This is a genomic window from Mesorhizobium sp. KACC 23794, assembly GCF_052180275.1.
Taxonomy (GTDB): Bacteria; Pseudomonadota; Alphaproteobacteria; order Rhizobiales; family Rhizobiaceae; genus Kumtagia.
This window is the reverse complement of the sequence record NZ_CP197465.1, coordinates 4185965-4411038: the sequence shown is the minus strand read 5'-3', so window position 1 is coordinate 4411038 and position 225074 is coordinate 4185965. Positions and strand designations below refer to the sequence as shown.

The 225074-nt window shown below is 64.0% G+C and carries 208 protein-coding genes, 3 tRNA genes and 2 pseudogenes (2 of these 213 running past the window's edge); 133 read left to right on the top strand and 80 right to left on the bottom strand.

Features of this window, described 5'->3' with window-relative positions; all coding sequences use genetic code 11:
- The 5 genes from ACSBOB_RS21655 to ACSBOB_RS21635 all read left to right on the top strand — a co-directional run.
- Positions 1 to 421: the 3' portion of a DUF3828 domain-containing protein gene (locus ACSBOB_RS21655; protein WP_442578142.1), read on the top strand. It extends 44 nt beyond the left edge of the window; the window shows 421 of its 465 coding nt (coding positions 45-465); its start codon lies off the left edge, out of view; it ends in the stop codon at positions 419 to 421.
- A 31-nt stretch (positions 422 to 452) separates the two neighbouring features.
- Positions 453 to 887, top strand: coding sequence for a DUF3828 domain-containing protein (locus ACSBOB_RS21650; RefSeq protein WP_442578141.1), 435 nt, complete (start codon positions 453 to 455; stop codon positions 885 to 887).
- 116 nt (positions 888 to 1003) lie between these two features.
- Positions 1004 to 1681 carry a superoxide dismutase gene (locus ACSBOB_RS21645; protein WP_442578140.1) on the top strand — a complete coding sequence of 226 codons (678 nt, stop codon included), beginning with the start codon at positions 1004 to 1006 and terminating at the stop codon, positions 1679 to 1681.
- Positions 1682 to 1770: 89 nt separating this feature from the next.
- Complete coding sequence (locus ACSBOB_RS21640; RefSeq protein WP_442578139.1) at positions 1771 to 2262, top strand: hypothetical protein; 492 nt, start codon at positions 1771 to 1773, stop codon at positions 2260 to 2262.
- Positions 2263 to 2375: 113 nt separating this feature from the next.
- Complete coding sequence (locus tag ACSBOB_RS21635) at positions 2376 to 4415, top strand: oxidoreductase (RefSeq protein WP_442578138.1); 2040 nt, start codon at positions 2376 to 2378, stop codon at positions 4413 to 4415.
- A gap of 42 nt (positions 4416 to 4457) precedes the next feature.
- On the opposite strand, the gene ACSBOB_RS21630 is transcribed toward ACSBOB_RS21635, so the two are convergent.
- On the bottom strand, positions 4458 to 5114 hold the full coding sequence (locus ACSBOB_RS21630) for a DUF2270 domain-containing protein (RefSeq protein ID WP_442578137.1): 657 nt from the start codon (positions 5112 to 5114) through the stop codon (positions 4458 to 4460).
- Positions 5115 to 5376: 262 nt separating this feature from the next.
- Here ACSBOB_RS21630 and ACSBOB_RS21625 point away from each other — a divergent pair, with 262 nt between their 5' ends.
- A complete protein-coding gene (locus ACSBOB_RS21625; RefSeq protein ID WP_442578136.1) occupies positions 5377 to 6579 on the top strand; it encodes an acyl-CoA dehydrogenase in 1203 nt (400 codons plus the stop codon).
- Positions 6580 to 6684: 105 nt separating this feature from the next.
- On the opposite strand, the gene ACSBOB_RS21620 is transcribed toward ACSBOB_RS21625, so the two are convergent.
- Positions 6685 to 7047, bottom strand: a complete 363-nt coding sequence (locus tag ACSBOB_RS21620) for an SPW repeat protein (protein WP_442578135.1) — start codon at positions 7045 to 7047, stop codon at positions 6685 to 6687.
- 295 nt (positions 7048 to 7342) lie between these two features.
- Here ACSBOB_RS21620 and ACSBOB_RS21615 point away from each other — a divergent pair, with 295 nt between their 5' ends.
- Genes ACSBOB_RS21615 through tdh form a run of 4 tightly spaced genes read left to right on the top strand, consistent with a single transcriptional unit; the run spans position 7343 to position 10206 of the window.
- Entirely contained in the window at positions 7343 to 8530 is a 1188-nt protein-coding gene (locus tag ACSBOB_RS21615) for a glycine C-acetyltransferase (protein ID WP_442578134.1), read from the top strand.
- A 43-nt stretch (positions 8531 to 8573) separates the two neighbouring features.
- Positions 8574 to 8837: a ribbon-helix-helix domain-containing protein gene (locus ACSBOB_RS21610; RefSeq protein WP_442578133.1), complete on the top strand. Its 264-nt coding sequence runs from the start codon at positions 8574 to 8576 to the stop codon at positions 8835 to 8837.
- The gene (locus ACSBOB_RS21605) at positions 8834 to 9151 is read left to right on the top strand and encodes a type II toxin-antitoxin system RelE/ParE family toxin (RefSeq protein WP_442578132.1); all 318 of its coding nucleotides are present in this window, start codon (positions 8834 to 8836) and stop codon (positions 9149 to 9151) included. The genes ACSBOB_RS21610 and ACSBOB_RS21605 overlap by 4 nt, the downstream gene beginning before the upstream one ends.
- Positions 9152 to 9171: 20 nt before the next feature.
- Positions 9172 to 10206 carry an L-threonine 3-dehydrogenase gene (gene tdh / locus ACSBOB_RS21600; RefSeq protein ID WP_442578131.1) on the top strand — a complete coding sequence of 345 codons (1035 nt, stop codon included), beginning with the start codon at positions 9172 to 9174 and terminating at the stop codon, positions 10204 to 10206.
- Between the two features lie 36 nt (positions 10207 to 10242).
- Here the strand turns inward: tdh and ACSBOB_RS21595 are convergent, their stop codons facing one another.
- Together ACSBOB_RS21595 and ACSBOB_RS21590 are read right to left on the bottom strand one after the other, a co-directional pair.
- On the bottom strand, positions 10243 to 10566 hold the full coding sequence (locus ACSBOB_RS21595) for a hypothetical protein (protein ID WP_442578130.1): 324 nt from the start codon (positions 10564 to 10566) through the stop codon (positions 10243 to 10245).
- Positions 10563 to 11441, bottom strand: a complete 879-nt coding sequence (locus tag ACSBOB_RS21590; protein ID WP_442578129.1) for a hypothetical protein — start codon at positions 11439 to 11441, stop codon at positions 10563 to 10565. Before ACSBOB_RS21590 ends, ACSBOB_RS21595 begins: the two co-directional genes overlap by 4 nt.
- 383 nt (positions 11442 to 11824) lie before the next feature.
- On the opposite strand from ACSBOB_RS21590, the gene ACSBOB_RS21585 reads away from it, so the two are divergent.
- The 7 genes from ACSBOB_RS21585 to ACSBOB_RS21555 all read left to right on the top strand — a co-directional run bounded on the left by ACSBOB_RS21585 (position 11825) and on the right by ACSBOB_RS21555 (position 15646).
- Positions 11825 to 12328, top strand: coding sequence for an HPP family protein (locus tag ACSBOB_RS21585; protein ID WP_442578128.1), 504 nt, complete (start codon positions 11825 to 11827; stop codon positions 12326 to 12328).
- Between the two features lie 152 nt (positions 12329 to 12480).
- Positions 12481 to 12834 carry a DUF1428 domain-containing protein gene (locus ACSBOB_RS21580; RefSeq protein ID WP_442578127.1) on the top strand — a complete coding sequence of 118 codons (354 nt, stop codon included), beginning with the start codon at positions 12481 to 12483 and terminating at the stop codon, positions 12832 to 12834.
- A complete protein-coding gene (locus ACSBOB_RS21575) occupies positions 12831 to 13169 on the top strand; it encodes a hypothetical protein (protein WP_442578126.1) in 339 nt (112 codons plus the stop codon). Before ACSBOB_RS21580 ends, ACSBOB_RS21575 begins: the two co-directional genes overlap by 4 nt.
- A 13-nt stretch (positions 13170 to 13182) precedes the next feature.
- Positions 13183 to 14196 carry a fumarylacetoacetate hydrolase family protein gene (locus tag ACSBOB_RS21570; protein WP_442578125.1) on the top strand — a complete coding sequence of 338 codons (1014 nt, stop codon included), beginning with the start codon at positions 13183 to 13185 and terminating at the stop codon, positions 14194 to 14196.
- Positions 14197 to 14270: 74 nt separating this feature from the next.
- A complete protein-coding gene (locus tag ACSBOB_RS21565) occupies positions 14271 to 14798 on the top strand; it encodes a hypothetical protein (protein WP_442578124.1) in 528 nt (175 codons plus the stop codon).
- 12 nt (positions 14799 to 14810) lie between these two features.
- Positions 14811 to 15101: a hypothetical protein gene (locus ACSBOB_RS21560; RefSeq protein ID WP_442578123.1), complete on the top strand. Its 291-nt coding sequence runs from the start codon at positions 14811 to 14813 to the stop codon at positions 15099 to 15101.
- A 2-nt stretch (positions 15102 to 15103) separates the two neighbouring features.
- Positions 15104 to 15646 carry a DinB family protein gene (locus ACSBOB_RS21555; RefSeq protein WP_442578122.1) on the top strand — a complete coding sequence of 181 codons (543 nt, stop codon included), beginning with the start codon at positions 15104 to 15106 and terminating at the stop codon, positions 15644 to 15646.
- Between the two features lie 41 nt (positions 15647 to 15687).
- On the opposite strand, the gene ACSBOB_RS21550 is transcribed toward ACSBOB_RS21555, so the two are convergent.
- Both ACSBOB_RS21550 and hppD read right to left on the bottom strand, forming a co-directional pair.
- A complete protein-coding gene (locus tag ACSBOB_RS21550; RefSeq protein WP_442578121.1) occupies positions 15688 to 17382 on the bottom strand; it encodes a phospholipase D-like domain-containing protein in 1695 nt (564 codons plus the stop codon).
- A 154-nt stretch (positions 17383 to 17536) separates the two neighbouring features.
- Positions 17537 to 18643: a 4-hydroxyphenylpyruvate dioxygenase gene (gene hppD, locus ACSBOB_RS21545; protein WP_442578120.1), complete on the bottom strand. Its 1107-nt coding sequence runs from the start codon at positions 18641 to 18643 to the stop codon at positions 17537 to 17539.
- A gap of 127 nt (positions 18644 to 18770) precedes the next feature.
- Here hppD and ACSBOB_RS21540 point away from each other — a divergent pair, with 127 nt between their 5' ends.
- Together ACSBOB_RS21540 and ACSBOB_RS21535 are read left to right on the top strand one after the other, a co-directional pair.
- The gene (locus ACSBOB_RS21540; protein WP_442578119.1) at positions 18771 to 19238 is read left to right on the top strand and encodes an Lrp/AsnC family transcriptional regulator; all 468 of its coding nucleotides are present in this window, start codon (positions 18771 to 18773) and stop codon (positions 19236 to 19238) included.
- A 236-nt stretch (positions 19239 to 19474) separates the two neighbouring features.
- The gene (locus ACSBOB_RS21535) at positions 19475 to 20668 is read left to right on the top strand and encodes a M14 family metallopeptidase (protein WP_442578118.1); all 1194 of its coding nucleotides are present in this window, start codon (positions 19475 to 19477) and stop codon (positions 20666 to 20668) included.
- Positions 20669 to 20774: 106 nt separating this feature from the next.
- Here ACSBOB_RS21535 and ACSBOB_RS21530 read toward each other — a convergent pair whose 3' ends face one another.
- Positions 20775 to 21113 (bottom strand): TIGR01244 family sulfur transferase, encoded by a 339-nt coding sequence (locus ACSBOB_RS21530; RefSeq protein WP_442578117.1) that lies wholly within the window; start codon positions 21111 to 21113, stop codon positions 20775 to 20777.
- 197 nt (positions 21114 to 21310) lie between these two features.
- On the opposite strand from ACSBOB_RS21530, the gene ACSBOB_RS21525 reads away from it, so the two are divergent.
- Positions 21311 to 22438, top strand: a complete 1128-nt coding sequence (locus tag ACSBOB_RS21525) for an NAD(P)/FAD-dependent oxidoreductase (RefSeq protein WP_442578116.1) — start codon at positions 21311 to 21313, stop codon at positions 22436 to 22438.
- 27 nt (positions 22439 to 22465) lie between these two features.
- A complete protein-coding gene (locus tag ACSBOB_RS21520) occupies positions 22466 to 22810 on the top strand; it encodes a RidA family protein (protein WP_442578115.1) in 345 nt (114 codons plus the stop codon).
- Between the two features lie 92 nt (positions 22811 to 22902).
- On the opposite strand, the gene hutC is transcribed toward ACSBOB_RS21520, so the two are convergent.
- On the bottom strand, positions 22903 to 23652 hold the full coding sequence (hutC, locus tag ACSBOB_RS21515) for a histidine utilization repressor (RefSeq protein ID WP_442578114.1): 750 nt from the start codon (positions 23650 to 23652) through the stop codon (positions 22903 to 22905).
- A 14-nt stretch (positions 23653 to 23666) separates the two neighbouring features.
- Entirely contained in the window at positions 23667 to 25022 is a 1356-nt protein-coding gene (locus ACSBOB_RS21510; RefSeq protein ID WP_442583792.1) for a formimidoylglutamate deiminase, read from the bottom strand.
- A 333-nt stretch (positions 25023 to 25355) separates the two neighbouring features.
- On the opposite strand from ACSBOB_RS21510, the gene hutI reads away from it, so the two are divergent.
- From hutI to ACSBOB_RS21470, 8 genes are all read left to right on the top strand, one after another.
- Positions 25356 to 26588 carry an imidazolonepropionase gene (hutI, locus tag ACSBOB_RS21505; protein WP_442578113.1) on the top strand — a complete coding sequence of 411 codons (1233 nt, stop codon included), beginning with the start codon at positions 25356 to 25358 and terminating at the stop codon, positions 26586 to 26588.
- Entirely contained in the window at positions 26585 to 28114 is a 1530-nt protein-coding gene (gene hutH, locus ACSBOB_RS21500; RefSeq protein WP_442578112.1) for a histidine ammonia-lyase, read from the top strand. The genes hutI and hutH overlap by 4 nt, the downstream gene beginning before the upstream one ends.
- 247 nt (positions 28115 to 28361) lie before the next feature.
- Positions 28362 to 29162: an N-formylglutamate deformylase gene (gene hutG / locus ACSBOB_RS21495; protein WP_442578111.1), complete on the top strand. Its 801-nt coding sequence runs from the start codon at positions 28362 to 28364 to the stop codon at positions 29160 to 29162.
- A gap of 40 nt (positions 29163 to 29202) precedes the next feature.
- Positions 29203 to 30873: a urocanate hydratase gene (gene hutU / locus ACSBOB_RS21490; RefSeq protein ID WP_442578110.1), complete on the top strand. Its 1671-nt coding sequence runs from the start codon at positions 29203 to 29205 to the stop codon at positions 30871 to 30873.
- Positions 30870 to 31457 (top strand): HutD/Ves family protein, encoded by a 588-nt coding sequence (locus tag ACSBOB_RS21485; protein ID WP_442578109.1) that lies wholly within the window; start codon positions 30870 to 30872, stop codon positions 31455 to 31457. Before hutU ends, ACSBOB_RS21485 begins: the two co-directional genes overlap by 4 nt.
- A gap of 265 nt (positions 31458 to 31722) precedes the next feature.
- Entirely contained in the window at positions 31723 to 40311 is an 8589-nt protein-coding gene (locus ACSBOB_RS21480) for a GH36-type glycosyl hydrolase domain-containing protein (protein WP_442578108.1), read from the top strand.
- Positions 40312 to 40531: 220 nt separating this feature from the next.
- Positions 40532 to 42310, top strand: a complete 1779-nt coding sequence (locus ACSBOB_RS21475) for a glucan ABC transporter ATP-binding protein/ permease (protein ID WP_442578107.1) — start codon at positions 40532 to 40534, stop codon at positions 42308 to 42310.
- Positions 42311 to 42400: 90 nt separating this feature from the next.
- Positions 42401 to 43192 carry a heme ABC transporter permease gene (locus ACSBOB_RS21470; protein ID WP_442578106.1) on the top strand — a complete coding sequence of 264 codons (792 nt, stop codon included), beginning with the start codon at positions 42401 to 42403 and terminating at the stop codon, positions 43190 to 43192.
- Between the two features lie 10 nt (positions 43193 to 43202).
- Here the strand turns inward: ACSBOB_RS21470 and ACSBOB_RS21465 are convergent, their stop codons facing one another.
- From ACSBOB_RS21465 to ACSBOB_RS21455, 3 genes are all read right to left on the bottom strand, one after another.
- Positions 43203 to 43439, bottom strand: coding sequence for an Lrp/AsnC family transcriptional regulator (locus ACSBOB_RS21465; protein WP_442578105.1), 237 nt, complete (start codon positions 43437 to 43439; stop codon positions 43203 to 43205).
- Between the two features lie 29 nt (positions 43440 to 43468).
- Entirely contained in the window at positions 43469 to 44290 is an 822-nt protein-coding gene (locus tag ACSBOB_RS21460; protein ID WP_442578104.1) for an alpha/beta hydrolase, read from the bottom strand.
- Between the two features lie 139 nt (positions 44291 to 44429).
- On the bottom strand, positions 44430 to 45452 hold the full coding sequence (locus ACSBOB_RS21455) for an aldo/keto reductase (RefSeq protein ID WP_442578103.1): 1023 nt from the start codon (positions 45450 to 45452) through the stop codon (positions 44430 to 44432).
- A 181-nt stretch (positions 45453 to 45633) separates the two neighbouring features.
- Here ACSBOB_RS21455 and ACSBOB_RS21450 point away from each other — a divergent pair, with 181 nt between their 5' ends.
- From ACSBOB_RS21450 to ACSBOB_RS21430, 5 genes are read left to right on the top strand one after another with little or no spacing between them, the layout of a single operon-like run.
- Positions 45634 to 46395, top strand: coding sequence for a BtpA/SgcQ family protein (locus ACSBOB_RS21450; RefSeq protein ID WP_442583791.1), 762 nt, complete (start codon positions 45634 to 45636; stop codon positions 46393 to 46395).
- A complete protein-coding gene (locus ACSBOB_RS21445; RefSeq protein ID WP_442578102.1) occupies positions 46395 to 47528 on the top strand; it encodes a M42 family metallopeptidase in 1134 nt (377 codons plus the stop codon). The genes ACSBOB_RS21450 and ACSBOB_RS21445 overlap by 1 nt, the downstream gene beginning before the upstream one ends.
- On the top strand, positions 47525 to 49018 hold the full coding sequence (locus ACSBOB_RS21440) for an FGGY-family carbohydrate kinase (protein ID WP_442578101.1): 1494 nt from the start codon (positions 47525 to 47527) through the stop codon (positions 49016 to 49018). Before ACSBOB_RS21445 ends, ACSBOB_RS21440 begins: the two co-directional genes overlap by 4 nt.
- The gene (locus tag ACSBOB_RS21435; protein WP_442578100.1) at positions 49015 to 49569 is read left to right on the top strand and encodes an SIS domain-containing protein; all 555 of its coding nucleotides are present in this window, start codon (positions 49015 to 49017) and stop codon (positions 49567 to 49569) included. The genes ACSBOB_RS21440 and ACSBOB_RS21435 overlap by 4 nt, the downstream gene beginning before the upstream one ends.
- Positions 49570 to 49572: 3 nt before the next feature.
- Positions 49573 to 50316: a creatininase family protein gene (locus tag ACSBOB_RS21430; RefSeq protein ID WP_442578099.1), complete on the top strand. Its 744-nt coding sequence runs from the start codon at positions 49573 to 49575 to the stop codon at positions 50314 to 50316.
- Positions 50317 to 50347: 31 nt separating this feature from the next.
- On the opposite strand, the gene ACSBOB_RS21425 is transcribed toward ACSBOB_RS21430, so the two are convergent.
- From ACSBOB_RS21425 to ACSBOB_RS21405, 5 genes are all read right to left on the bottom strand, one after another.
- Positions 50348 to 51709: a protoporphyrinogen/coproporphyrinogen oxidase gene (locus ACSBOB_RS21425; RefSeq protein WP_442578098.1), complete on the bottom strand. Its 1362-nt coding sequence runs from the start codon at positions 51707 to 51709 to the stop codon at positions 50348 to 50350.
- Between the two features lie 241 nt (positions 51710 to 51950).
- Positions 51951 to 52493, bottom strand: a complete 543-nt coding sequence (locus tag ACSBOB_RS21420) for a hypothetical protein (protein WP_442578097.1) — start codon at positions 52491 to 52493, stop codon at positions 51951 to 51953.
- Positions 52494 to 52508: 15 nt separating this feature from the next.
- Positions 52509 to 53426, bottom strand: a complete 918-nt coding sequence (locus ACSBOB_RS21415) for a carbohydrate ABC transporter permease (protein WP_442578096.1) — start codon at positions 53424 to 53426, stop codon at positions 52509 to 52511.
- A gap of 7 nt (positions 53427 to 53433) precedes the next feature.
- Positions 53434 to 54453, bottom strand: coding sequence for a carbohydrate ABC transporter permease (locus ACSBOB_RS21410; protein WP_442583790.1), 1020 nt, complete (start codon positions 54451 to 54453; stop codon positions 53434 to 53436).
- 201 nt (positions 54454 to 54654) lie between these two features.
- A complete protein-coding gene (locus ACSBOB_RS21405; RefSeq protein ID WP_442578095.1) occupies positions 54655 to 56301 on the bottom strand; it encodes an ABC transporter substrate-binding protein in 1647 nt (548 codons plus the stop codon).
- Positions 56302 to 56608: 307 nt separating this feature from the next.
- Between ACSBOB_RS21405 and ACSBOB_RS21400 the strand changes: the two genes are divergently transcribed.
- From ACSBOB_RS21400 to rbsK, 5 genes are all read left to right on the top strand, one after another.
- Positions 56609 to 56881 (top strand): CopG family ribbon-helix-helix protein, encoded by a 273-nt coding sequence (locus ACSBOB_RS21400; protein ID WP_442578094.1) that lies wholly within the window; start codon positions 56609 to 56611, stop codon positions 56879 to 56881.
- Positions 56869 to 57162, top strand: coding sequence for a type II toxin-antitoxin system RelE/ParE family toxin (locus tag ACSBOB_RS21395; protein WP_442578093.1), 294 nt, complete (start codon positions 56869 to 56871; stop codon positions 57160 to 57162). Before ACSBOB_RS21400 ends, ACSBOB_RS21395 begins: the two co-directional genes overlap by 13 nt.
- A 136-nt stretch (positions 57163 to 57298) precedes the next feature.
- Positions 57299 to 58348 (top strand): ABC transporter ATP-binding protein, encoded by a 1050-nt coding sequence (locus ACSBOB_RS21390; protein ID WP_442578092.1) that lies wholly within the window; start codon positions 57299 to 57301, stop codon positions 58346 to 58348.
- 58 nt (positions 58349 to 58406) lie between these two features.
- Positions 58407 to 58859, top strand: a complete 453-nt coding sequence (locus ACSBOB_RS21385; protein ID WP_442578091.1) for an RbsD/FucU family protein — start codon at positions 58407 to 58409, stop codon at positions 58857 to 58859.
- Positions 58860 to 58863: 4 nt separating this feature from the next.
- Complete coding sequence (rbsK, locus tag ACSBOB_RS21380) at positions 58864 to 59790, top strand: ribokinase (protein WP_442578090.1); 927 nt, start codon at positions 58864 to 58866, stop codon at positions 59788 to 59790.
- Positions 59791 to 59798: 8 nt separating this feature from the next.
- On the opposite strand, the gene ACSBOB_RS21375 is transcribed toward rbsK, so the two are convergent.
- Positions 59799 to 60617, bottom strand: a complete 819-nt coding sequence (locus ACSBOB_RS21375) for an SDR family NAD(P)-dependent oxidoreductase (RefSeq protein ID WP_442578089.1) — start codon at positions 60615 to 60617, stop codon at positions 59799 to 59801.
- Positions 60618 to 60793: 176 nt separating this feature from the next.
- Here ACSBOB_RS21375 and ACSBOB_RS21370 point away from each other — a divergent pair, with 176 nt between their 5' ends.
- Entirely contained in the window at positions 60794 to 62425 is a 1632-nt protein-coding gene (locus tag ACSBOB_RS21370) for an LTA synthase family protein (protein ID WP_442583789.1), read from the top strand.
- The gene (locus ACSBOB_RS21365; protein WP_442578088.1) at positions 62422 to 63720 is read left to right on the top strand and encodes a capsule biosynthesis protein; all 1299 of its coding nucleotides are present in this window, start codon (positions 62422 to 62424) and stop codon (positions 63718 to 63720) included. The genes ACSBOB_RS21370 and ACSBOB_RS21365 overlap by 4 nt, the downstream gene beginning before the upstream one ends.
- A 43-nt stretch (positions 63721 to 63763) precedes the next feature.
- Here the strand turns inward: ACSBOB_RS21365 and ACSBOB_RS21360 are convergent, their stop codons facing one another.
- Together ACSBOB_RS21360 and ACSBOB_RS21355 are read right to left on the bottom strand one after the other, a co-directional pair.
- Positions 63764 to 65158 carry an aminotransferase class I/II-fold pyridoxal phosphate-dependent enzyme gene (locus ACSBOB_RS21360; RefSeq protein ID WP_442578087.1) on the bottom strand — a complete coding sequence of 465 codons (1395 nt, stop codon included), beginning with the start codon at positions 65156 to 65158 and terminating at the stop codon, positions 63764 to 63766.
- Positions 65155 to 72651 (bottom strand): SDR family NAD(P)-dependent oxidoreductase, encoded by a 7497-nt coding sequence (locus tag ACSBOB_RS21355; RefSeq protein ID WP_442578086.1) that lies wholly within the window; start codon positions 72649 to 72651, stop codon positions 65155 to 65157. Before ACSBOB_RS21355 ends, ACSBOB_RS21360 begins: the two co-directional genes overlap by 4 nt.
- Before the next feature lie 904 nt (positions 72652 to 73555).
- Between ACSBOB_RS21355 and ACSBOB_RS21350 the strand changes: the two genes are divergently transcribed.
- From ACSBOB_RS21350 to ACSBOB_RS21330, 5 genes are all read left to right on the top strand, one after another.
- Positions 73556 to 74992 (top strand): phosphomannomutase, encoded by a 1437-nt coding sequence (locus ACSBOB_RS21350; RefSeq protein ID WP_442578085.1) that lies wholly within the window; start codon positions 73556 to 73558, stop codon positions 74990 to 74992.
- Between the two features lie 2 nt (positions 74993 to 74994).
- Complete coding sequence (locus ACSBOB_RS21345) at positions 74995 to 76410, top strand: mannose-1-phosphate guanylyltransferase/mannose-6-phosphate isomerase (RefSeq protein WP_442578084.1); 1416 nt, start codon at positions 74995 to 74997, stop codon at positions 76408 to 76410.
- A 55-nt stretch (positions 76411 to 76465) separates the two neighbouring features.
- Positions 76466 to 77041 carry a DUF1349 domain-containing protein gene (locus ACSBOB_RS21340; RefSeq protein WP_442578083.1) on the top strand — a complete coding sequence of 192 codons (576 nt, stop codon included), beginning with the start codon at positions 76466 to 76468 and terminating at the stop codon, positions 77039 to 77041.
- A gap of 337 nt (positions 77042 to 77378) precedes the next feature.
- Positions 77379 to 78215: a DUF6030 family protein gene (locus ACSBOB_RS21335; protein WP_442578082.1), complete on the top strand. Its 837-nt coding sequence runs from the start codon at positions 77379 to 77381 to the stop codon at positions 78213 to 78215.
- A 125-nt stretch (positions 78216 to 78340) separates the two neighbouring features.
- A complete protein-coding gene (locus tag ACSBOB_RS21330) occupies positions 78341 to 79564 on the top strand; it encodes an MFS transporter (protein ID WP_442578081.1) in 1224 nt (407 codons plus the stop codon).
- Positions 79565 to 79580: 16 nt separating this feature from the next.
- On the opposite strand, the gene ACSBOB_RS21325 is transcribed toward ACSBOB_RS21330, so the two are convergent.
- The gene (locus ACSBOB_RS21325) at positions 79581 to 80351 is read right to left on the bottom strand and encodes a phosphodiesterase (RefSeq protein ID WP_442578080.1); all 771 of its coding nucleotides are present in this window, start codon (positions 80349 to 80351) and stop codon (positions 79581 to 79583) included.
- A gap of 54 nt (positions 80352 to 80405) precedes the next feature.
- On the bottom strand, positions 80406 to 81233 hold the full coding sequence (locus ACSBOB_RS21320; RefSeq protein WP_442578079.1) for a substrate-binding domain-containing protein: 828 nt from the start codon (positions 81231 to 81233) through the stop codon (positions 80406 to 80408).
- Between the two features lie 143 nt (positions 81234 to 81376).
- On the opposite strand from ACSBOB_RS21320, the gene ACSBOB_RS21315 reads away from it, so the two are divergent.
- Both ACSBOB_RS21315 and ACSBOB_RS21310 read left to right on the top strand, forming a co-directional pair.
- Positions 81377 to 82351 (top strand): ABC transporter substrate-binding protein, encoded by a 975-nt coding sequence (locus ACSBOB_RS21315; RefSeq protein WP_442578078.1) that lies wholly within the window; start codon positions 81377 to 81379, stop codon positions 82349 to 82351.
- An 85-nt stretch (positions 82352 to 82436) separates the two neighbouring features.
- A complete protein-coding gene (locus ACSBOB_RS21310; RefSeq protein WP_442583788.1) occupies positions 82437 to 84113 on the top strand; it encodes an ABC transporter permease in 1677 nt (558 codons plus the stop codon).
- A gap of 9 nt (positions 84114 to 84122) precedes the next feature.
- Here the strand turns inward: ACSBOB_RS21310 and ACSBOB_RS21305 are convergent, their stop codons facing one another.
- The gene (locus ACSBOB_RS21305; protein WP_442578077.1) at positions 84123 to 85160 is read right to left on the bottom strand and encodes an ABC transporter ATP-binding protein; all 1038 of its coding nucleotides are present in this window, start codon (positions 85158 to 85160) and stop codon (positions 84123 to 84125) included.
- Positions 85161 to 85331: 171 nt separating this feature from the next.
- Between ACSBOB_RS21305 and ACSBOB_RS21300 the strand changes: the two genes are divergently transcribed.
- Positions 85332 to 85405 (top strand) — tRNA-Gln (locus ACSBOB_RS21300).
- Positions 85406 to 85790: 385 nt separating this feature from the next.
- On the opposite strand, the gene ACSBOB_RS21295 is transcribed toward ACSBOB_RS21300, so the two are convergent.
- From ACSBOB_RS21295 to ACSBOB_RS21280, 4 genes are all read right to left on the bottom strand, one after another.
- A complete protein-coding gene (locus ACSBOB_RS21295) occupies positions 85791 to 85958 on the bottom strand; it encodes a hypothetical protein (RefSeq protein WP_442578076.1) in 168 nt (55 codons plus the stop codon).
- A 153-nt stretch (positions 85959 to 86111) separates the two neighbouring features.
- Positions 86112 to 86501, bottom strand: a complete 390-nt coding sequence (locus tag ACSBOB_RS21290; protein WP_442578075.1) for a hypothetical protein — start codon at positions 86499 to 86501, stop codon at positions 86112 to 86114.
- 75 nt (positions 86502 to 86576) lie between these two features.
- Positions 86577 to 88205: a chaperonin GroEL gene (gene groL / locus ACSBOB_RS21285; RefSeq protein ID WP_442578074.1), complete on the bottom strand. Its 1629-nt coding sequence runs from the start codon at positions 88203 to 88205 to the stop codon at positions 86577 to 86579.
- A gap of 49 nt (positions 88206 to 88254) precedes the next feature.
- Positions 88255 to 88572, bottom strand: a complete 318-nt coding sequence (locus ACSBOB_RS21280; protein ID WP_442578073.1) for a co-chaperone GroES — start codon at positions 88570 to 88572, stop codon at positions 88255 to 88257.
- A gap of 509 nt (positions 88573 to 89081) precedes the next feature.
- On the opposite strand from ACSBOB_RS21280, the gene ACSBOB_RS21275 reads away from it, so the two are divergent.
- The 6 genes from ACSBOB_RS21275 (at position 89082) to ACSBOB_RS21250 (ending at position 91671) form a co-directional block, all read left to right on the top strand.
- Positions 89082 to 89345: a hypothetical protein gene (locus tag ACSBOB_RS21275; protein WP_442578072.1), complete on the top strand. Its 264-nt coding sequence runs from the start codon at positions 89082 to 89084 to the stop codon at positions 89343 to 89345.
- On the top strand, positions 89342 to 89704 hold the full coding sequence (locus tag ACSBOB_RS21270) for a hypothetical protein (RefSeq protein WP_442578071.1): 363 nt from the start codon (positions 89342 to 89344) through the stop codon (positions 89702 to 89704). Before ACSBOB_RS21275 ends, ACSBOB_RS21270 begins: the two co-directional genes overlap by 4 nt.
- A gap of 99 nt (positions 89705 to 89803) precedes the next feature.
- Positions 89804 to 90046, top strand: coding sequence for a hypothetical protein (locus ACSBOB_RS21265; protein ID WP_442578070.1), 243 nt, complete (start codon positions 89804 to 89806; stop codon positions 90044 to 90046).
- On the top strand, positions 90043 to 90372 hold the full coding sequence (locus ACSBOB_RS21260; protein WP_442578069.1) for a hypothetical protein: 330 nt from the start codon (positions 90043 to 90045) through the stop codon (positions 90370 to 90372). Before ACSBOB_RS21265 ends, ACSBOB_RS21260 begins: the two co-directional genes overlap by 4 nt.
- Positions 90369 to 90647: a DUF1488 domain-containing protein gene (locus tag ACSBOB_RS21255; protein WP_442578068.1), complete on the top strand. Its 279-nt coding sequence runs from the start codon at positions 90369 to 90371 to the stop codon at positions 90645 to 90647. The genes ACSBOB_RS21260 and ACSBOB_RS21255 overlap by 4 nt, the downstream gene beginning before the upstream one ends.
- 658 nt (positions 90648 to 91305) lie before the next feature.
- Entirely contained in the window at positions 91306 to 91671 is a 366-nt protein-coding gene (locus ACSBOB_RS21250; RefSeq protein WP_442578067.1) for a hypothetical protein, read from the top strand.
- Positions 91672 to 91750: 79 nt separating this feature from the next.
- Here the strand turns inward: ACSBOB_RS21250 and ACSBOB_RS21245 are convergent, their stop codons facing one another.
- The 3 genes from ACSBOB_RS21245 to ACSBOB_RS21235 all read right to left on the bottom strand — a co-directional run bounded on the left by ACSBOB_RS21245 (position 91751) and on the right by ACSBOB_RS21235 (position 93484).
- Complete coding sequence (locus tag ACSBOB_RS21245; protein ID WP_442578066.1) at positions 91751 to 92218, bottom strand: hypothetical protein; 468 nt, start codon at positions 92216 to 92218, stop codon at positions 91751 to 91753.
- Positions 92151 to 92471: a hypothetical protein gene (locus ACSBOB_RS21240; protein ID WP_442578065.1), complete on the bottom strand. Its 321-nt coding sequence runs from the start codon at positions 92469 to 92471 to the stop codon at positions 92151 to 92153. Before ACSBOB_RS21240 ends, ACSBOB_RS21245 begins: the two co-directional genes overlap by 68 nt.
- Positions 92472 to 92557: 86 nt before the next feature.
- The gene (locus ACSBOB_RS21235; RefSeq protein WP_442578064.1) at positions 92558 to 93484 is read right to left on the bottom strand and encodes a lysylphosphatidylglycerol synthase domain-containing protein; all 927 of its coding nucleotides are present in this window, start codon (positions 93482 to 93484) and stop codon (positions 92558 to 92560) included.
- A gap of 240 nt (positions 93485 to 93724) precedes the next feature.
- Between ACSBOB_RS21235 and ACSBOB_RS21230 the strand changes: the two genes are divergently transcribed.
- Entirely contained in the window at positions 93725 to 95080 is a 1356-nt protein-coding gene (locus tag ACSBOB_RS21230; RefSeq protein WP_442583787.1) for a Ppx/GppA phosphatase family protein, read from the top strand.
- Positions 95077 to 95784, top strand: coding sequence for an RlmE family RNA methyltransferase (locus ACSBOB_RS21225; RefSeq protein ID WP_442578063.1), 708 nt, complete (start codon positions 95077 to 95079; stop codon positions 95782 to 95784). Before ACSBOB_RS21230 ends, ACSBOB_RS21225 begins: the two co-directional genes overlap by 4 nt.
- Here ACSBOB_RS21225 and ACSBOB_RS21220 read toward each other — a convergent pair whose 3' ends face one another.
- Both ACSBOB_RS21220 and ACSBOB_RS21215 read right to left on the bottom strand, forming a co-directional pair.
- Positions 95785 to 97191, bottom strand: a complete 1407-nt coding sequence (locus tag ACSBOB_RS21220) for an MFS transporter (RefSeq protein ID WP_442578062.1) — start codon at positions 97189 to 97191, stop codon at positions 95785 to 95787.
- Between the two features lie 964 nt (positions 97192 to 98155).
- Positions 98156 to 99025 carry a hypothetical protein gene (locus ACSBOB_RS21215; RefSeq protein ID WP_442578061.1) on the bottom strand — a complete coding sequence of 290 codons (870 nt, stop codon included), beginning with the start codon at positions 99023 to 99025 and terminating at the stop codon, positions 98156 to 98158.
- 337 nt (positions 99026 to 99362) lie between these two features.
- Here ACSBOB_RS21215 and guaB point away from each other — a divergent pair, with 337 nt between their 5' ends.
- Complete coding sequence (gene guaB, locus ACSBOB_RS21210) at positions 99363 to 100865, top strand: IMP dehydrogenase (RefSeq protein ID WP_442578060.1); 1503 nt, start codon at positions 99363 to 99365, stop codon at positions 100863 to 100865.
- Between the two features lie 22 nt (positions 100866 to 100887).
- Here guaB and ACSBOB_RS21205 read toward each other — a convergent pair.
- From ACSBOB_RS21205 to ACSBOB_RS21195, 3 genes and pseudogenes are all read right to left on the bottom strand, one after another.
- Positions 100888 to 101323 (bottom strand): annotated as a pseudogene (locus tag ACSBOB_RS21205) (Uma2 family endonuclease).
- 360 nt (positions 101324 to 101683) lie between these two features.
- Complete coding sequence (gene rnd, locus ACSBOB_RS21200) at positions 101684 to 102841, bottom strand: ribonuclease D (protein WP_442578059.1); 1158 nt, start codon at positions 102839 to 102841, stop codon at positions 101684 to 101686.
- A 22-nt stretch (positions 102842 to 102863) separates the two neighbouring features.
- Positions 102864 to 104168, bottom strand: a complete 1305-nt coding sequence (locus tag ACSBOB_RS21195) for an MFS transporter (protein WP_442578058.1) — start codon at positions 104166 to 104168, stop codon at positions 102864 to 102866.
- Positions 104169 to 104308: 140 nt separating this feature from the next.
- Here ACSBOB_RS21195 and ACSBOB_RS21190 point away from each other — a divergent pair, with 140 nt between their 5' ends.
- The 4 genes from ACSBOB_RS21190 (at position 104309) to ACSBOB_RS21175 (ending at position 107437) form a co-directional block, all read left to right on the top strand.
- On the top strand, positions 104309 to 104569 hold the full coding sequence (locus ACSBOB_RS21190; RefSeq protein ID WP_442578057.1) for a ribbon-helix-helix domain-containing protein: 261 nt from the start codon (positions 104309 to 104311) through the stop codon (positions 104567 to 104569).
- Complete coding sequence (locus ACSBOB_RS21185) at positions 104562 to 104762, top strand: type II toxin-antitoxin system RelE/ParE family toxin (protein ID WP_442578056.1); 201 nt, start codon at positions 104562 to 104564, stop codon at positions 104760 to 104762. The genes ACSBOB_RS21190 and ACSBOB_RS21185 overlap by 8 nt, the downstream gene beginning before the upstream one ends.
- A gap of 197 nt (positions 104763 to 104959) precedes the next feature.
- Positions 104960 to 106750, top strand: coding sequence for an aspartate--tRNA ligase (aspS, locus tag ACSBOB_RS21180; RefSeq protein ID WP_442578055.1), 1791 nt, complete (start codon positions 104960 to 104962; stop codon positions 106748 to 106750).
- A 3-nt stretch (positions 106751 to 106753) separates the two neighbouring features.
- Entirely contained in the window at positions 106754 to 107437 is a 684-nt protein-coding gene (locus tag ACSBOB_RS21175) for a pyroglutamyl-peptidase I family protein (protein WP_442578054.1), read from the top strand.
- On the opposite strand, the gene ACSBOB_RS21170 is transcribed toward ACSBOB_RS21175, so the two are convergent.
- Positions 107379 to 107831: a hypothetical protein gene (locus ACSBOB_RS21170; protein ID WP_442578053.1), complete on the bottom strand. Its 453-nt coding sequence runs from the start codon at positions 107829 to 107831 to the stop codon at positions 107379 to 107381. The genes ACSBOB_RS21175 and ACSBOB_RS21170 overlap by 59 nt on opposite strands.
- Positions 107832 to 108006: 175 nt before the next feature.
- The gene (locus ACSBOB_RS21165; protein WP_442578052.1) at positions 108007 to 109203 is read right to left on the bottom strand and encodes a hypothetical protein; all 1197 of its coding nucleotides are present in this window, start codon (positions 109201 to 109203) and stop codon (positions 108007 to 108009) included.
- Between the two features lie 191 nt (positions 109204 to 109394).
- Here ACSBOB_RS21165 and parC point away from each other — a divergent pair, with 191 nt between their 5' ends.
- The 5 genes from parC to ACSBOB_RS21140 all read left to right on the top strand — a co-directional run bounded on the left by parC (position 109395) and on the right by ACSBOB_RS21140 (position 118608).
- Complete coding sequence (gene parC, locus ACSBOB_RS21160; RefSeq protein ID WP_442578051.1) at positions 109395 to 111650, top strand: DNA topoisomerase IV subunit A; 2256 nt, start codon at positions 109395 to 109397, stop codon at positions 111648 to 111650.
- A gap of 437 nt (positions 111651 to 112087) precedes the next feature.
- Entirely contained in the window at positions 112088 to 112753 is a 666-nt protein-coding gene (locus ACSBOB_RS21155) for a TetR/AcrR family transcriptional regulator (protein WP_442578050.1), read from the top strand.
- Positions 112754 to 112788: 35 nt separating this feature from the next.
- A complete protein-coding gene (locus tag ACSBOB_RS21150; RefSeq protein WP_442578049.1) occupies positions 112789 to 113994 on the top strand; it encodes an efflux RND transporter periplasmic adaptor subunit in 1206 nt (401 codons plus the stop codon).
- Positions 113991 to 117134: an efflux RND transporter permease subunit gene (locus tag ACSBOB_RS21145; RefSeq protein WP_442578048.1), complete on the top strand. Its 3144-nt coding sequence runs from the start codon at positions 113991 to 113993 to the stop codon at positions 117132 to 117134. Before ACSBOB_RS21150 ends, ACSBOB_RS21145 begins: the two co-directional genes overlap by 4 nt.
- A gap of 286 nt (positions 117135 to 117420) precedes the next feature.
- Positions 117421 to 118608, top strand: a complete 1188-nt coding sequence (locus tag ACSBOB_RS21140) for an AI-2E family transporter (protein ID WP_442583786.1) — start codon at positions 117421 to 117423, stop codon at positions 118606 to 118608.
- A 4-nt stretch (positions 118609 to 118612) separates the two neighbouring features.
- Here ACSBOB_RS21140 and ACSBOB_RS21135 read toward each other — a convergent pair whose 3' ends face one another.
- A complete protein-coding gene (locus ACSBOB_RS21135; RefSeq protein ID WP_442578047.1) occupies positions 118613 to 119071 on the bottom strand; it encodes an Lrp/AsnC family transcriptional regulator in 459 nt (152 codons plus the stop codon).
- Between the two features lie 194 nt (positions 119072 to 119265).
- Here ACSBOB_RS21135 and phhA point away from each other — a divergent pair, with 194 nt between their 5' ends.
- From phhA to ACSBOB_RS21120, 3 genes are all read left to right on the top strand, one after another.
- Positions 119266 to 120171 carry a phenylalanine 4-monooxygenase gene (gene phhA / locus ACSBOB_RS21130; RefSeq protein WP_442578046.1) on the top strand — a complete coding sequence of 302 codons (906 nt, stop codon included), beginning with the start codon at positions 119266 to 119268 and terminating at the stop codon, positions 120169 to 120171.
- Entirely contained in the window at positions 120164 to 120862 is a 699-nt protein-coding gene (locus ACSBOB_RS21125) for an SDR family NAD(P)-dependent oxidoreductase (protein WP_442578045.1), read from the top strand. Before phhA ends, ACSBOB_RS21125 begins: the two co-directional genes overlap by 8 nt.
- A 158-nt stretch (positions 120863 to 121020) precedes the next feature.
- Positions 121021 to 123516, top strand: a complete 2496-nt coding sequence (locus ACSBOB_RS21120; protein ID WP_442578044.1) for a calcium-binding protein — start codon at positions 121021 to 121023, stop codon at positions 123514 to 123516.
- Between the two features lie 247 nt (positions 123517 to 123763).
- On the opposite strand, the gene ACSBOB_RS21115 is transcribed toward ACSBOB_RS21120, so the two are convergent.
- The 5 genes from ACSBOB_RS21115 to ACSBOB_RS21095 form a co-directional block, all read right to left on the bottom strand.
- Positions 123764 to 124549 carry a DUF2272 domain-containing protein gene (locus ACSBOB_RS21115; protein WP_442578043.1) on the bottom strand — a complete coding sequence of 262 codons (786 nt, stop codon included), beginning with the start codon at positions 124547 to 124549 and terminating at the stop codon, positions 123764 to 123766.
- Positions 124550 to 124688: 139 nt separating this feature from the next.
- The gene (locus ACSBOB_RS21110) at positions 124689 to 125531 is read right to left on the bottom strand and encodes a DMT family transporter (protein ID WP_442583785.1); all 843 of its coding nucleotides are present in this window, start codon (positions 125529 to 125531) and stop codon (positions 124689 to 124691) included.
- Positions 125532 to 125637: 106 nt separating this feature from the next.
- Entirely contained in the window at positions 125638 to 126393 is a 756-nt protein-coding gene (locus ACSBOB_RS21105; protein ID WP_442578042.1) for an arginyltransferase, read from the bottom strand.
- The gene (locus ACSBOB_RS21100; protein ID WP_442578041.1) at positions 126393 to 126983 is read right to left on the bottom strand and encodes a hypothetical protein; all 591 of its coding nucleotides are present in this window, start codon (positions 126981 to 126983) and stop codon (positions 126393 to 126395) included. The genes ACSBOB_RS21105 and ACSBOB_RS21100 overlap by 1 nt, the downstream gene beginning before the upstream one ends.
- Before the next feature lie 90 nt (positions 126984 to 127073).
- Positions 127074 to 127547 carry an RDD family protein gene (locus tag ACSBOB_RS21095; protein ID WP_442578040.1) on the bottom strand — a complete coding sequence of 158 codons (474 nt, stop codon included), beginning with the start codon at positions 127545 to 127547 and terminating at the stop codon, positions 127074 to 127076.
- Positions 127548 to 127773: 226 nt separating this feature from the next.
- Here ACSBOB_RS21095 and sthA point away from each other — a divergent pair, with 226 nt between their 5' ends.
- Positions 127774 to 129165: a Si-specific NAD(P)(+) transhydrogenase gene (gene sthA / locus ACSBOB_RS21090; RefSeq protein WP_442578039.1), complete on the top strand. Its 1392-nt coding sequence runs from the start codon at positions 127774 to 127776 to the stop codon at positions 129163 to 129165.
- A 185-nt stretch (positions 129166 to 129350) separates the two neighbouring features.
- Positions 129351 to 130340 (top strand): metallophosphoesterase family protein, encoded by a 990-nt coding sequence (locus ACSBOB_RS21085; RefSeq protein WP_442578038.1) that lies wholly within the window; start codon positions 129351 to 129353, stop codon positions 130338 to 130340.
- Between the two features lie 45 nt (positions 130341 to 130385).
- Here the strand turns inward: ACSBOB_RS21085 and ACSBOB_RS21080 are convergent, their stop codons facing one another.
- The 3 genes from ACSBOB_RS21080 to ACSBOB_RS21070 all read right to left on the bottom strand — a co-directional run bounded on the left by ACSBOB_RS21080 (position 130386) and on the right by ACSBOB_RS21070 (position 133979).
- Positions 130386 to 132239: a CHASE2 domain-containing protein gene (locus ACSBOB_RS21080; RefSeq protein ID WP_442578037.1), complete on the bottom strand. Its 1854-nt coding sequence runs from the start codon at positions 132237 to 132239 to the stop codon at positions 130386 to 130388.
- A gap of 6 nt (positions 132240 to 132245) precedes the next feature.
- Positions 132246 to 132779 (bottom strand): FecR domain-containing protein, encoded by a 534-nt coding sequence (locus tag ACSBOB_RS21075; RefSeq protein WP_442578036.1) that lies wholly within the window; start codon positions 132777 to 132779, stop codon positions 132246 to 132248.
- A gap of 141 nt (positions 132780 to 132920) precedes the next feature.
- On the bottom strand, positions 132921 to 133979 hold the full coding sequence (locus ACSBOB_RS21070) for a LacI family DNA-binding transcriptional regulator (RefSeq protein ID WP_442578035.1): 1059 nt from the start codon (positions 133977 to 133979) through the stop codon (positions 132921 to 132923).
- 54 nt (positions 133980 to 134033) lie between these two features.
- On the opposite strand from ACSBOB_RS21070, the gene ACSBOB_RS21065 reads away from it, so the two are divergent.
- The 18 genes from ACSBOB_RS21065 to glpK all read left to right on the top strand — a co-directional run bounded on the left by ACSBOB_RS21065 (position 134034) and on the right by glpK (position 150319).
- A complete protein-coding gene (locus tag ACSBOB_RS21065; RefSeq protein WP_442578034.1) occupies positions 134034 to 134321 on the top strand; it encodes a hypothetical protein in 288 nt (95 codons plus the stop codon).
- A 10-nt stretch (positions 134322 to 134331) separates the two neighbouring features.
- Entirely contained in the window at positions 134332 to 134478 is a 147-nt protein-coding gene (locus tag ACSBOB_RS21060) for a hypothetical protein (protein WP_442578033.1), read from the top strand.
- Positions 134479 to 134660: 182 nt separating this feature from the next.
- A complete protein-coding gene (locus tag ACSBOB_RS21055; protein WP_442578032.1) occupies positions 134661 to 134918 on the top strand; it encodes a hypothetical protein in 258 nt (85 codons plus the stop codon).
- A gap of 434 nt (positions 134919 to 135352) precedes the next feature.
- Positions 135353 to 137263: an ABC transporter ATP-binding protein/permease gene (locus tag ACSBOB_RS21050; protein WP_442578031.1), complete on the top strand. Its 1911-nt coding sequence runs from the start codon at positions 135353 to 135355 to the stop codon at positions 137261 to 137263.
- A 95-nt stretch (positions 137264 to 137358) separates the two neighbouring features.
- Complete coding sequence (locus ACSBOB_RS21045) at positions 137359 to 137724, top strand: hypothetical protein (protein WP_442578030.1); 366 nt, start codon at positions 137359 to 137361, stop codon at positions 137722 to 137724.
- Positions 137725 to 138225: 501 nt separating this feature from the next.
- Positions 138226 to 139005 (top strand): DeoR/GlpR family DNA-binding transcription regulator, encoded by a 780-nt coding sequence (locus ACSBOB_RS21040; protein WP_442578029.1) that lies wholly within the window; start codon positions 138226 to 138228, stop codon positions 139003 to 139005.
- 115 nt (positions 139006 to 139120) lie between these two features.
- Positions 139121 to 140644 carry a glycerol-3-phosphate dehydrogenase gene (gene glpD, locus ACSBOB_RS21035; RefSeq protein WP_442578028.1) on the top strand — a complete coding sequence of 508 codons (1524 nt, stop codon included), beginning with the start codon at positions 139121 to 139123 and terminating at the stop codon, positions 140642 to 140644.
- Positions 140645 to 140688: 44 nt separating this feature from the next.
- Complete coding sequence (locus ACSBOB_RS21030) at positions 140689 to 141771, top strand: ABC transporter ATP-binding protein (RefSeq protein WP_442578027.1); 1083 nt, start codon at positions 140689 to 140691, stop codon at positions 141769 to 141771.
- Positions 141772 to 141781: 10 nt separating this feature from the next.
- Entirely contained in the window at positions 141782 to 142855 is a 1074-nt protein-coding gene (locus tag ACSBOB_RS21025; protein WP_442578026.1) for an ABC transporter ATP-binding protein, read from the top strand.
- Positions 142852 to 143718, top strand: coding sequence for a carbohydrate ABC transporter permease (locus ACSBOB_RS21020; RefSeq protein WP_442578025.1), 867 nt, complete (start codon positions 142852 to 142854; stop codon positions 143716 to 143718). Before ACSBOB_RS21025 ends, ACSBOB_RS21020 begins: the two co-directional genes overlap by 4 nt.
- 103 nt (positions 143719 to 143821) lie before the next feature.
- The gene (locus tag ACSBOB_RS21015; RefSeq protein WP_442583784.1) at positions 143822 to 144640 is read left to right on the top strand and encodes a carbohydrate ABC transporter permease; all 819 of its coding nucleotides are present in this window, start codon (positions 143822 to 143824) and stop codon (positions 144638 to 144640) included.
- Positions 144640 to 144975, top strand: coding sequence for a hypothetical protein (locus tag ACSBOB_RS21010; RefSeq protein WP_442578024.1), 336 nt, complete (start codon positions 144640 to 144642; stop codon positions 144973 to 144975). Before ACSBOB_RS21015 ends, ACSBOB_RS21010 begins: the two co-directional genes overlap by 1 nt.
- Complete coding sequence (locus ACSBOB_RS21005; protein ID WP_442578023.1) at positions 144972 to 145436, top strand: hypothetical protein; 465 nt, start codon at positions 144972 to 144974, stop codon at positions 145434 to 145436. Before ACSBOB_RS21010 ends, ACSBOB_RS21005 begins: the two co-directional genes overlap by 4 nt.
- Positions 145437 to 145441: 5 nt before the next feature.
- On the top strand, positions 145442 to 145819 hold the full coding sequence (locus ACSBOB_RS21000) for a hypothetical protein (protein ID WP_442578022.1): 378 nt from the start codon (positions 145442 to 145444) through the stop codon (positions 145817 to 145819).
- A 105-nt stretch (positions 145820 to 145924) separates the two neighbouring features.
- Positions 145925 to 146332 carry a DUF2160 domain-containing protein gene (locus tag ACSBOB_RS20995; protein WP_442578021.1) on the top strand — a complete coding sequence of 136 codons (408 nt, stop codon included), beginning with the start codon at positions 145925 to 145927 and terminating at the stop codon, positions 146330 to 146332.
- 75 nt (positions 146333 to 146407) lie between these two features.
- Positions 146408 to 148132 carry an ABC transporter substrate-binding protein gene (locus ACSBOB_RS20990; protein ID WP_442578020.1) on the top strand — a complete coding sequence of 575 codons (1725 nt, stop codon included), beginning with the start codon at positions 146408 to 146410 and terminating at the stop codon, positions 148130 to 148132.
- 102 nt (positions 148133 to 148234) lie between these two features.
- Positions 148235 to 148747, top strand: a complete 513-nt coding sequence (locus ACSBOB_RS20985; RefSeq protein ID WP_442578019.1) for a hypothetical protein — start codon at positions 148235 to 148237, stop codon at positions 148745 to 148747.
- Between the two features lie 78 nt (positions 148748 to 148825).
- Positions 148826 to 150319 (top strand): glycerol kinase GlpK, encoded by a 1494-nt coding sequence (glpK, locus tag ACSBOB_RS20980; protein WP_442578018.1) that lies wholly within the window; start codon positions 148826 to 148828, stop codon positions 150317 to 150319.
- A gap of 54 nt (positions 150320 to 150373) precedes the next feature.
- On the opposite strand, the gene ACSBOB_RS20975 is transcribed toward glpK, so the two are convergent.
- Complete coding sequence (locus tag ACSBOB_RS20975) at positions 150374 to 150937, bottom strand: BA14K family protein (protein ID WP_442578017.1); 564 nt, start codon at positions 150935 to 150937, stop codon at positions 150374 to 150376.
- Positions 150938 to 151112: 175 nt separating this feature from the next.
- On the opposite strand from ACSBOB_RS20975, the gene ACSBOB_RS20970 reads away from it, so the two are divergent.
- Together ACSBOB_RS20970 and ACSBOB_RS20965 are read left to right on the top strand one after the other, a co-directional pair.
- Positions 151113 to 151697, top strand: a complete 585-nt coding sequence (locus tag ACSBOB_RS20970) for an NUDIX domain-containing protein (RefSeq protein ID WP_442578016.1) — start codon at positions 151113 to 151115, stop codon at positions 151695 to 151697.
- A gap of 67 nt (positions 151698 to 151764) precedes the next feature.
- Entirely contained in the window at positions 151765 to 153198 is a 1434-nt protein-coding gene (locus ACSBOB_RS20965; protein ID WP_442578015.1) for an SGNH/GDSL hydrolase family protein, read from the top strand.
- 286 nt (positions 153199 to 153484) lie between these two features.
- Here the strand turns inward: ACSBOB_RS20965 and ACSBOB_RS20960 are convergent, their stop codons facing one another.
- From ACSBOB_RS20960 to ACSBOB_RS20940, 5 genes are all read right to left on the bottom strand, one after another.
- The gene (locus tag ACSBOB_RS20960; protein WP_442578014.1) at positions 153485 to 154348 is read right to left on the bottom strand and encodes an FAS1-like dehydratase domain-containing protein; all 864 of its coding nucleotides are present in this window, start codon (positions 154346 to 154348) and stop codon (positions 153485 to 153487) included.
- Between the two features lie 37 nt (positions 154349 to 154385).
- Positions 154386 to 155546 (bottom strand): acyl-CoA dehydrogenase family protein, encoded by a 1161-nt coding sequence (locus ACSBOB_RS20955; RefSeq protein WP_442578013.1) that lies wholly within the window; start codon positions 155544 to 155546, stop codon positions 154386 to 154388.
- Positions 155543 to 156703: a CaiB/BaiF CoA transferase family protein gene (locus tag ACSBOB_RS20950; RefSeq protein ID WP_442578012.1), complete on the bottom strand. Its 1161-nt coding sequence runs from the start codon at positions 156701 to 156703 to the stop codon at positions 155543 to 155545. The genes ACSBOB_RS20955 and ACSBOB_RS20950 overlap by 4 nt, the downstream gene beginning before the upstream one ends.
- A 456-nt stretch (positions 156704 to 157159) precedes the next feature.
- Positions 157160 to 158122, bottom strand: a complete 963-nt coding sequence (locus tag ACSBOB_RS20945; protein ID WP_442578011.1) for a LysR family transcriptional regulator — start codon at positions 158120 to 158122, stop codon at positions 157160 to 157162.
- Positions 158123 to 158432: 310 nt separating this feature from the next.
- Positions 158433 to 158508: transfer RNA gene (locus ACSBOB_RS20940), tRNA-Lys, on the bottom strand.
- Between the two features lie 193 nt (positions 158509 to 158701).
- Here ACSBOB_RS20940 and ACSBOB_RS20935 point away from each other — a divergent pair.
- The 5 genes from ACSBOB_RS20935 to ACSBOB_RS20915 all read left to right on the top strand — a co-directional run bounded on the left by ACSBOB_RS20935 (position 158702) and on the right by ACSBOB_RS20915 (position 164562).
- Entirely contained in the window at positions 158702 to 159454 is a 753-nt protein-coding gene (locus ACSBOB_RS20935) for a cytochrome c biogenesis CcdA family protein (protein WP_442578010.1), read from the top strand.
- 106 nt (positions 159455 to 159560) lie between these two features.
- Positions 159561 to 160916 carry a bifunctional UDP-N-acetylglucosamine diphosphorylase/glucosamine-1-phosphate N-acetyltransferase GlmU gene (glmU, locus tag ACSBOB_RS20930; protein ID WP_442578009.1) on the top strand — a complete coding sequence of 452 codons (1356 nt, stop codon included), beginning with the start codon at positions 159561 to 159563 and terminating at the stop codon, positions 160914 to 160916.
- Positions 160917 to 161065: 149 nt separating this feature from the next.
- The gene (gene glmS, locus ACSBOB_RS20925; RefSeq protein WP_442578008.1) at positions 161066 to 162889 is read left to right on the top strand and encodes a glutamine--fructose-6-phosphate transaminase (isomerizing); all 1824 of its coding nucleotides are present in this window, start codon (positions 161066 to 161068) and stop codon (positions 162887 to 162889) included.
- A gap of 100 nt (positions 162890 to 162989) precedes the next feature.
- Entirely contained in the window at positions 162990 to 163718 is a 729-nt protein-coding gene (locus ACSBOB_RS20920) for a DUF502 domain-containing protein (RefSeq protein WP_442578007.1), read from the top strand.
- A 43-nt stretch (positions 163719 to 163761) separates the two neighbouring features.
- On the top strand, positions 163762 to 164562 hold the full coding sequence (locus ACSBOB_RS20915; RefSeq protein WP_442578006.1) for a CatB-related O-acetyltransferase: 801 nt from the start codon (positions 163762 to 163764) through the stop codon (positions 164560 to 164562).
- A gap of 83 nt (positions 164563 to 164645) precedes the next feature.
- Here the strand turns inward: ACSBOB_RS20915 and ACSBOB_RS20910 are convergent, their stop codons facing one another.
- Together ACSBOB_RS20910 and recG are read right to left on the bottom strand one after the other, a co-directional pair.
- Positions 164646 to 164810, bottom strand: coding sequence for a hypothetical protein (locus ACSBOB_RS20910; protein WP_442578005.1), 165 nt, complete (start codon positions 164808 to 164810; stop codon positions 164646 to 164648).
- A 150-nt stretch (positions 164811 to 164960) separates the two neighbouring features.
- Positions 164961 to 167069 carry an ATP-dependent DNA helicase RecG gene (recG, locus tag ACSBOB_RS20905; protein WP_442578004.1) on the bottom strand — a complete coding sequence of 703 codons (2109 nt, stop codon included), beginning with the start codon at positions 167067 to 167069 and terminating at the stop codon, positions 164961 to 164963.
- Between the two features lie 104 nt (positions 167070 to 167173).
- On the opposite strand from recG, the gene ACSBOB_RS20900 reads away from it, so the two are divergent.
- Both ACSBOB_RS20900 and mfd read left to right on the top strand, forming a co-directional pair.
- Positions 167174 to 167467: an FAD assembly factor SdhE gene (locus tag ACSBOB_RS20900; RefSeq protein ID WP_442578003.1), complete on the top strand. Its 294-nt coding sequence runs from the start codon at positions 167174 to 167176 to the stop codon at positions 167465 to 167467.
- A 4-nt stretch (positions 167468 to 167471) separates the two neighbouring features.
- Complete coding sequence (mfd, locus tag ACSBOB_RS20895; RefSeq protein WP_442578002.1) at positions 167472 to 170969, top strand: transcription-repair coupling factor; 3498 nt, start codon at positions 167472 to 167474, stop codon at positions 170967 to 170969.
- A gap of 9 nt (positions 170970 to 170978) precedes the next feature.
- Here the strand turns inward: mfd and ACSBOB_RS20890 are convergent, their stop codons facing one another.
- From ACSBOB_RS20890 to ACSBOB_RS20870, 5 genes are all read right to left on the bottom strand, one after another.
- Positions 170979 to 171266: a type II toxin-antitoxin system RelE/ParE family toxin gene (locus tag ACSBOB_RS20890; RefSeq protein ID WP_442578001.1), complete on the bottom strand. Its 288-nt coding sequence runs from the start codon at positions 171264 to 171266 to the stop codon at positions 170979 to 170981.
- Entirely contained in the window at positions 171263 to 171490 is a 228-nt protein-coding gene (locus ACSBOB_RS20885; RefSeq protein ID WP_442578000.1) for a hypothetical protein, read from the bottom strand. The genes ACSBOB_RS20890 and ACSBOB_RS20885 overlap by 4 nt, the downstream gene beginning before the upstream one ends.
- 7 nt (positions 171491 to 171497) lie before the next feature.
- Positions 171498 to 172184: a DsbA family oxidoreductase gene (locus tag ACSBOB_RS20880; protein ID WP_442577999.1), complete on the bottom strand. Its 687-nt coding sequence runs from the start codon at positions 172182 to 172184 to the stop codon at positions 171498 to 171500.
- Between the two features lie 146 nt (positions 172185 to 172330).
- Positions 172331 to 173284 (bottom strand): IS110 family transposase, encoded by a 954-nt coding sequence (locus ACSBOB_RS20875; RefSeq protein ID WP_442577998.1) that lies wholly within the window; start codon positions 173282 to 173284, stop codon positions 172331 to 172333.
- 290 nt (positions 173285 to 173574) lie between these two features.
- Positions 173575 to 175389 (bottom strand): extracellular solute-binding protein, encoded by a 1815-nt coding sequence (locus ACSBOB_RS20870; RefSeq protein ID WP_442577997.1) that lies wholly within the window; start codon positions 175387 to 175389, stop codon positions 173575 to 173577.
- Between the two features lie 230 nt (positions 175390 to 175619).
- Between ACSBOB_RS20870 and ACSBOB_RS20865 the strand changes: the two genes are divergently transcribed.
- The 14 genes and pseudogenes from ACSBOB_RS20865 (at position 175620) to ACSBOB_RS20800 (ending at position 187514) form a co-directional block, all read left to right on the top strand.
- Entirely contained in the window at positions 175620 to 176246 is a 627-nt protein-coding gene (locus ACSBOB_RS20865; protein WP_442577996.1) for an invasion associated locus B family protein, read from the top strand.
- A gap of 231 nt (positions 176247 to 176477) precedes the next feature.
- On the top strand, positions 176478 to 177791 hold the full coding sequence (glyA, locus tag ACSBOB_RS20860) for a serine hydroxymethyltransferase (protein ID WP_442577995.1): 1314 nt from the start codon (positions 176478 to 176480) through the stop codon (positions 177789 to 177791).
- A gap of 72 nt (positions 177792 to 177863) precedes the next feature.
- Complete coding sequence (locus tag ACSBOB_RS20855; protein WP_442577994.1) at positions 177864 to 178103, top strand: AbrB/MazE/SpoVT family DNA-binding domain-containing protein; 240 nt, start codon at positions 177864 to 177866, stop codon at positions 178101 to 178103.
- Positions 178100 to 178507 (top strand): annotated as a pseudogene (locus ACSBOB_RS20850) (type II toxin-antitoxin system VapC family toxin). The gene ACSBOB_RS20855 and the pseudogene ACSBOB_RS20850 overlap by 4 nt, the downstream one beginning before the upstream one ends.
- 7 nt (positions 178508 to 178514) lie before the next feature.
- Positions 178515 to 178979 (top strand): transcriptional regulator NrdR, encoded by a 465-nt coding sequence (nrdR, locus tag ACSBOB_RS20845; protein ID WP_442577993.1) that lies wholly within the window; start codon positions 178515 to 178517, stop codon positions 178977 to 178979.
- 3 nt (positions 178980 to 178982) lie between these two features.
- On the top strand, positions 178983 to 180116 hold the full coding sequence (ribD, locus tag ACSBOB_RS20840; RefSeq protein ID WP_442577992.1) for a bifunctional diaminohydroxyphosphoribosylaminopyrimidine deaminase/5-amino-6-(5-phosphoribosylamino)uracil reductase RibD: 1134 nt from the start codon (positions 178983 to 178985) through the stop codon (positions 180114 to 180116).
- A complete protein-coding gene (locus tag ACSBOB_RS20835; RefSeq protein WP_442577991.1) occupies positions 180116 to 180733 on the top strand; it encodes a riboflavin synthase in 618 nt (205 codons plus the stop codon). The genes ribD and ACSBOB_RS20835 overlap by 1 nt, the downstream gene beginning before the upstream one ends.
- 98 nt (positions 180734 to 180831) lie before the next feature.
- A complete protein-coding gene (locus tag ACSBOB_RS20830; RefSeq protein ID WP_442577990.1) occupies positions 180832 to 181641 on the top strand; it encodes an endonuclease/exonuclease/phosphatase family protein in 810 nt (269 codons plus the stop codon).
- Between the two features lie 93 nt (positions 181642 to 181734).
- Positions 181735 to 182223 (top strand): 6,7-dimethyl-8-ribityllumazine synthase, encoded by a 489-nt coding sequence (gene ribH, locus ACSBOB_RS20825; RefSeq protein WP_442577989.1) that lies wholly within the window; start codon positions 181735 to 181737, stop codon positions 182221 to 182223.
- 96 nt (positions 182224 to 182319) lie between these two features.
- Positions 182320 to 182727 (top strand): transcription antitermination factor NusB, encoded by a 408-nt coding sequence (gene nusB / locus ACSBOB_RS20820; RefSeq protein ID WP_442583783.1) that lies wholly within the window; start codon positions 182320 to 182322, stop codon positions 182725 to 182727.
- Positions 182724 to 183935, top strand: coding sequence for an MFS transporter (locus ACSBOB_RS20815; protein WP_442577988.1), 1212 nt, complete (start codon positions 182724 to 182726; stop codon positions 183933 to 183935). Before nusB ends, ACSBOB_RS20815 begins: the two co-directional genes overlap by 4 nt.
- Positions 183936 to 184014: 79 nt before the next feature.
- Entirely contained in the window at positions 184015 to 184473 is a 459-nt protein-coding gene (locus ACSBOB_RS20810; protein WP_442577987.1) for a metallophosphoesterase, read from the top strand.
- Positions 184474 to 184620: 147 nt separating this feature from the next.
- Positions 184621 to 185121, top strand: coding sequence for a DUF2165 family protein (locus ACSBOB_RS20805; RefSeq protein ID WP_442577986.1), 501 nt, complete (start codon positions 184621 to 184623; stop codon positions 185119 to 185121).
- 236 nt (positions 185122 to 185357) lie between these two features.
- Positions 185358 to 187514: a sodium-translocating pyrophosphatase gene (locus tag ACSBOB_RS20800; RefSeq protein WP_442577985.1), complete on the top strand. Its 2157-nt coding sequence runs from the start codon at positions 185358 to 185360 to the stop codon at positions 187512 to 187514.
- Positions 187515 to 187629: 115 nt separating this feature from the next.
- Here the strand turns inward: ACSBOB_RS20800 and ACSBOB_RS20795 are convergent, their stop codons facing one another.
- On the bottom strand, positions 187630 to 188142 hold the full coding sequence (locus ACSBOB_RS20795; RefSeq protein WP_442583782.1) for an outer membrane protein assembly factor BamE: 513 nt from the start codon (positions 188140 to 188142) through the stop codon (positions 187630 to 187632).
- A gap of 134 nt (positions 188143 to 188276) precedes the next feature.
- Between ACSBOB_RS20795 and ACSBOB_RS20790 the strand changes: the two genes are divergently transcribed.
- The 6 genes from ACSBOB_RS20790 to ACSBOB_RS20765 all read left to right on the top strand — a co-directional run bounded on the left by ACSBOB_RS20790 (position 188277) and on the right by ACSBOB_RS20765 (position 192811).
- Complete coding sequence (locus ACSBOB_RS20790) at positions 188277 to 188825, top strand: ubiquinol-cytochrome C chaperone family protein (protein WP_442577984.1); 549 nt, start codon at positions 188277 to 188279, stop codon at positions 188823 to 188825.
- A 4-nt stretch (positions 188826 to 188829) separates the two neighbouring features.
- Entirely contained in the window at positions 188830 to 189387 is a 558-nt protein-coding gene (locus ACSBOB_RS20785; protein ID WP_442577983.1) for a YceD family protein, read from the top strand.
- Between the two features lie 118 nt (positions 189388 to 189505).
- Complete coding sequence (plsX, locus tag ACSBOB_RS20780; RefSeq protein ID WP_442577982.1) at positions 189506 to 190567, top strand: phosphate acyltransferase PlsX; 1062 nt, start codon at positions 189506 to 189508, stop codon at positions 190565 to 190567.
- Between the two features lie 8 nt (positions 190568 to 190575).
- A complete protein-coding gene (locus ACSBOB_RS20775; RefSeq protein WP_442577981.1) occupies positions 190576 to 191547 on the top strand; it encodes a beta-ketoacyl-ACP synthase III in 972 nt (323 codons plus the stop codon).
- Positions 191548 to 191792: 245 nt separating this feature from the next.
- The gene (locus ACSBOB_RS20770) at positions 191793 to 192113 is read left to right on the top strand and encodes an integration host factor subunit alpha (RefSeq protein ID WP_442577980.1); all 321 of its coding nucleotides are present in this window, start codon (positions 191793 to 191795) and stop codon (positions 192111 to 192113) included.
- Between the two features lie 158 nt (positions 192114 to 192271).
- Positions 192272 to 192811, top strand: coding sequence for a MerR family transcriptional regulator (locus tag ACSBOB_RS20765; RefSeq protein ID WP_442577979.1), 540 nt, complete (start codon positions 192272 to 192274; stop codon positions 192809 to 192811).
- Positions 192812 to 192968: 157 nt separating this feature from the next.
- Here the strand turns inward: ACSBOB_RS20765 and ACSBOB_RS20760 are convergent, their stop codons facing one another.
- Entirely contained in the window at positions 192969 to 193214 is a 246-nt protein-coding gene (locus tag ACSBOB_RS20760) for a DUF2188 domain-containing protein (protein ID WP_442577978.1), read from the bottom strand.
- 354 nt (positions 193215 to 193568) lie between these two features.
- Here ACSBOB_RS20760 and ACSBOB_RS20755 point away from each other — a divergent pair, with 354 nt between their 5' ends.
- The 10 genes from ACSBOB_RS20755 (at position 193569) to ACSBOB_RS20710 (ending at position 200029) form a co-directional block, all read left to right on the top strand.
- Positions 193569 to 194906, top strand: coding sequence for a tyrosine-type recombinase/integrase (locus ACSBOB_RS20755; RefSeq protein WP_442577977.1), 1338 nt, complete (start codon positions 193569 to 193571; stop codon positions 194904 to 194906).
- Positions 194903 to 195448, top strand: coding sequence for a hypothetical protein (locus tag ACSBOB_RS20750; protein WP_442577976.1), 546 nt, complete (start codon positions 194903 to 194905; stop codon positions 195446 to 195448). Before ACSBOB_RS20755 ends, ACSBOB_RS20750 begins: the two co-directional genes overlap by 4 nt.
- Before the next feature lie 81 nt (positions 195449 to 195529).
- The gene (locus ACSBOB_RS20745) at positions 195530 to 195724 is read left to right on the top strand and encodes a DNA-binding protein (RefSeq protein ID WP_442577975.1); all 195 of its coding nucleotides are present in this window, start codon (positions 195530 to 195532) and stop codon (positions 195722 to 195724) included.
- 121 nt (positions 195725 to 195845) lie between these two features.
- Positions 195846 to 196157, top strand: a complete 312-nt coding sequence (locus tag ACSBOB_RS20740; protein ID WP_442577974.1) for a hypothetical protein — start codon at positions 195846 to 195848, stop codon at positions 196155 to 196157.
- Positions 196154 to 197482, top strand: coding sequence for a hypothetical protein (locus tag ACSBOB_RS20735; RefSeq protein WP_442577973.1), 1329 nt, complete (start codon positions 196154 to 196156; stop codon positions 197480 to 197482). The genes ACSBOB_RS20740 and ACSBOB_RS20735 overlap by 4 nt, the downstream gene beginning before the upstream one ends.
- A gap of 179 nt (positions 197483 to 197661) precedes the next feature.
- Entirely contained in the window at positions 197662 to 197961 is a 300-nt protein-coding gene (locus ACSBOB_RS20730; protein ID WP_442577972.1) for a helix-turn-helix domain-containing protein, read from the top strand.
- Positions 197962 to 198025: 64 nt separating this feature from the next.
- The gene (locus ACSBOB_RS20725) at positions 198026 to 199075 is read left to right on the top strand and encodes a phage major capsid protein (RefSeq protein ID WP_442577971.1); all 1050 of its coding nucleotides are present in this window, start codon (positions 198026 to 198028) and stop codon (positions 199073 to 199075) included.
- A complete protein-coding gene (locus ACSBOB_RS20720) occupies positions 199054 to 199278 on the top strand; it encodes a hypothetical protein (protein WP_442577970.1) in 225 nt (74 codons plus the stop codon). Before ACSBOB_RS20725 ends, ACSBOB_RS20720 begins: the two co-directional genes overlap by 22 nt.
- Positions 199275 to 199487 carry a hypothetical protein gene (locus ACSBOB_RS20715; RefSeq protein ID WP_442577969.1) on the top strand — a complete coding sequence of 71 codons (213 nt, stop codon included), beginning with the start codon at positions 199275 to 199277 and terminating at the stop codon, positions 199485 to 199487. The genes ACSBOB_RS20720 and ACSBOB_RS20715 overlap by 4 nt, the downstream gene beginning before the upstream one ends.
- Before the next feature lie 200 nt (positions 199488 to 199687).
- Positions 199688 to 200029, top strand: coding sequence for a hypothetical protein (locus ACSBOB_RS20710; protein WP_442577968.1), 342 nt, complete (start codon positions 199688 to 199690; stop codon positions 200027 to 200029).
- Positions 200030 to 200124: 95 nt separating this feature from the next.
- On the opposite strand, the gene ACSBOB_RS20705 is transcribed toward ACSBOB_RS20710, so the two are convergent.
- The 4 genes from ACSBOB_RS20705 to ACSBOB_RS20690 all read right to left on the bottom strand — a co-directional run bounded on the left by ACSBOB_RS20705 (position 200125) and on the right by ACSBOB_RS20690 (position 205007).
- Positions 200125 to 203445, bottom strand: coding sequence for a hypothetical protein (locus tag ACSBOB_RS20705; RefSeq protein ID WP_442577967.1), 3321 nt, complete (start codon positions 203443 to 203445; stop codon positions 200125 to 200127).
- A 101-nt stretch (positions 203446 to 203546) separates the two neighbouring features.
- Positions 203547 to 203969, bottom strand: coding sequence for a hypothetical protein (locus ACSBOB_RS20700; protein WP_442577966.1), 423 nt, complete (start codon positions 203967 to 203969; stop codon positions 203547 to 203549).
- A gap of 247 nt (positions 203970 to 204216) precedes the next feature.
- Positions 204217 to 204708, bottom strand: a complete 492-nt coding sequence (locus tag ACSBOB_RS20695; protein ID WP_442577965.1) for a hypothetical protein — start codon at positions 204706 to 204708, stop codon at positions 204217 to 204219.
- Between the two features lie 222 nt (positions 204709 to 204930).
- A tRNA-Pro gene (locus ACSBOB_RS20690) sits at positions 204931 to 205007 on the bottom strand.
- 195 nt (positions 205008 to 205202) lie between these two features.
- Between ACSBOB_RS20690 and ACSBOB_RS20685 the strand changes: the two genes are divergently transcribed.
- Positions 205203 to 205784 carry a hypothetical protein gene (locus tag ACSBOB_RS20685; RefSeq protein WP_442577964.1) on the top strand — a complete coding sequence of 194 codons (582 nt, stop codon included), beginning with the start codon at positions 205203 to 205205 and terminating at the stop codon, positions 205782 to 205784.
- Here the strand turns inward: ACSBOB_RS20685 and ACSBOB_RS20680 are convergent.
- The 4 genes from ACSBOB_RS20680 to ACSBOB_RS20665 all read right to left on the bottom strand — a co-directional run bounded on the left by ACSBOB_RS20680 (position 205777) and on the right by ACSBOB_RS20665 (position 210417).
- Positions 205777 to 207021, bottom strand: coding sequence for an O-antigen ligase family protein (locus ACSBOB_RS20680; RefSeq protein ID WP_442577963.1), 1245 nt, complete (start codon positions 207019 to 207021; stop codon positions 205777 to 205779). The genes ACSBOB_RS20685 and ACSBOB_RS20680 overlap by 8 nt on opposite strands.
- Positions 207018 to 208553 carry an undecaprenyl-phosphate glucose phosphotransferase gene (locus ACSBOB_RS20675; protein ID WP_442577962.1) on the bottom strand — a complete coding sequence of 512 codons (1536 nt, stop codon included), beginning with the start codon at positions 208551 to 208553 and terminating at the stop codon, positions 207018 to 207020. Before ACSBOB_RS20675 ends, ACSBOB_RS20680 begins: the two co-directional genes overlap by 4 nt.
- Before the next feature lie 148 nt (positions 208554 to 208701).
- Positions 208702 to 209841 (bottom strand): glycosyltransferase family 4 protein, encoded by a 1140-nt coding sequence (locus ACSBOB_RS20670; protein WP_442577961.1) that lies wholly within the window; start codon positions 209839 to 209841, stop codon positions 208702 to 208704.
- An 18-nt stretch (positions 209842 to 209859) separates the two neighbouring features.
- Positions 209860 to 210417, bottom strand: coding sequence for a polysaccharide biosynthesis/export family protein (locus ACSBOB_RS20665; RefSeq protein ID WP_442577960.1), 558 nt, complete (start codon positions 210415 to 210417; stop codon positions 209860 to 209862).
- Positions 210418 to 210669: 252 nt separating this feature from the next.
- Between ACSBOB_RS20665 and ACSBOB_RS20660 the strand changes: the two genes are divergently transcribed.
- A complete protein-coding gene (locus ACSBOB_RS20660) occupies positions 210670 to 212775 on the top strand; it encodes a GumC family protein (protein ID WP_442577959.1) in 2106 nt (701 codons plus the stop codon).
- A 2-nt stretch (positions 212776 to 212777) separates the two neighbouring features.
- Here the strand turns inward: ACSBOB_RS20660 and ACSBOB_RS20655 are convergent, their stop codons facing one another.
- The 3 genes from ACSBOB_RS20655 to ACSBOB_RS20645 all read right to left on the bottom strand — a co-directional run bounded on the left by ACSBOB_RS20655 (position 212778) and on the right by ACSBOB_RS20645 (position 214623).
- The gene (locus ACSBOB_RS20655) at positions 212778 to 214001 is read right to left on the bottom strand and encodes a GNAT family N-acetyltransferase (protein WP_442577958.1); all 1224 of its coding nucleotides are present in this window, start codon (positions 213999 to 214001) and stop codon (positions 212778 to 212780) included.
- A 188-nt stretch (positions 214002 to 214189) separates the two neighbouring features.
- Complete coding sequence (locus ACSBOB_RS20650) at positions 214190 to 214441, bottom strand: hypothetical protein (RefSeq protein WP_442577957.1); 252 nt, start codon at positions 214439 to 214441, stop codon at positions 214190 to 214192.
- A complete protein-coding gene (locus ACSBOB_RS20645; protein ID WP_442577956.1) occupies positions 214414 to 214623 on the bottom strand; it encodes a DUF2842 domain-containing protein in 210 nt (69 codons plus the stop codon). The genes ACSBOB_RS20650 and ACSBOB_RS20645 overlap by 28 nt, the downstream gene beginning before the upstream one ends.
- A gap of 160 nt (positions 214624 to 214783) precedes the next feature.
- Between ACSBOB_RS20645 and ACSBOB_RS20640 the strand changes: the two genes are divergently transcribed.
- The gene (locus tag ACSBOB_RS20640; protein WP_442577955.1) at positions 214784 to 215878 is read left to right on the top strand and encodes a COX15/CtaA family protein; all 1095 of its coding nucleotides are present in this window, start codon (positions 214784 to 214786) and stop codon (positions 215876 to 215878) included.
- A 287-nt stretch (positions 215879 to 216165) separates the two neighbouring features.
- Here the strand turns inward: ACSBOB_RS20640 and ACSBOB_RS20635 are convergent, their stop codons facing one another.
- The 3 genes from ACSBOB_RS20635 to speB form a co-directional block, all read right to left on the bottom strand.
- Positions 216166 to 217002: an aminoglycoside phosphotransferase family protein gene (locus tag ACSBOB_RS20635; protein ID WP_442577954.1), complete on the bottom strand. Its 837-nt coding sequence runs from the start codon at positions 217000 to 217002 to the stop codon at positions 216166 to 216168.
- A complete protein-coding gene (gene argC, locus ACSBOB_RS20630; protein ID WP_442577953.1) occupies positions 216999 to 217925 on the bottom strand; it encodes an N-acetyl-gamma-glutamyl-phosphate reductase in 927 nt (308 codons plus the stop codon). The genes ACSBOB_RS20635 and argC overlap by 4 nt, the downstream gene beginning before the upstream one ends.
- Before the next feature lie 79 nt (positions 217926 to 218004).
- The gene (gene speB / locus ACSBOB_RS20625) at positions 218005 to 219000 is read right to left on the bottom strand and encodes an agmatinase (RefSeq protein ID WP_442577952.1); all 996 of its coding nucleotides are present in this window, start codon (positions 218998 to 219000) and stop codon (positions 218005 to 218007) included.
- Positions 219001 to 219170: 170 nt separating this feature from the next.
- On the opposite strand from speB, the gene ACSBOB_RS20620 reads away from it, so the two are divergent.
- Complete coding sequence (locus ACSBOB_RS20620) at positions 219171 to 220193, top strand: glycerophosphodiester phosphodiesterase family protein (protein WP_442577951.1); 1023 nt, start codon at positions 219171 to 219173, stop codon at positions 220191 to 220193.
- Between the two features lie 72 nt (positions 220194 to 220265).
- Here the strand turns inward: ACSBOB_RS20620 and ACSBOB_RS20615 are convergent, their stop codons facing one another.
- The 5 genes from ACSBOB_RS20615 to ACSBOB_RS20595 all read right to left on the bottom strand — a co-directional run.
- The gene (locus ACSBOB_RS20615) at positions 220266 to 220724 is read right to left on the bottom strand and encodes an SRPBCC family protein (protein ID WP_442577950.1); all 459 of its coding nucleotides are present in this window, start codon (positions 220722 to 220724) and stop codon (positions 220266 to 220268) included.
- Between the two features lie 3 nt (positions 220725 to 220727).
- The gene (locus ACSBOB_RS20610; RefSeq protein WP_442577949.1) at positions 220728 to 221576 is read right to left on the bottom strand and encodes an XdhC family protein; all 849 of its coding nucleotides are present in this window, start codon (positions 221574 to 221576) and stop codon (positions 220728 to 220730) included.
- 11 nt (positions 221577 to 221587) lie between these two features.
- Entirely contained in the window at positions 221588 to 222793 is a 1206-nt protein-coding gene (locus ACSBOB_RS20605) for a vWA domain-containing protein (RefSeq protein ID WP_442577948.1), read from the bottom strand.
- Positions 222790 to 223671 carry an AAA family ATPase gene (locus ACSBOB_RS20600; RefSeq protein ID WP_442577947.1) on the bottom strand — a complete coding sequence of 294 codons (882 nt, stop codon included), beginning with the start codon at positions 223669 to 223671 and terminating at the stop codon, positions 222790 to 222792. The genes ACSBOB_RS20605 and ACSBOB_RS20600 overlap by 4 nt, the downstream gene beginning before the upstream one ends.
- A 247-nt stretch (positions 223672 to 223918) precedes the next feature.
- Positions 223919 to 225074, bottom strand: the 3' portion of a protein-coding gene (locus ACSBOB_RS20595; RefSeq protein WP_442577946.1) for an aerobic carbon-monoxide dehydrogenase large subunit. Its footprint extends 1265 nt past the window's final position; 1156 of the gene's 2421 nt are visible here — the last part of the coding sequence; its start codon lies beyond the right edge, outside the window — the gene reads right to left on this strand; it ends in the stop codon at positions 223919 to 223921.

The window sequence follows — 225074 nt, the reverse complement described above, 5'->3', positions numbered from 1 at the left end:
CGCGCCCGCACTCGCCGGCCCCGCCGCGGACGCCGTGAGATTCTTCTACGAACCCGTCGGTTCGCCCAGCGAGCCGGAATTCCGGGACCGCTTCGTCGATCCGGCCCTGACAAAATTCCAGGAGAACGATACGCTTTCCTCCAATGGCGACGAGATCGGCTGCATCGATTTCGCGCTGCCGGTCGACGCCCAGGATCTCGACGACGCCGAGGTGGCGCGCACGCTGAAGCTGGACGAGAAGGTTTCCGGGGACGACGCCACGGTGACGGCGAGCTTCAACCTTTTCCCCGGCGAGCCCGAGAGCCGTCGCGAGATCGTCTGGACGCTGAAGAAGGTCGGCGATGCGTGGAAGATAGCCGACATCGCCGCGCCGAAGAGCGACTGGAAGGTCAGCGAGTTCGACTGCACGACGCCTCAATAGGATCGGGTGAGGGATGTTGGCGTCGCGGATCGTGAGCGGTTTTATGCTGGCCTCGTGCTGTGCCGCGCCTGTCGCTGCGCAGGCCGGCACGCCGACCGAGGCGGTCATGGCGTTCTACGATCATGTCGGGCTGGAACTCGACCCGGCGGAGCGGGACCGGTTCGTCGATCCGGCCAAGACCGTCTTCGACGGGAACGAACGGCTGAAGAAGACAGGCGAGGGCGATTGCCTCGACCCGCATATGCCGCTGGACAATGTCGAGACGGGTGGCGGTGAAATCCGCAAGACGTTGAAGTCGCTGGAAACCGTGAAGGGCGACGAGGCCAAGGTCACGGTCGCCTTCGTGGCGGCGGGTGCGCCGCATCGGCTGCAATGGCAGTTGAGGAAGGTAGGCGACGGCTGGAAGGTCGCCGACATCCTGTCGATCACCGGCGAATGGGCGCTGAGCCAGTATCATTGCGAATAACGTCACGCGGCGTCCGGCTCACGAAATCGCGAACGCCGCCGGACGCCCTGTCACGGGAACCGATCCGCCGTTAAGAGGTTGGACCGAAAACACTCGAAGCAGACAGGAGTTTTCCGATGATCGTATCGCGCCGCACCACCCTCGCTCTTGCCGCCGGCGTCGCCCTGGCCGCGACCGCGCGTCCGTCGATCCTGCGTGCCGCGGCGCCGTTCGTGCAGCCGCCGCTACCCTATGCGCAGGACGCGCTGGCGCCGCAGATCTCGGCGCGCACGGTCGGCCTGCATTACGGCAAGCATCACAAGGGCTATTTCGACAAGCTGAACCAGCTGGCGTCCGGTACGCCCTATGCCGACATGGAACTGGAAGCGGTGGTTGTCGCCGCGAAGAAGGACGGCCAGGACAAGATCTTCAACCAGGCGGCGCAGGCGTGGAACCACGTGTTCTACTGGGAACAGTTCAAGGGCGGCCCGGCAAAGCCCGCCGGCGCGTTCGCCGAGGCGGTGGAGCGAGACTTCGGCGGCGACAAGGGACTGTTCGAGGCGTTCGGCAAGGAGGCCGACAATGTGTTCGGAACCGGCTGGGTGTGGCTCGTGGCCGATGGCGGCAAGCTTGCGGTGAAACCCTACCAGGACGCCGGCAACCCGCTGCCGGACGGGCTGACGCCGCTGGTCGGCATCGATGTGTGGGAACACGCCTATTATCTCGACTACGAAAACCGCAAGGCCGAGCATATTGCCGCCGTGCTGTCGGAGCGGGTCAACTGGCAGGCGGCGGGCGAGCGGATGGCGAGCTGAAGCTGTGCATGGATGAAGCTCAGCCGCCTTCGCGCTTGACTCCCCGGCGCCTTCATCTACGCAACGCTTGCGCGCGTAAGGGGGCATAAATGAAGTTGAGTTCGTTTGGTGTGTTTGCTCTCGCGGTGGTCGCCGCGGGATGTACGACCACCGAGGATGCGAACAATACCATCCGGTCGCGGTGGATCGGTCAGCCCAGCGATGCATTTTTCGCTCAGTACGGACCTCCGGTGCGATCCTATGCCATGAACAGCGGCGGCACGATCTACACTTGGCGCGGCGGCGATACCAACCGCAATGTGTCGCCAGTCTACCGCGATATGACCGACTCCGAGAAGGATGCGGCCAGGAAGAATCCGACCACCGTCATAAACATTGCAACGGACGGGTCGTCATTCCAGTCGCCGCCGCCCGGCAAGGTGTTGCTCACGCCCGGCCGCACGGACCAGCTTTCCTGCGAGGCGCAGATCACCACCGATGGCGGCGGGGTCATCACCGACATCAAGACGACTCGGGACACGGACGGCGAGGGCTTCAGCTTCTCGCGCTGCGCCGAGGTTTTTGGCGCCAAAGCCAAGTAGTCGCTGCGCAGGCAGCCTTGACCGGACGGACTGCGGCGGTGTGTCGTTTTCAGACGCGCCTTCGCGTGTGATAGTCGGGACGATAGCCCCGAGCGTTCCCGCGAGCCGCAGCCATGACAACAGACCCGCTCCTCCAGCCGTACCAGCTAAAGCACCTGACGCTGAAGAACCGCGTCATGTCGACCAGCCATGAGCCGGCCTATTCCGAGGACGGCATGCCGAAGGAGCGCTACCGGCTCTACCATGCCGAGAAGGCCAAGGGCGGCATGGCGCTGACCATGACGGCGGGGTCGGCGATCGTGTCGCGGGACAGTCCGGCGGCCTTCGGAAACCTGCAGGCCTATCGCGACGAGATCGTGCCGTGGCTGCGCGAACTGGCGGATTCCTGCCACGAGCACGACTGCAAGGTGATGATCCAGCTGACGCATCTCGGCCGTCGCACCGGTTGGAACAAGGCCGACTGGCTGCCAGTGCTGGCTCCGTCCTCCGTGCGCGAGCCGGCCCACCGCGCTTTTCCGAAAGTCATGGAGGACTGGGATATCGAGCGCATCGTCGCCGACTATGCGAGCGCCGCGCAGCGCATGAAGGCGGCGGGCCTCGACGGCATCGAGTTCGAAGCCTACGGGCATCTGATGGACGGGTTCTGGTCGCCGGCCACCAATTTTCGCGACGATGAATTCGGGGGCTCGCTCGACAACCGGCTGCGCTTTACCTTCCTGGTGCTGGACGCCGTGCGCAAGGCGGCCGGCGAGGATTTTGTGGTCGGCATCCGCATGGTCGCCGACGAAGATTTCGACAAGGGCCTGTCGAAAGAGGAGGGGATCGAGATTGCGCGCCGTCTGGCTGCGTCGGGAAAAGTCGATTTCCTCAACATCATCCGTGGCACGATCGAGACCGACGCGGCATTGACCAAGGTGATCCCGGTGACCGGCATGCGCTCCTCGCCGCATCTCGACTTCGCCGGCGAGGTGAGGGCGGCGACGAAATTCCCGGTCTTCCATGCCGCGCGCATCCAGGACGTGGCGACGGCACGCCATGCGATCGCCAGCGGAAAACTCGACATGGTCGGCATGACGCGCGCCCACATCGCCGACCCTCACATCATGAAGAAGATGATGGAAGGCCGCGAGCACGAGATCCGCCCTTGCGTCGGCGCCACCTACTGCCTCGACCGCATCTACGAGGGCGGCGAGGCGCTGTGCATCCACAATGCCGCGACGGGCCGCGAGGCGACGATCCCACATGTGATCGCGCTGGCGTCGACGGTGCGAAGGATCGTGGTCGTCGGCGCCGGACCGGCCGGGCTGGAAGCGGCGCGCGTCGCGGCAGCCGAAGGCCATTCCGTTACCGTGCTGGAGGCCGCCGACCGAGCCGGTGGGCAAATCCTGCTCGCTGCGCAGAATCCGCGGCGCAAGGAACTGGTCGGGATCGTCGACTGGCGCCTGGCGGAACTGGAGCGGCTCGGCGCCGAGATCCGGTATAATGTCTGGGCGGAGGCCGGCGACGTGCTCGCACTGGAGCCGGATGTCGTGGTGATCGCCACCGGCGGCCTGCCGCAGAACCCGCCGCTCGAGGCGGGCGGCGATCTCGTCGTGTCGAGCTGGGATATCGTTTCAGGTGCTGTGAAGCCGGCGGAAAGTGTGTTGCTCTACGACGACAATGGCGGGCACCAGGGCATGACGGCGGCGGAGATGGTCGCCAATTCGGGCGCGCGATTGGAACTGGTGTCGCCGGAACGGTTCTTCGCGCCGGAAATGGGCGGCATGAACCATGTGCCCTACATGCGTGCCTTTCATGAAAAGGGCGTGCGCGTCACCATCAACACGCGCCTGAAATCCGTCCGGCGCGACGGCAACCAGCTTGTCGCGACGGTGTCGTCGGATTTCGCCGATGGCTGGCGAGAGGAGCGCAGCGTCGATCAGGTGATCGTCGAGCACGGCACCATGGCCAATGACGAGCTTTATCACGCGCTGAAGCCGCTTTCGCGCAACAAAGGCGCCGTCGACTACGAGGCGCTGGTGGGCGAGGGGGCGGTTTTTCCCGCGCGGCAACAGGCCGGAACCTTTACGCTCTTCCGCATCGGCGATGCCGTCGCATCGCGCAACATCCATGCGGCTATCTATGATGGCATTCGTTTCACGCTGCGGATTTGAGCGTCGGGACCGGCCACAGGAAAAGCCTAGCCGGCCGCGTGCTCACACATGCACGTCCCCGTCCTCCTTCAAAGGTTGGGGTTGGAGGTAGGCCGTATGGATCAACCACGCGTAAAACACCGCGACCGCCGCCACCACCAGCCAGCCCGGCAGGAAACCGAGAGCGGCGTTGTCGATCATCTCGCGCAGCGAGGCGACGACGTTCCGGCTGTTTTCGACCTCCTGCAGGCGGGGCGTCGACAATTTGAGCACCCACGCCAGCAGGATCATTAGAAAAATCCAGAAGTAGTTGCGGCGCAGACGCCGCGACATGGCGCTTTTCAGGCTGATGATGAATTTCGGGCTGCTCAGGCTGATTCCCAGCGTTTTGGCCCAATCGGCATCGGCCGGTTTTGCGGCCAGGAAGAGCGGGGAGAAGTAGTCGCGTTCGACCAGTCGCACCCGCGCACGATAAACATCGAAGAAGCGATAGCGACGCGCCTCGATGACCAGAAAGAGCAGCACCAGCAGCATGGTGAACAGCAGAACGCCGTGATGCGACGATGATGAGGACAATGACACCGACAACATCGCGCCGCCGCCGGTAATCGCCCAGTTCGTCGTGCGGTCTATGCGGTCGCGCCAGCCAGCCATGCGGGCGATTTCGGCGCGATGATAGTGCGCGAGCGCCGTGATGTATTCAGACGACGTAGCCGGCATCGGCGGGGTCGAGAAAACCGGAGCGGCCGGTTCCTGCTGCGGCAGATCGCCTACCCCATGACCTGCTCCTCCTGTGTTCGCCCGGATTATGCGCCCGGGTATCCGCGCTGCCAAACACAATCGCTGCGCCCATCGAACGAGGAGGGCCGTGCACTGCGTGTGAAAAGCTTTTTTCGCTCTTGACGCCGGCCTTGAGAAAGGCTTCGACCGGCGGCACTTTCCGCTCTAAAATCGGCGTTGAGAACTGGAACTGGATTTTGACATGAACATCGAGAGCAAGACCGCCGCCGCTTCGTTCGTCTGGAACGACCCTTTCCTCATCGAGGAGCAACTCTCAGAAGACGAGCGCATGCTGCGCGACGCGGCGGCGGCCTTTGCTGCCGACAAGCTCGCCCCGCGTATCGAGGAAGCCTATCTCGATGAGAAGACCGACCCGGCGATCTTTCGCGAGATGGGCGAGGCCGGTTTGCTCGGCATCACCATTCCGGAAGAATATGGCGGGCTCGGCGCCGGCTACGTCGCCTACGGGCTGGTTGCGCGCGAGGTGGAGCGTGTGGATTCGGGCTATCGCTCGATGATGTCGGTGCAGTCGTCGCTGGTCATGTATCCGATCCATGCCTACGGCACCGAGGCGCAGCGCAAGAAGTATCTGCCCAAGCTGGCATCCGGCGAATGGATCGGCTGCTTCGGCCTGACCGAGCCGGATGCCGGCTCCGATCCGGGCGGCATGAAGACGCGCGCCGAGAAGATCGATGGCGGCTATCGGATTTCCGGCGGAAAAATGTGGATTTCCAACGCCCCCATCGCCGACGTGTTCGTCGTCTGGGCGAAGTCGGCCGCGCATGACAACCAGATCAAGGGTTTCGTGCTGGAAAAGGGCATGAAGGGGCTGTCCGCGCCGAAGATCGACGGAAAGCTCAGCCTGCGCGCCTCGATCACCGGCGAGATCGTCATGGAAGGCGTCGAGGTTTCCGAAGATGCGCTGCTGCCAAACGTGTCGGGGCTGAAGGGGCCGTTCGGCTGTTTGAACCGGGCGCGCTACGGCATTTCATGGGGCGCGATGGGTGCGGCGGAAGACTGCTGGTTCCGGGCGCGGCAATATGGCCTCGACCGAAAGCAGTTCGGAAAACCGCTGGCCGGCACGCAGCTTTACCAGAAGAAACTGGCGGACATGCAGACCGAGATCGCGCTCGGGCTACAGGGCTCGCTGCGCGTCGGCCGGCTGATGGACGAGGGCAAGATGGCCCCCGAGATGATCTCGATCGTCAAGCGCAACAATTGCGGCAAGGCGCTCGACATCGCCCGCCAGGCCCGCGACATGCATGGCGGCAACGGCATCCAGATCGGCTACCACGTCATGCGCCATTCGCAGAATCTGGAGACGGTCAACACCTATGAGGGCGCGCACGACGTGCATGCGCTGATTTTGGGCCGCGCGCAGACGGGGCTGCAGGCGTTTTTCTGAGCAGCCTTTTTCTCGCGCGAATTTCTGCAGCGTTCGGTAACGACATCGGCCCGCCATATGCATGGCGGGCCGATTCCTATGTCGCTTGAGTCGGCGGCTGGTCCGCTACGCATGCGCGTGCGGGCCATGTCGGACATCCCAGACCACCCAGGCCGACGCAGCGGCGACGAGGACGCCCATGATGACATGGGTCCACAGCGCGTGTGCGTTTGCGGCGAAGCCGAGCAGCCAGGGCGAGACGACAAGCCAAAGGCCGAGCAGGAAGTTCACCCATTCCTCCCACTCGGCGAACGCCGAAATCGTGGCAAGCGCAAAGCCGGCAAGCACGACGCCCACAATCCAGGCGTTCCATGCCGGCCTGACGTCAGTCGCGAATCCGACGAGCCAGGGGGAAACGAACAGGCAAACCGCAAGGACAAGGTTGATCCAGTCTTGCCCTTTCTTGCCTTCCATCAGCGAGTAAGCCATGACAACCTCCACGGATGAAGCTTGATCAAAGCGTTCACTTCGCGTGCACAGCACGCTTGATTTTGAGTTAGTTTCGGTGAACGACCGTTCAAGGGCTGCGCTGCGTCCATACTGAACAAATCGCCGTGAACCCTTCTGTTCGTGCGGAGACGACGCTGTTTCGCGCGGGTCGATAGCCTCGGCCAGCGGTGCTCATTGCGACGCGAAACTTGACCGCCCACAACGTCGATTTTGCGATAGACTTGAGGCACCGGAAACGGCAACAAAGTTGCTTCGAGCAGGTTGAAGCCATCCCATGACCCAAGCGTTTCTTTCCCATCTGTCCTCCGAACTCGACGGTTTGAAATCGGCCGGGCTCTACAAGTCCGAACGGGTGATCACCTCCACCCAGTCGGCCGAGATCGAGGTCGGCGGGCAGAAGGTGCTGAATTTTTGCGCCAACAACTATCTCGGTCTTGCCGACAATGGGGACCTGCGCGGCGCAGCGAAAGCCGCGCTGGACCGCTATGGCTACGGAATGGCCTCGGTGCGTTTCATCTGCGGCACGCAGGAGGAGCACAAGCAGCTTGAGGCGACGATTTCGCGCTTCCTGGGTATGGAGGACACGATCCTCTACGGCTCCTGCTTCGACGCCAATGGCGGGCTGTTCGAGACGCTGCTCGGCGAAGAGGACGCCATCATCTCCGACGCGCTGAACCACGCCTCGATCATCGACGGCGTGCGGCTCTCCAAGGCCAAGCGTTTTCGCTACGCCAACAACGACATGGCCGCGCTGGAGGAAGAGTTGAAGAAGGCGGAAGGCAGCCGCTTCAAGCTGATCGCCACCGACGGCGTGTTTTCCATGGACGGCATCATCGCCAACCTAGCCGGCGTCTGCGATCTCGCCGAAAAATATGGTGCGATGGTCATGGTCGACGACAGTCACGCGGTCGGTTTCGTCGGCAAGCATGGGCGCGGCTCGGCCGAACATTGCGGTGTCGAGGGTCGGGTGGACATCATAACCGGCACGCTTGGCAAGGCGCTGGGCGGCGCGTCCGGCGGCTATACTTCGGGCAAGCGCGAGATGGTCGACTGGCTGCGCCAGCGCTCGCGGCCGTATCTGTTCTCCAACACGCTGATGCCGGCGATCGCCGGCGCGTCGCTGAAAGTGTTCGAGCTGATCGAGCAGGGCGATGGCCTGCGCGCAAAACTCTACGACAACGCGGCGCGGTTCCGCTCGTCTATGACCAGGCTTGGCTTCACGCTTGCCGGCGCCGATCATCCGATCATTCCGGTGATGCTGGGCGACGCCGCACTTGCGCAGGAAATGGCGGCAAGGATGCTGAAACGAGGCATCTACGTGATCGGGTTTTCGTTCCCGGTCGTGCCGAAGGGCCAGGCGCGCATCAGGACTCAGATGTCGGCAGCCCATTCGAGTGCAGACGTAGACCGGGCGGTCGAGGCGTTCGGCGAGGTGGGCAAGGAATTGGGGATCGTTGCTTGAGCTGCGACATTATTGCAGATAATGTCGCAGCAAGGAGATTTGCATGACCGACACCATGAACCTCAATGTGCGCATCAGTGGTTCGCTTCGCGATTTCGTCGCCGACACGGTGTCCGACGGCGACTATGAAAATGTCAGCGAATATGTCCGTGCCCTCATTCGCCGCGACAAGGAACGCGCGGAACGGGAGGCGTTCGACGCCATGAAGATTCGGTTGCAGGACGCGTTCGCGGCGCCTGACGGCGAGTATGAACATCTTTCGGCCGACGATATCCGGCGGCGTGCTATGGCTGGCGCCAAGCGGTGAAAAAATATTTCATCCAGCCGGCCGCATCGGCGCGGCTGGAGGATATCTATCGCTACACGCTTCAACATTTCGGCTCCCGGCAGGCGGACACATATGTCGATGGCGTATTTGCCTTGTTCGAGGATATCGCCGAGAGGAGGATTGCCTGGCGGCGCATTCCTCGGGAGTTTGGTGTCGACGGATATTTTGCGCGATACCAAAGCCATTACGTCTTCTGGAAGCTGCGTTCCGACAGCCAGGTCGCGATCGTCGCAATCCTGCACCAGCGCATGGACCTTGCCCGCCGATTGCGGGAGGATGCCTCGGAGCCCTGAACGTTCGTGTGGAGCAGCAAATGTCCAATATGATGCGCGCCCTCGTTAAGGCCAAGGCCGAACCCGGCATCTGGATGGAACAGGTGCCGGTCCCCGAGATCGGCCCCAACGACGTGCTGATCAAGATAAAAAAAACCGCGATCTGCGGCACCGACGTCCATATCTACAACTGGGACCAGTGGGCCCAGAAAACCGTGCCGGTGCCGATGGTGACCGGGCACGAATTCGTTGGCACGGTGGCGGATTTCGGCGCGGCGGTGACGGAGTACAAGGTCGGCCAGCGCGTGTCCGGCGAAGGCCACATCGTCTGCGGCCATTGCCGCAACTGCCGGGCGGGCAGGGGGCATCTTTGCCGCAACACGCTGGGTGTCGGCGTCAACCGGCCGGGAGCGTTCGGCGAATATCTTGCGATCCCGCAGCACAATGTCGTGCCGATCCCCGATGACATCCCGGACGAGGTGGCGGCGATCTTCGACCCGCTTGGCAATGCCGTCCACACGGCGCTGTCCTTCGACCTGGTCGGCGAGGACGTGCTGGTCACCGGCGCCGGGCCGATCGGCATCATGGGCGCGCTGGTGGCGCAGTGCGTGGGCGCGCGAAAAGTGGTGATCACCGACATCAATCCGGTGCGCCTGGCGCTGGCTAAAAAACTCGGCGTGCAGCATGTGGTCGACGCTTCGCAGGAAAAGCTGCGCGATGTGATGGGCGGAATCGGCATGACCGAGGGTTTTGACGTCGGGCTGGAGATGTCCGGCGCCGCACCCGCCTTCCGCGACATGATCGACGCCATGAACAATGGCGGCAAGATCGCGATCCTGGGTATCGCGCCCACCGGCTTCGAGATCGACTGGAACAAGGTGATCTTCAAGATGCTGCATCTCAAGGGCATCTACGGCCGCGAGATGTTCGAGACCTGGTACAAGATGATCGCCCTGGTGCAGGGGCCGCTGGACGTCACCGGACTGATCACCCACCGCATCGGTGTCGACGACTATATTTCGGGCTTCGAGGCGATGAAGAGCGGGAATTCAGGGAAAGTGGTGATGGACTGGTGAGGCAACCGTCGGTGGCGGCCGGCACTTGTCTCCCAGCTACAGCGACCCCGCCAGATTTGCCAAGCTCTGGATGAACTGAGCCGCGGCCCCGAGATTGGCGGCTGTTTGAACGGCCCTTTGATGAGCCTGTTCAAGTGTGACTTTCGCCGACGCGAACCGCAATGTGATGGCACGATATGCAGCGTCGCTCTGTGAGAGCGCGGCGCTGTCGACGGCTGCCAATTCCCGGTGCAAGGCGTCGAAAAGGTCGAGAAGGTGCTCGCGAACTGCGATGGAGGTCGCTTTGACGATCATAGCCTTGACCACCTGCATGGCACGCATGATCTCGGCGCGAGCGTCCTTGTAACTAATGGCCATCATTCACTCCTTTGTTTGGCGATTGCGCCGATGAGCCCAGACAGGTCGTCGGCCAGCGCCACGAACTGGCGAAGGGACTCGGCCGAATCCGGCGCACCGATCGCGAGTTCGTGGTGTGCGGCTGCCATCTTCTCCAAGATGCCCGGCACCCGCCGGGCTGTTGTGGCGAGTGTCTCTATCGCCGCCACATCTGTGCGCGCCCGCTTGTATTCGGCATAGAGGCTCAGCTTGTCGACGCGACGGTCTGCGGCAATCCGGTCGAGAATCAGACGGCGATTCTGCGAATATTTGAAATTCTGAGCATCCAGATGATCGGCGATTATTTTAATGTCCGTGGCGAGCATCTTTGACAAAGAACCGACATCCTTGTCGCGGGCTCTGACGACGGCCAGAATCTCGCCGCCATACGCATTGCCGAGACCGATCCCAACCACACGCGAAACAACTTTTGCGGCGGGGCCGATGATCGGCGCGGCCTGCGGAAATGCAATCGCCGCGGCGGAAGACATGGCAATGCCAAACTGAACCGACGCGTTCTCCAGATCGGAGACGGTCTTTCTGTCGGAAGCGACGGCAAGAGCGGCAGAATATTGCTGCAGCGCCGCCACCGCGGCGATCCTTACCGAAAGTACCGGGGCGTCCAACGTAGTGTCGCTGGTTTCGTTCAGCGTATAGACGCGACCGGCCAGCAGGTTATTGGCCTCACGCTCCTCGCCAATCCTGCCGGCGATGCTCTGATGGGCCGCCACGGACGCCCGTACCACCGTCGCGGTAGCTTCAGCGGATTCGCCGAAGGCGTTTATCTTCGCGGTATTGGGTAGATTTGCACACGAGGCAGCCGTGATTGCCAACGTCGCGACAAGAAAAATCCTACGCATCCAAGCCCCCGGATAATCTGCCTGATGCACCTATAACGTGTATATAGTGATTATGCAATCATAAAGAGTATTTGCAAATTGTGCAATTTGGGGTTTCGACCTGCTCCAAGATGCATCCGAAAGGCGTGGCTGTTTCCCGAATCTGGCGGTTCCCTGCTTGCAGCGCATCGGCGTCGACGCCCGGGGCTCCGGCTTCGAGGCGATGGAGAGCGGGAACTCCGAGAAATTGGTGACGGAAATTGGTGATGGATTGGTGAGGCAATCGTACCAGTTGGCATCAGCGCGATGAAATTTTAATCTTCTGCCCAAAATTCGAACTTTGTTCGTTGCGTGTGGCGCAGGCAAATTGCTATCGAGCCCAGCCTCCATTGTCAGGTTCCCGCATGCGCCGCCATATCGAGCCTTTTATTGTCCGACACGAGCCGAACGGCCGGACGGTCTCGCATCTGAAGTCCGGCATCGGCGCGGTCGTCGGCATTGGCGGTGTCGGTGCGCTGTCGTCGCTGACCGACCTCCCCCTGCTGATTGCGCCGCTGGGCGCGACGGTGGTGCTGCTGTTTGGTCAGCCGGCCAGTCCGCTGGCGCAGCCGATCAATATTTTCGGCGGCTATCTGCTGGCCACGATCATCGGTGTGGCCGTTGCGTTGGCGTTCCCGGGCCTGCTCTGGGTTGCGGCGGTGGCGGTCGGCGCGGCAATCGCCGGCATGCTGGTCCTGCGCATCACCCACCCGCCGGCGGGTGCCATTCCGCTCGTCGCGCTGGCCTCTCCAGCGAGCAGCGCCTCGCTGTTCGTCACCATCCTGATCAGTTGCGTCAGCCTGGTCGCGCTGGCGCTGGTGCACCATCGACTGCCGCCGCGCGTGCAGTATCCGCGTCTGGTTGGCTGACGCCTCTCCACTTCTTGCAGCGGCGATGCTGTCAAGTGACTGGCAGCATCAAGCGGGCGGTCGCGCCGTCCCGTTTTTGTATGTAGAATGTCGGCAGGCAGCCGACACGGTCGTCCTCGGGGCAGCCACGGTGGCTCGGAGGAGAAGATGTCATGACCTATGTGGACGGTTTCATTCTGCCCGTACCCAAGTCGGAGTTTGAAGAGTATCGGAAGAATGCCGAACTTGGCCGCACAGTGTGGATGGAGCACGGCGCGCTCTCTTATGCGGAAGCCTACAGCGACGACGTGCCGGACGGCGAGATGACGTCATTCCCATTGGCGGTGAAGAAGGAAACGGACGAGATCGTCATCTTCTCCTACGTCACCTACAAGTCGCGCGAGCATCGCGACGAGGTGATGAAGAACGTGATGGCCGATGAGCGCTTGAAGCCCGGCATGGAGAACATGCCGGGCTACATGAAGCGCTTGATTTACGGTGGCTTTCAGGTCTTCGTGCAGGCGTGAGCGAGGATCTGGGATCATACCCCGAGAACGACAATGAGACCGAGGCAAGCCACAAGAGCCGGCTTGTCTTGGAGGCTGTTGTCGACAAGACGTTTGTTGCCTTTCTTGAGGCGCTGGGGGAGGATTGGGAGAACGAACGGCGGCGGGAGGCCGAACGCCCCTCCAATTCCTATGGGCCGGGCGTCAACGGATGGGAGAACGTTGGATTCGGGGAAATACTGGAGGCGGCGGTAGCCTGCTGGCGTGACAGCCGGCCGGAAAGCGCGGTCGGCGATGACGGAAATATCTGGCGCGCAGCCGCTCGCATAATTTGGTGCGGCAAATACTACGAATGAGGGAGGAAACTGCATGAAGCTTGCCAGCCTGAAGGACGGTTCCCGCGACGGAAAGCTCGTCGTCGTGTCGCGCGATCTCACGCGCTACACCGATGCGTCGTTTCTGGTCCCGACGCTGCAGGCCGCGCTCGACGACTGGCTGCGGCTCGCCCCGCATCTGGGCGCGATGGCGGAATCGATCGAGGCAGGCGCGGTGCCGGCCTCGCGTTTTCACGAGCACGACGTCCATTCGCCACTGCCCCGCGCCTACCAGTGGGCCGACGGCTCGGCCTATGTGAACCATGTCGAACTGGTACGCAGGGCGCGCGGCGCGCAAATGCCGCAGAGTTTCTGGACCGATCCGCTGATCTATCAGGGCGGTTCGGATTCCTTTCTCGGCCCGCGCGACGCCATCGCCATGGCCGACGAGGCCTGGGGCATCGATTTCGAGGGTGAGGTGGCGGTGGTGGTCGATGATGTGCCGATGGGCGCCTCGGTCGAACAGGCTGCCGCCGCGATCCGGCTCATTATGCTGGTCAACGACGTCAGCCTGCGCGGGCTGATCCCGGCGGAGCTGGAAAAAGGTTTTGGATTCTTCCAGTCGAAGCCGTCCTCCGCCTTCTCGCCGGTCGCGGTCACGCCGGACGAACTGGGCGACGCCTGGGACGGTGGCCGGCTGCACCTGCCGTTGCTGGTCGAACTCAACGGAAAGGCGTTCGGCAGGGCCAACGCCGGCGTCGACATGACCTTCGATTTTCCGCGCATCATCGCCCATGCGGCGAGGACGCGGCCGCTCGCCGCAGGCGCCATCATCGGTTCCGGCACGGTGTCCAACAAGCTCGACGGCGGGCCGGGCAGGCCGATCCCGGAGGGCGGCGCCGGCTATTCCTGCATCGCCGAGCAGCGCATGATCGAGGCGATCGAGACGGGTTCGGCATCCACGCCCTTCATGCATTTCGGCGACACGGTTCGCATCGAGATGAAGGACAAGGCAGGCCATTCGATCTTCGGTGCGATCGAGCAGACGGTGCGGCCGTCAGGCGGCTAGGCGATCTGCAAGCTTCGACACAATTCCGCTGACTTCCCATCGAGAGTGGGGCAGAGGACGTGGGGGCGGTAAAAATGGTCGCGAAAGCACTCGTCAGGCGGCTGTTTTGCGTAATCACGATTGTGATCGCAGCCGAGACAGCGGCACAGGCGTGTTCGTCTGGAAAGGACGCGTATGACGATATCTACTCGCCGGAAACGTTAATCGTGCGGGCCTTGATAACTTCGTTGGATGTGAAAATGGACATCCACAAGATGTGTTGGAGCACAAAATACGATGTTCGTGAGATATTTTGGGGCAAGCTCACGGGGCCGCTGGAAGTTTCGATCTGTTCGCCACGTTCCGATCATGACGGGGTCGACAAGGAACAAGTCGGCGGGGATTTGGAAGAGAATGGATGGAAAAAAGGAACTGAGGTAATTGCCGGCTTTACCACCAAGCCGCCCTTGGAGAGGATGAAGGTTGTTCCCCAGCCGGCGGGAATGTTTCGATTGCTGGCTGTGCCCTGTCGGCCTTTCCATGTTCGTATAGATAATACCTACGATTCCGAAAGGTTGGCTGTTCTCGAAGAGTTTCGAGACTCGATACGCGAGCATAAGTAGCAGGAACCGAAGATGAACCCTTTCGGATGGCTGGCAGGCGTTTGGGCGATCGTCATGCTCGCCGTCTTCATCCGGGCGATTCGGCTGTCCTACCGGATCGAGGCGCGGTCGCCGGATCTTGTCAACAGATCGGGACTGCCGCAGAACGCCATGATCTTCCATACCGTTACGAATTCGGGCGTGGCGCGCGATGCGGAGACGCAGGCGCTGCGGCGGCGCATGAACATGTTGCTGCTTGTCGATGCCGCCGGCTTTGCGCTGCTCTGGGCAATCATCTATTTCTGGCGGCTGACGGAGGCCTGACCGTGGATCTGATCACGCATTTCCGCCGGATGGCGGGAAACAGCCTGTGGTCGAACGACCGCCTCTACCGGTCAGTGCTGGCCTTGCAGCCGGGCGAACTGGAAGCGCCGCGCACCAGTTTCTTCCCGTCGCTCAAGGAGACGCTGAACCACATCCTGTCGGTCGACCTCTATTACCTCGACATGATGGAGGAGGGTGGCCTGGGCCTGAAAATCTTCGACAGCTATGTCGAGAGCGGCGATGCCGGACGGCTTGCGGAGGGCCAGGCGGCCTTCGACCGCCGTCTGCTGTCCTTCTGCGAGGCACTGTCCGCCGCTGGCCTCGACCGCCGCGTTCCCACCGATCGCGGCGAGCAAGGCATGGTCCCGGAGCGGATCGGCGACCTCCTGGCGCACCTGTTCATCCACGACATCCACCACCGCGGCCAAGTGCATGCGATGCTTTCGGGCACCTCGGTGAAGCCGCCGCAACTGGACGAGTATTTTCTCGACTACGATGTGAGGTTCCGGCGGGACGAGGTGGAGCGGCTGAGACTCGCCAGTTGATTGCTGGCGCGTCGCTGCGAAACGCGATCCGCGCGCCGTTCCTACAGCCAGAACTTCAGCATCGCCGCCGTCTCGCGGGAGGTACGCCGGCTCTGCCACGTGTCCCTGGTGCTGAGAAATTCGAAGGGATCGCGGTGCTCGGCCTTGCTTTCCGCGAGATAGGCGCGCCAGCGATAATGGCTGTAGGTCTGCATGCAGTTGATGGCGTACTGTTCCGCCAGCCGCTTATTGCCTCGGAAGACGATGAAATTCTCATCGTTCTTCTCGCTCGCCGTGGTCGAGAAATTGTGCGAGCCGGTGACGACCACCGGGTCGTCGCCGAAGGGATCGATGACCAGCACCTTCGAATGGGTGATGGCGAAGCCGACCGAGTTGAAGAACTGCTGCGCCGTGCCCTCGACCGCCCACTCGCCGACACTGTCGCCGACGCCGGTGGCCTCGATCGTCTGCAGCGCGTAGCTTTCAGGGTCGCTTTTCAACAGCTTGATCTTTTCCTTGCCCTCGCCGGAGAACCGCGTCGCGACGCCTCGGACATAGAGATCCTTCTGTTCCTGCATTGCCAGCAGCGTCTTGAGCGGCTCCTGTCCGGGCATGAACATGACGAAGAACACGCCCTGTCTGGCACCCTTGACCAGTTCGACGAGTTCGCCGATGTCGACCTGCTTGCGCAGCCGGCTGAACCAGACGTCGGCCCGTGCCGCGCCCACCGGAATATTGCGCGTCGGCTGTGAGTTCGCGTCGACGAGTGCTTTCGGGAAAGTGCTTGCGGCATCCTTCAACCGCTGGAATTGTGTCTCATATACAGCGGCGACATCGTCATTCTCGATCAGCAAGCCGTTGTTGAGTTGCGTGCAAAGGCCTGTGGGCGTCCAGTTCGTGCTGCCGGTCCAGGCCTTGAGCGGCTTGAACGCCGCGCCCACAGTCGATCCGATGACGACAAACTTGTTGTGGCCGAGTGCCTTCGGCGAGATCATGCGGTCATGGACATCGACATTGGCGGCCCTCAGGTGCGCCCGAGCCGTCTTGTTCTGGTCGTCGCCCTGGACGTTGACGCTGCCGTTGGCAAGGACGATCGACGCGCGGTCGCCAAGCCTCGCAAGAGCCTCGACCAGTTCGTCGTCCTCAAGTTCGTATAAAGCCGCGTGCAGCCGGAGGGCAGGAGTGGCGCGCACCTCTTCGAGCAAGGCGAGCATGACCTTGCGCAGGTCGCCGCCAAGGAAAATCCGCGCATCCTTGTCGACCGCCGTGGCGATCTCGACAGCCTTTTCCTTCAGCGTCTGCATGGTGATGCCGTGCTTCTTCATGTAGCGGGCCATGAACTGCGAAAGGACGAAGCCGCGATTGAAAAAGGCGCTCAGCCCATCGCCGCAATCCGGCGACAGTTTCAGCATCGGCGTCCAATTGCTCGCAGGGCCGTCGCTCAGCTTGCTGGCCGCGGTCTCGATCCGCGCCACCACACGGTAGGCCACTTCGTCGCCGAGATCGGCAGCATGGTCGGTCCAGTCGTAGCGCTGGAAAGGCCAGTCCTGCGACGAGCGCTTCGTCGCCTTCTCGCCGTTCTCGTCCATGGTTGGATCGTTCTTGAAGCCGACCCTATTGGAAAGATACTTCGGCTCGGCGTTTCCACGTTTGCATTCGATCGCAAAGCCCAGGCAACCCGGTATCTTCTCACCCGGGTCCCAGGCAAGATGTACGTCGTCGGCATTTGTGGATGCGCGAAGCGTAATTGTGTTCATCTTGGAACACCTATTTTAGGAAGCAAAAATAAAATATAGACTATCGACGATTTGGTCAATAGAGCAGTAAAAACCAAGCCGGCGCAACAGTCGCCGGCAAATGAAGACGGACCGTTGGCGGCCTGACGGTTCGGATGGCAGAGGGGTCCGACGTCTACGCCGCCGCCGTCAGCACCCCGCGACGGATCTGATCTTCCTCGATCGACTCGAACAAAGCGCGGAAATTGCCTTCGCCAAAACCTTCGTCGCCCTTGCGCTGGATGAACTCGAAGAAGATCGGTCCGATGACGGTCTTGGAAAAGATCTGCAGCAGGATTTTTGTCGTGCCGCCGTCGACTACGCCTTCGCCGTCGATGAGGATGCCGTGCTTCTTCATGCGTTCCATCGGCTCGTCATGGCCGTTTACGCGGTCGTAGGAGCGTGCGTAATAGGTTTCCGGCGGGCCGGGCATGAATTTCAGGCCGTTCGCCGAAAGACGGTCGGTGGCGTCATAGATGCCGTCGGTGCCGACGGCGATGTGCTGTATGCCTTCGCCCTTGTACTTGCGCAAAAATTCCTCGATCTGGCTCCTGTCGTCGGTGGATTCGTTGAGCGGGATGCGGATCTTGCCGCAGGGCGAGGTGATGGCGCGGCTGACCAGCCCGGTCATCTTGCCGGCTATGTCGAAGAAGTGGATCTGCTTGAAGCCGAACAGTTCGCGGTAGAACGCCCACCACTTGTCCATATTGCCGCGATAGACGTTGTGCGTCAGGTGGTCGAGATAATAGAAACCGACACCCTGCGGCTTGGGGTCGTGCTCGCCCAGCCACTCGAATTCCTCGTCATAGGCCGAGCCCTTCGACCCGTAATGGTCGACGAAATAGAGCAGCGAGCCGCCGATGCCGACGATGGCCGGCACGTCGAGCGCCTTGTCCTTGCCGTGATACGGCGTGGCGCCCTTCGACACGGCGTGGTCGAAGGCGTGCTTCGCGTCGACGACCCGCCAGGCCATGGAGGGCGCGCAGGGGCCGTGCGCTTCGACGAAATTCATCGCATGCGAGCCGCGCTCGGCGTTCAGCACATAGTTGATGTCGCCCTGCCGCCAGACGGTGATGTTTTTCGTGCGGTGCCGCACGACGGGAACATAGCCCATGCGCTCGAACAAGGTCGCGAGCTTCTCCGGTTCGGGATGCGCGAACTCGACGAACTCGAACCCGTCGGTGCCGGCGGGATTTTTTGCGCTGATTTTCGCGGGCGGTGCGTCGTGCGGGAAGGGACCCATGCTGGTCTCCATGCTTTCCGATTTGTCCGATGGTGAATTATAGGGGTTTCGGCGCGCATTGTGCTTGCATTCGGCAGCGTTCGGTGCTGCCATGACGCATGGATCGTGCATGAGATGACGCTGAGCCATGCAGGACGAACGCATCGACGGCTTTGATCGCAAGATACTGGCGCTTCTGCAAGTCGACGCGCGACTTACCAACAACGACCTGTCGGAGCGCGTGAACCTGTCGCCGTCGCAATGTTCGCGGCGCCGGCAGCGGCTGGAAGAGGAAGGGTTCATCGCCGGCTATCGCGCCACGCTCGACCGCGACCGGCTGGGGTTTTCGCTGGTCAGCGTCGTCTCGGTGACGCTGGCTACCCACAATCGCGACAATGCAAGGCGCTTCGCCGAACTGGTCTCGCGGCTGCCCGAGGTCCAGGAGGCGCATGCCCTGACCGGCGAGATGGATTATTATTTGAAGGTGGTGACGCCGGACCTGAAGGCGCTGTCGCGTTTCGTCAACGAGGAACTGCTGCCGCACGATTCCGTGCAGCACGTGAAGACCGCCATCGTGCTGGAGACACTGAAGGAAACCGGCGCGCTGCCGCTGTGAATATGGTCCAGCCCGGATGCTGGATTTGTCGACCGAAGCGCGCAACAACGTCATGTCGGGACTTTATAGAACCGTGTCGCAAAGTCCTCATATCGCCGATATACTCCCTCCCAACCCCGCCAGGCCATGACCCATTGGCGGCTCAAGTCGAGCGGGGACCCTCACGCAAGTGTGCGTTTTGCCGTTCGAACTCACATTGCAAACCTAGCTCTTCACATTGCAAAGGATTCCCCATCATGTCGGACAAAGCTCCAGAGCGCCTTGATCGCCGCGACTTCATGATCGCGTCGATCGCCACGGTCGGTGCGTCGGCAGCCCTCGCCGTCAGCACGCGCGCTGCGAATGCCCAGGACGCCGCGGCGCCCGCTGCCAGTCCGGGATCGGGAACCGTTTACACCGGCGAAGTAATCCAGGGAAAACAGGTTGTCAGCACGCTTGACGTCAACGACCTGGAGCCCGGCAAGAAGCACTTCCTGTATTTTCAGGGCGTGGAGATGCCCACCGGACAGCACTGGTATGTGTCCGTGACGGTCGCCAAGGGCGCAAAGCCGGGCAAGCGTGTCGTGCTGACCAGCGGTGTGCATGGCGACGAGATGAGTTCCATTCATACGGTCCAGACCGTGATGAACCAACTCGATCCGGCTGCGATGTCGGGCACGGTGACGGCGGTCACGGACATTTCCCGCCCGGCCCTCGAAAGCATGCAGCGCAGATGGCCCAATTCGGGCAGGGGCGTCGATCTGATCGACATGAACCGGGAATGGCCCGGCAACGAGAACGGCTTCACCGCGCCCAGCCGGCACGCCGGGCTGCTGTTCAACCGGCTGCTTCGGCCGAACGCTGACTTCGCGATCGACTTCCATACCGGAACGACTGGATTCGAGGTCGCCGCATTCAATATTGCCGAGATGGACGTGCCCGAGATCAAGGCGATGGCGGACCTCTACCCTGTCGGCCAGATCTTCAACAATCCTACATATCCCAGTGTCCTGCACAACGCGTTTATCGCCGCGGGCATCCCGTCCTTTTGCCCGGAGATCGGGGCTGCCCGCCACCTGGACCTCGAGATGATCTCGCTGTTCGTGGAAGGCACGATGAACGTTCTAAAGCATCACGGCATCGTCGCCGGCCCGATGGGACGCACCGGCAAGGACGTGACTGTCTTTGTCGGCAACAGTGCGTTCCCGATCTTGGCAACCCAGGGCGGGATCGTCGAGCATCTGGTCAAGCTCAACGACAAGGTCGAGGCCGGACAGAAGGTGGCCATCCAGCGCAACAGTTTTGGCGAAGTGGTTGCGGAATATACCAGCGGCGTGGCCGGAGAGGTGACGGGCCAGCGCAGCGACGTAATGTCCGAGCCAGGCAACCCGCTGGCGTTCATCCTGTTCAACCGGGCGGCGCCGGATAGCGCGGAAGTCTATCCCGAGTAGTCCAACGCTCAAGCGATCTTTGCACACCGGCCGGCCCTGACGACGCGAACGTCGGGCCGGAACGGGGCGTGGAGGAAGTCGAAGCGGGCGAGGGGGAGGCGCGTGCCTACCCCTTCATCTGCTTCGCCGCCATATAGATGTTGGTCGAGCGCGCGCCCGAGCGGCAATACGCGAAGACCGGGCCGGGAATCTCGTCCAGCGCCTCGACCATCTTCTGCACGTCGTCCTCGGTCATCTGGCCGCCGACGAAGGGAATGTGGCGGAAGACGAGATCGGCGGCTTCGGCGGCGACGGCGATGTCGGCCGCACTTGGCTGGCCGGGTTGCTCGTCGTCCGGCCGGTTGCAGATGATGCTCCGGTAGCCGGCTTCCTTGATGGTCTTGATGTCGTCGGTGGCGATCTGCGCGGAGACGGCGTAGTCGTCGGTTACCTGGCGGATGTCCATGGGTCGAAGCTCCGTGAAATCTTGCTGCGGCTGTCATGCCACCGCGCGCGCCGCACCGCAACCATCCTGCGGCACGGCCGGTCAGCCGGTTTATCGATCGGTCCAGGCAGGGGGGATGCTTGCATCGCCGGTGGGGCCTCGCTAGGTCGTCTGCGGGGCTGGGGAATGCGGCGTATCCGCGAAAATGGGAGCAGGCGATGTCGGACTTCATCGAGACCGATGTCCTCGTCATCGGGGCAGGCATTGCTGGCGCCGGCGTGGCCGCCGACCTGGCGCGGGATTTTCGCGTGGTGGTCGTCGAGCGCGAGGACCGGCCCGGCTATCATTCGACCGGGCGTTCCGCGGCGCTGTTCATCCAGAACTACGGCAACGACGTCATCCGTGCGCTGACCCGCGCCAGCGCGCCGCTGTTCGAAGGCGCCGACCGCGCGCTTTTCCCGCACCCGCTGCTTTCCCAGCGCGGCGTGCTCAACGTCGCCAATGCCGAGGCCGCCGACGAGCATGCGAAACTGCTGGCCGAGGCGGAGGGCCTGCGGGAGGTCTCGATTGCCGAGGCGATGGCCATGGTGCCGATCCTGCGCAAGGAAAACATCGTCTCGGCTTCCTACGAGGAGGACGCGCGCGACATCGATGTCGCCGCCCTGCACCAGGGCTGGCTGAAGGCGGCCAAGGCGGCGGGCGCAAAGCTGCTCACGGATTGCGCGGTCGTTTCCGGGGAACGCGCCGACGGCCGCTGGATCGTCGAGGCTCGCGACCATCGCATCGCCGCGCAAGTGGTCGTCAATGCCTGCGGCGCCTGGGCGGACCTCGTGGCGCGTGCCCTCGGGCTGGAACCGGTTGGTCTGCAGCCCCTGCGCCGCTCGATGGCGGTCCTGCCGGCGCCGGCGGGTTACGATTCGCGCCGCTGGCCGCTGCTCAATGACGCAGCCGAAACCTGGTACGCAAAACCCGACGGCGGACGGCTGTTCGTCTCCCCGTCGGACCAGGACCCGGTCGAGCCGCATGACGCCTTTCCCGACGATATGGTGCTGGCCGAGGGGCTGCATCGTTTCGAGCAGGCGGTGACCATCCCGGTCACCCATGTCGAGCGCAGTTGGGCGGGGCTCAGGACCTTTGCACCGGACCGCACGCCGGTGGCCGGGTTCGACCGGACGGCGGAAGGTTTCTTCTGGCTGGCGGGGCAAGGCGGCTACGGAATCCAGACCTCGCCCGGCTTGTCACGGCTGGCCGGAGCGTTGATAAGGCGGGCGGCACTGTCGACCGAGATGGAGGCGATCGTGCCTGCGCTTTCGCCGAACCGGTTTCGCGTTTCACGGCCGGAATAGCCCGGCAACTTTCAGGAAGGAATGAATATGAGCATCAAGAGGCTTGGCGTCGGTCCGCGCATGAGCGACATCGTCATCCACGGCAACACCGTCTATCTCGCCGGCCAGGTCGGCGCGCCCGGCGAAAGCGTGACATCGCAGACCAAGGCGATCCTCGCCACCATCGACGATTTGCTGGCCAAGGCCGGCAGCGACAAGACCAAGATCCTGCAGGCGATCATCTGGCTGTCCGACATGTCGACCTTCCAGGAGATGAACGCGGTGTGGGACGCCTGGGTGCCGCAAGGCAACACGCCGGCCCGCGCGACAGGAGAGGCAAAGCTCGCAGCACCCGACTACAAGGTCGAGATCATCATCACCGCCGCGATCTGAGGTTGTGCCGGGGACAGTTTACTTTTATCCCCAGAGGGGCGGCACGACGACAAGACTGGCGCGAGGGGATAAAAGTAAACTGTCCCCTGTCGTTACCCCTGCGCCGGGGTGAATCGGGCGACCAGCGTGTGGCTGTCGCCCGCATAGGTGAAGCGCACATGCGTCACCGGCTGGTCGGCGCTCCAGGTCTGGCGCTCGACCACCAGGCATGGCGTGCCGGCGTCGATGTCCAGCGTGGCCGCGATGCCGGCGTCGGCGCCGGTGGCGCGGATGCGATGCTCGGCCACGCTCCAGGGAATGCGGGCGACCAGCCATGGCCCGGGTGCGGTTTCGGAAAACGACTGGTGCTCGGCATCAGGCACCGCCTCCAGGCTGATAAGCCGGTTTTCGTGGCAGAACGGGCGCGGCCCGGCAATATGCAGCGAGATCAGTTCGGCGATCGCCGAAGCGCCGGCAAGCCCAAGCCGTTCGACGTCCGCGGCGCTGGCGCGCCTTATCCGTCTTGAAACGAGTTGGTAGCGGTAGGGCAGGCCGAGCGCCTGCACTTCCGTCTTGATGTCGTGGATCTCGAGGATCGCCGCTTGCGACTTCGGCCGCCGCACAAAACTGCCGGAACGTCGGCGCCGCTCGATCAGCCCGGCCTTGGCAAGCTGCGACAGCGCCTTGTTCACCGTCATGCGCGAGCAGCCGAAGGTGGCGGAAAGCTCGTATTCGTAGGGAATGCGATGGCCGGGCGCCCATTCGCCGGAGAGGATGCGCTCGGAAATGTCGGACAGGATGCGTTGGTGCAGCGACGGCGTCTCTTCCGCATGCGGCCGGTCCGTCGCCTCCGATGCCGCCATGCCCGCGAATCTCCCTATTGAGCCGAAAGCACGATCATCGCCTTCCTGAAGCGTTCGGCAATGGCCTCGCGGCGGATATGCCGGCCAGCGGAAACCAGCTTGCGCCCGCCCGCCCAGACACAATCGACGGGCGCGCCGCTGGCGAAGATCCAGGCGTCGAGGATCGCGTCACCAGCTTTTCCGGCGAGCGACGGATGCGAGGCATCGAGCGAGACGAGGCTGGCGGCATTGCCGGCGGCGATGCCGGAAGGCCGTCCGCCCAGCGCCTGGCTGCCGCCGGCGAGGGCTGCGTCGAACAGCGCCCGTCCATTCGAGCCGCCGGCCGGCGCCAGAACGTTGCGCTGGCGGTGCGCCAGCCGCTGCGAATATTCGAGCTGCCGCAACTCGTCGGCGACGCCGATCAGCACGTTGGAATCCGAGCCGACGCCAAACCTGCCGCCATCCGCGAGGAAGGGGCGGGCGGCAAACGTGCCGTCGCCGAGATTGGCCTCGGTGACGGGGCATAGGCCGGCGATCGCACCGCTTTTCGCCATGCCGCGCGTTTCAGCGTCCGTCATGTGGGTCGCGTGGATCAGGCACCATCTTGCGTCCACCGGCGCGTTGGCGAGCAGCCATTCGACCGGCCGCCGGCCGGACCATGCGACGCAATCCTCGACTTCGCGGGTCTGCTCGGCGACGTGGATATGGATCGGGCCTCTTCCCCCAAGCTCGACGACCGCCCCCAGTTCGTCGGGCGTGACGGCCCGCAGGCTGTGCGGCGCGACGCCGACCGTCGCGTCGTCGATGCCGGCAACGGCCTGACGGCTCGCTTCAAGCAGCCGCGCGAAGGACTCGATATCGTTGATGAATCGCCGCTGGCCGGGATTGGGAGCGAGGCCGCCGAAACCGGAATGGGCATAGAAGACGGGAAGCAGCGTCAGCCCGATCCCGGTGTCGCCCGCCGCCGCGGCGATGCGCTCCGCCGTCTCGGCGATGTTGGCGTAGAAGCCGCCGTCGCGATCATGATGAAGATAGTGGAATTCGCCGACGCGCCCGAAACCTGCCTCCAGCATTTCCATATAGAGCTGCGCGGCCACCGCTTCGACCTGGTCGGGCGTCATCGACAGCGCAAAGCGATACATGACCTCGCGCCATGACCAAAAACTGTCGTCGCCGGGGCCGCGTGTCTCGGCCAGTCCCGCCATGCCGCGCTGGAAGGCGTGGCTGTGCAGGTTCGGCATCGCCGGGACCAGGATGGCGACGTGCTCATCGGCGGGCGCGGGTCTTGCGTCGCTCTCGACGGCGACGATGGTGCCACCATCAAAGCCGACGCGAACGTTTGAAGCCCAGCCGGCTGAAAGGAGGGCTTGCGAGGCGAACAGGTGACACATCATGCGGCCCTCCGCGTCGCTGCCGGATGAGGTAGCGCTCTACGTTGCCCCCCTCTGTCCTGCCGGACATCTCCCCCGCTTGGGGGGAGATTGGCCGCTCCCACCCCGGCGCTTTTCTTGGAATGTCGAAGATTGGCGAAACCAAAGCGGCCAGTGCAATCTCCCTCCAAGCGGGGGAGATGTCCGGCAGGACAGAGGGGGGCAACGTAGAGCGTTTTCATTTCCGATCCATCGCGTGATTATGCCGAACCCGACATTCACGGTCGCCAATCCGCTTGCGTCCGTCGTCATTATGTATATACATATTGTCGCCGACTTGAAATGGAAAAGACGATGGGCGTCAGCAAAACGCAAGCGACGGTGGGGACGCGCATCTGGCGCAATGCCCGGCTTGCAACCATGTCGCCGAGGCTTCCCGGACTGGGCGTCGTCGAGCGTGGCGCGGTGGCGGCGGTCGACGGAAGAATCATCTTCGCCGGCGCGGAGGCCGACTTGCCAGCCGATCTTGCCGCCGCCGAGACGATCGACTGCGGCGGCCGCTGGGTCACGCCCGGCCTGATCGACTGCCACACGCATCTGGTCCATGCCGGAAACCGCGCCAACGAATTCGAGATGCGGCTGGCCGGCGCGACTTACGAGGAGGTGGCGCGGGCAGGGGGCGGCATCGTTTCTTCGGTTCGTTCCCTGCGCGCCGCAAGCGAGGCCGATCTGGTACGGGAAACCTTGCCGCGCCTCGATGCGCTGATGGCGGAAGGCGTGACGACGGTCGAGATAAAGTCCGGCTACGGGCTCGATCTCGAAAACGAAGCCAAATCGTTGCGCGCCGCGCGTCAACTGGCAAACGAGCGGTCGGTGACGATCAGGACCAGCTTTCTCGGCGCGCACGCGCTTCCGCCGGAAGCCGCCGGCGACAAGGATGCCTTCATTGGGAAGGTGGCGGACGAAATCCTGCCGGCGATTGCCGCCGAAAACCTTGCCGACGCGGTGGACGGCTTTTGCGAAGGCATCGCCTTTTCGCCGGAGCAGATTTCCCGAGTCTTCGACAAGGCAACGGCACTCGGCCTGCCCGTAAAACTGCATGCCGACCAGCTCTCCAACCTCGGCGGCACAGCTCTTGCCGCCCGCTACGGCGCGCTGTCGGCCGACCATCTCGAATACACGGACCAGGACGGCGCTGCGGCGATGGCCAAGGCCGGCACGGTCGCCGTGATCCTGCCGGGGGCGTATTATTTCATCCGCGAGACCAAAAAGCCGCCGATCCAGCTTTTCCGCGATGCCGGCGTGAAGATGGCGGTTGCGACCGACTGCAACCCCGGCACCTCGCCGCTGACCTCGCTGCTGCTGACCATGAACATGGCCGCGACGCTGTTCTCGATGACGGTCGAGGAATGCCTGCTCGGCGTCACCCGCAACGCCGCGGCCGCGCTGGGTCTGGCCGGCGACACCGGCACGCTGGAGGCCGGCAAATGGGCCGACCTCGCCGTCTGGGACATCGAGCGGCCGGCCGAACTGGTCTATCGCATGGGTTTCAACCCGCTTCACGCCCGCGTCTGGAGAGGTCAATGACCGAGATCGTCCTGAAACCCGGCTCTGTGCCGCTGCGGGACTGGCAGGCGGTCCTCGACGGCGCGGTGCCGTCGCTCGACCCGTCCGGCAAGGATCGCATCGCCGCCGGCGCGGCGGTGATCGCCGGCATCGTCGCAAAAGGCGATCCGGTCTATGGCATCAACACCGGCTTCGGAAAGCTCGCCAGCGTGCGCATTCCGGCTGGCGACGTCGAGACGCTGCAGCGCAATCTGATTCTTTCCCATTGCTGCGGCGTCGGCGAACCGCTGGCGCCGGAAATCGTGCGGCTCATCATGGCGCTGAAGCTGAACTCGCTCGGGCGTGGCGCGTCCGGCGTGCGGCCACAGACGATCGCGCTGATCGAAACGATGCTGGCCAAAGGCATTGTGCCGGTCATCCCGGAAAAAGGCTCGGTCGGCGCTTCGGGCGACCTCGCGCCGCTGGCGCATATGGCGGCGGCGATGATCGGCGTCGGCGACGTTTTTTACGATGGCGCGCGCATGCCGGCGCTGGCCGCGCTCGAAAAAGCCGGGCTTAAGCCGATCGTGCTGGCCGCCAAGGAGGGCTTGGCGCTGATCAACGGCACGCAGGTGTCGACCGCTCTGGCGCTGACCGGTCTGTTCCGCGCGCATCGCGCGGCGCGCGCGGCGCTAATCACCGGGGCGCTGTCCACCGACGCCGCCATGGGCTCGTCCGCGCCGTTCCACGCCGAGATCCATGAATTGCGCGGCCATCGCGGCCAGATCGACACGGCTGCCGCCTTGCGGGCGCTGCTGAAGGGCTCGGAAATCCGCGACAGCCATCTGGAAGGCGACGAGCGTGTGCAGGACCCGTATTGTATCCGCTGCCAGCCGCAGGTCGACGGCGCCTGCCTCGATCTGCTGCGCATGACGGCGCGCACGCTGGAGATCGAAGCCAACGCCGTCACCGACAATCCGCTGGTGCTGGGCGACGGGTCGGTGGTGTCGGGCGGCAACTTCCATGCCGAGCCCGTCGCCTTTGCCGCCGACCAGATCGCCGTCGCGGTATGCGAGATCGGCGCCATCGCCCAGCGGCGCATCGCGCTCCTGGTCGACCCGGCGCTTTCCTTCGGCCTGCCGGCATTCCTGGCGAAGAAGCCGGGGCTGAATTCCGGCCTGATGATCGCCGAGGTGACGTCGGCAGCGTTGATGAGCGAAAACAAGCAGATGTCGCACCCGGCTTCGGTGGATTCGACGCCGACTTCGGCCAATCAGGAAGATCATGTCTCCATGGCCTGCCACGGCGCGCGGCGGCTGTTGCAGATGACGCAGAATCTCGCCGGCATCATCGGCATCGAGGCGATCACCGCCGCGCAGGGTGTGGATTTTCGCGCGCCGCTGAAGACCGGGACCGAGTTGCGGAAGGCGCATGCCGCGATCCGTAAGGTGGTGCCTGACTTGGAAGTCGACCGTTATATGGCGGACGATCTGGCGGCAGGGGGGGATTTGGTTTTGTCCGGAGCTTTGAACGCCAGCGTCAGCTCTGGTGTTCTTCCCGAGCTATAGGCGGCATGATGATACTCGTTTGCACTCCGTCCAACACCCCTCATCCGACCTCGCTTCGCGAGGCCACCTTCTCCCACAGGGGGAGAAGGTGGAGCACTGCACTTCCGCTTTTGCCAATCGCCAAATTGGGAGATTTGCAGTGGGACAGGCGCGAAACTCTCCCTTCTCCCCCTGTGGGAGAAGGTGGCCTCGCGAAGCGAGGTCGGATGAGGGGTGTTGGACGGAATGACTTGCGTGGAGGTCGTCTATGACTCCCGTCGAAATCCACCGCGGCTCGTCGCCTGTCATCCTGGGCCTGCCGCATACCGGCACGTTCGTTCCGGCTGATATCCGAGAGCGCCTGAACGACGAAGGCCAGAAACTCCGCGACACCGACTGGCATGTCGACCGTCTCTACTCCGGCCTGCTGCCCAATGCCACGATGGTGCGTGCCACGTTCCACCGCTATGTCATCGACGCCAACCGCGACCCGTCAGGGCAAAGCCTTTATCCGGGCCAGAACACCACTGGTCTCGTCCCGCTCACCGATTTCGACGATCAGCCGATCTGGAAGGACGGGCAGGGGCCGATGGAAGACGATGTCGGCGCGCGGTTAAAGGCTTTTCATCGGCCCTATCACACCGCGCTTGCCGCCGAGATCGAGCGAGTGCGGTCCGAGCATGGTATCGCCATCCTCTACGATTGCCACTCGATCCGCTCACATTGCCCTTTCCTGTTCGAGGGAAAGCTGCCGGACTTTAACATCGGCACCAACAATGGATTGACTTGCGCGCCCGTAATCGAAGCGGTGGTGCGTGAAACCTGCGCGAAAGCAGAGGGTTATACACATATCGTCAACGGCCGCTTCAAGGGCGGCTGGACGACCCGCCACTACGGGCAGCCGTCACGCGGCGTCCACGCCATCCAGATGGAACTGACGCAGTCGACACACCTCGCCGGCGAGGCGCTGCCTTTCACCTATGACGAGGCGAAGGCGGAACGGCTGCGCGTCCATCTGCGGACAATACTCACCGAACTCGAAACCGCTGCCGGCCGCCTCGCGGTCTGAACGCAGGCCTGGCATTTGCTGGCACTTGAAGGAGCGCATCATGACCAATCCGCGCCACAACATTCGCGAAGTCCGCGCACCGCGTGGGCCGCAACTCAACGCGAAATACTGGACGACCGAAGCGCCGCTCAGGATGCTGATGAACAACCTCGATCCCGACGTGGCCGAGAACCCGAACGAACTGGTGGTCTATGGCGGTATCGGCCGCGCGGCCCGCACCTGGAACGATTTCGACCGCATCGTGGCGACGCTGAAGACGCTGGAGAATGACCAGACGCTGCTGGTGCAGTCGGGAAAACCGGTCGGCGTGTTCCGCACCCATACCGACGCGCCGCGCGTGCTGATCGCCAACTCCAACCTGGTGCCGCACTGGGCAGACTGGGCGCATTTCAACGAACTCGATAGGAAGGGGCTGATGATGTACGGCCAGATGACGGCCGGGTCGTGGATCTACATCGGCACGCAAGGCATCGTGCAGGGCACCTACGAGACTTTTGTCGAGGCCGGCCGTCAGCATTTTGGCGGTAACCTAAAGGGTAAGTGGATTCTTACAGCAGGCCTCGGCGGCATGGGCGGCGCGCAGCCGCTGGCCGCCGTCATGGCCGGCGCCTGCTGCCTCGCCATCGAGTGCAATCCCGACTCGATCGATTTCCGTTTGCGCACCCGCTATGTCGACGAGCGCGCCGACACTCTGGACGAGGCGCTGGCGATGATCGACCGCTGGACCAAGGCCGGCGAGGCGAAATCGGTCGGTCTGCTCGGCAACGCCGCCGATATCGTGCCGGAACTGCTGCGCCGGGGCGTACGGCCGGACATGCTGACCGACCAGACCTCCGCGCACGATCCGCTGAACGGCTATCTGCCCAAAAGCTGGTCGCTGGCCGAATGGCGCGAGAAGCGCGTCAGCGATCCGAAGGCGGTCGAGAAGGCGGCCCGCGCGTCGATGCGTGAGCATGTCGAGGCGATGGTCGGCTTCTGGAACGCCGGCGTGCCGACGCTCGACTACGGCAACAATATCCGCCAGGTCGCCAAGGACGAGGGTTTCGAGAACGCCTTTGCGTTCCCGGGCTTCGTGCCGGCCTATATACGCCCGTTGTTCTGCCGCGGCATCGGCCCGTTCCGCTGGGCCGCACTGTCCGGTGATCCGGAGGATATCTACAAGACGGACGCCAAGGTCAGGGAATTGACGCCCGGCAACACGCATCTTCACAACTGGCTGGACATGGCGCGTGAACGCATCGCCTTCCAGGGGCTGCCGGCGCGCATCTGCTGGGTCGGTCTCGGCGACCGGCATCGTCTCGGCCTCGCCTTCAACGAGATGGTGGCCAGGGGCGAGTTGAAGGCCCCGGTTGTCATCGGCCGAGACCATCTGGATTCCGGCTCGGTCGCCTCGCCCAACCGTGAGACCGAGGCCATGAAGGACGGATCGGACGCCGTCTCCGACTGGCCACTGCTCAATGCGCTGCTCAACACGGCGTCAGGGGCGACCTGGGTGTCGCTGCATCATGGCGGGGGCGTCGGCATGGGCTTTTCGCAGCATGCCGGCATGGTCATCGTCGCCGACGGCACTCAGGATGCTGCACGGCGGCTGGAGCGGGTGCTGTGGAACGACCCGGCGACCGGCGTCATGCGCCACGCCGATGCCGGCTACCAGATCGCCATAGACTGTGCCCGCGAGCAGCAGCTCAACCTGCCCGGCATCCTCGGGTGAGCGGTTTTGCCGTCATCCGCGCCGCCGACCATCGCGTTATGCGGTGGAAGAACGGCGGCGGCACGACGGCTGAGATCGTGGTGTCGCCACAGGGCGCCGGGCTTGAAGATTTCGATTGGCGGCTGTCCATGGCCACCGTCGAGAGGGACGGGTCGTTTTCGGCATTTCCCGGCATCGACCGCACCTTGTCGATCCTGGAAGGCGAGGGCATCCGCCTGAGCGTCGGAGCGGACGAGCCTGTCGAACTGACCAAATCCTCGAAGCCGCATGTCTTCGCAGCCGATGCTCCGGCCTCGGCCGATCGCGTCGCCGGCACGGTCATCGACCTCAACGTCATGTCGCGGCGTGGCCGTGTGGAACACATGGTTCGGCGCCTGCATCTGGCGGAAGCGGTGGAAATCGCGCCGGGCGGCCATGACGTGGCCATCTTTTGCGCCGAAGGGCGAGTGCAAGTGGATATGGGTGAAGAAAAGATCGATCTCGCCCGCCACGACACGGCGATCTGGTCGAATGGCCGGACCGAAGCGAGGCTTCGCCCCCATCCGTTCGCCCTGGTTTACACGATCGAAATCCGGCGCGTCTGATCGCGCATCCGCGATATTTGGAACGCGCTCATTTTAATCACGAAAAAGCCAAAATCTCGCCGCTTTGCATCGCCGACCGGACGGGTTCGGCTGGTTTCGGCAGGCTGCCGGAACAATCGAGTTTCGAAAGTCATTGTGTCGCGGCTGAAGTGAGGATCGGCTGGTGTTGCAATGCAACTTTTGCCATCTGAAGCGGTTATGCGTTGATTGCGGCTGCGGCATTCGGCCGTGGCCTTCCTGTTTGTGCCCTGGAATCCGTCCTTTCATGAATATTCAGGCTCGGCCCGAAGCCACCCAGACTGCGACCTTGCTGTTCCCTGCCGAAGCTGAGCAGCCCATTCGGTCGACGTTCCTGCAGGAGGACCGTTTGCGGTCGCTGGGCGCCAGCCTTGCCCGCAACGAGCTAGAGAACCTCTACGGGCTGAAGGAATTCGACTTTCACGCGCGGCACCGCGACAACGCTGCCAAGATCCTGGAGACCTACCGCTCGACCAATGCCGCGCAGGCGCGGGGCGAGCCGATAACGCCGGCCGCTCAATGGCTACTCGACAACAACTATCTGGTCGAGGAGACGATCTTCCAGATCAAGCGCGACCTGCCGCCGCGTTTCTACAAACAGCTGCCGTCGATGAAGCTGCCGGGTGGAGGCCAGGAGCCGCGCGCCCTGGCGCTTGCCTGGGCTTACGTTGCGCATTCCGATAGCGCCGTATCCTCCCAGATGCTGAAAGCGCTGGTCGACGGCTACCAGAGCGTCGAGCCGTTCCGCATCGGCGAGTTGTGGGCCCTGCCGTCCCTGCTGCGTTTCGTGCTGATCGAGAACCTTCGCCGCATCGCCGTGCGCGTCAAGCGCGCGCGCGAGATGCGGCAGATCGCCAACGACGTTGCGGATCGCGTGCTGGCTTCCGGCGACGGCGAGGACCGGCGCAACATCATGTCGGGCTATGCGGCGCATGCCCGCGACACGACTTTCGCGACGCAGTTGCTCTATCGCCTGCGCGACGGCTCCCACAATGCCGGAGAGGCGCTGATCTGGCTTGAGGAGGAACTGGAAAAGTCCGGTTCGGACGCGGAAGAAATTACGCTCGGCGAGCATCACACGCTGTCCAGCGGCAATGTGACGGCTGGCAACATCATTCGCGGCTTGCGGCTGATCAACGACGTCGACTGGCCGGACTGGTTCGAAGGCGTCAGCCGCATCGACGAGCAATTGCGCCAGCGCGGCGACTATGCGGCTCTCGATTTCGAATCGCGCAACCAGTATCGCGGCGAGATCGAGGAACTGGCCCGGCGCTCCAACCTTTCCGAGTTCGAAGTAGCCAAACGCGCGACCGAGCTTGCCGGCAAGTCGTCGCGGCCGGGTGATGTCCTCGATGATCAGGGCGAGCCGCAAGGCACGGATGTCGGCTTCTTCCTGGTCGGCGAACGCCGACCCGAACTGGAAAAATCGATCGGCTACAAGCCCGGCTTCGGCCGCCGGCTGGTGCGGGCTTTCCGGTCAACGGGATGGCTGGGCATTGCCGTTCCGGTGTTCTTTCTGACGGTGATCCTGCTCGCGGCCAGTGGCATGGCGCTCGCGGGCATAGGCCTTCCGGGTTGGGCGATCACGCTGATGCTTGTGCTGTTCGCGGTGCCGGCCAGCGAAGGCGCGATGTCGTTCTTCAATACGGTCGTCCTGCTCTTCCTGGAGCCCACCCGCCTGCCGGGCTACGAATTCAAGGAAGGCATTCCGCCACACGCGCGGACGCTGGTCGTGGTGCCGTCGCTGATCAATTCGCGCGATGACGTCGAAGAGGCCGTGCGCACGCTCGAGGTCCATCATCTCGCCAACATGAAGGGCGCTCTGCATTTCGCATTGCTGTCGGACTGGCCGGACAGCGACACCGAGCAGAGCACCGCCGATCTTGAAATCCTCGACCACGCGAGGGAAGAGATCGCGCTGCTGAACGAGCGCTATCCGTCGGAAGGCGCCCCGAAATTCTACATCCTGCATCGCCGTCGGCTCTTCAACGAGTCCGAAGGCTGCTGGATGGGCTGGGAGCGCAAGCGCGGCAAGCTGCATGAATTGAACATGCTGCTGCGTGGCGACGGCGACACCACCTTCATGCCGACCGAGCGGCCGCTGCCGAGCGACATCGTCTATGTGATGACGCTCGACGCCGACACCAAGATGACCCGCGACGTGGTCACCGAGCTTGTCGGCAAGCTGGCCCATCCGCTGAACCGGCCAGAGATCGACGCCAAGACCGGCCGGATAACGCATGGCTATTCGATCCTGCAGCCGCGCGTCACCGCGTCGCTGACCACCGGCGACGAAGCCTCTTTCTTCCAGCGCGTTTTCTCCGCCAATCGCGGCCTCGACCCCTACGTCTTCACCGTGTCCGATCTCTACCAGGACGTTTTCGGCGAGGGCACCTTCACCGGCAAGGGGCTCTATCACGTCGACGCCTTCGAGGCGGCACTGCGCGGACGCATTCCCGAAAACGCCGTGCTCAGCCACGATCTGCTCGAAGGCGCCTATAGCCGCGCGGCGCTGGTGACAGACGTCGAGGTGGTCGAGGACTATCCGACCCGCTATTCGGTCGACGCCTCCCGGCATCATCGCTGGGCGCGGGGCGACTGGCAGCTGCTGCGTTTCATCCTCGATCCGACCTCCGGCGTCCCGGCGCTGTCGCGCTGGAAAATGGTGGACAATCTCAGGCGTTCGATCACGCCGATCTTCTGGGTGATGGCGGCTGTGGCCGGCTGGGCGCTGCTGCCGTTCACGCAGGCCGCGCAGTGGCAGGCGCTGCTGATCCTCAGCCTGTTCATGGCGCCGACCTTCAATGTCGTCGACGCCATCCTGCCGAAGAGCGCAGACGCTACGGCGCGCGGCCATTTCAACGCGCTGTTCCGCGACGCCGCCTTCGGCACCGCCATGGTGGCGCTCAAGGTCGTGCTGATGGCGCATTCGGCCTGGATGATGGGCGACGCGATCATCCGCACGCTCTACCGGCTGTTCGTCAGCCGCAAGCACATGCTCGAATGGCGCACCGCCTCGCAGGCGCACAAGTCCGGCGACAACACGCTAACCTCCTATTACCGCATGATGTATGGCGCGGTGGTGATCGCCGTCGTCGGGCTGGTCATTCCCGTGGCCGCGGATTCCACCGGCGCTTTCGTCGCCTTCTTCTTCGCGATCTTCTGGGCCGGATCGCCCGCCTTCGCCTGGCTGATCAGCCGCTCGGCCGAGACGGAGGACCGGCTGCGCGTCTCGAAGGCGGACCGCAAGGCGCTACGCGTCGTCGCAAGGCGCACCTGGGCTTATTTCGAGGCGCATGTGACCGCGGAACAGCACATGCTGCCGCCCGACAATTTCCAGGAAACGCCGCTGCCGCTGGTCGCGCCGCGCACCTCGCCGACCAATGTCGGCGTCTACCTGCTGTCGGTCGTCTCGGCGCGCGACTTCGGCTGGATCAGCCTGTCGGAAGCCGTCACCCGCATCGACCAGACGATGACGACCATCGAAGGCATGGAGCGCTTCAAGGGTCATCTCTACAACTGGTACGAGACCAACACGTTGCGGCCGCTCTATCCGCTCTACATCTCCGCCGTCGACAGCGGCAATCTGGCGGGCCACCTGATCGCCGTTGCGGCTGCGTGCAACGAATGGGCCGAGGCGCCCTCCGTGCATCTTCAAGGCGAATTCGATGGCCTGCTCGACACGGTGACCATCCTCGAAGAGACGCTTGACGACCTGCCCGACGACCGCAGGCAGTTGCGGCCGCTGCGCCAGCGCCTGCGCGACCGGATCGAAGGCGTGCGGCGTGCCGTCGAGACCATCAAGGGCCAGCCGGAAATGGCCTCGATCCGCACCATCAACCTGACGGTGCTGGCTGGCGAGATCCGCAAGCTGGCTGCCGCCATGCATGCCGAGGTGGGTTCGGAAAAAAGCGTCATCCTTTCCGACTGGGCGGAAAAGCTGTTCGCAACCTGCGAGGCGCATGTCCACGACGCTCACAGCGACGATCGGGCAGTCGAGACGCTGCGCGCAAAACTGATCGAACTGCGCGACCGCACGCGCAAATTCGCGTTCGATATGAACTTCTCCTTCCTGCTGCGGCAGGACCGCAAGCTGCTATCGATCGGCTACCGGGTCGAGCACCATCAGCTCGACGAGAGCTGTTATGACCTGCTCGCCTCCGAGGCGCGCCTCACCAGCCTGTTCGCCATCGCCAAGGGCGATATCCAGACCGACCACTGGTTCCGACTGGGGCGGCCGATCGTCGAGATCGGCTTCCAGGGCGCGCTGCTGTCCTGGTCCGGCTCGATGTTCGAGTATTTGATGCCGCCGCTGGTGATGAAGGAGCCGCAGGGCGGTATCCTCAACCAGACCAACAAGCTGGTCGTCCACCGCCAGATCCAGTACGGCCGCTCCAAGCGTATCCCGTGGGGCATCTCGGAAGCCGCCTACAACGCGCGCGACCGAGAGATGACCTACCAGTACACCAACTTCGGCGTTCCCGGCCTCGGCCTGAAGCGCGGGCTGGCGCAGAACACGGTGATCGCGCCCTATGCGACAATCCTCGCCGCGCAGTTCATGCCGCACGAGGCGGTGCGCAACCTCGATCGGCTGAAGGCCATCGGCGCGCTCGGGCGCTACGGTTTCCACGACGCGGTCGACTTCACGCCGCAGCGCGTGCCCGACGGCACCGACCACGCCGTCGTCTACAATTATTATGCCCACCACCAGGGCATGTCGATCGTGGCGATCGCCAATGCCATCTTCGAGGGCAGGATGCGCGACCGCTTCCACAGCGATCCGGTGATCGAGGCCGCCGAACTGCTGCTGCAGGAGAAGGCGCCGCGCAACATACCGGTCGCCACGGTCCGCACCGAGGCCGACGACGATGTCGCGGTCGAGGAGGACGAGACGAGCAACGACAGCCGCACCATCCTCAACCCGGCGCATGCGCTGCGCGCCACCAACGTCATGTCCAACGGCCGCTATTCCGTCATGGTCACGGCGCTGGGCACCGGCTACAGCCGCTGGCAGGACCTGTCGATCACCCGCTGGCGCGGCGATCCGTCCGAGGACCGCGACGGCACCTTCATCTTCCTTCGCGACGTCGAGACCAGTGACTGGTGGTCGGCAACCGTGGCGCCGCGCCGCGCCGAGGGCGAGAAGGTTTATGCGCATTTCAACGACGACAAGGCGACCTTCGTCAAAACCGTCGGCACGCTGCGGTCGGAGCTCGAATGCATCGTCGTGTCAGAGGGCAATGGCGAGGGCAGGCGCATCACACTCCACAATGATGGCGACGTAGACCGCCACATCGAGGTAACGTCCTTCGCCGAATTCGTGCTGGCGCCGGAAATCACCGACAGCGCTCATCCGGTCTTCTCGAAGATGTTCGTGGAGACCGAGATCGGACGCGGCGGCAACGCGATCTTCGCCGCCCGCCGCAAGCGTGCGGCGAACGAGCCCGACATCGAGGCTGCGCATTTCGTCACAGACGCATCCGGCGTCGCCCGCGAGACCGAGGCCGAGACCGACCGGCGCGCCTTCATCGGGCGTGGGCGCAGCATCGCCGATCCGGCCGCCTTCGATCGCGGCGCCACGCTTGGCGGCAGCGCCGGCTTCGTGCTCGATCCCATCATGGCGCTGCGGCGGCGCGTTCGCGTGCCGGCCAACAAGAAGGTGCAGCTGACCTTCTGGACGGTGGTCGGCGCCAATCGCGGCGAGATCGAACAGGTGGTCGCCCTGCTCGATCATCCCGAGAGTTTTGCCCGCCAGGCGATGCTGTCGTGGACGCGTTCGCAGGTGCAGACCCGCCACATGGGTCTCAGTCTCGCCGACGCCGCCAACGTGCAGCGGCTGGCGCGCTACCTCATCTATCCCGATCCGTATCTGCGCACAGCGCCGGAAACGATCGCCTCTGGCCTCGGCAAGCAGTCGGCGCTGTGGCCGATGGCGATCTCTGGCGATTACCCGATCTTTACGGTGCGCATCGGCGATGTGGCCGACCTCGAGATCGTGGCGCAGGCGCTGCGCTACCAGGAATACATGAGGGCGAGGGGACTGGTCGCCGACCTGGTCATCCTCAACGAGCAGGCCGCGTCCTACGTGCAGGACCTGCAGCAGGCGATCGAATCGCTCTGCGAGAACAGCCGGGCGCGCGGCACCGAGCTTGGCCCTCGGCAGCATATCTTCGCGGTGCGGCGCGACCTGATGGACGAAGAATCCTACAAGACGCTGCTGGCGGTGGCGCGCATCGTGCTGCACACCCGCAACGGCACCGTGTTCGACCAGGTCGAGCGCGCCGAAAGCGAAGCGCTCAAGGCGCGTGACGCGCTGCGTGCTGCTGCCGATGCCACGGTCATAGGCGCCACGCCGGCAGCCGATAGCCGTCCTGTTATGCGCATCGCCGAGCGGCGTGACGTCGCTGCGGATGGATCGGGGCTGGATCTCTGGAACGGTTTTGGCGGCTTCGGCAATAAGGGCCGCGACTATGTCGTGCGGCTCGCCGGCACGCGCTCGACACCGCAGCCGTGGATCAACGTCATCGCCAACGCCTCCTTCGGCTTCCACACCTCGGCCGAAGGCGCTTCGTTCACCTGGAGCCGCAACAGCCGCGACTTCCAGCTGACGCCGTGGTCGAACGATCCGGTGTCGAACCGCCCGGGCGAGGCGTTCTATGTCTTCGACCACGCCAGCCGGAAAGTCTTCTCGCCTTTCGCGGCGGTCGCCCGCGATCCCGCCGTAACCTATGAGGCGCGGCACGGGCAGGGCGTGAGCACCTTCCTCGCCAGGCGGGGAACGGTGTCGCTCGAACTGACGCAGACCGTCGATCCCAAGGATTCCGTGAAGATCGCACGGCTCAAGCTGCGCAACACCGGTTCGCTGGCGGCGAAATTCACCGTCTATGCCTATGTCGAATGGGTGATGGGCAACAATCGGGCGCTGTCCGCGCCGAACATCGTGCCGTCGCTGGATGCCGAGACCGGCGCGCTGCTCGCCCGCAATCCATACAGTCTCGATTTCTCCGATCGCATCGCCTTCCTGGCCACCGACGACAAGGCACAGTCGGTGACGACCGACCGTGGCGAGTTCCTCGGGCCGGAAGGGTCGGTCGAGTGGCCGGCTGCCGCCGTCGGTGGCATTGCCCTTTCGGGCAAGGTCGAGGCCGGGCTGGACCCTTGCGCGGCGATGGCCCGCGACATCGAAATCGCGCCGGGCGCGGAAGTGTCGCTGCTCTGGCTGATGGGCGATGCCGGCTCGACGCAGGAAGCCGCCGACTTCGTCTTGCGGCACCGCGCCAGGGATTTCGACGATCGGCTAGCCGAGAACGAGGCGGCGTGGCGGGGTTTCCTCGATACGCTGCAGGTCGAGACGCCCGACAAAGCGCTCGACGCGATGGTCAACAACTGGCTGCCGTATCAGAGCCTTGCGTGCCGCATCCGCGCGCGCTCGGCCTTCTACCAGGCAAGCGGCGCCTTCGGTTTCCGCGACCAGCTTCAGGACACGCTGGCGTTTATGATGCACGACCCGAGCCTGGCGCATGAACAGATCCTCAATGCCGCCGGCCGCCAGTTCCCGGAGGGCGACGTGCAGCATTGGTGGCTGCCGCGCACCGGCGCCGGCGTCCGCACCATGATCTCGGACGACGTCGTCTGGCTGGCCTATGCGACGGCGCATTTCATCGAGGTGACGGGCGAACGCACGATCCTCGACCGCAAGATCCCGTTCATCTCCGGGCCTGCCCTGAAGGAAGACGAGCACGACGCCTTCTTCACGCCCGAGCCAACCCGCGAGACGGCGGCGCTCTACGATCACTGCGTAAAGGCGCTCGACCTCGCTATTGCCCGGTCGGCCCCGAGCGGCCTGCCGCTGATGCTCGGCGGCGACTGGAACGACGGCATGAACGGCGTCGGGGCCCACGGCAAGGGCGAGAGCGTTTGGCTGGGCTGGTTCCTGTTGAAGGCGCTGGGTGACTTCGCGCCGATCGCGCGCGAGCGCAAGGACGAGGCGCGCGCCGTCAAATGGGAAGCGCACGCCAAGGCGCTGAAGAAGGCGCTGGAACAGTCTGCCTGGGACGGCGAGTGGTATCGCCGCGGCAGCTATGACGACGGCTCGCCGCTCGGGTCGCATCTATCCGACGAATGCCAGATCGATTCGATCGCCCAATCCTGGAGCGTGCTCGCCGGCGGCGATGCCAAGCGCTCCGCACAGGCGATGGAATCGGCCTTCAAGCGGCTGGTCGACCCCGAACTCGACATCGTCAAGCTGTTCACGCCCGCCTTCTCGAAGACCACGAAGGAACCCGGCTACATAAAAAGCTATCCGCCGGGGGTCCGCGAGAACGGCGGGCAGTACACCCACGCCGCGACCTGGTTTGTCATCGCTCTGGCCAAAATGGGGCGGACCGACGACGCATGGCGCTGCTTCCGGATGCTCAACTCGGTCAACCATGCGGGCGACGAAGCCGCCGCCGAGCGCTATCGTGTCGAGCCCTATGTGGTCGCAGCCGACATCTATTCGAGCGACGACAAGGGCGGCCGCGGCGGCTGGACCTGGTACACGGGCTCTGCCGGATGGCTCTATCGCGCTGCCGTCGAAGGCATTCTTGGCATCACCCGCAAAGGCAGTGAAGTCATTGTCAATCCTGCGATTCCCGGCGAATGGGATGGCTTCACGGCCACCTTGCTCCTCGGCGGCGAAAGCCATCGCATCGTCGTTTCCCGCACCGTCGGAGCAAGTGGTTTCGTGGTCGAGGTCAATGGCAAGAAACTGAAGGACGGACGCTTCCGGGTGGCCAGCGGGAAGGTGCCTGCTGACAGGTCCAACGTCATACCGCTTCGCGGCGCCGGGAGCTGACTTCACAATTTGATGAGATGTCGCCTTTATTTCGCCGCAACGATGCCTTTTTTCGTTAAATCTCAAACCGTTACGTAATCACGAAAAGTTGCGGCCCGTTACGATCTTTTGTTCAAAAACAGGGAACCCGGTGTGCGGGAGGGCATTGAAGTGCGGGGTCGCAATGGATAGGTCTTGCGGATTGCTGCAACGCACAATGTTTTAGGTATGAGGTATTCGCGTGACTTTGCTTGAAGTCTATTGGCGGGCGCTCCGTTACCTAGCAGCGGAAAAGCAGAAGGTCGCGCTGATCTGCGCTGCCAATGTCGGTCTCGGCATCGTCACCATCGCCGAACCTGTGCTGTTCGGCCAAATCATCGACGCGATCGCCGAGAAGGACGACCTCATCGATTCGCTGGCGCTGTGGGCCGGCTTGGGCGCATTCAACATCGTTGCCTTTGTGCTCGTCGCCCGTGGCGCGGACCGGCTTGCCCATGCGCGTCGCGTTTCCGTGCTATGCGAATCCTTCGAGCGTGTCATCTCGATGCCTCTCTCTTGGCACCAGAAGCGCGGCACCTCCAACGCGCTTCACACTTTGCTGCGCGCCGTCGAGACGCTGTTCAGCCTCTGGCTGGAATTCATGCGCACGCACCTGTCGACCGCGGTCGCGCTGCTTCTGCTCATTCCCACCGCCATGTCGATGGATCTGCGCATGTCGGGCGTCCTGCTCATGCTCGGCGCGCTCTATCTTTTCATCGGCCGTCTGGTCATGCGCAAGACCAAGGACGGCCAGGCCCGAGTCGAAGGCCATTTCCACGAAGTTGTCTCGCATGTGACCGACACGGTCAGCAACGTCTCGGTGCTGCAGAGCTACAACCGTGTTTCGCAGGAGACAGAAGCCTTACGCACCTACACGCGCCGCCTGTTGGACGCGCAGTTCCCCGTGCTCGACTGGTGGGCGCTGGCCAGCGCCATGCATCGCCTCGCCTCCACCGTCTCGATGATGGTCGTGCTGCTGATCGGCGCGCTGCTGGTGCAGAGCGGCCAGTTGCGCATCGGCGATATCGTCGCCTTCACCGGCTTCGCCACGCTTCTGATCAGCCGGCTCGACCAGTTGTCCGCCTTCGCAAACCAGATCTTCGAGGCGCGCGCCAAGCTCGAGGCGTTCTACGATCTCGAGGAGGCCGCTACCCTTGCTGCTGAACCGGAGGGGCTCGCCGAACTGCCGAATGTCGAAGGCCAGGTGCGCTTCGAGGACGTCAGCTTCTCCTTCACGGACACGGGCGAGGGGGTCGAGGATGTCTCCTTTGAGGTCAAGGCCGGCCAGACGGTGGCGATCGTCGGCCCCACCGGGGCCGGCAAGACGACGCTGATCAACCTGCTGCAGCGCGTCCATACGCCGAAGGAAGGCCGCATCCTGATCGACGGCATCGATATCCGGACCGTCACCAAGCATTCGCTGCGCCAGTCCATTGCAGCCGTTTTCCAGGACGCCGGGCTGTTCAATCGCTCGATCGAGGACAACATCCGCATTGGCCGCGAGAGTGCGCGCAATGTCGAGATCCATGCCGCCGCCGAGGCCGCCGCCGCGCAGGAGTTCATCCTCGCCAAGAGCGAGGGTTACGATACCCGCGTCGGCGAACGCGGCGGCCAGCTTTCCGGCGGCGAGCGCCAGCGTGTGGCGATCGCCCGTGCCGTCCTCAAGAACGCCCCCATATTGGTGCTCGACGAGGCGACCAGCGCGCTGGATGTCGAGACGGAAGCCCGCGTCAAGGACGCCATCGACGCCCTGCGCAAGGGCCGTACCACCTTCATCATCGCTCATCGGCTGACGACCGTCCGCGACGCCGATCTGGTGATCTTCATGGACAAGGGCCGTGTGATCGAGAGAGGCGGCTTTGCCGAATTGTCGGCCACCAACGGCCGTTTCGCCGCGCTGCTGCGCGCCGGCGGCCTGCTGTCCGACGACGAAGTCCGCCGCCTGAGCCGCATCTCCTCGGTGAAGGACGAGGCCGCCTGAGCCGGCGACGGTTGCGTGCGGTCGGCAGGGCCGGCCGCTTCGACCTTTCGCCGCGTTGCGGCGATCCGTTGCGCGGTTTATGTAGGTCCCATGAGCGAGACCCGCGACCAGACGATATCCCGGACCGGACGGTGGGCGGACCTTGCCAATCCCACCCGGTTCCTGTCGCTCGCCGACCGTCTGATCCCCTGGTTCGCCGCCGTTTCGGCCATTGTCCTGGCGGTCGGGCTCTATATGTCCTTCACCGCGCCCGAGGATTATCAGCAGGGCATCACCGTGCGCATCATGTACATCCATGTGCCGTTCGCCTGGCTGTCGATGATGTGCTATACGCTGATGGCGGTCTCGGCGCTGGGCACGCTGGTCTGGCGCCACCCGCTGGCCGATGTCGCGCTCAAGTCTGCGGCGCCGATCGGGGCGGTCTTCACGGCACTGGCGCTGGTCACGGGCTCGATCTGGGGCAAGCCGATGTGGGGCACCTGGTGGGTGTGGGACGCCAGGCTGACCTCGGTCTTCGTGCTGTTCCTGATGTATCTCGGCATCATCTCGCTGACGCGGGCGCTCGACGATCCCGCGAGATCGGCGCGCGCCGCGGCGATCATCACGCTGGTCGGCTTCATCAATATACCGATCATCAAGTTCTCGGTCGAATGGTGGAACACGCTGCACCAGCCGGCGTCGGTCTTGCGGATCGGTGGCCCCACGATCGATTCGAGCATGCTGTGGCCGCTGCTCGTCATGGCGGTCGGTTTCACGGTGCTGTTCTTCACACTGCATCTGATAGCGATGCGCAACGAGATTTTCCGCCGCCGCGTTGCCGCCATGCGCCAGATCGCAGCACGCCGCGCCGAGCGCGGGGCCGCCGTCAGGACGGCCTCTTAAGCTATCCCGCTCAGAAGGCGGTAAACGTTAGGGTCGTCAGCGAGCGAACGATGCCGGGCACATTGGCGATGTTTTCGTTGATGAATTTGCCGACGTCGATCTCGTCCTCGAGATAAATCTTCATCAGCAGGTCGTACTCCCCGCTGGTTGAATAGAGTTCCGACACGACCTCGCGCTCGTAGAGCGCGCCGGCGACCTCATAGGTCTTGCCAGGTGTGCATTGAAGCTGGACGAAGACGGCTCGCATGGAAACTCCGGTTGGCTATCCGGCCCTTCTTACAGGGCCAGCAGCGATCGGACCAGAGCGTGGTTGTGGTCCGTCAGCCCTTCGATCACGCTGAAATGATGTTTTGCCGGCTCGATCGTGATTTCCACCACGGCATCGCTTCCCCATGCCGCCTCCATCAGCGTGGTCTGGCGCACGAATTCAGGGCGTTCGTCGGCGCCGACCCAGAAGGTGATGTCCGTTTCGGGCAGGGGGCGCAGCAGGGCCGGGCTTTCGCGGTCCGCTTCGGCGGTATCGAGTTTCAGCGTCTCGACCATTTTGGTGTTTATCAGCGGCCGGAGATCATGGACGCCGGAAATCGAGACCGTCTTTCGCAGCCGCGACAACAGATTGGGCGCGACCGGCGACGTGGCCGAAACCATGCGCGAGACCAGATGCCCGCCCGCGGAATGGCCGGTCAAGTGGATCGGCCCGTCGACTTCCCCGGCAGCGACCGAGATGGCATCGCCGATCTGCTTCGTTATGTCCGAAATGCGCGCTTCCGGGCAGAGCACATAGGTCGGCACGGCGACCGCAAAACCTTGTTCGACCGCGCCTTTTGCCAGATGTGAGAACCCCTTGCCGTCAAACAGCATCCAGTAACCGCCATGGACGATGACGGCCAGCCCCTTGGGCTTTCCCTCCGGCAGGAACAGGTCGAGCCGGTTGCGCGCATGAGGGCCGTAGGCGACGTCGGCGCGCATCCGGCCTTGCTGCGAAAGTTCATCGCGAAAGGTTTTTGCGTCGACCGGCCATTGGTCGACGATGATCCCCGCATCCTTGATGTAGGCGCGGTTGGCATAGGCGTCGTCCCAATCGGTGATCGTGTCCATTTCAATTATTCCTCAAAGGCTTATGGGCATGGCCATAAGCCATGCCGGAAGCGGGAAGTGCCGCACCGGGCGCGCGTGAACCCTGAAGGAAACAATGACTTTCCCGTGTCGCGGCATGAGCGTCCGACAAAATGCGGCTTCAGCTCGACGGGGCGTCCTCGCGAAGCAGTTTTTCGGCCTTCAGGTCTGACCAAAGGGAGGCCGGGATCTTCGCATCCAGCAATGCGCGGTTGCTTTCGACCTCGGCGACGCGCTGGCCGCCGGGAATGACCGAAGCCACCGACGGATGCGACAGCGGAAATTGTAGCGCCGCCTCGATGAGTTTCACGCCATGCCGTTTGCAGACCGCCTCAATGCGGCTGACACGGTCGAGAATGTCCTGCGGCGCTGCCTCGTAATTGTAGTAGGCGCCGGGCTTGGCTCCGGTCGCGAGGATGCCGGAGTTATACGGGCCACCCAGCACGATGCCGATGCCGCGCTTTTCGCAGAGCGGCAGGAAGCTGTCGAGCGCTTCCTGTTCAAGCAGCGTGTAGCGGCCGGCGAGGAGAAAAAGATCGAAGTCGCCGCGTTCGGCGAGCGTCTGGGCGACCTGCCACTCGTTGATGCCGCCGCCGATCGCCTTGATGACGCCCTGGTCGCGCAGCGAGATCAATGCGTCGTAGCCGGAGCGCATGAATTCGTCGATCCGCGCGTGGGCGGCCTCCTTGCTGCCATGGTTGAAGATGTCGATGTCATGCACGAACAATATGTCGACGCGATCTACGCCGAGCCGTTCCAGCGAAAACTCGAAGGAGCGCATGACGCCATCGTGGCTGTAGTCGTAGACCTCGCGGCGCGATGGCGTGTCGAAGAATTTGCCGATGCCGGTGCGCTCTTCCGGCTTGGAGGCGCGCAGCAGCCGGCCGACCTTGGTCGACAAAACATAGTCGTCTCGGTGCTTTCCGCGCAGGAAGCGGTTCACGCGGGTTTCGGAGAGGCCGAGCCCGTAGAGCGGCGCGGTGTCGTAGTAGCGCACCCCAGTCTCCCAGGCCTTTTCCAGGATGGCATTGGCGTCGTCGTCCGAGATGGCGCGATAAAGATTGCCGAGCGGCGCGGTGCCGAAGCCGAGTTCGGTGAAATCCAGACCACCATTGCCGATCCGGTCGAAATGCCTGACTCTCATAAGACGTTTCCTCTGCGAATTTGGCGCGGACACTAGCAACTGTCTGGTACGACCAAAAGTCCGCGGAAGCGTTGGACAGGTATTTTTCCGGTTGCTAAGCATGCGCCGGAACAATCGCTTCGAGGCCAGAGTGACCCAGAAATTCAGGAACGTTTTCGGCGCCGGCAAGCCGGTGATCGCGATGGTGCATTTCGGCGCGCTGCCGGGTTCGCCGCTGTATGACGCCAAGGGTGGCCTTGACGCCCTGATCGACGGCGTAACCAAGGATCTGGATGCCTTGCAGAAGGCCGGCGTCGACGCCGTCATGTTCGGCAACGAGAACGACCGGCCCTACGAGTTCCAGGGGGATACTGCCTCGACGGCCACCATGGCCTATGTGATCGGAAAAATACGCGAAAAGATCACTGTGCCGTTCGGCGTCAACGTGCTGTGGGACCCGATGGCGTCGGTGGCGCTGGCGGCGGCGACGGGCGCGGCCTTCGTGCGCGAGATTTTCACCGGCACCTATGCTTCCGACATGGGGCCGTGGACGCCCGATGCCGGCAAGGCGATGCGCTATCGCGACCGGCTGCACCGCTCCGACCTTGCGCTGCTCTACAACGTCTCGGCGGAGTTCGCATACTCGCTCGACCAGCGTTCGCTGCCGGACCGTGCGCGTTCGGCGGTGTTTTCGAGCATTCCGGACGCGATCCTGGTTTCCGGCCAGATCACCGGCGAGGCGGCTTCCATGAGCGACCTCGAAGCGGTCAAGAAGGTGCTGCCGACCACGCCGGTGCTGGCCAATACCGGCGTCAAGCACGCGACCATCGCCGACGTGCTGAAGATCGCCGATGGCGTCATCGTCGGCTCGTCGCTGAAGGTAGACGGCAATACCTGGAATGCGGTCGATCCGGACCGCGCAGCGGAGTTCATGCGGCTGGCCCGCACGGCAAGGGGCCGTTGATGCCTGCGGCGGCCGGATCGAACGACGAACTGCGCGACCGCCTCCGCACGCTGCTCACGGAGCTGATGCTTATCCCCGGCCTCAGCGGCCATGAAGGCCGCGTGCGGCGATATCTGGCGGCCGAACTGCGAAAACTGGGCATGACCACCCGCACCGACCGGCTCGGCAACCTGATCGCCACGCTGGAGGGCGAGCCCGATGCACCGAGCGTCATGCTGTTCACCCATATGGACCAGCTCGGTTTCGTCGTGCGCAAGATCGAGAACGACGGGTTCATCCGCGTCGAGCGGCTGGGCGGCGTGCCGGAGCGGGCGCTGCCGTCGCAGGCGGTGACGATCTGCGTCGGCGAGGGCAGGGACCGCGCCGGCCTGATCGCCAACAAAAGCCACCACGCCACCACGCCGGACGAGAAATACAAGGTCGTCTCCTACATGGACCTCTACATCGACGCCGGCTTTGCAAGCCGCGCCGAGGCCGAGGCCGCCGGCGTGCTGATCGGCACGCCGATCGTCTACCGGCCACAGGTCATCGAGCTGTCGGAAACGCGCATTGCCGGAACGTCAGTGGATGACCGCGCCGGCTGTGCGGTGATCGTCGAGACCGCACGCGCACTCCTTGACACACAGCGGCGGCCGACCGTGCATTTCGTCTTCTCCGTGCAGGAAGAATTCAACCTGCGCGGCGCACTGACGGCGGCGCAGGTGCTGAAACCCGACATCTGCATCCAGCTCGACCTGCTGCTTGCCACCGATACGCCTGACATGGCCTATCGCGGCAATGTGACGATGGGCGGCGGCCCAGGCATCAGCCTCTATTCCTTTCACGGACGAGGCACGCTGAATGGCACGATCCCGCATCCGGCGCTGGTGTCGCTGTTCGAGAACGCCAGCCGGACGGAAAACATCCCGCTGCAGCGCAGCGCCCATACCGGGGCACTGACCGATTCATCCTACGTCCAACTTGTCGAGGGCGGCGTTGCCTCGATCGATCTCGGTTTTCCCATGCGCTACTCGCACTCCTCTCTGGAGGTGATGGATCTCGGCGACCTCGAGCAACTGACACGCCTGCTGGTGGCGGGGATTTCGGCGATCGACAAGGATTTCAGCCTCGACCGGGACGATTTCGTCGGATGAGTTACACCCTCGGCATCGACATCGGAACCTTCGAATCGAAAGGCGCGATCGTCGACGGATCCGGCAATGTCGTTGCCACGGCGGCCCGGCCGCACAAGATGCTGGTGCCGCAGCCGGGTTGGGCGGAACACCGGCCGAAACAGGACTGGTGGGGCGATTTCTGCTTCATCTCGAAAAAGATGCTTGCCGAGAGCGGCGTCGACCCGAAGGCGATCAAGGCGATCGGGACAAGCGCCATCGGCCCCTGCATGCTGCCGGTGGATGCGGAGGGCGAGGCACTGTCGAACGCCGCATTGTATGGCGTAGACAACCGCGCCGTGGCCGAGATCGAGGAACTGACGGCACAAATCGGCGCGACAAAAATCCTCGACCGCTGCGGCAACGCGCTGACCACGCAATCGGTCGGCCCGAAGATTCTCTGGCTGAAGAAGAACCGCAGGGAACTCTATGACAAGGCGGCGAAAGTCGTCACCTCGACCACCTATCTGGTTCAAAAACTGACCGGCGAATGTGTGGTCGACCACTATTCGGCGGCGAATTTTTCTCCGCTCTATGAGATCGACGTGAAGGGCTGGAGCGCCGCACTCGCGCCAGACATCATCGAACTCGACCGGCTGCCGAAAGTGCTGTGGACCACCGATATCGCCGGGCAGGTGACCCGCAAGGCGGCGCGGGAGACGGGGTTGGCGGCGGGAACGCCGGTGATCGCCGGCACCATCGATGCGGCGGCCGAGGCGCTCAGCGTCGGCGTGACAAAAGCCGGCGACATGATGGTGATGTACGGCTCGACCATCTTCATCATCATGCTGTCATCGAAACGCATCCAGGATGGGCGGCTGTGGTACGCGCCCTGGCTGTTTCCTGGCGAGCACGCCTCGATGTCGGGGCTGGCGACCAGCGGCACGCTGACCCACTGGTTCCGCGACCAGTTCGCCAGGGACCTGCCGTTCGAGGGCGCCTTCCGGACACTGACGCAGGAGGCGGAAAAATCGCCGCCCGGCGCCAACGGCGTGATCATGCTGCCGCATCTGTCGGGCGAGCGCACGCCGATCCACGATTCGCACGCCAAGGGCGTGATCTTCGGGCTGAACTTGACGCACAATCGCGGCGACCTCTACCGCGCGGCGGTGGAAGGCATCGCCTACGGCACCAACCGCATTTTTGAGACCTATCGCGAGATCGGCGAGGCGCCGAAGACGCTGCTGGCGGTTGGCGGCGGCACCAAGAACCCCGTCTGGATCCAGGCGACCTCGGACGTTTCCGGCATGCCGCAGACGGTGCGCGAGCGGTCTTTTGGCGCGAGCTATGGCGACGCCTTTCTGGCCGCGCTGGCAATCGGCGCGGTGAGGAAGGGCGACATCGGCGCTTGGAACCCGACGGCGCGCCGCGTCGCGCCGCGCGGAAAATTCCGCGAGGTCTATGAAAAACAGTATTCGATTTTCAAACGCATCTATGGCCAGACCAGGGACCTGATGGCGGAGTTGTCATGACCACGCTTTTCCAGACCGCGCTGGATGAACTGGGCGCTGTGCTCGGGCGCGTGGACGAGGCGCGCGTCGATGACGTGTGCAAGATGCTGGCGCATGCCAGGCAAATCGGCACGCATGGGCTCGGGCGCGAAGGTCTGCAGATGCGCGGTTTTGCCATGCGCCTGTTCCATCTCGGCATGCCGGTCGGCATCGTCGGCGACATGACCATGCCGCCGCTGGGGCAGGGCGACGTGTTCCTCACATCGTCCGGCCCGGGCGAGACGACGACGATCCTGACGCTGATGAAGGTGGCGAAGGATGCCCGCGCCAGGGTGATCCTGCTCACCGCCGAGCCGCGAGGCAGCGCGGCGAAGCTGGCCGACGTGACGCTGCTCATCCCGGCGCAAACCATGGCCAGCGACCAGGGCGCGGCGAAGACTTCCGCACTGCCGATGGGCTCGGCCTTCGAGGGTGCGCTGTTCGTGCTGTTCGAGGTGATGGTGCTGAAGCTGAAGGCGCTGGTGAACGCATCGCCGGAAGAGATGCGGGCGCGTCACACCAATATGGAGTAGCCTATGCGCTACGAACTGATGCTGCCGCACCAGATCCGGCAGGCGATCGCCGAAAACTGGCCGGTGGCATTGCCGCTCGGCGTGCTCGAATACCATGGCGAGCACATGGCGGTCGGCATGGACACGCTGGCCGTCACCAGGACGCTCGATCTCATCGAAAAGGAGATGCCGATCGCCATCCTGCCGCCTTTCTACTATGGCGCGGCGAGTTATGCGGTGGAGAAACCGGAAGGCAACGGTTCCGTGCAGGTCGGCGGCAAGGCGCTGGCGGCGTTCGGCGAAGACCTATTCTTCTCGCTGCTCAGGATCGGCTTTCGCAACATCCACGCCATCATTCATCACCAGACCGAGAATTTCGCGGCTGGGATGCCGACCGACCTGGCCTTCAAGACGGCCGGGCGACAGGCGATCTTCCGCTTCCTCGAGAAGGAACACGGCGAGGGCTGGTGGGGCGACGAGGCCTCGGCCAATTATTACGCCGACCACGCGGCCGGCGCGAACCCGTTCAACTGGGTGCAAGTGCATTCTCTCATGGGGCCCGAAATGTTCGGGAAATTCCCGTTCGACCACGCCGGCGAGGGCGAGACATCGCTGATGATGGCGCTTTGCCCGGAAGCCGTTGATATGGCAAAGGTCGGTGAGAACAAGGGCTGGTACACGGCGAGCGCTAAGGATGCTACTGCCGAATTGGGCGCCAAAGGCGTGGTGATGATCCTGGATCGATTGCGAAAAATGTTGCGGCGCTGATCTTCTGGCCGCGCAAACTATCCGAGCAATATCACGCTGCCATTGTGCCAGGTCCCGCTTGCGGCGAACCGAATTCGCCGGAAGGCGGGGCTTCCATCGAAGCAGCCAGCGCCGCGGTCCGCTTCAGCGTGCGCACATAGACATCTTCCATCAGCAGATGCGCGAACTCGCCGTTGCGGCCGATGCTGTAGAGCCCTTGCACGCCCGTCGATCGGGAAAACGCCTGTCGATGCGACTCGTATTGCCTGAGGTAGACGGGGTAGGCGACCGGCGTCCTCAATATGCCGCCGGCGCTGAGATACTTGCCACGCAGGCCGGGGAACATCTCGCAGATGCCGTCGAGACAGAGGTCGGCGAGCTTGTCCTCCGGCATCGTCCAATGCGGGTCGCCGACCTCGGCGCCAATGTCGAAGGTGATCTGCGTCTTGCCTTCGGGCGCGAGCCACGGCATCGAGATCGGCGCTTCGGTAAGCCGGAAGAACGGCATCTTGCGGTCCGGCACCCAGACCATTGTGTCGGGCAAAAGGTTGCGGCCGCTAAAACGCAGATTGACGAAGATCATGGGCCGGTAGCGGAAGGCCGCAAGATGGTCGAGCGCGCGCGTGCCCTTCACCAGTTTCGGCAGGATGTGGACGGGCGCGGTGCAGACGGCCGCTGAGACCGCGATCTCCTTGCCATGCACCACCATGGCCACGACCCGCTCGTCGTCGACCACGATGCTTTCGACGGGCGAGCCCAGCCGGATCAGCGGCGCGACGCGCAATGCGGTCGGTTCCAGCAGCCGGGCCACGCCGCCCTCGGGGTAGACGTGATAGACACCGGCGTTTTCCGGCAGTTCGTGCGCATAGCCGTTGCAGACGGCTCGTCCGGTGAGCCGTGACGCCGCCTTCAGGTAAAGCGATTTCAGTCCGCCATGCGCCATCTTGTCGCCAACGGCGGCGGAAAGCTGGTCGGCAGGCGCGCCGGACCACGCCTCGGCGAGCGGGATGGCGACTTCTTCCGCGAGCGCGTCGCCATAGGATTGGCGGAACCAATCGGCTGCGTTGTTTACTTCGCCGCCTCGCAGCCGCGAGGTAATTGCGCTGCGCACAAAACGTGGTGAGCGCATCAGCCCGAACGGGTAGCCATAGGTCCTGCCGCAGAGATGGACGGATTCCCCGTAATATTCGACGGTGCGGCAGATGGCGGCTGCGCCGAGTGCCTGCGCCAGGCGGTTGTTCACGAAATGCGCACCGAAATCGTAGCTGAAACCTTCGGCGTCCTTGAACGAGGACGCCATGCCGCCGATGCTGCCGCCGGCCTCGAAGATGATGACGGGAAAGCCCCTGCGCCGCAGATCGTCTGCCGCCGTCAGTCCGGCGATCCCCGCACCGATGATGGCGATCGGCTTCATGGCGTCTCCCCCAAGGTCACAACCTCGACATCGGGTAGACTATCAGCGGGTGTTTAAGTAACCCTCTATGAGGACATTCGAATTCGACCGGGCACAAGTATTGTCGCCGTTAGAGGCGAGTCATCGCAATGTTGTATTATGAAGATTGCATATTTTGTATGAGAATTGCCGGAATTTTACCGAAAGATGGGGGGTCGAAGTTTCCCGCCCCCAGATATCCTCACTGGTGACGGCGGATCGCCTAATGCCACTCGGCATAGAGCATCTGCGCCGAGACTATCGTCGTCGCGCTCTGCCGGCCTTCACGCGAAATGCTGGCTATGTCGACCGAGACGACGGACATGCTGGCCGGCTCCATCCCCGGGAACGTCTCCGACACCGAGGCGCCGTCAGCCCACTTGAAACTGATGGTGAACTCGCCGGGCGGAAATTTCGCCCGGTTGGCGCGAATGGCATTCGACAGCGGCTCCCATGTACTACCGTCGATTACCCCCGGTTCGCGCCGGATCATTTGCTGGGCGAAATCGAGTTCGTCCGTGACCGATTCCAACGCCTTGCCGAGTCCGGAAGATATGCCGTTGCTATCGAATATGCCTGCCGTGCTGGAAGAAGCGCCCGCTTCGACGCCGAGAATCTGCAATGCCGCCGCATAGCGGTTGGTGCCGGCTGCTGCTGCTCTTGCGCTGAAAGCCGTGGCGCCTGATGTTGAGCTGTTGACCATCATTGGCGAAGACGAGGTGTTGCAACCGGCCAATGATCCCAGACAATGGTTAACGAACGGCAAGGTGCCGCCCTGGCGCTATTTCACCGCTCCCGCCGTCATGCCCTTGATGAGATAACGTTCCAGGAACACGCCGATGATCGCTAGCGGGGCGATCGCGGCGGTGGACAGCGCGGCCATCGACCACCAGTTTATTCCCTGCGAGCCGGTCTGGCTGGCGACCATGACGGGGATGGTGTTGGCGTTGGTGGAGGTGAGCAGGGCGGCGAAGAAATATTCGTTCCAGCACAGCACCATCGACAGGATGAAGGCGGCGACCATGCCGGGCAAAGCGATGGGCAGCACGATCTGGAAGAACGCACCCCACACCGAAAGCCCGTCGACGAGGGCCGCCTCCTCCAGTTCGATCGGGATCGAATTGAACTGGTCGCGCATGATCCAGATGACGATCGGCAGCACCATCAGCGTGTAGAGCAGGATCAGGCCGATGCGCGTGTCGAGCAGGTTGAGCCCCTTGTAGAGCGCAAGGAAGGGCAGGGCGAGCACGACGGGCGGCAGGATCAGCTGCGACAGGAAGAAGAAGGAAATGTCCTCGTTCTTCATCCACAGGAACTTGTAGCGGAAGCGGGTCAGCCCGTATGCGCAGAGGCTGCCGATGACGATCGCCAGCGCCGAGGCGCCGATCGAGGTGACCAGCGAATTGAAGAAACGCTTCATGAACTCGTCGCGCACGGTGGATGTCGCGCCGATCGTATCCGGCGACAGGCCGAGCGACCGCCAGCCGCGCCAATCCGGCATGAAGTCGACCCATGGGATCAAGCGTCCCTGGGTGACGTCCGGCGCCGTCTTGAACGAGGTCGTGATGGTCCAGTAGATCGGAAAAAGGCAGATGAACGCCCAGAAGATCAGCGCGCCGTAGATGAAGACGCGGCTGGTGAAGAAGGCGGCCGGCGAGCGGACTTCTGAAGGGGCGTGTTCGATGGCTTCGGCGGTCATCGCGGCCTCAAGTGACGTTGCGCACGAAGCGGTTCGCGAGCTTCAGCAGCAGCGTCACGAACACGATGATGATGACGAGATAGACCATGGCGAGCATGGTGCCGTAGCCGACGTTCGAGCGATCCCGGTACTCGCGGAAGATGAAGCTGGTGACCGTGTCGGTCGCCCCGCCAGGCCCGCCGGACGTCACGGTGATGACGATGTCGGCGAGCTTCAGCTTGAAGATGATGCGCAGGATGAGCGCCGTCACCGACACCGGCAGCATCAGCGGAAAGGTGACGCCCCAGAACGTCTGCCAGGCGGTGGCGCCGTCGACCTTGGCGGCTTCGAGCACGTCGCGCGGCATCGCCTGCAGGCCGGCGAGCAGCATGATCATCAGGAAGGGGATGAAGGTCCAGGCGTCCAGCAGCATGATCGAGATCTTCGCCGTCCACGGACTGGCGAAGAAGGCCGGGTTTTCCCAGCCGAGTTTTCTGGCCAGCGTGGCGGCCGGGCCGAAACGGTATTCCATCAGCGACTTGCCGATCATCCACGACACCGCAACCGGCGACAGCATCAGCGGCAGCAGGAAGACGACACGGAAGAATTTGCGGGCGCGGATCTGGGCGTTGAGCAACAGCGCCAGGCCGAAGGCGATGACGTATTCGACGAACACGGCCAGCACGTAGAAGACCATGTTGAGCAGCGCGTTGCTGTAGAACGGGTCGCGCAGCATCTGCCAGAAATTGTCGAGTCCGTTGAATTTCGGCGTGCCGCTGAGGTTCCAGTCGAGCGTGGCGATGTAGAAGCCGAACAGCGTTGGGAATACCACCATGGCCACGGTGAACAGCACGGCGGGCAGCAGGAAGAGCGCGCGATGGCCTTGCTCGCCGCGCGTCAGCACCTGGCCGGCGCCGAGTGCAACGCCCCACAGGATGTAGGCGTAAAGCAGCGGCCGCCAGGTCGAGAAACCAAAGCCGATGGTGCCGGCTGCGTAGAGGATCTGGATGAGCGCGACGAGGGCAAGCCCGGCCGTGGCGAGGGCCATGATGGCACGACCCAGCCGCCTGCGGCCAGGCGCGATGGTGTCGAGCGCGGCGCCGAGCGAACTGTTCTGGGCAATGGCCGTGGCTTGTTCGGACACGCGGTCGTTCCAGGGGGCGGATAAGAGGAAGCCTATCCCGGCTTGCCGGTCAAAAAAAGCCCGGCGGCAGTGCCGCCGGGACGATATTCAGGCCTTTCGGCCAGGTTACATGCCGAGCGAAGCCTTGTAGAGCTTGATCTGGCTCTCGCGGCCGATCTGGTCGGTGATCTTCTCCCAAGCTGCCGCGATGGCGTCGGCGGTCGCCTGAGCGGATGGATACTGGCCGTTGACGCCCTTCACCAACTCGTCCTCGGCAATCGAGTAGTACTGGAAGATGCCGGGGATGCGCGGCTCGATGGCCGCGTTCGGATGATTGTAGCTGTCGAGGTTCGAGCCGAGATAGTCCTCGACGAAGGCGCGGTCGTAGCCCGCGGCTTCCCACTCCTCGTACTTGAAGTGCGAGTTGCGGTAGGGCTGGAAGCCCGACGGATAGGCCGAAGTCCACAGCGAGATGTCCTTGCCGCCCAGATGCGCGGCGGCAGACCACGCTGCCTTGCGCTTCTTCTCGTCGGCGGAGACGCGGCTGGTCACGTAGATGCCCCATCCGAGATAGGCCATGTTCGGAGCGAAATTCTCCTTCTCCTCCCAGGCGCTCGTCTTGGCATTGTAGACGCGCTTTGCGCCAGGATTGATCGAGAATCCGACCACGTCGCCCACCACGGAAGTATCGGAGGTGCGTGCGTTGGAGCCGACGTCGCCCCACCAGCAGAGGGCCGTGCCGGTGCCGCCGAGGAACTGCGAGAACGCGGTGGCGTTCGGGTCGGCGTTGAGCTGATCCGGCGGATAGGCGTTGGCCTTGACCAGGTCGAGCACATCCTGGATCGCCTGCACCCAGGCCGGGTTGTTGATGCGCGGCTTCATGGTGTCCGGGTCGAACAGCCAGGCCCGGTCGTCGGGGTGCTTGGCATAGGCGGAGGCGCGGTCGCCGAGGAAGTAGAAGCCGAAGCCGCCCCACTGGTACTTCAGCGGATCGAGGAAGCCATACGCCGGTGCGCCGGTGAGCGGATCCGTCTTGCCCTGCAGAGCGGCCGCCAATGCCGGAAAATCTTCCCAGTGCCGGGGCACCTCCGCCATACCGCTGAGCGAGCCGTCGCCGAAATAGTCCTTGCGGTACGCAAAGGTGTGGCAGTCGCCGTCGATGGTGATGCGATAGGTCTTGCCGTCCCAGGTGCCGACCGGGGCCTTGAGGTAGTTCACGAGGTCGTCGGCCTCGATCTGCGTCGCGACCCATTCGGGCATCTCGTCGAGCAGGCCCTTGCCGGCTGTGTCGCCCTCGAACGGCGCGCCCATCTCGATGATGTCGAAGTCGACGGTGCCGGTGGCGATCGACTGCTGCAGGCGGGCATTGTAGTCGGCCTGGGCGAGGTCGATCCAGTTGATCTTGGCGCCGGTATAGGCTTCCCACGGCTTCAGGAAGCCGCGAAACAGGAAGTTGTGCAGGTTTTGGTTGTTCAGCCCCATGAAGGTAAGCTCGACACCGGCGAACTCGCCTTCCCCAACGTTGGCCTTGGTGGCTCCGAGGCAGAGCTCGCCGACCTTCTGCCAGTCGGCATCGGTGGGCGAGCCTTTGCCGACGCCCGGTATCTTCAGGATTTCGGCGCGCAATGCGTCGTCCGCCAGAGCCTCGCCCGTCAGCGCGCCAAGGCCCGCCGAAGAGGCGGCGGCGACAGCCGCCATGCTGGCTGCGCCCTTCAGCACGTCGCGGCGTGTCGCGCCCATGCGAAGCATTTGGTTGTAGAGACTAACCTTCATGTCATTTCCTCCCGGACATGTGCTGTAAAACTGGTTTCGGCCTGCCGGCCGCTTGCGTGTCGCTTGGTCGTTCCCCCGATCCGAAAGAAGCAAGCGAGCCGCGGCCCACCCGTTCATCGGCGCATAGTTGTTTCATGCGTGCAAGACGCTCGCCACTATTCTCGGAAGTCGCTGTGCTGTCAACGGACTGGCGGACGTCTGGTCCGGCCAGTTGAAACGACGCAAAACATTGCCACCGCGAACGCCCCATCGACAGAACCGAAACGTGGTATTAAAAGGTAATACCTTGAGGCGTGGAGGCATTCCGATGGCTGCTTCGGTCAAGATCGATGATGAACTGAAGACGCGCGTGCAGCAAGTTGCCAGCCAGAAGCAGCGCTCGGCTCATTGGGTCATGCGTGAGGCGATCCGGCAATATGTCGAGCGCGAAGAAACGCGCGAGAGTTTCAAACAGGAGGCTTTGGCGTCTTGGGCGGAATATAAGGAAACGGGACGGCATCTGACCGGCGAGGAGGTTAGTCGGTGGCTTCGGACTTGGGGCACGGAACACGAGACTCCGGTGCCTGAGTGCCACGAATAGTCATAACCGAAGGGGCGACTCGAGGATTGGAGCGATGTCGACGTTTCCTGGCATCCAAGAACCCCCACGCGGCCGGTCGCGCCGCCGAAGTGATCGAGCGGCGTTTCCACGTGTTGCGGACGATGCCTGACATTGGCCGACCTTATCCCGAAAATCCCGAGTTGCGCGAACTCCTAATAAGCTTCGGCGATTCCGGCTATGTCGCCCTCTATGCTCACGAACGGGCGGATGATGCCGTCTATGTGCTGGCCTTCCGGCATCAAAAGGAGGCGGACTATTGAAGCCAAGACCTGGAAGGCAAGCTCTCTGCCTGAGCGAGCAATGCCCGGCCGACCCTAGCAATCGTTTCGCCATGGACTTGCCGCCGCCCGTTGGTTAGCTTCGCCGCGAAAATAGCGAGCTATACGCGGGGAAGCGATGGCGCAGGTAGCGATTGGCAACGTTTCGAAGGCCTTCGGCGCGGTCAAGGTGCTGCATGAGGTCAGCGTCGATATCGCCGATGGGTCATTCGTGGTGCTGGTCGGGCCTTCCGGTTGCGGAAAATCGACCCTGCTGCGTATGGTGGCCGGGCTGGAAAGCGTCAGCGGCGGCAGCATCGCCATCGGCGACCGCGAGGTGACCAACCTGCCGCCGGCCAAGCGCGACATCGCCATGGTGTTCCAGAACTACGCGCTTTATCCGCACAAGACCGTGGCGCAGAACATGGCCTTCGCCCTGAAACTGCGCAAGACCAGCCCCGCGGTGATCGCGGAACGGGTGAACAAAGCCGCGGAAATCCTTGATCTCACTCCTTATCTCCAGCGCTACCCCCGCCAGCTTTCCGGAGGCCAGCGGCAGCGCGTCGCCATGGGGCGCGCCATCGTGCGCGATCCGCAGGTTTTCCTGTTCGACGAGCCGCTGTCCAATCTCGACGCGAAACTGCGCGTGCAGATGCGCACCGAGATCAAGGAACTGCACCAGCGGCTGAAGACCACGACCATCTACGTCACCCATGATCAGGTCGAGGCCATGACCATGGCCGACACGATCGTCGTCATGCAGGCCGGCCGCATCGAGCAGATGGGCTCGCCGCTCGAACTCTTCGACCGGCCCGCCAACGTCTTCGTCGCGGGTTTCATCGGCTCGCCGTCCATGAACATCCTGAAAGGCAGGATGTCCGGCGGCGCGGTGGAGGTCGAGGGTATAAAGTTGCCTGTTCCGGCCAGCGTGCAAGTGTCCGAGGGCCGCGACGTGCTCTACGGCGTCAGGCCGGAGCACCTCGAACTCGCCGCGGACGGATTCCCGGCCGCCATCAAGGTGGTCGAGCCCACCGGTTCGGAGACGATGGTGTTCCTGCGCTTCGGCGCGGGCGAACTTGTGGCGCTGTTCCGTGAACGGCACAATTTCAAGCCGGGAGACACGCTGACCCTGCGTCCGCGCGCCGAGGCCGTGCATCTGTTCGATCCGGCGACCGGCAAGCGTCTTTAACCATCAGTCCGGTCCGCAAAAAGCGCACGCCGCCGTGACGAATTCGGGAGGAATCTGAATGCTCAAGGGAATAAACCCGCTGCTCAACGCCGATGTGCTCCAGGCCTTGAGGGCGATGGGCCATGGCGACGATTTGATCATCGCCGACACCAATTTTCCATCGGACTCGGTCGCCCGGCAGACGCGGCTCGGCAGGCTGCTGCGCATCGATGCCAGCGCGGCAGAGGTGGCGAAGGCGGTGCTGTCGGTCTATCCTCTGGACACGTTCGTCGACGACGCGGCGGCGCGCATGGAGGTCGTTGGCAAGCCGGACGAGGTGCCGGTCGTCCAGCAGGAAGTGCAGAAGGTCATCGATGCCGCCGAAGGAAAATCCTGGCCGATGATCTCAGTCGAGCGCTACGCCTTCTACGAGCGCGCGAAACAGGCCTATTGCGTGATCCAGACCGGCGAGCGCCGTTTCTACGGCTGTTTTGCTTTCCGCAAGGGCGTCGTCCCGCCGGATGCGGTGTGACGCCATGACAGGTGGCAAGCCGATCGTCATCCTCGGCGTCTTTGTCGCCGACACGGCCTATCGCGCCGCCCGCCAGCCGCGTATGGGCGAGACGATCCTCGGCAACGATTTCAAACTTGGCCCCGGCGGAAAAGGCTCGAACCAGGCCGTGGCGGCCGGGCGGTTGGGCGGTGACGTGACCTTCATCACACGGCTCGGCCGCGATCCGTTCGCCGACATGGCGATGGCGACCTGGAAAGAGGCGGGCGTGAAACCCGCTGTCATCGAGACGCCGGAAAGCTACACCGGCGCGGCCTACATCTTCATCGAGGAAGGAACGGGCAACAACGCCATCATCGTTTCGCCAGGTGCGGCGATGCTGATCTCGCCCGCCGACATCGACCGGAACGCCGATCTCATCCGGTCGGCGGGCGTGTTCGTCACGCAACTCGAACAGCCGATCGACGCGGCGATCCACGCGCTTGAGATCGCCAAGGGCGCGGGAGTGACGACCATCCTCAATCCGGCGCCGGCGGCAAGCCTGCCCGACACGATCTTTGCGCTTTGTGACTATGTCACGCCCAACGAGACCGAAACCGAGGAACTGACCGGCATCAAGGTCGAGACCGTCGACGATGCACGGCGGGCGGCAGCGGTCTTTCTGGAAAAAGGCGCTGGTGCTGCTCTGATCACGCTTGGCGAAAGGGGAGCCCTGCTTCACGACGGCAAGGTTTCTGAACTTGTCCCGGCCGTCTCAGCCGGACCCGTCGTCGAGACGACCGGGGCAGGGGACGCTTTCAACGGCGGCTTCGCTGTTGGGCTGTCGCGCGGACTCGATCCGGTCAACGCGGTGCGATTCGCTTGCGCCGTCGCGGGGATTTCGGTGACGCGGCCGGGTACTGCGCCGTCGATGCCGACGCTGGCCGAAGTCGAAAAGCTTCTGGCGCGCTGACCCGCGTGTCAACGACCGTTAGGCGGTGCTCGTCGCGCCGCGGCGATCTTGCGGTCGAACCAGGGGCGCAGGAACGGCATGGCCACAGAGCCGAACATGCCGAGCATTTTCATCTGCATGCCCGGATAGATGGCAAACTGGCCGCGATCGAGCCCCGCCAGCGCCACCCGCGCCACCGCCGGCGCCGGCCACAGGCCGCCGGCCCCGATGGCGGCCTGTGCCTCGTGCGGACGCAGCGGACGCTCGGCGGCAAGCTGCGGCGTCTCGGTGTCGGGCGGAAAGCAGATGGAGACGGTGATACCGTGGGGCCGGGCTTCGGCGCGCAGCGCCTCGGCAAAGCCGGCGACGGCGTATTTCGAGGCGCAATAAGCGGTGTAGCCAAAGATGCCGATCAGCCCGGCGCCGGAGCCGAGCATCAGGATTTTTCCGCGTCGCCGCGCCTGCATGCCGGCATAGACGCCCCGCACAGCGTTGACCGTGCCGAACAGGTTGGTGCGGATTTGGCCCTCGAAGGCGTCCGGCGGCGCGTCCTCGAAACGGCCGGGAATGACGATGCCGGCGGAGGTGATCAGGATGTCGCAAGGGCCGAGCGCGCCTTCGCAACCGGCGATCGCCCCGGCGGCCGCGGCGGCATCGCCGACATCGGCCGTCTCCGCGTGAAAACGGCGGCCATTCTTCCCGAAAGCGGCCTCCAGCGTGCCTCGCATTTCTTGCAGGGCAGGCGCGGTTCGCGCGATCAGCGAGACGTCGTCGCCGCGCGCCGCGCAGGCTTGTGCCAGCGCCGCCCCGATGCCGCTCGACCCGCCGGTTATGATGACATGCGCCATGATCCGTTCGTGGTTAGCATGGTGCTTGCGCCGCAACAATTCGGGGCGCATCAGTCGTAGCCGAAGTTGAACGGCGCTCCCTTGATTTGCTGCCGAAAAATTGCGAACACCGCGCGCCGGCGGCAATACCGGAGGGGGTTCGACCGTTCAGACAGTAGCAGGTTCCGATCGCAAGAATCGGAACCGTGACGGGGAATGGCTTGAGTTTGGCACCTTTCGGGCACCCTCTGGCGCTGGTGGCTGCGATGTTCGCCGCCGCTTTCGCCGTAACGCTCGTCGTCGACCGCTTCGCCATGCCGGCGAATGTGCGCAAGGCAAACCGTCCGCTCGCTCGCTCGAATCGGCTTGCCGATATCCTCACGCGGGCGACGGTCGTGGCGGTGATCTTCGCCTTCTTCTTCGCCATCTCGTGGCGGCCGCTCTACGCGGCGGCGGGCACCGTCAGCACCTTCGCCATCTTCACGCTGATCTCGCGCGCCAAATACGAGTTCATCCGCGAGCCGCTGGTGTTCTCCGACATCGCGTTGGTGATGCTGGTCTTCCGGCACAAGGAGATGTTCTACGCGAGCTGGCTGAACGTCGTCTTCTGGGTCGTGGCGCTGGGTTATGTGTTCGGTGCCTCGGCGCTGTTCATGATCTTCGAGCCGTCGGTTCTTCCGCCGTCCGGCCGCCCTTGGCTGGTCGCGCTGATGGTGCTGGCGGCAGCGACGCCGTGGCTGCTGCCGCTGCAGCGGCATGTCCGGCAAGCCCTGGCGGAAATCGCAGCGTCGGTCGTCGGAAAGGACGACATCAAGGTGCTGACGGTGCGGCTGGGAACCTTTGCCTCGGTCGTCTGCTCCTTCCTCGCCTGGCTTGGCCGCCGGCCGCAACGTGCGACCTTGCCCGCGGCGGTCATCGGCGGCGACCGCGAGAACCTGTCGACCACGGCGGACGGCAAGCCGCTGGTCGTCGTCTGGCAGTCCGAATCCTTCATGGACATGCGCCATTTCGGCATCGGGTCGCTGTCGCTGCCCAATCTCGACCGGCTGCGGCTGCGCTCCGCCGAATGGGGGCGCATGTCGAGCATCTTCGAGGGCGGCTACACGCTTCGCACCGAGTTCTCGGTGATATCAGGCCTGCCGCCCGCCGATCTCGGGCCCGACGCCGCCCATCCCTATCTGCGCGTGGCGCCTTATGCGGATGTGTCCTGGCCCAATCGTTTTCGCAGGGCGGGATGGTCGACGCACTTCATCCATCCTTATGATCGCCACTTCTTCTCGCGGGACCGGGCCTTGCCTCTGCTCGGATTTGATGCGCTCACCATGCTCGACGCCTTCGACCACGATCTGGAGCATGAAGGACCCTACGTCTCCGACCTCGCGCTGTCGAAGCGGGTGCTCGACTGCTGCCGGGACGATGGCGGACGAACGGGCCAGTTCCTGTTCGCGGCGTCGATGGAAAATCACGGTCCCTGGCGTCCGGGTCGCCATGGCGGCAGCATCGATCCGCTTGAGATCTATCTCGGCATCCTCGAACGTTCCGATACCGCCCTCGGCCATCTCGCAGACGAACTCGACCGCATGGACCGGCCGGTCTGGCTGGCCTTCTACGGCGATCACGCGCCGATCCTGAAATCCTTCGCCGACCCGTTCTCCGATCCGCGGACGGAATATCTCATCGTCCCGATGGGGCGGGCCGCCACAGGCACCCGGCCCGCCGCCGTGCCTGCCGAGAAGGCTCCGTGGCGCATCATCGCAGATCTGGTGCGGCACGCGGGCTTGGACGGCTGGTTTGGCGCGACCGCGTCCGGCGCCGGGGCGGCGCGGTGACGGCGGAAATGCCGGGCGAGGCCGCTTCGCCGCCGCAGACGTTCCTGTTCCTGCAAGGACCGTCCTCGCCTCTGTTCGCGCGGATCGCCGACAATCTGCAGCGGCTCGGCCACCGCTGCATCCGCGTCAATCTCTGCGCGGGCGACTGGGTGTTCTGGCGGCGCCCGGGCGCGGTCAACTATCGCGGCCATCTCGACCATTGGCCGGCCTTCGTCGCAGCCCTGATGGACCGCGAGCGGGTGACCGGCATCGTGCTGCTCGGCGAGGAGCGTCCGCATCATCTCGTCGCGATCTCGGCCGCGAAGGCGCGGGGCATTCCGGTCTATGCCGTCGAGATGGGCTACCTCCGGCCGGACTGGATCCGGATCGAGAAGGGCGGCAGCGGCCACCATTCGCATTTTCCCGCCGATCCGGCGGCGATCCTGCGCGCCGCGGCCGATCTTCCCGAACCGGACCTGCGCGCACACTACAGCCAGACATTCGTGTCGGACGCCCTCTACGATCTGATGTTCAACCTGCCGAACGTCTTTGCCTGGTTCTTTTTCCCGCACTACCGCTGGCATGCGATCTTCCACCCGCTGGCCGAATACTACGGATGGATCGGCCGGCTGCTCGGCGGTAAGCGGCGCGCCCGGGAGGCCGAAGAAACGATCGCCAGGGTCGTGGACGGCGCCGATCCCTTTTTCGTGATGCCGCTGCAACTGGAGACGGACTACCAGATCCGCAGCTATTCGGTCTTCCGCAGCCAGCGCACCGCGATCAAGGTGGTCATCAGTTCCTTCGCCGAACATGCCAGCCCGAACGCCCGCCTGTTGATCAAGGTCCACCCGCTCGACAACGGGCTCATCGTCTGGCCCGAGGAAATCGACAGCCACGCGAAGCGCCACGGCGTCGCCGACCGTGTCCACTTCATCGACGGCGGCAACCTCAACCGCATTGTCGCTGCCTCGGCTGGCGTCGTGACGATCAATTCCACCGCCGCCATGGTCGGGCTGCAGCGCGGCGTTCCGGTGAAGACGCTGGGGCTTGCGATCTATGACATTCCCGGCATGACCGACGACCAGCCGCTCGACAGCTTCTGGCTCGAGCCGAAAGCGCCGGACCTGAAACTGGTCGAGGCCTTCGTGCGCCTCGTCGCGGCGACCTTGCATGTGCGCGGCAATTTCTATTCAGAGGCCGGCGTCGAGGCCGCGGCGGCGGGGATCGCCGAACGCCTGCACCGGAATACGGTCAACGAACCGGGCGGCTTCGTCGACAAGCCGCCGCGCACCCGTCCAGACAAGGATCATTTCTGAGGGATGGCGGACCGCCGGAGCGGCCCGGCGTGGGTGGAGCAGCTCAGGCCTCGGCGGCCATCTTGCGCAGAACCGCCTCGATATCCACGGAACCGACGCCGAAATTGCGTTCGACCAGCGTCGCGAGTTTCTCCGCGGTCTGCGTCACGGCATATTCGATCTGTTCGGGCGTGTGCTCGCTGGTGATGAAGAAGCGCAGCCGCGCCAGACCCTCCGGCACCGCCGGGTGGATGATCGGCATGACGTTGACGCCTGCCGCCAGAAGGTCGTTGGAAAGCTGGGCGGCGCGCAGCGAATCGCCGACGATCACCGGGATGACCGAGCAGCCGACGCTGACGCCGGTGTCGAGGCCGCGCTCCCGGGCGAGATCGAAGAACAGATTGCCGTTGCGGCGCATCCGGGCGACCCGTTCGGGCTCGCGGTCGATCAGGTCGAGCGAGGTCCAGGCGGCGGCTGCGAGCGACGGCGCCAGCCCGACGCTGTAGACGAAGCCGCCGGCGCTTCCCTTGAGCAGCGTGACCAGCGCCTCGCTGCCGGCGATATAGCCGCCGCAACTCGCGGTGGTTTTGGAAAGCGTGCCCATCCAGATGTCGACGTCGCGCGGATTGCAGCGATGGTACTCCGCCGTGCCGCGTCCCGTGTCGCCGACGACGCCGAGTGCGTGCGCGTCGTCGACCATCAGCCAGCAGCCGTAGCGCGACTTGAGTTCGATCAACTGCGGCAGGTCGGCGACGTCGCCGTCCATCGAATACACGCCTTCGACGACGACGAGGATGCGCCGATGCCGCCCTGTCACCGAGCGCAGCACGCGCTCCAAATCTTCCATGTCGTTGTGCTTGAAGAACCGGCGATGCGAGCCGGAGAGCTTGGCGCCGATCAACGCGCTGTTGTGGATGAATTCGTCATGGATGACGAGGTCTTCCGGTCCCAGCAAGGTGCCGATGGTGGCGACATTGGTCAGGTAGCCGCTGACGAAGACGATTGACGCGTCGACGCCGTAGAAGGACGCAAGCTTGGCTTCGAGTTCGCCATGCACCGGGCGCTCGCCGGCGACGAGGCGGCTGGCCGACGCGGAGATGCCGTAGCGGTCGATCGCTGCCTTGGCCGCTCCCAGAACCTCGGGATGCCTGTTCATGCCGAGATAGTCGTAGGAGGCGAAGTTGATCAGCGTCCTGCCGTCGACGACCGTCGTGGCACCCGCCGCGCCCGCATGGCTGCGGAAGAACGGGTTATCGATGCCGAGCTGGTCGCCGGCGGCGGCCTGCGCCATGATCTGCTTGTGTTCCGGCAGGTCGGTGAAGGCTGGGGCGGGGCTGGCCTGCGGCACCGCGGCAGGCCGCGCGGCGCGCTTCGGCGTCGCCGGCCGCGCGTGATCCTTCATGAAGCTGAGGACCTGGTCCCGAACGGCGCGGGTACGCTGGTTGGCGCCGTCGGTCATTGCACGCTCGCCTTGGCCGGGTTGGTGTGGCGGGTGGCGAGGTGGTCGACAACGACCGTGTTCGCCGCCTTGTCATCGCCGCCGTCGGCTCCGGCGCGCTGGGTGATCTTGAGATAGAGTTTTCGCGATACGTCGCCTACCGTCGTGCTCTGGGTCACGCTGGAAAGCGGCATCTCGAAACCGGTCTTCTGGCGGAAGCTCATGCCGAGTTCCATGGCCATGAGGCTGTCGAGGCCGACGTCCTTGATCACCTTGAGCGGCGATATCTCGCTGGCCGGAACCCGCAATATCGAGGCAATCTCGCTGGCGACCAGCTGGAAGATGAGATGTTCGCCTTCCTCCTGGCTCTTGCCTTCGACCAGCGCGACGAGATCGATGAGTTCGCCGTCGCCTGCCGCCGACTGCGTCTTGGCCGAGCGGGCAACGACCTCGAACAAGGGCGTGGCGACCGTTTTCAAATGGCGAGCCATGCCCATGTCGATCTCGGCGATGGAAACGGCGGCGGCGTCGACCGTGCCGGGGTCGCGCACGATATAGTCCTCGACATAGGCGAGCGCCTGGGCGGCGGTCATGCCGGTCTTGCCGATCCGCTTCGACAGCATGTCGTTCACGTCGGTGTTGCGGGCTAGGAACCCGGTGTCGGAGATCGCGCCAAAACCGACCGCCAGCGCCGGCAGGCCGATGCGTCGGCGCGCCCGGGCCAGACCCTCCAGATAGCCGTTGGCCGCGACATAGTTCGCCTGGCCGGGATTGCCGACCAGCGTCGTCGCCGACGAGAACAGGATCAGATGATCGAGCTCGTCCTGGCGGGTCAGCCGGTCGAAGATCGCGGCGGCCTTGGCCTTGGGATCGACGACGGCGCGCACGCGGCTCTCCGTCAAGTTCTCGATCAGCGCGTCGTCCAGCACCATGGCGGCATGGACCACGGTCTTGAGCGGACCGTCGACCCGGATTTCGCCAAGCATCTTGGCCGCCGCCGCTTCGTCGGTGATGTCGCAGGCATAGACGCTGGTGGTCACGCCGCGCACCGCCCATTTGCGGATTGCCGCCGAGGTCTCCTCGTCGGCCACGCCGCGGCGCGAGCAGAGCGCGATCTTGCGCGCCCCGTGATCGACCAGCCAGTCGGCCGCGGCAAGGCCGAAGCCGCCGATGCCGCCGAGCACCAGATGCACGCCCTCGCGGTCGAGTTGCAGGCCGGCGCGCGGAGCGACCAGCACGGAATCCCTGCCGGCGACGGGCGCCGTCACCACGATCTTGCCGATATGGCCGGAGCCCTGCATCAGCCGGAAGGCGCCGACGATCTCGTCGTGCCGGAAGGCGCGATAGGGCAGGGGCGCCAGTTCTCCCCGCTCGAACATCTCGGAGATTTCGGCAAGCAGGCTGGAACTCAGTTCCGGCAGCGTGTTGAGCAACTGGTCCGCGTCGATGCCGAAATAGCTGATGTTGCGGCGGAAGGGGCGCAGGCCGATCTTGGTGTCGGAGTAGAAGTCGCGCTTGCCGAGTTCGAGGAACCGCCCGAACGGTTTCAGCAGCGAAAGGCTTCGCTCCATCGCCTCCGAGAACAGCGAGTTGAGCACGACGTCGACGCCCGTCTGGCCGGTGGCGGCCATCACGTCGTCGACGAATTCCAGCGTGCGCGAATTGAAGACGTGGTCGGCGCCGAGCGTTTCGAGCAGCCGGCGCTTTTCGGTCGATCCGGCGGTGGCGATGACCTTGGCGCCCTTCGCCTTGGCGATCTGCAGCGCCGCCAGCCCGACGCCGCCCGCGCCGCCATGGATGAGGATCGTCTCGCCGGGCCGGATGCGCGCCAGTTCGACGATCGCGTAATAGGCGGTGAGGAAGGCCACCGGCAGCGTCGCGCCGGCAACCGGATCGATCCCGGCTGGCAGCTTCGCGGCGCCCGAACGCTTCACATTGACATGGGTGGAGAACGCCGCCGGCGCCACCGCCATAACGGCGTCGCCGACCACTAGATCCTTGACGTCAGCACCGACCGCCTGGACGTAGCCGGCGCATTCCATGCCGATGGTCGGCCCGGCAAAACCGTCTTCCAGGGCTTCCTCGGGCAGCATGCCCATGGCCCACATCACGTCGCGGAAATTGAGGCCGGTGGCCGTGACGGCGATGCGGATCTCGCCGGGTTCCGGCTCCGCCGGAACGGCGGTCTGCCAGGCGATGCTGCCGACCTGCGAGGCGCTGCGCTGCTTGACGGTCGCCGCTGCATAGTCGCGGGTGGAGGACTGACTGTCAGGCATCGGGCCTGGCGCGACCCGCACTTCCAGTGCGCCTGCCGTGACCGGGTCGATGGCCCACTCGCGGTTTTCGCTGTCGGCCGTCATCAGGGCCAGCGTCCGCCTGACGCGGGTCGCGAAGCTCCAGTCCTGGGCGCCCGAAAGGTCGACGGAATGCAAGTCGATCACGTCGAATTCATTTCGCAGCACGCGCAGAAACGCCCACAATCCGGCATCGCTGGCAGATGCGTGATGCGCCGTTTCTTCGGCATCCATCATCACCGCCAGACGCTTCTTTGCGGTGCTCGCATTGGCCGGTGCGTGTGCTCGCAGGACTTCGGCCACACTGCGCAGCCGCAGGATGCTGCGTTGCAGCCTTTCCGAACCGTCCCCCTCGATCGGGTCGGGCAGATAGATGACGTTGACCGCGTCGTCGCCGAAGCGACCGAGTGCGGCGGCAAGCGCCGCGCGGTCCTTGTCTGCCGCGCCGGTCAGTCGCAGGAAGCCTGCCTCCGCTTCATCGAAAACGGTCCGGGCTTTCGCAGAAATCCTGCCGTCATGAAGGACTAGCGCCGATTGCGGGATGGCAGGCGCCGTGGCAGCTGCCAGCGTGGCGCGTCCGGCCGCTTCCACGGTGATTGCCGGGCCGTGAACCAGATTGTGCCGCGCCGCAGCGACATTCTCGAACGGCAGGTAGCGCAGCAGCGAATGCCAGTCGTCCACCGAGGCAAGCTGGCCGATCGGGAACTCGACGCCCTTGCTGCGGTCGAACCAGCCATCGTTGAGGCCGAAGGCGAAATCGGCGAACGCATTGGGCGCCGTCGCGCAGAACAGAAGCTGGGTCGAGGCGCCGGTCACGGCTTCGACGGCTTCGTTGAAGCCCTCGGCGCTGATCAGTTCGAATATGTGGTCGGCGGCGCTGACGATGATGTCGGCGGTTCCGGTCCGGGCGAGGTCGGCCGGACGGGCGATGGTCACATGCGGTTCGGTCTCGAAGGCGATCGCCAGTTCCCCAAACGCGGCGTCGCGCGATTCGACGGCGACGAAGGCCGCTCCCGATTCGGCGGCGAGACGTGCAAAACCTGCCGTGACCGCGCGCGAAACCGTGCCGAGTTCGACGATGCGCCGCACCGGCGCCGTGTTTTTGCGGGCTTCGATCGCCTTCTTCAGGACGCTGGTGATCATGGCGACGCGGCTGACGCTGGCGGGCGAATGCACCCGCAGGCTTTCCAGCACGGTATCGCTGATGAAGGACGGCTTCGACTGGTCGGACTCCGGCCTTGCCTGCCCGCCCGAAGGCGCATGCAGCGCGTCGAGGCGTTGCATCGCCTCGAAATACACGTCGTTGACCACGACGACCTCGGCGATGCGGTCGGGCCGTTCGCGGTAGATGGCGTTGAGGATTGCCGGAACCGGCGGCAGTGAGCATTCCGCCTGGATCGACCAGCTGCCTTCGCTTTGCGCGGCGAGGCCGACTTCCTCGAGCAGATAAAGGCCGTTGGCGACGAAACGCTTGAAACCGAGGTCGCCGGGGAGTGCGTCCGCGGCGATGACGCCGGTGTTGCGGCTGGCCTTGCGGGCGATCTCGAAATTGGCGCGGTAGATCGCCGCCTCGATCATCTGCGAGGAGCCGTCGCCCTCGTCCTCCTCGGTCCTGGCGAACAGCTCGGCAAGTGCCGGCGCCGGTCTGGCGGCGTCTCCGAAAGGCGACACGCGGCTGGGGACGAGGACCTGGTGGTAGCTGACGTCTTCCAGCGGCTTCTGCTGGCGCAGGAACGTGCGCTTGAAACGGCAGTCCTCGAAGGTGGCGACGACTTCGCCGGCCTTGTCGAGAAGCGTGAACCCAGCCTTGATCGAACCCGACGAAACGCGCCCGATGTCGATGATCGCCCGCGTTATCACGGCGTCCGGCCGGTAGAGCCGCGCCGTTCCGAAACGCACCGGGATGTAGGGCGCGCCGCGCCGCTCGCCGGATATTTCCCCGAACACCGCGACGAGGCCGTGGAAGGCGGCGTCGACTGAGACCGGATGCAAGCTGTAGCCGATATGCGGGTTCCTCGCCGGCGCCGGGGGCGCCAGCGCCACGTCGATCCGCTTCTCGTCGATGCGCGAGGCTTCGCGCATCAGCCGAAACGTCGGCCCGTAGTCCAGCCCGAACTGATGCGCGGTCTCGTAGGCGGCGGCGCCGCCTATCAGCGTCGAATCGGCGCGCTTCCAGGCGGGCGACATCGCCGCCGGCCTGCCCGAGGACAGTTTTCGGCAGCGGGCGACGGCGTGCAGCGTCCAGTCGTCGTTGCTCAGCCGGTCGCGCGACTTGATCTCGATGTCGCCGGTGTCGCCGAACACCGTCGTCGACAATTCGCGAAGATGGTTTTCCGACAGCTCCAGCGGCCGGAATATCTCCAGATTGGAGATCTCGATCTCGTCGGACGCCAGAAACTGCCGTGCCACCGACAGCGCGATGTCGAGGAAGGCGCTGCCCGGAAGGATCGACTTGTGGTCGACGACGTGTTCGGCGAGATCCGGGAAGAGATGCGCGTCGATGTGGTTCTTCCAGCTCCCGCTGGACAGGTCGATCCGCCATCCGGCCAGCGAATGGGGCGCGTCCAGCCTGCCGTAGAGGTCGATCGCGTCGCTGGTGAATTCATGGCGCATGTCGGCCGGCTCGAACGGCAGCGCCGGCAGCACGATCCTTGCATTACGCTGGCCGAACGCCTTGCGCCGGTCGAACGCGCCGCCATTGGCGAGCACCCTCGCATAGGTGGTCGAGACCGGGTCGGCGACGCTCTCCTCGCGCATCAGCGAGGAGATGGCTGAGGCCGCCACGGCGCGATCCTTGATCGTGTCGCGCAGATATGACGTCAGGATCGGGCGCGGGCCGATCTCGACGAACAGGCTGCAGCCGAGGTCGAGCGCCGCATTGGTGCCGCCGAGGAAATTCACCGGCTCGCGGACGTTGCTCCACCAGTAGGCCGGATCGAGCGTGTTGCCCGACAGCACGCCACCCGTCACCGTCGAGATGAACGGGATCTGCGACGGCCGGAGCGCGATCTGCGCCATGTCGTCGAGAAAATCGTCCTTGGCGACCTCGATCAGCGGGTGGTGGAACGGATAGTTGATGTCCAGCACCTGGCCGACGATCCGCTCGGCCTTCATGATCTCGCGCAGCGCCATGATCTGCTCGCCGGGGCCGGACACCGTGACCGAGCCCTTGGCGTTGACCGCCGCGATGGTGATCTGGTCGAGGCCATGGCGCTTGAAGAATGCCAGCGCGTCTTCCGGTGCCAGTTGCACGGCGGCCATCCGCCCGAGACCGGCGAGCCGGTCCTGATGATAGGAGCGCTTGGCGACGACCGAAACCGCATCGACCAGCGAGATCGCGCCGGAGACATAAGCGGCGGCGACCTCGCCGACAGAATGGCCGTAGACCGCGTCCGGCTTGACGCCGAGCAGCGACAGCACGTCGGCAAGTGCGGCCTGGATCGCGAACAGCAGCGGCTGCGCGATCTTGGTGTCTTGCAGCTTGGTCTCTAGGTCGGCGTCGAACAGAAGGTCGATCAGGCTGATCTGCGAGCGCACCTGGAACAGCGCGTGTACGACGTTGAAGCGGTCGCGGAAGGCCATGTTGCGGCGATAGGCGTCGATCGCCATTCCGGCCCATTGCGAGCCGTTGCCCGAGAACACGAAGGCGATCTTGGCCTGGTCGCGGATCGCCTCGGCCTGCACGGCCTCGCGGCTGTCGCGGTCGCGGGTGCGCGAATCGATCGCCTTGACGATCACGTCCGGGTCGTCGTTCGCCACGACGAAACGGTGCTTGAGATGATGGCGGTTGGCGCCGGCGGATGCGATCAGCGGCCGCCGCTCGGCGATCGTCGCCTCCTTCAGCGCCGTCCGGTAGGATTTCAGCAGCGAATCCAGCGCCGACGCGGTGTGCGCGCTAGCAAGGAAGACTTTTCCGACGGCCTCGGGCTTTTCCCGCTCGCGCGGGTTCTGCGGGTCGCTGATGATGATGTGGGCGTTGGTGCCGCCGAAGCCGAACGAATTCACGCCGGCGAGGCGGGCATGCTTGCCGTGCAGCAACTCGATCGGCTCGGCCGCCACATGCACGTTGAGCGCGTTGAAGTCGACCGCGTCGTTCGGCGTCTCGAAATGCAGCGAGGCCGGGAAATAATTGTTCTCCAGCGCCAGCATCGCCTTCATCAGCCCCAGCAGGCCGGAGGCAGGCTCGGTGTGGCCGATATTGGTCTTGATGGAGCCGATCGGGATGGGCGCGCGGCGGGCCGCGCCGATGACGGTGCCGATCGACCAGATCTCGGCCGGATCGCCGACCTTGGTGCCGGTGCCGTGGCCCTCGATGAAGGCCAGCCGGTTCGGATCGATGCCGTTGCCGTCATAAAGCGATTTCAGCAGTTGCGCCTGCGCCTGCTCGGAGGGCAGGGAGATGCCGTTGGTACGGCCGGACGAATTGACGGCGGAGGCCAGCACGCGGCCATAGCTGCGGTCGCCCTGGGCGAGCGCCACGTCGCTGCGGCGCAGGATGATCGCCGCTCCGCCCTCGGCGCGGACGTAACCCATGCCGTCATTGTCGTAGGCCCGGCAAAGCCCCTCGGGAGACAGCATGCGCGCCTGCGCGAAGCCGACGAAGGCGAGCGGGTGCGTCAGCGCGTTCACGCCGCCGACGATCGCGGTATCGACCTCGCCGCTTTCCAGCGCCTTCATCGCCAGGTCGAGCGCAACCAGCGACGACGAGCAGGCGGTATCGACGGTCAGGCTCGGCCCGTTGAGGCCGAAAACGTGCGAGATGCGGTTGGAAACGATCGACAGCGTGTTGCCGGTCATGAAATGCGGGCCGGCGGCGGCGGGATCCTCGACGATGAGGTTGCCGTGGTCGAGCGCCGAAGCGCCGATATAGACGCCGACGCGCTGATGGCCGAGATCGGAATAATCGATGTTGGCGCTTTCCAGCGCGCGCCAGGTCAGCTGCAGGATCATCCGCTGCTGCGGGTCCATCAGCTGTGCTTCGCGCTGCGACAGGCCGAACACGCCGGGATCGAAGCTGAAGCAGTCGTCGATGATGCCGGCGGCGAAGGAATAGGTCTTGCCGCGCGTGCCGATCTCGGGATGCCAGTAGCGCGACTGGTCCCACCGGTCGGCCGGCACCTGCGTGATCATGCAGCGACGCTGACGCAGCAAATCGAAAAGCTGTTCGGGTGTGTCCGCGCCGGGGGCACGGACCGCGCGACCTATGATTTCTACCGACATGTCCCCTGACGCCACTATACCAAGATCATGAATTGATTTCCGGCCTTTGCAAACCGGACGTCAGCGGAAGCCACTCGTGCTTCCTGTCTTCGTCGCGCCCCGTATGGGGAGAGGATAATCTGGAAATGACGCCATTGGCGTGTCCCACCGTCCTGGTAGTTGCATTCCTGAGCCCGCAAGTCGTCTGCCGCCTGTCTCATGCCCCCCAGCAATTCCGTAGTAGCTCATATGGCGGCAAGAGACAATCGATGCGCGCCGAATAGAAGATGCTGCAACGTAACCCTACCTGGAAAGCGTTTCCGTTCAGACCGTTAACCCGATCCTGCGTATCCCGCCCATTCATGGCCGCCTTTCCGCCAGTATAGACATCAGCCAGTATAGACAGATGTGGCGCGCCGGTCATCGGCCCACCTCGAATCCAATAATGGTTTTCTTGCGTCATGGCAGCAGGAAATAGCGGCGGCATCCTCGACCATATCGGCATCCGACGAATCGCTCGCCTGCTGTGTCCGGCGAATATGGTGCGTTGGCTCGCGGCATGGTTGCAGAAGGCAGGGGTTTTCGCCTGCGCCAGAGCCCGGAGTTTCCGCTTCGTGGCGCGCTCGCATCCCGCCGAATCTGCCGTCCCTTGTCGCTCCGCCGGACCTTTTCCCCGTGAAGAGCGGAGCGGACGCCGCTGTGACCGATGATTTCGCCAATCCCGAACGGTGCGGGAAAGGCGGCGCTGCTGCGGTCGACTCCTTTTTTGCTTCCTGCAATAGGAGAAGTTCCCGGCAGAGGATCAGGGCGGCAGGAGCCATTCAAGCGATTGCCCCATCGCGGCCAGTCTCCGAGATTGACAAGCCGGCGCGGTCCCATCAATTGAACGGCCTGCGCGCGGAAGCTGCAAAAAGGCGGGGATGGAATGGTTGCGTTCGGCACGAGCGGACTTCGCGGCCTGGCCACGGACCTCCTGGCCGGCCCCGGCTATGCGCATGTCTCGGCCTTCGCCGCCCATATGCTTTTCGGCGCCGGGATTGCCCAGGGCGGCGCAGTCCTCGTCGGCTGCGACCGGCGCGACAGCAGCCCGGATCTGACGCGCCAGGCTCTGGCGGCGCTCGTCGAGGCCAGGCTCCGGCCGGTCTATTGCGGCATCCTGCCGACGCCCGCGCTTGCCCTGCGCAACATCACGCTCGGCGTGCCGGCCGTCATGGTAACGGGTTCGCACATCCCGCCGGACCGCAACGGCCTGAAATTCTACCGGCCGGACGGCGAGATCGACAAGGCGGACGAGCGTGCGATCGCCGCGCTGGCCAGCGAGTCCTCCGCGGCCGGCATGCCGGCACTGGCCTCCTTGCCCGGCCTTCCCGCGCCCGACGGCGAGGCGCTTCGCCTCTATGTCGCGCGCTATAAGGCGGCGTTCGCGGAGCCGATCCTGAAAGGCAAGCGCGTCGGCGTCTATCGGCACAGTTCGGTTGCCAGCGACACGCTCGCCGACCTCGCCGCCTGGCTCGGAGCCGAAGTGGTGCCGCTGGGCGAGAGCGGCGAGTTCGTCGCCGTCGATACCGAGGCGATCGACGCATCCACCGCCGGGCGGCTGGAAAACTGGTCGCGCACGCAGCGGCTCGACGCGATCATCTCGACCGACGGCGACGGCGACCGGCCGTTGATGACCGACGAAAGCGGCAAGGTCATCCGTGGCGACGCGCTGGGCCTGCTGGCCTCTCTGTTCCTGAAGGCGGACGCCGTGGTGACGCCGGTCTCGTCCAACCCCGGAATCACCGCCAGCTATGGCTTCGAGGTGATCCGCACGAAAGTCGGCTCGCCCTATGTGCTGGAGGAGATGGACAAGGCGGTGGCGCACGGCTTCAGGCATGTCATCGGCTTCGAGGCGAATGGCGGCCTGCTGGTCGGCACGCCGGTCGACGTCGGCGGCTCGGTGCTGGCGGCTTTGCCGACGCGCGACAGCGTGCTGCCGATCCTGTGCGCCTTCGCTGCCGCGCACGCGGCGGCTCTTCCCTTGTCGAAGCTGGTCGGTGATCTCGCGCTTCCCGTCTGCGTCAGCGGCCGGGTCGAAAACTATGCCCGCGCCGACAGCGACCGCCTGATGGCGAATCTGCGGGATTCTCGAGACAATATCCGCCTTTTCTTAAGTGATCTCGGCTTACTCTCCCGCGTCGAGGACATAGACGGCCTGCAGATCTATCTTGAGGACGGGGGCATGATCCATTTGCGGCCATCGGGCAATGCACCGGAAATGCGATGCTACGCATCCGCAAAGACGGCGGAGCGTGCCGCCGCCTTGCTGCAGGCCGGACTGTCCAGGATCGAGCGGTTCCCTGCGAGTTTCGGCGGAGTGTGAAATTGACCATTGTCTCAGTCATCATCAGCGGCGGTGCCGGCGCCCGCCTCTGGCCTCTGTCGCGCGAAAGCCATCCAAAACCGCTGATCGATGTCGGTGACGGCCAGTCGCTGCTGCAGCATGCCTTCCGCCGCGCCCTGGCCATACCCCGCGTCAGCGATCTGGTGACCGTCACCAACCGCGAACTGCTGTTTGCCAGCGAGGATGAGTATCGCGACACCGGCCTCCCGGCCCCTGCCTTGACCTACCTGCTCGAGCCGGAGGGCCGCGAAACGGCGGCCGCCATCGCAGCGGCGGCGCTGGCGGTCGAGGCCGCGCATGGCCGTGACGCCGTGATGTGCGTGCTTCCCGCCGACCACATGGTCGCCAACGTGCCGGCCTTCGTCGCGGCGGTGGAGCAGGCCATCGCGCTGGCGAAACAGGGACGCCTCGTCACCTTCGGCATCCTCCCGACGCGGCCCGAGACCGGCTATGGGTATATCGAGGCGGAAGGCACCGATGTCATCCGCTTCGTCGAGAAGCCGGACTTGGCAACGGCGGAGAAATATCTCGCCAGCGGCCGCTTCTTCTGGAACTCCGGCATGTTCTGCTTCGCGGCCGGCACCATGCTCGACCTTCTCGAACAGCTTGCCGCCGACATCCTTCAGGGATGCCGCGACAGCCTCGCCGCCGCCCGGCGGTCGTCGGGAACCGGCGTCGTCCAGATCGAGCTGGACAAGGCGAATTTCTCGACCGTCCGCAAGGTGTCGATCGACTACGCCGTGCTGGAGAAGGCGCCGAACGTCTCGGTCGTGCCCTGCGACATCGGCTGGAGCGACATCGGCTCGTGGACGGCGTTCGCGGACCTCTTGCCCGGCGACGAATTCGGCAACCACACGGTCGGCGAGGTCGCGCTGGTCGACACCAGGAACTCCATCATCAGCGGCGGAGACCGGCTGATCGGCGCGGTCGGCGTCGAGAATTTGATCATCGTCGACACTGCCGACGCGCTGCTTGTGGCCCACAAGGACGATGCGCAGAAGGTCAAGACGCTGTTCAACCGGCTGAAGGCCGAGGGCCACGAGGCCTCGAAGCTGCACCGCACCGTGCATCGCCCGTGGGGAACCTACACGGTGCTGGAGGAAGGCGAGCGTTTCAAGATCAAGCGCATCGAGGTCAAGCCCGGCGGCCGCCTCAGCCTGCAGATGCACCACCATCGCTCCGAGCACTGGGTGGTCGTCTCGGGAACGGCACGTATCGTCAACGGCGACACCCAGATGCTGCTCGCCACCAACCAGTCGACCTATATCCCGTCGGGAACCAACCATCGGCTGGAGAACCCCGGCATATTGCGCCTCGTCATGATCGAGGTGCAGACCGGCGACTATCTCGGCGAGGACGACATCGTGCGCTTCGACGATGTCTATGGGCGTAGCTGACGATTTCAGGCTGGCATCGTCTTCATTTCCAGGCCGGTAAGGCGGGGAGGGGTGTTTGAGCGGGAACTATGCCTGGATCAACGAGCCGCCCTCGTGGACGGGCGATGCGTCGGACCTCAGTCTCACGACGGCAAATTCGACCGACTTCTGGCGAAAGACCTTCTACGGTTTCACCCGCGATAACGGCCACGCTTTCCTGAAGCCGGTTTCAGGCGATTTCAGCGCCGCCGCCACCGTCATTGGCGCCTATGAGGAACTCTACGACCAGGCCGGCCTGATGCTGCGCGTCGACGAGCGCAACTGGATCAAGACCGGGATCGAGTACACCGACCGGCTGATGCATTTCAGCGTGGTGGTCACCCGCGAGGTTTCCGACTGGTCAGTGATCCCGCTGCCCGATGCCACGCCGGAAAGCGAGGTTCGCGTCCGGCTCACCCGCCACGACGACGCGGTGCGTGTCCAGTATGCGGTCGACGGTTCGCATTGGCGCATGGCTAGGCTCGCGCCTTTCCTCGACGGCGACGCGCATGTCGGCGTCATGGCCTGCTCTCCGGAGCGCGCCGGCTTTCAGGCAAGGTTCCGCGACATCGATGTCGGGCCGCCGATCGATCGAAAGCTGCACGACGACTGAGACGCGCGGCGCTGCCCGTCGGAAGTGATGCGAAAGACCTCGCCGTCCATCTGAAACCGTCGAAATTGCCGTGTCGGGCGGCAAAAAGCGGGCGCGCGTGAAGTCCGTCGCGCTCGATTCGCCGCAGTTGAACCGCAAGTCCCTGGAAACGCTCGATATAAGGGACTTCACGCGATTTTGTGCAGGCCATCAACCTCTTGAAATTACTGTGTTCGCACCTCCTTTCCCTTGCAATGCCTTTATCGATAATTAGGGCAAGCTGACGGAAGGTTGTTTTCACCCCGACTTGTGCCGCCGGGCGGCAGGCCGGGTTCATACAGGGAATTCTGGACTGGACATGCCGGGGGAACCCACCATTGCTGCGGGAAAGGACGCGCGGTCGACCAGGGCGCGGGTGATCCTTCTGCCGCTGATGGCTCTTTCGTTCGTGCTGCCCGTGGTGGCCCTGGTGTCGATGATGCCGGAGACGACCACCCGCCCCGAACCGGCGCGGACCGAGCCGGCGCAGGCGATAACCCTTGCCGATCAACCGGTTACGATCACGACGGCGATACCGGCCAAGCCGGAGCCAGCGCGGTTTCGGCCCGGGTTCCTCTCGTTTCGCGCCGACAGTCCCTATCCATTCCGGCCGCTGATCGGCAAGGATCCCGAGCGCATCTGCGACAGCCTCGACGGCGCCGGTTTCGCCAATCTCGGCTGGAAGGCGGCGGAAGTCGCCGGCACGGGCTGGGAGTGCATGGCGCGCACCGACGAGGCCGACATAGTCGACACCGGCTCCAACAGCCTTTTCTACATGCTGCGCGGCCGCGGCGGCCAGCGCATCGGCACCGCGCGGCTGAAGATCAATCTTCCCGACCCCGACAATGGCAAGCCATTGCTGGAGCAAGCGCAGGAATTCGTTCGCTTTTTTTCCGAGCAGGTCGGCCTGTCGGCGCCGCCGGAGATCCTGCGGGCGATCCGCGACACGCAGCCTGCGAGGGTCGTCCTGCACGACGCCACCTATACGCTGAAGCGCGAGTTCGGGGATATCACGCGCTACAATCTGTCGATCGAGTTCGGTCCGACGCTCTATGCCTTCTACGAAACGGCCGATCTCGGAGGCCCGGCCGAGACGGCAGCCGCGCCGGCGACGACCGGCGTCGACAAGGGACCTCGCCTGCGCAAGGCCGATTGAGCCGGCGCCAGGTTCTACGGCTGGCGTGGTCGAATTGGTGCCGTGGCGCTGACGCTGCGGCCTCGTAGCTCCGATCATCGCGGAAAAAGCCGAATCCGGGACGCGAAGCGCGCAAGGCGGTCGACATGGACCAGACGCAACGGCTGCGCGACGCGGCCGACATAGACGGTGCCTACGCGTGGACGCGGCTCGCCATCAGCGTGCTGCTCGCCACCATTGGCGGCGCCGGCATGTGGGCGGTGGTGGTCGTTCTCCCGGCGGTGCAGGCCGAGTTCGGCGTCGATCGGGCCGGCGCATCGCTGCCCTACACGGCGACCATGCTCGGCTTCGCTTTCGGCAATGTGATGATCGGCCGGCTGATCGACAGCGTCGGTTACTGGCGTCCGGCACTGCTGGCCTCCGTCCTGCTCGGCGGCGGCTTTATCCTGGCCTCCCTCACCACATCGGTAGCCCAGCTCGCCATCGTCCAGGGCGTCATGATCGGCGCCGGCTCGTCGGCGGTGTTCGGCCCGCTGATCGCCGACATCTCGCACTGGTTCCAGCGCCGGCGCGGCGTCGCGGTGTCGGCGGCGGCAGCGGGCAACTACCTGGCGGGCGCGTTCTGGCCGATCGTCATGCCTCACATGATGGCTGCGGAAGGCTGGCGCTTCGCTTATGCGGCGGTCGGCGTGGTCTGCCTTGTGACCATGGTGCCGCTGGCCTTTCTGCTGCGCCGGAGCGCGCCGCTGCACGATGCCGCAGGCCCGAACGGCGCGCGCCCGGTCCGGCCGATCTCGATCTCTCCATCGGCTTTGCAGACGCTGCTCATCGTCGCCGGCCTCGGCTGCTGCGTCGCCATGTCGATGCCGCAGGTGCATATCGTCGCCTATTGCATGGACCTCGGCTACGGCGTGGCGCGCGGGTCGGAAATGCTGGCGATCATGCTCGCTGCCGGCATCATCAGTCGCATGGCCTCCGGCTTCGTTGCCGACCGCATCGGCGGCATCCGCACGATCCTCATCGGCTCGGTCCTGCAGGGCCTGTCGCTGTTGCTCTACATCCCCTTCGACGGCTTGGCTTCGCTCTATGTCGTGTCGGCGGTCTTCGGCCTGTCGCAAGGCGGCATCGTACCCTGCTACGCCATCGTCGTGCGCGAATACATGCCGGCGTCGGAAGCTGGCAGCAGGGTCGGCATCGTCATCATGTCGACCATCATCGGCATGGCGCTGGGCGGCTGGATGTCCGGCTGGATCTATGACGCGACCGGCTCTTATGCCGCCGCCTTCCTGAACGGCATCGCCTGGAACCTGCTCAACGTCACGGTGATGACGCTGCTGCTGTGGAAGTCGAGCCGGCCGGCCGTCGCCTGACCTGATCCCGACGCATCTATGCGGCGGGGTCGGCGTAGAGAAAATCGTGGAAATGCACGACGACGCTGGCATCGCTGACGAGAATGATGGCGTAGGCCGGCGGCTCGAGATTGACCCTATGCTTGCCCGCGAAGACCGGCGCCGACTGGTGGTTGGTGCCGCGCAGCGCGCTGAAAGGAATGCCGTGCCAACTGCCGAAAACCGGCCGGTGCACGTGGCCGGCAAAAATGTGGCGCACATTGCCGTGCTTTTGCAGCAGGCCGAGCAGCGGCTTGCTGTCCATCAGCCGGCAATTGTCCAGCGCCGGCATGTAGATATCGACCGGCGGATGGTGGGTGAAGATGAGCGCCGGGCGGCCTTCCGCCTCGCCAAGTTTTTCATCCAGCCATTCCAGCCGCCCGCCACCGAGCCGGCCTTCGACGAGACCTGTTTCCAGCGTGTCGAGCAGCAGCAGGCGCGTGCCCTTGACGTCGACGCTGGCCTGCACGAAGCCTGCTTCCGTCGCGATCTCCGGAAACGCCGCGAGGAATGTCGCCCGGTCGTCATGGTTGCCGAGCATCAGGCGATGGGGTGGCAAGAGCGTTGCAAGCCGCTCCTTCAGCGCCGCATAGGCTTCCGGCAGGCCGTCATTGGCGAGGTCGCCGCTGAACACGACGAGGTCGGCATCGGCATGGTTGCGGTTGATGTCGGCGATGCAGGCTTCCAGCCGCGTCAGCGGGTCCGAGCCGAACAGAACCTCTCCGGGCATGGCCAGATGGATGTCGGAGACCTGCAGGATTTTCAGCATGATGCACTCCAATGCGGATGCGGCGGTTTTGGCGGTTTGCTGGAGATTCGGCAATCAGGACGAAGACGGCGCGTAGACCGGCACGAAACTTGTCCGCGTCACCAGCGGTGCCAGCAGTTTCTCGCGGGCAGGGGGCCTGTGCGGTTCGCGCTGACACAGATCGAGTAGTTCTACCGCCCGCGTCGCCATCGCTTCGGGATCCTGCCGGAATGTGGTCAACCCATACGCCAGCCAGGCGGCCTCGGGCACGTCGTCGAAGCTGATGAGGGCGAGGTCTTCCGGCACGTTCAACCCGGCCACGGCGCGCGCATGATCGAGCACGCCGAAAGCGATCGGATCGTTGACGCAGAAGATCGCCTCGGGACGCCTCCCCATGGCCAGCAGCTCGCCGGCGGCCTTGCGGCCGCCGGCATAGTCCGGATCGTCGCCGCGGGCCGTCACGACCGTGGCGCCGAGACGCTCGGCTTCCGCCGTGAAGGCTTCCTCGCGCTCCAGCAGGCTTGGGGTGCGCGACTGCGAGGCTGCCACCCCCAGCCGCCTGTAGCCGCGCGCCACGAACAGCGCCGCGGCCGGCCGCGCCGCGCCTTTATTGTCGATGCGGACGTGGTCGCAGCCCGGTTCAGACCGCCCGATGACGATCAGCGGCTGGCCGTTGCGCCGCGCCAGCTCGACAAAGGAAGCTGGCGGCGAGCCGGAAAGGATCATCGTCGCCTCGGCGCGGTAGCCGAACAGCGCATTCTGCGCGGCCAGCAATTCGGCCTCGGTGTGGCCGGTGTTGATCAGGATCGGAACGCTGCCGCGACGGATCAGCGCCTTGGTGAGCGCGGTGACGAGATGCGCTCGAAAGCCGACTTCCGGCCGCGTCACCACGAGGCCGACCATGAGGCGGCCCGCGCTCGGCTGGAGACCTCCCGTTCTCCACGATGCGAACTGTCATAGTACAGTTATCCATCGGCTTTAGGGAGAGCGTTTCTCACGTCAGGTCGCGCAGCCGGCCGGCGTGTTTCGCCGCGAAAGGGATTCTCATGCGCAAGGCGCTTCTCGCTTCACTTCTGTTCGCTGCCGCGCTCGGCCAGGCACAAGCCGCCGATGGCAAGCTGGTGCTCTACACCAGCCAGCCCAACACCGACGCGCAGCAGACCGTCGACGCCTTCATGGCTGAGAATCCCGGCGTCACCGTCGAATGGGTGCGCGACGGCACGCCGAAGATCATGGCCAAGCTGCGCGCCGAGATCGAAGCCGGCCAGCCGCAGCCGGATGTGCTGCTGATCGCCGACATCGTCACCATGGAAGGGCTGAAGAAGGAAGGCCGCCTGCTCGCCTATCCGGAAGCCGACCTGACAGGCTACGACGAGACGCTCGCCGACAAGGACCGCACCTATTTCTCCACAAAACTGATCACCACCGGCATCGTCTACAACATCAAGGCCCCGTTCGTGCCGGAAAGCTGGGCCGACCTCGCCAAGCCGGAAGCCAAGGGCCTGATCGCCATGCCGAGCCCGTTGACCTCGGGCGCCGCGCTGATCCACACCGTCACGTTGGTCGAGAACCTGCCGCAGGGCTGGGACTACTACGCCTCGCTCGCCACGAACGGCGCGCAGGCCGCCGGCGGCAATGGCGACGTGCTGAAGGCTGTCAGCGGCGGCGACAAGCTGTTCGGCATGATCGTCGACTACATGCCGATCCGCGAGAAGGCCAAGGGCGCGCCGGTCGAGTTCGTCTTCCCCAGGGAAGGCGTCTCGGCCGTCACCGAGCCGGTCGCGATCCTGTCGACGGCAAAAAACCCGGAGGCCGCCAAGGCTTTCGTCGACTTCCTCGTTTCCAAGGAAGGGCAGGAGCTTGCCGTCAAGCAGGGTTACATCCCGGCGCGCACCGATGCCGACCTGCCGGCCGGTTATCCCGATCGCTCGGCGATCAAGATTCTCGGCTTCGATGCGGCCGCTGCCCTTGCGAACGAGACCGCGAACAAGGAGAAGTTCAGCGAGATGATGGGCCAGTGAGGCAGCAGCCGTTTCGTTGACTTCCGTCCAGCATACGATTTCGCACAGGCCGCCGCTGCCGCGATCTGGCCTCGTGGCCCGGACCATGGCGGTGGTCTCGGTCGTTCGCCCGTCGACCGTCGCCGTCCTTCTGCTGATCGGCCTTCTCAGCCTGTTGCCGATGGCACGGCTTGTCGTGGCCGCCATCGCGCCCGGCGGCGAGGTCGATGTCGCGGCTTTCCTCGGGCGTCTGGCAAAACCCTCGGCGCTGCGCGCCATGGGACACACGCTCGACACCGCCTTCTTCGGCGCGCTGCTTGCGCTTGCCATCGGCGTGCCTTTCGCCGTCGCTATCGCCTTGACCGATCTGCCTGGGCGCAAGGTTTTGGGTTTCCTGCTGCTGTTGCCGCTGATGATCGCCCCGCAGGTGACGGCGCTTTCCTGGCTGCACCTGTTCGGACCGTCCAGCGCGCTGCTCGGCATGCTCGGCGTCGCGCCGCCGCCGGGCACGCCGAACCCGATGCTCGGCCGCAACGGCATCATCCTGCTCTACGGCGTGCAGCACGCGCCGATCGTCTTCATCACCTTGCGCGCCGGGCTGGCGCGGGTGCCACGCGATCTGGTCGAGGCGGCGCGGGCGTCGGGCTCGGGGCCGGGCAGGGCGCTGATCACCATCGTGCTGCCGCTGCTAAAACCCTATCTGGTTGCCGCCGCAGCCCTTGCCTTTGTGTCCGGCGTCGGCAATTTCGGCATCCCCGCACTGCTCGGAACGCCCGTCAACTATCTCACGCTGCCGACGCTGATCTATCAGCAACTGGCGAGCTTCGGTCCCGAGGTCCTGCCGCAGGTGGCGGCCCTTTCGGTGCTGATCGGCGCGCTGGCGCTGGCCGGCGTCGCCTTGCAATCCTGTGCGCTGCGCGCGGCCGGCCACCGTTATGCCGGCGGAACGCCCGCGCGCTTCGCCCTCGGGCGCTTCCGCCCGCCGCTTGCCGGTCTTGCCTGGGCGGTGATCGCCGTGACGCTGCTTCTGCCAGCGCTGGCGCTGCTGACGACCTCGCTGATCCCGGCCTTCGGCGTGCCGCTCGGCTGGGAGACGGCGATGCTGTCGAACTATGCCGAGGTGCTGACCCGCCAGGCCTCGACCATGCGCGCCTTCCGGAACTCGGTGATGCTGGCCGGCGGCGCCGCGTTGCTTCTGGCAGCCGGCATCATTCCCGTTGCCGTCGTGCTGCAGCGGCTGCGCCCGCGCGTCCGCCGCCCGCTCGAAGGGCTTGTCGAACTGCCTTATGCCATGCCCGGCATCGTGCTGGCGATCGCCTGCATCCTGCTGTTCCTGCGCCCGCTGCCGCTTGTAGGCAGCCTTTACGCCACGCCGGCGATCATCCTCGTCGCCTATCTCATGCGGTTCCTGGCGCTGGCGATGAAACCGGCCGCCACCGCCATCGGTCAGATCCCGCGCGACCTCGACGAGGCGGCGGCCATCGCCGGGGCGGGACCGCTGCGCCGCCTGGTCACCATCACCGCGCCGCTCGCCGCTCCCGCCGCCGTCGCCGGCGGCTTGCTGGTGTTCATGAGCGCCTTCAACGAACTCACGGTTTCGGCGCTGCTCTGGTCGAGCGGCAACGAGACGCTGGGCGTCGTGCTGTTCAGCCTGGAGGAAGCGGGGTTGGGAACGCAGGCCGCGGCGATCGCCGTCTCGACCATCGTGGTGGTCATGGTGCTGCTGGCCGTGCTCGACCGCTTCGGCCGCAGGCTGCCGGCAGGCGTGTTGCCGTGGCGCTGACCGTTTGGATCAATCCGTCGGGATGACCCAGGCGTCCGAACAGGCGATATGAACCACCGCGCCGGCGGCCGGCGCATCGATGCTGTCGAGCACCACCTCTTCCCCGGTCGCCAGCGCCAGCCGCACTTCATGCACCGGCCCGCGATAGACGCTGTCCAGTACCCGCGCGGCAAAGCCGTCCGCGGCGAGGCGCAGCGCCTCGGGCCGCAGCAGGATCCTCGCCGGCCCGGGCTTGCCGCCGCCGCGAGCGAAAAAACGATGCCCGGCGGCCTCGACCGTCGACATGTCGCCGGTGGCGGCGACCACCGAACCTGAGATGATCGCGCCCCGCCCGACGAACCCTGCCACCGTCGCATCCGCCGGCGCGCGATAGACGTCCCGCGGCGGCGCGACCTGCAGCAGCCGTCCCCGACTCAACACCGCCACCCGGTCGGCAAGCGCCAGCGCCTCGGCCTGGTCGTGGGTGACATAGACGATCGTCGCTCCCGTGCGGCGATGGATGTCGCGGAAGACATCGACCATGGCGGCGCGCAGATGCATGTCCAGATTGGCCAGCGGCTCGTCGAACAGGATGACTTTCGCGTCGGCGACCAGGCAGCGCGCCAGCGCGACCCGTTGCCGCTGCCCGCCGGAAAGTTCGTCGATCCGCCGGGCCTGGAAGCCGGCCAGCCCGACAATCTCCAGCACATCGGCCACTTTCCGTTCGATTTCCACCTTTGCGGTTCGTCTGGTCTTGAGCGGATAGGCGACGTTTTCCGCGACATCCATATGCGGCCACAGCGCATAGGACTGGAACACGATGCCGACGCCGCGTGATTCCGGCGGGATTTGCCGCAGCGGATCGGCGATCAGCCGGTCGTCGAACAGGATCTGTCCCTCGGCCGGCGCCTCGAAACCGGCGATCAGCCGCAAGAGGGTCGTCTTGCCGCACCCGGACGGACCGAGCAGCGCCGTGAACGAACCCGCCGGGAAATCGAGCGTGACCCCGTCCACCGCCACGATCTCGCCATAGCTGCGCGACAGCCTCTCGGCGCGTATCGTCGTCACTTCGCAAACTCCTCGTTGACGGCCCGGCGCTTCCTCTACCGCAGCGCAGCAACGCCGTCTTGTCTTTCGAGGATCGAATTGCGCTGCGGGCTTGACTCTTTCGCCGTGACGAATACAAGGCAGCCCATTCCGCTTCGGCGGATCGCCCGCGTCGTTTCTGCGGACCCCTGCTGGGGAATAGGTTAACGGTAGACCCACGGACTCTGACTCCGTTAGTCCTGGTTCGAATCCAGGTTCCCCAGCCAGCACTTTTTTTTCAATGAAAACAATCGCCTGACTATATTAGAAACGACTAATGTAGTAGTCAAACGGATGATCCACATGGCACGCGGCCTGTGGAAAACCGCCTCCCCACGACTGTTGACGATGAGTCTGCCCCATTGGCGTCTGCGCCATGTGGATCGCGGACCTCCTGTTCGAGATCGTCGTGGCGTGGTTGAAGCCGAAGCCTGACGACTGATCATCTTCCCGACACCGGCACTATGATCGCCCCGCTGGCTCCGGCCGGCGGGCTTTTTGCTTTTGGAGTGATGAGGGAAAGAACGGCACAGGCATTCTGCTCCTGCGGTAACTTAAGTCCGTCGTTGTTCCTGCCTGCCGATTTCTGCCAACCATATATACTGAATGGCACTACACGAGGCGGTTGGTCTCGGCGGTCTGGCGGTCGCGGCGGCGGGTGCCGTCCGTGTCTGACTTCTTGTGCCTGTCCGCCGCCTGCTTGCGGATCTGTTCGAAGCGGTTGTCCTCGATTTCCTTGGCCGTCGCAGGCGTGTCGGTCTTTTTGGTATAGTTGATCATGATCGTGCTCCTTGGTCGTGACGGGTCCACGATCGGCCGCGGCGCAGCCAATCGTTGATTTGTCGCCAAGACCTTGCTTGGCCGCGAAGGCAATCCGATCGCGGCCGTTATCGGAGATATGGCGAGAGGCCGAAGCCTCGGATGCCTCAAGTCTCAGGCGGCGAGGGCTGCCGCGCAGCCTTCGGCGGCGCGCCTGTCGGGAGCCGTCTGGCCGGGCATCGTCGCCCAGCCGCCGGCCTCGACGAACTGACGCCTCTTGTAGCTGTCGGTGATGGCATTCAGCTCGGTCAGCTTCGCCGGGGAATCAGTGGCAGCCTTGAAGCGCTCGACGCAGACCACCGAGGCAAGCTCGCCCCGCGCCACGTCGCCGGCGGTGGCGGCCAGCGTCCGCGACGTGCCGCCCGTGACCCAGCCGCCCCAGCTGAAGCCGACGATCATCGTGACCACCGCGGTCGCGGCGCAGGCCCAGACGAGCGTCGATTTGGATGGCTGATAGTTTTCCCAACGCTGGGCGAGAGAAGGCTTGCTGACTGGCATGGCCATGAGTTTGTTCCCTTGTTATGGTTTAGGTGTCGGCCGTCTTCCGGAACGTGCCGGCCCTGGGGCCGGCTGTCGTGGTCAGTACCCCATGCCGCCATTGCCACCATTGCCGGCGGACGGCGCGTCCTTGGGAGCGTCGGCGATCATCGCCTCGGCGGTGATCAATAGCGCCGAGATCGAGCCGGCGTCCTGCAAGGCGGTGCGGACGACCTTGGCGGGATCGATGATGCCGGCCTTGATCATGTCGACATAGGTTTCGGTCTGGGCGTCGAAGCCGTCGTTGAGGTTCTTGCCGTCCGCAAGCTTGCCGACGACGATCGATCCTTCGACCCCCGAATTCTCGGCAATCTGGCGGATCGGCGCTTCCAGCGCCCGGAGCACGATCGAGATGCCAGCGGTCATGTCGGCATTGGCGCCGGTCAGGCCGGTGAGCCCCGCCCTGGCGCGCAGGAGCGCTACGCCGCCGCCGGGAACGATGCCTTCTTCGCCTGCTGCGCGGGTGGCGTTGAGCGCGTCGTCGATGCGGTCCTTCTTTTCCTTGACCTCGGTCTCGGTCGCGCCGCCGACGCGGATGACCGCGACGCCGCCGGAGAGTTTGGCGAGCCGCTCCTGCAGCTTCTCCTTGTCGTAGTCCGAAGTGGTTTCCTCGATCTGCGCCTTGATCTGCGTGACGCGGCCGGCGATGGCCTCCTTGTCGCCCGCACCGTCGATGATCGTCGTGGTGTCCTTATCGATGACAACGCGTCGGGCGCGGCCGAGTATGTCGAGGGTAACGTTTTCGAGCTTGATGCCGAGATCTTCCGAGATCAGCTGGCCCTGGGTCAGGATGGCGATGTCTTCCAGCATCGCCTTGCGGCGGTCGCCGAAGCCAGGCGCCTTCACCGCCGCGACCTTCAGGCCGCCGCGCAGCTTGTTGACGACCAGGGTCGCGAGCGCCTCGCCCTCGACGTCCTCGGAGATGATGAGCAGCGGCTTGCCGGATTGCACGACGGCTTCGAGGATCGGCAGCATCGCCTGGAGATTGCCGAGCTTCTTCTCGTGCAGCAGGACATAGGGGTCATCCAGCTCGACACGCATCTTCTTGGCATTGGTGACAAAATAGGGAGAGAGGTAGCCGCGGTCGAACTGCATGCCTTCGACGACCTCCAGCTCGGTTTCGGCCGTCTTGGCTTCCTCGACGGTGATGACACCCTCGTTGCCGACCTTCTTCATCGCCTTGGCGATCATTTCGCCGACGGTTGTGTCGCCATTGGCGGCGATGGTGCCGACCTGGGCGATCTCGTCCGACGACTTGACCTTCTTGGCGCGCTTTTCGATGTCCTTGACGACGGCGGCGACCGCAAGGTCGATGCCGCGCTTCAAATCCATGGGATTCATGCCGGCGGCGACCAGCTTGATGCCTTCGCGCAGGATGGAGGCGGCGAGCACGGTCGCCGTCGTGGTGCCGTCGCCGGCAAGGTCATTGGTCTTGGAGGCCACCTCGCGCACCATCTGAGCGCCCATGTTCTCGAATTTGTCGGAGAGCTCGATCTCCTTGGCGACGGTGACGCCGTCCTTGGTGATGCGCGGCGCGCCATAGGCCTTGTCGATGACGACGTTGCGGCCCTTGGGGCCGAGCGTCACCTTGACGGCGTTGTTGAGGACTTCGACGCCGCGCAAAAGACGATCGCGCGCATCGGTGGAGAATTTGATTTCCTTGGCGGACATGATGGTGTTCCAGTTCTTCGTGGGACAGGAGGATCGGAAAACCGATCGGTCAGGCGGCTTTCTTGGTGACCGCCGCGGGCTTCTCGACGATGCCCATGATGTCGCTTTCCTTCATGATAAGAAGGTCCTCGCCATCGAGCTTGATCTCGGTGCCCGACCATTTGCCGAACAGGATGGTGTCGCCGGCCTTGACGTCGAGCGGGATCAGATTGCCGCTTTCGTCGCGCAGGCCGGGGCCGACGGCGATGACTTCGCCTTCCTGCGGCTTTTCCTTTGCGTTGTCGGGAATGATGATCCCGCCCTTGGATTTGAGATCGCCTTCGGCGCGCCGGATGACGACGCGGTCGTGGAGTGGCCGGAATTTCATGGGAGTTCTTTCTACAGCCAGCGCATAGGGCGACCGCGCTCCTTATGTAGCGCCTTTGGCACTCGAATGATAGGAGTGCCAGAAATTATTCGTGACCGAGACGAAATCGTCAAAAAATATAGATCAAAGTAGTCTGCGAAAAATCCCGTCTCGTGAGGAAAACGGCAATGTTTTGTTCGAAATCGCTTCTCGATTTTTCTTGCGGCTCTTCAGTTCTTTTGGGCGAGATATTCGGATTACGGCTTGTCTGCACATCAAACAAGGCGTATATGTAAAACTCGTTGATTTGGCCGAATTTGGCTTTCGCGGTGTCAGAGACCATCGACCCGCCATTCACCACCGAATTGTCGAGAGCGAATGCAAGGCGCCGATCCGGCGCATGCCGCTCGGTTCGAACCCTGGAATGAACTCGGCGCTGACCACGGATGTACTGGCAGCACGGGGTCCGTCCGGGTTCGGATTGGGGTGGTGCGGGAGGCGCATCGGCGTGCTCCCGCGGAGACCGCATCATGACCGTCCGCACCACGCAAACCATCGTCCGCTTCTCATCGGCGTTTTCTCTGCCGGGCTTCGACGCGCCGCAGCCGGCCGGAGAGTACCGCGTCGACCACGATGAGGAACCGATCGAAGCGGTCTCGCGGCTCGCCTGGCGGCGCGTCGGCAGCTTCATCCATCTGCCCGCGATCTCGGCGCAACGGCCGACACAACAGATGGTGCCGATTAACTCGGCGGATCTAGATGCCGCACTCGAACAGGACCTCCGACAATCATGACCACTACCATGCAGCGCAAGTTCCGCGCGATCCGGCACGAAGCCGCCAGCCATCTCTATTCGATCGGGCAGGCTGTCCGGCTGAAGGGTGGAATGGGAATGCCTGCCAAGGCCAACGACATCTACCAGATCACCGGCACGCTGCCGCACCGGGGCAATTCACCCCAATATCGCATCCGCAACGATGCAGAACGTCACGAACGGGTGGCGGCGGAAGACAGCCTGGAACTGGTCGACATGTCTCGTCTGGGAGACGACGCAACTCTCATCGAAAGAACGTTCGGCAATGGCCAAGGGACAGAAACGCAGCAGCCGCGAGATCAGAAAGCCGAAGCAGGAGAAAGCTCTGGCGAAGGCTGATATCCCTCTTGGCAGCCAGATCAAGCTGGCCACGAACGCCCCGCGGGCGAAGGGCAAGGGCTGAGCGCCACACTTATCTCGATCGGAGGGCGGACACCGTTGAAGATCGTGATTGAATTTTACCGCACCCGGCATCGGGACAACGCCCATGCGGTGGTCGGCCGCGAAACGGATGAAGCGGTGGATCTCGACGACGCGATCCGGATCGCGCGGTCGCTCTCGGCAACGCTCGACATGCCGCAGCGCCCGGACGCGGTGACGATCATCGATGCCGCCGGGGGCACGATCTACTCGGGCGCCCTCGAACCCGCCCTCATTACTGAAGGAAGGCCTACATCATGACCATCCACGGCAAACCAACGCACCGGGCTTTCGAAGCCAGCGCAATCTGCGCCTGGGAGAACGAAGGCAGCGCTCCCGGACGCGATTCCATGGATCATCACTACGGCCGCCGCATCGAAACCGACCGCTCGTGGAGCGTCTATCACGTGTTCACGGGCGATACGGCGCATGCCGGCGGACGCCCGATGACCGGCCTCAGCAGGTCGGACGCCACCGGCAGGATGATCGCCCTCAATCTTCACAATGAAGGGCGCAGGGGCGAACGGCGCAGCCTCGCGTCGCCAACCGGTCCGCGTGCCCATGAAATAGAAGTGCTGAGATCATGACCCTGGGTTTTCCCAATCCGAGCCGCAGCTTCGACGACGAGCGGAATGCGATCCGCTTCACCGGCCATGACGGCATGTTCGAGGTGCGGTTCTTCATCGAAGCGGCCGCGCTGGCGAAAACGGGCGTGAAACCGCGCGGCACTGTGGCATCGGAAGCCGATTACCTCGCAGCCTTCGATTCGGCGCGCGTCTCGATCCAGGACGTCGCCCGCAAAGCCTACGCCCACGGCCGCCAGACCTCCTATGTGCTGACCGCAGCCGATTTTCGGCGATAGATGCTCCTTGGCGCTGACTTCTGACACCGTGGGCGAAGCGTTTGCGGATCTAGAACAGCGCGTAAAGAGTTGGCCAAAACACCGCCAGCAGGATTGCAGCGACCCATAGCGCCACCGCGACTTTAACCAGCAGGCCGGCGTCCCAACGCTGGCCGGCAGTGGTCATGTGACTGCGGGAGGTTGGGGCTCGCAAAGGCATAACAGGGGCCAATGTACGAGGGATTGAGCCGCGCGTGCCGAATTGCCCTTTTGGTGGCTTTTTCATAGCTTGATCCAAAAAGTAACGCTGCTCAGCGCTAGATATAGGGCGGCGCCAGCAACGCCTACGACGAGTATGATCAGCAGCCATGCCGTCGGCTCGGCAACGACCGGATCAATCTGTTTCACACTGTGCCGGCTAAAGTCGGATGTTGGTCGAAGGCGGCGGAAGACATGGATGTCCTCCTTTCGTTGGGGCTAGGGCTCGATGGCCTCCCTCAATCGATAGCGCCCTGAAAACGGCCACCGACCAACATGGTCTATCAGCCGATCATTTCGATAGCGAGGCTATTCGGCAGGACCGCCCCGAATTGCCTGCGACGTGGGTTGGTATCGTGCTAGGCTGACCAACTGCGCTCCGCAATCAGGCGCGCCTCTCCAATTCAGATCGGACCCGCTGATGTACGTCCCAACATGGATCGCTCCCGTTCTCTTCGGCGCGGGAGTGGGAGCCGTTGCCCTTTCCATTGTCGGCTTCACCTGGGGCGGCTGGGTTACTGACCGTTCGGCGAAGGTGATGGCCAGAGACGCCGCGGCCGTGGCCGTCTCGTCGAGTTTGACGCCCTACTGTTTGGAGCGCTCAAGGACAGATCCTCGTTCAGTCGAAATTCTTGCGGACATGAAAGTAGCACGAGCCTTCCAACGTCCTGGCATGGTCGAAAAGGCAGGTTGGGCGACACCGCTGGGGCAAGACAAGCCGAACCGCGACTTGGCCGCGCGCTGCAGCCTGACGATCAACGAAGAATATTTCCGGGTTGCAGGGTGATCTGGTGGACTGGTCAGTCCGGCATCGATGATGTCTGGCTGGTTTCGTGGAACGCCGGCGCGCCGCAGGCGCCCGCTTGTCAGATCACCACAAAGTCGGCTGCTGTCAGGTTGAGACCGGCAGCAAGCCAGGCAAACTTCACCGCCGCCGCGCCGCCACGGCCGTCCGCATTGTAGAACAGCGAGCCGGTGTTGGAATTGTAGATGATATGATCGTCAGCATCCCTTGGCGCTGAGGCATTGTCCTTGAAGGCGAATGCGTCCAGCGCGCCGACGCCAAGCGCGGTGAAGATTGCGTCGTCCAGTGCAATCTGATCGTCGGTGACGATGAAGTAGGTGATCTTGTCGACACTGCCGTCAAGCCTGGTCGAGAAAACAACCGTGTCGCTCCCCAGGCCGGTCTGGATCGTGTCGTTGCCGCCCTTGCCGTCGATCATCCGGTTGTCTCCGTCGTTGCCGATGATCTGCTGACCGATCTCGTTACCGGTGAGGTCGAGGCTGTAGGCCGCGTGCTGGCTGGTGGTGCGGTGGCGCCGTGTCGATCCCAAGCACAAGATCGAAATCCTGTTTGGGGTCGAGATGCACGAACGCACGGTTGGCAAGCGACTTGAACAGGGTGTTCGTCTGGCTGGTGGTGAAGACGGACTTTTTCTTAGCCTTCATCAGGACCATGTCTTCAACGGGGTTCCGGTCGAGGCAGCCGTTGTCCTTTGGCCATTCACAAAACGCGCGAAGGCCGAACAGGCAGCGTTTGACGGTGTTCGTTCTGATAACGGGTTGGCCGATCGGTGCCGCGTCCATGTCCGGTTTGGGCGGTGTTGCCGTCGAGGCGGGGTTGAAACTCGATCCGCCACGATTCCCGATCGAGACGATCGTATTGCGGGGCGCTAATCCCGTCCGAAACGCGAGCGTTCGAACGCCACCACCACCACCAGCCCCAGCAGGAGCGGGATGATCAGGTAGAACAGTCGGAACACCAGCAGCGCCGACAGGACCGCCACCGGGTCCATCTGCGACAGCCCGGCGAGGAAGACGACTTCCAGCACGCCGAGCCCGCCCGGCGCGTGCGAGATCAGGGCGGCGGAGAACGACACCAGGAAGACGCCGAGGACGACCATGAAGCCCGGGTTGCCCAGTTCGGGCAGGGCGAAATAGATGATGCCGGCGGCCCCGATCAACTCGATCGGCGCAATCACAAGCTGCCGGCCCACGATCGGCAGCTGCGGATAGAGGATCGCGAACTTGCCGATCTTCAGCGGTCTCAGTTGCAGCCAGCTGCCGAATATGTAGAGCGCCACGAGGAAAAGGATGGCGAGCCCGGTCAACCGCGTCGCCGACACCGGCATGAAATGCACGAAGCCGTCGAATACTTCCGGCTCGACGATCAGCAGGAAGGCGGCAAGCAGCATCGCGCCGAGCACGAAGGTGAAGGAGCAGAGCGCCACCAGCACGCCGATCTCCTGTCCCGAAAGACCCTGCGTTGCATAGGCGCGGTAGCGGATCACCGCGCCCGACAGCACCGACCCCCCGATGTTGTGCGCCAGCGCGTAGGTGGTGAAGGAACAGACGGTGATGAAGCCGAACGGCACCTTCCGGCCGAGATGGGTCAGCGCGATGTGGTCGTAGCCGGCCAGCGCCGCATAAGCCAGCACCGTGCTGCAGGCGGCAAGCAGCCATCGATGCAGCGGGATGGCGTTCAAGCCGTCACCCAGATCGTCCAGCGAGATGCCGCGCAGTTCGTGGTAGAGAAGCCATATCGAGAAGCCGACGGCGATGAGGCCGACTGTGGGCCAGAAGTAGTTCCTAAGCTTCATCGTGTCGCTGTCATCGATCGTTTGCCGGCATCTTTCTGGAGGGACTCCGTCGTCGAGCCTGAAGGATAGGATGCCTGCGCATGGTCCCGCAAGGCATTGCGACAATTCGGACAATCCGCTTGGTGATCGGCCCGCCGGCTGTTATGGTTTGCCCAACGCAAGATATATGGCTTGCCGCGTCCCGTTCGGTTCGCGCGATGCCGGAAGGAAATTTAGGTGGAAGACCCTGAAACCGGCGCGATGGCGCGGGGAGACGGGGTGTCCGAAAGCCCTGGTACGCATTTTCGCGTTCAAGGTGAAGAGTCTCCACGGCAGCCCGGTGGCGCTGCGGTCGGGCTCGAACCCGCCCGGCCAGGCCAGGCGGACGGCGCTCCGGCAAATGCCAGGAAAGGCAGGAAGCGGCGCAAGCGGAGACGCGGCCGCAAGGTTTTTGCGCCCGGCACCTCTCCGCAAAATGCCGACACGGCGTTGGCGCCCGCTAAGGCAGCGCCGCCGGCGGAGGCGCCAGCGCCGATCCGGATTCCCGAGCCGCCGCGGCCGGAGCCCGCGGGCCGCGCATGGGAGCGGGGCGGGGCGATCCATGGCCGCGACGGGCCGGTCTTTGCCGCGCTCGACCTCGGCACCAACAATTGCCGCCTGCTGGTGGCGACCCCAGGCCGTCCCGGCCAGTTCAGGGTCGTCGACGCCTATTCGCGCATCGTGCGCCTCGGCGAGGGCCTGTCCGCCACCGGCCGGCTCAGCGAGGCCGCCATGGACCGCGCCGTCGAGGCGCTGAAGATCTGCGGCGACAAGTTGCGCAACCGCTCGATCCGCCGTGCCCGCCTGGTCGCCACCGAGGCCTGCCGGGCCGCCGAGAACGGCGTAAAATTCCTCGACAGGGTGCGCGAGGAGGCGCGGATCGACCTCGAGATCATCGACCGGCAGACCGAGGCGCGGCTTGCCGTGTCGGGATGCGGCGCGCTGGTCGAGCGCGACACCGACGCGGTCGTGCTTTTCGACATCGGCGGAGGCTCCTCGGAGATCGCGCTGATCGACCTGTCGCGCCATCGTTCGCCTCGGCTCGCCAACCACATCGTCTCCTGGACCTCGCTGCCGGTCGGCGTGGTGTCGCTGGCCGAGCGCTACGGCGGCCGCGATGTGACGCCCGAGACCTTCGCGGCGATGGTCGCGGATGTGACGGAGATGATCGGCGCCTTCGATGGCCGCGACCGCCTCAGCCACCTGATGAAGGGCTCGCGGTTCCACCTGCTCGGCACGTCGGGCACGGTGACGACGCTGGCCGGCGTGCATCTCGGACTGGAGCGCTACGACCGCCGCCGCGTCGACGGCCTCTGGCTCGACAGCGACAATGTCGACCGCATGATCGCTACGCTGCTCGGCTGGGATTTCCAGCAGCGTGTCGCCAATCCCTGCATCGGTGCCGACCGCGCCGACCTTGTGCTGGCCGGTTGCGCCATATTGGAGGCGATAAGGGGCCATTGGCCGTCGCCCCGGCTGCGCGTCGCCGACCGCGGCTTGCGCGAAGGCATATTGAGCGAACTGATGGCGGAGGAGGGGGTCTGGCGGCGTCCCCAGCAATGGGGAGGACGGCCGTGACCGACAAGACGGGAAAGCCGGGCGCGTCGCGTCCCCTGAAGACGCGCGTCAAGAACAGCAAGCTCAAGGAATCGTCGCGCCGCTGGCTGCAGCGACACATGAACGACCCTTATGTGCAGCGCTCCAAGGCCGACGGCTACCGGTCGCGCGCCGCCTACAAGCTGATCGAGATCGACGACAAGTACCATCTGCTGAAGCCCGGCATGCGTGTCATCGACCTGGGCGCCGCGCCCGGCGGCTGGTGCCAGGTGGCTGCGGCGCGCACGCGCTCTTCGCTGGAACAGCCGGGCGTGGTCGGCATCGATTATCTCGCGGTGGATTCCATTCCGGGCGCGACGCTGCTTCTGATGGATTTCCTCGACGACGCAGCCCCTGAAAAGCTTGCCGAGGCGTTGGGAGCCGCGCCCGACATCGTGCTGTCGGACATGGCGGCGCCGACGACGGGCCACCGAAGGACGGATCATCTGCGCACCATGCACCTCTGCGAGGTTGCCGCCGATTTCGCCATCTCGGTGCTGAAGCCGGGCGGCCATTTTCTGACCAAGACGTTCCAGGGCGGCACCGAGGCCGAGCTGCTGACCCGCCTGAAGCAGAATTTCCGGTCGGTCCATCACGTCAAGCCGCCGGCCTCGCGCGATGAATCGGTCGAGCTCTACTTGCTGGCACGCGACTTCAAGGGACGTGAACAGCCCGAGGCGACGTAGTCAGTCGTCGCTTCCGGGGGCCTTCATCGACGGCAGGCGATGGCCCGAAACCGAACTGCCCGCATCCGGCGACAGCCGGTAGAACCAGAAGCAGGCGGACGCCGATACGGCGGCGACGATGAAGAACGCCATGTGGAACGCGCTGAGCGTCAGCACGCCGCCATTCATGTTGGCCTGCACTTCCAGAATCCCGCCGGCAAGTGCCACGCCGAGCGCTATGCACAATTGCTGTGCGACAGCGGTGATCGGCGTGGCGCGGCTGGTGTCTTCGGGCGCGATGTCTGCGTAGGCCAGCGCATTGACGCCGGTGAAGAACATCGAGCGGATGAAGCCGCCGATCAGGATGACCGCGATCATCACCAGATAGGGCGTCTGCGGCGTGAACAGGCCGTAGACCGCGATCGACAGCGCCGCGATCAGCGAGCCGGCGATCAGGACGCGCCGGAAACCCACCGTGCGGAAGAGCCATGCGGTGGCGAACTTCATGCCGATGGCGCCGATCGCGGTGACGAACGTGATCATGCCCGACTGGAACGGCGTCAGGTCGAATGCCAGCTGGAACATCAGCGGCAGCAGGAACGGAACCGCGCCGATGCCGATGCGGAACAGCCCGCCGCCGAGCACCGAGGCCCGGAACACCTGGTTGCCGAACAGGTCGAGCGCCAGCAGCGGCCGGGTCTTGCGCTTTGCGTGCGCGAGATAGAACAGGCCCGAAACGATGCCGGCCGCCACCGTCGCGAAGCCGACGGCCGGGGGCAGGGCGGGCAGGCTGACCACGGAAAGGCCAAACACAACGCCCGACGCCGCCAGCCCGCTGAGCATGAAACCCATGAAGTCGAGCGGCGGCGTGTTCGCCGGCTCGGAGGCCGGCAGGAACCGGGTTGCCAGCACTATGCCGAGAATGCCGATCGGGACGTTGATCAGGAAGATCCAGTGCCATGACAGGTAAGTGGTGATGAAGCCGCCAACCGGCGGGCCGACCAGGGGGCCGACGAGCGCCGGTACGGTGAGCCACGACATTGCGGCGACAAGCTCGCTCTTGGGCGTCGAGCGCACCAGAACCAGCCGTCCCACGGGCGTCATCATGGCGCCGCCCATGCCTTGCAGGAAGCGCGCACCGACAAACGCCTCCAGCGAATTGGATATCGCGCAGGCGACCGAGCCGACGACGAAGACAGCAATTGCGGCGCGAAAGATGTTCTTCGCGCCGTAGCGGTCGGCCATCCAGCCGCTGATCGGGATGAATATGGCCAGCGACACGAGATAAGCGGTCAGCGCTAGCTTGAGCGCGATCGGGCTGGTCTCGATGTCCTTCGCGATTGCCGGGAGCGATGTCGCGATTACCGTGGAGTCCATGTTCTCCATGAACAGGGCGACCGCGAGGATCAGCGGGACGGTACGTTGCAACGCGAAGTTCCGGTTGTTGTCGTGGTCTCGAATGAATTTCGAGCCTGGCGGGTGATATGCAATCGCATGTAGGGCAGGAACCGGCAAGCGGCAGGGGCCAGTGCCGGCAAACGCGCCGCGCCAGTGGCTCACATTGATGTGAAGCTTTCCGTTGGCAAGCGATCCGCTTAGACTGGCGCAAGGCCGTCGCCGCCAACGCCAAGCCCCCGCCGAAGACAGGTTTTTCAACGGCTTCCGGCGATTCGCGGACCAGGTGGGTTGGCCGGTTTCGCCGAGGAGCACCGGTGGGTAGGTATGTAAATAATCCCAGGAAAATAATCCTGTACACACTGCGCTCTGCCGGCATTCAGCAACTTTGCGCGGGCGGGCACCAAAGAAAAAACGCCGGCCGCTTTTGGGGCATGCGGCCGGCGACTCGTGCAGATCGATCGGACCCGGCGGTCAGCACTCGCGCCGGGGATGAGCGATCTGCACGAAAAAAGGTTGGAGGAGCGGGATCGACGGCAACGGCAATCGGCTCCAAGCGGCTATCGAGGCCTCGGCCCTCTCGCGCAACGGCGCGGCTCCTGCCTTTGCCGCTTCCTCCATCAGCGCCGGCAAGCCTGTCTCTATGGCGACGTCTGCGATCCCTATGTCGGGCTTTTCGGCGCCGGCGGCGCGCAGCGCATAATCACGTCCCGAAACCACCGCTTGCCTGTTTCCTCCACTTTCCCGACGGCCGCAGGCGAGCCGCCATTGTTCCACTCAGGTCGAGGCCAAGCCGGACAATCCGCACGTGCCTACATGCGTGCCGCAACGTGCCTCAAAGCGCCGATCGCGCTGAAAAACACGCTGCATCCGCCTGAAACCAATTTGATCGGGACCTATCGAAACGCGCCGTGGCTGTCTGCGTCCATTTTTGACAACGCCTGTCCGGCCGGGCGGCAAGGGCGCGGCGGGTATGATCGGAGACGGCCGCGGCCGTTCAGGCGTCTCCCACGCCGGGGGGATTTTCCGTCGCCGATGCCGGGACGGCCGCCGCTCCGGCAAAGGCGGCGTCGAGGATGACGAGCTTGCGCGCATGCACGCGGGCATATTCCTCGTAGAGGCGGCGCGAGATCCAGATTGGCGAGCGGCCCCGCCGCTCTGTCCAGCCGATTCCGCCGATCGATTCCGCCGCCGCAAATATGCGGCTGGCATGGGCGCGCGACAGGCCGAAGGATTGCGCCAGATGGGAGATTGCCCTCACATCCGTCACAAACCTGTCCCGTGCCGGCCTGGCATCCGGATCGATCCCGATGATCAGCCGGTCCATCAGCAGGCCTCCCGCATCGGCCCAGGCGAAGATCCGGTAGCGAGGTCCCGGGAGGCGCACGTCGGGGCTCGAAAGCAGGGCCTCCGCCAGGGCAGGCTGAACGACGGCAACAATGCTTTCGGGGCTGGCGAGGAACTGTTCGGTCCTGTTTCCGCCATGGATCAGGTCGATCGCCCGGAAATGCATGACATACCAATGGACGAGCAGCGACAGGGTCGCAGGCGTGGGCAAGACGCGGTCCGTGCGCCCGTCATCGGTGTCGCCTGCCGGCCGGATGACGTCGTATTTCAGGGCTTCGTCGAAGAAGGCATGCGCCGTGTTGCGGCTGGCTATGCCATGCCGAAGTGCGAGATTGCCGAAGGCACGCCGCGTCAGGCCGGGCGCTTCGACATCGGCCGCCGAAAAATGCAGGGCCAGGGCCGCATGACACAGGAGCCAGCGCTGCCGTGTCGCGAACAGAGCGGCGGCGCGGGGGGACGATTCGTGGACCGCGACAAAGCTTTCCGCCAAAAACCGCAGCGCGTGCGGGAATGCCTGCATCCGAAGCAGGCTGCCCGCTGCATCGTCCGTCGAAATCGGGGCACCATCGGAGGCAGGCTGTGGGCAGGTTGAAGAAGCGACGTTTTTTCTTCCCAATGACGAGCGCCCTCGAAATCGCCTTCAACGTCCCCTCTTGCGCAACGTCACGGCCAGATACCATTCGGCCCTACAGGAACTGGAAACGCTTGTCTTCTCCTCACCGATCAATCCTGCGTGGCCTTGGCTTCCCAAGGCTGCCGGTTCGTGTTAGCAGCCCGTGCCAATCCTGAAAGGGAAGATCAAGAGTCGGCGCCGGCCACAGGGCCCCAGCGCCCGCTTCACGTTTTGAGGAATGGCAATGGCGCAGATCATCGAGACCGCAACCGGCGCCCTGGCGCTCACTTTCGACGATGTTCTGCTGCAGCCGGGGCATTCGGAAGTGTTGCCGGGCGAGACTGATGTCCGCACTCGTATCGCCGGCGATATCGACCTTAACATCCCGATCCTGTCGGCCGCGATGGACACGGTCACCGAGGCGCGCCTCGCCATCGCCATGGCGCAGGCCGGCGGCATCGGCGTCATCCACCGCAATTTTTCGCCGGCCGAACAGGCCGAGCAGGTCCGGCAGGTGAAGAAATTCGAATCCGGCATGGTGGTCAACCCGGTCACCATCGGCCCGGAAGCGACGCTGGCCGACGCGCAGGCCCTGATGCGCACCTATTCGATCTCCGGCATTCCCGTCGTCGAGGGCGGCGGCAAGGGCGGCCAGAAGATTGGCCGGCTGGTCGGCATCCTCACCAACCGCGACGTACGCTTCGCCACCGATCCGGACCAGAAGGTCCATGAGCTGATGACCAGGGACAATCTGGTCACGGTCAAGGAAAACGTCGACCAGACCGAGGCCAAGCGGCTGCTGCACCAGCGCCGCATCGAAAAACTGCTCGTCGTCGATCCGGCCGGCAATTGCGTCGGGCTGATCACCGTCAAGGACATCGAGAAGGCGCAGCTCAACCCGCACGCCACCAAGGACGCGCAGGGCCGCCTGCGCGCCGCCGCCGCCACCAGCGTCGGCGACGACGGTTTCGAGCGCGCCGAAAGGCTGATCGATGCCGGCGTGGACCTTTTAGTCATCGACACCGCGCACGGCCATTCGCAGCGCGTGCTGGACGCGGTGACGCGGGCGAAAAAACTGTCCAACTCGGTGCGCATCATGGCCGGCAACATCGCCACATCAGCCGGCGCCCAGGCGCTGATCGACGCCGGCGCCGACGCGGTCAAGGTCGGTATCGGTCCGGGCTCGATCTGCACGACGCGCATCGTCGCCGGCGTCGGTGTGCCGCAGCTCTCGGCCGTCATGTCGGCGGCCGAGACGGCGATGAAGTCCGGCGTCACCGTGATCGCCGACGGCGGCATCAAATATTCCGGCGATCTGGCGAAAGCGCTGGCCGCCGGGGCAGGGGCCGCGATGATCGGCTCGCTGTTGGCCGGCACCGACGAGAGCCCCGGAGAAGTCTATCTCTACCAGGGCCGCTCGTTCAAAGCCTATCGTGGCATGGGTTCGGTCGGCGCGATGGCCCGCGGTTCGGCCGACCGCTATTTCCAGGCCGAGGTGCGCGACACGCTGAAACTGGTGCCGGAAGGCATCGAGGGCCAGGTTCCCTACAAGGGACCGGTGTCGGGCGTGCTGCACCAACTCACCGGCGGTTTGAGGGCCGCGATGGGTTATGTCGGCGCCCGCACCCTGGCCGATTTGCAGGAACGCGCCACCTTCGTGCGCATCTCAAACGCCGGCCTGCGCGAAAGCCATACGCATGACGTGACCATCACCCGCGAAAGCCCGAATTATCCGGGCGGGATGTGAGCCCACCGGCGCGGCGGAATGGTCAGTCCAGATCTGACATCCTAATCGTGATGTCTGTCAGCGCCGCAGGCGAAATCGGCGTCCCGGCCCCGATCCTTTCGATGCTCGTCCATTGTCCATCCGGGTTCGGTCCCCGATGGAGCCAGGTTTGACGCGTCCCGGCATCCACCACCCATAGCTCGCGGACACCGTGCCGGGCGTAGATTTGGGCTTTCAGTCCCCTGTCATAGGACATCGAGGACGCCGCCACCTCGACGGCAAGCAATACGTCGCTGCCAAGTACATCCTCGGGAAGGATTCGCTTCGGATAAGAGGCACAAATCCGGCTCGACGAAGGTCCGTTCGTCGAGGTAGAGCGAGGTCTCCACGCCCAGGCGCAAATCATGCGGCTTGCGAGCCGCCAAGACCTCCGTGAGCGCGGCCTTGATCACCTCGTGCTGGTTTCCCTTGGGCGACATCGGCACGACTTCTCCGTCGATCAGCTCGAAATTCTCGTCCTCGGCGATGATGCCTGCCTCGACCATGCGGCGAATCTCCGCCACGGTGAAAGACCGGCGGGGAAAACCTTCGGCGGCGCGGGTGGCGACGATGTTCATGCCGGCATCCTTGGCTGTGCTGACTTTAGAGCTATCACGGCTCCGGGATTTTGTCTTCAAGCGCGGTGCCTTCGGCTCGTCTCCGCATCTCCAGCGCTGGTCCGCGCCAGAGGCATGCGCATGACGTGACGATCGCCCGCGAGAGCCCCAACTATCCGGGCAGAATGTAGTCGAACAAGGCGAGATGAGGTTCAGTCCGCTCGGGTTGAACCTCAACAGCCTCTACTGCGCGAGGTCGAACACCGTGACCTTGCGCCGATCAAACTTCAGCGCGATCTCGCCACGCACCAGCCTGACGGCGATATCGCCGAATACCTGGCGGCGCCAGCCATGCATGGCGGGCACATCGGCTTCCTCGCCTTCGGCGGCGATGCGATCGATGTCGTCGCCGGAGGCCAAGACCTTGGCGGCAACACCTTCCTTCTCCGCAACTTGCCGCAGCAGCACCTTGAGCAGTTCGGCCGCGGCGCTCGAGCCTTCCGGCACCTGCGCCATCTTGGGCAGGCGCGGCATCTGGTCCTTCGGCAATTCCAGCGCGGTGTTGACCACCTGCAGCAGGGTCGTCGCTGTTGCGGAGCGCTCCCAGCCTTTCGGGACGGTGCGCAGCCTGGACAGCGCAGTGGTATCGCGCGGTTGCTGCTGGGCGATTTCGTAGACCGCGTCGTCCTTGATGACCCGGCCGCGCGGCACGTTGCGGTCACGCGCCTCGCGCTCGCGCCACGCTGCCACCGCCTGCACCACGGCCAGTTCCTGCGGCTTGCGCAGCCGCATCTTCAGCCGCTTCCAGGCATCCTCGGGGTCGGGATCGTAGGTTTCGCGCGAGGTGAGAACATCCATCTCCTCGTTGAGCCAATGCCCGCGTTTTTCACGTTCGAGTTCGGCGGCGAGGTGCTTGTAGACGTCGATGAGGTGCGTGACGTCGGCCAGCGCATAGGTGAGCTGCTTTTCGGAGAGCGGCCGGTGCCGCCAGTCGGTGAAGCGCGACGACTTGTCGAGCTGCGCGCCGGTGATCTTCTGGACGAGCTGGTCGTAGGAGACGCTGTCGCCGAAGCCGCAGACCATGGCGGCGACCTGCGTGTCGAAAACCGGGTGCGGCAGCAGGTCTCCGAGGTGGTGGATGATCTCGATGTCCTGCCGCGCGGCATGAAAAACTTTCACCACCGCCTCGTTGGCCATCAGCGCGAAGAACGGAGCGAGGTCGAGGTCGGGCGACAGCGGGTCGACCAGCGCCGTCACCCCCGGCGCCGCCATCTGGATAAGGCACAATTCCGGCCAGAACGTCGTCTCGCGGATGAATTCGGTGTCGACGGTGACGAAGGCCGACTTCGCCAATGCGGCGACGGCGGTCTCGAGTTCGGCATTGGTGGTGATCAGATGCATGAAAATGTCTTGGTGACCGGAATTACCGGTGTTTCTTTTCAGCCGATGGCGGTTTCGTCAAGCTCGCGTCGCCGTTTCCATCGTCCGGTTTTCCGTTTGATTTGGGTTCTCCGGCCTGCCGCGTCAGCTTCGCGAAGATCGTCGAGGTCCGGAGCAGGGCGATGAACCGCCCGCGTCGGTTTGCCGGCACGCTGGAGCGGGCACGCATGCGGTAGAGGATGATGGCGATGAAGACGACATAGATGGCGGCGATGAAGCCGAACAGCGCGCCGGGTCCGAACCGTTCCATGGCAAAGGAGGCGGAAAACGGTCCTCCGATCGCCCCGAACGAATAGAAGAGCATCAGCGCCGCGTTGACCAGAACGAACTCGCCGGGTCCGGCACGATCGTTGGCATGCGCGGCCGACAGCGAGAACAGCGGCATGGCGAAGGAGCCGAAGATGAAGACCAGCAGGAAATTCGCAAGCGGGTTGCTGCCGGCCAAAAATGCCAGCGCCAGAGCCGTCACCAATGCGCCGACCGTCGAGACCAGCAGCACCATGCGCCGGTCCCAGCGATCGGAAAGATAGCCGAGCGGATACTGGATCAACGCGCCGCCGATAATGCCGACGCTGACGAAGGTGACGACATCGGTGACCGACATGCCGAGTTCCTCGGCGTAGACCGGTGAGAGCGTGCGGAACGAGCTGTTGGTGACGCCGACCGCGATGCAGCCGATGCAGCCCAGCGGCGAGATGCGGAAGACCCGCGGCAGGTCGAGTTTCACGTCGTCGGGCGCGGTCGGGTTGGAGCGGTCGCCAAGCGACACCGGCACCAGCGACAGGGTGATCATGATCGACATGATGGCGAAGATGGTGAAGCCGCCGGGGCCGAAGACCGGGATCAGGAACTGCGCGCCTGTCACCGAGCAGATATCGACCATGCGATAGAGAGCGAGCACGCGGGCCCGATGCTCGTTCGGCGCCCCGGAATTCAGCCATGCTTCCATGACGGTGAATAGGCCGGCGAAACAGAAGCCAGCGGCGAAGCGGATTACCGACCATATCACCGGATCGATGACCAGAACCAGCATCAGCGTGCCGGCGGAGGCAATAGCGGCCAGCGCCGAGAACGACCGCACATGCCCGACGGCCTTCATGATGCGGCCGATGGCGAGGCAGCCGAGCAGGAACCCGCCGAAGTAGGCGGTGCCCATGAAACCGATGACGGTCGGGGAAAATCCCTCCTGTGCGCCGCGCAGCGCGATCAGCGTACCCTGCAGGCCGTTGCCGCCGAGCAGGATGCCGGCGGCGATGAGGAGGGGAATGAGCGGGCGGAGGGCGGACATTGAAGGGACGCTATAAATCTTTGATTCGTCTATAGTGCTATCACTCGACCGACACGATGCGCCAAAAGCAGACGATCATAGGCCAATTGATTTTCTGCCGAGGGAGAATAAATCTTGTCGCGGACCGTTTAGGTGAACCGATGGCTACGCTGACAGTTTCCGTACCAGACTCCGTCGAGGAATGGATCGACGAAAAGATTCGGACCGGAGAATTCGATACGTCGAGTGATTATTTTGTTGACCTTGTTGAGCGCGACCGTGCCTTGGCGGACGACGACGCGGAAGAACTTGGGCGCATCGTCGAAGAGGCCCGTGCCAGTGGATTTAGCGATCGCACGGTGGATGATATTTTTTCCGCAGCGGTAGAGCGCGCTCGCGCCAAAGGCACCCTCCGTGACTGACTATCGGCTTTCGCGGCGAGCGGAAGCCGATCTCGGCAAAATATTTGACTACAGTCTCCAGCACTTTGGGCTGAACCAGGCGAAACGCTATCGGGCGAGCCTCCTAACCTGCCTTTCGACGTTGGCCGACCACCTCAGGCTGGGAAGGCTTGCACGATCAGTGGGCGGCAATGTGCGACGCCACGAACATTAGAGCCATGTCATTCTCTATGAGGAGGGAGCGGACGGCATTGACGTGCTGGCCTTCGTGCATGCATGACGCATAAACCTTCGACGGCTGCTGAGCTAACCTCGCAACCTTGACAAACCGCACCTCCCATGCGCTTTTCCGCGCAAATTTCGGGCCGCATGCGTCGGTCCGGTCAGCAAATCATTGCCGGAAAACAGACCATGCATCGCTACCGCAGCCATACCTGCGCACAATTGAGGAAATCGGAAGTCGGGCAGGCGGTGCGCCTGTCGGGCTGGGTGCATCGCGTCCGCGACCATGGCGGGCTGCTGTTCATCGACCTGCGCGACCATTACGGCATCACCCAGATCGTCGCCGATCCGGATTCGCCGGCCTTCAAGGTGGCCGAGACGGTGCGCGGCGAGTGGGTGATCCGCGTCGACGGCGAGGTCAAGGCGCGCATGGACGAGACCGTCAACAAGACCATGGCGACCGGCGAGATCGAGCTCTATGCCAGCGAGATCGAGGTACTGTCGGCGGCGAAGGAGTTGCCGCTGCCGGTGTTCGGCGAGCCGGACTATCCCGAGGATATCCGCTTAAAATATCGGTTCCTCGACCTGCGCCGCGATACGCTGCACAAAAACATCGTGGCGCGCACGAAAATCATCGCCGAGATGCGCAAGCGCATGGGCGAGGCGGGTTTCACGGAATTCTCGACGCCGATCCTGACCGCGTCGTCGCCGGAAGGGGCGCGCGACTTCCTCGTGCCGAGCCGCATCCATCCCGGCACCTTCTACGCGCTGCCGCAGGCGCCACAGCAGTACAAGCAGCTGATCATGGTGTCCGGCTTCGACCGCTATTTCCAGATAGCGCCGTGCTTTCGCGACGAAGACCCGCGCGCCGACCGCCTGCCCGGCGAGTTCTACCAGCTCGACCTCGAGATGAGTTTCGTCGAGCAAGACGATGTGCTGGGCACGATGGAGCCGGTGCTGCGCGGCGTGTTCGAGGCATTCGCCGAAGGCAAGCCGGTGACGCAGGAGTTCCCGCGCATCCCGTATGATGTCGCGATCCGCAAATACGGTTCCGACAAGCCCGACCTGCGCAACCCGATCGAGATGCAGGCGGTGTCCGAGCATTTCCGCGGTTCGGGTTTCAAGGTGTTCGCCGGCATTCTGGCCAACGATCCGAAAGCCGAGGTCTGGGCCGTGCCGGCCAAGACGGGTGGCAGCCGCGCCTTCTGCGACCGCATGAATTCATGGGCGCAGGGCGAGGGCCAGCCCGGCCTCGGTTACATCTTCTGGCGTAAGGAGGGCGAAAAACTGGAAGGCGCAGGCCCGATCGCCAAGAACATCGGCGAAGAGCGCACCGAGGCGATCCGTCAGCAACTCGGCCTCGCCGAGGGCGACGCCGCTTTCTTCATCGCCGGCAATCCCGAAAAATTCTACAAGTTCGCGGGCGCGGCACGCACTCGGGCGGGCGAGGAACTGAACCTCGTCGACCGTGAGCGTTTTGCGCTGTGCTGGATCGTCGATTTCCCGTTCTTCGAATGGAACGAGGACGAGAAGAAGATCGACTTCGCTCACAATCCGTTCTCCATGCCGCAGGGCGGCATCGACGGGCTGAACGGCGCCGATCCGTTGAGCCTCAAGGCGTTCCAGTACGACATGGTCTGCAACGGTTTCGAAATCGCATCCGGCGGCATCCGCAACCATCTGCCGGAGACGATGGTGAAGGCGTTCGAGATGGTCGGGCTGGACCGCGCGACGGTGGAGGAGCGTTTCGGCGGCCTCTACCGCGCCTTCCAGTATGGCGCGCCGCCGCATGGCGGCATGGCGGCCGGCGTCGACCGCATCGTCATGCTGCTGGTCGGCGCGACCAACCTGCGCGAAGTCACCATGTTCCCGATGAATCAGCAGGCCTACGACCTCTTGATGAATGCGCCGTCGCCGGCGACACCCACGCAGCTTCGCGAACTGTCGCTGCGGGTCGTGGCGGACAAGAAGCCGGCCTGACCGATGGGCGCGGCGGGAGCAAAAAACCTGCCGCGCGTCCTCGTCACCGGCTTCGAGCCGTTTCCCGGCGCACCGGTCAACCCGACGCAAAGGCTTGTCGAGCGTCTGCGCAGCGAGCCGCCGAGGATCGAAGGCATGGCGGCCTTCCGAGCCGAGCTGCTGCCTGTCGACTACGAGGCGATAGGACCGCGCCTGTCGCATATCGGCAGAACCTTCGCGCCGGACATAGCCCTGCATTTCGGACTGGCTCATGCCTGCGGCGGCTTTCGGCTCGAACGGCTGGCGCGCAACAGCTTCCTGAACGCAAAGCCCGGCAATAGCGGTTTCACGCCCGTGGACGGTCCGATCTGCAAGGCGCCGGCGTTGCTGCAATCACGCCTGCCGCTTCAGGCCATCCACGATGCACTCACCGCAGAGGGGCTGCCCGTCGTGTGGTCCGACGATGCCGGCGGTTATCTCTGCAATGTCGTGCTGACATTGTCGCTGGCCGCCGCCTGCGAGGGCTTTTCGCCGCGCATCAGCGGCTTCATTCATGTGCCGATGGTCGGCGAGGGCTGCGCCTTGTCGAAGGCGGATTTTATCCGTGGATTCGGGATCGTCCTGCGGACGGTGCTGGCCGGCGAGGCGGCTATTTGGCCGCCTGCGCCACCCAGCCAGCGGGAAGCAGATACGAGGCCGAGCGCCTGAACAGGCCGATCGTGCCGTCTGCCGCTTGCCCGAAACCGCTCCTGACCAGCGCATATCCGTCGGCACTCCTGCGGAACACCATCTGGCTGCCGGCGACGACGTTCCCGTAGAACCCTTCGGCTCGCGGGGCCGTCGTGTCGAAAACGGCATGCCAGCCGGCCTCCCGCGATGCCGAGACGGCGATGGCGTTGCCGACAGGATCGGGAACGGTGCGACATATTCCGGAGATCAGCGGATAGTCGAAGCCGTTCCGGCCGACGATCTGCGACTGCATCGCCGCTTCGCATTCGGCGACCGTCGTCCATTGCGCCGGCGTCTCCGCGATGTACTCGCAGAGTTTCGCGTCGCAATCGCAACCAATGACGGTCATCGCGACCAAGGCGGTCTTGATCATGGAAAATCCCTCTGAATCGACGCAAATGTCGCGCGGGATCGGGGCTGCAATTGGACCGGATTGCGGAGGAATGTCGGCGGGTCGGACAAGGTGACGAAAGCCCCCACGGTGTTGCGGCCGCAACAAAAAAGCCCGGCGCGACGGCCGGGCTTTTCCTGGAACGGCAGAGCCCAGCCTATTCGTCTTCGTTCGCCGAAACCGTAACGCCGAGCGACTTGGTGAGGTCGAGCGGGTTCGCCATGCCGGCCGCTGCAATCTGCGAGAATGGCACGGGCGCGGCAGGCTCGGCCGAGACTTCCAGGCTCTGCGGATCGTCCAGATATTTCGTCACCGCGTCGGTGATCGCTGCCGAAAGCTCCGGATTGTTGAGCTGGGCGGTAAGGAACGGCACGATCGCCTTGGCCTGGTTCTTGATGTCCTCGGGCTTCATGTTCTGCATCTTGGCGATGTAGTCGACCGCCTTGTTGGTCAGCGAATCGTCGTCCCAGCGGATACTGGCCGTGTTCAGAACCAACTGCTGCATGAGGCCGAGCATGGCTAGGCCCTGGGCGGAATTGTCGCCGCCGGCCGGCTGTTCCGCCATCTTCTTCTGCAGGTCCTGCATGGCCTTGATGAAGTCCAGCGTATAGCCGCCGAAATCGAAGGTCATGCCGAAGGTACCGGCGCCGTCGACGGTTATGTCGTAGGTGGACATGGCCATGCGGCCGTCGCTGGGCTGCCACGAGCCTGCGAAATCCAGCGAACCGGTAATGTTCTGATAGCCCATCGCCTCGATCGCGGCCTTGGCTTGCGGATCCTCGACGAGCGACAGGTCGGCGGAGAATTTATCGGCGCCGGCCGTGAATTCCATCGCCTTGTCGGCGGCGGGAGCGGTAAGCTCGGCCGTGAAATTCTCCATGGAGAATGCCGGCTTGTCACCCATCTTGACGTTGAAGCTTGCCAGTTCCGCGCCTTCGTAGAAGAGCAGGTTGGCGATCGGATCGGTCGATCCGGCAGCCGGCAGCTTGACCCCCGTCAGCTTGAACGGGCTGATCTCGATCGTCGCGCCGTCCTCCGTCGTGGAATAGGGATCGGTCGTGATCGATTCGATCCGGTAGCCGCCATTGTCTTCGCTGACGCCGTCGAAGCTGAGCTTGCCGATGTTCATCGGGGTCGGATTGCCGGCCGCCTTGAAGCTCACGCCTTCCAGCGCGAAAGCCGAGCCGCTGCCCGTCACCGACGACCAACTGACATCCATGCCTTGCTGCGAAACCAGTTGCTTGAGGCGATCGGCGACGGCGGTCGCGTCCTGCGCCTGGGCCGCAAATGCCGCCGAAGTCAAAAGAAATGTAGAAAGGGCGAGCTTGCTGAAAAGATGTCGGTGGACGGACATTGTCGTTCCCTGAGATTTCCTGGGGTTGTCTTTTATCCCTGCGCCTTCCCTGTTCTTGAAGAACTGGTCCGGAAAAAGGCATGTCGGCCACATTGGCCAAAATTGCTGGAAAAATGCAAGAAGCGCTGCGCGGGCTTGGTGAACGCCTTCTGGCACTTGCCGCGAATCACACGTTTCGCTAACCCGGCGCCATGGGCAAGGAGCTTCCGCCGCAAGATCCAGGCGGCGATTCGATAGAACCGGTCGACCTCAAGAAGGCGCTCGAGGAGCGTTACCTTGCCTATGCGCTGTCGACCATCATGCACCGCGCCCTGCCGGATGTCCGCGATGGGCTGAAGCCGGTGCATCGTCGCATCATGCATGCGATGCGGCTTCTGCGCCTCAATCCCGACCAGGGTTTCGCCAAATGCGCCCGCATCGTCGGCGAGGTGATGGGCAAATTCCATCCGCATGGCGACCAGTCGATCTACGACGCGCTGGTGCGCCTCGCCCAGGAATTTTCCGTGCGCTACCCGCTGGTCGACGGGCAGGGCAATTTCGGCAACATCGACGGCGATAACCCGGCGGCCATGCGCTACACCGAGGCGCGCATGACCGAGGTGGCCACCGCGCTGCTGGAAGGCATCACCGAGGACGCCGTCGATTTCCGCCCGACCTACAATGAGGAGGACGAGGAGCCGGTCGTCCTGCCGGGCGCTTTTCCGAACCTTCTGGCCAACGGGTCGAGCGGCATCGCGGTCGGCATGGCCACTTCGATCCCGCCGCACAATGCCGCGGAGTTGTGCGATGCCGCGCTGCATCTCATTGAAAAGCCCGAGGCTTCCGTCGCCGACCTAATGCAGTTCGTGCAGGGGCCGGATTTCCCGACCGGCGGCATCATCGTCGACGGTCGCGACATGATCCAGGACGCCTACGAGACCGGCCGCGGCGGGTTCCGCTTGCGGGCGCGCTATGCGACCGAGGATCAGGGCAGGGGCACCTGGCAGATCGTCGTCACCGAGATCCCGTATCAGGTGCAGAAGGCGAAACTCGTCGAAAAGATCGCGGAATTGCTGGTCGCGAGAAAACTGCCGCTGCTGGAGGACGTGCGCGACGAGAGCGCCGAGGACATTCGCCTCGTTCTGATGCCGAAAAGCCGGACCGTCGATCCCAGCCTGCTGATGGAATCGCTGTTCAAGCTCAGCGACCTGGAAGTCCGTTTTCCGTTGAATATGAACGTCCTGTCGCGCGGAAAAGTGCCGAACGTCCTGTCGCTGAAGAGCGCCTTGCAGGAATGGCTGGAGCACCGCAAGGAAGTTCTGATCCGGCGCTCGAAACATCGGCTGGCCGAGATCGAGCGGCGGCTGGAGATCCTTGCCGGCTATCTGATCGCCTATCTCAACATCGACGAGGTGATCCGGATCATCCGCGAGGAGGATGAGCCGAAGCAGGTGATGATGGCCCGCTGGTCGCTCACCGACAACCAGGCCGAAGCCATCCTCAACATGCGGCTACGGGCCTTGCGAAAGCTTGAGGAGATCGAGATCCGCAAGGAATTCGATGGGCTTAGCGCCGAGAAGGCGCAGATCGAGGCGTTGCTCGCCTCCGATGCCAAGCAGTGGCAGACGGTGTCCTGGCAGATCCAGAAGGCGCGGCGCGACTTTGGGCCGGAGGACAATCCGGAACTCGGCAAGCGCCGCACGACCTTTGCCGACGCCCCGGACCATGACGTCGCGGACATCCACCACGCGATGATCGAGAAGGAACCGGTGACCGTCGTGGTCTCTGCCAAGGGCTGGCTGCGGGCGATGAAAGGCCATTTGACAGACCTTTCGCTGCTGACCTTCAAGGAGGGCGACAGCCTGAAGCTGGCGTTTCCGGCGCAGACCACTGACAAGATCCTGGTGTTCACGACGGGCGGAAAATTCTACACGATCGGCGCCGACCGGCTGCCCGGCGGGCGCGGGCATGGCGAGCCGATCCGCATCATCGTCGACATGGAGAACGACCAGGACATCGTCACCGCTTTTGTCCACGATCCGAAGCGGCGGCTGATGCTGGTGTCGCGCGACGGAAACGGTTTTATCGTTCCGGAACAAGAGGTTGCAGCCAATACCCGCAAGGGCAAGCAGGTGATGAACGTGAAGTCGCCGGACGAGGCGGTGCGGTGTATTCCGGTGTCGGGCGACCATGTCGCGATCGTTGGCGAGAACCGCAAGATGCTGGTGTTCGCGCTGTCGGAAGTGGTTGAAATGACACGCGGAAAGGGTGTCCGCCTGCAGCGTTACAAGGATGGCGGCGTGCTCGACATAAAACTGTTCGGCATGGATGACGGCCTGACCTGGCAGGATACTTCCGGCCGCACCTTTACCCGCTCGAAAGCTGAACTCGCCGAGTGGCTGGGCAACCGCGCCGCTGCTGGGCGCATGGTTCCGAAGGGTTTTCCGCGCTCGGGCAAGTTCGGCTGAGCGCCGAAGGGCGGGGACAGGAGTCCCCGCTGCAAATTCCGGTGAAGTCCGGAATATCGTTGAATCGCAACAGGTTGGAATTCAGCCATCGGGAAAATCGGCTCGTGCGCTTCACGCGAGGGCCGTTTTTGGCTGTTAGCGCTTCACGAAAGCGCTTTCGGCATTGCCGACGAGGTCGATCAGCTTGGCGGGAATTGACGCCAAAGTCATTCCGGCTTCGTCGTCTGGTGCGCCAGCCAACCTTCCACATCGCCCCAGTAGTCGACTGAAGCAGGGAGATCGCTGCGTCAGGCGTCGGACTGGGACAAGATCGATCTGGATGCTGCCGGTTCGATGTGTACAAGTACGATCGCACTCTCGCAGTGCAGTATATTGACGGAGAATGATCGTTCGCATAAAGTGAGAATGAGCGTTCACTTTTCCCGACGGCATTGTGCATGGACGATTTGATCGAAAATTCCTACAGACCGTTCGAGCCGGTGGAAGCGCAAGCGTCGAGCCGGGCCGAGCGCCGCGAGCAACAGACGCAGCGTATCCTCGATGCGGCGAAGGCGTGTTTCATCCGTTCCGGCTTCAACGGCGCCTCGATGCACGACATCTGTGCGGCGGTCGGCATGAGCCCCGGCGCGCTCTACCGCTACTTTCCGTCGAAGGAAGCCATCGTCGAGGCGATCTGCGAGAGGGATCGGCGCGACGACGCGGTGCTGTTCGCAAGGGTGCTGCAGGAGCCGGATGTCGTCGAAGGTCTGGTGATGGGGGCGATGGCCCATATCCGGCACATGCATGAGGACGACAACGCCAAGCTCTTTGCCGAAATCTGCTCGGAGGCCATGCGCAACCAAGCGGTCGAGACGACCTGCATGAAAAACATGGCCGAAGTCCAGCAGATGTTCGCCGGCTACATTGGCGGCGCGGTCGAGCGCGGCGAGATCGATCCTCCCGTCGGGCTGGATGTGCTGCTGCCGACGCTGATGTCGATCGCCCACGGCATGGCGCTGAACGACCTGCCGGCGATGCGCGTGCCGCTCGATAAACTGGAAGTGCTGCTCAGGGCGATGGTGGTGGGCATGCTGAGGCCGACCAAATGTCTCGAGACCGCCTGAACCCTACAAATTTGTCTCCTCTCGCGAGAGAAGAAATGGTCCGTAACAAGTCGTTTTCCGCGTTCGCCTTCATCCTTGCCGCCGCAACCGCGTTGGCCGGGCTGCCGTCCCAAGGCATGGCGGCAAGCGAAGCCGCTCCGGTTCATACGCAGGCGCCGCCTGCGATCCGCGTCATCACGGCCGAGCGCAAGGAACTGGTCGAGACGCTGTCGGTCAACGGCACCATCGTCGCCCGCAACGAAGCCGCCGCCGGCACCGATCTGAACGGCATGATCGTCACGGCGCTCAACGCCGATATCGGCGATACCGTGAAGAAGGGCGACGTGCTGGCAGTGCTGGACCGCTCGATGCTGGACACCCAGCTTGCCCAGATGCAGGCGACACGCGCCCAGGGCGAGGCGAGCGTCGCCCAAATGGAAGCGCAGATCGCCGATGCCCGCATCGGGGTGAAGCAGGCCGACGAGGCATTGCAGCGCGCCGACGCCTTGAAGAAGAAGGCGGTGGGGACGCAGGCCGAACTCGACAATGCCGAAAACGCGGCTGCCAGCGCCAGGGCCAAGACGGAATCGGCGGTCAAGGCGCTGGGCGCCACGACCGCGCAACTGGCGGTGATCGACGCGCAGATCAAGGGTATCGAGGTGCAGATCGCCAAGACCGAGGTTCGCGCCCCCGCCGACGGGCTGGTGCTGGCGCGCGCCGCGACGGTCGGAGACGTCGTGTCGCCGAGCAGCGGCCCGCTGTTCCGCATGGCAATCGATGCCGAGTTCGAGCTTGAGGCCAGCGTCGCCGAAACCGCGCTGCCGCGTCTTGCGGTCGGCATGAAGGCGCAGATATCGCTCCCCGGCGTCGAAAGCACGATCGCCGGCACCATCCGCCGCATTGCGCCGGAGGTCGACATGAAATCCCGGCTCGGCCTTGTCCGCCTTGCGCTTCCGAAGGATGCCCCGGCACGCGCCGGCAGCTTTGCGCGCGGCCAGATCGAGCTGGTGCGCCGCGACGGCATTTCGGTGCCGATCTCCGCCGTGCTCTATCAGGGCGAGACGCCGCTTCTGCAGGTCGTGCGCGACGGGCGTGTCGCGACGACCCCGGTCAAGCTCGGCACCCGTGCGGCTGGCAGCGTCGAGATCGTGTCCGGCGTCGGGGAAGGCGAGGAAGTGGTTGCCCGCGCAGGCACGTTCGTCGCCGACGGCGACATGGTCACGCCGGTGCGCGCCGACACGACCGGAGCAATCATGCCATGAGCTGGAATTTCTCCGCCTGGTCGATCCGCAATCCGGTTCCGCCGATCCTGCTGTTCATCGTGCTCACCGTGCTTGGGCTGATGAGCTTCGACAAACTGCCAGTCACCCGCTTTCCCAACATCGACGTGCCGCTGGTAGCAGTCACCGTCACCGACCCCGGCGTCGCGCCGAGCGAATTGGAGACGCAGGTGACCAAGCGGGTCGAGGACGCGGTCGCCAATATAACGGGCGTCAAGAACGTCACCTCGACCATCACCGAGGGCAATTCGGAGACGTTGATCGAGTTCCGCCTGGAGGTCGACACGCAGACGGCCGTCAACGACGTCAAGGACGCCGTCGAGCGCATTCGCAGCGACCTGCCGGCGACGGCCGACGAGCCCGTCGTCAAGCGCATCGACGTGGAGGGCCAGGCGATCCTGACCTATGCCGTCTCGGCCCCTGCGATGACGCTGGAGGAACTGTCGTGGTTCGTCGACGACACGGTGATCCGCAAGCTGCAAGGGCTGAAAGGCGTTGCCCGTGTCGACCGCTACGGGGGCGTGACGCGCGAGATCAAGGTCGACCTCGACCCCGACCGGCTGAATGCGCTGGGCGTGACGGCCGGCGACGTGAACCGCGCGCTGAAGGCAGCCAATGTCGATCTCACCGGCGGCAGCGGAAAGTTCTCCAACCGCGACCAGGCGATCCGCGCGCTGGGCGGCGCCAAGACGGTCGAAGATTTGGAAGCGCTGGAAATCCCGCTTTCGGCGGGCCGCATGGTGAAACTCTCCGACATCGCGACGGTGACCGATGCCTGGGCGGAGCCGAAGAGCTTTGCGCGAGTCAACAGCCAGACCGTGGTGTCGTTTGGCATCTTCCGCGCCAAGGGCGAGAGCGATGTCGGGGTCAACGAGCGCGCCGAGACGGCGATAGCGGCACTTCAGGCTGCCAACCCGGGCGTGACCATCAGCAAGGTCGACGATTCCGTCACCTACACCGAAGGCAACTACGATTCGGCGATGGAGATGCTGCTGGAGGGCGCTGCCCTTTCGGTCATCGTCGTGCTGATCTTCCTGCGCGACATCCGCGCCACGATCGTGGCGGCCACCGCATTGCCATTGTCCATCATCCCGACCTTCTGGGCGCTCGACATGATGGGCTTTTCGCTCAACCTCGTCAGCCTGCTCGGCATCACCCTGGTGGTCGGCATTCTGGTCGACGACGCGATCGTCGAGATCGAGAACATCGTGCGGCACGTCAAGATGGGCAAGTCGCCCTATCGGGCGTCGCTGGAAGCCGCCGACGAGATCGGCCTGGCGGTCATCGCCATTTCGGCGACGATCATGGCGGTGTTCGCGCCGGTGTCGTTCATGGGCGGTATCGCCGGCCAGTATTTCAAGCAGTTCGGCCTGACGGTGGCGGTCGCGGTGTTCTTCTCGCTGCTGGTCGCCCGCCTGCTGACGCCAATGATGGCGGCCTATTTCCTGCGCGGCCACGGCCATGCGGAGCCGAAGCCCGGCATGGTGCTGCGCGGTTACCTGGCGCTGCTGCGCGGCACGCTGCGTTTCCGCTGGCTCACCCTGATCGCTGGCGTCGCCTTCTTCGCCGGCTCGATCTACGCGACGGGCTTCCTGCCGTCGGGTTTCATTCCGCGCGAGGATGCCAGCCGCATCGTCTTCTCGCTGGAACTGCCGCCCGGCAGCCTGCTGGAGGACACCCGCGAGACCACCGACGAGGTGACCAAGCTGATGCGCGAGGTGCCGGAGGTCGAGAACGTCTATGTGATCGGCGGCGCCAGCCCGACCGGCACGCTGGAGACGCGCCGCGCCACCGTGGTGGCCGATCTCGTGCACAAGTCTGAGCGCGACGTGCCGCAATACGAGATCGAGGAGACGCTGCTGCAGAAGCTGGCGGTCATCCCGGACCTGCGGGTCTATTTCGTCAACGACCGTGGCGAGCGGGCGCTGGCTTTTGGCGTGATGGGCAGGGATGGCGCGGTTCTCGATGAACAGGCGCGAAAAATCCAGAGCGCGATGACGGCCAGCGGAAAATTCCGCGCGGTGAGTTCCAACGCGGCGCTCGACCGGCCGGAAGTCATCATCGTGCCGAACCTCGTGCGGATGGCCGAACTCGGCATCTCGACGGCGGCCCTGTCCGAGACGCTGCGCGTCGCCACCATCGGCGACATCGACGCCAATCTGGCGAAGTTCACGGTGGGTGATCGCCAGATCCCGATCCGCGTGCAATTGAACGAGCGGGCGAAGGACGATCTCTCGGTGGTGAGCACGCTGCCTGTGCCGACGCCGGGCGGCGCGACCGTGCCGCTGTCGTCGGTGGCGAGCGTCCGCTTCGGCCAGGGCCCGTCCTCGATCAACCGCTTCAACCGCGAGCGCCGCGTCGTCATCGGCGCCGACATGGCGCAAGGCGCCGAACTCAGCGAGGGCCTCGGCACCGTCTGGGCCTTGCCGGAGGTGAAGAACATGCCGGCCGGCGTGCGCATCCAGGAGACCGGCGACGCGGAAGTGATGGGCGAAGTGTTTTCCGGCTTCGCCACCGCCATGGGCACCGGCCTGATGCTGGTGCTGGTGGTGCTGATCCTGCTGTTCGGCTCGGTGTTCCACTCCTTCACCATTCTTGGTTCATTGCCGTTGGCGATCGGCGGTGTGGTGGCCGCGCTCTGGGCGACCAATTCGGCGGTATCGATGCCCGTCGTCATCGGCATCCTGATGCTGATGGGCATCGTCACCAAGAACGCCATCATGCTGGTCGATTTCGCGGTGGAAGAGGTCAAGCACGGCATTCCGCGCAAGGAGGCGATCATCGACGCAGGCCGCAAGCGCGCCCGGCCGATCGTCATGACCACCATCGCAATGTCGGCAGGCATGGTGCCGGCGGCGATGGGGCTGGGCGACGGCGGCGAGTTCCGCGCACCGATGGCGATCGCGGTGATCGGCGGCCTGCTGGTGTCGACGCTGCTGTCGCTGGTGTTCGTGCCGTCCTTCTACACCATCATGGACGACGCGGCGATCTGGACAGCGAAGGCCTTCCGGTGGCTGGTGCGGCCGAATTCGGCCGACGAGCCGGATTCGGCGCCGGCTCACGGGCATGGGCTGCATGTCGTGCCGAAGCCGGAGGAGCGGTATCCGGTCGCGGCGGAGTAGGGGCGCTAGGGGAAATCCGGGGACAGTTTACTCAATTCCGGAACGTCCGGCTCTCGCATTTCAGCGATACAGATCGGAATTGAGTAAACTGTCCCCGGATTTCCTGCATAGCGCTTCGTCACACGAATCCCACGCTGCCGTGCCATCCTGACGCAAGCGTCACGAAAATTTGCCGTGTGGCAAGGATTTCTGCGCTATAGGGAATGCGGCAGCGCTTGCCGGCCGGCGGGCGCGCCTGTGTGACGTTGCGGAGACCGTGCGTTTGACCCGGCACGAATCCCGAAAGATGCCGACCGAGCCGCGCCTGATGGGCCCGGCGACGCCGACGCGCATCGCAGTCGTGCCGCCGCTGTCGGCGGCGCGCTGGCTGCTGCTTTCGATCATCGCCGCGGGCATCTATTTTTTCCACGGCTTCCTCGTGCCGGTGCTGGCCGCGCTGGTCATCGCCTTCGCCAGCTGGCCGCTCTATCGCCGCCTTCTCGACGCGGTGGAGGGCAGGCGCACCGTGGCGGCGACGATCGCCATACTGGCGATCCTAGTCTTCCTGGTGGTGCCGATCGCCATTGCCGGCACCTATGCCGTGCACGAGGTGCGGCAGTGGATCGGCTGGGCGATCGAGACCAACCGCAACGGCGCGCCGACGCCCGACTGGATCACCGCGCTGCCGTGGGTGGGCGAATGGCTGAATGGGCGCTGGGACCAGTATGTCGGGCATCCCGGCGCCATCGGCGAACTGATCCAGATCACCAGCGGCGCCAATATCGGCAACATCTACCGCGCCGTGCTGGCTGCCGGCGGCGGCGCCTTCAGCCTGCTGCTGACGCTGCTGTTCATGCTGATCGCGCTGTTCTTCGTCTATCGTGATGGCGAATATTTCGCCGCGCAGGTCGATCGCGTCGGCGAGCGCATCGTGCCGACGCGCTGGGGCCGCATCTCGCGTGTCGTGCCGGCGACGATCAGTTCGACCGTCACCGGCATGACGCTGATCGCCATTGGCGAGGGCGTGGTTCTCGGTCTCGCCTACTGGATCGCCGGCGTGCCGTCGCCGGTGACGCTGGGCGTGCTGACCGGTGTCATGGCGCTTATCCCCGGCGGGGCGCCGCTGTCGTTCACGCTGGTGTCGATCTACCTCGTTTCCAGCGGCTCGCACATAGCCGGGCTGGCGCTGTTCATCTGGGGCTCGGTGGAACTCTTCATCGTCGACAAGACGCTGAGGCCGAAACTGGTCGGCGGGCCGATAAAACTGCCGTTTTTGCCGACCTTCTTCGGGCTGATAGGCGGCGTGAAGACCATGGGTTTCCTCGGCCTGTTCATCGGCCCGGTGCTGATGGCGCTGCTGGTGGCGATCTGGCGCGAATGGCTGCGCGAGGTGGAACTGACCGACGAGGCCGCCAACGCCGTGCCGGTCGAGCCGCCGCCGGAGATTCCGCTGGTGTTGGACCATGATCCGTCGGCGAAACGGCAGGCGGGTTAAAACCTCAGATCGGCAGCACCGCGCTGCGCTTGTGCTGGCGTAGCGCCAGGTTTGACGAGGCGGTGGCGACGCCCGGATGGCCAAGCACTTCGCGCATCAGAAAACTCTCGAACTCCTCCACTGATCTGGTGCGCACGATCAGCGTGTAGTCATGCGCGCCGGTGACCGAATAGCAGTCGACGATTTCCGGCGCTTCCTGCGCGAAAAGCTCGAAGGCGCCGCGGATCTCGGTGCTGTGGGCGACCATGTTGACGTGCACGAAGACGCAGACCGAAAGGCCGACCGCCAGCGGGTCGACCAGCGTGGCGCGGCCGAGGATGACGCCGGATTGCTCCATGTCCTGGATGCGCCGCCAGATGGTCGACTGCGACATGGCGAGCCGGTCCGACAGTTGCTTCAGGGTCAGCGTCGCGTCGCGCTGCAATTCGCGCAGGATTTTGCGGTCGTTTTCTTCCGTTCTCACCAGATGGAAAATCCTTCCGGAAATTCGGCTCGATTGGAGGATATCACCACAATTGGCGCATCGCCACGCAAGATAGACAAGATTTTTCAGCGCATTGGGTTCACAATCTCCTCATCGAACAGGCGGGCCATGCCGCTCGGGCGAAAGGCCCGCTCCGTCATATCGAGGCAAAGCCTCGAACCGAGGAGGAAGACATGGCGACGAATGCTGCCGCACGGGCCGACGAGCCCGTTAAGAACCGCTACCAGAACGCCCCGCGCAACCCCGATTTCACCATCGACCAGGACTGGAAATCCTATTCGGCCGACGAGCACGGCCGCTGGGACCGCCTGTTCGCGCGCTCGCAAAAAGTGCTGCAAGGGCGCGCCTGCAACGACTTTTTGAAGGCAGTCAAGGCGTTAAGACTGTCGGAAAGCGGCGTGCCCAACATGCGGCGCTTGAGCGACCGGCTGGAAAAAATCACCGGCTGGCGCGTCGTGCCGGTGGCCGGGCTGGTGCCTGACGACGTCTTCTTCGACCACCTCGCCAACAAGCGCTTTCCTGCCGGCGCCTTCATCCGCTCCGAGAAGGAGATGGACTATCTGGAGGAGCCCGACATCTTTCACGACATTTTCGGCCACGTGCCATTGTTGGCGAATCCCGTCTATTCGGACTTCATCCAGGCCTACGGCCAGGGCGGCCAGCGCGCGTTGAAGCTCGGCCGGCTGGCGAATTTGGCGCGGCTCTATTGGTACACGGTGGAGTTCGGCCTGATCCGCGAGGCGGGAAGCGTGCGCATCTTCGGCGCCGGCATCATGTCGTCGACCGCCGAGAGCCTGTTCGCGCTCGACGATCATTCGCCGCACCGCGTCGCCTTCGACCTCGAACGCGTCATGCGCACCAGCTACATCATCGACGACTTCCAGAAAATTTATTTCGTCATCGACAGTTTCGAGCAATTGCTGAAGGATTGCTACGCGGACTTCGGGCCGCTCTATGGCCGGCTGGCGGATGCGTCGACCATCGAGCCGCACGAACTGACGGCGGACGACAAGGTGCTGCATCGCGGCACGCTGGACTATTTTCGCGGCAGGCAGATGAAGGCGGCGGGAAATGGCTGAAAAGACAGTGCTGATCACCGGGGCGACCGGCAATCTCGGCAGGGCAGTGGCTGACGTTTTTCTTCTGGAGGGTGCACGGCTGGCGCTGGTGGCGTCGCACAGGGAAAATCTCGACCGCATCTATGACGGCCTCTCGGCGGATCATCTGCGGCTGGCCGCGGATTTGGGCGACGCGAAGGCCGCCGCCGGCCTCGTCGCAGAGGCCGAGCGCTTCTTCGGTCGCATCGATGCCGTCTGCGCGCTGGCCGGCGCCTTCGAGATGGGCGGGGCGGTGCACGAGGCCGCGCCGGCCCTGCTCGACCGGATGATGAAGGCGAATGTCTCCACCATGACGAACGTCGTGCGCGCGGCGGTGCCGGGTATGATCGACCGCCGGGCAGGCAAGATCGTCACGGTCGGCGCCAACGCGGCACAGAAGGGCGTGGCCGGCATGGGCGCCTATACGGCGTCGAAGAGCACGGTGATGCGGCTGACGGAGGCGATGGCCGGCGAGTTGCGCGGCCGGGGCATCAATGTCAATTGCGTGCTGCCCAGCACCATCGACACGCCGGAAAATCGCGCCGCCATGCCCAGCGTCGATCCTGGAAAATGGGTGAAGCCTGCCGAACTCGCAGCCGTCATCGCCTTCCTGTGCTCAGACGGCGCCTCGGCCATGCATGGCGCGCTGGTGCCGGTGGTCGGGCTCTCGTAAGGTCATTTGCGGAAGGTGCACGGCGGCTTGAGGAGATTTTGATCAAGCTTATCGATAGACTGCCCTGAGTAAGGATAGTAAAACGCCGGTGCATCCTTGATTTCCCAAAGATATACGGTTCAAATGCCGTGGGGTTTTCGGCGGGAAGGGCATGAAAAATGGTGACAGTCAGCTATAGCGTCCGCAACGTCGTTGCGAAATTCGACACCACCTATTCGGCCGTCCAGGATCGCGCCTCGGACGAGTACCAGCCGAAAGTCGTCGCACTCGCCGATGGCGGGTTTGCCGTTTCGTATCTGTGGTCCGCGCTTGATGAGCCCGACGGATTGCAAAGCGTGCTGGTCGATTTCTACAATGCCGATGGGACGCGGCGCTTCGGCGATGAATCGACAAGCGTCGATACAAGCGTGTTCGGCGTCAATCTCTATGACATGTCCGCTACGCAACTGACTACCGGCGCGCTGCTCGTGACCTGGTCCGACAACGACGATCCCGGCATCCACTATGCGACCGTCGATCCCACGAGCGGACGGGTGCTCGACGAAGACAAGAAGCTGCCCAGTACCGTCAGCCAGGACTACTACGGCGATGTCGCCGCGCTGCCGGGAGGCCGGTTCGCCGTGGTGAGGCAGAATACCTCCAGTCCCACCGATCTTGACACGGATTTGCTTATCTACGACCGCGATGGGGTATTGCAGGGCGGCGTGCACGCGTTGAACGACAACAAAGCGACCGATGAAATGGATCCCGCCGTCGCCGTGCTGACGGCCGGCGTCAACAAGGGTGCGATCGTCATCGCCTACGCTGCCGAGACGGTGGACGGAAGCGCGAGTTACGGCATGTCGGTCGAGATTTGGAATGCCGCCGGCCAGCGGGTGCTGTCGCCTTTTGCCTTCGACACTTCGGGAAACAGGAACCTGGAACCGGATGTCGTGGCGCTACAGGACGGCGGGTTCGCAGTGGCTTATCTCGACAACGAATATGGCGTCGCCTCTTCCATGACCGTCGCTTTCTTTGACCAGAACGGTAACTTTCGCGGCAAGGTACGTGCCGACCAGGACAAGGCGCTGGACGGCGATATCTCGTTGACGGTGTTGGAGAACGGTTATGTCCTGCTCACGCACACCGACGACGTCGTCGGCACCTCAAGCATTCGCGCTTCGCTGTTCGACCCGGCCGCCATGACGCGACTCGTCGCGCTCGCAACGATCGAAGTGCAATCAGGCATTCAGGATGAATCCTCCGTCACGGCGTTGAAGAACGGCACCTTCGTCACGGCCTGGCATGATGCCAACTCCGACATTACAGACGGCAATACCGACCCGGGCGACGCCCACGTCTCGATCCAGATCGATAAGATCGTGCGCCTCAGTATCGGTGACAACACTTCCGACACGATCACGGGCGATCTGCTTGTCGACGAAATGTTCGGCCGTGCGAGCGGCGACACGCTGAAAGGCATGGGCGGCAACGATGTCCTGAACGGCGAGGCCGGCAACGACACGCTGGACGGCGGGGTGGGCGCGGACACCATGGACGGCGGGTTGGACAGCGACACCTTCATCGTCGACAACGCCGGCGACGTGGTGATCGAGGCGGCCAACGGCGGCATCGCCGACCGGGTGATGGCGCGGGTGAGTTATGCGCTGGCGAGCGGCGTCGAGGTGGAATTGCTGACGACGACCTCGTCCACCGTCACCACCGCGATCGACCTGACCGGCAACGCGCTTCACCAGGACATCACCGGCAATGCCGGCCGCAATACGCTCAAGGACGGCGGCGGGGCGGGGGACACGCTGAAGGGGCTGGGCGGCAACGACACGTATCTCGTCTATTCGGCGGGCACCACCATTGTCGAAGGCTCTGCCGGCGGCGCCGACCGCGTGCTGGCGGCCGTCGATTTTTCGCTCGGCGCGGGCCAGTACGTCGAGGCGCTGGCGACGACCAAGGCGTCGGGCACGTCGGCCATCGACCTGACCGGCAACGTGCTGCACCAGACCATCACCGGCAATGCCGGCGCCAATATTCTGAGCGACGGTGGTGTCGGCAAGGCCGACACGATGATCGGTCTCGGTGGCAACGACATCTACCGGGTCTACAATGCCGGCGATGTCATCCAGGAGATGGCGAGCCAAGGCACGGCCGACCGGGTGATGGCGGCGGTGGACTATCGGCTCGGCGCAGGAGTGCATGTCGAGCTTCTGACCACCAACGGCGCGTCGGGCAAGTCGGCGATCGACCTCGCCGGCAACGAATTCGCGCAGGACATCACCGGCAATGCCGGCGACAACCGACTGGAGGGACGCGAGGGCAACGACACGCTGCGCGGGCTGGGCGGCAAGGACACGTTCGTCTTCAATACAAAACTCGGCGCGGCCAACATCGACACCATCACCGACTTCAACGTCGCCGACGACCGCTTCCTCTTATCGGACGCGATATTTACCAAGCTGAATGCCGGGGTGCTGGCGGGAGGCTACTTCCGCGCCAACACGACGGGGCTGGCGCAGGATTCCAACGACCACATCATCTATGAGACCGACACGGGAAAACTGTTCTACGACGCCGACGGCCTCGGCGGCACGGCTGGCATCCAGTTCGCCAAGCTCGCCGTCGGCCTCAGCCTCACCAATGCGGATTTCTCCGTGGCCTGAGGCGCACCACCGGCGCACCTGGAAGTCCGTTCCGTCTCCGGGCCGGTTTTCCAGGGCAATTGTTTGAAGCAACCCGGGTATCCGTCCTCCCGGTCGCGCCCCGCCTTTCCGCCGGATTCGCCGCCCCTCATCGCCCTGCCGGGCACTTCTCCCCGTTCTTCACGGGGAGAAGTGCCCGGCAGGGCGATGAGGGGCGGCAACACCCTTTCAAGCGATTGCTCCGTGGGCGATTCCCGGGCCTTCTGCGCTACTGCGCCATGTTCTTCATGATGGCGATTTCGTTGCGCTCGCCGGCAAGATGGCCGCTGGGTGTCAGCTTGTAGACCTTGACGCCGACGGTGTCGGTCGGAACGTTGGCGCCGAGCGTCCGCACCTTGCCGTCCATGACCTGGCAAACGACGTCGGTGTGGGAGCTGAAGTCCGGGTGCGTGGCGGCGTGGTTGTAGTCGATCCGGGTCACCCGCCACTGGGCGATGAGGTCGCCGACCTCGGGTTTCTTGTCGCCGATCTTGAAGCCCCAGAACGGTGCGGGCTTGTTGGCTTTCATCTTGACAATGGAATCGTGGATGTAGGCGGAGTGGCCCGCGCTGAACTTGAAATTGGTGTAGCCGCCGGCGCGGCGGATGAAGGCGCTCATTCCCGCCGCCGACCACGGCCATTTCGGATGGCTGGTGTCGTTGCCCGGCGGCCTGCCGCCGCCGAGTTCATCCCACATGGTCAGCACGAGGTCCTTGAACGGCTGCGTGTCCTCGCGCCCGTCGCCCCGGTCGAACAGTTCCCAGTAATGCGCGGCCGAGGCGATCAGCCTGGCGATCGCGTCGCTCTTTACTTCGGTCAGGTGGACGTCGGAAGCAAAGCCTTCGCGCGGCGGGTTCGACCCGACGATCCGCACCTTCTTCCATTTGGTGCCGGTGTCCGCGATGAGTTCGAGCTGCGTGCCCAGTTTCATGGTTTCGAGCGGGGCTCCGCTCGTCGACGGCGAAGGGCGCAAATTCAGGCCGTCATAGACGTTGGTCACGATGTAACGTGTCATTGCCTTTCCCCTGCTTGCTGATTACCGGACGAGTTATGAAATACTCTACAAATCAAGTAGATTGTCAAGTGATTCCAAATTTAAACCAGATCGCTCCGGCCGGTTTAACTTTGCGGGCCGACTTCCAGGCAGGGCGGGCCTATGCGGGGTAACGCAGCGCCTGTGCGGCCTTGATCCGCCGCCCATGGGTGAGTTGCCATAGCGAATGCGCGACCAGCGCGGCGACCAGGATCGTGCCGCCGACCAGGCTGGCGGTGGTCGGCGTATCGGCAAAGATCATCCAGACCCAGATCGGTGCGAACACCGTCTCGAGAAGGTAGAACATCGCGACTTCGGGTGCGGACAGGAAGCGCGGTCCGGTTGCCAGGCAATAGAAGGAGACCGGCCATACCACAGCGCCGTTGAAGATGATCCACCACGGCGCGTCGATGCGGTAGCCGGTTCCGGTCACCATCGCGGCGGCGACGAGCAGGGGAAAGATCACGCCGACAAGGGCGGCGAACCCCATGTCCCTCCCGCTGTGGCGGCTGATCGTGATCGCCGAGGCGATGACGAAGGACGAGCACAGGGCGACAAAGTCGCCGAACAGGTTGCCGCTGCCGATCGAGTCCCAGACGATGATCAGCACGCCGAAAATCATCACCGCCATGGTCAGCAAGGTGGCGTTTGCCGGCCGCTGCTTCAGGAATATCCATGACAGCAGTGCGGAAAACATCGTGGTGAAGGCGAGGATGAACACAAGGTTCGCCGTCGAGGTGTTGTAGACGGCGACGATGAAGGTGATCGACCCCAGACCGTAGAGCGCGGCGACCGCCACGCCCAGCCGCCCGGGCAGCAGCGGCGGGGCCTTCGGCGACAGCCAGCGCCAGACCGCCCAGACGATCATGCCGGCGACCAGGGTCGCCGTGCAGCGCATCAGCAGGATCGACCATGCCTCACCGCTTGCCAGCCGGATCAGCGGGATGTCGGCGGTCAGCGCCATGCCGCCTATGAAGGTGAGCAGCAGCCCCTTGCGGTGGTCGGTGGCTTGTGTGGTCAAGATGGAGAGGCTCCGTGCGTCTGGACGGAGCCGGCCGGCCGGGGCGTCGTCAGCCGTCTTTCGGGAAGCGCTCCCAGCCTCGCGGGCCGAGATGCTCCTGCGGCGTGAAGCGCACCTTATAGTTCATCTTGCGCGAGCCGTTGACCCAATAGCCGAGATAGACATGGGGCAGGCCCTCGGCACGGGCGCGCGCGATGTGGTCGAGGATCATGAAGGTGCCGAGCGAGCGGTCGTCATGCGCCGGGTTGAAGTAGGAATAGACCATAGACAGCCCGTCGGCCATCTTGTCGGACAGCGCCACCGCGATCAGTTCGCCTTCGCCGCGCCCTGTGATGAAGCTGTCGGGGCCGCGCCGCCGGTATTCGATGACTTTCGTGTCGACATGCGTGTCCTCGACCATCATGGCGTAGTCGAGGACGGTCATCTCCGACATGCCGCCCTTGCGGTGGCGGGCGTCGAGATAGGTGCGGAACAGCGCATACTGTTCGGTGGAAGGTTCGGCGTCGTGCATGGCGCCGATCATGTCCGAATTGCGGGCCATGACGCGGCGCATGTTGCGCGTCGGCTCGAACTCGCCGGCAAGGATGCGCACCGACACGCAGGAGCGGCAGGATTCGCAGGCCGGGCGATAGGCGATGTTCTGCGACCGGCGGAAGCCGCCCTGGGTGAGCAGGTCGTTCATCTCCGGCGCCTTGTCGCCCACCAGGTGCGTAAACACCTTCCGCTCGAACTGGCCGTCGATATAGGGGCAAGGGGACGGCGCGGTCAGGAAGAACTGGGGCGACTGGGTCGGGTGGTGAGTCATCAGAGTCCGGAGGAGTCCATGAATCGCTCTACCTTGGCTGCAACGGCGAAAAATTCAACAACAGAATGAGGGTGGAGTTTATACCGATCCATCACAATGGCGCGCGATGTTTTTTCGGGGACGACATCGCTACGGTTTGACGACAGGTGCCAGGAGGCCGTCGCGCTCGGCTGCCGATGTTCGACAGTGCTCATCGAGCAGCGCGCTCCGTCCCACTGCGCGGAAGGCAGATCGTTGTCGACGCCCCAGGCCCCGCGGAATGCGTCGTAACTGCTGGTGAAGGTGATCAGCAGCCTGCCGCTGCCGTATTTGTCGGTCCAGACCAGGGTTCGCGTCAGGCCGTTGACACGTTCTTCCCGCAGTTTGCCGTCGACCATCGCGTCGGATTCGCGAAAGGAATAAACGCCTTCGAGCAGGCCATCCTTGCCGGGGGCCAGGATGGTGACCACCTCCACAAGCGCGCCGCCGGAGAACAGCTTTCCACAATAGCGGCCGCCGATCTCCTCCGCCTGGGCCTTGCTCGCGAGAAAAAGCGCGAAAACCAGGAATACCGCCCGAGGCAAACGCCCGCCAAGCAGGTTTACACGCAAGATACCCTCCGCTCGTCCGTTCCCCGATAGAGTGGCTATGGGTAAAAGCCGACGAAATCGGGGCCGACTGGGCTGGCGGGTTCGATGCGGTCAAATCCTGTCCGACCGCGTCACCACCGTACCGAGCAGCAAATCGTGCAGGGTGCGCTTGCGGTCAGAGAACAGCGTGACCAGCAGTACCAGCGGCGTCAGGATGACGTTGCCGGCCCAGAACAGCACCGAATGCACGACCGCCAGCAGGCCATCGACCGGCTTGCCGTCGAGGCGGTCGAGGCGGATGCCCATGGCGCGCATGCCCACTGTCGCCTGGTTGCGCCCGCCGAGTGTGTTCCACACATAGACGATCGCCATCAGCGGCCCCAAGATGCCGAACAGCGCCCAGCCGAGGCCGAAGGTGAGCAGGCCGAGCAGCAGGACGACGAGGCCGAACGGGATCAGCAGCAGCAGCACGATCAGGTAGTCCAGCAGGAACGCAAAGATCCGCCGCGTGCGCACACCGTCATAGGCCCGCACATCGTCCAGCCGGCTGCCAAGAATCTCACCGTGAAGCACCTGTTCGTTCATTTTACCTTTGCCTCGCCACGGGCCGGATTTCGCTATCCACCGGCCCTGTGATTCAGATGGTGCATGGCGCGCGGGATTCAAGTTTTCCAGCCGTTGCCGCGTGGCGGATATGGGATCGCGCGCCTCGCTCACGGCGAATTAAAACGATTTGAACTGCGTGGGAAATTGTCGTCTATTTGCAGTGCAGCAATGCTAGTCGACAGCATTTCTCGTCTTGAGGGCTCCTATGGACACCTACGACATGATCGTCATCGGCAGCGGGCCGTCGGGCCGGCGCGCGGCGGTCCAGGCGGCAAAGCTCGGCCGCTCGGTGCTGGTGGTCGACAAGGGCCGGCGGCTGGGTGGCGTTTCGGTCCATACCGGCACGATCCCGTCCAAGACCTTGCGTGAGACGGTGCTGAACCTGTCGGGCTGGCGCGAGCGTGGTTTTTACGGCCGCGGCTACCGGGTCAAGCAGGACATCGTCATGGCCGACCTGATCGCCCGGCTGCACAAGACGCTCGACCATGAGGTCGAGGTGCTGCAGCACCAGTTCATGCGCAATGCCGTGCGTTCGACCAAGGCGACGGCGAAATTCGTCGATGCCAATATGGTCGCGCTGACCACCGACGCCGGCGTGCACAGCGAAGTCGGGTTCACCAACGCGCTGGTCTCGGTCGGCACGCGGCCGTTCCGTCCTCACACCGTGCCGTTCGACGGCAAGCGCGTTTTCGACAGCGACGACATCCTCGAACTGACGACGCTGCCACGCACGCTTACTGTAGTGGGCGGCGGGGTGATCGGGGTCGAATACGCGACCATCTTCTCCGCCCTCGACGTGCCGGTGACGCTGATCGAATCCCGCCAGACCATTCTGGATTTCGTCGACCGCGAACTGGTCGACGATTTCATGCACCAGTTGCGCGACCGTGGCGTCACGCTGCGGCTGGGCGCGGCGGTCAAGGAGGTGAAAGTCGGGCCGACCGGCGTCGAGACGCTGCTGGCCGACGGGCGCGTGGTGCGCACCGACATCTTGCTCTATGCGGCCGGGCGTAGCGGCAATGTCGGCAGCCTCGGCCTCGACACGATCGGCATCAAGGCGGATTCGCGCGGCCGCATCGAGGTCGATCCGCAGACGTTCCAGACTTCCATCCCGAACATCTACGCCACCGGCGACGTCATCGGCTTCCCCAGCCTCGCCTCGACTTCGATGGAGCAGGGCAGGGTGGCCGCCTGCCACGCCTTCGGTGTGCCGCTTCCCCCGCCGCCTGCCACCTTCCCCTACGGCATCTACGCGGTGCCGGAAATCTCCACCGTCGGCCAGTCGGAAGAGGAGGTGCGCAAGAGCGGCGAACCCTACGAATGCGGCGTGGCGCGCTTTCGCGAGACCTCGCGCGGCCACATCATGGGCGTCGATTCCGGCTTCCTGAAGCTGATCTTCTCGCTGTCGACCCGCCGCCTGCTCGGCGCCCACATCGTCGGCGAGGGCGCCACCGAACTGATCCATATCGGCCAGGCGGTGATCAACCTCGGCGGCACGGTGGACTTCTTCGTCAACAACACGTTCAACTATCCGACCTTGGCCGAGGCCTACAAGATCGCCGGGCTGGATGCGTGGAACAGGATGGGTGTGGGTTAAGGCGGACTTCGCTGCTTGGAATGTTCCGACGATGTCCTAGGCGTCGTCTGAAGCATCTCCTTCTTGTACATCAATGCTGTAAAAATCGATGGCGAACGTTCTCGAAAAATATTATGATACTTTCTACTTAGGGAGAAAATTCCTCTGACCAAGTTAAAATAAAGCTGGGTGATTAGGAGGATTCAGTGGATATTGGAGTCCCAGGTTTTCTTTTTGCTCTTATGCTGTCCTCAGGCATTGCCTGCGCGCAAGAAGGCGGAGACAAGCCGATAGGCATTTTGCTGGCGGCTGGCGATATAGCTTATTGCAATCCAGACAAGGCAGCGGACGAAGCCACTGCCGCGATTATTCGCAGGGAGGTCGATCAGGCCGACCATAGTTCAACACCATTGCGTGTGTTGGCGCTGGGTGATCTCGCCTATCCGAACGGCGACAAGAATACGTTCAAATGCTTCGATGATAGCTGGGGCACGGCCACCACCAGAAAACTGCCTGACGGAAAATTTGATACAATTCTGCTGCCGGTTTGGGGCAATCACGATAAATCGTATTTCTACGCCTATTTTTCCAATCACCCATTTGTAAATCAAAACGGCGCGGACAAGGCTTACTATGTCGTCAACTTTCCCGATGCTGAAAAGGGGCCATGGCGGCTGTTCGGGCTCAATCCTTATGTCGATCGGAAGAACCAGATGGATTGGGTCGACCGGGAAATTGCCGGCAATCCTTCCGAATGCGCGATTGCTTTCATGCATCCTTATCAGTTGAGTTCCGGCCACCACGGGCACGATAACGGCAAGTCAAAAAAACCCGTTACCCTCAAGCTGATGCGAGAAGATTTTCCCGTATTTCAGCTCTTGCACAAACATAAGGTCGGAGCCGTCATTTCGGGTCACGATCACGACTACGAGCAGTTCTCGCGTCATGATGCCGAGGGAAAAGCTGATCCGACAGGCCCGCGCTCCTTCGTTGTCGGCACCGGTGGTGCCGGGCTCTATCCCACGAAACAGACCAGCAAATGGGGTGCCAGCGAGTTCTTCCAAAACAAGTCGCGCGGCATGCTAAAACTCGAACTCTACGCTGACCATTACAAATGGTCTTTTCTCAACGTCGAAGGCGAGCAACCGATAGCGCTTCCTGTGTCGGAAGATACTTGCGCCCCAAAAATCCCGTAACCATGCGAATGCCATGGCACCTGGCCGTGCAGCATTCGCCTCGGCTTACCCGCCTTCCGTTTCCCGCCACACCCATGCCGAAATCGTGCCGGCCCGGCCGCGCAGGGCCGTGCGGGTCGGGCCGGTCAGCGTTCCATTGGCGAAGGGCTCACGGCCCGAAGCCTTCAGAAGTGCGTCGCTGATTGCCACCGGGGTCCGCCGGCCGGCGGCGACCTCCATCAGGCGGCTGGCGACGTTGACGGTGTCGCCGGTCACCGCGATCTGCTGGTTGTCGCCGCGCCCCAGCCGCGAGGCGACGACCACGCCGAAATGCCCACCGATCTTGAACCCCAGCCGCGAGGCGACCGGACCGGGCAGCGTCGCGATCCACGCCGCGATGCGCTTCGACAGAAGCGTGCAGCAGCGCGCGGCATTGGCGGCGTCCATGGGTTCGGGCTGCGGCAGGCCGAACAGGATCATCGCGCCGTCGCCCATGAAGCTGGTGACGGTGCCGCCGCTTGCCGCCGACTCGTCGGCTACAAGATCGTAGAAGACGTCCAGCAGTTCGCGCGTGGCGGTGGGGCCGAGCGTCTCGCTGAGGCCGGTGAAGCCGTTGAGGTCGACGAACACCACCGCGGCGTCCTGGCGCACCGGCTCCGACAGGAAATCCGGATCCCGTGCCAGCCATTGCCCGAGGCCGGGTGCCTGGATGCGCTGCAGCAGCGCGCTCTGCGTGGCGAAATGAGCAGCGCTGCGCCGCCCGAGCCACAGCTGCGCGCCGCCGAACAGCAGCGCCGGCGGGGCCGCGGCGGCCATCGGCAGCGCGGCGCTGAGCCATACGTCTTGCCGGAACGCCAGCACGTTGACCGCCAGCGTCAGGATGAGCACGGCGGCGGCCGAGAGCAGGCCGGCGGCGTTGCGCCGCCAGGCGAGCAGCCCGACCATGGCGACCGGCAGCACGATTGCGATGCCGGCGTCGGCCAGGCGCGTCGCGCGGTCGCGGACCAGGCCGTCACCGGCCAGCAGGTGCAGGATTGCGGTGGAGATCACCTCGACGCCGGGCAGCACCGGATCGAAGGGCGTCGGAAAGACATCGCCGCCGCCGGTGACCGTGGCGCCGATCACCACCACCCGGCCCTTCACCAGCCCGGCATCGAGCCGGCCGGCAAGCGCGTCGGCGGCGCTGGCCGTGCGCACCGTGCCGCGCGGGCCGTAGAAGGCGAGCGGCAGCGCCTGGCCAACATCGGTGCGGATCGTCCTGCCACCCACCGCAATCCGCCCGGGCTCGACAGCCGGCTCGGTGCCGGTAGCGATCGATGCGGCGCGCAGCGGCAGCGATATCTCGATGCGGTCGCCGGTGCGAAAAAGCATCGGCACGAAGCGCGGCGTGCCGGTCTGGTCGGTGGCGACATTGACGACGCCGATGGCAGCGGCGTCCGAGAACAGCTTTTGCGGCAGCAGCAGGCGTTCGGCTGGCGGCACGCCTTCGAACGGCCCGCTCCCGGGCGCGGGCTGCCGGTCCTGCGAAAACACAGCCGCGGCCGCCAGCACTGCCGGCGCCGGGCGCAGCGCCTCGGCCAGCAGGGCGTCGCCGTCGCCCGGGCCGGCGTCGACCAGCAGCAGGTCGATGGCGATCGCCTTCGGCTGCATCCGCGCGATCTCGCCGACAAGGCGGGCGAGGGCGGCGCGCGGCAGCGGGTAGCCGCCGGCCTGCTGCGCCGTCTCGTCGTCGATCGCCACGATGGTGACGAGGTCGGGAGCGGGCTTCGGCCCGCGCAGGGAAAGGCGCAGATCCACCATCGTCGCCTCGACCCGGTCGAGGAACCACAGGCCGCCACGCAGATGCACGAGGCCGAGACCGGCGCCCCACAGGCCGGCCAGCACGATCGCGATCAGTACCGACAGGAAGCGTGGGCGCATGCCTGGCTACTGGCCGAAGCGCGCCATCAGGGTGGAGACGCGCTTGGACGGCCACTGCCGGACCGTCAGCGGGCCGGAGCCCGGTCCGACGTCGACGCCGTCACCCGCCGACAGGGTCACCTCGTGCTCGCCGGATGAGCGTTTCACCGCGACGCTGCCGCGCTCGACAAAGACGGAGGTCTGCTCGGAAGCGACGTCGACCGCCCATTTCGTGCCGCGCACCGCGGCGATCGCCTGCGGCGTGATCACCTCGAAGCCGGCCGGCGCGCCGCCGTCCGGAAATTCCAGCAGCAGCGCCTTGCCGTCGAGTTTCACCGCGTCGGTCTGGCCGTTGCCGTCGCGGTCGAGCAGCGAATACTGCGCGCCGGCTTCGGCGACGATGGAAAGGCCGCTGGCGCAGCGCACGATATGGCGCTCCGTGCCGCCGACCTGTTCCAGCGCACAGCCGCCATTCGACTGGGCGAGCGCGGGCACAGCCGGCAACCAGGCAGCGCCGGCCAGAAGCAAGGCGGCCAAAGCCGTTTGATAGATCGATTTCATCGCCAAACACTCCCGTTTGAGGCGGCGCCTGAACAAGGGATCGCCTTCTCTCTAGCACGAAGCGGCAAGGGAATGGGAAACGATCGTCACGTCATGAGAGAAACGAGCGGGTCGCGCGGCGTCAGGTCCGATGTCGGGCGCTCACCTCGCCGGTGCTGCCGTGGAGCCGCGCACAACGAATTCCAGGCCGAGAAGCTCGCGCCGAACGGTCCCGTCGAATCCGAGAATCGACTGCACGGCGCGGCGGCCCATCTCGATCATCGGCTGCGAGACCGTGGTCAGCGGCGGCTGGGACAGAAGCCCGTCCGGCACGCCGTCGAAGCCGACCACCGACACGTCGCGGGGAACCGCGATGCCGCGCGCCTTGAACCAGTCGAGCGCGTGCAGCGCCACCCGGTCCGACATCGCCAGGATCGCCGTCGGCGGTTCCGGCGCCGCGAAGATATGGTCGAGGCTGGCGGCCGTGCTCTTCCAGTCGTTGTCGGTCTCGAAGAGCGGCACGTCGGCAAGCGCGATGCCGGCGGCGGAAAACACTTCCGAATAGCCGCGCAGCCGGTCGCGCGTCCCGGCATAGACCGCGGTCTCGGCCCGGTCCCACGAGATGGCGCCAGCGGTGACTTCGCCCAGCGCCAGCGACAGCACGGCAAAACGCCGGTGGCCGAGTTCGATGAGATGTCGCGCGGCAATCCGCGCGCCCTCAACATCGTCGACGCCGATGGTGGAGATCGATTGGTCGTCGATACCGTAGTCGAGCGCGACGAATGGAAGCCGGCGCTCACGTGCCAGATCGACGAGGCGGGAGCCGCCTTCGAGGCAGAAGACGACAAAACCGTCGACCACCGCGCTCTGGATGTTCCAGGCAAGCTGTTCCTCGTTGACGGCCGAGACCAGCGAGATGCCGGCGCCGGTGGCGTCGCAGGCTTGCGTGATGCCGGACATGACGGCGCGGGCGAACGGGTCGTCGAAGAAATAGGAGAGGGGTTCGGCGGTGGCGACGCCGATGGCGTTGACCTTTCCGGCGCGCAGCAGCCGGCCGCGCGGATCCGGGCCGGCATAGCCCAGCTTCTGCGCGGCGGCGAATACCCGCTCGCGCACCTCGTCGCGCACGAGCCCGGGGCGGCTGAAGACGTTCGAGGCGGTGCCGTGCGACACGCCGGCCTCCTTTGCGACGTCCGCCAGCCTGATCGGTTTCTTCGCCAACTGCACTCCTTCCGCCGGCAGGTCTCGCGCCGCCGCTTTGTCAGGAGACATAGCATGCAGCTTGGATCGATTCAAATTCTGCTTGACTCAAGCGGGTCGAGGCCTATCCTTGAATCGATCCAAGCGTCAGATTCATTCCGTGATTGGATCGATCCAATCGACAAGGAGCCCGCCATGCATCCGCTGAGTTATCTGTTCGACGACATCTACCGCAGTCATTGGCGCATTCCGCGCGCCGATCGCGCCGAGACGCACCACGATACCATCGGCTGGCGCCGGAGGTCGGGTTCGCGGGCAGGGAGCCTTTTCACCGATCTGTCTTTGGATCGATTCAAGCGCTAGGGAGGATGCCATGCATCCCGTCAGATTCCTGTTCGAGGAAATCTATCGCGACTATTGGGGCATTCCGCGGGGACGCAAGGAACCGGCCCGGCGCGCCAGCGAGGCGCCGGGCTGGCTGCGCTCCCGCCTGCTTGGCCGCGACAAGGCGCGCGACTGAGTTTTGGACTGCTGAGGACTGAGCTCGGCAATGATGGAGGCCGTCCGCTTCGCCGGATCCCTCCCTGAGCCCCGACCGCTACCGCTCCGTATGGGGACGTTGACCGATCCTTAACCATGTCGCCACCCGGCCGTGATCCAATTCCCGTGGGGTGCGTTAGCTTCCATGGAGAGGCGGTTTTCATGAAGATTGGTGCGCCGAGGTTCACATGTATTCCGGAGCCATCCAGAACCTGGATGGTCTGGGACAGCAAGGCGGAGCGGCCGGCAGAACTTGGTGGATGTGCCCTGAGCGGACGGACCGAGGAGCGGGCGCGCGTCGCCTGCGAAATCCTCCGCCGCATCTACTCCAATCGGCTCGACGCCTGCTCGCTCCGTAAATCCGTCGTCGCAGGCAAGCATCCGGCAGCATTCGATGTTGCCCCGACAGTCAAGGCCTGAAGCCCGGATCACGATTTCGGCAGTCTTCGCTATATGCCTGTAAATCAGGCAGCATGAACGACGTGGAACGGGTATAAATCGTATTGATGAAGAACACGCCCGACCCCGAATCGGGGCAGAGCTGGGAATAATTGACAATTCTTCATCCGGGCACATCACGAACCCTTGATCGGATGGTGATGAACCGGAGACAGTCATTGGAAAACATGGCTTTAGCCTCCGGCTGAACCCCCGTCACTTTGTGTTGATGCCCGTTTCTTAGGCGGCTTTGGACATTTCGGTTTGAAAAACGCCGAAAAGTGCTACGATTCCAAAAAAAAGGGCATGGGGTGGAATCCTTGATTCGGACGTGGGTCTCAGGACCTGCGCCACGTCTTTTCCGCACGTGGCGCCAAAAAGAGGTTCAGTCGCCGCCGCTGACTCCGGTCTCCGGCATGCGCGGCTTCTGGGGCCTCATGCGGGCCTACTGGTTCTCCGAGCGGTGGCGGGAGGCCTGGGTGCTTACGGCGGCCATCGCGCTGCTGACAGCGGCCGGCAGCAAAGTAGGCGTCTGGATCACCGAGTCGACCGGCGACCTGCTGGGCGCGATCGCGCTGTTCCACTGGGAGGGCAACGAAGCGCCGGCTTCGTCGATCCTGACCGCCGCGGCTTCCCTGGTTCTTTTCGTCGTCCTCGTGGAAGCCCTGATGGGCGTTCGCAATCTGGTGTCGACCACGCTGCACCGGAAATGGCGCGGCTGGCTGAACAGCCGCTTCAACGACGCGCTGCTTGACGCCAACCACACGCATTTCCATGTCCAGCACGGCGGCAGCGGAGAGAAGAACGCGTCACCGCCGGCGCCGGACAATATAGACCAGCGCGTGCAGGAATCGATCAAGGACATGGCCGGCGGCGCCATCGGCCTTGCGATGGGCGTCATGGGCGTCCTCACCGCGGTATTCTTCTACGGCCAGAAGCTCATCGAGAATTCGACGGAGGTGACGGGTCTCGAGTTTCTGGGCGGCTATGGCACTGCCTTTCTCGCCTTCGCCGCCGTCGCCGCCTATGTGCCGTTCAACACCTGGTTCGCGCTGAAGTTCGGACGCATGCTGGAGCGGTTGACGGTGGCGATCCAGAAGGCGGAAGGAAGCTATCGAGGCGAGTTGACGACGTTCCTGCGGCGCAGCTTCCATGTGGCCGCCTCGCATGGCGAGGCGGTGCAGAAGGACACGAACCTGCGCCTCTACGACGATATCGACCGCATCTGGTCGCGGCAGAACTGGTTTAATTCCGGCTACGTTGCCTACCAGAAGATTTACGATTTCATCGCTTTCCGCATCGTTTCCTATGCCCCGGGCCTGATGTCCTATGTGGACAACAAGATCAGCTTCCAGGGTTATGTCACCGGGTCGGAACAGGTGAACCGGCTCATCCAGGAATGTTCGTGGTTCATCCACGTCATGCCGGCGATCGCCTCGCTGAAGGCCAATGCCCGACGGGTGACCGAACTCGCCGACGCCATCGAGCGCGTCCAGAATCCGGACGACTTCTACCGCTCGACCGGCCGCAGCGACTTCCATTTCGCCCGCCAGCACGCCGTTTTCGGGCTGACCGTCCGCAACCTGGAACTGGTGCATGCCGGTGAGGACGCGGTGCCGTTCGTCGTTGCACCCATGCTGCGCTTCCGCCGCGGCGAGTGGACCTTCGTCAGGGGCCAGTCCGGCTGCGGCAAGTCGAGCCTGATCAAGGCGATCAACGGCCTGTGGGCGCATGGCGGCGGGTCGGTCGCCTTCCCCGAAGGGGTCGCCAGCTTCTACGCCGCGCAGGATGTGCGGCTGCCGCCGGTGTCGCTGAAGCAGCTCGTCTGCCTTCCCCGGGACGCGTGCGACCATGCCGACACCGCCGTCGCCGCCGCGATGCACAGGGCGGGGCTGGGCGAGTTCATCGAATGGCTGGCGGATGCCAGCCGCGACGGCAAATCGTGGGAGGAGACCCTGTCGGGCGGCCAGAAGCAGAAGCTGGTGCTGGCCCGCATCCTCCTGCACAAGCCCGGCCTGCTTTTCCTCGACGAAGCGACCAGCGCGCTCGACGTCGACGCCAAGGTCGCCTTCTGCCAGGCGATCAAGGACAACTGCCCATCCGTCATTGTCATCAGCGTGATGCATGAGGCGGAGCCGCCGAAATCGGCGACCGGCGCCGATTTCTACGACAGCGTGCTCAGCATCGCCGACGGCATGGCGGTCAAGGCGCCGTTGCGCGGCGCCGCGCCGGCCGAGATCCCGCAACTCGCCACCCTTCTCGCCCGCCCGCCAAAACAGGCCGGGTTGCAGCCGGCGCGTGTCCGCCAGAAGCAGAAGCAGGAATAGGGCCTGCCGTCACCCGGCTGATTCCGGTTTGCCGGCCGCGTCCCATCCTCGGCGGCGGCAACGACGTCATCAAGGGCTATGGCGGCAACGATATTTTGGGCGGCGGGGCCGGGCAGGACACACTCACCGGCGGCGAGGGCTCGGACATCTTCCGCTTCGACACTGCACTCGACGCCGTCGCCAATGTCGGCACGATCCTCGACTTCGGCGCGGCCGACGACGCCATCTGGCTGGACGACACGGTGTTTTCCGCACTGGCGGTCCTCGGCGAACTGCCCAGTTCGGCGTTCAAGGACACCGCCGCGGGCGCCAAGGATGCCGACGACCGAATCGTCTACAACTCGGCCACTGGCAACCTCTATTACGATGCGGATGGTTCCGGCATCGCGTACGGCAACGTCAACTTCGCGACGCTGTCGTCGGCTCCTGGGCTTACTGCCGCCGACTTCATTGTCGTGTAGGACTAACGGCGACAGACAGGCCGGTGCGCACTGCTGCCGGCCTGTTCGGCAACTGCCCGAGGGAAGGGCAGCGCGGTGGTCGGCCTTTGCATATCGCGGCATGTTGGTGCACGACCGCCATAAGCCGGGTGCGTCATCGCGGTTCGCGGCGTCGTCACCGTCACGACGCGCTTTGAGTACCTCTTGTCCGGTGCACCACTATGCCGCGTGAAGTCCGTGGCGCACATTATGCCGCAACGACCGGATAAGTATCTGTATTTGTGGAGATTTGCGCGCTTCACGCGTCAAGCGTCGTTGCATCGGGGCAGCGGGATCCTTACAGTCCTGCGCGCTAACCATCTGTTTTGAAAAGACAATCGAACGCGGCGCGGGAATTCCGAGACTTCGTTGTCCGAATCCTGTCTGCACCCGGCAGAAAGCACAACCGCGTTTCGCTCTCGGACTACCGGCAGCTTTCGTTTTCGATTACAAACTGGCAAAACGAAACAGAGAGGAAGAGCAATGTATCTGTCGCCGCGCCATTCCGAGATTATGCAGATGGCGAAGGATCATGGCCGCGTGCTGGTCGACGACCTCGCCACCCATTTCGGCGTGACCCCTCAGACGATCCGCAAGGATCTCAATGACTTGTGCGACCAGCGCCTGCTGTCGCGCATCCATGGCGGCGCGCTTTTCCCGTCCGGTATCGCCAATGTCGAATATGAGGCGCGACGCAAGATCGCGGCGACCGAGAAGGAAGCGATCGGCCGGGCCGCCGCGCGGATCATTCCCGACAATGCCTCACTGTTCATCAACATCGGCACCACCACCGAGGAGGTCAGCAAGGCGCTGCTCGATCATTCCGGCCTCATGGTCATCACCAATAACATCAACGTTGCCAACAGGATGCGGGTCTATCCGGGCATCGAGGTGGTGATCGCCGGCGGCGTCGTGCGGGGCTCCGACGGCGGCGTGGTGGGCGAAGCGGCCGTCGATTTCATAAAACAGTTCAAGGTCGACTACGCCGTCATCGGCGCCTCGGCGATCGACCATGACGGCGCGCTCCTCGATTTCGACTTTCGCGAAGTGAAGGTTGCGCAGGCCATCGTCGCCAATGCGCGCCATGTCATCCTGGTTTCGGATGCAACCAAGTTCGAACGAACCGCGCCTGTCCGCATCGGCCATCTTTCGCAGGTCAACACCTTCATCACCGACCTCTGCGAACTGCCGGCAATCCGCCGCATCTGCGAGGAGAACGAGGTCGAACTGGTCGAGACGCAAAGGTCCGGCGCCTCGGCCTGAAGCCTCCGTCGATTCTCCTATCTGTTTTCGTTTGACATTCGTTATTATTTCGAAATAATCCCCGCAGACTTTCGGTGTCGGCAAAATGCTGCATTGCGAAAGCGCGGAGGAATGGTTGGACGGCGACGCAATCCACGACGTTTTCGTCATTGGCGGCGGCATCAACGGATGCGGCATCGCGCGTGACGCCGTCGGCCGCGGCTACTCGGTTTTCCTCTGCGAAATGAACGACTTGGCGAGCGGCACGTCGTCCGGCTCCACCAAGCTGATCCATGGCGGCCTGCGTTATCTCGAGCATTTCGAATTCCGGCTGGTGCGCGAAGCGCTGATGGAACGCGAGGTGCTGTGGAAGATGGCCCCGCACATCATTTGGCCGATGCGTTTCGTGCTGCCGCACGCCAAGGGCCTGCGGCCGGCCTGGCTCCTGCGCCTCGGCCTCTTTCTTTACGACCATATCGGCGGACGCAAGCTGCTGCCGGCGACCAGGACGCTCGACATGGCGCGCGATCCCGCCGGCAAGCCATTGAAACCGCTGTTCAAAAGGGCGTTCGAATATTCCGACGGCTGGGTCAACGACGCGCGTTTGGTCGTTCTCAATGCGCGCGACGCCGCCGATCGCGGTGCGGTCATCCGCACGCGCACCAAGGTGGTCGAGGCGCGGCGCGAGAACGGGCTGTGGTCTGTCACCATTGAAGATATGAGCACGCGCGCCACCGAGACGGTCCGGGCGCGTCTGATCGTCAACGCCGCCGGCCCGTGGGTCGACCGCGTGCTTGCAGGTACGATCGGCCAGAACGACGTGCACAATGTGCGCCTCGTCGGCGGCAGCCATATCGTCGTTCGAAAGAAGTTCGAAGATCCGCGCGCCTACTTCTTCCAGAACCGCGACGGCCGCATCATCTTCGCCATTCCCTACGAGGAAGATTTCACGCTGATCGGGACCACCGACCAAGACTTCGTCGGCGATCCGAAGGATGCGCGCATCAGCGAAATCGAAACCGACTACCTGTGCGCGGCCGCAAGCGAATATTTCGCCGAACCGGTGCGCCGTGCCGACATCGTCTGGACCTATTCGGCTGTGCGCCCGCTCTATGACGACGGCGCGTCTAAGGCGCAGGAGGCGACCCGCGACTACGTGCTGAAGGCCGAGGGCGGCAACGGCCAGGCCGCGATCGTCAATGTTTTCGGTGGAAAAATAACCACTTACCGGCGCCTTGCTGAATCGATGCTTGAGAAGATCGAGGAGCATCTAGGCAAGCGCGGAAAGCCGTGGACGGCCGGAGCCAAGCTGCCTGGCGGCGATTTCGCCGAGACCGGCTTCGAGACCGAGGCGGTGAAACTGAAGGCATCCTACGCCTTCCTCGACATCGCCCACGCCCGCCGTCTGACGCGGCTCTACGGCACGCGTGCCCGCGCGCTGCTGGGCCTGGCGCGTTCGCAGGCCGATCTCGGCCGCAATTTCGGCGCCGATCTGTTCGAGGCGGAGGTTCGCTATCTCATGCAGCACGAATGGGCGGTGAGCGCCGACGACGTGTTGTGGCGGAGGACCAAGCGCGGGCTGCGGCTGAGCAAGGATCAGGCGGCGGCGCTGGACCAGTATATGAGTGCGGCGCAGGGGGATCGCGCGGCGGCGGAATAGACGGACGAGATCGTTAGGCAAGCTCTGGCCTGGGAGGAGGCGGAATGCTCGAACTGAGAAACGTGACGAAGACGGTGGCAGGCGCGGATCACATTCGCGATGTTTCGCTGACGCTTCGTCACGGCTCGCTCAACGTCCTGCTCGGCCCGACGCTTTCCGGCAAGACCAGCCTGATGCGGCTGATGGCCGGCCTCGACCGCCCGACCACGGGCAGCATCTGGTTCGACGGCAAGGATGTCACCGGCGTCGCCGTGCAAAAGCGAAACGTCGCAATGGTTTACCAGCAATTCATCAACTATCCGGCGATGACCGTCTTCGAGAATATCGCCTCGCCGCTGCGTGTCGCCGGCGTCGACAGCGCCAAGGTCGACCGCGAGGTGAAGCGCGCGGCGGCGTTGATGAAACTGACGCCCTATCTCGATCGTACGCCGCTCAATCTCTCCGGTGGCCAGCAGCAGCGCACCGCGCTGGCGCGTGCCATCGTCAAGAATGCCAGCCTCGTGCTGCTCGACGAACCGCTGGCCAATCTCGACTACAAGCTGCGCGAGGAACTGCGCGCCGAACTGCCAAAGCTGTTCGCGGAGGCCGGCACCATCTTCGTCTATGCCACCACCGAGCCGCACGAGGCGCTGCTGCTCGGCGGCAACACCGCGACGCTGTCGCAAGGGCGCGTCACCCAGTTCGGGCCGACCATCGACGTCTTCCGCCAACCCGTTGATCTGATTACCGCAAAAACCTTCTCGGACCCGCCGCTGAACACCATCGTCATGCGCAAGCAGGGCGCAAGCTTCATTCTCGACGGCGGTGTCAGCCTGCCTCTGCCGGCCGGTCTCGCCGGCATAGTGGACGGCGCCTACACGGTCGGCTTCCAGCCGCATCATCTTTCCCTGTCCAAGCCGGCCGAAGGCGCGGTTTCGGTGCCGGCGAAAGTCACCGTCACCGAGATCACGGGATCCGAAAGTTTTGTGCATCTTCAGTTCGCGGACGCGAAATGGGTGATGCTGGCGCCCGGCATAAAAGTGTTCGAGGCCGACGAGATGGTCGACGTGTTCATCGACCCGCGCCACATCATGGCTTTCGACGCCGCAGGCCGCTCGGCCGCGCCGCGCCAGAAGCTCGCGGCTTGAGGAGGGCGGGATGGCGCGCATCGAACTCGACCACATCGGCCATTCCTACCTGCCGCATCCCAAGGCGCCGAAGGACTATGCGCTGAAACAGGTCGACCACGTTTTCGAGGACGGCGGCGCCTATGCGCTGCTCGGCCCGTCGGGATGCGGAAAGACCACGCTGCTCAACATCATCTCGGGCCTGCTGCACGCCTCGCATGGAAGGCTCCTGTTCAACGGCCGCGACGTCAGCCACACGTCGACGCAGGAGCGCAATATCGCGCAAGTGTTCCAGTTCCCGGTCATCTACGACACCATGACCGTCTACGACAACCTGGCCTTCCCGCTGCGCAACCGCGGCGTGCCGGAGGCCGAGGTCGACCGCAAAGTGCGCGAGACGCTCGACATGATTGATCTCGCGGACTGGGCGAAACGCCGGGCGAGGGGGCTGACCGCCGACCAGAAGCAGAAGATTTCGCTTGGGCGCGGGCTGGTGCGCTCCGACGTCAACGCTATCCTGTTCGACGAGCCGCTGACCGTCATCGACCCGCACATGAAATGGGTGCTGCGCTCGCAGTTGAAGCTGCTGCACAAGCGCTTCGGCTACACGATGGTCTACGTCACCCACGACCAGACCGAAGCGCTGACTTTCGCCGAGAAGGTGGTCGTCATGTATGACGGCGAGATCGTGCAGATCGGCACGCCAGCCGAACTGTTCGAGCGGCCCAGACACACTTTCGTCGGCTATTTCATCGGTTCGCCGGGCATGAACGTCATGCCGGTCGAAATCGCTGGAAACAACGCCCGGCTCGGTGGCCACACGATCGCGCTGCCCGGCGCGCCGGCAGGCGCGAGCGGCACGGTCGAACTCGGCATACGCCCGGAATATGTGCGGCTCGGCCGCGCCGGCATGCCGGTTGCGATCACCAAGGTCGAGGACATCGGCCGCCACAAGGTGGTGCGCGCCACGCTGGAAGGGCGCGAGATCGCCGCGATCCTCGGCGAGGACGAGACGGTGCCGGCCGAGCCGCACATCGCCTTCGACCCTGCCGGCATCAACCTCTACGCCGATTCCTGGCGCGTCGAGATGGGGGCCGCGCGATGAACAAGACCTGGAACAACCGGGCCTGGTTCATGGTCCTGCCGGTGCTGCTGCTGGTGGCGTTCTCGGCGGTCATCCCGCTGATGACGGTGGTCAACTATTCGGTGCAGGACACGTTCGGCAACAACGAGTTCTTCTGGGCCGGAACCGAGTGGTTCCAGGAGATGCTGGGTTCCGACCGCTTCTGGGAGGCGATGGGCCGCAACCTGATCTTCTCCTTCGTCATCCTGGCAATCCAGATCCCGCTTGGCATCTTCATTGCGCTCAACATGCCGAAATCCGGCTGGGGCGTACCGGTCTGCCTGGTGCTGATGGCGCTGCCGCTGCTGATCCCGTGGAACGTGGTCGGCACGATCTGGCAGGTGTTCGGCCGCGTCGACATCGGCCTGCTCGGCCATACGCTGGAAGCGATCGGCATCGACTACAACTATGTCAACGACCCGTTCGACGCCTGGGTGACGGTGATCGTCATGGACGTCTGGCACTGGACCAGCCTGGTCGTGCTGCTCTGCTATGCCGGTCTGGTGTCGATCCCGGATGCCTACTACCAGGCCGCCAAGATCGACGGGGCCTCGCGCTGGTCGATCTTCCGCTACATCCAGCTTCCGAAGATGAACCGCGTGCTGCTGATCGCCGTGCTGCTACGCTTCATGGACAGTTTCATGATCTACACCGAGCCCTTCGTCGTGACCGGCGGCGGACCCGGCAATTCGACGACCTTCCTGTCGATCGACCTGGTCAAGATGGCGGTCGGGCAGTTCGACCTCGGCCCGGCGGCGGCGATGTCGATCATCTACTTCCTGATCATCCTGCTCCTGTCATGGGTGTTCTACACCGTCATGACCAACTACGACGCGGAGCGCTGAGATGGCGGATGTGAAAACCACCGCTGCGTCCGCCCGCGCCGGAGACCTTGGCGCGGCGCCGGCTGGCGCTGTGGCGGCCGGGCAGGATGCGGTTTCCCGCGCCATGCGGCGGCGCGGCGACGAGAGCCGGTTCTGGTGGCTGGTGCCGACGCTCTACATCATCTTCCTGATGCTGCCGATCTACTGGCTCATGAACATGAGCTTCAAGACCAACCAGGAGATTCTCGGCAGCTTCTCGCTCTGGCCGCAAAACCCGACGATCGCCAACTATATGGTGATCTTCACCGATCCGTCCTGGTACAAGGGCTACATCAACTCGATCATCTATGTGGTCATGAACACGGTGATTTCGGTCACCGTGGCGCTGCCGGCGGCCTACGCCTTCTCGCGCTACCGGTTCCTCGGCGACAAGCACCTGTTCTTCTGGCTGCTCACCAACCGCATGGCGCCGCCCGCGGTATTCGCGCTGCCGTTCTTCCAACTCTATTCGGCCTTCGGCCTGATCGACACGCATATCGCCGTGGCGCTGGCGCACTGCCTGTTCAACGTGCCGCTGGCGGTGTGGATCCTCGAAGGCTTCATGTCCGGCGTGCCGAAGGAGATCGACGAGACCGCCTATATCGACGGCTATTCGTTCCCCCGCTTCTTCGTGAAGATCTTCATGCCGCTGATCGCCAGCGGCGTCGGCGTCGCAGCCTTCTTCTGCTTCATGTTCTCGTGGGTGGAACTGCTGATCGCCCGCACGCTGACGACGACGGACGCAAAACCCATCGCCGCGATCATGACCCGCACCGTCTCGGCCTCGGGTCTCGACTGGGGCGTCTTGGCGGCGGCGGGCGTGCTCACCATCATCCCGGGCGCGCTGGTGATCTGGTTCGTGCGCAACTACATCGCCAAGGGCTTTGCCCTGGGGAGGGTGTGATGAACGCAGAGCGCATATCTATTCGCGAAATCAGCCGATTGGCGCGCGGCGTCTTCGAGACTCTAGAGCAGGCTGGGATCGAAGAAGTCGATGTCGATGGCGATCGGTATTGGTGTGTTTTCCCGACAGACTCGTTTGCGTCCCAAGCACCTGATTTGATGGTTGGCGACGTAGCCGACGACCTCAAGGACCTCAGGTCGGAGGTCGATGACCCCGAGAGCCCGCTCAAAATGGGTTTGCCGTGGCACGCGCTGCATCATCTGCATGGAATTGTTGGCTATCTCGCGGCCAGGGCAATTGCATATGAACTGCCCGACCAGAGGAGGGCAGGATGAAGCGCATAGCCTTCCTGCTCGCTTTCTCCCTCATCTTCGCCTGGGGACAGGCCGTCGCCGATCAAGGCGCAATTGAGAGGCTATGCGGCGCTGAATGGGGGACATCAGCGCCGCTGGTTGAAAGCTGCATCGAATCGCAACAAGCGGCCGCACAGCAATTGGATAGGCTGCTTTTCGATGCCGCTGCCCTTGGTTGGCGTGAAGAAGTCGAACGCCAGTGTGGGCTTGGACACGACACGGACTACGTGGAGGCAGGGCAATGCGTGGCCGCCGCGATCGAAGGCCGCATGTGGGAGCAGCGCGATCAGGAATTGGCCCGTGCCGATGCGTGGCAAAGGCCTGATGGCGTTCCGGAGCAGGTGTTTGTTCAGGTCAAAGCGCAGTGCATCGATGATTTCGGCCTCAAATACAGCACCGTAGAAATGTGCGTCGACCACGGCACTCGCGGGTTCAGACGATGATCAGGGTGAGTGAACCCTTGGCTGTCGTCATGCCGGTCGGAGCGATCCTTGCTGGGCTGATCGGGCCTGCTATGGCGGACTATGTCGGCGACAATCACTCATGGACGCTGACCTGCAACGCGTCGGGCTATGTGCTGAAGTCAAAATATCCCGTGTCACGTTTCATCGAGGGTGGCGCCAACTCGACTTCCACGGAAGCGGTGGAGGAAATCTATCTCGGGCGAAGCTGCGACGCCGAGCACAAGGTTTTCGGCAAGGGTAAATGGTGCTGGGCCAATGGCGGTTTCAAAGCCGAGTTCGAGAATGGCGCATCGATCGGCTTCCCGCGCCAGGAATTGTCCTGTCCCGACCCGAAGAACGAAATAGACGGATGCGAGTGCTGACATGAGTTTTTCGCGGGCTCAATCGATCCGGCCTGACGACACCCTTCGCGGACAGCGCGAGGTCGTGCGCCGCGGCACCTCACGTTGCGTCGGGAGGACGGCGCAATGACTGTATCCCGAAACTGGGTTCTGCCGCTTGTCGCCGTGCTTCTCGCCTACCTGGCCGCCGCCGGCCTTCTGATAGCGACCCTGCCAAGGGAGGACGGGGCCATCGACTGGTTCGCGCCGCTGGTGCCGGGCGGGTGGATGGCATGGTCGTTCCCCAGCGCCTTGTTCTTCCTGACCATCCTCTTGCTGCTTTGCCTGATGGCGGTGTGGGAATACGCCTCGCCCGGCGGCAATCCGCGCGTCGGCATCCTGCGCTTCGAGACGACGCGCGGCGACCGTCTCTTTGTTTCGCTGCTCGGCAGCGCCTTCATCCATCTCGCTTGGCTGGGTCTTGTCGGACCCAACCTGTGGTGGGCTCTCGCTCTCTCCGTGGTCTACGCCATCGGCGTATTTCGCTACGTATAGAGGGGGAAACTAGTTGAGGCGGCCGCGTGCCGGCGACCGCCTCGATCGCACTTGAACCTTAAAGGGAGGAATCTCATGCGACGGCATATTCTAGCATCTACCAGCGTCATTGCACTCATTCTGGGCTCGAGCCACGCCTTCGCCGGCATGGACGAGGCCAAGGCATTCCTGGACAAAGAGATCGGCGACTTGTCGACGCTCGACCGCGCCGGCCAGGAAGGCGAGATGCAGTGGTTCGTCGACGCGGCGAAGCCTTTCGCCGGCATGGACATCAAGGTGGTGTCGGAAACCATCACCACGCATGAATATGAATCGAAGGTGCTGGCGCCGGCCTTCACGGCGATCACCGGCATCAAGATCACCCACGACCTGATCGGCGAAGGCGATGTGATCGAGAAGTTGCAGACGCAGATGCAGTCGAAGGAGAACATCTACGACGCCTATGTCAACGACTCCGACCTGATCGGTACCCACTGGCGCTACCAGCAGGCGCGCAGCCTGACGGACTGGATGGCCAACGAGGGCAAGGACGTCACCAACCCTGGCCTCGATCTGGCCGACTTCATCGGCACGTCGTTCACCACCGCTCCGGACGGCAAGCTCTACCAGCTTCCCGACCAGCAGTTCGCCAACCTCTATTGGTTCCGCTACGACTGGTTCAACGACGAGAAGAACAAGGCCGATTTCAAGGCGAAGTACGGCTACGATCTCGGCGTGCCGGTCAACTGGTCGGCCTATGAGGACATCGCCGAGTTCTTCACCGGCCGCGAGATCGACGGCAAGAAGGTCTACGGCCACATGGACTACGGCAAGAAGGACCCGTCGCTCGGCTGGCGCTTCACCGATGCCTGGCTGTCGATGGCCGGCAACGGCGACAAGGGCATCCCGAACGGCAAGCCGGTCGACGAATGGGGCATCAAGGTCGATGAGAACTCCCGTCCGGTCGGCTCGTGCGTCGCCCGCGGCGGCGACACCAATGGCCCGGCTTCCGTCTATTCGATCGAGAAGTACCTGCAGTGGCTGAAGGCCTACGCGCCGGCCGCCGCGCAGGGCATGACCTTCTCCGAGTCCGGCCCGGTGCCGTCGCAGGGCGAAGTCGCCCAGCAGATGTTCACCTACACCGCCTTCACCGCCGACTTCGTGAAGCCGGGTCTGCCGGTGGTTAACGAGGATGGCACGCCGAAGTGGCGCTTCGCTCCGTCGCCGCATGGCGTCTACTGGAAGGACGGCATGAAGCTCGGCTACCAGGACGTGGGTTCCTGGACGATCCTGAAGTCGACGCCGGACGACCGCGCCAAGGCCGCCTGGCTCTATGCGCAGTTTGTCACCTCCAAGACCGTGGACGTGAAAAAGAGCCATGTCGGCCTGACGCTCATCCGCGAAAGCTCCATCCAGCACAAATCGTTCACTGAGCGCGCGCCCAAGCTCGGCGGCCTGATCGAGTTCTACCGCTCGCCGGCCCGCGTGCAGTGGTCGCCGACCGGCACCAACATCCCGGACTATCCGAAGCTTGCCCAGCTCTGGTGGCAGGCGATCGGCGATGCATCGTCGGGCGCCAAGACCGCGCAGGAGGCGATGGACTCGCTCTGCGCCGAGCAGGAGAAGGTGCTTGGCCGTCTCGAGAGGGCCGGTGTGCAGGGCGATATCGGGCCAAAACTCGCCGAGGAGCATGACCTTGCCTACTGGAATGCGGATGCCGTGAAGAAGGGCAACCTCGCGCCACAGCTCAAGATCGAGCCCGAGAAGGACAAGCCGATGACCGTCAACTACGACGAGCTGGTGAAGAGCTGGCAGAAGTGATCGTTTGATGAAAAGGCCCGGCGGGAGCGTGGGCGCTCCCGCCGGGCCTTTCTTGCTGCGGACAGGAATTCCATTCATACTGTGCGCGGTCGAGGATGTCCGATGCCAGCCGAGAAACGCACTCCGGAACAATCGTTTGGCTTCATGTTCGAGGCGCTGATAAGTGGTCAGCAGCGAACAGTGACGCATCTTGGGCAGATGTTGACGAAGATTTCGGAAGTGACCACCGAGATGGTCAAGCTCAACCGGAACCAGATTCAACTTCGAAGCGAGATGGGGGATGTCCGCAGCGGCATGGCTGAAATCCACGCTGATATGGCGGAGGTCCGTGCCTCCATCGCCCAACTGAGAGCAGACATGGATCGTCGCTTCGATGCCGTCGACCATCGCTTTGATGCAGTCGAACGGCGCTTTGAAGCAATTCTCGTCAGGCTTGAAGAGATCGACAATGGCGTCGACCAGCATTCTCGCGAATTGCACGAAGTGCGGGTAGAGGTTGTCGGCCAGTATAACGAAATTCTCAACGCCCTGCAGGCCGGCAATTCCGCGCGTGTCGATATCAATGAGATCAACGCCCGCCTTGACGAACTGGAACGGCGTGCCGGTCTCAAATAACCGCTCTCTTGTCATTAGCTTGAACCCTCGCGCCGATTCGGTCGCTCGTGAGGCGCAGCGCTTTTCCACAGGTGTTTGATGTCCAGTTTCATCCTCGCCATCGACCAGGGCACCACATCGAGCCGCGCCATCGTCTTCGACGGCGCGATGAAGCCGGTGGGCGCCGGCCAGAAGGAATTCACCCAGGTCTATCCCGCTTCCGGCTGGGTCGAGCACGATCCGGAAGAAATCTGGCACTCGGTTGTCTGGTCGGTGACGGAAGCGCTTAAGAAGGCCGAAGTCACCGCCGCGGAAATCGCCGCGATCGGCATCACCAACCAGCGCGAGACGGTGGTGATTTGGGACAGAGCGACGGGAAAGCCGATCCACAACGCCATCGTCTGGCAGGACCGTCGCACCGCGCCGCTGTGCGAAAAACTGCGCAAGCAGGGGCTTGAGCAGAAGTTTTCGAGGAAGACCGGGCTGCTGCTCGATCCCTATTTTTCCGGCACGAAGATCGCCTGGCTGCTGGACAAGGTCAAAGGCGCGCGCAAGCGGGCCGAAAAAGGCGAACTGCTCGCCGGCACGATCGACACGTTTTTGATCTGGCGGCTGACCGGCGGAAAAGTTCATGCCACAGACGCCACCAACGCCTCGCGCACGCTGGTCTACAACATCGAGAAGAATGTCTGGGACGCGGAACTGCTAGACATCCTCAAAATCCCGGCCGCGCTGCTTCCCGAGGTGAAGGACTGCGCCGACGATTTTGGCGTCACTGAGAAATCACTGTTTGGAGCAGAGATAAGAATCCTCGGCGTCGCCGGCGACCAGCACGCCGCGACGATCGGCCAGGCCTGTTTCGAACCGGGCATGATGAAGTCGACCTACGGCACCGGTTGTTTCGCCGTCCTCAACACCGGCACGGACCTCGTGCGGTCCAAGAACCGGCTGCTGACGACGATCGCCTATCGGCTGGACGGAAAGACGACCTATGCGCTGGAAGGCTCGATCTTCATTGCCGGGGCGGCTGTGCAATGGCTGCGTGACGGCGCGAGGATGATCGCAAAAGCTGCCGACAGCGGCGACCTGGCGGCCAAAGCCGATCCCACGCAGGACGTCTATCTGGTGCCGGCCTTCGTCGGTCTCGGCGCGCCGCACTGGGACGCCGAGGCGCGCGGCGCGATCTTCGGCCTGACCCGCAATTCCGGTCCGGCGGAATTTGCCCGTGCCGCACTCGAATCGGTCGCGTTCCAGACGCGCGACCTGCTGGATGCCATGAAGAAGGACTGGAAGGGCGGCGCGTCCAGCACCGTGCTCAGGGTCGACGGCGGCATGGTTGCGTCCGACTGGACGATGCAGCGTCTGGCCGACATTCTGGACGCTCCCGTCGACCGTCCGACCGTGCTTGAAACCACTGCGCTCGGCGCTGCCTGGCTTGCCGGGTCGAAAGCAGGGGTCTGGCCTGATGCGCGCGCTTTTGCGAAATCCTGGGCGCTCGACCGGCGCTTCGAGCCGGTGATGGAGGACGCTACCCGCACGGCGAAGCTGAAAGGCTGGCGCGACGCGGTGCGCCGCACGCTCAGTTCCACATAAAAAAACCCGCGCCAAGCCTTGGCGCGGGTCGGGATTTGGTAGCTCAGCCGCCTATCAATAGGGCGAAATGCACTCGCGGCGCGGGCCGTAGTTCGGCTGGAAGGTGTTGTCGTAGGCGCGGTACGACCGATAGCGGTTGTAGCACCACTGTGTGTGAGAGCTGCCTTCGTTAACCACGACGCGCGGCTGGTTGGCGAGCGCACCACCGATGATCGCGCCGGCTACGAAAGCGCCCGCCGGATACCAGAAGCCGTCATCATAGCGACGATAGCCCGGACGGTAGTAGTCGTAGCCGCGATAGCCGCGATAGTAGCCGCGGCGGTGATCCCGACGCGCCTCACGCCGCCATTCGCGGCGGTCCCAACGGTCGCGGCGGTTGTCTCGCCGCCATTCCCTACGGTCGCGACGGTTGTCATGACGCCACTCGCGTCGATCCCGACGCCCCTCACGCCTAAACTTGCGGCGCTCGCTGTTCGACTGGACCTGTATCACGTCGCTGTGCGACTGCACGGCGGCTTTCGGCACATAGACCTGCGCAGCTTCCGCGGGCACCAGGCCCACCACCGTAACCGAAAAGGCCAGCGCACTTGCGCACAGGCCCGACAAAAACTTCTTCATCACGATTTCCTCTCGACGGATCTCTGTCCCTATGCGGCGGCAAACGGGCGGAAAGATGGTTGGTTCCCGCATGACACAAGTTTAACATTTGCAGCGAAGGCCTGACAAACATGCTTTCTATTGATGGCAAACGAATTCCCGCGTATCCGCCTTTCGCAATCCATGAGGTTTTTTCATGCGGGATCGCGTTCGCATCAATTCGGTCGTGCTGTTGTCGGACAATTGGGGCGTCTTGAAAAAGACGATGCTCGACTACCGGAATTCGAAGGGCGAGTGGGAACCGCAGGTGCGCGAGACATACGATCGCGGCGACGGCGCGACGGTGCTGCCTTTCGATCCCGAGCGCGGCACGGTGCTGCTGGTGCGGCAGTTCCGTTTTCCGGCCTATGTCGAGGGGCATGATGACCTGCTGCTGGAGGCATGCGCCGGACTGCTGGACGCCGACGATCCGGAAACCTGCGCCCGCCGCGAGGCGGAGGAGGAACTGGGTTATCGCCTGCGCGACCTGAAACTCGTCATGATGCCGTTCATGAGCCCCGGTAGTGTCACCGAAAAACTTGCCTTCTTCACCGCGCATTATTCCGCGGCGGACCGCGTTTCGGCCGGCGGCGGCCATGTCGGCGAAGGCGAGGACATCGAGGTGGTCGAAATGCCGCTGGACGAGGCCTACCGCTCCTGCCTTGACGGCCGGATCGTCGACGCCAAGACCATCATCCTGGTGCAGCATCTGATGCTGACGGAAGGGCTGGGCCGCAAATAGGCCACGATTTGGTCAGGATCGGGTGGTCAGTGCCGGCGTCACCGAACCCGGTGCGAAGGACATAAAATTGAGATTTGGCGCGACCGCCGGCCTGTGGGCCCGCATCCTGCTTTCCGGGTTCGGTCTGTTCGCCTTCAGCGACAGCGCGGATGCCGACCTTGCCGAGCATTCGGAATGGATCCAATCATCGAGGTCCGAGGCCCCCATCGCGGCGGCTTTGCCGCGCATCTATCTCGACGGCGACAGCCGGGCGGATCTGGCCTCCAATCAGGGCCGCACGACGACGCAAGGCTGGCTTTGGTGGCTGCAACTGATGACCGGAGCCCGCTTCGACTTCCAGCCCGACTACAATTTCGCCATAGGCGGATCGAACAGCGAGGAAGTCCGTGACCGCGCGTCCGCGTTGCGCGGCAAGCCGCCGGGTTACGTGGTCGCCGTCGTCGACACCAATGACAGGAGCGCCGGCTGGCGGGCGCCGCGCACCATCGCGGCGCTGGCCGACTATCAGAAGAAGATACTTTCTTATGGCCACAGGCTTGTCTGGATCGCCGGCAGCCCGCGCGGCGACAGCACTCCGGACGGTATCCGCCGGACTCTTTCGGATGTCGAACTGGCAGATGCGCTTCAGGTAAGATCCTGGTTCCTGGCACAGGCCGCGGTCAGGAACGTCTATGTCGCCGATCCCTGGCCGCTGATGCTCGATCCCGACAGCCCGGAAGGCCGCGCCCGCGACGGCATCCTGCGCGACGGCATTCATTGGGGACCGGTGGGCGCAAGGCTGGTCGCGCAAACGCTGGCGCCGATCTTCGACAGGCTGATGACGCCGCGTCTGCGCCTCGTCACCTCGAATGACGATCTCTACTCGGCGGCAAACCCCGCCGGATCGCTCAATTTCAATCCGTTGCTCTCGGGCACAGGCGGATTGCTCGGGATCGGCTGTGCCGGCGACCTGGCCCAGGGCTGGTCGGCAGAGGCCGGGGAGGGGATATCCGCCACCTTCAGCAAGGTTGTGGTCGACGGCGAGGAATGGCAGCAGGTCGTCGTTTCGGGGGCACCGACCGGCCTGAACGCCGGCGGCGATCCGGTCGATCCGACGCCGGTGTCCGTGGTCGTTTCGGCAGATATAAACCCGCTCGATCTGGCCGGTGGCGACAGCTTCGAGGCGCTGGCGGACATTGAACTGGAGGAAGGGTCTTCGGGGCTTCGCGGTGTCGCGCTCTACACTGCCTACACGACTGAGGAGGGCACCGTGACCCAAGCCGCCGGCGAACCGGTCCTGGCTCGGTCGCAGGTCAATCTCGAATTGCCACCGGAGGCGATCGCGGGCGTTTCGGTCGTGCCGCGCACGGCAGCGCTTCCCGACCGTGTGATTGCCGCGTCGGTCAACATCGTGATCAGCGGTGCGCCGCACAGTCCCAGGCTGGACGACGTCCCGATGTCGGCGACGGTCCGTTTCCGGGCGGTCAGCGCGCACAAGACGATCGGAACACCGGCCAGATAACGAAAAGGTTGATTCGCCTGGCCGTGCTCATCGAGGGGCAGAGGCAGCCGGCGGGAGGGCAAGAGCGTCGATTTTACCCTTCGGCGGCACCAGCATCCTATACTTTCGGACGAATTTTCCCCCGATTGGCTGTTTTTGGGAAGGGAATGATTGGAATTGTCGCCGGAATGTTCCCATATATCGGTCATCATCCGGCGGTTCTCCTCCCATTGTCGCCGGATGGTGTTCCCCTCTGGAGGTTTTGAACCTTCAATTTGGCCGGGCCGTATTCGAGCCCGGCCTTTTTTCATCGCGGCGGGAGGATCGCTTTGGCTTCCATGTGGACCGCGCCGTCCTGGCCTTGCGTCCAGTAAGTGTCGGCTTCCGCACCGGCGCCGCGCCTGACCATGATGTCCGTTCCGGCGATCGCGGGCGACAGGCCGCGGTAGTCGAATTTTTGCGGTGGCGTGCCGATCTCCGAGGCGGCGAGGTTGAGCAGCAAGGTCGCCTGTATCGGCCCGTGAACAACGAGGCCCGCATAGCCCTCGACCCCCGTCGCATAAGGCAGGTCGTAGTGGATGCGGTGGCCGTTGAAGGTGATCGCCGAGTAGCGGAACAGGAGCACCGGCGAGGTCGGCACAGCGATGGAGCGCTTGAACTGCCGTTCCGCCGGGGCAGCCTGCGAAATGGCTGGAGGAAGGGCCGGCCCCGGCCTGGCCGCTTCGCGGTAGACGATGTCGTGCCGCTCCTTGATCGCGACGCCCCGGTCGGTCGAATAGGCATGCTCGACCGCCACGAACCAGAGTTCCCCCGACTTTCCGGATTTGCGCGAGACGTCGCCAATGGTCGATCGGCGTTGGACTCGGTCGCCGATCCGCAGTTCCCCAAAAGTCTCGACGCTGCCACCCGCCCACATGCGGCGAGGCTGCGGCACCGGCGGCAGGTCGCGGTTCTTGGCCGGATGCCCGTCGCTGCCCAGTTCAGCCATTCCGGCGATCGACGGCGACAGGCACCAGTGGATGCCGAGCGGTGCCGCGCCATCGGCGACGGGCGCAAGATGTGGCTCGAAGATGGCTCGAAAGCTGGCGGCCAGCCGTTCGGTTATCACGTCCTCGTTCTCGGACGCCCTGCCGATCCACTCGGCGAATGGTTTTGTGCCGTCGTCCGCCAAAATGCCGCCTCGCGATGCTGTTGCCGCCCGCCGGCGCTCAATACGAGCGTGGCATGCCGAGCACATGTTCCGATAGATAGGAAAGGATCAGGTTGGTCGAGATCGGCGCAACCTGGTAGAGCCGCGTTTCGCGGAATTTCCGCTCGACATCGTATTCCTCGGCAAAGCCGAAGCCGCCATGCGTCTGGATGCAAGCGTTGGCCGCCTCATTGGAGGCGTCGGCGGCAAGCATCTTCGCCATGTTGGCTTCAGCGCCGCAATCGCGGCCGGCTTCGTAGAGTCGCGCCGCTTCCTTCACCATCAGTTCGGCAGCGCGCATGTTGGCGTAAGCGCGGGCGATCGGGAACTGCACGCCCTGGTTGGCGCCGATCGGGCGGCCGAAGACGGTGCGCTGCTTGGCATAGCCGGCCGCTTTCTCGATCAGCCACTTGGCGTCGCCGACACATTCCGCCGCGATCAGGATGCGCTCGGCATTCATGCCGGACAGGATGTAGCGAAAGCCCTTTCCTTCTTCGCCGACCAGGTTCTCGGCGGGAATACGGACATTGTCGAAGAACACCTCGGTGGTCGAGTGGTTCATCATCGTGCGGATCGGCCGGATGCTGAGTCCGCTCTGCAGCGCCTCTCGCATGTCGAGGATGAAGACCGAAAGCCCGTCGGTGCGTTTTGCCACCTCGTCGCGCGGCGTGGTGCGGGCGAGCAGCAGCATAAGGTCTGAATATTCCGCCCGGCTCGTCCAGATTTTCTGGCCGTTGACGACATAGTGGTCGCCGTCACGGCGGGCAAAGGTGCGGATCGAACTCGTGTCCGTCCCGCTGGTCGGTTCCGTCACGCCGAACGCCTGCAGTCTGAGTTCACCAGAGGCGATGTGCGGCAGGAAGCGCTGCTTCTGCCCGGCATTGCCGTGGCGCAATACCGTGCCCATGACATACATTTGCGCGTGGCAGGCGGCGCCGTTGCAGCCGGCGCGCTGCACCTCTTCCAGTACGGCGGCCGCGGCGGAAAGCGTCAGCCCGGCGCCGCCGAACTCCTCCGGGATCAGCGTCGCCAGATAGCCTGCCTCGGTCAGTGCCGCGACGAACTCGGCAGGGTAGGCTCGAGCTGCATCCAAGCTGCGCCAGTATTCGCCGGGAAAACGTTCGCAGAGCTTGCGGACGGCCTCGCGGATTTCTGGATGATCTTCTGCTTCGAACGTCAAGCCGGCTGCTCCAGGGTTTTGGCCGCGACATTTCCCGAGCCGAATTCGGCCCGCAGCATATCGTCGTGCTCGCCAAGCGCCGGCACCGGCCGCAGCGTCGGACGGCGGCCGTCGACGACGTTCGGAGGCGCGAGCAGCGCGACCGTGCCCTGGGGCGTCTCGACATCGGCGAAGGCGGCGCTGCGGTGCTGCATCAGGTCGCGGACCGTCGACAGGCGGCCATAGGCGATGCGCACCTCATCGAGCAGCCGGCAGATTTCGTCGCAGGAAGCGCCCGCGAGCGCCTGCTGCACCTTGGCGTCCAGGCCTGCGCGGTTTTTTACGCGCTCCGTGTTGCGGCTGTAGAGCGGATCGGTGGCGAGGGCCGGGTCACGCAGCACCTCCTCGCAAAAAACCTTCCATTCGCGCTCGTTCTGGATCGAGATGAGGATTTCGCCATCGCTGGTCCCGAACACGCCGTAGGGAGCGATGGAGGGGTGCGCGAGACCGGGGCGGCGGGGCGTCCTGTCGCCATAGCGCTGCGCGAGGTAGGGCACGTTCATGAATTCGGCGATCGTGTCGAACAGCGAGAGCTGGACGTGGCTACCCCGCCCGGTGCGTTCGCGAAGCAGCAGCGCCTCGAGAATGGCGGCGTAGGCGGCCTGGCCGGTGGCGATGTCGCATACCGATATGCCGACGCGGCTCGGTCCCGATTGTTCGGAGCCGGTGACGCTGGCGAGGCCGGTCTCGGCCTGGATGAGAAGGTCATATGCCTTGCGCTGATGATCGGGAGTGCCTTCGGCATAACCGCCTATGTCGCAGACGATGAGCCGCGGAAATCGTTCGCGCAAAGCAGCGCTGCCGATGCCGAGTCGGTCGGTGGCGCCTGCCGCCAGGTTCTGGACGAAGACGTCGGCCCGCTCCAGCATCGACAGCAGAAGCTGCAGATCCTCGGGCTTCTTCAGGTCGACGGTGCAGGATTGCTTGCCGCGGTTGTTCCAGACGAAGTAGCTCGACTGGCCGAGCACATAGTCGTCGTAGCCGCGGGCAAAGTCACCGTCGGGCCGTTCCAGCTTGATAACACGGGCGCCGGCATCGGCAAGGCGCGATGTCGCGAGCGGGGCCGCGACGGCCTGCTCCAGCGCCACGACGGTCGTTCCTGCAAGCGCCCCGGTCATGTCTCGCCCTGTTTTCCGCGGGCCAGACCTCGTGCCGGAGCGATGCCAAGTCAAAGATGATTTAGCAATGAGGGGTATAACGAAGTCAGGCAGCCGGTCGTGATCGCTAGAGCTTTTCGGAATGGCCGCCTGGTCGGAGCACTGTTCGATGGCCTGGTCACTCGAAACGACAGGCCGCCGCGATTGCGGCAACCCTCTTCGTCAATCCGAAACGCCGAAAGCCGAAAAGCGCCTTCGCGTCCGGCCCGAAACGGAACCCTGTGAACACCGTTACGGGATTTTCGCGGCTGGCAAACGTCATCCCAATGAAAATATTCGATCTTTCACCGTTAGCGGGGGGCTGGAGCCAGGTCGCCCGGATCATTTGAAATATAAGGAACAGCTTCTATCTGCCCGAATAAGCCGTTGCCCGATAACGGAAAATTCTCGTTCGCAGGGCACGCATCAGGGGGGCGTTCAGGAAAAAAGATTCGGCCGCTGGCTTTCTTCCGACAGTTCGGCCGTCCAGACGGCGTCGCGAACCATCTGGCGCAGGATATCCCATGCCAACTGGCCGATGGCGCGCGGCGCATTGAGCAGCGGGCGTTCGGTCGAATAGGCGAGATAGACCTTGCGGGTGATCTTCGGCTCTTCGATCCGCCAGACGCGGAAGGTGCCGGCCTCTTCCTCGCGCTGCACCGCCATGCGGGGAAGGATGCCATATCCGAGCCCGCGCTGCGCCAGCTTCTTGATCTGACTGTAGGAATCGATCTCGACGGCGGGAACGATCGGAACCCGGATGGTCAGCGCGGCGTCCTCGAGTAACTCGCGCAGGCCGTGTCCCGACCCCGGCACCAGCAGCGGCAGGGCAACTGCGTCCTTCAGCCGGATGGCGGCCCCCTTGATGTCGTCCTCGCCGCCGAAGGACGGCTTGGCGAACAGGCAGATCTCTTCCGACAGCCCATGATGGAAGGCGAGGCCGCGCGGGTCCGAGGTGCTGTAGATCATGGCCAGATCGAGGTCGCCGCGCTTCAGCCAGTCGAAGATGTAGCCGCTCATCGCCTCGACCACGCGGATGCGCACTTCAGGGTAGCGTTCGCGTGCCGCCTCGATCAGCGGCGCGGCGAGGATCTCGCTGACCGTGCCGGGCAGGCCGAAGCGGACCTCGCCGCGGGGCGCAACCGCTTCGCCACGGACGCTGTCCGGAATCTCGGCGAATTCCGCGAGAATGCGCTTGGCGTGGCGCATGAGCCGGTCGCCGGCTTCCGTCGGCGACACGCCATGCGTGCCGCGGTGGAGAAGCGAGACGCCCAGCTCCTCCTCCATGTGGCGGACGTGCTGGCTCAAGGCCGGCTGTGCGACATGCAGATGCGTAGCTGCCTTCGAGAATGAGCCGCTCTCCACTACCTGCGCAAAGTAACGCAGTTGTCGCATATCCATCACGTCGCCTCTCCTCGCGCCGTATTTCGCCGCCTGATCGGGCGGCGGGATGGCCATATCCCAAGGTTATGATGACTAGTATAAAGTTATCTTAGCTACCTAACCTAACGCATGTCATGCCCGGGATATAGGGGCGATCCTCGCAAGACTAGGGAGAATTTCCGGTGCCTGCGTGATCCTTGCGTTCGGAGGAGGCGGCAAGCACAGAGTCTTTGACGGCAGAGCCGACGCGCGATCTCCCCCGACTCGAAAATATCCCGCTTACGGAACAGGTTTCGTTCGATGTCCCGGAGCGATGAAGGAGGCAGGGTGGTGAGCGCAATGGGATTCGAACCCATGACCTACTGATTAAAAGTCAGTTGCTCTACCGGCTGAGCTATGCGCTCCCGCGAGGCGGCGTCGCCACCCCCGAAATGCCGCGGAACATAGGGATAGCGCCCCTGTCGGTCAATCGCAAAAAATCCCGTGCCGCAAGGCGCTTTGCCTATCGCACCCATCGGCGACATTCCGCCACGCCAAGGTGATTGGAGGTGGCTGCCCGCAGGGTCTATATGCGGGCGGTGGAAACGAGGTTTGCCGATGGCGGTCGATGTCGGGTATCTGACGGCGGTGGGGGCCGGGGCGCTATCGTTCCTGTCGCCCTGCGTGCTGCCGCTGGTGCCGCCCTATCTCTGCTATATGGCCGGCGTGTCGGTCGACGATTTTCGCGGGCAGGGGGCGACCGCGAGCGTCGCGCCCGTGCCGGCGCGCCGCTCGCTGGCTTTCACCTCGCTGGCTTTTGTCCTTGGTTTTTCGACCGTTTTCGTCACGCTTGGGGCAGGCGCCTCGACCATCGGGCGGCTGCTGCGGGCCTGGGAAGAGCCGCTCGGTTTCGCAGCCGGCATCGTCATCATCCTGATGGGCCTGAACTTTCTCGGGGTTCTGAAAATTCCCTTCCTGTCGCGCGAGGCGCGTTTCCAGGCGCGCGGCGAACCGGCCAGCGTGCTTGCCGCCTATGTCATGGGGCTCGCCTTCGCGTTCGGCTGGACGCCCTGCATCGGGCCGGTGCTCGGGCCGATCCTGACGCTTGCCGGCGGCAGCGCCACGGTAGGCGAGGGCGCGTTGCTGCTTGCCGCCTATTCGCTCGGCCTCGGCATCCCCTTCCTCGTGGCTGCGCTGTTTTCGGGAGCGTTCATGCGCTTCCTGTCGCGGTTCCGCATCCATCTCGGCAGGGTGGAGAAGGTGATCGGCGCGCTGCTGGTTGGCGCCGGTGTGCTGTTCATGACCGGCGGTCTGCAGTCCAGCGCCTACTGGCTGCAGGAGGTCTTTCCGATTCTCACCCGTCTGGGCTGACACGGGATTTTACTGCGACGGCATAGTTTGACGCGACCGTTGGAAGCGCGCGTCGTCGATGCTAGAACGCGGCGCGAGTCATAGCCCCTGCGACCGGAAAGCAATCATGGCGTCGAGAAGTTGCCTGTCGATCATCCTTGCCGCCGGCGAGGGCACGCGCATGAAGAGCGCCTTGCCGAAAGTGCTGCACAAGATAGCCGGCCTGCCGATGGTGGCGCATGTCGCGCGCTCGGCCGAGGCTGCCGGCGCCGGCGACCTGGCGCTGGTGATCGGCCATGGCGCCGACGAGATGCGCAAGGCGGCGGCGAAATTCGCGCCGCGCGCCGAAAGTTTTGTCCAGGACAAGCGCCTCGGCACGGCGCATGCGGTGCTGGCGGCGCGTGATGCGATCGCCAGGGGGTATGACGACGTGCTCGTCATGTTCGGCGACACGCCCCTGATCGAGGCCGGGGCGCTCACCGCCGCGCGCGAGAAGTTGGCCGAGGGCGCCGCTGTCGTCGTGCTCGGCTTCCGCACGCCGAACCCGACCGGTTACGGCCGGCTGATCGAGGCTGACGGCAAGCTTGCCGCGATCCGCGAGGAGAAGGATTGTTCTGAGCAGGAGCGTCGGATCACCTTCTGCAATTCCGGCCTGATGGCGATCGACGGAAAACATGCCCTCAAGCTGCTTGATGCGGTCGGCAACGCCAACGCCAAGGGCGAATTTTATCTGACCGACATCGTGGCGATTGCCGCAGCGCAAGGCCTCGACGTCTTTGCCACCGAGGCGAGTTTCGAGAACGCGCTGGGCATCAACAACCGCGCCGAACTCGCCGAAGGCGAGGCGATCTGGCAGAAGCGTCGCCGTCGCGAGGCGATGCTGGACGGCGTCACCCTGGTCGCGCCGGATACGGTGTTTTTCGCGTACGATACCGAAATCGGTGCCGATGCATACATTGAGCCCAATGTCTTCTTTGGCCCCGGCGTGACGGTGGAGGGGGGCGCGGTAATCCATGCCTTCTCCCACATCGAGGGCGCCGAGATCGGGCCGGGCGCCGAAATCGGTCCCTTTGCGCGGCTGCGGCCCGGCGCCGACATTGCCGAGAGGGCCAAGATCGGCAATTTCTGCGAGGTCAAGAAGTCGACGATCGAGGCGGGAGCCAAGATCAGCCATCTCTCCTACATCGGGGACGCGCGGGTCGGCGCCGACGCCAACATCGGCGCGGGCACGATCACCTGCAATTACAACGGCTACACCAAATCCCACACCGATATCGGCCGCGGCGCCTTCATCGGTTCGAACTCGTCGCTGGTGGCTCCGGTGAGCATCGGCGACGGCGGAAATGTGGCGGCGGGCAGCGTCATCACCGAGGACGTGCCGGCCGATGCGCTGGCCTTCGGCCGTGCGCGCCAGAAGACCTTGCCGGAACGCGGCCGGATGCTGCGCGAGCGTCTTGCTTCCGCCAAAAAAGCAGCAGAATAGCGCGCTAACGGATTGGAAGGCCTCGCCCGATAGAGTTATTCGGGCAAGTGCTTGTCATGGACTGACACCGAAATTGATTATCGCCCGCCCGTCGGCTTCTTCTAGAACGCTGCCGGACTATTTCGCGGGTTGCAACCAGGGATGCAAAGATGTGTGGCATTGTCGGGATCGTGGGCCAGTCGCCGGTGGCGCCGCTCATTGTCGATGCGCTGAAACGGCTCGAATACCGGGGTTATGATTCGGCCGGCGTCGCCACGATCGAGGCCGGCGCGCTCGACCGCCGCCGCTCGCAGGGCAAGTTGATCAATCTTGAGCGCCGGCTCGGCGAAGAGCCACTGGGCGGCAAGATCGGCATCGGCCACACGCGCTGGGCGACGCACGGCGTACCCAACGAGACCAATGCGCATCCGCATTTTTCCAACGGCGTCGCCATCGTCCACAACGGCATCATCGAGAATTTTGCCGAGTTGCGCGAGGAGTTGAAGGCCGACGGCTACGATTTCGCCTCGCAGACCGACACCGAGGTGGTCGCGCACCTGGTGGCGCGTGAAGTGAAGCGGGGCGCCCGCCCCGTCGATGCCGCGCATCGCGCGCTGAAACGGCTTGAGGGCGCTTTCGCACTCGCCATCATGTTCAGCGGCGACGAAGATTTGATCGTCGGCGCCCGCAACGGCCCGCCGCTGGCGATCGGCCACGGCGACGGCGAGATGTATCTCGGGTCCGACGCGATCGCGCTGTCGCCCTTCACCAACTCGATCACCTATCTGGAGGATGGCGACTGGGCGGTGGTGCGGCGCAGCCACGCACAGATCTACGACATGGCCGGCGAGCCGGTGGAGCGCAAGCGCCAGCAGTCGGTCGGCACCAGCTTCCTGGTCGACAAGGGCAACCACCGGCATTTCATGGAGAAGGAAATCCACGAGCAGCCGGAAGTCATCTCCCACACGCTCGCCCACTATCTCGACTTCGCCGCGGGCACGACGCGCGCTCTGGATCTGCCCTTCGACTTCAAGTCGCTCGACCGCCTCGCCATTTCGGCCTGCGGCACGGCCTATCTCAGCGGGCTCGTCGGCAAATACTGGTTCGAGCGTTTTGCGCGCCTGCCGGTCGACATCGATATCGCCTCGGAATTCCGCTACCGCGAGATGCCGCTGTCGAAGAACAGCGCGGCGCTGTTCATCTCGCAGTCGGGCGAGACCGCCGACACGCTGGCCTCGCTGCGCTACTGCCGGCAGGAAGGGATTCCGATCGGCGCGGTCGTCAACGTGCGCGGCTCGACCATTTCGCGCGAATCGGACGTGACCTTGCCGACGCTGGCTGGCCCCGAGATCGGCGTTGCCTCGACCAAAGCCTTCACCTGCCAGCTTTCGGTGCTGGCGTCGCTCGCGCTGCGCGCCGGAGTCGAGCGCGGCACGATCTCGCCGGAGCGGGAGAAGGTGCTGGTGCGCGAACTGGCGGAAGCGCCGCGTTTTGCCAGCCAGGTGCTGAAGCTCGACCGCCAGATCGACAGGGTGGCGCATGAACTGACGCATTATCGCCATGTGCTTTATCTCGGCCGCGACACCAATTACCCGCTCGCCATGGAAGGCGCGCTGAAGCTCAAGGAAATCTCCTATATCCATGCCGAGGGCTATGCTGCCGGCGAGTTGAAGCACGGACCAATCGCGCTGATCGACGAGAAGATGCCGGTGATCGTCATTGCGCCCTACGACCGCATCTTCGACAAGACCGTTTCCAACATGCAGGAAGTGGCGGCGCGCGGCGGCAAGATCATCCTGATCACCGATCGCAAGGGCGCCGAGCGTGCCGGCATCGCCACGCTGGAGACGATCGTGCTGCCGGACGTGCCCGAGATCATCTCGCCGATCATCTATGCGCTGCCGATCCAGATGCTGGCCTATTTCACCGCCGTGGTGATGGGCACCGACGTCGACCAGCCGCGCAATCTCGCCAAGTCGGTGACGGTGGAATAGCCGGCGGGCGCCCTGGAACTGCCCGCCGCGTTTGTGGATTGTGTCATCGCATGAGGAATGGTCTATTCCGGCGTGCGGTGCACAATAGCTTCGGCGGGTAATGAGCGACGTTCCCATAAAAATGTCCGGCATGACGCGGCTAAGGAATTATTTCCTCACCGGCGTCATCGTCATCGCGCCGCTGGCGATCACCGCCTATATCGCCTGGACCTTTGTCCATTGGGTCGATTCCTGGGTGAAGCCCTATATCCCGTCGAGCTACAATCCGGACAATTACCTGCCTTTCGCCGTGCCCGGTTTCGGTCTGCTGGTGGCGCTGTTCATGATCACCATGATCGGCTTCCTGACCGCCAATTTCATCGGCCGCTCGATCGTCCGCTTCGGCGAGGGGCTGCTCGGCCGCATGCCGCTGGTTCGCGGCGTCTACAAGGCGCTGAAGCAGATCTTCGAGACGGTGCTCTCCCACAAGAGCGACATGTTCAGCACCGTCGGCATGGTCGAATATCCGCGCAAGGGCGTCTGGTCGCTGGTTTTCGTGGCCGGCGAAAAGGATACCGAGATCAATGCCAGGCTGGACAAGCCGGGCGATCCGCTGGTCGCCGTGTTCATGCCGTGCACGCCCAATCCGACCACCGGCTTCCTGATGTATGTCTACCGTTCGGAGATCGTCGTGCTTGACATGACCATCGAGGACGGCGCCAAGCTGATCGTCTCGGCCGGCCTCGTCGCGCCGCAATACAAGCGCACGGCACTTCCCGGGCAGGGAGAGCCGATCGACATTTCGCTGGCCGAGCAGGCCGTCGCCAGCCAAAAGCGTGGGACCATCTGAGGGGGTGTTGCGAGTGCCGGATTCCAGGTGGACGAAGACGCCGTTGAAGTCGCTTTCGGACGCGGTCGAGCACGGGGTCGTCTTCACCGGCAAGTGCAAGCTGAACCTGGGGCGCAAGCTGCAGTTCGAGGCTCCTGTCCGCTTCCAGGATCTCTGGTGCTACCAGGGCATGCGCATCGGCGCCTATTCGTTCATGCGGCCGGCCTATGTCAGCGGCAACCCGGTCATCGGCCGCTATTGCAGCATCGGCGCCAATTTCAGCATCGGCGAGCCGGACCATCCGACGACGTGGCTGGGCACATCATCCTTCCAGTATCAGAAGAGCAAGTTCTCGTTCTATCCGCCGATGAAGGAGTTCGTCACGATCGAACGGCCGGATGACGAGGCGGGCGGGCCGGACACGGTCGTCGGCAACGATGTATGGATCGGTTCCAACGTCATGGTGCTGAAAGGCGTCAAGATCGGCAATGGGGCGGTCATCGCAGCGGGCGCCGTCGTCACCCGCGACGTCGAACCCTATACGATCGTCGGCGGCGTTCCGGCAAAACTCATCCGCAACCGTTTTGCCGACCATGCGCTGGTCGGCAGGCTGAAGAAGCTGAAATGGTGGGAATTCCTGGCGCCGGCGCTTTCCGACATTGCCTTCGACGACCCCGCCGCGGCGATCAAGGAGATCACGCGTCGCGAAAAGGCCGGGGAGATCACCCGGAGCAAGGCGAAATACGCCTCCATCCGGGCGACGCGCGATGGTTTCGAACTGGTGCAGGCGCGGCCGCCCGAAAGCGAAGCGGTTGTCGCGGCCGATCCCGTCGATACGCCATCTGCCGGGGAAGATGCGGCGTAGCAGACAGGACGCAGCCGCATCGACGCTGCGGTTTGGCTCGGGCCAGCCGGATCGTCGGCTGGACAAAGCCTTGCATGCCGCGCCTATCCCAACGGAACGGGCGTCCTGTAACCGATATATGGGCAATGGCCGCCCTCATAGGCGCTGATGCCGCAGGGCGGCCCATAGACCACGCCGCTGCTTTCGGTCGCACAGCTTGCCAGCACCGGCATCGCCGCCAGGACCGCAAGCATCACCAATCGCCGCATTCAGGGTCTCCGTGATGGTCGGGTGCTTCGACGGCCGAATCCGAATGCGCCGCTCGACCTGCGTTTTGCCGTACATCGCCCGTGCACGATAGACGTCGCCGACCCGGCATTCCGCAAACTGCCAGAATTGCCTGGGCCAGCCGCCCGGCGTCACCCGGCCCGAAGAAGCCGCACCGCCTCGTCACGCCCGAACAGATAGAGCAACACGCGGATGGCTTCGCCGCGTTCGGATTCCAGGGCGGGATCTCGCGTGAGCAGCAGCCTTGCGTCGCTGCGCGCGATCTCCAGCAGGTCGGCATGGAACTCCAGCCGGGCGATCTGGAAGCCGGGCGTGCCCGATTGCCGCGTGCCGAGCAATTCGCCTTCGCCGCGCAGCTTCAGATCTTCCTCGGCGATCCGAAAGCCGTCCTCGGTCTCGCGCAGCACCGACAGGCGGGCGGTGGCCGTCTCACCGAGCGGCGGCTTGTAGAGCAGCACGCAGGTCGACGCCTTCGAGCCGCGCCCGACGCGGCCGCGCAACTGGTGGAGTTGCGCTAGGCCGAATCGTTCGGCGTGCTCGATGACGATGATGGTGGCGTCCGGCACGTCGACGCCCACCTCGACCACTGTGGTGGCGACCAGCACGCGGGTCTCGCCCTGCTTGAAGGCGCGCATCGCCTCGTCCTTGTCGCGGCCGTTCATCCGGCCATGCACCAGCCCGACGCGCGATCCGAATTCCTGCCGCAAGGCGGCGTGCCGTTCCTCGACGGAGGTGAGCTCGACTTCGTCGGAATCCTCGACCAGCGGGCAGATCCAGTAGATTTTCTGGCCTTCGGCGAGGGCGTCCGAGATTCGCCCGACCAGTTCGTCATAGCGCTCGAAGGGCAGGGTGACCGTGCGGATCGGCTGCCGCCCCGCCGGCTTCTCGGTCAGCCGCGACACGTCCATGTCGCCGAAAGCGGTCAGCACCAGCGTGCGCGGGATAGGCGTCGCCGTCATCACCAGCATGTCCGGCGCCTCGCCTTTGGCGGTGATCGCCAGCCGCTGGTGGACACCGAAGCGGTGCTGCTCGTCGACGACGGCGAAGGCGAGGTCGCGAAAACGAACCGTCTCCTGGAACAGCGCATGGGTGCCGATGACGATGTCGATCGACCCGTTTTCCAACCCTTCAAGGATGCCGGCCCGCTCACGGCCTTTTTCGCGCCCGGTCAGCACGGCGACCGCAAGCCCCGCTTTTTCCGCCAGCGGCGCGATGGTCGAAAAATGTTGGCGCGCGAGAATTTCGGTCGGCGCCATCAGAGCCGCCTGTCCGCCGGCCTCTACCGCGCGCGCCATGGCGAGCAGCGCCACCACCGTCTTGCCCGAGCCGACATCGCCCTGCAGCAAGCGCAGCATACGGTCCGGCTTTGCCATGTCGACATCGATCTCGGTCAGCGCCTGTTCCTGCGAGGCGGTGAGCCTGTAGGGCAGGGCGGCGCGCAGGGCCTCGATGCGGGCGCCGTCCCCTTGCAGCCGTCGGCCGACGTGCTTGTGGACGTTGGCGCGCACCAGGGCGAGCGACACCTGGCCGGCGAGGATCTCGTCATAGGCAAGCCGCCGCCACGCCGCAGCCTCCGGCGACACGTCGATCGGATCGGCCGGATTGTGGATGCGGCGCAATGCGTCGGCGAAGCCCGGAAACGTCTGGCGGCGCATCAGCTCGGCGTCCTGCCATTCCGGCAGCGCCGGCAGGCGCGCCAGCGCCTGGCCGATGGCGCGGCGCAGCACCTTGGCGTGCAGGCCGGCGGTCAGCGGATAGACCGGCTCGACGAGCGGCAATCCCTCCGCCTTGTCGGCGAACGCGATGTGGTCGGGGTGCACCATGGACGGACGGCCGTTGAACCATTCCATCCGGCCGCTGACCACGACATGCTCACCGACCGGCAAGCTGCGCTCCAGCCATGTCGCATTGGCATGGAAGAACGTCAGCGCCATCTCGCCGGTGTCGTCGTGCACGAACACTCTGTACGGCACCGAACGGTTGCCGCGCGGCGGCGGCTGGTGGCGGTCGACGCGCACGTCGAGCGTGACGATCGCGCCTTCGGCCGAAAGCGCTATCCCCGGCCGGTTGCGGCGGTCGATGATGCTGCTGGGGAGCGTGAACAAGAGGTCGCCGGCGCGCGCCTCGCGGGCCGTCAGGTCGGCGGGCACGACCTTTTCGATCAGTGTAGCGACCTTGGGGCCGACGCCGTCGAGCGAGGTGACCGGCACGAACAGCGGATCGAGGAGGGAAGGGCGCATCAGGAAACTCTCACCGCCGCGATGTTAGGCATCACTGCTGACAGCGCAAGGCTGACACCCGCCTCTATCCACGCTATATGCGCCGCGCGGCGAAAGGGCATCCCATGACCGGAACCACACGATCGAGCGAGGGGCTGGATATCAGGCGGCGAAAACTGCTGTTCCGCTCCTGGCATCGCGGCATGCGCGAGATGGACCTGATCCTCGGCTCATTCGCCGATGCCCGCATCGCCGACTTGACCCACGCCGAACTCGACCAATATGAGAGGCTTCTCGACGTTTCCGACCCGGTGCTCCTGCCATTGGCGACCGGCGAACAGCCGATCCCCGACGGAAACGACAACGAAATCCTCAAAAAAATCGTCGCCTTCCGGCAGGCGATGACTTTCCAAAGCTGATTCCATGTCCCTGATCAAATCCCTCGGCCTGCGCAAACAGAGCACGGGCGCCGTCCTCGTCGATGGCGTGGCAGAAGGTTTCGAGGCCTTTGCGCTTGCCGCGTTGTCGTCTGAAGCCGCCCCGGACGGCCCGGTGGTGTTCGTGGCGCGTGGCGGCGAGCGCCTGCCGGCGATTGCCGATGCGCTGGCCTTCGTCGCGCCCGACCTGCCGGTGCTGGAATTCCCGGCCTGGGACTGCTTGCCTTACGACCGTGTCTCGCCGGGGGCCGATGCGACGGCGCGGCGGGTCGAGGCGATGAGCGCGATGGCGGCGCTGGCGCGAAAACCGCACCGCGCAGTGGTGCTCACCACCGCCAACGCGCTGGTGCAGCGCATGCCGCCGCGCGCCGCCGTGGAGGCGCAGACATTTCGCGCCAAAACCGGCAACCAGGTCGACATGAAAGCGCTGACCGCACGGCTGGAGAATTCTGGCTTCGACCGCGTGGCGACCGTGCGCGAGGTTGGCGAGTTTGCTGTACGCGGCGGCATTCTGGACCTGTTCGCGCCCGGTGCCGCCGAGGCGCTGCGGCTCGATTTCTTCGGCGACACGCTGGATTCCATCCGTGCCTTCGACGTCGCCAGCCAGCGCACCACCGGCCAGCGCACCGAGATCACGTTGCAGGCGATGAGCGAGGTGGCGCTGACGCCCGAAACCATCAGCCGCTTCCGCCGCAGTTATATCGAAGCCTTCGGCGCGCCCAACCGGGACGACGCGCTTTACGCGGCGGTCAGCGAGGGCCGGCGTTTTGCCGGCATGGAGCATTGGCTGCCCTTCTTCTACGATGGGCTGGAGACGCTGTTCGATTACCTGCCGGACGCGCCCTTCGTCTTCGACCATCTGGCGCGCGAGGCGCTTGGCGAGCGTCACACGCTGATCGAGGATTATTACCAGGCGCGCCGCCAGCAGATTGATGGCGCCATGAAGGACGCCGTGCCTTATCGCCCGGTGCCGCCCGGAAAAATGTATCTGTCGCCGGACGATATCGCGGCGGCGCTGCCGGACCTTCTGTCGGCCGAGTTCACGCCCTTCGCCGCACCCAACGCCGGCGGCAGAAAAGTGCTGCATGCCGGCTCGCGCCAGGGCCGCAGTTTTGAGCGCGAGCGGGCTGACCCGAACGCCAATGTCTTCCAGGCGGCGGTCGACCACATTGCCGCGCTCAGGGCCGACAAGCGAAAAGTGGTGCTCGCCGGCTGGACCGACGGTTCGCTCGACCGGCTCGCACAGATCCTCGGCGAACACGGCCTCGGCAATCTGAAGCCGGTCTCGACGCTCTCCGATGTCGAGAAGATGTCCTCCGGGCAGGCGGGAATGACCGCGCTGCCGCTGGAATCCGGCTTCGAGACCGATGCCTTCGTCGTCGTTGCCGAGCAGGACGTTCTCGGTGATCGCCTGGTGCGCCGATCCAAGCGCCGCAAGGCGGCGGACTTCATCGCCGAGGCGTCGTCGCTGTCGGCCGGCGACATCGTCGTCCATACCGACCACGGCATCGGCCGTTTCATCGGCCTGAAGACCATCGAGGCGCTCGGCGCGCCGCATGATTGCCTGGAAATCCACTATGCCGGCGACGACCGGCTGTTCCTGCCGGTCGAAAACATCGAGCTTCTCTCGCGCTACGGCTCGGACTCGGCCGAGGCGACGCTCGACAAGCTCGGCGGCGGTTCGTGGCAGGCGCGCAAAGCCAGGCTGAAGAAACGCCTGCTCGACATGGCGGGCGGGCTGATCCGGCTGGCCGCCGAACGGCAGATGCGTGCAGCGCCGGTCTTCAGCCCGCCGGAAGGGGTCTATGGCGAGTTCGCCGCGCGGTTCCCCTACGAGGAAACCGACGACCAGCAGCGCGCAATCGATTCGGTGATGGACGATCTCTCCGCCGGCAAGCCGATGGACCGTCTGATCTGCGGTGACGTCGGCTTCGGCAAGACGGAGGTGGCGTTGCGCGCCGCTTTCCTCGCCGCGATGGAAGGGTTCCAGGTCGCGGTCGTCGTGCCGACCACGCTGCTGTCGCGCCAGCATTTCAAGACCTTCACCCAGCGCTTCTCCGGCCTGCCGCTGATCGTCCACCAGGCGTCGCGCATGGTGCCGGCCAAGGAACTGGCCGAGACCAAGAAGGACATCGCCGAGGGCAAGGTCGACATCGTTGTCGGCACCCACGCGCTTCTGGGTAGTGCAATCTCCTTCAAGCGGCTCGGCCTGCTGATCATCGACGAGGAGCAGCATTTTGGCGTGAAGCACAAGGAGCGGCTGAAGGAGCTGAAGAGCGACGTGCATGTGCTGACGCTGTCGGCCACGCCGATACCGCGCACCATGCAACTGGCGCTGACCGGCGTGCGCGAACTGTCGCTGATCGCCACGCCGCCGGTCGACCGGCTGGCGGTGCGCACCTTCATCTCGCCGCACGATCCGCTGGTTATCCGCGAGACGCTGCTGCGCGAGCGCTATCGCGGTGGCCAGAGTTTTTATGTCGTGCCGCGCATTTCCGACTTAGCCGAGGTGCGCGAATTCCTCCACGCCTCGGTGCCGGAACTGAAGGTCGGCACGGCCCACGGCCAGATGCCGCCCGGCGAACTCGACGACATCATGAACGCCTTCTACGACGGCCAGTACGACGTTCTGCTGTCCACCACCATCGTTGAATCCGGGCTGGACATCCCGACCGCCAACACGCTGATCGTCCACCGCGCCGACATGTTCGGTCTGGCCCAGCTCTACCAGTTGCGTGGGCGCGTCGGCCGCTCGAAGACGCGCGCCTACGCGCTGTTCACGCTGCCGGCCAACCGCAAACTCACCGACACGGCCGACCGCAGGCTGAAGGTGCTGCAATCGCTGGACACGCTGGGCGCCGGTTTTCAGCTCGCCAGCCACGACCTCGACATCCGCGGCGCCGGCAATCTTCTCGGCGAGGAACAGTCCGGCCACATCAAGGAGGTCGGCTTCGAACTCTACCAGCAGATGCTGGAGGAGGCCGTCGCCGAGATCCGCGGTTCCGGCGAGGTGTTGGACGGCGACTGGTCGCCGCAGATCGCCATCGGCACGGCGGTGATGATCCCGGAAACTTATGTTCCCGATCTGCAACTGCGGCTGGCGCTTTACCGCCGGCTGGCCGACCTCGACACGCCGGAGGAGATCGACGCCTTCGCGGCGGAACTGATCGACCGTTTCGGGCCGCTGCCGCAGGAAGTGGAGCATCTGCTGAAAATCGTCTTCATCAAGGGGCTTTGCCGGAAAGCCAATGTCGAGAAGCTGGATGCGGGGCCGAAAGGCGTCGTCATCCATTTCCGCAAGCGCACATTCGCCGACCCGGCCGGGCTGGTGCGCTACATCGGCGAGCAAGGCTCGATGGCGAAGATTCGGCCTGACCAGAGCGTCGTCTTCATCCGCGACTGGCCGAATCCGGAGAAGCGCCTGTCGGGCTCGGCGGTGGTGATGACGCAACTGGCGCGGCTGGCGACGAAGGCAGCGGCGTGAGAACAGTCTTCAGCGGGGCATGGCCTTCGGATCGCGGGCACCGTGGCGAACGCCGATTATGATCACTTCTTGGTCCGTCACTTCGTAGAAGAGCAGATAGGGATAGGGCGTTGCCGCAATGCGTCGCAGACGCCGGTCGCTTGTTCGCCGCCCGCTGTGGGGCTGTTGCTCCAGCAATTCAGCGATCATCTGAATGCGGCGCTGTACGCGTCGCGCACCTTGCGGGGATTGTTCGTCGATGTAGGCGAGAATGCGGTCGAGTTCTGCGGCTGCTTTTGGTGTGTACCGGAGCTTCACAGCCCGTACTTTGCCCAGATGGCGCGTACTTCCGCATCGGTGGCGAATTCACGCCGATCGGCTTGAGCCAGCGACTCGGCAAGGGATGCTTCTTGCTCCGGCGTGAGTTGAATCGGAGATTGTTCCTCGCCTGCCACTTCGAGAACGAGGCGAGCGATCTCGTCCTGCACTGATGCGGGAAGGCTGCGGGCTGCCTCTACCGCGCGGTCGAAAAGCTGCGTCATGGATATATTATGAAGCGACCGATTGGCCGAGGGAAGCCTTCGATTTCTCCGCCGCAACCTGGCGGATCGCGTCGGCGAGCGTTTCGGTATCCTGCGCGCCCATCACCGCGTAGCGGTTTTCGAGCAGGAAGCAGGGAACGCCGGTTATGCCCATGCGAGATGCGGTGGCGGCCTCCGTTTCGATGGCCTCGCGGTCGGCGTCGGTCGCCAGCATCGCTTCCACAACGCTCGCGTCCATCCCGGCGTGTGCGGCCGCATCGGCCAGCACGGCGTGGTCGCCTATGTCTGCGCCTTCCTCGAAATAGAGCGAGAACAGCCGCTTCACCAGGCGGTTCTGGACGCCGGGGCCGGCGCTCGCCGCCCAGCGGATGACGCGATGCGCGTCGATCGTGTTGGGGGAGACTTTTATGGCGTCGAAAGCGAAATCGATGCCCTCGGCCTCGCCAAGCGGCTCGATCCGCGCATGAATCTCGCGGATGCGTTCCTCGCTGCCGAACTTCGCCATCATATATTGCTTGCGGTCGCGGCCGCCGGGCGGGATCGTCGGATCGAGCTGGAACGGCCGCCAGCTTATCTCAACGTCGATGTCCGGCAGGCTGGCCGCTGCCTTCTCGAGCCGTTTCTGGCCGACATAGCACCAGGGACAGACGACATCCGACACCACATCGACACTGACCGTCTGCCGTTCGCTCATCGAAATCTCCCGTTCAAGTTCGACATTAACGTCGTGCGTCCTTCGAGGCTCGCCCTCAAGGTCTGGTGCAGGTCCTTCGCTTTCGTGCGGGCTCGCGCCCCAGGATGAGGAATGCTGACGCCGACCGTCCTCATCCTGAGCAACCATTAAGTGCTGGCTTGTTTTGCGACCCATGGTGTTCCCCTTGCGAGGACGGTGTTGACGAAGATGACGAGCTTCCTTGCGCAGGCGACGAGGGCGACCCTGTGGGGTTTGCCGTTGGCGACGAGGCGTTTGTAGAAGGCGATGAGCTCGGCGTTCCAGCGGAAGGCGGCGGGCAGGGCGGCGGCATAGACGCTCCTGGCCAGGCGCTTGCGACCGCCGGCGACATGGCGCTGTCCGTGGCGGCCGCCGCTGTCGTCGTCATAGGGAGCGAAGCCGACAATGGCGGCGGCGGCCTCGCGGTCGATCTGGCCGAGTTCGGGGGCGCGCACCAGGAAGGCGATTGCCGTGGGTTCGCCGACGCCGTCGACGCTCATGACCAGCTCGAGGCGGCGGGCGAGATCGGCATGGGCGCGCAGGATGCCGCCCAGCCGCTTGAGTTCGAGCGTGCGCCAGGCCACGAGCCGGGCGATCTCGCGGTCGAGCCTTCTGCGGCGCTGAGCGTCGCGCACGGCCTCGCGCCGGGTCTTGAAGCGGGCGATGTCCTCCCCGATCTGGTCGATCAGGGTAAGGTGCTCGGCAAGCGGCTCCAGCCTGGGATCGGGCGCGGCATGCACGGTGTCGACCGCCGCCGCGCAGGCCGCGATCAGCGCCGCGTCGATACGGTCGTTCTTGGCCCGCTGCAGCTTGAAGCCGGCATAGGCGCGCACCTGCGCCGGCTGGAAGCGGATGACCGTAAAGCCGGCCGCGCGCAAGAACGCCACGACGGCGCTCTCGTAGCCGCCCGACGCCTCGATGCCCACCCGCTCGGCCCCGTGGCCGCGCAGCCAGCCCGACAGCCGCTTATGCCCGGCCGCGTCATTGTCGACCGTCAGTTGCTCCTCGACGCCGGTCAGCGCCACGTCGAGCTTCTGCTTGCCGGTATCGATGCCGGCCACCTTCATGCTAGACTTGTCCATCTTCCTCGACCCTGCCTTGTGATGCGAACCCAAGGTTCATTCAACCATCCGGGTCCGATGAAGAGCCGGCCGCGATCGCGCTCAGGAACAGCCCTCAAGGCTTGGGTGCGAGCGATCCGACGGCCGGCGGTGCGGCCCGGGTGGCCACCCGGGCCGCACCGTCCCCTTCACGGAACACCCAAACAATACACAATCTCGCTAATACAAGGTGCAAGCCCTCTTCGACGGCGAAGGACCTGCACCAGACCTTGAGGGCAAGCCTCGAAGGACGCACCAATCCCACTGCAGCCTTAGTTAGGTTTCCGCCACCACACCGGCAACTGGTAGCCGTAAAGCGAAGTCTCGGCGGGGTGGTCCAGATAGGTCCAGTAAGCGAGGTACTGTTTCGGATTGTATTGCATCGGCACCATATAGGCGCCGGCGATCAGCAGCCGGTCCAGCGCCCGCACGGCGGCGACGAAATCGTCCTTGTCGCGGGCGTTGAGCATCGCCTCGATGACGGCGTCGATCGCCGGGCTGGCGACGCCGGCGAGATTGAACGAACCTTCGACATTCGCCGATTCCGATCCCCAACGAAAAGTCTGTTCGATGCCCGGAGACAGGGTGCCGGTGAAGCCGGTGACGCCGATCAGCGCGTCGAAGCTGAACCGCTGCTTGCGCAACTGGATCTGGTCGGCTTCAAGCGGCCGGATGGTCACGTCGATGCCGATCTTGGCCAGCGTCCGCTGGTAGACGGCAGCCAGCCGCTGCTCGCTGTCGGACGCGGTCAGGATCTCGAACGAGAACGGCTGGCCGTTGGGGTCTACCAGCACGCTGCCGTTGAGCGAGTAGCCGGCCGATTTGAGCAGGTCGAGTGCTGCTTTCAACGCGGCGCGGTCACGGCCCGAGCCATCGGTGACGGGCGGCCGCCAGGTGCCGTCCATGATGTCGGCCGGCACGGCGTCGGGGAACGGGGCGAGCAGCGCCTTCTCCCTGTCGCTCGCCGGATGGCCGAGCGCCGACAGTTCCGAATCCTGCCAGTAGCTGGCGGTGCGCTCGAACTGGCCGTCGAACATGTTCCGGTTGATCCATTCGAAGTCGTAGAGCATGCCCAGCGCGCGGCGCACGCGAACGTCGGAGAATTTCTGCAGCCTTGTGTTGAACAGGAAGCCGGTGACGACCGGCGGGATGCCCAGCTTGAATTCGCCGAGGGTCACCCGCCCGTCTTTCAGGGCGGGAAAGTCGAAGTCGCGCTTGAGCTTAACCGGGTCGGCCTCGGCATAGACCGAGCAGATGCCTTTCTTGAAGGCCTCGAACTGGGCGTTGTCGTTGAGGAAATATTCGATGTCGACGCGGTCGAAATTGTCGAAGCCTCGTTTCGAGGGTAGGTCGCGCGCCCAATAATCCGGGTTGCGCTTGTAAATGATGCGCTCGCCCGGCACGACCTTGTCGATCGTGTAGGGGCCGCTGCCGATCAGCGGCTTCAGCGTGGTCTGGTCGAAATTGTCCTTGTCGAAGGCGTGTTTCGGCAGGATCGGCGTCATCGCGATGATCAGCGGAAACTCGCGGTCGGCCTTGTCGTTGAAGGTGAAGCGCACGGACAGCGGTCCGGTCTTTTCCAGTTTCTCGATCCGCTTCATGCGGTCGCTGTAGGGTGGCCGGCCTTTCTCTGTATAGACCTCATAGGTGAACAGCACATCTTCCGCCGTCACCGGCTGGCCGTCCGACCATTTTGCCTTGGGATTGAGATTGAAGGTGGCGACGCGCCTATCCTCGCTGAGGTCGATCGATTCCGCCAGGAGACCATAGAGCGAAAAAGGCTCGGCGGCGTTGCGCTGCATCAGCGGCTCGAACACCAGATTGCCATAGATCGTGTCGATCACGCCGCGCGCCGTGGTGCGCAGGCTCTTGATGATGAACGGGTTGAGGTTGTCGAAGCTGCCGATGACGCAATAGGTGACGTCGCCGCCCTTGGGCGCGTCGGGATTGGCATAGGGGAAATGCGTGAAATCGGCGGGCAGTGCCGGCTCGCCCTGCATGGCGATGGCGTGCCGGGGTTCGGCCATTGCGGCTTCGGGCACGAAAATGACGGCAAGGGCGCAGAGCGCGAGACATGGACGGCGCATATGCGGGGTTCCGGAGCGATCGCTATGATTCGTCTTTCACCCTATCATGATGTCGCCAATATGAGCGCGCCCTGAGCGCCAACACTTTGCTGTCGCCGGGCTGGATTTACGGCCGAGACCGATGTAACACCCGAACCGAGTCATGCTGTTGCCGTATTTCGGCAACAGGTAGCGGCGATACACGGCGATGGATTGCCGTTTCCCGGATCATTTGAGAGGAAAAGGACAAGATGACAAGCTCGAAGACCGACCGCTTCCGTCTTTCGGTGCTGTCAGCTGGCGTGGCCGGTGTGCTCGCCGCGGGCCTCGCGCCTGCCTCGGCGCAGCAGCAGCAGGTTCCGCAGGGCTGGTTCAAGGCCTGCACCAAGCAGGAGGAAGTCGATATCTGCAACGTACAGAACATGGTCACCGCTTCCAACGGCCAGCTGGTGACCGGCATCAGCCTGATCGAGATCAAGGGCAAGGTCAACCGCAAGGTCTTCCAGGCGACGGTGCCGACAGGCCGCCTCGTTCCTCCCGGCATCGGGCTGCAGATCAATGGTGGCAAGGCGCAGAAGCTTGACTACGTGATCTGCTTCCCCGACCGTTGCGTGGCCGAGGTCCAGCTGACGGATGCGCTGGTCAATTCGTTCAAGAAGGGCAACGAGCTGACCCTGACCTCCATCAATTTCCAGAACCAGCCGAACCCCGTCAAGGTTTCGCTGCAGGGCTTTACCGGCGCCTATGACGGCCCGGCGATGCAGCAGTCGGATCTCGCCGACCGCCAGAAAAAGCTCCAGGACTTCGTTTCGAAGAACAACGAGGACTTTGCCAAGAAGCTCAAGGAAGAGCAGGACAAGGCCAAGGCCGCCAACTGATCCGTCGCCTATGCCGGGGCGAAGCGCCGCACCGGCGCGGCGCTCCGCCTGATGCCGGTTTTGTGAATCGAGGCCCGCCGTGATCCGACGGGCCTCTTCTTTTGTGGGCTTGCGCCAAAGCAGGGCAGGATATGCCGCAAAGAGTGTAGCGGTCAGCGACCGTCTATAGTATCTGGCCGCACGCCCTGACCGTTTTTTCGCGCTGCCGCGCCCTTCGAGGATTCGCCCATCATGGCCACCGCCTCCGCCGCTCCAGACCACCTAGACACCTTCTTCTCGACGCCGCTCGCGGAAGCCGATCCGGAAATCTTCGGCTCGATCCGCTCGGAGCTCGGCCGCCAGCGCCATGAGATCGAGCTGATCGCCTCGGAAAACATCGTGTCGCGCGCCGTGCTCGAGGCGCAAGGCTCGATCATGACCAACAAATATGCCGAGGGTTATCCGGGCAAGCGCTACTATGGCGGCTGCCAGTTCGTCGATATCGCCGAGCAACTGGCGATCGACCGCGCCAAAAAACTTTTCGGCTGCAATTTCGCCAACGTCCAGCCGAACTCCGGCAGCCAGATGAACCAGGCGGTGTTCCTTGCGCTGCTGCAGCCCGGCGATACCTTCATGGGCCTCGACCTCAATTCGGGCGGGCACCTGACCCACGGATCGCCCGTCAACATGAGCGGAAAATGGTTCAAGGTCGTGTCCTATGGCGTGCGCAAGGACGACCATCTGCTCGACATGGACGAGATCGAACGGCAGGCGCATGAGGCGAAGCCGAAGCTGATCCTGGCCGGCGGCACGGCCTACTCGCGCGTCTGGGACTGGAAGCGGTTCCGCGAGATCGCCGACGCGGTCGGAGCGTATCTGATGGTCGACATGGCGCACATCGCCGGTCTCGTGGCCGGCGGTGCGCATCCGTCGCCGCTGCCGCACGCCCATGTCGTGACCACGACCACGCACAAGTCGTTGCGTGGCCCGCGCGGCGGCATGATCCTCTGCAACGACGAGGACATCGCCAAGAAGATGAATTCGGCGGTGTTCCCCGGCCTGCAGGGCGGCCCGCTGATGCATGTCATCGCCGCCAAGGCGGTCGCCTTCGGCGAGGCGCTGAAGCCGGACTTCAAGACCTATGCCCACAACGTTGTAGCCAACGCCAGGGCGCTGGCCGACAGCCTGAAGTCCTCCGGATTGGATATCGTCTCGAACGGTACGGACAACCATCTGATGCTGGTCGACCTCAGGCCGAAGAACGCGACGGGCAAGCGCGCCGAGGCCGCACTTGGCCGCGCCAACATCACCTGCAACAAGAACGGCATCCCCTTCGACCCGGAAAAGCCCTTCGTCACCTCCGGCGTGCGGCTCGGCACTCCGGCCGGCACGACGCGCGGTTTTGGCCCGGCCGAATTCCGCGAGATCGGCAATCTGATCACCGAGGTGCTGGATGGGCTGAAAATCGCCAACTCCGACGAAGGCAATGCCGGCGTCGAGGAGGCAGTGAAGCAGAAGGTCGTCGCGCTGACGGAGCGGTTTCCGCTTTATCCGTATCTGGGGTGAGGGCGGCCGCGCTTGATTCGAAGCGTCTCCGGTATTACTTTTCCTGCTAGAAGGTATTACCGGAGCGTTCTGATGAGCACCACTGTCACCAGCAAGGGTCAGGTCACCATTCCCAAGGCCGTCCGCGACCGGCTTGGCATTGGGCCGGGTAGCAAGGTTGACTTCAAGGTTACCGCGAACGGCGATATTGTCCTCAAGCGTGACGCCGGCGAGCAGAACGCAGCGCCGAACCGTTTCACGAAATTTATCGGCTATGCTGGGCCGGGTCCGAGTACTGACGAGATCATGGCCATGTGGCGTGGTGACGATTGACGCTTGTCGACACCAATGTGCTGCTCGATCTGCTGACTATGGATCCGGTTTGGGTCGAATGGTCGGTTTCGGCACTCGGCTAAGCTGAGGCAGATGGCCCGCTGGTCATCAACGATGTCGTTTACGCTGAGCTCTCCTCGCGGTTTGATCGTATGGAATCGGTAGACGCATTCATCAGCGAGAGTCGATTGGAGCTCTTGCCAATGCCACGCGCCACCTTGTTCCTTGCCGGAAAGGCATTTGGACGCTACCGAACATTGGGCGGGACACGTTCAGGCGTGCTGCCGGATTTCTTCATCGGCGCTCATGCTGTTACTCTTGGCACTCCGATCCTGACCCGTGATCCGCGCCGCTACCGCACTTACTTCCCGACCGTGTCCTTGATCTCGCCTCCAACCGCTTGAGCCCCCCATGCGCTGCCCCTATTGCCAGTCCGAAGACACGCAGGTGAAGGATTCGCGGCCGGCCGAGGATGGCGCGGCGATCCGGCGCCGTCGCGTCTGTCCGGATTGCGGCGGCCGCTTCACCACCTTCGAGCGCGTGCAACTTCGCGATCTGGTTGTCGTCAAGAAATCCGGCCGCAAAGTGCCGTTCAGCCGCGACAAGCTGCTGCGTTCCGTCGAGATCGCGCTGCGCAAGCGCAATGTCGATCCCGACCGCATCGACCGGGCGGTGACCGGCATCGTTCGCCAGCTCGAGAGCAGCGGCGAGACGGAGGTGCCATCCGGCGAAATCGGCCGTCTCGTCATGGAGGCGCTGAAATCGCTCGACGATGTCGCCTATGTCCGTTTTGCCTCGGTCTACCGCAATTTTCGCGAGGCCAAGGATTTTCACGACGTGCTCGGCGAGCTTAAGGCCGACGAGGACGCCGGCTGAGCGATGCCCACCTTTGCCGAACCCGCTTCCCCGGCTGCGGAAGCCGACCGCCGTTTCATGGCCGCGGCAATCCGGCTGTCGCTCTGGCATCAGGGGCTGACGGGCGAAAATCCGTCGGTCGGCGCGCTGGTCGTCAGGCTGGAGGCGGGAGGTTGCGTCATCGTCGGCCGTGGCGTCACCGCACTTGGCGGCCGGCCGCATGCCGAGTTGCAGGCGCTGCATCAGGCAGGCGACGCGGCGCGGGGTGCGACCGTCTATGCGACGCTGGAGCCCTGTTCGCATATCGGCAAGGCGCCGCCCTGCGCCGATGCGCTGGTCGCCGCCGGCGTGGCGCGTGTCGTCATCGCGACGCTCGATCCCGACAAGCGTGTCGCTGGACGCGGCGTTTCGATCCTGGAAAAGGCCGGCATAGAAGTGGTGACCGGCTGCCTGGAGGCCGAGGCGCGCCGGGCGATGGCGGGTTTCCTGTCGCTGAAGGGCAGGGGACGGCCCTATCTGACGCTGAAGCTCGCGGTTTCCACGGACGGCATGATCGGCCGCAGGGGCGCGGGCCAGGTTTCGATCACCGGCGACATCGCGCGCCGCGCCGTGCAGATGATGCGGGTCGAGCATGAGGCGATCATGGTCGGCGTCAACACGGTCGCCGAGGACGATCCGCTCCTGACGGTGCGTCTCGCCGGTCTGGAATCCCGCTCGCCGGCACGCATCGTCCTCGACCCGTTCGCGCGGACGCCTCCCAAGGCCTGTCTGTTTGCGGAAGCCGGTCGCCATCCCGTGCTGATCCTTGCCAGCGAGAAGGCACCACGTCGCCAGGCCGATGCGTTGCGCGATAGCGGCGCGACGGTGCAGACGGTCGCGTCCGACTATCGCGGCCGTTTCGATCCGCGCGAGATCTTGCGCGTGCTCGGGGTGATCGGGCTGAAGAGCGTGCTGCTCGAGGGCGGAGCTGAAACCGCCCGGCGTTTCGTCGAGGCTGGGCTGGTCGACCGGATTTCACTCTTTGTCGGAACGACTGTTGTCGGGCCGGATGGTGTCGCGTCGCCCGTCATCGAAACCGCCGTCCCGGCCGGCTTCGAGATCGTCGGAACCGGCCGCTACGGCGACGACCGGCTGATCGAATATGAAAGGACCGATTGATGTTCACCGGCATCGTCACCGACATCGGCACCATCGAGACGGCAAGGCCACTGCCCAAGGGCTTGCGCCTGCGCGTGCGCACCGATTACGACCCGGCGACGATCGCCATCGGCGCGTCGATCTCGACAGGCGGTGTCTGCCTCACCGTGGTCGAACTCCCCGAGCAAGGCGCGAACGGCCGCTGGTTCGAGGTCGAGGCCTGGGAGGAGGCGTTGCGGCTGACCACGGCATCGGCCTGGAAGGAAGGCACGCGGGTCAATCTGGAGCGCGCGCTGAAGATCGGCGACGAACTCGGCGGCCATATCGTTTCCGGCCATGTCGACGGCATGGCGGAGATCGTCGCGCGCGAGGACGAGGGCGAGGCGGTGCGCTTCACGCTCGAAGCGCCGATGGAACTGGCGAAGTTCATCGCCCCAAAAGGGTCGGTCGCGCTCGACGGCACCTCGCTGACCGTGAACAAGGTGGAAGGGCGCCGCTTCGACGTGCTGTTGATCCATCACTCGCTGGCGGTCACGACATGGGGCGAGCGCAAGGCCGGCGACCGGGTCAACCTGGAGGTCGACACCATGGCGCGCTATGCGGCACGATTGGTGGAGGCCGCAAAGGAAGGATTTTGACGCGGGTCGATCGGCCGCCTGGACAAGCACGCCATCTCGACAAACCGGGGTGATTTCGCGCTATCGTCGCCTCTCCTGTTTGGGGAGAATCAGTCGGGATGCCGATGCGCATCATCTCGCTGAATGCATGGGGCGGCAGGCTGCACGGGCCGCTGCTGCGCTTTCTCGCCGATTCCGATCCGGAAGTGCTTTGCCTGCAGGAAGTGATTCGGACTGAAGGTTCGCAATCCGAATGGCTGACCTACCGTGATCAAGAGCTCGAACTTCCGCAAAGGGCCAATCTGTTCGACGAGATCAGCGCGGCGCTGCCCGGTCACGAGGCCATCTTCTGCCCCGTCGCAAAAGGCGATCTCTTCGACGGCGACGCGGCGGTCTCGTCGGAATTCGGGCTGGCGACTTTCGTGCGCAAATCGTTTCCGATCATCGGCCAGGCCCAGGATTTCGTCCATCGCGACTTTGCCGGCGATGGCTGGGGCGAGCATCCAAGGGCGCGCAACGCGCATTGCGTCCGTCTCTTCGACCCGGGTCATGGGTCGCCCGTCACCGTGGCTCACATGCATGGGCTGCGCGATCTTGCCGGCAAGGCCGACACACCGGAACGCGAGAGACAAGCAAAGGCTTTGGCGAGCCTGATCGGCAGAATTGCCCGAGCCGGTGAACGGCTGATCGTCTGCGGCGACTTCAACGTCCTGCCCGGAAGTTCGATCTTCGAAATTCTCGGCGTCCTGGGGCTGACCGACCTGGTTGTGTCGCGCGGCCACACCGACACTCGGACCTCGTATTACGACAAGGCCATCCGTTTCGCCGATTACATGCTTGTCACGCCGGAGGTGGATGTGCTGGATTTCGACGTGGTCGACGAACCCGAAGTCTCCGACCATCGTGCGCTGATGCTGGAGATCGCCTGACCGCCTCGTCCGAACGGTCAAGCGGAAATTGGCTCGTGGCTGCTTGCGGCGAACTGCCGTTCGGCCTAAGTCAGCCGCGACTTGGAGACCGACATGGCTGGCATTTCACAACACGGCAAGGCTTTCATCCAACCGGAGAAAGCCCATGTCCTCATCATCGAGGCGCGTTACCACGACGCGCTGGCCGATGCGCTGCTCGACGGCGCCAAGGCCGCATTGGACGAGGCAGGCGCGACCTATGACGTCGTGACGGTTCCGGGCGCGCTGGAGATTCCGGCCATCATTTCCTTTGCCCTCGACGGCGCGGACGAGGGCGGCACAGCCTATGACGGCTACGTCGCGCTGGGCGTGATCATCCGCGGCGACACCTATCATTTCGACGTGGTCGCCAACGAATCCTCGCGCGCCCTCATGGACCTTTCCGTCGACGAATCGCTGGCCATCGGCAACGGCATCCTGACCACGGAGAACGAGGAGCAGGCCTGGGTTCGTGCCCGCCGCAACGAGGGCGACAAGGGCGGATTCGCGGCGCGTGCGGCGCTGACCATGATCGCGCTGCGCGAACGGCTCGGAGCCCGCTGAACCGTGTCCAATCCGGCAGAACGCGACGCCCCTCCCTCCCGCCAGGCCAACAAGCGCGGTGCGGCAAGGCTTGCCGCCGTGCAGGCGCTCTACCAGATGGATGTGGCCGGCGCCGGTCTGCTGGAGATCGCCGCCGAATACGAGGCGTTCCGGCTCGGCAAGGAAGTGGACGGCGCCACCTACCGCGAGGCCGATGCCCAGTGGTTCCGGGCTATCCTGTCGGGCGTCGTCGAGAACCAGAAGACCATCGACCCGGTCATCCGCCAGGCGCTGACCGAGGATTGGCCGCTGTCGCGGCTCGATTCGACGCTGCGCGCCATGCTGCGCGCCGGCGTTTTCGAGCTGATGGAGCGCAAGGACGTGCCGGTCGCCGTCATCGTCTCCGAATATGTCGACATCGCCAAGGCTTTCTACGAGGACGAGGAGCCTAAGCTGGTCAATGCGGTGCTCGATCGCGTGGCGCGGCGGGTGCGTGGCGAGGGTCGCGGGAGGGACGCTTCTTGACGGACGAAGCTCGCCAGCGCGAGGCACGGCGCACCGCGCTGATCCTTGCCACGTCGCAGGCGATCATCGGCTCCGCTGCGCCCATCGCGATCTCGCTTGGAGGGCTCGTCGGTTTCTATCTGCTCGGAGCGGACAAGTCGCTGGCCACCGCGCCAGTGACGGGATTCAATGTCGGTGTAGCGCTGGGCGCGTTGCCGGCGGCAGCGCTGATCAAGGCCGTCGGCCAGAAGAACGGTTTTCAGCTTGGCACAGTGATCACAGCGCTAGGTGGCGCGACCGCCACCTTCGCGCTGTTCCAGAGCGCGTTCTGGCTCTTTGCCATCGGCCTCCTGATCATCGGCTTGGGCGGGGCTTTCGTGCAGCAATTCCGCTTTGCCGCCGCCGACAACGCTCCGCCCGAGTTCAAGGCGCGCGCCATCTCCTTTGTCTTGGCGGGCGGCATCATCACCGCCATTCTCGGCCCGCAAATCGTCATCCATACGCGCGAATTGCTGGCGCCGGTCATGTTCGCCGGCTCCTTCGCATCGATTCTGGTTCTCGCGGCGGTGGGCGCGATCATCCTGTCCTTCCTGCGCGTCGGCAAGCACGCAGCCTCCGGCGCTGGCGCGGACGATGTCCCGGCGCGGTCATTGCCGGAGATCGTCAGCCAGCCGCGCTTTATCGTCGGACTGGGCTGTGCCGTCGGCGCCTATGCGCTGATGAGTTTTGTCATGACCGGCGCGCCGCTGGCGATGGTCGGCTGCGGCTTTTCGCCGGACGACGCGACGCTCGGCATTTCCTGGCATGTCATGGCGATGTTCGGCCCGAGTTTCTTCACCGGCCGGCTGATCCAGCGCTTCGGCGTCGAGCGCATCATGGCGTTCGGCCTGTCGCTGCTGATCGTCTGCGGCATCGTCGCGCTGTCAGGCGTAGCACTCTGGCAGTTCTGGTCGGCGCTGATCCTGCTCGGGCTGGGCTGGAATTTCGGCTTCATCGGCGCCACCGCGATGGTGGCCGGGACCTACCGGCCGTCCGAAAAGGGCAAGGTGCAGGGTTTTCACGACTTCATTCTGTTCGGGTCGGTCGCCTTCGCCTCGCTGATGTCCGGTGCGGTCTACAACGCCTGGGGCTGGGAGATGCTGAACTGGATCATCTTCCCGGTGACGATTGTCTGCCTTCTGGCACTGGTTGTGCTGAGGATGCAGCGCAGGGCCGTGCAGGCGGCCTGACCCAATCCGGTCGGGCGGTCGCGTGTCGGCGATGTTCTTCACGGGTTGCACCCATTTCGATCACGCCGGGATCATCCGCATGGTACGCCGGCCGTTCGCCTCGGTCGAGGAGATGAACGAGGCGATGATCGAGCGCTGGAACGCCAAGGTCGGGCCGAACGATACCGTCTATCACCTCGGCGATTTCGGCTTCCTCAAGAACCAGCGGCGTCATGACGAAGTGCTCGACCGTCTCAATGGCGAGATCCATCTCATCCACGGCAACCACGACCACACCCTGACCCGCAAGCAGAAGCGCTGGGCTTCCTCCGAAAAGTATCTTGAGGTCGAGACGCCCATGGGACGCTTCGTCCTGTTCCATTATCCGATCGAGGAATGGAATGGCTATTTTCGCGGTGCGATGCACCTTCACGCCCACACGCACCGGCCCGAGAAGGTCGGCGCCGTCGCGCTGCACAGCCGCGTCAATGTGACCGTCGAGGCTTGGGACTACGCTCCTGCGCACGTCGACGAGATTGCGGCGGTGTGGCCGCGCTGACCTCGATGGGTGGTGTCGGGCAAGTCCTGCGCCGGCATTCGGATGGACGAAACGAACCGGCAAGACCGATTTCCGTGACTGCCGAAGGTTGCATCCATCGCGGGACTCGGTGATTGATTGCTACGCTCGTCGGGGAGGAGCCTCGCCATGACCTTGCGTCTCTCCAAGATCGTCATGCTGCTGTGCCTTGCGGCTTTCTGTTTCCTCGTCGCCTTCGGCAACGTCACGGACTACGGGTCGAACTTCGCCTTCGTCCAGCACGTGTTGAGCATGGACACGACCTTTCCCGGCAACGCGCTGATGTACCGGTCGATCACCAGCCCGGCGCTGTGGACCGCGGGTTACTGGCTGATCATTTTCGGCGAGGCGCTGACCTGTCTGTTGTTCCTTGCCGCTGCACTGAATCTGTGGCGCGCCCGCCATGCCAGCGGCCGCGACTTCGACAAGGCCAAGAAATTCGCCGTGATCGCCACCACGTTGGGTTTTCTCGTCTGGTTCTTCGGGTTCATGGCGATCGGCGGCGAGTGGTTCGCCATGTGGCAATCCGGCACCTGGAACGGCCAGGACGCCGCCTTCAAATTCTACATGACAATGCTGGCGGTGCTGATCTTCGTGATCCAGCCCGACCGCGATCTCGAACGGAACTGAGGCCGAGCCGTTCCGGCCGATTTCAATCGATCCAACTGCATTGCCATTTTTGAGTCGTTGCGCGGGTTCGCATCTTTCAGGCGAAAACCGGGCAAAAACCGAACAAATCCTTGACGATAAGGGCTGACTTTCGCATAAGCCGCTACGGAAGATCGGATTCTGCCACACGGCTGCCGGTCTCGTCTCAACGGTCCGGGGAGGGGTTTTCCGGGCTAACCATCAGGGAAAAATCGGCAATGACAATGCTCTACGTCGTCATCGCCTGCGGCCTGCTTTCCATCCTCTACGCCATCTGGGCGACGCAGTCGGTGCTCGCATCCGACCAGGGGAACGCACGCATGCAGGAAATCGCCGGCGCCATCCGCGAGGGTGCGCAGGCCTATCTCGCCCGCCAGTACACGACGATCGCGATCGTCGGTGTTGTGGTCTTCCTGCTCGCCTGGTGGCTGCTGTCGGGCACTGCGGCAATCGGCTTCCTGATCGGCGCTGTGCTCTCGGGCGCGGCCGGCTTCATCGGCATGCACGTCTCGGTCCGCGCCAATGTGCGCACGGCACAGGCGGCGTCCAACAGCCTTGCCGCCGGCCTCGACATCGCCTTCAAGTCGGGCGCCATCACCGGCATGCTGGTGGCCGGCCTCGCTCTGCTCGGCGTCTCCGTCTACTATTTGATCCTCATCGGACCGCTGGGCTATGCGCCGGCCGACCGCGTCGTCATCGACTCGCTGGTGGCGCTCGGCTTCGGCGCCTCGCTGATCTCGATCTTCGCCCGTCTCGGCGGCGGCATCTTCACCAAGGGTGCGGATGTCGGTGGCGATCTCGTCGGCAAGGTGGAAGCCGGTATCCCGGAAGATGACCCGCGCAATCCGGCGACGATTGCCGACAACGTCGGCGACAATGTCGGCGACTGCGCCGGCATGGCCGCGGACCTGTTCGAGACCTACGCGGTGACCGTCGTCGCCACCATGGTGCTCGGCGCGATCTTCTTCGGTGCCGCCGCCAATCTCGGCGCGGTCATGCTCTATCCGCTCGCCATCTGCGGCGCCTGCATCATCACCTCGATCGTCGGCACCTTCTTCGTCAAGCTCGGCGCCAACGGCTCGATCATGGGCGCGCTCTACAAGGGCCTGATCGTCACCGGCCTGCTGTCGATCGTTGGTCTGGGTGCTGCGACCTCGCTGACCGTCGGCTGGGGCGAGATCGGCACCGCCAACGGCATGCCGATCATTGGCACGAACCTGTTCATCTGCGGCCTGATCGGTCTTGTCGTGACCGCGCTGATCGTGGTGATCACCGAATATTACACCGGCACGGGCAAGCGCCCGGTGGTTTCGATCGCCCAGGCGTCGGTCACCGGCCACGGCACCAACGTTATCCAGGGCCTCGCGGTCTCGCTGGAATCGACGGCGCTGCCGGCCCTCGTCATCGTCGGCGGCATCATCTCGACGTTCCAACTCGCCGGCCTGTTCGGCACGGCGATCGCGGTCACCACCATGCTCGGCCTGGCCGGCATGATCGTGGCGCTCGACGCCTTCGGCCCGGTCACCGACAATGCCGGCGGCATTGCCGAGATGGCCGGCCTGCCCAAGGAGGTGCGCCAGTCGACCGACGCGCTCGATGCGGTCGGCAACACCACCAAGGCGGTCACCAAGGGCTATGCGATCGGCTCCGCCGGTCTCGGCGCGCTGGTGCTGTTTGCGGCCTACAGCTACGACCTGCAATTCTTCGCCGCCAAGGCGAACGAGGCAGGCTCGACGCTCTACCCGTACTTCAAGGACATCGGCACGGTTTCCTTCGACCTGTCGAACCCCTATGTCGTCGCCGGCCTGATCTTCGGCGGCCTGATCCCGTACCTGTTCGGCGGCATCGCCATGACGGCCGTCGGCCGCGCGGCTGGCGCGATCGTCGAGGAGGTGCGCAAGCAGTTCCGCGAGGATCCGGGCATCATGAAGGGCACTTCCAAACCCAACTACGCCCGCGCCGTCGACCTTCTGACCAAGGCGGCGATCAAGGAGATGATCATCCCGTCGCTGCTGCCGGTGCTGGCGCCGCTCGTCGTCTATTTCGGCGTGCTGCTGATCTCCGGCTCCAAGGCTTCGGCCTTCGCCGCACTCGGCGCCTCGCTGCTCGGCGTCATTGTCAACGGCCTGTTCGTGGCGATCTCGATGACTTCGGGCGGCGGTGCCTGGGACAACGCCAAGAAGTCGTTCGAGGACGGCTTCATCGACAAGGACGGTCAGAAACACCTGAAGGGCTCCGACGCGCACAAGGCCTCGGTCACCGGCGATACGGTCGGCGATCCCTACAAGGACACCGCCGGCCCTGCCGTCAACCCGGCGATCAAGATCACCAACATCGTGGCGCTGTTGCTGTTGGCCGTGCTCGCGCACGGCTGATCGCAGCGGCTCAACGCCGGAATCAAAAAGGCCCGCGGGAGCGATCTCGCGGGCCTTTTCCTTGGTCACTCGGCGGACGCGCCGTTTCGAGGGGGGCGGATGCCCAGGCGGTGGCTTACGGACCCGCCGGATTCTGACCCGGCAGCGACTGTGGCATGCCGGTCGCGCCCGCAAGGATCTGGCCGATGAAGTTCTGGTCCTTGCCTGCCGTCGGCGTCGTCCGCGAAATGAAGTCGAACACCTTGCCGTCCTGCATGCCGTAATTGGCGATGTTGGTGACACGGCTGTCCTCGCCGAAATAGACGGCCAGCACGCGCTGCTCGATCAGCTTCGGTTTGGCGAAAGCCGCCGCCCGGTAGCGCTTCTGCGAGATGTAGTAGAAGACCTCGTTGTCGAAGGTGGCGGTCGTCGACGGGCTGCCCAGCGCCAGCAGCACCTGTTCGCGGCTGGAGCCAACGGGAACAGAATCAATCTGCTGCTGGTCGATGACGTAACCTTGGGTCAGCGTCTCGCCGGGCGAAAGATTCCCCAGTGCCGACTGCGTGTTGCATGCCGAAAGAACGGCGGCTGCGCCAAGAACGCCGGCAATTCCAATGTGGCGCAATATCGGCCCCCTCTTGAATTCCATCCGCGTCAACAACAACTCCATCCCGCCTGTCCGCCCCTGGCTGCGCCTTGCGCGGCACCGCAAATGCGGTAAACCAGCTTGGGCGACGATGCAACAACACCAGCCGCCAAAGCGCGCGCCGGGGAGTAGTGATCATGTTCCAACGTCTGTTCGGTGGCGAACGCGCCCGCAACCGCCAGATCGTCAGTGCGCTCTATGAGAAAATCGTGGCGGCGGCGCGGCGCGAGACATTTTTTTCCGACTGGGCAGTGCCGGACACGCCGCTCGGCCGATTCGAGATGATCGGGCTGCATATGTTCCTGGTCCAGCACCGCCTTCGCGGCGAGACCGGCGTTGCGCGTGAGATCGCGCAGGAGCTTATCGACGATTTCTTCACCGAGGTGGAACACTCGCTGCGCGAACTCGGCATCGGCGACATGGGGGTGCCGAAGCGCATGAAGAAACTCGCCCGCATGTTCTATGGCCGCACCAATTCCTACGAGGCGGCGCTCGATACCGGCAATCGCGAGGACCTTGCGGCGGCGCTTGCCCGCAACGTCAGGCCCGACGCCGCCGGCTGGAGCCACGCGGCCGATCTGGTGGATTACGTCTTCGCCGCGCGTGATTCGCTGGCTGGCCAGGGCGTTGGCGAGATATGCGCCGGAACGATCGATTTCCCGCGCGCCCCGGTTGCCGCCGGGTGAACTCATGAGACATTCCATGGAAACGAGCCCGATCAGCTTCGAGGTCACGATCTCGCACCTTCCGAAACGCGGCATGCCGGTGACCATAGAGGCGAACGAGGTCGAGCGCGCGTCGCTTGCGAAAATCCACGGTCTGGTCTCCGTCGGGCGGCTTCGCGCCGACCTCGTCGTGACCTCATGGAAACGCAATGGCGTCCAGGTGAGGGGGCGTGTGGAGGCCGATATCGTCCAGTCCTGCGTGGTGACGCTCGAGCCGGTCGCGGGCAAGGTCGACGAGGAAGTGTCGGCCGTGTTCCTGCCGGAGGATTCGAAGCTCGGCCGCGAATCGTTCGGCCTGGGTGGCGAGATCCTGATCGACGTGGATGGGCCCGACAGCCCCGAGACGTTCTCCGGCGACCGCATCGACGTCGGCGCGCTGGCCGAAGAGTTCTTCGGCCTCGGCATCGACCCTTATCCCCGCAAGCAGGGCGCTTCCGTTCCGCCGCCTGAGGCCGCGGCCGCGCCCGAGCCGGAGGAGGGCGCGTTGCAGAAGAAGCTCAGGAAACTCTTCCCGGATTCCTGAATTCGCGGATGGCCTTCCCCGAATTCCGTTGTATGACGGCACAGAACCGCTATTTTCCCACGGCATCCGGCTGGACGATTTGCCGGGCGATCTGCCACGAATGCGAGACGAACACCGCGTGATCAGGATTTCCATCGATGCCATGGGCGGCGACCACGGACCATCCGTGGTCATTCCCGCTCTTGCGAAGGTCGCCAAAAGGCGGCCCGACGTGAATTTCCTGGTCTACGGTCGCACCGACGCCGTGCGTGCCGAACTCGACAAGTTTCCCGCACTCGCCCCGGTCACGCAGTTCATCCATTGCGATGTCGCCGTGCGCATGGATGACAAGCCCAGCCAGGCGCTGCGCCACGGCCGCTGGAAATCCTCCATGTGGCGGGCGATCGAGGCGGTGAAGAGCGGCGATTCGGACGCCTGCGTGTCGGCCGGAAACACCGGCGCGCTGATGGCCATGTCGAAATTCTGCCTGCGCACCATGGCAACCATCGAGCGGCCGGCGATCGCCGCGATCTGGCCGACCTTGCGCGGCGAGAGCGTCGTGCTCGATGTCGGCGCCACCATCGGCGCCGATTCGCACCAGCTGATCGACTTCGGCATCCTGGGCGCGGCGATGGCGCGCGCCGTGTTCGGCGTCGAGCGTCCCAGCGTCGGTCTGCTCAATGTCGGCGTCGAGGAGATCAAGGGCCAGGAAGAGGTCAAGGAGGCGGGCCGGCTGCTGCGCGACGCCAACCTCTCGTCGATGCAATATCATGGTTTCGTCGAGGGCGACGACATCGGCAAGGGCACGGTCGATGTGGTGGTGACCGAGGGCTTTTCGGGCAACATCGCGCTGAAGACGGCGGAAGGGACCGCCCGGCAGATTGCCGGCTATCTGCGCGCCGCCATGAGCCGGACGCTGATGGCGAGGATCGGTTATTTCTTCGCCAGGGGCGCGTTCGAGCGGCTGCGCGAGAAGATGGATGTGCGCAAGGCCAATGGCGGCGTGTTCCTCGGTCTCAACGGCATCGTCGTGAAGAGCCATGGCGGGGCGGATGACGAGGGTTTCGCTTCTGCGATCGAACTGGCATACGACATGATCCGCAACCGGCTGCTCGACCGGATCGAGGCGGATCTCGACCTCTTCCATGCGCGCCACCCGCAGACACCGCGCGCCGCGGCGCCGGAAGAGACCAGGCAGTAGGACAAGATATGATTAGATCCGTCGTGCGCGCTGTGGGTTCCGCGCTCCCGCGCCGTATCATGAAGAACAGCGAATTCGAGGCCACTCTCGACACGTCCGACGAGTGGATCGCGCAGCGCACAGGGATTCGCCAGCGCCACATCGCCGGCCCCGACGAGACGACGGCCTCGCTGGGCGAGGCGGCGGCGCGCGCAGCCCTTGCCGATGGCGGGTTGACGCCGGTTGACATCGACCTGATCGTGCTCGCGACGTCGACGCCCAACAACACTTTTCCGGCGACGGCGGTGGAAATCCAGCACCGCCTCGGCATGCGCCATGGCTTTGCCTTCGACCTGCAGGCAGTGTGCAGCGGCTTCGTCTATGCGGTTGCCACCGCCGACAGCCATATCCGCAACGGGCTCGCGAAGCGGGCACTAGTGATCGGCGCGGAGACTTTTTCGCGCATCCTCGACTGGAACGACCGGTCGACCTGCGTGCTTTTCGGCGACGGTGCCGGCGCGCTGGTGCTGGAGGCGCATGACGGCGAGGGCAGCGTCGCCGACCGCGGCGTGCTGGCAGCCAGCCTGCGTTCCGACGGAACCCACAAGGACAAGCTCTACGTCGACGGCGGCCCGTCGACCACGGGGACGGTCGGCCACCTGCGCATGGAAGGCAAGGAGGTCTTCAAGCATGCGGTCGGCATGATCGCCGACGTCATCGAGGGGACGTTCGCGCAGGCAGGCATCACAGCCGACGACCTGACCTGGTTCGTGCCGCACCAGGCCAACAAGCGCATCATCAACGCCTCGGCGAAGAAGCTCGGCATCGCCGACGAGAAGGTCGTGGTGACGGTCGACCTTCACGGCAACACTTCGGCGGCCTCCGTGCCGCTGGCGCTGGATGTCGCCGTGCGCGACGGCCGCATCCGCAAGGGCGATCTCGTCCTGCTGGAGGCGATGGGTGGCGGCTTCACCTGGGGCGCCGTGCTGGTCCGCTGGTAGGGCGCCCGGCGCGTCTGCTGGCAAAGAGTGCCGGCCGGTCGAAGCCTCGCCTTCGCGTGACGGGCGACGCCGGGCGGCCCGCCATCCGCGGCTGAATGCCGGCTGGCCGCCGTCCTGTCCTAACCGATTGAACCGATTTGGATTCTTTTATGCGAACCGGCCGGTTCGGTTCTTGACCTCATCTGGGCAATTTCCTAACGTCCTGCGGCTCCCGAGATTGCGGATTTGAGGAGGCCGGAAAAGTCATGACGGGCAAGACCCTTACGCGCGCCGATCTGTCTGAAGCCGTCTACCGGAAGGTAGGGCTTTCCCGTACGGAATCCGCCGAACTGGTGGAGACCGTGCTCGACGAGATCTGCGAGGCGATCGTGCGCGGCGAGACGGTGAAACTGTCTTCCTTCGCCACCTTCCACGTACGTGGCAAGAACGAGCGCATCGGCCGCAATCCCAAGACCGGCGAGGAAGTGCCGATCCTGCCGCGGCGCGTGATGACCTTCAAGGCGTCGAACGTGCTGAAGAACCGCATCCTGCGCTCCCATCAGCAGAAGTCCAAGGCTGGAAAATAGCATTCTCGCAATAGCGGTTGACGACCGGCACGGCGATTCGCGCGGGTCTTGAATTCGTGTCCATAAAGGTCTGAAATAAACGGCGAATCGGTTCGGCCTGCCGGATGCCGACGATATTCTCCGGTGATCCGTCCTCAAGGCAGACCGGAAGGTGACCCATGGACAAGAGCCCCGACGCATTCCGCACGATCTCCGAGGTGGCCGAGGATCTCGATCTGCCGCAGCACGTGCTGCGGTTCTGGGAGACCCGCTTCAACCAGATCAAGCCGATGAAGCGTGGCGGCGGCCGGCGCTATTACCGGCCCCAGGATGTCGAACTGATCAAGGGCATCCGTCACATGCTCTACGACCAGGGCTATACGATCAAGGGCGTGCAGAAGCTGCTGCGCGAGAACGGCAATCAGTTCCTGATGTCGGTCGGCAATGGCGACATGGCGGCGATCGAGGCGATCAGCAAGCGTACGCAGGCGGCAGCAATTCCGCTCACGCCCGCCGCCCAGCCCCGCGGCGATGACGAGCTTCTCGTCGGCGAGGCGAAGGCAAAACCCAGCCGACGCTTCTTCGGTCTCGGCAAGGCCGAGGAAGAAGGTCCTGTCTCGTCCGATTCGGCAAAGCTTTCGCGCGACAACCGCGCTCTTCTGCAGGAAGCGCTGTTCGATCTGCTGGAATGCAAGCGCCTGCTCGATCAGGTTCGCTGAGTTCAGTTGGCCGAGGAATGCGGCCAGCCGGCTATTCGGAGATGTGCGCTATCCTGACCGGCATGATGGACTGAAAATCCGCTTGCCGGCTTCCACCACGCTCGATGACGCGCAATTGCGCGTTGAGAACTCCGGGTCGCAGGCAGGTCGCCGGCTTTCAGCCTTGGTCCTCTACGTCGGTGGTCGGGCGGTCGCCGCCGCTGGCGAGTTCCTCATGCCATTGGCCTTGCGCATCCTGGAATTCGATGCCTTCGGTGTTGCCGCCGAGTTGCTGCTCGGAGGCGGCGATGCGGGCCGCGGCCAGCGCATCCGCGTGGGTGCGGAACGTTTCGGAAAAGACGTCGCCGACCTTGTAGGCCCATCCGCCATCATGCTCGACCACGCGATAGATAACCTGCGTCATGAACGCTTCTCCTTTGCTCGCGACAGAACGGCGAAGACGGGCAGGGGTTCCGGCCGGCATCACCCTGCACGACCTTAACACGCGAAGACTAATCCGGCTCGTTGTCGAAGGGCAGTTCGTAGAAAATGGGGGGAAATTTTTGGTCGGAGTGGCGGGATTCGAACCCACGACCCCTTGACCCCCAGTCAAGTGTCAACACCTAACTAAACCTCCCATATCAAAGCGTCGCATTCTCACCAGTCCCTTGTATTTCAAGGGAGTGTTAGCATATGATGGCGTCCGATAGCAACACCGGGTAACACCCTCTAACGCGGCACTTCTGTTACCCCTTGTTACCCCTAAGGGCATTTGACCATGGCAAGTGTGCTCACCTCACGCAGCGTCGAGGGCGCAAAACCGGCCAATTCGAGGCGGGAGATTCCGGACGGGGCGCTGCCCGGCATGTACCTTGTAGTCCAACCCTCCGGCGCAAAATCGTGGGCGCTTCGCTATCGCGTCGGTGGGAAACCCAAGAAGCTCACGATCGGTCCGACCCTCTTGAAGCGAGATGGTCCGGAGGTCGATGAGGTCTTGCCGCTAGGGCAGGCAATGACCCTCGCCGAGGCCCGGCGCGCGGCACGCGCTGCCTTGCAAAACGTTGCGGAAGGTACGGACCCCAGCGAAGCGAAGAAAGCGATAAAGGCCGCGCCCGTGCTCCAAGCGGAGGCCGATCGGGATACAGTGGAAAAGTTGGGTGAGCGTTTCGTTGATCGCTATTGCAAGCCTCGCAATCGATCATGGAAGGAGGTCGACCGACAGTTCCGGTCGGAGATCAATCCGGTGATGGGAACCCGACGTGTTCAGGACGTCGCCAAGCGCGACGTGCTCGACCTTCTTGACGCAATAGTTGATCGCGGCAGCCCAGTCACCGCAAATCGTGTCCTTGCGACGCTGAAGACATTTTTCAGGTGGCTGGAAGACCGTGACGTCGTCGCATCAAGCCCGGCCGAAAAAGTGAAAAAGCCTTCGGCTGAATCGAGCCGGGAAAGGGTTTTGACCGACGCTGAAATCAAGCTTTTCTGGAAAGCCACCGCAGGTTTTGAGTATCCGTTCGGCCCTATGTGGCGATTCCTTTTGCTCACCGGCCAACGTCGAAACGAGGTCGCCGGGATGATGCGCGCGGAACTCGACCTAGACGAAAACAATCCCTGTTGGACGATCCCGGCGAACCGGACGAAAAATGGACTGAAGCATGTCGTGCCATTGGGGCCCGCATGTGTTGACATCCTCGCCGCCCTGCCTCGCATCGGCAAGAAGGGCTTCGCGTTTACGACAACCGGCGAAACCGCAGTATCTGGGTTTAGTCGATCCAAGGCGAGGCTGGATGCTGTCATGCTCGGACTTCTGAAAAAACAAGCAGCGGAGGCCGGCGGCAATCCGGAAGAGGTCGCTCTCGCTCAGTGGGGCCTCCACGATCTTCGCCGCACAATGGTGACCCGCATGGCGGCGCTTGGCGTTGGCTTGCCTGTTATCGAACGCTGTGTGAATCATACTTCGGGCAGCTTCGCCGGGATCGTTGGCGTTTATCAACTGCACGAATTCATCGCCGAACGTCGGCAGGCATTCACGACGTGGGCGAACTTCATTGATGCCCTTGTCAGCGGTGAGTCGACGGCGTCGAATGTCGTCATGCTTAGGGAGGCGGTGGCGTGACACCAGCACTTAAGGCGGCTCTCGCCGTGGCCGCCGAAGAAGTCGCGGCAATTATTCGGCATGAGGACGACAAGCCCACCGCGTCGGCACTCGCGGAGGTGGCGGACATGCTTGAGCATCTGAGCAACCGCGCATCGTCGCCGCTTTTTAAGCAGTTGAAGCGCGAGGTCTCTTCAAGCGGCGGCGACGGCAACAAGCGAGAACTCAAGGAGATGGTTCTGGCCGTGGCGGCGTTCCTTTTTATGGCCGGCAATACCAAAAAACGGGCCTCGGAGATTGCGGTTGACGAATGTGAATTTTCGTCGGTCCCCGCTCTGATGCGGCGATTAAAGGGTGTAACCGACCGCCAATCTCTCGAAAAAATTCCTGATTGGTCGGCGATTTGGTCGCGGATAGAAAGCGCGTGTACCGCAGAACGCTACAGCGAGTTTCTAGATAAGTCTCGGCGGGATACTGATCTCGACCTTCGCGTTTTTTCCCGTCTCGTGAAACAGGCGACCGACATTCGAATGCGTCTGCCTCGAGCCGAAAAAACTCGGTGAGACCGGCTCAACTTTCCGTTTGAGTGAGCCGGATATCGTGATGTAGCTAGTTGGGCCTCGTTATCGATTGAGGCCCACTCGATGAAAACAAAGCCGACATTCTTGACCGCTCGCGAGGTCCGCGCGCGCTATGGCGGCATCAGCGATATGAGCCTTTGGAGGTGGCTGAGGGACACGGAACTCAACTTCCCTCAGCCGATGGTGATTCGCCGTCGCCGCCTTTGGCAGGATGACAAACTTGACGCCTTCGACGCGCGCCAACGGCAGGAGGCGTGATGTCCCTTCCCCCACTAAGAAAAAACGCCGGCCGCGTTGCACGCGCGGACCGGCCGCAGATTGCCTCTGATGAAGAACGCATAAGTATTCACTTATTGGCGATCAGAAAGCAAGAGCGACCATGAGCGTGCACAGACTCACCATTGCCGACAGCCGCGCCGGTGTCCTGTCGCGATATCAGACAGCCGCCGAAATCATCGATCTTTCGCGGCTTGACGTGATCAACCGCGCCGCGATCCCGAGCACGGCTCAGCGGATCATGCGGCTCTCGCTTCGCGAGCGCGAAGCCGCCGTGGAAACCGCGCTTGCCAATTTCGAGAAAAAAGTTCGGCAGAAATTTTCGATCACCGATGCCGCACTTGCCGGCGCGGTGATGGTCGTCCGCTTTCGGCTGACCGCCGAAATCGAAAAAATAAGGAATAGGTCGAGATGACCGAGACCACCAAACCAAGTCCCAGTGAGGCGTTCTCGTTTAGCGGGACGCGGCGGGCAAGCCGCTTCCTCCCGGTCGACGCTGTCCGCGTGCCGTGGCCAGCGTCTCCCGAAGACAGGCATGCAGCACTCACCGGTTGGACCTGTGTCGCGATGCGCATTCTAACCGAGCGGCGGTACAGTTTCAGGATCGTTCCGGTAGTGCTGCATTTTGTGAACCGCAAATCCGGCTCACTTTGGCCGACGAATGCGACGATGGCCCAGTTTGCGGGTGGCTGTTCCGTGGATACAATCACGCGGGATATCGCTGCATTCGCCGTTTTCGGCCTTCTGGAGATTGAAATGGCTGCCTTACCCGGCAAGCCATTTAAGCAGCGGATCATGTGGCTTACGACGCCAGTACCCTCCGCCACGGATACGGACATAGGCGATGATCTCGTCTCCGCCATGGATGCGGATGGCCCCTCCGCCACGGATGCGGACCCCATCTCCGCTACAGTGGCGGATGCCCCCTCCGCGACCGTGGCGGAGCAACTTTATAATAGACCTTCAAAGGAGACCCTCGAAAAGACCACAGAAAGGCGAGCGCGCAAGCGCGCTGATTTTGATTTTTCGAATATCAATTTTTTGGAAGAGATCGAAGCAGTGGAGGAAGCCCTCCCCGAAGATCACGAATATGAATCCGCTGATCACCGGATCAATTTTCTCCGGCAGCGTATCGGCACCGATCTCAAAATTAAGAGAGGGACCGCTGACTGGCTGGCGCTCGCCGACAGAGTAAAATCGGCGCTTGCTGAAATGGTGGAGATCGCTCGGAAGCGGAACGCCGAAACCGAAGCGATGTTCGATGCCGAGCCGCCGACGCCGGAAGAGATTTTCTCCAAAATCGAAGAAGCTTATCGCGCCGACCCGGAACACTTTTGCGACCAAGTCCTACGGCCGGACTACGTCAATCTCCGACCGTACCACAATTCGCCCAAAAGAATGCGGCCGCGCACTGTCGAAGACCTCAAGCGTTTTTTTTCGATCAAACACGAATACGAACACATTCGCGAAGCTTGGAACGCCGCCAACCGCGAAGCGCGCCGCCGCCCAAGATGGTTCGATTCTGTGCAGGCCGACTATCGCGATCGAATCCAACATCTGCGTGAGGTCTTTTTCCAGCGCAACTTTCCAATCCTAGACGAGGTCAACCGGCTGTACCCGCTACCGGAAGCGTCTCCGGTCAGCGCCAAGCCTGACCAGCCGAACACGCCGAACCCCATCCCGGCCAGAGAACCGGCGGAAAGCACTCGTTTTCTTTATCAGCGGTTTTTGACAAAATGACCTCCCACGTTTTGGACCGTCTCGGGGTTCGGCCCGCACATGCCCGCTTTCGGTTCGCTGCGGCCGCATGGCACGGCCCGCGCGGTCGCCCGGCCCCAGAACAGCGGCGGACCGCCGACGCACGCCAGAGAGGCCGCAGGCGGCGCTGCCGGCGCGGCGGACGCGGGAGGGATTGAGACGTGACCCCGGTCGATGAGCGCCACGCGCTGGCAGAAGAGATTGAGCGGTTGCAGGCCGGCATCGACCGGCTGCGCGAGATGGTCCGGCCCGCTCCCCTGGCTGAATCTTGCACCGATGCCGAGATTGATTTTTTGCCGCACAATTGCCTGTCAGTGGGCTCGGCCGCGCGTCGCTTCGGCGTGAGTAAGCAGACCGTCAGAAGATGGGCGCGGGATGATGGCGTCGGTATGAAGATCGGCGGCCGGCTGCGGATTTCCATCCCGAGAATGACAGTGCGGAAGATGGTGAAATTCCGGTGAGCGATATGAGCGGTTTGACCAGTTTCCAGTGAGCGTTTCGTTTCCGACACTGCCGGCGGACAACATGGAAACCGGCAAAATGTTTGACGAAGAAAATCAGCGCGCAACAATCCCATGGATTGCGAGATTGCTGGTCAAGACGCGAGGCGATCTCGTCGCGGCCGCGTATTTGGCCGAACGTGGGGCGCTTGATGTGCCGTCGCCGGTCGCGCGGATTTTGCGCAGCGCGGTCGCGGGCGGCAGCTTGGCCGATCCGACTTGGGCAGGTCTCCTTGCCGGCGCGCCCGGCGCGACGCAGGCGTTTCTTGGACAGGTTGGCGGTAGATCGGCGTTTGTCGGGTTGATTGACGCTGGCGTGCTGAGCAGAGCGCCATTGCGGTCCCGCGTCGGCGTGGTGATCACCGGCGCGCTTGCCGATATTGCAGTCGAAGGACATGCGCGACCGGTTTCGAGGATGACGCTGACCGGCGACACGCTCGCGCCTATCGAGGCTTCTGCGCTCGTCGTTTTGAGCCGCGAGCTTGTCGAGGCCACGGACGCCGCCAGCCAAACGTATCTCTCCCGGATGTTGCGCAAGGCGCTGGCGAAGGCGCTCGACGTCGGATTTCTTGAAGCTATCGTCAGCACCAGCACGCCGTCCTTTTCGTCGTCCGGGAACGATGTCGACGCGATGCGCGCCGATGTCCGCACAATGCTAGCATCGGTCAGCAGCGGTGAAGGCAGGATGGCATGGGTTGCCGCGCCAGATGTCGCAGCCGGCGCGGCGGCGCTCGATACGCGCGGTACGGTCGCGCCTGAAGGCGCAAGCGAATTCTATGGCTTGCCGCATTTCGTCTCGGCTGGCCTTGCGCCCGGCATGCTTGTCCTCTTGGACGGCGACCGGATTGGCGGCGATGTCGAATCGCTGGGCATCGATCTCGGCCGCGAGGCGGCAATCGAGATGAACGATGCGCCGCTCGGAAACTCGGCAACGCCGACCGCACGAAGCTTGGTTTCGATGTTTGGCACCAACAGCGTTGCGATTCGCATCGCGGCATCGTTTGGCGCGGTCGCTGGCGCGCCGGATGCGGTCGCGGTCCTGGACGGAATCGAATGGGCGAGCCCGTCGTCATGAGCAAGTTGCCGCCAGTCGACCATGAAGAGCTTCGCCTTGCCCTGCTCGATGTCGCGACCGTCCTGCGCCTCTACATTGCCGAGCAGCTTGCGCCGATTGAGTCGCGGCTCAGCGCCTTGGCGGCGCGGCTTGGCGAAGTGGAGAAGGCCGCCGACAAGCCGCGCGTGCGGGTGCAAGCCGGCGGCCGGGAGGCACAGCCATGAGCGAGGCGCAGATAGCGCTTGTCGAGCATATCCTGAAGCAGGTGCTGCGTGCCGTCGCCGACCATCTCCGGGCTCGATATCACGACGCACTGGCGGCGGAATGGCACAGCCCGGCAGAACGCAGCCGGTTGCTCCAGCAGTATTCCAGCGAACTGGAAATCTGGGAAATTCATTCGGCGGAAAACTTCGCGAAGGAATTGCGCACTTGAAACTCGGCCGGCGCACAGCCCTCCCGCTGCGCCAGCCAAGGCCGCCGGTGGGAAGCGCCCCGCCGGCGGCACCCTCTCGGAGGCGGGGGGCGGTCATCAACAGCCGCGCGCGTCGACGCGGTGACCGCAGCGACCCTCACGGACGCGAATTTTTTGGCCAAGAGCACCCAAAAACCCCGGCAGAAAGTGAGTTTGGACCCATGCCAACCGCCGAAAGACAAGGAAACAAGGGCGGTGTGGCCCCGCCGGGATATCTATCGCGCGCCGAGAAAAACGCGTTTCGGCGGCTTTCGGCTGCCTTAAACACCGAGGGGAAGCCTATCTCGGCGGGTCAAATTGAGGTTTTGGCCGATTTTGTAAAATTACGCAGTCGTATCGCGACGCTGGAAAAAATGCTCAGGGCCGAGGTCGCCAAAAAGAGCGAATTCGATTCGATAAAGAGCAGGATTGTAGCCGTCAGCAGGCAGATCGACAGCAGCACGCGGCTATCGATGGCGCTCGGCGAAAAGCTTGGGCTCGCCGGAACGGCGGCGACCAACTGAGCGGGTGGTTTGACGGCCATAGTTTTCGCACCACGGCTTGCGCAAGAGAACTTCTGGCTACCGATCAGCATTAGGTGCAGTTCAGAAATGGACTTTCAAAGACGCAGCGATTTCAGCCACTCCAGCGTCTTGAGGACGGGCGCATTGGGCTGGTCCGCCGGAATAAATGGAGCAACATCTCTGTCTAAGGCCATGGCTGACATGTCATTGGGGGTAATCTCCCAGGCATTCACGACGGTCACGTTGTGCTTGCCGATGGGCAAATCAAAGATCGGCTTTGGCTCAGCCTGTCTATTTCGGAGATGCACAGGCACCAGCACGTACCTGCCGTGGCGGGCATAGCTTTCGAGGAAAATATCGAGTTTTTCAGTGGATTGCGGATACATGCGATTTATGCGGCAAACGAAGCCTACGAAGCTGCCTTCGGAAACCGGAACGTTGTCTGGGTTTGCTCCTACCATGACAGCATAGGCGTTCGGATTGTCGCGCGAGATGCCACGAACGATCGTAATTCTGAAACCGTCTCTGACATCGTCGTCGCCATATCGTTTACGCCATGACCTAAAGATGTCCTTAGCAACCGATGGCTTCTCGAATGCCAGTCCCAATATGGGAGGCGGCGATTCGGGGCCGGGCGACGACACCATGAAGAACGTCCCATTCCATCGCGCCTTGTCCCACTTTTGTATATCAATGGGCGAAACCCAGCGCGTTTTCGCGTGATTGCTCTTGGCCGCATCTCGAAGCTCTTGGGGTGCAAGTCCCTCGCCGCGCTGAGAGTTGCCGAATGTTTTTGTAGACTCCCGCGGCGACGAGGCAGGCCACGCTTCTGTTCGCTTGACCGGATAGACGTGGTCGGTAGGTTCAATCCAGTCAGAAAGCGAAAGCTGCATGCGATCCCCGTGGAGATTGTGCAGCATCGTTGGAATGTTGGAAAAAGTTAAAGCGCGGTCGAGTGCGCGTTCGTCTTCGAAAACTGCCTTGCCCCACGTATCGACATCCTGAGGTGCAGCGAAGCGAAGGAAAATTTCTAAGGTAGCTTCGTTCATCCACTTCGGAAACGATAGCGCGTCCTCTTTAGTCCTGTACTCCATAACCATGCGATGAGTGATCGTGCCCACAGCCTCACCGTCAACATTAGCAAATGTCAGTACGGGCGTCAGGGCAACGGAATCGGACGGAACAACGCGCAATTGCAGATGGTCAACTTGAGGCAGGATGCGATGGTCAAGACTTGTCGCAAGGAAAGCTTCCAGCGAACCAAGGACGGCCTCGCCAATGCCGATAGAAACGAGATTGTTGGCGCAGATTACCTCGACGCGGCATCCTAGCACGTTAGATGACAGCGTGATGGTATCTCCAAGAGCGAAGTCGGGGATCGGATAGTCTGATTCCACTCCATGGTCACGCAGGTCCCGCATTAAGGACTCAGCGCCTTCTGGTGTTTCATCTTCCGGTATCCACCCTTCTTCTCTCAATATGTCTTCGTTGCCCATTAGGTAGAGCAGCGCCGTGCGTGACATTGGCAATGCAAGCCGTTCCAAGGCGTCAGGAAGTTGGGCGACGCTGCTCAGTTTGTTGACTGGCGCTTGTAGAAGCAACGAGGCTATCTGCATCATGTGCGCGTCTTGGATATTAGCGAGACGACGCTTCTGGCCATCGGTGCGCGCTTGCGCGCTGCGGACGATGGTTTCCAGTTCATGGGCGCTTAGGATCTGGGGAATACGGCCGAGTTTGAATTCGGTATCGAAGTATCGCGACAATACGGAAGCGCGCAGCGCGCCGATGCTGCCGGACCTCTTGAGGGCCGAGAATTCCAGACTGGCCGCTGCGAGGGTGTAGTTCCTGGCGGCCCAAGGCAGCCCAACGTCTTCGAACGCGAATCCCGCGCCAATGAGGGTGTCAGTAAGCTCATCCTCATACTCTTCCTTGATCAGAAGAGCGACCGAGCGACCGAACCACCGGATGGCGTCGAAAGGTAGTCCTTTCGCCAACTTCTGGTAGGCCCGTTGAATGTTCTTCTTCGCAGCCTCGCCTTCGCCGCTGCGGGCAGCGAGGGCATCGGTGATTATCTCGAATAGGGTATCGAATTCTTTGCTGTCAGCGATGAACTCGCCAATCTGCGTAAGGGCGTTTGCAATACTGCTAAATGGGAATGAGCCGAGGCCTTCGGCGCGCTTGATGACATCGGTAAACTGAACCCAAATTTCCCTTAGCGGATCGTCGCGATGCTCAACGCCCTTTTCGGAGACGCGAGTCATCAGCAACATGGCCTCTGCATGCAGGGCATTGTTCGGGCGACTGGTTTGCGCTGTCAGTGCTTCCAGCGCTTTTTTTAACGCGACAGTGCGCTCTTTGAGTTTGCCTTTTGCAGCGTCCAACGAGCCAGTGTGCACGCTCATGCGTATCAGCGGCAGGAGGTTTGTCAGCCGCTCAAGGTCATATGCATCCTCGGAAGCGAGAGCGAGGCGTTCGACGTCGTCGTAAAGTTCCGATGTACGAGCATGATCCTCATGCCAGAAGAAGGACGTCCATGCCCACTCGTAGGCGATGGCGAGTTCGATCTTTTTTATCTCGTTGTCTCGTGCGAGCCTGAGCGCCCTGTCGAAGCGTCCGTTCACGTCTGAGGGCGGGTGCTCCAACCCGCGCGCCAGCAGTGCCGCGCGCCGAGCATCTTCGGCAAGCGCTGCGGGTTGCCCTTGATACTGCGAGCCGTCGACAATCTTTGCTTCTAGGGCATTCAACTCTGTCACGCGACTCGTGTCGTTCGGTCCAAGCTTCTTGATCTTTTTTTCAGTACCCTTTCCAATGCCAAGTTCTTCAACAGCAATTGCCATACTGTCGTGCTTGAAAACGCGGTCAAGGAGCCACGTGCGATCCAGTATCGTTACTGGGATACCGTGGTCTCTAAGCAACTCGTCTTGGAGGTCCGCAGATTTCTTGGCAGGGACGAACTGGTTTGTGACACAGATGATCTGATCGTAGTCGCGCTTGGTCCCTGCGATGGCCGCTACGTCAGACTTGATTTTAGAGCGCCAAGTTTTCTTGGCACTGAATGCGAATGCCTTGCGCTCTCCAGCCTTGTTGTTATCCGGTACGAACCATCGCGTAGAGATTTCGCTCGATACGGGAAACGTCTCTGCGTCGGTCTTGCCGTCGCCACCGCCAACCGGCCCTGTCTGCGGACGAATATTCGGCGCAATGAACTTTTCGCACAGTCGTTGCGCGAAATTTTCAAAAGCGGTTTCATCCTTCTTATTGGTCAATGTTTCGAGGTGGTAGGATAGGACCTCGCGCTCGACCTCGTACTCAACTTCTTGCACCGAGTCCGAAAACAAATCGGGGTGACGGTTGCGCATATAGCGCGACGGCGCATATTTGACTTCTTGGGCTCCGGTCTCTTTGCTTTCTGTCATGGACCTACCCAGTTCACGGTGAGGAAATTGCGCGCTCGAAAAGCGCGTACGATGTTCGATAACCTTGGCCTAGTTTGGCGTCCGATTTTTTGCCGACAAGCTCAGCATAGTCCGTTGCGCCAGCCGAAGTTTGCCAGCACGTCCAGAGTTCCGACGCCTCCTATCTGCGGGAAATCAAAGCTTGTCCCGTCCACTCCGGAAAGGTCTACGGATAGCCCAGCCACGTTGTAGACGCGACGGAAATTCGGATTTGTCAGCGTCCAAATCGGCTCTGAAATGTCATGTGCGGGCGCGCAACGAATTGCGTAAACCAAGGCAATCCACTGTTCGTTTTCGGAATTGATGTTCTTTGACACTTTAGCGTGCCCACGATCGGCGCGAGCAGCATCAAGTGTGATGGCCGCGACGCCAAAAAGAATGAGCCTGTGCTTGGCGAACTTGGGGCGTTCACTGGGTGATGCGGTGTCATATTCGCGGCACGCATCGGCAAATCGCGCCAACGCCTCTCCAAGGTAACCTGCCAAGATTTGATCTCCCCTGTGCCGGTCGCCCGCCATCATCCCGGACTATGCCACCGTCGCCACGATCCCGACAAGGAACATCCCGGCACCAATAGCGCCGCCTCCAGCCCCGCCCAGCCTTCGCCGGCTGCTCAGCACTCGCAAGCCGGCCAACGCCCGTCCACGGCCCCATGAGAAGCGGTGAGCCCGCCGGGCTTGCTAGGCCGGCGGGCTGGGAACTCCGCGAAAAGAATCAGCCGGAAATACTGCGTCAGCGCCCAACGACGCGCAGCGCTGCATGCAGATTGGCGTGTTCCGAATAGTTGAAGCGTTGCCCCCGGCCGAATAGCGTTTCCGCTTCGAGCGCAGCTATGGCATCTGGATACAAAATGACGCTGTAGGTATGCCCTTCGAACATTCCGACCAAAAGCGGAATTAGATGCGCTCTGTTTCGGCGCGTCATCGTATCGATGATGCGCGCTTTGGCCGCGTTCAGTTCCGCGAGCCAATCGCCCGGATTTCGCAAGACCGAGTCGCTGGCGTCCTCGCGGAGCATGATGAAAAACTCGCGAACCTCTAGTTCGGTCAGAGCATCCCGGATCGGCACGCCGGCCCGGCGGCGATCCTCAAGGAAATTGTCGAAGTCGCGCTGGAATTCGCCTCCCGTAAAGAAATTTCGGGAAACCCATTCCAGCACAAACGGAACGACGGAGAGCGCGCAGAGTGTCAACACGCCGACGGCGAACCATTCGATCATGGTCATTTCAGAATTCCTCTCTCGATTTTGGTGAAAGCCGCCTGTGATCCGAGCAATGTGCGAGGCGAATCGCGTCGCTTGGCAGCGACTGGGCCGGCGCGCAGAAGCGAACGAATAGGGTAACGGCGCGCATCGGGATGGCCCGATGTTACCCGCATGGTTACCCCAGGTCGATTCTCATGAAAATTTTCGGTTAGAGACTTGGTAGCTAAGTCTCTGATTTTGTTTTGGTCGGAGTGGCGGGATTCGAACCCACGACCCCTTGACCCCCAGTCAAGTGCGCTACCGGGCTGCGCTACACTCCGGACCATGCGGAGCCATAGCCAACCGGCGGTGCCGACGCAAGGTCTAATCGACGTACGATCGGAACACACCTTGCGATCCGACGTCGGGAGAAGGTCGCGTCTTTGGCCTCCATGCCATTCCCTCGGAGCCAAGGTCGATATAGGGTTGACGGAACTTGCAGGCTTTGGCCGGGCAAGCGTCGGCGGAGGGATACGATGTCGAGCTCGGGCTGGGAGACGGACTACATCGTGCCGGGAGGACGCGAGGTGCGTCTTACCCTGTTCTGGGGCCACAATTATTTCGGCGCCATCCACAAGGACTGCATCGCCACGATGCGCAGCATGCTGGCCGAGCATGGCATGAAGCTCAGCTTGATACCCGCGAATGGCGAGATCACCGATCAGTTTTCAGTGCAGGTGCCGGTCAAGGAAGACGGGCTCCTGCATCCGGACGGCTATAACGAATTGCGCAACCGCTGCGCCGCGAAATTCGACGACCAGGCTGTCGAGCCGCGCAAGCAGCGGCTTCCGGTGATCTTCTGCAATTTCAAGTTCCCGGCCAACGGCCTGACGGTCGATGCCGGTCCATGGCCGGCCTGGTGCATGGTGGGGCCGACCAGCGATTCAGTGACGATGCTGCACGAATCCGGCCATGCCTCGCCGATCGGTCCGGACCATCTGACGACGACATCCGTGCCGGGCGGAAAGCAGAACTTCATGTTCGACGGCGGCGGCGACCGCTCGCTGATGCACAAGGCGCAATTGCAGAAATACGCGCAGGCCTATTTCATCAAATAGGGTCGCCGCCGCCCCGCAGCGCATACTGATGCCGCGCCTCCAGCGCCATGGCGCCCCAGATCAGCCCGATGAGCAGGTAGAAATGCCGCCAGTGGTCGGTGTCGATCACGGTTCCCAGGCCGATGTGGCCGAGCAAGGTGACATAGGCGCAGAGCAGATAGGGCTGCCATGGCCGGTCGCGGAACAGGATGCGGAAGCCGCCGGCCACGGTCCAGACGATCATCGTCAGGTAGGACGCGAAACCCAGCCAGCCATAGTCGAGCAGCGCCTTCAGCCAGATGTCGTGCGTGTCCTCGCCATAGATCAAGCCGAACGCCAGCGCGCCGATGCCGAGCGGATGCTCCATCGCCATCTGGAAGCCGATCGTGTAGCGGGCGAAGCGGCCGAGCCGCGCTGAATCATAATCCTGAACGAGTTGCGCGCGGGTGGTGAAGAGGTCCGCCACGCTGGGGATCTGCAGGATGACCAGCACGCCGAGGATGAACAGGGCGACCACCGCGATGCTCATCACCACGATGCGCAGCCTGAACATGCCGCTGTTGCTCTGCAGGAACAGCCCGGCGACCAGCAGGATGGACGAGACCGCGAACAGGCCCCACGCGCCGCGCGAGAACGAGAAGAAGATGCCGCCGACGACGATCAGCAGCGGCACGGCATAGAGCGGCATCTTCGCCACGCTGCCTGTCATCAGCCGGTGCAGCAGGTAGACGCCGGGCAGCGTCAGGAACGGGCCGAAGACGTTCGGGTCCTGGAACGCGCCGGCGGCGCGTTCGTACCGGGTAAAGATCTCGGCGCCGGGGAAGGCATGGAAATAGCCGAGAACGCCGAGCGTCGACGTGGCCACCGCGGCGATCACGTAGGAGGTGAAGATGACGCGATAAAGCCCGGGCTGCGCCTCGGTAACCGCCGCGAAGAACACGGCGGTGAAGGCGAGGAACAGCGAGACGGCGATATAGAGCGGCGTCGAGGCGATGTCGCCCATCTGCGTCATGGCGATCATGCCGCCGATGTTGAACGTCACCAGCAGCACCAGCAGCGGCGCGACGCTGCGCGAGATGCGCAGGCCGAACGGCGCCCACACGGCGATCAGTCCGGCCATGTAGATTTCGTAGGGCGCCGGCTCGCGGATGACGAAGCCGGACAGCAGGATGCCGAGCGCAACAGCGCCCGCCGAGATGAGCTGGATCAGCTTGGCATTGACCGCGCCGGCGGAAACCGGCTGGACGACCGCGCTCAATAGGCGTTTTCCGTGTTGAGCAGGCGCGCCGGCGTCAACAGCAGGATCTTGAGATCGAACCAGAGCGACCAGTTCTCGATGTAGTAGAGGTCGTATTCGGTGCGCATCTTGATCTTCTCGTCGGTGTCCATCTCGCCGCGCCAGCCATTGATCTGCGCCCAGCCGGTGACGCCGGGTTTCACGCGGTGGCGGGCGAAGTAGCCGTCGACCACTTCGGTGTAGAGCAGGTTGTGCGACTGCGCGGCGACCGCATGGGGGCGGGGGCCGACCAGCGACAGGCTGCCGAACAGCGCGTTGAAGAACTGCGGCAGTTCGTCGATCGAGGTTTTCCGGATGAAGCGGCCGACGCGGGTGACGCGCGGATCGTTCTTGGTCACCGTCTTCTTCGCCGTCGGGTCGGACTGCTCCACATACATCGAGCGGAACTTGTAGACCTCGACCTCCTCATTGTTGAAGCCATGGCGCTTCTGCTTGAAGATCACCGGCCCCTTGCTGTCCAGCTTGATGGCGATCGCGGTCGCCAGCATGACCGGCGAGAACAGGATGATGCCGACGAGGCTGAAGACGATGTCGAAGGCCCGCTTGGCGACCGAATCCCAGTCGTTGATCGGCTTGTCCAGAATGTCCAGCAGCGGCACCGAGCCGATGAAGGAATAGGAGCGCGGCCGGAACTGCAACTGGTTGTTGTGGGCCGAGAGCCGGATATCGACCGGCAGCACCCACAGCTTCTTCAAAAGCGACAGCACCCGGCTCTCCGCCGTCAGCGGCAGGGAGACGATCAGCATGTCGATGCGGGCGATGCGCGCGAACTCGATCAGTTCCGCGATGTTGCCGAGTTTCGGATAGCCGGCGACGATGGGCGGCGAGCGCTTGTCGTCGCGGTCGTCGAAGATGCCGCAGATGCGGATGTCGTTGTAGGGCTGCCGTTCGATCGAGCGGATAAGGCCTTCCGCCTCCTTGCCGCCGCCGACGATCAGCGCCCGCCGCTCCATCCTGCCGTTACGCGCCCAGCGCCGGATGATCCGCGCCATGACCAGGCGCAGCCCGAGCAGCAGTCCGAGACCGATAAGGAACCACAGGCCGAACAGAAGTCGCGAAAAATCCTCTGAAACCTTGAACGCGAAGCCGGCGATGGCAAGCAGAGCGAAGGAGCCCGCCCACACCAGGGTTATGCGGCCAATATATTGGGTCGGCCGCAGGAGCGCCTGCACCTGGTAGCAGTCGAAGAACTCCATGCCGACCACCGCCATCAGCGACACGCCGGCAAAGATCAGCGGATGGTGCCAGTAGAGAGGGGTGCCGAACCCGACATAATAGGCGAAGATCGCCATGCCGGAGACGAACAGGATCGCGAACTCGACGAGCCTCAGCACGCCGGCAACCATCACCGGCGACATGGTATCGCGCCGGTACTGCGCGGCGACCTGCTGCGCGATCTTGCCGAGCTTGGGGTTTGCGGGCTTCTTCTCGCCGCCATCGGACTTGCGCACGGCGTTCAGCGAGAATCGCTCAGGGGGGTCGATCTTTGCCATTGCGCAATGTCCGAGAGGAATTGCCCGACCTTAGCGGCTTCGACCTAACAATCCCTTGAAGCCGCATCGACAGTTTGAGCAACTACAACGCGAATGGCAATGGCGATCATGCCCGGTCGCAGGCAATCGCTTCACGCATTCCTTCACCTCATCGGGCGTGCGCGCCGAGCGTCTCACGATAGGCCTGCTCGATCTTGCGGGCCATGACGTCGGCGCCGAAGCGGGCCCTGAGTTCTTCGCCCGAGGGCATCAGCGCCGCATACGCTTCGGGTTCCGTCAGTGCCTTCACCATGTTGCCGGCGATCGCGGCGGGGTCGGGTGTGACCAGCGCCGGCGAGTCCGGGCCGAATATCTCCGGAATGCCGCCGACCGCCGTCGCCACCATGGGCTTGCCGGCGGCGAGCGCCTCAAGGACGATATATGGCATGGCCTCGGCGCGCGACGGCACGACGATGGTGCGGGCCAGCGCAAACGCTTCGCGCGCCGGCATGGGGGGATGGAACCGCACGCGCTCGGCCAGACCCAGCCGCGCCACCTGTTCGTGATATTTCGGCAGGTCGTCTCCGTCGCCGACCATCTCGGCCGTCACGATGCGTCCCGTGCGCATCTCGACCTGCGCCAGCGCGTCGATGAAAAGATCGGGGCCTTTCAGATCGCGCATCATGCCGATGTAGAGGAAATCGGACGCACCCGGCGCGGCGGGAACCGCAACGAACTCCGTCGGGCGCAGCCCGTTGTAGACGAGGCTGTTGGGGATGGGGGGCTCGCCGACCTTCTTGCGGTAGGCGCGCCGCTCGTATTCCGAGACGAACAGCAGATGGTCGGTGAAGCGGCCCATCAGCCGCTCCAGCAGGAAGAAGACCTTTCCCGTCGCCGTGTGCTCGTCATAGTGCAGGCTGCCGCCATGCGGTGAGTAGAGGCGGGCTACGCGAGACCTGAAAACCCGCAACAGTGAGCCGAACAGACGGGCGTAGACGCCACCCTTGGCGCCATGGCCGTGCAACACGTTCGGCTGCAATTCCTTGATGATCTTGAATGTCCGCCATGCCGCCGCGACGTCGCCGGGGCCGATATGGCGTTGCATCGGTGTGCGATGGATGCCCAGCGCCAGCTGGTCGGCCATGCCCGCGAACAATTTCTCCTCGAACTCGCCGCCGGTGCTGGAATCGCAGACGATTCCCACCTTGTGGCCGGCCGCCACCTGCGCCTCGGTCAGATCCCGGACATGGCGGAAAATACCGCCGACCGGGGACCGGAAACAGTGGACGATCCGAAGGGGTGGGGTCACGGGCGCCGCGTCGCTCGATCAGAACAGGCGTTCGCGGACGTAGACCGTATCGCCGGGCATAAGCGGGTCCGAGGTGACGACGCGTCCAGTCATGACTTTTCCATTGATGTCTCGGGTTATATCGACGGTGCCCTGGTTGGCGCGCGGGGTGAAGCCGCCGGCCATGGCCACCGCCTTCTGGACGGTGAGGCCGGGAACGTAGGAATATTGGCCGGCCGCGCCGACTTCGCCCATGACGAAGACAGGGCGGTACTGGTCGACCTCAACAGAAACGTCGGGGTCGCGCAGGAAACCCTCACGCAGTTTCGCAGCAAGCGCGCCCTCCAGTTCCTGGACCGAGCGTCCGCGCGCGGGGACCGAACCGACGAGGGGGAAGGCGATGTAGCCGGCCGAATCGACGCTGTATGTGTTGGTCAGGCTGTCCTGCTCGAAGACGGTGACGCGGACCCGGTCGCCCGCGCCCAGCCGGTAGGGCTGATTGAGGACCGCATGGAAGGCCGACGGGGTCGGGCGGTAGCCCGAGCAGCCGCCGATGGCCAATGCCAGCGCCAACACGGATAGGATGGAGGTCTTCATGGCCACACGGACTGCCCTCGATGCGCGCCTTAACCTTCAGGCGCATTCGGATGCTGCCGTTATCGAATGGTTAGGGTTAACACCGCGTAAAGCCGGCGGCGACGAAGCCGCGCACCCGCCATTTTTGCTGGGGAACGGCTCCACGGAGGATAGGGGCTGGGGACTTTGCCGGCTGCCGGAAGGGTCATATCTTAACCGCTGAGTTACCATAGTTCTTTACGGTCGCGATGACGCAGAGTCGGAGTTGGGCGCATGTCAGCCGTGAATTCGAGCGCCAGGGATGTCGATGTCGACCTCGGAAAGCTCTTCGCCAGCCTGGTGAGGGCTTGGAAGAGCGTTCTGCTGGTCGCGATCGTGGTTTCCGGCCTTGCTTTCGTCCTAGCGTCGCTGGCTACGCCTGCCTACAGGGCGGAGGAGCGCCTGTCGATCGAGCCGCGCGAATCGGTCTTCACCCGTCCCGAGCAGCGGGGGACCGCGGAAACCGATCCCCGTTTCGATACCGAGGCCGTCAACAGCCAGGTCGAGATGATCACCTCGACCGACCTCCTCAGGCAGGTCGCCAAGGATCTGGACTTCGCAAGCCGGCCGGAATTCGACAAGGCGGCCGGGCAGTCATTGCTGGGCCGCCTGCTCGTCCTGGCCGGGTTGAAGAGCGATCCGGGCGAGATTCCCGCCGAGGACCGTGTGCTGGAAACTTTTCGCGAAAGGCTCAACGTCTACCGGGTCGAGAATACGCGCGTCATCGCAATCGCGTTTTCCTCAGAGGATCCAGAGTTTGCGGCGGCCGTTCCGACGGCCATCGCCAAGGCCTATCTGCAGTTCAGCCGCGACGCCAAGATTCAGTCCAACACCGCCGCGACCGAATGGCTGGAGCCAGAGATCCAGGCCCTGACCGCCAAGGTCAAAGAGGCCGAGGGGCGGGTCGCGGCCTATCGCTCGCAGTCCGACCTGCTGATCGGCCAGAACAATTCGGCGCTGGCGACGCAGCAGCTTTCCGAGATGTCGACCGAGCTTTCCCGAACCCGCGCCAACCGCGCGGCGGCAGAAGCCAACGCCGAGAGCGTGCGCATGGCGCTGCGCAACGGCGGATCGCTCGATACCTTTCCGGACATCGTTTCGTCGGGTCTGATCCAGAGGCTGCGCGAACGCCAGGTTCAGCTTCGCGCCGACATCGCCGACCTGTCCACGACACTGCTCGACAACCACCCGCGCATCCGCTCGATGAGATCACAACTCGCCGATCTCGACAGCCAGGTCGGGATAGAAGCGCAGAAGATCCTGCAGAGCCTCGCCAACACGGCCGAAGCGGCCAAGCTGCGCGAGGAGCAACTGGTTGCCGACTTGAACCGACTGAAGGCCGAATCGTCGCGTGTCGGCGAAAAGGAAGTCGAACTGCGCGCGCTGGAGCGCGAGGCTGCCGCGCAGCGCGAACTGCTCGAATCCTACCTTACCCGCTATCGCGAGGCCGCGTCGCGGCGCGACGGCAACTATCTGCCGGCAGATGCGCGCGTCATCTCGCCCGCCGTCGTGCCCGTCGACCCTTATTTCCCGAAAATCGTCCCGATCGTCGGCGCCGCCTTCGCGGGCTCCTTGCTGCTGATGGCGATAGGCATCCTGCTGCGCGAACTGTTCTCCGGGCGCGCCATGCGGCCGGCCGAAGGCGCCTATTTGGAGCCGGTCGAACAGATTCGCATGCCGGAGCCGGCGCCAATCGAAACGCCGGCCGGTGTCTCCGAACCTAAGGAAATGGACCCGGACGGCCCGCGCCACGGCGAATTGTCGGCGCGTGAGGCTGCCGAGATGCTGATCGCCGGCGGCGCCTCCCGCGCCCTGTTCGTCTCGCCGGAAGGCGATGAGGGGGCGGCAAGCGCCGTCATGGTTGCCCGCGATGTCGCCGATGCCGGCCTGCGCGTGCTGCTGGTCGACCTGACGGCGATGGGGGCGGCGTCACGACCGATGCTGGGCGACGACGAGGTTCCCGGCATCACCGACCTTCTGACTGGGGAGGCGAAATTCGTCGATGCCATTCATTCCGATCACTATTCCGACTGCCACGTGATCCCGGTCGGCACCGCCGACCAGCACAAGGCGATGCGGTCGGTCGACCGGCTGCCGGCGATCATGGACACCTTGTCCGCAGCCTATGACGTCGTCATCGTCGAATGCGGCCCGGCCGGGGCCGAGAGCATCCGCCGGCTCGTCTCCGAGGGAACCGAGGTCTTGGTGAGTGTCATCGGGCCGGCCGAAGGCGTATTGGCGGCGCGCGACGATCTCGCCGCCAAGGGCTACGAAGGCTTGACCCTGGTGACGCCGGCCGACTACGCCGGCGCGCCGCAGCCGGACCGCACGGCGGCATAAATTCAATCGTCCGAAGGGTTTAGCTCTGCGGGCTTCTTGCCGATCGTGCGGCGGCGCAGTGCCTTCGTCACCCGCCAGACGGTTGGGTTGTGCTTGACGAAGGCCTTGAGTTCGGCAAGCAGCCGCATCGAGCCGGCGACCAGCCGGCCCTTGACCGTCAGCGGCGCCAGCACGTCGAGATGCCGGGTTTCGATATCGCACCACAGGCGCTTGTAGAGTTCGTCGCCGACGCTGAAGTCGTAGATCGCGAGGCCCTGCTGGCAGGCCTCCTGGATGTTCTCGAAGAACAGGAATTCGCCGGGGCTGGCATTGACCATTTCGTCTTCTGCGATCGCGCCGAATTCGCAGATAAGCCGCTGGCCGGACAGGCTGGAGCCGGTGACGGCGCGCAGCTTTCCACCGACCTCCAGGGCATGGAGCGAGAACGGTTTCGGGTCGAGCGGCAGCGCGTCACGGAACAGTTTTCGGAAGAATTCCTGCACATCCGCTTCTGCGAAGACATTGATAATGCCGGCTTTTCGGAAGCGCGCCATCTTCATGGCGAAGAACGCGTCGAGCAGCCGGTCGACCTCTTCGGACGATCGCGCGTCGATCCGGCGGAAGCCGCCGGCGGCTTCGTACTTGCGCGACTGGGTCCGGTGTTTCTTGCGTTTTCGTTTGCCGCTCGGTCCCGAAACAAGCTGCGTGAAACCGCCATGAAGGCTGAGCGCGAGCGCCAGGTTCGGGCTGTTGATATGGGGCAAGGCCAGCAGCGGATTGGCGATGCCTTCGAAATCCGGCAGCAGCCGTTCAAGCACCAGCACGTCGATGTTCGGACGCGCTCTGCCAATTTCCGCCACCAAGGAATTGATATCGCTGGACCTTTCACCTGTCAGCCAGGTGGGGTCGGCCAGTGCGAAATTGCCGTTGGCATGGGTACCGCTGACGAAGCGGGCCACGCGGCAAGGGCCTTTTTTCACCACTTCGAGGGCGAGCGAAAACACTGGCTCGCCGTTTTCGACGATGGTTGCGAAGACGCAGTCGGGATTGGCGGTGGCGACCCAGGCGCGGACCCAAGCGGCTGTCTGCGCGGGGGCGCAGATACCTTTGGAATCAAGCGCTTCGTATCGCGCGAGCGCTTCGGCTGATGCGCCGGAAACCATGAACCTGGCCGCCGGAACGAGGCCGTGCGGCGCGGAAAGGGAGGCGCCTGACGGAACCTGTGCCGCCATCACGGCCTCGGCCATCCTTCGATCCTTCGCGCGCAAGCAAAACAAGGCCGCGGCGTTCGCGACGCAGCCAGACTAGCCGCAAAAGGTGAAGGAATACTCGACGTTAGCGAGGCGATCTTCCGCCGATCGGTTCCGCGAAGACAGGTCGAAAAGCATCGGCGGCTTCCTGCGTGAAGTCCACAATTCCGTTTGCGAACAAAGGTTTATCCGGCCGCCAGGTTCAGAAGCGCTTGATGGGCTTCACGGCGGCGGCTTGCAAGCCGGGTGGAGACAGGTTTTGGGGGATTTCGCGTTGCCGGCAATGCCGCCGAACTGCGTTTTGACGTGACATGCTTTTGCCGCGCCCGGAGATTGGATTTGCCCCCTGCAAGCGTGATGAAAAAGACCTTCCGGCCAAGTGCAAAACGCTCGCCGCTCTGCCCGCAGGTCACGCTCTCGGCGGCAACATCATCCATTTGATGATGCCCATGGCGGGCAGGATCCACAGCAGACCGCCGAACAGGAAGAAGGCGAGATGCACCAGTGGTCCGGATTCCGAAAGCTGCGCCACGGCGATCATCGTGGCGACCAGCGCGTAGACGATGACGAGGGTGACGAGGAGAATCGTCCCGATGAGTTTTTTCAGGCGGATCGGCATGTTGTTTCCTTATCCGCTCCGATAATCCTCCGGGAGCGTCGACGCAACCGCTTGCGGCATCCGGCCGACGGACGCGACCGCGTGTCGCGTGAAGCCGGCTTGCATCAACCGGGCTGCTGGTCCACTCCTCGCGCCAAAATCGATGCCGGACCTTCCGCCGATGACCGCTGCCACAGACATGACTTCCCCGCTTGCCGGCCGCGACCGGCTGCTGCGCAACCGTGCGCTGGTGCGCGGCTGGCTCTATGTGGCGCTGGTGGTGATCTTCGCGGTCGTCGTCGTCGGGGGCGCGACAAGGCTCACCGAGTCCGGGCTGTCGATCACCGAATGGAAGCCGATCCACGGCATCATCCCGCCGCTCAGCGACGCCGAGTGGCAGGAGGAGTTTCTAAAATATCAGCAGATCCCGCAGTTCAAGGAACTGAACGCTGACATGGATCTGGCCGGGTTCAAGCGCATCTTCTGGTGGGAATGGGCGCACCGGCTGCTGGCACGCTGGGCCGGCGTGATCTTTTTCGCGCTGCCCTTCGCCTTCTTCTGGGCGACGCGCCGGCTGGAACGCGGGCTGGCGCCGAAGCTGGCGGGCATTTTTCTCCTCGGCGGTCTGCAAGGCGTCATCGGCTGGCTGATGGTTGCTTCCGGGCTCTCCGGTCGCACCAGCGTCAACCCGGCCTGGCTCGCCGTGCACCTGACCGTCGCCTCGATCATCTTCGCCGCGACCATGCTCGTCGCCCGCGGGCTGGCGCCGCATTCGGCAGCGCCAGCCGATCGCTCGACCCAGCGTTTTGCCGGCATCTTGATCCTACTGATCTTGTTCCAGATCTTTCTCGGCGGGCTGGTCGCCGGGCTGGATGCGGGGTTGAGCTACAACACCTGGCCGCTTATGGATGGCAGCATCATCCCGGGCGACCTGTTCATCATCGAGCCGGTCTGGCGCAATCTGGTCGAGAATCCGAAGACGGTACAGTTCGTGCATCGGCTCGGCGCCTATATCGTGCTGGCCGCCGCCCTTTGGCACATGATCGCCACCCGCCGCGCCCAGCCCAGGACGACGCATGCCCGCCGCGCGCTCATCCTGTTCCATCTGCTGTTGCTGCAGGCGGCGGTGGGCGTCGCCACCTTGCTGACGCAGGTGAATCTACACGCCGCGCTGACGCACCAGGGCCTGGCGCTGGTGGTGCTTGGTTTTGCCGTGGCGCATTGGCGCGGGACGAAGGGGGCGTATCCGCTGCCAGAGGAAGTTGCCAGAACTTGAGCTTCTGGAACTGCGTGTGAACACTGGTGTCGGCCCATTCGCCACGCTCTTGGCCACCCACGTCCTGCCAAGCTGGAACACCCCTCATCCGACCTCGCTTCGCGAGGCCACCTTCTCCCACAAGGGGAGAAGGTCGGAGCTTGGCATTTCCGCTTCTGCAAATCGTCAACGTTGGCGATCTGCGGAGCCGTCTGCGCGAAACTCCACCTTCTCCCCTTGTGGGAGAAGGTGGCCTCGCGAAGCGAGGTCGGATGAGGGGTGTTCCAGCTTGGCGAGACCGATGAAGTTCACAACCCCGCCGCGACCTGCCTGATCGCCCGCGCCACAGAAAGCTCCCGCTCCTCGTCGACCGCATTGTCGTCGCCGGCATGCCAGGCCGCCGACAGGCAGCCATAAGCGAAGGCGTGGTCGAGGATTCGCCGTTCGTCCTGCCGGAGCGTTCTCGCAAAGATGCCGGCCATGAAGGCGATACGGTTCTCGTCGAGGCAGAGGTCGTCGCGGTCGAGCGGGTTGTAGAAAAGATTGGCGGCGTCGAAGCCGGGGTCGCCGAGCACCCCCTTGGGATCGATCGCCAGCCAGCCGCGCGACGACAGCAGGACGTTGTCGTGGTGCAGGTCGCCATGCAGCGGGCGCACGTCCTTCGGGTCGGCGAGCAGGTTTTCAGCGATTTCGGCGGCTTCGACATAGAGACTATCGGCGTCGGCGGAGCGGACCGCCTTCGCCTTGTCGAACAGCGCGGCGAAACGGTCGCGCAGGGGCTGGAGCTCGGGCGGGACAGGACGATTCAACGGCGCGTGAAGTCTTGCCATCAATTCGGCGGCGACTTCGGTGGCTGCATTGTCCCCGGATTCGCCGATCTCAGCGGAAAGATGCCGTTCGCCGGCATATTCGATCAGCATCTGCGGGCCTTCGAAGCCGAACAGCCTCACCGCGCCGTGCCCATCGCACCATTTCAGCAGATGCGCGCCGCGCAATTCGTCCTCGACATCGTCGAAGGGTTTGAGCGCCTTGACGATCGCGGTCGTGCCGTCCTCGCGAATCACTTTCCAGATGCGGCTGGAAAAGGTTTCGGCGATGAGGATCGGATCGAACACAGCCCAGTGGGCGGGAAAATCCAGCTTCACGCCCCGATCATCAGATCCAGATTCTGCACCGCCGCCCCCGACGCGCCCTTGCCGAGATTATCGTAGACGGCGAGCAGCACCGCCTGTGCCTTCGCGTCATTGGCGAAGACGTAGAGCTTCATCGTGTTGGTGTCGTTGTAGCGCTCCGGGTTTATCTCCGGCAGGCGCTCGATGGCGGCGAAGGGCGCGACTTCGACGTCGCCGCCGGATAGGCTCGCATAGTGGTCGGCAATGGCCGCATGCAGTTCCGCGCCCTTCGGCACACGATCGAGTGTGCCGAGTTGCAGCGGGACGATTGTAATCATGCCTTGCGCGAAATTGCCGACCACCGGCTGCATCAGCGGATCGCGCGAAAGCCCTGCATATTTGCGGAGTTCCGGCACGTGCTTGTGCTGGAAGGTGAGGCCATAGGGGAAGAACTCCGAGGCGTCCTCGCCCTGCTTCTCATAATCCTCGATCATCGTGCGGCCGCCGCCGGAATAACCGGAAATGCCGTTCATCGAGACCGGAAAATCGGCGGGCAGCAGCCCGGCCCTGACCAGCGGGCGCAGCGTGGCGATCGGTCCCTGCGGCCAACAACCGGGGTTGGCGATGCGCTTGCCGGTGGCGATGGCTTTTGCCTGGTCCTTGTCCATCTCGGCGAAACCGTAGGTCCAGCCGTCGGCGACGCGGTGCGCGGTGGAGGCATCGATGACGCGGGTGGTGTCGTTCTCAATCAGCGACACGCTCTCCTTCGCCGCGTCGTCGGGCAGGCAGAGGATGGCGACGTCGGCGGCATTTAAAAACTCGGCGCGTGCGGAAATATCCTTGCGGCGCTCGACGGGGACCGAGATGACTTCGAGATCGCCGCGGCCGGCAAGCCGCGCACGGATCTGCAGGCCAGTGGTGCCATGTTCACCGTCGATGAAGATTTTCGGTTTCATTTCAAGCGGTTCCGCTTAATTCCTGAAGTTCTGCCCGATGTCGGATACCAGGCCGGAATAGGTTGGGATGCGATATGCGCTAGATTCCGTGACCCTGGTGCACGCCGTTGTTGTTGTTCATGTCGGCCAGCCTTGCCTTACGCTCGGCGAGCAGGCCGAGATAAAGCTGCGCGACGGTCGATCCGGCGATGGCCGTTATATCGGCATGGTCGTAGGCTGGCGCAACCTCGACCACGTCGGCGCCGGCGATGTCGAGCTGGCCCAGCTGGCGCAGCACCGAGAACATCTTTGCGGAGGAGGGGCCGCCGGCCACCGGCGTGCCGGTTCCCGGGGCGAAGGCCGGGTCGAGGCAGTCGATGTCGAAGGTGAGGTAGGTCTTGTGGCCGCCGGTGCGCTCGACGATCGCATAGGCGATGTCGGAGGCGCGCATCTCTTCGACCTCGTGGCCGTAGAGGATCTTCACGCCGAAGTCGTCCGGCGCATGGGTGCGGATGCCGATCTGGATCGAGCGGTCGGGGTCGATGATGCCGGCGCGCACGGCGCGCGCCACGAAGGAGCCGTGGTCGATGCGCTTGTCCTCGTCGAACCACGTGTCCTGGTGGGCGTCGAACTGCACCAGCGCCAGCGGCCCGTGGATTGCGGCATGCGCCTTGAGCAGCGGCCAGGTGACGTAATGGTCGCCGCCCAGTGACAGCAGGAACGCGCCGGACTTCAGGATTTTCGCGGCTTCGCGCTCGATGGTCGCCGGGGTTTTCTGGTGGTTGCCATAGTCCAGCCGGCAGTCGCCGTAGTCGATCACCGCCAGGTGCTCGAACAGGTCGCGGTGGAACGGATATTGCGGGTCGTTGTCCATGATCGCCGAGGCGCGGCGGATCGCCTGCGGCCCGAAGCGGGCGCCCGGCCGGTTGCTGACGGCGGCGTCGAACGGGATGCCCCAGACGACGGCGTCGGAGTTGGCGAGGTTCTTGGTATAGCGCCGTCGCATGAAAGAGAGCGCGCCGGCATAGGTCGGGTCGGTGGCCCGGCCGGTGTTGGAGCGGGCGGTGAAGGCGTGATCGATCCCGGATCCCGTCATGCTTTCCAATCTCCGTCGTGTTTCGCGCGGCAAGGTATTGGCGGAATAGGACGGCGGTGCAACCGAAAAATTCCCGCGCCGCGTCGGCGATATTGCGCCGGCTGCATTCACCGGCCTGTCACGGCGGGCCGCTATCTGGCCGAAACCCGAATGAACCGGGAGCGAGTCGGATGCGCCGCCCTTTCATCGCCCTGCTGGGCCTCGGCCTGCTGGTCACCTTGCCGATGCCGGCCTTCGCCCAGGACGGGCGGGTGCAGCAAATCATCGAGCGCTACGAAAATGCCAACCGCTGGCGCGATCATGTGATGATCGTCGCGCATCGCGGCGGCTGGAAGGAGAACGGCGTCATCCGCTGGGCCGAGAATTCGCGCGCCGGGGTGCGCCATTCGATCGGGCTCGGCGTCGAGGTCGTCGAACTCGACGTGCGCGCCGCCAGGGACGGTGAGTATGTGGTGATGCACGACAGCTGGCTCGACCGCACCACCGACTGCAAGGGCGAGGTGGCCGAGCGCACGTTGGACGAACTCCGGACCTGCCACCTCGTCGTGGAAGGCAGCGGTGAGGTGACCGACGAGACGGTGCCGACGCTGGCCGAGATGCTGGAGGTCGCCAAAGGGCAGGTGCTGGTCAACATCGACAACAAGCTCGGCCCCGACCACGTTGCCGGCATGGTGGCGGTGGCGCGCCGGCTGGGCATGGAAGGCGAGATCATCCTCAAGGAGAACATTTTTTCCGCCGAGCGGCTGGCTGCGGTGAAGCAGGCCGTGGCGGATGCGGGGCCAAAATTCCGGTTCATGCCGATCATCGCCGACGACGCGGTCGAGGATCCGCGCTTCGTCGAGACGGTGACGCGGGCGTTTTCGGCTGACATGGTCGAGATGGTCGCCTGGCGCGGCGAGCGAAAACTGCTGCCGGACGATGGCGGTGCGCTGTTTGCGGCGCGGATGCGCGCCGTGGCCGTCCGCGGCGACTGGCATCTGTGGGTCAACACCTATCCGATCGTCGACCGGCCGAGCGGTTTTACGGGGCGAGGGCGCGGCGACGAGCTTGCCGTGCAGGCCGGGTTTCCGGAGGAGGTCTATGGATTCTGGGCGGAGCGTGGCGCGACCGTCATCCAGACCGACGAGCCGAGGGCGGCCATCGAATGGCTGGAGCGGAACGGGTTGCGCCGGCCGTACGGGCTGACGAACTGAGGCAGGTTTTTACTCCGACAGGGCCGTGCCGTCACGTTTCGCGGCACGCCGCCTGACCTTCGCGCCCACCTTTCAGGTGGATGCAGGCTGCCTGGCCAGCTGGCTGCCGAGATTGGCAAAGAACTGGGTGGCGAGCTTGCGGGCGGTGGAATCGATCAGCCGGCTGCCGAGCTGGGCGATCTTGCCACCGACATCGGCCTTGACCTGATAGGAGAGCAAGGTGACGCCCGGCCCGTCCTCGGCGAGCGACACATCGGCGCCGCCCTTGGCGAAGCCGGCGATGCCGCCCTTGCCCTCGCCGGAAATCGTGTAGGAGCGGGGCGGATTGAGGTTGCTGAGTTCGACGGCGCCTTCGAACCGTGCCTTGATCGGGCCGATCCTCAGAACGACGGTGGCGGCCATGTCGGTGTCGGACGTCTTTTCCAGCGTTTCGCAGCCTGGAATGCAGGCGCGCAACGAATCAGGGTCGTTCAGCGCCCGCCACACGGTTTCGATCGGCGCCTCGATGCGCTCCTGTCCGGTCATGTCCATCGATCACTCTTTCCCTGCTGCTGTCTGGTTTTCGGAAGGAAGCCTTTGGCCGGCGCGGCGGCGCTGCGTGATCTCCGCCAGGATCGACAAGGCGATTTCCTCCGGCGTGATGGCGCCGATGTCGAGGCCGGCCGGCGCCTTGACGGTGTCGATCAATGTTTCCGCAAAGCCTTCCGCCATCATCTTCTGGCGCAGCGATGCCATCTTGCGGCGGCTGCCGACGAAGCCGTGATAGCCGGCGTCGATGCCGAGGGCCGCCTTCAGCGCCGCCTCGTCGCCCTTGCCCTGCGTGGAGACGACGACGAAACGCCGTGCGTCGCGTGGCGGCTCGACTGCAAAACCGTCGACCAGCAGGTCGACGTCGGGTGCCGCCGTCAGATCCGCTAGGGGCGATGCCAGCACGATTTGGTAGCCGAGCGGCCTTGCCTGCTCGACCAGCGCCAGCGCCACCGGGCTGGAGCCGAGCACGATGAGCGCCGGGCGCGGCAGCACCGGCTCGACGAAAATGTCCATCGTGCCTTTCGACGGACACATGTTCCTGGCGAATTTTATGCCGTCGCGGTCGTCGCCGGCGTGCACCCCGAGTTCCTCGAGCAGATCGTCGGGCTGGATCGAGATCAACCGCGCCCTGCCGTCGGCAAGCGCCTCGCGCGCTGCCTTGAGGGTGGCGCCGCGCGCGCAGCCGCCGCCGATCCAGCCGGCCTCGACGCGGCCGTCCGGCCGGATGATCGCCTTGGCGCCGGCCTTGGCCGCGGTCACCGATACCGTGCGCACCACGGTCGCCAGAACAAAGGGTTCCTCCGCCGCCTTGAGACGCGACATCAGATCGAGCACATCGACATGGGCGTTCATGGTCGCCTCCGTCACAGTTTCGCCAGATAGGGTTCGAGCGCGGCTAGGCTGTTCAGCGTATGGGCCGGCGCAAGGAGGTCGACATGCGGCAGCGCCGCCCGCATGCCGGCGGCTTCCGGCGCATAGCCGTCCCAGCCCATCATCGGGTTCAGCCAGACGATGCGGCGGCAGCGGCGGCGGAGCTGCCGCATCTCGCGGCCGAGCAATGCCGCGTCGCCGGTCTCGTAGCCGTCGGAAAAAATCATGACGCATGTGCGCGAATGGATGACGCGCGCCGCATGCCAGCGGTTGAAGGTGGCGAGGCTCTCGCCGATCCTCGTGCCGCCGCCGGCGCCCTGGGCAAGGATGGCGAGGCGGTCGAGGGCTCGTGCGGCGTCCTTCTCCTTCATGGCGTCGGAGACATGGGCGAGGCGGGTGTGGAAGAGGAAGGCTTCAGCCTCGCGGAACTCGTCCAGGACTCCATGGATGAAGCGCAGGAACGTGCCGGTATACATGCTCATCGAGCCCGAGGCGTCGAGCAGGACGACCAGGCGCAAGGGCCTGTGCTTGCGCAGCCGTTTCACGAGGGTGATCGGCACGCCGCCGTGAGTGATGTTCCGATGAATGGTGCGCCTGAGGTCGAGCCGGTAGCCGCGGCGGCGTGCCAGGTCGCGCCGCGTCAGCCGCGTGCGCATGGCGCGGGCGAGGCGGGCCGCGACGGCATGGGCCTCGGCGATTTCGGCCGGGTCGGACAGCTTGCGGAAATCCGTTTCGGCCAGGTTTTCCGCGCGCGAGGCGCCTTCGGCGCGGCCCTCGCCGGAACGGTGTTCGTTTTCCGAACCATCGCCGGAAGGTGCCTGGTCCTGCGCTTCACCGCCGCCACGCGCGCCGGGATCCCGCAGGTTCTTGATTGCGGGGTTGTTGCTGTTTGCCGGCGTTCCCGAGCCGGCGACCCGCGAGCGGGCGCGCTTCTTCATCCAGAAGGCGTCGAAGATGCCGTCGAACTTTTCCCAGTCCGCCTTGCGCGCCGAGAACAGGTGCTTGAAGGCCGACCGCAGCAGTCCCGGACTGTCGCCATAGCCGGCGGCGAGCAGGGCCGCGGCGTCCTGCCCCTCGCGCATGCCGACCGCGAACGCGGCGTCGCGCAGGGTTCGCAGGAAGGCGGCGAGTTTTTCCGAAAGCAGGCGCGACACGTCGTCCAGTTCGTCGGCGGTGGGGGGAAGGCCGCAGCAGCTCATGCCACTCTCCCCAGCAGCCGTTGCGTCACCTCGCGGGTCATGCGCGCGCCATCCTCCCGCGTCTTCAACAGGCACATGAGCGTCTCATGCATAAGCTCCGGCCGGTCGTGCAGGTCCGTGACGTCGAGACCGACGAGGGCCGCCGCCCAGTCGAGCGTCTCGGCGACGCCGGGCACCTTGCGCAGATCCTCCTTGCGGATTGCCTCGACCATGCGCGCGATCTGCAGGGACAGCGCCGCGCCGGCCTGCGGAATGCGCGCCATGACGATACGCGCCTCGCGATCGACACTGGGGTAGTCGACATAATGATAGAGGCAGCGGCGGCGCAACGCGTCGGAAAGCTCGCGGGTGCCGTTGGATGTCAGCACCACATGCGGGACGGCGATGGCCGCCACGGTGCCGAATTCGGGGATCGTCACCTGCCAGTCGGACAGGAGCTCGAGCAGAAAGGCCTCGAACTCCTCGTCGGCGCGGTCGATCTCGTCGATCAGCAGCACGGGCGGCTTTTCACGGCGGATCGCGGCGAGCAGCGGCCGTTCCAGCAGGTATTTTTCGGAGAAGACCTGGTCCTCGACATGATCGGGATCGCCGCCGCGATGCGCCTCTATGGCCAACAACTGGCGCTGGTAATTCCATTCATAGAGGGCGGAGGACTGGTCCAGGCCCTCGTAACATTGCAGGCGGATCAGTTCGGTGGCGTGTATGTGGGCCAGCGCCTTCGCTACCTCGGTCTTGCCGACGCCCGCCTCGCCTTCGAGCAGCAACGGGCGTTTCAGCAACTGCATGATGGCGATGGCAGTCGCCAGCTCCGGATCGGCGATGTAGCCGGCCTCGGCGAGACGGGAGGCGATGTCGTCGCGGGAGAGGGGCGTGGTCATCGCAAGGCCGAGGAAACTCGCCCCTGCCGACGCTGCCCCTCACCGTTGCCCCCACCGCGTGTAACGGCCCTTGACTTCGACCGTCTGCGCCGCCCGTCCTTCGGACCCGCCTGCCGGCACCTTCTCGCCGTGACGGACGGGGAGAAGGGACAAGCAGCGACCTTGCGGCCAGCCGACTTCTCCCCGTTGTCTACGGGAAGAAGGTGCCGGCAGGCGGAAGAGAGGGAAAGCCTGCGCATCGGAAAATCTACGCCACCGCCCCGAGCGCCTTCGCCGCCTTCCAGTTGCGCCAGAAATCGTGCGGCATCTGGATGTGGGTGGAGCCGAGGAAGGAGAAGGCGTCGTTGACGGCGTTGGAGAAGGCCGGCACGCCGCCGACATTCGGGCTTTCGCCGACGCCCTTGGCGCCGATCGGGTGATGCGGCGACGGCGTGACGGTGTAATCGGTCTCCCAATGCGGCGTCTCGACGGCGGTCGGGATGAAGAAATCCATGAAGGACCCGGTCATCACATTGCCGGTCTCGTCGTAACGGATCTCCTGGCCCATCGCGATGGCGAAAGCCTCCGTCAGCCCGCCATGCACCTGGCCTTCGATGATCATCGGGTTGATGCGCGTGCCGCAATCGTCGAGCGCATAGAAACGACGTACCTTGTAGACGCCGGTATCGACGTCGATATCCATGACGCAGAGATAGGCGCCGAACGGATAGGTCATGTTCGGCGGATCATAGTAGCTCACCGCCTCCAGTCCCGGTTCCATGCCGGGGGGAGGGGAGTTGTAGGCGATCCAGCAGATGTCCTTCATGCCGAGGAATTTTTCCGGCAGGCCCTTCACCTTGAAACCGTCTATGTCCCATTCGAGGTCATCCTCGTGGACTTCGAGCCTGTAGGCGGCGATCATCTGCGCCTTGGCTTTTATCTTCCGCGCCGCCATGGCGATGGCCGCTCCGGCGACGGGCGTCGAGCGCGAGCCGTAGGTGCCGAGCCCGTAGGGCGCCGTGTCGGTGTTGCCTTCCTCGACCATGATGTCATCGGCCGGGATGCCGATCTCGGTGGCTATGATTTGCGCCCAGGTGGTCTCATGGCCTTGGCCCTGGCTCTTGGTGCCGACGCGGGCGATGCCGGCGCCGGTCGGATGCAGGCGGATCTCGCAGCTGTCGAACATGGCGATGCCGAGGATATCGCAGTTCTTCGACGGGCCTGCGCCGACGATCTCGGTGAAGAAGGAGACCCCCAGGCCCATGATCTCGCGTGTCTCGCCACGCCTGAAGGCCTCGCGTTTCGCCGCCTGTTCCCTGCGCAGCGCGGCATAGTCCGTCTTCTGCATCATCTGTTTCATGGCGGTGTGGTAGTCGCCGGAATCGTATTCCCAGCCGAGCGCCGAATGGTATGGGAACTGCTCG

What these genes read in the sequence shown, in the direction of transcription:
- ACSBOB_RS21645 (WP_442578140.1), top strand. Translation starts at nt 1,004, where the DNA reads ATGATCGTATCGCGCCGCACCACCCTCGCTCTTGCCGCCGGCGTCGCC.
- ACSBOB_RS21640 (WP_442578139.1), top strand. Translation starts at nt 1,771, where the DNA reads ATGAAGTTGAGTTCGTTTGGTGTGTTTGCTCTCGCGGTGGTCGCCGCG.
- ACSBOB_RS21635 (WP_442578138.1), top strand. Translation starts at nt 2,376, where the DNA reads ATGACAACAGACCCGCTCCTCCAGCCGTACCAGCTAAAGCACCTGACG.
- ACSBOB_RS21630 (WP_442578137.1), bottom strand. Translation starts at nt 5,114, where the DNA reads ATGCCGGCTACGTCGTCTGAATACATCACGGCGCTCGCGCACTATCAT.
- ACSBOB_RS21625 (WP_442578136.1), top strand. Translation starts at nt 5,377, where the DNA reads ATGAACATCGAGAGCAAGACCGCCGCCGCTTCGTTCGTCTGGAACGAC.
- ACSBOB_RS21620 (WP_442578135.1), bottom strand. Translation starts at nt 7,047, where the DNA reads ATGGCTTACTCGCTGATGGAAGGCAAGAAAGGGCAAGACTGGATCAAC.
- ACSBOB_RS21615 (WP_442578134.1), top strand. Translation starts at nt 7,343, where the DNA reads ATGACCCAAGCGTTTCTTTCCCATCTGTCCTCCGAACTCGACGGTTTG.
- ACSBOB_RS21610 (WP_442578133.1), top strand. Translation starts at nt 8,574, where the DNA reads ATGACCGACACCATGAACCTCAATGTGCGCATCAGTGGTTCGCTTCGC.
- tdh (WP_442578131.1), top strand. Translation starts at nt 9,172, where the DNA reads ATGTCCAATATGATGCGCGCCCTCGTTAAGGCCAAGGCCGAACCCGGC.
- ACSBOB_RS21595 (WP_442578130.1), bottom strand. Translation starts at nt 10,566, where the DNA reads ATGATGGCCATTAGTTACAAGGACGCTCGCGCCGAGATCATGCGTGCC.
- ACSBOB_RS21590 (WP_442578129.1), bottom strand. Translation starts at nt 11,441, where the DNA reads ATGCGTAGGATTTTTCTTGTCGCGACGTTGGCAATCACGGCTGCCTCG.
- ACSBOB_RS21585 (WP_442578128.1), top strand. Translation starts at nt 11,825, where the DNA reads ATGCGCCGCCATATCGAGCCTTTTATTGTCCGACACGAGCCGAACGGC.
- ACSBOB_RS21580 (WP_442578127.1), top strand. Translation starts at nt 12,481, where the DNA reads ATGACCTATGTGGACGGTTTCATTCTGCCCGTACCCAAGTCGGAGTTT.
- ACSBOB_RS21570 (WP_442578125.1), top strand. Translation starts at nt 13,183, where the DNA reads ATGAAGCTTGCCAGCCTGAAGGACGGTTCCCGCGACGGAAAGCTCGTC.
- ACSBOB_RS21565 (WP_442578124.1), top strand. Translation starts at nt 14,271, where the DNA reads ATGGTCGCGAAAGCACTCGTCAGGCGGCTGTTTTGCGTAATCACGATT.
- ACSBOB_RS21560 (WP_442578123.1), top strand. Translation starts at nt 14,811, where the DNA reads ATGAACCCTTTCGGATGGCTGGCAGGCGTTTGGGCGATCGTCATGCTC.
- ACSBOB_RS21550 (WP_442578121.1), bottom strand. Translation starts at nt 17,382, where the DNA reads ATGAACACAATTACGCTTCGCGCATCCACAAATGCCGACGACGTACAT.
- hppD (WP_442578120.1), bottom strand. Translation starts at nt 18,643, where the DNA reads ATGGGTCCCTTCCCGCACGACGCACCGCCCGCGAAAATCAGCGCAAAA.
- ACSBOB_RS21540 (WP_442578119.1), top strand. Translation starts at nt 18,771, where the DNA reads ATGCAGGACGAACGCATCGACGGCTTTGATCGCAAGATACTGGCGCTT.
- ACSBOB_RS21535 (WP_442578118.1), top strand. Translation starts at nt 19,475, where the DNA reads ATGTCGGACAAAGCTCCAGAGCGCCTTGATCGCCGCGACTTCATGATC.
- ACSBOB_RS21530 (WP_442578117.1), bottom strand. Translation starts at nt 21,113, where the DNA reads ATGGACATCCGCCAGGTAACCGACGACTACGCCGTCTCCGCGCAGATC.
- ACSBOB_RS21525 (WP_442578116.1), top strand. Translation starts at nt 21,311, where the DNA reads ATGTCGGACTTCATCGAGACCGATGTCCTCGTCATCGGGGCAGGCATT.
- ACSBOB_RS21520 (WP_442578115.1), top strand. Translation starts at nt 22,466, where the DNA reads ATGAGCATCAAGAGGCTTGGCGTCGGTCCGCGCATGAGCGACATCGTC.
- hutC (WP_442578114.1), bottom strand. Translation starts at nt 23,652, where the DNA reads ATGGCGGCATCGGAGGCGACGGACCGGCCGCATGCGGAAGAGACGCCG.
- ACSBOB_RS21510 (WP_442583792.1), bottom strand. Translation starts at nt 25,022, where the DNA reads ATGTGTCACCTGTTCGCCTCGCAAGCCCTCCTTTCAGCCGGCTGGGCT.
- hutI (WP_442578113.1), top strand. Translation starts at nt 25,356, where the DNA reads ATGGGCGTCAGCAAAACGCAAGCGACGGTGGGGACGCGCATCTGGCGC.
- hutH (WP_442578112.1), top strand. Translation starts at nt 26,585, where the DNA reads ATGACCGAGATCGTCCTGAAACCCGGCTCTGTGCCGCTGCGGGACTGG.
- hutG (WP_442578111.1), top strand. Translation starts at nt 28,362, where the DNA reads ATGACTCCCGTCGAAATCCACCGCGGCTCGTCGCCTGTCATCCTGGGC.
- hutU (WP_442578110.1), top strand. Translation starts at nt 29,203, where the DNA reads ATGACCAATCCGCGCCACAACATTCGCGAAGTCCGCGCACCGCGTGGG.
- ACSBOB_RS21480 (WP_442578108.1), top strand. Translation starts at nt 31,723, where the DNA reads ATGAATATTCAGGCTCGGCCCGAAGCCACCCAGACTGCGACCTTGCTG.
- ACSBOB_RS21470 (WP_442578106.1), top strand. Translation starts at nt 42,401, where the DNA reads ATGAGCGAGACCCGCGACCAGACGATATCCCGGACCGGACGGTGGGCG.
- ACSBOB_RS21465 (WP_442578105.1), bottom strand. Translation starts at nt 43,439, where the DNA reads ATGCGAGCCGTCTTCGTCCAGCTTCAATGCACACCTGGCAAGACCTAT.
- ACSBOB_RS21460 (WP_442578104.1), bottom strand. Translation starts at nt 44,290, where the DNA reads ATGGACACGATCACCGATTGGGACGACGCCTATGCCAACCGCGCCTAC.
- ACSBOB_RS21455 (WP_442578103.1), bottom strand. Translation starts at nt 45,452, where the DNA reads ATGAGAGTCAGGCATTTCGACCGGATCGGCAATGGTGGTCTGGATTTC.
- ACSBOB_RS21450 (WP_442583791.1), top strand. Translation starts at nt 45,634, where the DNA reads ATGGTGCATTTCGGCGCGCTGCCGGGTTCGCCGCTGTATGACGCCAAG.
- ACSBOB_RS21445 (WP_442578102.1), top strand. Translation starts at nt 46,395, where the DNA reads ATGCCTGCGGCGGCCGGATCGAACGACGAACTGCGCGACCGCCTCCGC.
- ACSBOB_RS21440 (WP_442578101.1), top strand. Translation starts at nt 47,525, where the DNA reads ATGAGTTACACCCTCGGCATCGACATCGGAACCTTCGAATCGAAAGGC.
- ACSBOB_RS21435 (WP_442578100.1), top strand. Translation starts at nt 49,015, where the DNA reads ATGACCACGCTTTTCCAGACCGCGCTGGATGAACTGGGCGCTGTGCTC.
- ACSBOB_RS21430 (WP_442578099.1), top strand. Translation starts at nt 49,573, where the DNA reads ATGCGCTACGAACTGATGCTGCCGCACCAGATCCGGCAGGCGATCGCC.
- ACSBOB_RS21425 (WP_442578098.1), bottom strand. Translation starts at nt 51,709, where the DNA reads ATGAAGCCGATCGCCATCATCGGTGCGGGGATCGCCGGACTGACGGCG.
- ACSBOB_RS21415 (WP_442578096.1), bottom strand. Translation starts at nt 53,426, where the DNA reads ATGACCGCCGAAGCCATCGAACACGCCCCTTCAGAAGTCCGCTCGCCG.
- ACSBOB_RS21410 (WP_442583790.1), bottom strand. Translation starts at nt 54,453, where the DNA reads ATGGCCCTCGCCACGGCCGGGCTTGCCCTCGTCGCGCTCATCCAGATC.
- ACSBOB_RS21405 (WP_442578095.1), bottom strand. Translation starts at nt 56,301, where the DNA reads ATGAAGGTTAGTCTCTACAACCAAATGCTTCGCATGGGCGCGACACGC.
- ACSBOB_RS21400 (WP_442578094.1), top strand. Translation starts at nt 56,609, where the DNA reads ATGGCTGCTTCGGTCAAGATCGATGATGAACTGAAGACGCGCGTGCAG.
- ACSBOB_RS21390 (WP_442578092.1), top strand. Translation starts at nt 57,299, where the DNA reads ATGGCGCAGGTAGCGATTGGCAACGTTTCGAAGGCCTTCGGCGCGGTC.
- ACSBOB_RS21385 (WP_442578091.1), top strand. Translation starts at nt 58,407, where the DNA reads ATGCTCAAGGGAATAAACCCGCTGCTCAACGCCGATGTGCTCCAGGCC.
- rbsK (WP_442578090.1), top strand. Translation starts at nt 58,864, where the DNA reads ATGACAGGTGGCAAGCCGATCGTCATCCTCGGCGTCTTTGTCGCCGAC.
- ACSBOB_RS21375 (WP_442578089.1), bottom strand. Translation starts at nt 60,617, where the DNA reads ATGGCGCATGTCATCATAACCGGCGGGTCGAGCGGCATCGGGGCGGCG.
- ACSBOB_RS21360 (WP_442578087.1), bottom strand. Translation starts at nt 65,158, where the DNA reads ATGACCGACGGCGCCAACCAGCGTACCCGCGCCGTTCGGGACCAGGTC.
- ACSBOB_RS21355 (WP_442578086.1), bottom strand. Translation starts at nt 72,651, where the DNA reads ATGTCGGTAGAAATCATAGGTCGCGCGGTCCGTGCCCCCGGCGCGGAC.
- ACSBOB_RS21350 (WP_442578085.1), top strand. Translation starts at nt 73,556, where the DNA reads ATGGTTGCGTTCGGCACGAGCGGACTTCGCGGCCTGGCCACGGACCTC.
- ACSBOB_RS21335 (WP_442578082.1), top strand. Translation starts at nt 77,379, where the DNA reads ATGCCGGGGGAACCCACCATTGCTGCGGGAAAGGACGCGCGGTCGACC.
- ACSBOB_RS21330 (WP_442578081.1), top strand. Translation starts at nt 78,341, where the DNA reads ATGGACCAGACGCAACGGCTGCGCGACGCGGCCGACATAGACGGTGCC.
- ACSBOB_RS21325 (WP_442578080.1), bottom strand. Translation starts at nt 80,351, where the DNA reads ATGCTGAAAATCCTGCAGGTCTCCGACATCCATCTGGCCATGCCCGGA.
- ACSBOB_RS21320 (WP_442578079.1), bottom strand. Translation starts at nt 81,233, where the DNA reads ATGGTCGGCCTCGTGGTGACGCGGCCGGAAGTCGGCTTTCGAGCGCAT.
- ACSBOB_RS21315 (WP_442578078.1), top strand. Translation starts at nt 81,377, where the DNA reads ATGCGCAAGGCGCTTCTCGCTTCACTTCTGTTCGCTGCCGCGCTCGGC.
- ACSBOB_RS21310 (WP_442583788.1), top strand. Translation starts at nt 82,437, where the DNA reads ATGGCGGTGGTCTCGGTCGTTCGCCCGTCGACCGTCGCCGTCCTTCTG.
- ACSBOB_RS21295 (WP_442578076.1), bottom strand. Translation starts at nt 85,958, where the DNA reads ATGATCAACTATACCAAAAAGACCGACACGCCTGCGACGGCCAAGGAA.
- ACSBOB_RS21290 (WP_442578075.1), bottom strand. Translation starts at nt 86,501, where the DNA reads ATGGCCATGCCAGTCAGCAAGCCTTCTCTCGCCCAGCGTTGGGAAAAC.
- groL (WP_442578074.1), bottom strand. Translation starts at nt 88,205, where the DNA reads ATGTCCGCCAAGGAAATCAAATTCTCCACCGATGCGCGCGATCGTCTT.
- ACSBOB_RS21280 (WP_442578073.1), bottom strand. Translation starts at nt 88,572, where the DNA reads ATGAAATTCCGGCCACTCCACGACCGCGTCGTCATCCGGCGCGCCGAA.
- ACSBOB_RS21275 (WP_442578072.1), top strand. Translation starts at nt 89,082, where the DNA reads ATGACCGTCCGCACCACGCAAACCATCGTCCGCTTCTCATCGGCGTTT.
- ACSBOB_RS21270 (WP_442578071.1), top strand. Translation starts at nt 89,342, where the DNA reads ATGACCACTACCATGCAGCGCAAGTTCCGCGCGATCCGGCACGAAGCC.
- ACSBOB_RS21260 (WP_442578069.1), top strand. Translation starts at nt 90,043, where the DNA reads ATGACCATCCACGGCAAACCAACGCACCGGGCTTTCGAAGCCAGCGCA.
- ACSBOB_RS21255 (WP_442578068.1), top strand. Translation starts at nt 90,369, where the DNA reads ATGACCCTGGGTTTTCCCAATCCGAGCCGCAGCTTCGACGACGAGCGG.
- ACSBOB_RS21250 (WP_442578067.1), top strand. Translation starts at nt 91,306, where the DNA reads ATGTACGTCCCAACATGGATCGCTCCCGTTCTCTTCGGCGCGGGAGTG.
- ACSBOB_RS21240 (WP_442578065.1), bottom strand. Translation starts at nt 92,471, where the DNA reads ATGGACGCGGCACCGATCGGCCAACCCGTTATCAGAACGAACACCGTC.
- ACSBOB_RS21235 (WP_442578064.1), bottom strand. Translation starts at nt 93,484, where the DNA reads ATGAAGCTTAGGAACTACTTCTGGCCCACAGTCGGCCTCATCGCCGTC.
- ACSBOB_RS21230 (WP_442583787.1), top strand. Translation starts at nt 93,725, where the DNA reads ATGGCGCGGGGAGACGGGGTGTCCGAAAGCCCTGGTACGCATTTTCGC.
- ACSBOB_RS21215 (WP_442578061.1), bottom strand. Translation starts at nt 99,025, where the DNA reads ATGCAGGCATTCCCGCACGCGCTGCGGTTTTTGGCGGAAAGCTTTGTC.
- guaB (WP_442578060.1), top strand. Translation starts at nt 99,363, where the DNA reads ATGGCGCAGATCATCGAGACCGCAACCGGCGCCCTGGCGCTCACTTTC.
- rnd (WP_442578059.1), bottom strand. Translation starts at nt 102,841, where the DNA reads ATGCATCTGATCACCACCAATGCCGAACTCGAGACCGCCGTCGCCGCA.
- ACSBOB_RS21195 (WP_442578058.1), bottom strand. Translation starts at nt 104,168, where the DNA reads ATGTCCGCCCTCCGCCCGCTCATTCCCCTCCTCATCGCCGCCGGCATC.
- ACSBOB_RS21190 (WP_442578057.1), top strand. Translation starts at nt 104,309, where the DNA reads ATGGCTACGCTGACAGTTTCCGTACCAGACTCCGTCGAGGAATGGATC.
- aspS (WP_442578055.1), top strand. Translation starts at nt 104,960, where the DNA reads ATGCATCGCTACCGCAGCCATACCTGCGCACAATTGAGGAAATCGGAA.
- ACSBOB_RS21175 (WP_442578054.1), top strand. Translation starts at nt 106,754, where the DNA reads ATGGGCGCGGCGGGAGCAAAAAACCTGCCGCGCGTCCTCGTCACCGGC.
- ACSBOB_RS21170 (WP_442578053.1), bottom strand. Translation starts at nt 107,831, where the DNA reads ATGATCAAGACCGCCTTGGTCGCGATGACCGTCATTGGTTGCGATTGC.
- ACSBOB_RS21165 (WP_442578052.1), bottom strand. Translation starts at nt 109,203, where the DNA reads ATGTCCGTCCACCGACATCTTTTCAGCAAGCTCGCCCTTTCTACATTT.
- parC (WP_442578051.1), top strand. Translation starts at nt 109,395, where the DNA reads ATGGGCAAGGAGCTTCCGCCGCAAGATCCAGGCGGCGATTCGATAGAA.
- ACSBOB_RS21155 (WP_442578050.1), top strand. Translation starts at nt 112,088, where the DNA reads ATGGACGATTTGATCGAAAATTCCTACAGACCGTTCGAGCCGGTGGAA.
- ACSBOB_RS21150 (WP_442578049.1), top strand. Translation starts at nt 112,789, where the DNA reads ATGGTCCGTAACAAGTCGTTTTCCGCGTTCGCCTTCATCCTTGCCGCC.
- ACSBOB_RS21145 (WP_442578048.1), top strand. Translation starts at nt 113,991, where the DNA reads ATGAGCTGGAATTTCTCCGCCTGGTCGATCCGCAATCCGGTTCCGCCG.
- ACSBOB_RS21140 (WP_442583786.1), top strand. Translation starts at nt 117,421, where the DNA reads ATGCCGACCGAGCCGCGCCTGATGGGCCCGGCGACGCCGACGCGCATC.
- phhA (WP_442578046.1), top strand. Translation starts at nt 119,266, where the DNA reads ATGGCGACGAATGCTGCCGCACGGGCCGACGAGCCCGTTAAGAACCGC.
- ACSBOB_RS21125 (WP_442578045.1), top strand. Translation starts at nt 120,164, where the DNA reads ATGGCTGAAAAGACAGTGCTGATCACCGGGGCGACCGGCAATCTCGGC.
- ACSBOB_RS21120 (WP_442578044.1), top strand. Translation starts at nt 121,021, where the DNA reads ATGGTGACAGTCAGCTATAGCGTCCGCAACGTCGTTGCGAAATTCGAC.
- ACSBOB_RS21115 (WP_442578043.1), bottom strand. Translation starts at nt 124,549, where the DNA reads ATGACACGTTACATCGTGACCAACGTCTATGACGGCCTGAATTTGCGC.
- ACSBOB_RS21110 (WP_442583785.1), bottom strand. Translation starts at nt 125,531, where the DNA reads ATGGCGCTGACCGCCGACATCCCGCTGATCCGGCTGGCAAGCGGTGAG.
- ACSBOB_RS21105 (WP_442578042.1), bottom strand. Translation starts at nt 126,393, where the DNA reads ATGACTCACCACCCGACCCAGTCGCCCCAGTTCTTCCTGACCGCGCCG.
- ACSBOB_RS21095 (WP_442578040.1), bottom strand. Translation starts at nt 127,547, where the DNA reads ATGAACGAACAGGTGCTTCACGGTGAGATTCTTGGCAGCCGGCTGGAC.
- sthA (WP_442578039.1), top strand. Translation starts at nt 127,774, where the DNA reads ATGGACACCTACGACATGATCGTCATCGGCAGCGGGCCGTCGGGCCGG.
- ACSBOB_RS21080 (WP_442578037.1), bottom strand. Translation starts at nt 132,239, where the DNA reads ATGCGCCCACGCTTCCTGTCGGTACTGATCGCGATCGTGCTGGCCGGC.
- ACSBOB_RS21075 (WP_442578036.1), bottom strand. Translation starts at nt 132,779, where the DNA reads ATGAAATCGATCTATCAAACGGCTTTGGCCGCCTTGCTTCTGGCCGGC.
- ACSBOB_RS21065 (WP_442578034.1), top strand. Translation starts at nt 134,034, where the DNA reads ATGCAGCTTGGATCGATTCAAATTCTGCTTGACTCAAGCGGGTCGAGG.
- ACSBOB_RS21060 (WP_442578033.1), top strand. Translation starts at nt 134,332, where the DNA reads ATGCATCCCGTCAGATTCCTGTTCGAGGAAATCTATCGCGACTATTGG.
- ACSBOB_RS21055 (WP_442578032.1), top strand. Translation starts at nt 134,661, where the DNA reads ATGAAGATTGGTGCGCCGAGGTTCACATGTATTCCGGAGCCATCCAGA.
- ACSBOB_RS21050 (WP_442578031.1), top strand. Translation starts at nt 135,353, where the DNA reads ATGCGCGGCTTCTGGGGCCTCATGCGGGCCTACTGGTTCTCCGAGCGG.
- ACSBOB_RS21040 (WP_442578029.1), top strand. Translation starts at nt 138,226, where the DNA reads ATGTATCTGTCGCCGCGCCATTCCGAGATTATGCAGATGGCGAAGGAT.
- ACSBOB_RS21030 (WP_442578027.1), top strand. Translation starts at nt 140,689, where the DNA reads ATGCTCGAACTGAGAAACGTGACGAAGACGGTGGCAGGCGCGGATCAC.
- ACSBOB_RS21025 (WP_442578026.1), top strand. Translation starts at nt 141,782, where the DNA reads ATGGCGCGCATCGAACTCGACCACATCGGCCATTCCTACCTGCCGCAT.
- ACSBOB_RS21020 (WP_442578025.1), top strand. Translation starts at nt 142,852, where the DNA reads ATGAACAAGACCTGGAACAACCGGGCCTGGTTCATGGTCCTGCCGGTG.
- ACSBOB_RS21015 (WP_442583784.1), top strand. Translation starts at nt 143,822, where the DNA reads ATGCGGCGGCGCGGCGACGAGAGCCGGTTCTGGTGGCTGGTGCCGACG.
- ACSBOB_RS21010 (WP_442578024.1), top strand. Translation starts at nt 144,640, where the DNA reads ATGAACGCAGAGCGCATATCTATTCGCGAAATCAGCCGATTGGCGCGC.
- ACSBOB_RS21005 (WP_442578023.1), top strand. Translation starts at nt 144,972, where the DNA reads ATGAAGCGCATAGCCTTCCTGCTCGCTTTCTCCCTCATCTTCGCCTGG.
- ACSBOB_RS20995 (WP_442578021.1), top strand. Translation starts at nt 145,925, where the DNA reads ATGACTGTATCCCGAAACTGGGTTCTGCCGCTTGTCGCCGTGCTTCTC.
- ACSBOB_RS20990 (WP_442578020.1), top strand. Translation starts at nt 146,408, where the DNA reads ATGCGACGGCATATTCTAGCATCTACCAGCGTCATTGCACTCATTCTG.
- ACSBOB_RS20985 (WP_442578019.1), top strand. Translation starts at nt 148,235, where the DNA reads ATGCCAGCCGAGAAACGCACTCCGGAACAATCGTTTGGCTTCATGTTC.
- glpK (WP_442578018.1), top strand. Translation starts at nt 148,826, where the DNA reads ATGTCCAGTTTCATCCTCGCCATCGACCAGGGCACCACATCGAGCCGC.
- ACSBOB_RS20975 (WP_442578017.1), bottom strand. Translation starts at nt 150,937, where the DNA reads ATGAAGAAGTTTTTGTCGGGCCTGTGCGCAAGTGCGCTGGCCTTTTCG.
- ACSBOB_RS20970 (WP_442578016.1), top strand. Translation starts at nt 151,113, where the DNA reads ATGCGGGATCGCGTTCGCATCAATTCGGTCGTGCTGTTGTCGGACAAT.
- ACSBOB_RS20950 (WP_442578012.1), bottom strand. Translation starts at nt 156,703, where the DNA reads ATGACCGGGGCGCTTGCAGGAACGACCGTCGTGGCGCTGGAGCAGGCC.
- ACSBOB_RS20945 (WP_442578011.1), bottom strand. Translation starts at nt 158,122, where the DNA reads ATGGATATGCGACAACTGCGTTACTTTGCGCAGGTAGTGGAGAGCGGC.
- ACSBOB_RS20935 (WP_442578010.1), top strand. Translation starts at nt 158,702, where the DNA reads ATGGCGGTCGATGTCGGGTATCTGACGGCGGTGGGGGCCGGGGCGCTA.
- glmU (WP_442578009.1), top strand. Translation starts at nt 159,561, where the DNA reads ATGGCGTCGAGAAGTTGCCTGTCGATCATCCTTGCCGCCGGCGAGGGC.
- glmS (WP_442578008.1), top strand. Translation starts at nt 161,066, where the DNA reads ATGTGTGGCATTGTCGGGATCGTGGGCCAGTCGCCGGTGGCGCCGCTC.
- ACSBOB_RS20920 (WP_442578007.1), top strand. Translation starts at nt 162,990, where the DNA reads ATGAGCGACGTTCCCATAAAAATGTCCGGCATGACGCGGCTAAGGAAT.
- ACSBOB_RS20910 (WP_442578005.1), bottom strand. Translation starts at nt 164,810, where the DNA reads ATGCGGCGATTGGTGATGCTTGCGGTCCTGGCGGCGATGCCGGTGCTG.
- recG (WP_442578004.1), bottom strand. Translation starts at nt 167,069, where the DNA reads ATGCGCCCTTCCCTCCTCGATCCGCTGTTCGTGCCGGTCACCTCGCTC.
- ACSBOB_RS20900 (WP_442578003.1), top strand. Translation starts at nt 167,174, where the DNA reads ATGACCGGAACCACACGATCGAGCGAGGGGCTGGATATCAGGCGGCGA.
- mfd (WP_442578002.1), top strand. Translation starts at nt 167,472, where the DNA reads ATGTCCCTGATCAAATCCCTCGGCCTGCGCAAACAGAGCACGGGCGCC.
- ACSBOB_RS20885 (WP_442578000.1), bottom strand. Translation starts at nt 171,490, where the DNA reads ATGACGCAGCTTTTCGACCGCGCGGTAGAGGCAGCCCGCAGCCTTCCC.
- ACSBOB_RS20880 (WP_442577999.1), bottom strand. Translation starts at nt 172,184, where the DNA reads ATGAGCGAACGGCAGACGGTCAGTGTCGATGTGGTGTCGGATGTCGTC.
- ACSBOB_RS20875 (WP_442577998.1), bottom strand. Translation starts at nt 173,284, where the DNA reads ATGGACAAGTCTAGCATGAAGGTGGCCGGCATCGATACCGGCAAGCAG.
- ACSBOB_RS20870 (WP_442577997.1), bottom strand. Translation starts at nt 175,389, where the DNA reads ATGCGCCGTCCATGTCTCGCGCTCTGCGCCCTTGCCGTCATTTTCGTG.
- ACSBOB_RS20865 (WP_442577996.1), top strand. Translation starts at nt 175,620, where the DNA reads ATGACAAGCTCGAAGACCGACCGCTTCCGTCTTTCGGTGCTGTCAGCT.
- glyA (WP_442577995.1), top strand. Translation starts at nt 176,478, where the DNA reads ATGGCCACCGCCTCCGCCGCTCCAGACCACCTAGACACCTTCTTCTCG.
- ACSBOB_RS20855 (WP_442577994.1), top strand. Translation starts at nt 177,864, where the DNA reads ATGAGCACCACTGTCACCAGCAAGGGTCAGGTCACCATTCCCAAGGCC.
- nrdR (WP_442577993.1), top strand. Translation starts at nt 178,515, where the DNA reads ATGCGCTGCCCCTATTGCCAGTCCGAAGACACGCAGGTGAAGGATTCG.
- ribD (WP_442577992.1), top strand. Translation starts at nt 178,983, where the DNA reads ATGCCCACCTTTGCCGAACCCGCTTCCCCGGCTGCGGAAGCCGACCGC.
- ACSBOB_RS20835 (WP_442577991.1), top strand. Translation starts at nt 180,116, where the DNA reads ATGTTCACCGGCATCGTCACCGACATCGGCACCATCGAGACGGCAAGG.
- ACSBOB_RS20830 (WP_442577990.1), top strand. Translation starts at nt 180,832, where the DNA reads ATGCCGATGCGCATCATCTCGCTGAATGCATGGGGCGGCAGGCTGCAC.
- ribH (WP_442577989.1), top strand. Translation starts at nt 181,735, where the DNA reads ATGGCTGGCATTTCACAACACGGCAAGGCTTTCATCCAACCGGAGAAA.
- nusB (WP_442583783.1), top strand. Translation starts at nt 182,320, where the DNA reads ATGGATGTGGCCGGCGCCGGTCTGCTGGAGATCGCCGCCGAATACGAG.
- ACSBOB_RS20810 (WP_442577987.1), top strand. Translation starts at nt 184,015, where the DNA reads ATGGTACGCCGGCCGTTCGCCTCGGTCGAGGAGATGAACGAGGCGATG.
- ACSBOB_RS20805 (WP_442577986.1), top strand. Translation starts at nt 184,621, where the DNA reads ATGACCTTGCGTCTCTCCAAGATCGTCATGCTGCTGTGCCTTGCGGCT.
- ACSBOB_RS20800 (WP_442577985.1), top strand. Translation starts at nt 185,358, where the DNA reads ATGACAATGCTCTACGTCGTCATCGCCTGCGGCCTGCTTTCCATCCTC.
- ACSBOB_RS20795 (WP_442583782.1), bottom strand. Translation starts at nt 188,142, where the DNA reads ATGGAATTCAAGAGGGGGCCGATATTGCGCCACATTGGAATTGCCGGC.
- ACSBOB_RS20790 (WP_442577984.1), top strand. Translation starts at nt 188,277, where the DNA reads ATGTTCCAACGTCTGTTCGGTGGCGAACGCGCCCGCAACCGCCAGATC.
- ACSBOB_RS20785 (WP_442577983.1), top strand. Translation starts at nt 188,830, where the DNA reads ATGAGACATTCCATGGAAACGAGCCCGATCAGCTTCGAGGTCACGATC.
- ACSBOB_RS20775 (WP_442577981.1), top strand. Translation starts at nt 190,576, where the DNA reads ATGATTAGATCCGTCGTGCGCGCTGTGGGTTCCGCGCTCCCGCGCCGT.
- ACSBOB_RS20770 (WP_442577980.1), top strand. Translation starts at nt 191,793, where the DNA reads ATGACGGGCAAGACCCTTACGCGCGCCGATCTGTCTGAAGCCGTCTAC.
- ACSBOB_RS20765 (WP_442577979.1), top strand. Translation starts at nt 192,272, where the DNA reads ATGGACAAGAGCCCCGACGCATTCCGCACGATCTCCGAGGTGGCCGAG.
- ACSBOB_RS20760 (WP_442577978.1), bottom strand. Translation starts at nt 193,214, where the DNA reads ATGACGCAGGTTATCTATCGCGTGGTCGAGCATGATGGCGGATGGGCC.
- ACSBOB_RS20755 (WP_442577977.1), top strand. Translation starts at nt 193,569, where the DNA reads ATGGCAAGTGTGCTCACCTCACGCAGCGTCGAGGGCGCAAAACCGGCC.
- ACSBOB_RS20745 (WP_442577975.1), top strand. Translation starts at nt 195,530, where the DNA reads ATGAAAACAAAGCCGACATTCTTGACCGCTCGCGAGGTCCGCGCGCGC.
- ACSBOB_RS20740 (WP_442577974.1), top strand. Translation starts at nt 195,846, where the DNA reads ATGAGCGTGCACAGACTCACCATTGCCGACAGCCGCGCCGGTGTCCTG.
- ACSBOB_RS20735 (WP_442577973.1), top strand. Translation starts at nt 196,154, where the DNA reads ATGACCGAGACCACCAAACCAAGTCCCAGTGAGGCGTTCTCGTTTAGC.
- ACSBOB_RS20725 (WP_442577971.1), top strand. Translation starts at nt 198,026, where the DNA reads ATGGAAACCGGCAAAATGTTTGACGAAGAAAATCAGCGCGCAACAATC.
- ACSBOB_RS20720 (WP_442577970.1), top strand. Translation starts at nt 199,054, where the DNA reads ATGGGCGAGCCCGTCGTCATGAGCAAGTTGCCGCCAGTCGACCATGAA.
- ACSBOB_RS20715 (WP_442577969.1), top strand. Translation starts at nt 199,275, where the DNA reads ATGAGCGAGGCGCAGATAGCGCTTGTCGAGCATATCCTGAAGCAGGTG.
- ACSBOB_RS20710 (WP_442577968.1), top strand. Translation starts at nt 199,688, where the DNA reads ATGCCAACCGCCGAAAGACAAGGAAACAAGGGCGGTGTGGCCCCGCCG.
- ACSBOB_RS20705 (WP_442577967.1), bottom strand. Translation starts at nt 203,445, where the DNA reads ATGACAGAAAGCAAAGAGACCGGAGCCCAAGAAGTCAAATATGCGCCG.
- ACSBOB_RS20695 (WP_442577965.1), bottom strand. Translation starts at nt 204,708, where the DNA reads ATGACCATGATCGAATGGTTCGCCGTCGGCGTGTTGACACTCTGCGCG.
- ACSBOB_RS20685 (WP_442577964.1), top strand. Translation starts at nt 205,203, where the DNA reads ATGTCGAGCTCGGGCTGGGAGACGGACTACATCGTGCCGGGAGGACGC.
- ACSBOB_RS20675 (WP_442577962.1), bottom strand. Translation starts at nt 208,553, where the DNA reads ATGGCAAAGATCGACCCCCCTGAGCGATTCTCGCTGAACGCCGTGCGC.
- ACSBOB_RS20665 (WP_442577960.1), bottom strand. Translation starts at nt 210,417, where the DNA reads ATGAAGACCTCCATCCTATCCGTGTTGGCGCTGGCATTGGCCATCGGC.
- ACSBOB_RS20660 (WP_442577959.1), top strand. Translation starts at nt 210,670, where the DNA reads ATGTCAGCCGTGAATTCGAGCGCCAGGGATGTCGATGTCGACCTCGGA.
- ACSBOB_RS20655 (WP_442577958.1), bottom strand. Translation starts at nt 214,001, where the DNA reads ATGGCCGAGGCCGTGATGGCGGCACAGGTTCCGTCAGGCGCCTCCCTT.
- ACSBOB_RS20650 (WP_442577957.1), bottom strand. Translation starts at nt 214,441, where the DNA reads ATGGATGATGTTGCCGCCGAGAGCGTGACCTGCGGGCAGAGCGGCGAG.
- ACSBOB_RS20645 (WP_442577956.1), bottom strand. Translation starts at nt 214,623, where the DNA reads ATGCCGATCCGCCTGAAAAAACTCATCGGGACGATTCTCCTCGTCACC.
- ACSBOB_RS20640 (WP_442577955.1), top strand. Translation starts at nt 214,784, where the DNA reads ATGACCGCTGCCACAGACATGACTTCCCCGCTTGCCGGCCGCGACCGG.
- argC (WP_442577953.1), bottom strand. Translation starts at nt 217,925, where the DNA reads ATGAAACCGAAAATCTTCATCGACGGTGAACATGGCACCACTGGCCTG.
- speB (WP_442577952.1), bottom strand. Translation starts at nt 219,000, where the DNA reads ATGACGGGATCCGGGATCGATCACGCCTTCACCGCCCGCTCCAACACC.
- ACSBOB_RS20620 (WP_442577951.1), top strand. Translation starts at nt 219,171, where the DNA reads ATGCGCCGCCCTTTCATCGCCCTGCTGGGCCTCGGCCTGCTGGTCACC.
- ACSBOB_RS20615 (WP_442577950.1), bottom strand. Translation starts at nt 220,724, where the DNA reads ATGGACATGACCGGACAGGAGCGCATCGAGGCGCCGATCGAAACCGTG.
- ACSBOB_RS20610 (WP_442577949.1), bottom strand. Translation starts at nt 221,576, where the DNA reads ATGAACGCCCATGTCGATGTGCTCGATCTGATGTCGCGTCTCAAGGCG.
- ACSBOB_RS20605 (WP_442577948.1), bottom strand. Translation starts at nt 222,793, where the DNA reads ATGAGCTGCTGCGGCCTTCCCCCCACCGCCGACGAACTGGACGACGTG.
- ACSBOB_RS20600 (WP_442577947.1), bottom strand. Translation starts at nt 223,671, where the DNA reads ATGACCACGCCCCTCTCCCGCGACGACATCGCCTCCCGTCTCGCCGAG.